Origin of the sequence: Duganella sp. CT11-25 (genome assembly GCF_047302815.1) — a bacterium.
Classification (GTDB): Bacteria; Pseudomonadota; Gammaproteobacteria; order Burkholderiales; family Burkholderiaceae_D; genus Rugamonas.
The window spans coordinates 6,563,261-6,789,323 of the sequence record NZ_JBKBFD010000001.1 but is presented as its reverse complement, the minus strand read 5'-3'; the positions used below and the strand labels follow the sequence as shown (position 1 = coordinate 6,789,323).

213 protein-coding genes and 2 tRNA genes (2 of these 215 cut by a window edge) are annotated in these 226,063 nt (G+C 64.9%); 90 read left to right on the top strand and 125 right to left on the bottom strand.

The window, feature by feature from the left end; translation table 11 throughout:
- Both ACEN9F_RS29555 and ACEN9F_RS29550 read left to right on the top strand, forming a co-directional pair.
- Nucleotides 1–840, top strand: the 3' portion of a protein-coding gene (locus ACEN9F_RS29555; RefSeq protein ID WP_413426031.1) for an MFS transporter. Its footprint begins 405 nt before the window's first position; only the last 840 of its 1,245 coding nucleotides appear in the window; its start codon lies off the left edge, out of view; it ends in the stop codon at nt 838–840.
- A gap of 178 nt (nt 841–1,018) precedes the next feature.
- Entirely contained in the window at nt 1,019–1,207 is a 189-nt protein-coding gene (locus tag ACEN9F_RS29550; protein WP_413426030.1) for a hypothetical protein, read from the top strand.
- A 53-nt stretch (nt 1,208–1,260) separates the two neighbouring features.
- Here ACEN9F_RS29550 and ACEN9F_RS29545 read toward each other — a convergent pair whose 3' ends face one another.
- A complete protein-coding gene (locus ACEN9F_RS29545; protein WP_413426029.1) occupies nt 1,261–1,509 on the bottom strand; it encodes a DUF3297 family protein in 249 nt (82 codons plus the stop codon).
- Nucleotides 1,510–1,521: 12 nt separating this feature from the next.
- Complete coding sequence (locus tag ACEN9F_RS29540) at nt 1,522–2,727, bottom strand: cation:proton antiporter (protein WP_413426028.1); 1,206 nt, start codon at nt 2,725–2,727, stop codon at nt 1,522–1,524.
- 203 nt (nt 2,728–2,930) lie between these two features.
- Here ACEN9F_RS29540 and ACEN9F_RS29535 point away from each other — a divergent pair, with 203 nt between their 5' ends.
- The 5 genes from ACEN9F_RS29535 to ACEN9F_RS29515 all read left to right on the top strand — a co-directional run bounded on the left by ACEN9F_RS29535 (nt 2,931) and on the right by ACEN9F_RS29515 (nt 8,466).
- A complete protein-coding gene (locus ACEN9F_RS29535; RefSeq protein WP_413426026.1) occupies nt 2,931–3,401 on the top strand; it encodes a MarR family winged helix-turn-helix transcriptional regulator in 471 nt (156 codons plus the stop codon).
- An 8-nt stretch (nt 3,402–3,409) separates the two neighbouring features.
- Nucleotides 3,410–4,744 (top strand): MFS transporter, encoded by a 1,335-nt coding sequence (locus ACEN9F_RS29530; protein WP_413426024.1) that lies wholly within the window; start codon nt 3,410–3,412, stop codon nt 4,742–4,744.
- Nucleotides 4,745–4,754: 10 nt separating this feature from the next.
- A complete protein-coding gene (locus tag ACEN9F_RS29525; protein WP_413426023.1) occupies nt 4,755–5,717 on the top strand; it encodes a LysR substrate-binding domain-containing protein in 963 nt (320 codons plus the stop codon).
- A gap of 129 nt (nt 5,718–5,846) precedes the next feature.
- Nucleotides 5,847–7,151: a Glu/Leu/Phe/Val family dehydrogenase gene (locus ACEN9F_RS29520; RefSeq protein ID WP_413426022.1), complete on the top strand. Its 1,305-nt coding sequence runs from the start codon at nt 5,847–5,849 to the stop codon at nt 7,149–7,151.
- Between the two features lie 82 nt (nt 7,152–7,233).
- A complete protein-coding gene (locus ACEN9F_RS29515; RefSeq protein ID WP_413426020.1) occupies nt 7,234–8,466 on the top strand; it encodes a malic enzyme-like NAD(P)-binding protein in 1,233 nt (410 codons plus the stop codon).
- A 99-nt stretch (nt 8,467–8,565) separates the two neighbouring features.
- Here ACEN9F_RS29515 and ACEN9F_RS29510 read toward each other — a convergent pair whose 3' ends face one another.
- The 8 genes from ACEN9F_RS29510 to senA all read right to left on the bottom strand — a co-directional run bounded on the left by ACEN9F_RS29510 (nt 8,566) and on the right by senA (nt 17,282).
- The gene (locus ACEN9F_RS29510; protein ID WP_413426018.1) at nt 8,566–9,786 is read right to left on the bottom strand and encodes a cyanophycinase; all 1,221 of its coding nucleotides are present in this window, start codon (nt 9,784–9,786) and stop codon (nt 8,566–8,568) included.
- Between the two features lie 92 nt (nt 9,787–9,878).
- Nucleotides 9,879–10,325, bottom strand: a complete 447-nt coding sequence (locus ACEN9F_RS29505) for a GNAT family N-acetyltransferase (RefSeq protein WP_413426017.1) — start codon at nt 10,323–10,325, stop codon at nt 9,879–9,881.
- On the bottom strand, nt 10,318–11,022 hold the full coding sequence (locus ACEN9F_RS29500) for a hypothetical protein (RefSeq protein WP_413426015.1): 705 nt from the start codon (nt 11,020–11,022) through the stop codon (nt 10,318–10,320). Before ACEN9F_RS29500 ends, ACEN9F_RS29505 begins: the two co-directional genes overlap by 8 nt.
- A gap of 12 nt (nt 11,023–11,034) precedes the next feature.
- The gene (locus ACEN9F_RS29495) at nt 11,035–11,328 is read right to left on the bottom strand and encodes a hypothetical protein (RefSeq protein ID WP_413426013.1); all 294 of its coding nucleotides are present in this window, start codon (nt 11,326–11,328) and stop codon (nt 11,035–11,037) included.
- 81 nt (nt 11,329–11,409) lie between these two features.
- Nucleotides 11,410–13,230, bottom strand: a complete 1,821-nt coding sequence (locus tag ACEN9F_RS29490; protein WP_413426011.1) for a DUF885 domain-containing protein — start codon at nt 13,228–13,230, stop codon at nt 11,410–11,412.
- Between the two features lie 81 nt (nt 13,231–13,311).
- Nucleotides 13,312–14,607, bottom strand: a complete 1,296-nt coding sequence (locus ACEN9F_RS29485; RefSeq protein ID WP_413426009.1) for a hypothetical protein — start codon at nt 14,605–14,607, stop codon at nt 13,312–13,314.
- A gap of 107 nt (nt 14,608–14,714) precedes the next feature.
- On the bottom strand, nt 14,715–16,004 hold the full coding sequence (locus tag ACEN9F_RS29480; RefSeq protein ID WP_413426007.1) for an amidohydrolase family protein: 1,290 nt from the start codon (nt 16,002–16,004) through the stop codon (nt 14,715–14,717).
- A gap of 75 nt (nt 16,005–16,079) precedes the next feature.
- Entirely contained in the window at nt 16,080–17,282 is a 1,203-nt protein-coding gene (senA, locus tag ACEN9F_RS29475; protein WP_413426006.1) for a selenoneine synthase SenA, read from the bottom strand.
- Nucleotides 17,283–17,316: 34 nt separating this feature from the next.
- Here senA and senB point away from each other — a divergent pair, with 34 nt between their 5' ends.
- A complete protein-coding gene (senB, locus tag ACEN9F_RS29470; protein ID WP_413426004.1) occupies nt 17,317–18,303 on the top strand; it encodes a selenoneine biosynthesis selenosugar synthase SenB in 987 nt (328 codons plus the stop codon).
- Between the two features lie 15 nt (nt 18,304–18,318).
- Nucleotides 18,319–19,365, top strand: coding sequence for a selenide, water dikinase SelD (gene selD, locus ACEN9F_RS29465; protein ID WP_413426003.1), 1,047 nt, complete (start codon nt 18,319–18,321; stop codon nt 19,363–19,365).
- Here the strand turns inward: selD and ACEN9F_RS29460 are convergent.
- On the bottom strand, nt 19,362–20,234 hold the full coding sequence (locus ACEN9F_RS29460) for an SDR family NAD(P)-dependent oxidoreductase (protein WP_413426001.1): 873 nt from the start codon (nt 20,232–20,234) through the stop codon (nt 19,362–19,364). The genes selD and ACEN9F_RS29460 overlap by 4 nt on opposite strands.
- A gap of 102 nt (nt 20,235–20,336) precedes the next feature.
- Between ACEN9F_RS29460 and ACEN9F_RS29455 the strand changes: the two genes are divergently transcribed.
- The 4 genes from ACEN9F_RS29455 (at nt 20,337) to ACEN9F_RS29440 (ending at nt 25,914) form a co-directional block, all read left to right on the top strand.
- Entirely contained in the window at nt 20,337–21,215 is an 879-nt protein-coding gene (locus ACEN9F_RS29455; protein ID WP_413425999.1) for a LysR family transcriptional regulator, read from the top strand.
- Between the two features lie 450 nt (nt 21,216–21,665).
- The gene (leuA, locus tag ACEN9F_RS29450) at nt 21,666–23,366 is read left to right on the top strand and encodes a 2-isopropylmalate synthase (protein ID WP_413425997.1); all 1,701 of its coding nucleotides are present in this window, start codon (nt 21,666–21,668) and stop codon (nt 23,364–23,366) included.
- Nucleotides 23,367–23,451: 85 nt separating this feature from the next.
- Nucleotides 23,452–24,264: an alpha/beta fold hydrolase gene (locus tag ACEN9F_RS29445; protein ID WP_413425996.1), complete on the top strand. Its 813-nt coding sequence runs from the start codon at nt 23,452–23,454 to the stop codon at nt 24,262–24,264.
- A gap of 102 nt (nt 24,265–24,366) precedes the next feature.
- Entirely contained in the window at nt 24,367–25,914 is a 1,548-nt protein-coding gene (locus tag ACEN9F_RS29440) for a methyl-accepting chemotaxis protein (protein WP_413425994.1), read from the top strand.
- Between the two features lie 91 nt (nt 25,915–26,005).
- Here ACEN9F_RS29440 and egtB read toward each other — a convergent pair whose 3' ends face one another.
- Nucleotides 26,006–27,253, bottom strand: a complete 1,248-nt coding sequence (gene egtB / locus ACEN9F_RS29435) for an ergothioneine biosynthesis protein EgtB (RefSeq protein ID WP_413425992.1) — start codon at nt 27,251–27,253, stop codon at nt 26,006–26,008.
- A gap of 29 nt (nt 27,254–27,282) precedes the next feature.
- Nucleotides 27,283–28,221, bottom strand: a complete 939-nt coding sequence (egtD, locus tag ACEN9F_RS29430; protein ID WP_413425990.1) for an L-histidine N(alpha)-methyltransferase — start codon at nt 28,219–28,221, stop codon at nt 27,283–27,285.
- A 170-nt stretch (nt 28,222–28,391) separates the two neighbouring features.
- On the opposite strand from egtD, the gene ACEN9F_RS29425 reads away from it, so the two are divergent.
- From ACEN9F_RS29425 to ACEN9F_RS29395, 7 genes are all read left to right on the top strand, one after another.
- A complete protein-coding gene (locus ACEN9F_RS29425) occupies nt 28,392–29,252 on the top strand; it encodes a putative selenate ABC transporter substrate-binding protein (protein WP_413425989.1) in 861 nt (286 codons plus the stop codon).
- Between the two features lie 19 nt (nt 29,253–29,271).
- Nucleotides 29,272–30,090 carry a phosphonate ABC transporter ATP-binding protein gene (locus tag ACEN9F_RS29420; RefSeq protein ID WP_413425987.1) on the top strand — a complete coding sequence of 273 codons (819 nt, stop codon included), beginning with the start codon at nt 29,272–29,274 and terminating at the stop codon, nt 30,088–30,090.
- Nucleotides 30,090–30,923 carry a PhnE/PtxC family ABC transporter permease gene (locus tag ACEN9F_RS29415; protein ID WP_413425985.1) on the top strand — a complete coding sequence of 278 codons (834 nt, stop codon included), beginning with the start codon at nt 30,090–30,092 and terminating at the stop codon, nt 30,921–30,923. Before ACEN9F_RS29420 ends, ACEN9F_RS29415 begins: the two co-directional genes overlap by 1 nt.
- Nucleotides 30,920–31,714 (top strand): phosphonate ABC transporter, permease protein PhnE, encoded by a 795-nt coding sequence (gene phnE, locus ACEN9F_RS29410; RefSeq protein WP_413425983.1) that lies wholly within the window; start codon nt 30,920–30,922, stop codon nt 31,712–31,714. Before ACEN9F_RS29415 ends, phnE begins: the two co-directional genes overlap by 4 nt.
- 28 nt (nt 31,715–31,742) lie before the next feature.
- The gene (locus tag ACEN9F_RS29405) at nt 31,743–32,426 is read left to right on the top strand and encodes an ABC transporter ATP-binding protein (protein ID WP_413425981.1); all 684 of its coding nucleotides are present in this window, start codon (nt 31,743–31,745) and stop codon (nt 32,424–32,426) included.
- 177 nt (nt 32,427–32,603) lie between these two features.
- Complete coding sequence (locus ACEN9F_RS29400) at nt 32,604–32,891, top strand: hypothetical protein (RefSeq protein WP_008447145.1); 288 nt, start codon at nt 32,604–32,606, stop codon at nt 32,889–32,891.
- A gap of 194 nt (nt 32,892–33,085) precedes the next feature.
- Nucleotides 33,086–34,057, top strand: a complete 972-nt coding sequence (locus tag ACEN9F_RS29395) for a diguanylate cyclase domain-containing protein (protein ID WP_413425978.1) — start codon at nt 33,086–33,088, stop codon at nt 34,055–34,057.
- A 4-nt stretch (nt 34,058–34,061) separates the two neighbouring features.
- On the opposite strand, the gene ACEN9F_RS29390 is transcribed toward ACEN9F_RS29395, so the two are convergent.
- Both ACEN9F_RS29390 and ACEN9F_RS29385 read right to left on the bottom strand, forming a co-directional pair.
- Entirely contained in the window at nt 34,062–34,661 is a 600-nt protein-coding gene (locus ACEN9F_RS29390) for a YdeI/OmpD-associated family protein (protein ID WP_413425976.1), read from the bottom strand.
- 13 nt (nt 34,662–34,674) lie between these two features.
- On the bottom strand, nt 34,675–35,943 hold the full coding sequence (locus ACEN9F_RS29385) for a tetratricopeptide repeat protein (protein WP_413425975.1): 1,269 nt from the start codon (nt 35,941–35,943) through the stop codon (nt 34,675–34,677).
- A 140-nt stretch (nt 35,944–36,083) separates the two neighbouring features.
- On the opposite strand from ACEN9F_RS29385, the gene ACEN9F_RS29380 reads away from it, so the two are divergent.
- The 4 genes from ACEN9F_RS29380 (at nt 36,084) to ACEN9F_RS29365 (ending at nt 41,348) form a co-directional block, all read left to right on the top strand.
- A complete protein-coding gene (locus ACEN9F_RS29380) occupies nt 36,084–37,613 on the top strand; it encodes a DUF1800 domain-containing protein (protein WP_413425973.1) in 1,530 nt (509 codons plus the stop codon).
- Between the two features lie 12 nt (nt 37,614–37,625).
- Complete coding sequence (locus tag ACEN9F_RS29375; RefSeq protein ID WP_413425972.1) at nt 37,626–38,813, top strand: DUF1501 domain-containing protein; 1,188 nt, start codon at nt 37,626–37,628, stop codon at nt 38,811–38,813.
- A 2-nt stretch (nt 38,814–38,815) separates the two neighbouring features.
- Nucleotides 38,816–39,286, top strand: a complete 471-nt coding sequence (locus ACEN9F_RS29370; RefSeq protein ID WP_413425970.1) for a GNAT family N-acetyltransferase — start codon at nt 38,816–38,818, stop codon at nt 39,284–39,286.
- 898 nt (nt 39,287–40,184) lie between these two features.
- Nucleotides 40,185–41,348, top strand: coding sequence for a hypothetical protein (locus ACEN9F_RS29365; RefSeq protein ID WP_413425968.1), 1,164 nt, complete (start codon nt 40,185–40,187; stop codon nt 41,346–41,348).
- A gap of 10 nt (nt 41,349–41,358) precedes the next feature.
- On the opposite strand, the gene ACEN9F_RS29360 is transcribed toward ACEN9F_RS29365, so the two are convergent.
- The 11 genes from ACEN9F_RS29360 to ACEN9F_RS29310 form a co-directional block, all read right to left on the bottom strand.
- A complete protein-coding gene (locus ACEN9F_RS29360) occupies nt 41,359–41,913 on the bottom strand; it encodes a TetR/AcrR family transcriptional regulator (RefSeq protein ID WP_413425966.1) in 555 nt (184 codons plus the stop codon).
- 12 nt (nt 41,914–41,925) lie between these two features.
- A complete protein-coding gene (locus ACEN9F_RS29355) occupies nt 41,926–42,393 on the bottom strand; it encodes a DUF1348 family protein (RefSeq protein ID WP_413425964.1) in 468 nt (155 codons plus the stop codon).
- 102 nt (nt 42,394–42,495) lie between these two features.
- Entirely contained in the window at nt 42,496–43,305 is an 810-nt protein-coding gene (gene fdhD, locus ACEN9F_RS29350; protein ID WP_413425963.1) for a formate dehydrogenase accessory sulfurtransferase FdhD, read from the bottom strand.
- Between the two features lie 55 nt (nt 43,306–43,360).
- On the bottom strand, nt 43,361–44,134 hold the full coding sequence (locus ACEN9F_RS29345) for a GNAT family N-acetyltransferase (protein WP_413425961.1): 774 nt from the start codon (nt 44,132–44,134) through the stop codon (nt 43,361–43,363).
- 97 nt (nt 44,135–44,231) lie between these two features.
- On the bottom strand, nt 44,232–44,828 hold the full coding sequence (locus ACEN9F_RS29340) for a hypothetical protein (protein WP_413425959.1): 597 nt from the start codon (nt 44,826–44,828) through the stop codon (nt 44,232–44,234).
- A 62-nt stretch (nt 44,829–44,890) separates the two neighbouring features.
- On the bottom strand, nt 44,891–45,271 hold the full coding sequence (locus ACEN9F_RS29335) for a response regulator (protein WP_413425956.1): 381 nt from the start codon (nt 45,269–45,271) through the stop codon (nt 44,891–44,893).
- Complete coding sequence (locus ACEN9F_RS29330; protein ID WP_413425954.1) at nt 45,268–48,045, bottom strand: ATP-binding protein; 2,778 nt, start codon at nt 48,043–48,045, stop codon at nt 45,268–45,270. The genes ACEN9F_RS29335 and ACEN9F_RS29330 overlap by 4 nt, the downstream gene beginning before the upstream one ends.
- On the bottom strand, nt 47,930–48,709 hold the full coding sequence (locus ACEN9F_RS29325; protein WP_413425952.1) for a substrate-binding periplasmic protein: 780 nt from the start codon (nt 48,707–48,709) through the stop codon (nt 47,930–47,932). The genes ACEN9F_RS29330 and ACEN9F_RS29325 overlap by 116 nt, the downstream gene beginning before the upstream one ends.
- 18 nt (nt 48,710–48,727) lie before the next feature.
- Nucleotides 48,728–50,182: a Ppx/GppA family phosphatase gene (locus tag ACEN9F_RS29320; RefSeq protein WP_413425950.1), complete on the bottom strand. Its 1,455-nt coding sequence runs from the start codon at nt 50,180–50,182 to the stop codon at nt 48,728–48,730.
- Nucleotides 50,183–50,280: 98 nt separating this feature from the next.
- Entirely contained in the window at nt 50,281–51,462 is a 1,182-nt protein-coding gene (locus ACEN9F_RS29315; RefSeq protein WP_413425948.1) for a diguanylate cyclase, read from the bottom strand.
- A gap of 13 nt (nt 51,463–51,475) precedes the next feature.
- Entirely contained in the window at nt 51,476–51,751 is a 276-nt protein-coding gene (locus ACEN9F_RS29310) for a hypothetical protein (RefSeq protein WP_413425946.1), read from the bottom strand.
- A gap of 224 nt (nt 51,752–51,975) precedes the next feature.
- Here ACEN9F_RS29310 and ACEN9F_RS29305 point away from each other — a divergent pair, with 224 nt between their 5' ends.
- On the top strand, nt 51,976–52,647 hold the full coding sequence (locus tag ACEN9F_RS29305; protein WP_413427221.1) for a transferase spermidine synthase: 672 nt from the start codon (nt 51,976–51,978) through the stop codon (nt 52,645–52,647).
- Nucleotides 52,648–52,755: 108 nt separating this feature from the next.
- Nucleotides 52,756–55,599, top strand: coding sequence for an EAL domain-containing protein (locus tag ACEN9F_RS29300; protein ID WP_413425944.1), 2,844 nt, complete (start codon nt 52,756–52,758; stop codon nt 55,597–55,599).
- 15 nt (nt 55,600–55,614) lie between these two features.
- On the opposite strand, the gene ACEN9F_RS29295 is transcribed toward ACEN9F_RS29300, so the two are convergent.
- Both ACEN9F_RS29295 and ACEN9F_RS29290 read right to left on the bottom strand, forming a co-directional pair.
- Nucleotides 55,615–57,231: an ABC-F family ATP-binding cassette domain-containing protein gene (locus ACEN9F_RS29295; protein WP_413425942.1), complete on the bottom strand. Its 1,617-nt coding sequence runs from the start codon at nt 57,229–57,231 to the stop codon at nt 55,615–55,617.
- A gap of 121 nt (nt 57,232–57,352) precedes the next feature.
- Nucleotides 57,353–57,925, bottom strand: coding sequence for an SET domain-containing protein (locus ACEN9F_RS29290; protein WP_413425940.1), 573 nt, complete (start codon nt 57,923–57,925; stop codon nt 57,353–57,355).
- A gap of 149 nt (nt 57,926–58,074) precedes the next feature.
- On the opposite strand from ACEN9F_RS29290, the gene ACEN9F_RS29285 reads away from it, so the two are divergent.
- The gene (locus tag ACEN9F_RS29285) at nt 58,075–59,511 is read left to right on the top strand and encodes a serine hydrolase (protein ID WP_413425938.1); all 1,437 of its coding nucleotides are present in this window, start codon (nt 58,075–58,077) and stop codon (nt 59,509–59,511) included.
- A 14-nt stretch (nt 59,512–59,525) separates the two neighbouring features.
- Here the strand turns inward: ACEN9F_RS29285 and ACEN9F_RS29280 are convergent, their stop codons facing one another.
- Both ACEN9F_RS29280 and ACEN9F_RS29275 read right to left on the bottom strand, forming a co-directional pair.
- Complete coding sequence (locus tag ACEN9F_RS29280) at nt 59,526–59,792, bottom strand: KTSC domain-containing protein (protein WP_413425936.1); 267 nt, start codon at nt 59,790–59,792, stop codon at nt 59,526–59,528.
- Between the two features lie 8 nt (nt 59,793–59,800).
- A complete protein-coding gene (locus tag ACEN9F_RS29275; protein WP_413425934.1) occupies nt 59,801–60,835 on the bottom strand; it encodes a LacI family DNA-binding transcriptional regulator in 1,035 nt (344 codons plus the stop codon).
- A 160-nt stretch (nt 60,836–60,995) separates the two neighbouring features.
- Here ACEN9F_RS29275 and gudD point away from each other — a divergent pair, with 160 nt between their 5' ends.
- Both gudD and ACEN9F_RS29265 read left to right on the top strand, forming a co-directional pair.
- On the top strand, nt 60,996–62,339 hold the full coding sequence (gene gudD, locus ACEN9F_RS29270; RefSeq protein WP_413425932.1) for a glucarate dehydratase: 1,344 nt from the start codon (nt 60,996–60,998) through the stop codon (nt 62,337–62,339).
- A 31-nt stretch (nt 62,340–62,370) separates the two neighbouring features.
- Nucleotides 62,371–63,675, top strand: coding sequence for an MFS transporter (locus ACEN9F_RS29265; RefSeq protein WP_413425930.1), 1,305 nt, complete (start codon nt 62,371–62,373; stop codon nt 63,673–63,675).
- 230 nt (nt 63,676–63,905) lie between these two features.
- Here ACEN9F_RS29265 and ACEN9F_RS29260 read toward each other — a convergent pair whose 3' ends face one another.
- Both ACEN9F_RS29260 and ACEN9F_RS29255 read right to left on the bottom strand, forming a co-directional pair.
- Nucleotides 63,906–64,976: an alpha/beta hydrolase gene (locus ACEN9F_RS29260; RefSeq protein ID WP_413425928.1), complete on the bottom strand. Its 1,071-nt coding sequence runs from the start codon at nt 64,974–64,976 to the stop codon at nt 63,906–63,908.
- Nucleotides 64,973–65,440: an acyl-CoA thioesterase gene (locus tag ACEN9F_RS29255; RefSeq protein WP_413427219.1), complete on the bottom strand. Its 468-nt coding sequence runs from the start codon at nt 65,438–65,440 to the stop codon at nt 64,973–64,975. Before ACEN9F_RS29255 ends, ACEN9F_RS29260 begins: the two co-directional genes overlap by 4 nt.
- A gap of 127 nt (nt 65,441–65,567) precedes the next feature.
- On the opposite strand from ACEN9F_RS29255, the gene ACEN9F_RS29250 reads away from it, so the two are divergent.
- Nucleotides 65,568–66,881: a M16 family metallopeptidase gene (locus ACEN9F_RS29250; protein ID WP_413425926.1), complete on the top strand. Its 1,314-nt coding sequence runs from the start codon at nt 65,568–65,570 to the stop codon at nt 66,879–66,881.
- 4 nt (nt 66,882–66,885) lie between these two features.
- A complete protein-coding gene (locus ACEN9F_RS29245) occupies nt 66,886–68,307 on the top strand; it encodes a M16 family metallopeptidase (protein ID WP_413425924.1) in 1,422 nt (473 codons plus the stop codon).
- Here ACEN9F_RS29245 and ACEN9F_RS29240 read toward each other — a convergent pair.
- The 5 genes from ACEN9F_RS29240 to ACEN9F_RS29220 form a co-directional block, all read right to left on the bottom strand.
- Nucleotides 68,297–71,743, bottom strand: a complete 3,447-nt coding sequence (locus ACEN9F_RS29240; protein WP_413425922.1) for a response regulator — start codon at nt 71,741–71,743, stop codon at nt 68,297–68,299. The genes ACEN9F_RS29245 and ACEN9F_RS29240 overlap by 11 nt on opposite strands.
- A gap of 98 nt (nt 71,744–71,841) precedes the next feature.
- Nucleotides 71,842–72,207 (bottom strand): hypothetical protein, encoded by a 366-nt coding sequence (locus ACEN9F_RS29235; protein WP_413427217.1) that lies wholly within the window; start codon nt 72,205–72,207, stop codon nt 71,842–71,844.
- Between the two features lie 105 nt (nt 72,208–72,312).
- Nucleotides 72,313–72,453 carry a hypothetical protein gene (locus ACEN9F_RS29230; protein ID WP_413425920.1) on the bottom strand — a complete coding sequence of 47 codons (141 nt, stop codon included), beginning with the start codon at nt 72,451–72,453 and terminating at the stop codon, nt 72,313–72,315.
- Between the two features lie 208 nt (nt 72,454–72,661).
- A complete protein-coding gene (locus ACEN9F_RS29225) occupies nt 72,662–72,814 on the bottom strand; it encodes a hypothetical protein (RefSeq protein WP_413425918.1) in 153 nt (50 codons plus the stop codon).
- Nucleotides 72,815–72,938: 124 nt separating this feature from the next.
- Nucleotides 72,939–73,667 (bottom strand): SIMPL domain-containing protein, encoded by a 729-nt coding sequence (locus ACEN9F_RS29220; protein ID WP_413425916.1) that lies wholly within the window; start codon nt 73,665–73,667, stop codon nt 72,939–72,941.
- Between the two features lie 116 nt (nt 73,668–73,783).
- Between ACEN9F_RS29220 and ACEN9F_RS29215 the strand changes: the two genes are divergently transcribed.
- Nucleotides 73,784–73,933 (top strand): hypothetical protein, encoded by a 150-nt coding sequence (locus ACEN9F_RS29215; protein ID WP_413425914.1) that lies wholly within the window; start codon nt 73,784–73,786, stop codon nt 73,931–73,933.
- 33 nt (nt 73,934–73,966) lie between these two features.
- Nucleotides 73,967–74,506 (top strand): UPF0149 family protein, encoded by a 540-nt coding sequence (locus ACEN9F_RS29210; protein WP_413425912.1) that lies wholly within the window; start codon nt 73,967–73,969, stop codon nt 74,504–74,506.
- A 28-nt stretch (nt 74,507–74,534) separates the two neighbouring features.
- Here the strand turns inward: ACEN9F_RS29210 and ACEN9F_RS29205 are convergent, their stop codons facing one another.
- From ACEN9F_RS29205 to ACEN9F_RS29180, 6 genes are all read right to left on the bottom strand, one after another.
- Nucleotides 74,535–75,038: a hypothetical protein gene (locus ACEN9F_RS29205; RefSeq protein WP_413425910.1), complete on the bottom strand. Its 504-nt coding sequence runs from the start codon at nt 75,036–75,038 to the stop codon at nt 74,535–74,537.
- A 239-nt stretch (nt 75,039–75,277) separates the two neighbouring features.
- Nucleotides 75,278–75,367, bottom strand: a tRNA-Ser gene (locus ACEN9F_RS29200).
- A 31-nt stretch (nt 75,368–75,398) separates the two neighbouring features.
- Nucleotides 75,399–75,488: transfer RNA gene (locus tag ACEN9F_RS29195), tRNA-Ser, on the bottom strand.
- Between the two features lie 66 nt (nt 75,489–75,554).
- Nucleotides 75,555–76,844 (bottom strand): serine--tRNA ligase, encoded by a 1,290-nt coding sequence (gene serS / locus ACEN9F_RS29190; protein WP_413425907.1) that lies wholly within the window; start codon nt 76,842–76,844, stop codon nt 75,555–75,557.
- Between the two features lie 90 nt (nt 76,845–76,934).
- Nucleotides 76,935–77,141 carry a hypothetical protein gene (locus ACEN9F_RS29185; RefSeq protein ID WP_413425905.1) on the bottom strand — a complete coding sequence of 69 codons (207 nt, stop codon included), beginning with the start codon at nt 77,139–77,141 and terminating at the stop codon, nt 76,935–76,937.
- A 129-nt stretch (nt 77,142–77,270) separates the two neighbouring features.
- A complete protein-coding gene (locus ACEN9F_RS29180) occupies nt 77,271–78,716 on the bottom strand; it encodes a PLP-dependent aminotransferase family protein (RefSeq protein WP_413425903.1) in 1,446 nt (481 codons plus the stop codon).
- 183 nt (nt 78,717–78,899) lie between these two features.
- On the opposite strand from ACEN9F_RS29180, the gene ACEN9F_RS29175 reads away from it, so the two are divergent.
- Nucleotides 78,900–79,250: a DUF2917 domain-containing protein gene (locus tag ACEN9F_RS29175; protein WP_413425901.1), complete on the top strand. Its 351-nt coding sequence runs from the start codon at nt 78,900–78,902 to the stop codon at nt 79,248–79,250.
- A gap of 68 nt (nt 79,251–79,318) precedes the next feature.
- Nucleotides 79,319–79,732 (top strand): hypothetical protein, encoded by a 414-nt coding sequence (locus ACEN9F_RS29170; RefSeq protein WP_413425899.1) that lies wholly within the window; start codon nt 79,319–79,321, stop codon nt 79,730–79,732.
- Between the two features lie 4 nt (nt 79,733–79,736).
- Here the strand turns inward: ACEN9F_RS29170 and ACEN9F_RS29165 are convergent, their stop codons facing one another.
- From ACEN9F_RS29165 to ACEN9F_RS29150, 4 genes are all read right to left on the bottom strand, one after another.
- A complete protein-coding gene (locus ACEN9F_RS29165) occupies nt 79,737–80,570 on the bottom strand; it encodes an alpha/beta fold hydrolase (RefSeq protein ID WP_413425897.1) in 834 nt (277 codons plus the stop codon).
- 90 nt (nt 80,571–80,660) lie between these two features.
- Nucleotides 80,661–81,962: a replication-associated recombination protein A gene (locus tag ACEN9F_RS29160; protein ID WP_413425895.1), complete on the bottom strand. Its 1,302-nt coding sequence runs from the start codon at nt 81,960–81,962 to the stop codon at nt 80,661–80,663.
- Nucleotides 81,963–82,025: 63 nt separating this feature from the next.
- A complete protein-coding gene (gene lolA / locus ACEN9F_RS29155; protein WP_413425893.1) occupies nt 82,026–82,658 on the bottom strand; it encodes an outer membrane lipoprotein chaperone LolA in 633 nt (210 codons plus the stop codon).
- 15 nt (nt 82,659–82,673) lie between these two features.
- Nucleotides 82,674–85,064, bottom strand: a complete 2,391-nt coding sequence (locus ACEN9F_RS29150; RefSeq protein ID WP_413425891.1) for a DNA translocase FtsK — start codon at nt 85,062–85,064, stop codon at nt 82,674–82,676.
- 232 nt (nt 85,065–85,296) lie between these two features.
- Here ACEN9F_RS29150 and trxB point away from each other — a divergent pair, with 232 nt between their 5' ends.
- Nucleotides 85,297–86,250: a thioredoxin-disulfide reductase gene (gene trxB / locus ACEN9F_RS29145; protein WP_413425889.1), complete on the top strand. Its 954-nt coding sequence runs from the start codon at nt 85,297–85,299 to the stop codon at nt 86,248–86,250.
- Nucleotides 86,251–86,254: 4 nt separating this feature from the next.
- Nucleotides 86,255–86,926, top strand: a complete 672-nt coding sequence (locus ACEN9F_RS29140) for a Smr/MutS family protein (protein WP_413425887.1) — start codon at nt 86,255–86,257, stop codon at nt 86,924–86,926.
- 25 nt (nt 86,927–86,951) lie between these two features.
- Here ACEN9F_RS29140 and ACEN9F_RS29135 read toward each other — a convergent pair whose 3' ends face one another.
- From ACEN9F_RS29135 to ACEN9F_RS29100, 8 genes are all read right to left on the bottom strand, one after another.
- A complete protein-coding gene (locus ACEN9F_RS29135; RefSeq protein ID WP_413425885.1) occupies nt 86,952–88,814 on the bottom strand; it encodes a choice-of-anchor Q domain-containing protein in 1,863 nt (620 codons plus the stop codon).
- 158 nt (nt 88,815–88,972) lie between these two features.
- Nucleotides 88,973–90,292, bottom strand: a complete 1,320-nt coding sequence (locus ACEN9F_RS29130; RefSeq protein WP_413425883.1) for an MFS transporter — start codon at nt 90,290–90,292, stop codon at nt 88,973–88,975.
- A 253-nt stretch (nt 90,293–90,545) separates the two neighbouring features.
- Nucleotides 90,546–91,613, bottom strand: a complete 1,068-nt coding sequence (locus tag ACEN9F_RS29125; RefSeq protein ID WP_413425881.1) for a LacI family DNA-binding transcriptional regulator — start codon at nt 91,611–91,613, stop codon at nt 90,546–90,548.
- A 92-nt stretch (nt 91,614–91,705) separates the two neighbouring features.
- Nucleotides 91,706–93,904: a glycoside hydrolase family 88 protein gene (locus ACEN9F_RS29120; RefSeq protein ID WP_413425879.1), complete on the bottom strand. Its 2,199-nt coding sequence runs from the start codon at nt 93,902–93,904 to the stop codon at nt 91,706–91,708.
- Nucleotides 93,905–93,939: 35 nt separating this feature from the next.
- Nucleotides 93,940–96,342: a polysaccharide lyase 8 family protein gene (locus ACEN9F_RS29115; protein ID WP_413425877.1), complete on the bottom strand. Its 2,403-nt coding sequence runs from the start codon at nt 96,340–96,342 to the stop codon at nt 93,940–93,942.
- A gap of 26 nt (nt 96,343–96,368) precedes the next feature.
- A complete protein-coding gene (locus ACEN9F_RS29110) occupies nt 96,369–98,144 on the bottom strand; it encodes an MFS transporter (protein WP_413425875.1) in 1,776 nt (591 codons plus the stop codon).
- Nucleotides 98,145–98,157: 13 nt separating this feature from the next.
- Complete coding sequence (locus tag ACEN9F_RS29105; RefSeq protein WP_413425873.1) at nt 98,158–99,411, bottom strand: DUF2264 domain-containing protein; 1,254 nt, start codon at nt 99,409–99,411, stop codon at nt 98,158–98,160.
- Nucleotides 99,412–99,422: 11 nt separating this feature from the next.
- A complete protein-coding gene (locus ACEN9F_RS29100) occupies nt 99,423–101,849 on the bottom strand; it encodes a TonB-dependent receptor (protein WP_413425871.1) in 2,427 nt (808 codons plus the stop codon).
- 352 nt (nt 101,850–102,201) lie between these two features.
- Here ACEN9F_RS29100 and ACEN9F_RS29095 point away from each other — a divergent pair, with 352 nt between their 5' ends.
- Nucleotides 102,202–102,834, top strand: a complete 633-nt coding sequence (locus ACEN9F_RS29095) for a trimeric intracellular cation channel family protein (protein WP_413427215.1) — start codon at nt 102,202–102,204, stop codon at nt 102,832–102,834.
- Between the two features lie 158 nt (nt 102,835–102,992).
- A complete protein-coding gene (locus ACEN9F_RS29090; RefSeq protein WP_413425869.1) occupies nt 102,993–104,735 on the top strand; it encodes a rhamnogalacturonan lyase B N-terminal domain-containing protein in 1,743 nt (580 codons plus the stop codon).
- A 140-nt stretch (nt 104,736–104,875) separates the two neighbouring features.
- Here ACEN9F_RS29090 and ACEN9F_RS29085 read toward each other — a convergent pair whose 3' ends face one another.
- The 7 genes from ACEN9F_RS29085 to ACEN9F_RS29055 all read right to left on the bottom strand — a co-directional run bounded on the left by ACEN9F_RS29085 (nt 104,876) and on the right by ACEN9F_RS29055 (nt 117,901).
- Complete coding sequence (locus tag ACEN9F_RS29085) at nt 104,876–107,920, bottom strand: TonB-dependent receptor (RefSeq protein WP_413425867.1); 3,045 nt, start codon at nt 107,918–107,920, stop codon at nt 104,876–104,878.
- 69 nt (nt 107,921–107,989) lie between these two features.
- The gene (locus ACEN9F_RS29080; protein ID WP_413425865.1) at nt 107,990–109,552 is read right to left on the bottom strand and encodes a tryptophan halogenase family protein; all 1,563 of its coding nucleotides are present in this window, start codon (nt 109,550–109,552) and stop codon (nt 107,990–107,992) included.
- 390 nt (nt 109,553–109,942) lie between these two features.
- Complete coding sequence (locus ACEN9F_RS29075; RefSeq protein WP_413425863.1) at nt 109,943–111,370, bottom strand: sulfatase; 1,428 nt, start codon at nt 111,368–111,370, stop codon at nt 109,943–109,945.
- Nucleotides 111,371–111,384: 14 nt separating this feature from the next.
- The gene (locus ACEN9F_RS29070) at nt 111,385–113,745 is read right to left on the bottom strand and encodes a TonB-dependent receptor (RefSeq protein WP_413425861.1); all 2,361 of its coding nucleotides are present in this window, start codon (nt 113,743–113,745) and stop codon (nt 111,385–111,387) included.
- 91 nt (nt 113,746–113,836) lie between these two features.
- On the bottom strand, nt 113,837–115,252 hold the full coding sequence (locus tag ACEN9F_RS29065) for an aryl-sulfate sulfotransferase (protein ID WP_413425859.1): 1,416 nt from the start codon (nt 115,250–115,252) through the stop codon (nt 113,837–113,839).
- A 139-nt stretch (nt 115,253–115,391) separates the two neighbouring features.
- Nucleotides 115,392–115,730 carry a P-II family nitrogen regulator gene (locus tag ACEN9F_RS29060; RefSeq protein ID WP_020705920.1) on the bottom strand — a complete coding sequence of 113 codons (339 nt, stop codon included), beginning with the start codon at nt 115,728–115,730 and terminating at the stop codon, nt 115,392–115,394.
- A 116-nt stretch (nt 115,731–115,846) separates the two neighbouring features.
- On the bottom strand, nt 115,847–117,901 hold the full coding sequence (locus ACEN9F_RS29055; protein ID WP_413425856.1) for an NAD(+) synthase: 2,055 nt from the start codon (nt 117,899–117,901) through the stop codon (nt 115,847–115,849).
- A gap of 124 nt (nt 117,902–118,025) precedes the next feature.
- Between ACEN9F_RS29055 and ACEN9F_RS29050 the strand changes: the two genes are divergently transcribed.
- Nucleotides 118,026–119,153: a GNAT family N-acetyltransferase gene (locus ACEN9F_RS29050; RefSeq protein WP_413425854.1), complete on the top strand. Its 1,128-nt coding sequence runs from the start codon at nt 118,026–118,028 to the stop codon at nt 119,151–119,153.
- Nucleotides 119,154–119,316: 163 nt separating this feature from the next.
- Nucleotides 119,317–119,955 carry a Crp/Fnr family transcriptional regulator gene (locus ACEN9F_RS29045; RefSeq protein ID WP_413425852.1) on the top strand — a complete coding sequence of 213 codons (639 nt, stop codon included), beginning with the start codon at nt 119,317–119,319 and terminating at the stop codon, nt 119,953–119,955.
- Nucleotides 119,956–119,996: 41 nt separating this feature from the next.
- Here ACEN9F_RS29045 and ppa read toward each other — a convergent pair whose 3' ends face one another.
- The 6 genes from ppa to hemC all read right to left on the bottom strand — a co-directional run bounded on the left by ppa (nt 119,997) and on the right by hemC (nt 127,175).
- Nucleotides 119,997–120,539 (bottom strand): inorganic diphosphatase, encoded by a 543-nt coding sequence (gene ppa / locus ACEN9F_RS29040; RefSeq protein ID WP_413425850.1) that lies wholly within the window; start codon nt 120,537–120,539, stop codon nt 119,997–119,999.
- A 153-nt stretch (nt 120,540–120,692) separates the two neighbouring features.
- The gene (locus ACEN9F_RS29035) at nt 120,693–122,888 is read right to left on the bottom strand and encodes an OsmC domain/YcaO domain-containing protein (RefSeq protein WP_413425848.1); all 2,196 of its coding nucleotides are present in this window, start codon (nt 122,886–122,888) and stop codon (nt 120,693–120,695) included.
- 100 nt (nt 122,889–122,988) lie between these two features.
- Nucleotides 122,989–124,185, bottom strand: coding sequence for a heme biosynthesis protein HemY (locus tag ACEN9F_RS29030; protein WP_413425846.1), 1,197 nt, complete (start codon nt 124,183–124,185; stop codon nt 122,989–122,991).
- A 2-nt stretch (nt 124,186–124,187) separates the two neighbouring features.
- On the bottom strand, nt 124,188–125,336 hold the full coding sequence (locus ACEN9F_RS29025) for a uroporphyrinogen-III C-methyltransferase (RefSeq protein WP_413425844.1): 1,149 nt from the start codon (nt 125,334–125,336) through the stop codon (nt 124,188–124,190).
- Nucleotides 125,333–126,136, bottom strand: coding sequence for a uroporphyrinogen-III synthase (locus tag ACEN9F_RS29020; RefSeq protein ID WP_413425842.1), 804 nt, complete (start codon nt 126,134–126,136; stop codon nt 125,333–125,335). Before ACEN9F_RS29020 ends, ACEN9F_RS29025 begins: the two co-directional genes overlap by 4 nt.
- Nucleotides 126,137–126,143: 7 nt before the next feature.
- Entirely contained in the window at nt 126,144–127,175 is a 1,032-nt protein-coding gene (hemC, locus tag ACEN9F_RS29015; protein WP_413425840.1) for a hydroxymethylbilane synthase, read from the bottom strand.
- 149 nt (nt 127,176–127,324) lie between these two features.
- Here hemC and ppc point away from each other — a divergent pair, with 149 nt between their 5' ends.
- The 3 genes from ppc to ACEN9F_RS29000 all read left to right on the top strand — a co-directional run bounded on the left by ppc (nt 127,325) and on the right by ACEN9F_RS29000 (nt 132,151).
- Nucleotides 127,325–130,141: a phosphoenolpyruvate carboxylase gene (gene ppc, locus ACEN9F_RS29010; RefSeq protein WP_413425838.1), complete on the top strand. Its 2,817-nt coding sequence runs from the start codon at nt 127,325–127,327 to the stop codon at nt 130,139–130,141.
- A 126-nt stretch (nt 130,142–130,267) separates the two neighbouring features.
- Nucleotides 130,268–131,395 carry a PAS domain-containing protein gene (locus tag ACEN9F_RS29005; protein WP_413425836.1) on the top strand — a complete coding sequence of 376 codons (1,128 nt, stop codon included), beginning with the start codon at nt 130,268–130,270 and terminating at the stop codon, nt 131,393–131,395.
- 66 nt (nt 131,396–131,461) lie between these two features.
- Nucleotides 131,462–132,151 (top strand): DUF899 family protein, encoded by a 690-nt coding sequence (locus ACEN9F_RS29000; RefSeq protein WP_413425834.1) that lies wholly within the window; start codon nt 131,462–131,464, stop codon nt 132,149–132,151.
- Here the strand turns inward: ACEN9F_RS29000 and ACEN9F_RS28995 are convergent.
- Nucleotides 132,145–133,431, bottom strand: a complete 1,287-nt coding sequence (locus ACEN9F_RS28995; protein WP_413425832.1) for an acetamidase/formamidase family protein — start codon at nt 133,429–133,431, stop codon at nt 132,145–132,147. The two genes, ACEN9F_RS29000 and ACEN9F_RS28995, sit on opposite strands and share 7 nt — an antisense overlap.
- 92 nt (nt 133,432–133,523) lie before the next feature.
- Nucleotides 133,524–136,016 carry an RNA polymerase sigma factor RpoD gene (gene rpoD / locus ACEN9F_RS28990; protein ID WP_413425830.1) on the bottom strand — a complete coding sequence of 831 codons (2,493 nt, stop codon included), beginning with the start codon at nt 136,014–136,016 and terminating at the stop codon, nt 133,524–133,526.
- A 406-nt stretch (nt 136,017–136,422) separates the two neighbouring features.
- Here rpoD and ACEN9F_RS28985 point away from each other — a divergent pair, with 406 nt between their 5' ends.
- From ACEN9F_RS28985 to ACEN9F_RS28970, 4 genes are all read left to right on the top strand, one after another.
- A complete protein-coding gene (locus ACEN9F_RS28985) occupies nt 136,423–136,893 on the top strand; it encodes a ProQ/FINO family protein (RefSeq protein WP_413425828.1) in 471 nt (156 codons plus the stop codon).
- 88 nt (nt 136,894–136,981) lie between these two features.
- The gene (locus tag ACEN9F_RS28980; protein ID WP_413427213.1) at nt 136,982–137,557 is read left to right on the top strand and encodes a 3'-5' exonuclease; all 576 of its coding nucleotides are present in this window, start codon (nt 136,982–136,984) and stop codon (nt 137,555–137,557) included.
- A gap of 69 nt (nt 137,558–137,626) precedes the next feature.
- Nucleotides 137,627–138,358, top strand: a complete 732-nt coding sequence (locus tag ACEN9F_RS28975) for a c-type cytochrome (protein WP_413425826.1) — start codon at nt 137,627–137,629, stop codon at nt 138,356–138,358.
- On the top strand, nt 138,355–139,629 hold the full coding sequence (locus tag ACEN9F_RS28970) for a c-type cytochrome (protein WP_413425824.1): 1,275 nt from the start codon (nt 138,355–138,357) through the stop codon (nt 139,627–139,629). Before ACEN9F_RS28975 ends, ACEN9F_RS28970 begins: the two co-directional genes overlap by 4 nt.
- A gap of 24 nt (nt 139,630–139,653) precedes the next feature.
- On the opposite strand, the gene ACEN9F_RS28965 is transcribed toward ACEN9F_RS28970, so the two are convergent.
- Both ACEN9F_RS28965 and ACEN9F_RS28960 read right to left on the bottom strand, forming a co-directional pair.
- On the bottom strand, nt 139,654–140,775 hold the full coding sequence (locus ACEN9F_RS28965) for a type IV pilus twitching motility protein PilT (protein ID WP_413425822.1): 1,122 nt from the start codon (nt 140,773–140,775) through the stop codon (nt 139,654–139,656).
- Between the two features lie 75 nt (nt 140,776–140,850).
- Nucleotides 140,851–141,495, bottom strand: a complete 645-nt coding sequence (locus ACEN9F_RS28960; protein ID WP_413425821.1) for an SAM-dependent methyltransferase — start codon at nt 141,493–141,495, stop codon at nt 140,851–140,853.
- A gap of 163 nt (nt 141,496–141,658) precedes the next feature.
- On the opposite strand from ACEN9F_RS28960, the gene ACEN9F_RS28955 reads away from it, so the two are divergent.
- Both ACEN9F_RS28955 and ACEN9F_RS28950 read left to right on the top strand, forming a co-directional pair.
- The gene (locus ACEN9F_RS28955; RefSeq protein WP_413425819.1) at nt 141,659–142,441 is read left to right on the top strand and encodes a head GIN domain-containing protein; all 783 of its coding nucleotides are present in this window, start codon (nt 141,659–141,661) and stop codon (nt 142,439–142,441) included.
- Nucleotides 142,442–142,559: 118 nt separating this feature from the next.
- Nucleotides 142,560–143,846 carry an amidohydrolase family protein gene (locus tag ACEN9F_RS28950; RefSeq protein ID WP_413425817.1) on the top strand — a complete coding sequence of 429 codons (1,287 nt, stop codon included), beginning with the start codon at nt 142,560–142,562 and terminating at the stop codon, nt 143,844–143,846.
- Here the strand turns inward: ACEN9F_RS28950 and ACEN9F_RS28945 are convergent, their stop codons facing one another.
- The 4 genes from ACEN9F_RS28945 to purU are packed head-to-tail and all read right to left on the bottom strand — an operon-like array spanning nt 143,847 to nt 146,220.
- Complete coding sequence (locus ACEN9F_RS28945) at nt 143,847–144,329, bottom strand: YcnI family protein (RefSeq protein ID WP_413425815.1); 483 nt, start codon at nt 144,327–144,329, stop codon at nt 143,847–143,849.
- A 13-nt stretch (nt 144,330–144,342) separates the two neighbouring features.
- The gene (locus ACEN9F_RS28940; protein ID WP_413425813.1) at nt 144,343–144,780 is read right to left on the bottom strand and encodes a copper chaperone PCu(A)C; all 438 of its coding nucleotides are present in this window, start codon (nt 144,778–144,780) and stop codon (nt 144,343–144,345) included.
- Between the two features lie 14 nt (nt 144,781–144,794).
- Nucleotides 144,795–145,337, bottom strand: coding sequence for a YaeQ family protein (locus tag ACEN9F_RS28935; RefSeq protein ID WP_413425811.1), 543 nt, complete (start codon nt 145,335–145,337; stop codon nt 144,795–144,797).
- 13 nt (nt 145,338–145,350) lie between these two features.
- Nucleotides 145,351–146,220, bottom strand: a complete 870-nt coding sequence (purU, locus tag ACEN9F_RS28930; protein WP_413425809.1) for a formyltetrahydrofolate deformylase — start codon at nt 146,218–146,220, stop codon at nt 145,351–145,353.
- Nucleotides 146,221–146,345: 125 nt separating this feature from the next.
- Here purU and ACEN9F_RS28925 point away from each other — a divergent pair, with 125 nt between their 5' ends.
- From ACEN9F_RS28925 to ACEN9F_RS28915, 3 genes are all read left to right on the top strand, one after another.
- The gene (locus ACEN9F_RS28925; protein ID WP_413425808.1) at nt 146,346–147,374 is read left to right on the top strand and encodes an NADP-dependent oxidoreductase; all 1,029 of its coding nucleotides are present in this window, start codon (nt 146,346–146,348) and stop codon (nt 147,372–147,374) included.
- A 133-nt stretch (nt 147,375–147,507) separates the two neighbouring features.
- Nucleotides 147,508–147,963: a TIGR01841 family phasin gene (gene phaP / locus ACEN9F_RS28920; RefSeq protein WP_413425806.1), complete on the top strand. Its 456-nt coding sequence runs from the start codon at nt 147,508–147,510 to the stop codon at nt 147,961–147,963.
- Between the two features lie 116 nt (nt 147,964–148,079).
- The gene (locus ACEN9F_RS28915) at nt 148,080–148,439 is read left to right on the top strand and encodes a KGG domain-containing protein (RefSeq protein WP_413425804.1); all 360 of its coding nucleotides are present in this window, start codon (nt 148,080–148,082) and stop codon (nt 148,437–148,439) included.
- 4 nt (nt 148,440–148,443) lie between these two features.
- On the opposite strand, the gene ACEN9F_RS28910 is transcribed toward ACEN9F_RS28915, so the two are convergent.
- Both ACEN9F_RS28910 and ACEN9F_RS28905 read right to left on the bottom strand, forming a co-directional pair.
- Nucleotides 148,444–148,653: an inositol monophosphatase family protein gene (locus tag ACEN9F_RS28910; RefSeq protein WP_413425802.1), complete on the bottom strand. Its 210-nt coding sequence runs from the start codon at nt 148,651–148,653 to the stop codon at nt 148,444–148,446.
- A 25-nt stretch (nt 148,654–148,678) separates the two neighbouring features.
- Nucleotides 148,679–149,587: an AraC family transcriptional regulator gene (locus ACEN9F_RS28905; protein ID WP_413427212.1), complete on the bottom strand. Its 909-nt coding sequence runs from the start codon at nt 149,585–149,587 to the stop codon at nt 148,679–148,681.
- Between the two features lie 191 nt (nt 149,588–149,778).
- Here ACEN9F_RS28905 and ACEN9F_RS28900 point away from each other — a divergent pair, with 191 nt between their 5' ends.
- The gene (locus ACEN9F_RS28900) at nt 149,779–150,612 is read left to right on the top strand and encodes an oxidoreductase (RefSeq protein ID WP_413425800.1); all 834 of its coding nucleotides are present in this window, start codon (nt 149,779–149,781) and stop codon (nt 150,610–150,612) included.
- Here ACEN9F_RS28900 and ACEN9F_RS28895 read toward each other — a convergent pair.
- From ACEN9F_RS28895 to modA, 4 genes are read right to left on the bottom strand one after another with little or no spacing between them, the layout of a single operon-like run.
- Nucleotides 150,609–151,400 carry a TOBE domain-containing protein gene (locus tag ACEN9F_RS28895; RefSeq protein WP_413427210.1) on the bottom strand — a complete coding sequence of 264 codons (792 nt, stop codon included), beginning with the start codon at nt 151,398–151,400 and terminating at the stop codon, nt 150,609–150,611. The two genes, ACEN9F_RS28900 and ACEN9F_RS28895, sit on opposite strands and share 4 nt — an antisense overlap.
- A gap of 2 nt (nt 151,401–151,402) precedes the next feature.
- Nucleotides 151,403–152,080 carry a sulfate/molybdate ABC transporter ATP-binding protein gene (locus tag ACEN9F_RS28890; RefSeq protein ID WP_413425798.1) on the bottom strand — a complete coding sequence of 226 codons (678 nt, stop codon included), beginning with the start codon at nt 152,078–152,080 and terminating at the stop codon, nt 151,403–151,405.
- A gap of 2 nt (nt 152,081–152,082) precedes the next feature.
- The gene (gene modB / locus ACEN9F_RS28885) at nt 152,083–152,769 is read right to left on the bottom strand and encodes a molybdate ABC transporter permease subunit (protein WP_413425796.1); all 687 of its coding nucleotides are present in this window, start codon (nt 152,767–152,769) and stop codon (nt 152,083–152,085) included.
- Nucleotides 152,770–153,519 carry a molybdate ABC transporter substrate-binding protein gene (gene modA / locus ACEN9F_RS28880; protein ID WP_413425794.1) on the bottom strand — a complete coding sequence of 250 codons (750 nt, stop codon included), beginning with the start codon at nt 153,517–153,519 and terminating at the stop codon, nt 152,770–152,772.
- Between the two features lie 126 nt (nt 153,520–153,645).
- Here modA and ACEN9F_RS28875 point away from each other — a divergent pair, with 126 nt between their 5' ends.
- The 8 genes from ACEN9F_RS28875 (at nt 153,646) to ACEN9F_RS28840 (ending at nt 159,089) form a co-directional block, all read left to right on the top strand.
- Nucleotides 153,646–154,263, top strand: a complete 618-nt coding sequence (locus ACEN9F_RS28875) for a GbsR/MarR family transcriptional regulator (RefSeq protein WP_413425792.1) — start codon at nt 153,646–153,648, stop codon at nt 154,261–154,263.
- Nucleotides 154,263–154,460: a cytochrome oxidase putative small subunit CydP gene (gene cydP, locus ACEN9F_RS28870; RefSeq protein WP_413425790.1), complete on the top strand. Its 198-nt coding sequence runs from the start codon at nt 154,263–154,265 to the stop codon at nt 154,458–154,460. Before ACEN9F_RS28875 ends, cydP begins: the two co-directional genes overlap by 1 nt.
- Nucleotides 154,457–156,010 carry a cytochrome ubiquinol oxidase subunit I gene (locus ACEN9F_RS28865; protein ID WP_413425788.1) on the top strand — a complete coding sequence of 518 codons (1,554 nt, stop codon included), beginning with the start codon at nt 154,457–154,459 and terminating at the stop codon, nt 156,008–156,010. Before cydP ends, ACEN9F_RS28865 begins: the two co-directional genes overlap by 4 nt.
- Nucleotides 156,010–157,152, top strand: coding sequence for a cytochrome d ubiquinol oxidase subunit II (gene cydB, locus ACEN9F_RS28860; RefSeq protein WP_413425786.1), 1,143 nt, complete (start codon nt 156,010–156,012; stop codon nt 157,150–157,152). The genes ACEN9F_RS28865 and cydB overlap by 1 nt, the downstream gene beginning before the upstream one ends.
- A gap of 10 nt (nt 157,153–157,162) precedes the next feature.
- Nucleotides 157,163–157,309: a cytochrome bd-I oxidase subunit CydX gene (gene cydX / locus ACEN9F_RS28855; protein ID WP_413425784.1), complete on the top strand. Its 147-nt coding sequence runs from the start codon at nt 157,163–157,165 to the stop codon at nt 157,307–157,309.
- Nucleotides 157,306–158,115 (top strand): AraC family transcriptional regulator, encoded by an 810-nt coding sequence (locus tag ACEN9F_RS28850; RefSeq protein WP_413425782.1) that lies wholly within the window; start codon nt 157,306–157,308, stop codon nt 158,113–158,115. The genes cydX and ACEN9F_RS28850 overlap by 4 nt, the downstream gene beginning before the upstream one ends.
- A 42-nt stretch (nt 158,116–158,157) precedes the next feature.
- Nucleotides 158,158–158,517 carry a cupin domain-containing protein gene (locus ACEN9F_RS28845; protein ID WP_413425780.1) on the top strand — a complete coding sequence of 120 codons (360 nt, stop codon included), beginning with the start codon at nt 158,158–158,160 and terminating at the stop codon, nt 158,515–158,517.
- 62 nt (nt 158,518–158,579) lie between these two features.
- Entirely contained in the window at nt 158,580–159,089 is a 510-nt protein-coding gene (locus ACEN9F_RS28840; protein WP_413425778.1) for a YgjP-like metallopeptidase domain-containing protein, read from the top strand.
- Nucleotides 159,090–159,159: 70 nt separating this feature from the next.
- On the opposite strand, the gene ACEN9F_RS28835 is transcribed toward ACEN9F_RS28840, so the two are convergent.
- Nucleotides 159,160–159,828 carry a PEP-CTERM sorting domain-containing protein gene (locus tag ACEN9F_RS28835; protein ID WP_413425776.1) on the bottom strand — a complete coding sequence of 223 codons (669 nt, stop codon included), beginning with the start codon at nt 159,826–159,828 and terminating at the stop codon, nt 159,160–159,162.
- A gap of 488 nt (nt 159,829–160,316) precedes the next feature.
- Between ACEN9F_RS28835 and ACEN9F_RS28830 the strand changes: the two genes are divergently transcribed.
- Nucleotides 160,317–161,834 carry a sigma 54-interacting transcriptional regulator gene (locus ACEN9F_RS28830; protein WP_413425774.1) on the top strand — a complete coding sequence of 506 codons (1,518 nt, stop codon included), beginning with the start codon at nt 160,317–160,319 and terminating at the stop codon, nt 161,832–161,834.
- Here ACEN9F_RS28830 and ACEN9F_RS28825 read toward each other — a convergent pair.
- From ACEN9F_RS28825 to ACEN9F_RS28755, 15 genes are all read right to left on the bottom strand, one after another.
- Nucleotides 161,809–163,089, bottom strand: a complete 1,281-nt coding sequence (locus ACEN9F_RS28825) for a hypothetical protein (RefSeq protein ID WP_413425772.1) — start codon at nt 163,087–163,089, stop codon at nt 161,809–161,811. The genes ACEN9F_RS28830 and ACEN9F_RS28825 overlap by 26 nt on opposite strands.
- A gap of 204 nt (nt 163,090–163,293) precedes the next feature.
- The gene (locus ACEN9F_RS28820) at nt 163,294–163,851 is read right to left on the bottom strand and encodes a hypothetical protein (protein ID WP_413425771.1); all 558 of its coding nucleotides are present in this window, start codon (nt 163,849–163,851) and stop codon (nt 163,294–163,296) included.
- A 16-nt stretch (nt 163,852–163,867) separates the two neighbouring features.
- Nucleotides 163,868–164,449: a hypothetical protein gene (locus tag ACEN9F_RS28815; protein ID WP_413425769.1), complete on the bottom strand. Its 582-nt coding sequence runs from the start codon at nt 164,447–164,449 to the stop codon at nt 163,868–163,870.
- Entirely contained in the window at nt 164,446–166,614 is a 2,169-nt protein-coding gene (locus ACEN9F_RS28810) for a protein kinase domain-containing protein (RefSeq protein WP_413425767.1), read from the bottom strand. Before ACEN9F_RS28810 ends, ACEN9F_RS28815 begins: the two co-directional genes overlap by 4 nt.
- Before the next feature lie 152 nt (nt 166,615–166,766).
- Nucleotides 166,767–167,306 (bottom strand): TIGR00730 family Rossman fold protein, encoded by a 540-nt coding sequence (locus tag ACEN9F_RS28805; RefSeq protein ID WP_413425765.1) that lies wholly within the window; start codon nt 167,304–167,306, stop codon nt 166,767–166,769.
- A complete protein-coding gene (locus ACEN9F_RS28800) occupies nt 167,303–168,088 on the bottom strand; it encodes a hypothetical protein (protein ID WP_413425763.1) in 786 nt (261 codons plus the stop codon). Before ACEN9F_RS28800 ends, ACEN9F_RS28805 begins: the two co-directional genes overlap by 4 nt.
- Before the next feature lie 16 nt (nt 168,089–168,104).
- A complete protein-coding gene (locus ACEN9F_RS28795; RefSeq protein WP_166100382.1) occupies nt 168,105–168,770 on the bottom strand; it encodes a TetR/AcrR family transcriptional regulator in 666 nt (221 codons plus the stop codon).
- A gap of 142 nt (nt 168,771–168,912) precedes the next feature.
- Nucleotides 168,913–169,245: a phasin family protein gene (locus ACEN9F_RS28790; protein ID WP_413425761.1), complete on the bottom strand. Its 333-nt coding sequence runs from the start codon at nt 169,243–169,245 to the stop codon at nt 168,913–168,915.
- An 81-nt stretch (nt 169,246–169,326) separates the two neighbouring features.
- Nucleotides 169,327–170,535 (bottom strand): hypothetical protein, encoded by a 1,209-nt coding sequence (locus ACEN9F_RS28785; protein WP_413425759.1) that lies wholly within the window; start codon nt 170,533–170,535, stop codon nt 169,327–169,329.
- Between the two features lie 2 nt (nt 170,536–170,537).
- Nucleotides 170,538–174,188, bottom strand: coding sequence for an EAL domain-containing protein (locus tag ACEN9F_RS28780; RefSeq protein ID WP_413425757.1), 3,651 nt, complete (start codon nt 174,186–174,188; stop codon nt 170,538–170,540).
- A 22-nt stretch (nt 174,189–174,210) separates the two neighbouring features.
- A complete protein-coding gene (locus tag ACEN9F_RS28775) occupies nt 174,211–175,692 on the bottom strand; it encodes a PAS domain-containing sensor histidine kinase (RefSeq protein WP_413425755.1) in 1,482 nt (493 codons plus the stop codon).
- A gap of 70 nt (nt 175,693–175,762) precedes the next feature.
- Nucleotides 175,763–176,671, bottom strand: a complete 909-nt coding sequence (locus ACEN9F_RS28770; protein WP_413425753.1) for an esterase/lipase family protein — start codon at nt 176,669–176,671, stop codon at nt 175,763–175,765.
- Between the two features lie 34 nt (nt 176,672–176,705).
- On the bottom strand, nt 176,706–178,331 hold the full coding sequence (locus ACEN9F_RS28765) for a GMC family oxidoreductase N-terminal domain-containing protein (protein ID WP_413425751.1): 1,626 nt from the start codon (nt 178,329–178,331) through the stop codon (nt 176,706–176,708).
- Entirely contained in the window at nt 178,328–178,852 is a 525-nt protein-coding gene (locus ACEN9F_RS28760) for a hypothetical protein (protein WP_413425749.1), read from the bottom strand. Before ACEN9F_RS28760 ends, ACEN9F_RS28765 begins: the two co-directional genes overlap by 4 nt.
- A 220-nt stretch (nt 178,853–179,072) precedes the next feature.
- Entirely contained in the window at nt 179,073–179,870 is a 798-nt protein-coding gene (locus ACEN9F_RS28755) for an RNA methyltransferase (RefSeq protein ID WP_413425747.1), read from the bottom strand.
- Between the two features lie 168 nt (nt 179,871–180,038).
- On the opposite strand from ACEN9F_RS28755, the gene ACEN9F_RS28750 reads away from it, so the two are divergent.
- The 6 genes from ACEN9F_RS28750 (at nt 180,039) to ACEN9F_RS28725 (ending at nt 185,057) form a co-directional block, all read left to right on the top strand.
- A complete protein-coding gene (locus ACEN9F_RS28750; protein ID WP_413427208.1) occupies nt 180,039–180,821 on the top strand; it encodes an inositol monophosphatase family protein in 783 nt (260 codons plus the stop codon).
- Between the two features lie 217 nt (nt 180,822–181,038).
- Complete coding sequence (locus tag ACEN9F_RS28745) at nt 181,039–182,442, top strand: DEAD/DEAH box helicase (protein ID WP_413425746.1); 1,404 nt, start codon at nt 181,039–181,041, stop codon at nt 182,440–182,442.
- A gap of 98 nt (nt 182,443–182,540) precedes the next feature.
- Nucleotides 182,541–183,320 carry a hydroxypyruvate isomerase gene (hyi, locus tag ACEN9F_RS28740; protein ID WP_413425744.1) on the top strand — a complete coding sequence of 260 codons (780 nt, stop codon included), beginning with the start codon at nt 182,541–182,543 and terminating at the stop codon, nt 183,318–183,320.
- A gap of 70 nt (nt 183,321–183,390) precedes the next feature.
- The gene (locus ACEN9F_RS28735; RefSeq protein ID WP_413425742.1) at nt 183,391–184,161 is read left to right on the top strand and encodes a hypothetical protein; all 771 of its coding nucleotides are present in this window, start codon (nt 183,391–183,393) and stop codon (nt 184,159–184,161) included.
- A gap of 12 nt (nt 184,162–184,173) precedes the next feature.
- Nucleotides 184,174–184,626, top strand: a complete 453-nt coding sequence (locus ACEN9F_RS28730) for a hypothetical protein (RefSeq protein WP_413425740.1) — start codon at nt 184,174–184,176, stop codon at nt 184,624–184,626.
- A 56-nt stretch (nt 184,627–184,682) separates the two neighbouring features.
- Nucleotides 184,683–185,057, top strand: coding sequence for a TraR/DksA family transcriptional regulator (locus tag ACEN9F_RS28725; protein ID WP_413425738.1), 375 nt, complete (start codon nt 184,683–184,685; stop codon nt 185,055–185,057).
- A 3-nt stretch (nt 185,058–185,060) separates the two neighbouring features.
- Here the strand turns inward: ACEN9F_RS28725 and ACEN9F_RS28720 are convergent, their stop codons facing one another.
- Entirely contained in the window at nt 185,061–185,423 is a 363-nt protein-coding gene (locus ACEN9F_RS28720) for a hypothetical protein (RefSeq protein ID WP_413425736.1), read from the bottom strand.
- 246 nt (nt 185,424–185,669) lie between these two features.
- On the opposite strand from ACEN9F_RS28720, the gene ACEN9F_RS28715 reads away from it, so the two are divergent.
- The 6 genes from ACEN9F_RS28715 to ACEN9F_RS28690 are packed head-to-tail and all read left to right on the top strand — an operon-like array spanning nt 185,670 to nt 191,781.
- On the top strand, nt 185,670–187,325 hold the full coding sequence (locus tag ACEN9F_RS28715) for an EAL domain-containing protein (RefSeq protein ID WP_413425734.1): 1,656 nt from the start codon (nt 185,670–185,672) through the stop codon (nt 187,323–187,325).
- Complete coding sequence (locus ACEN9F_RS28710; RefSeq protein ID WP_413425732.1) at nt 187,325–187,657, top strand: hypothetical protein; 333 nt, start codon at nt 187,325–187,327, stop codon at nt 187,655–187,657. Before ACEN9F_RS28715 ends, ACEN9F_RS28710 begins: the two co-directional genes overlap by 1 nt.
- The gene (locus tag ACEN9F_RS28705; protein WP_413425731.1) at nt 187,654–188,499 is read left to right on the top strand and encodes an HDOD domain-containing protein; all 846 of its coding nucleotides are present in this window, start codon (nt 187,654–187,656) and stop codon (nt 188,497–188,499) included. Before ACEN9F_RS28710 ends, ACEN9F_RS28705 begins: the two co-directional genes overlap by 4 nt.
- Entirely contained in the window at nt 188,496–189,959 is a 1,464-nt protein-coding gene (locus ACEN9F_RS28700; protein WP_413425729.1) for an ATP-binding protein, read from the top strand. The genes ACEN9F_RS28705 and ACEN9F_RS28700 overlap by 4 nt, the downstream gene beginning before the upstream one ends.
- Nucleotides 189,956–191,290 carry an HD domain-containing phosphohydrolase gene (locus ACEN9F_RS28695; protein ID WP_413425727.1) on the top strand — a complete coding sequence of 445 codons (1,335 nt, stop codon included), beginning with the start codon at nt 189,956–189,958 and terminating at the stop codon, nt 191,288–191,290. The genes ACEN9F_RS28700 and ACEN9F_RS28695 overlap by 4 nt, the downstream gene beginning before the upstream one ends.
- A complete protein-coding gene (locus ACEN9F_RS28690; protein WP_413425725.1) occupies nt 191,287–191,781 on the top strand; it encodes a response regulator in 495 nt (164 codons plus the stop codon). The genes ACEN9F_RS28695 and ACEN9F_RS28690 overlap by 4 nt, the downstream gene beginning before the upstream one ends.
- Here the strand turns inward: ACEN9F_RS28690 and ACEN9F_RS28685 are convergent.
- From ACEN9F_RS28685 to ACEN9F_RS28675, 3 genes are all read right to left on the bottom strand, one after another.
- A complete protein-coding gene (locus ACEN9F_RS28685) occupies nt 191,771–193,072 on the bottom strand; it encodes an ATP-binding protein (protein ID WP_413425723.1) in 1,302 nt (433 codons plus the stop codon). The genes ACEN9F_RS28690 and ACEN9F_RS28685 overlap by 11 nt on opposite strands.
- Before the next feature lie 121 nt (nt 193,073–193,193).
- Nucleotides 193,194–194,066: a zinc-dependent peptidase gene (locus ACEN9F_RS28680; RefSeq protein ID WP_413425721.1), complete on the bottom strand. Its 873-nt coding sequence runs from the start codon at nt 194,064–194,066 to the stop codon at nt 193,194–193,196.
- Nucleotides 194,067–194,220: 154 nt separating this feature from the next.
- Complete coding sequence (locus ACEN9F_RS28675; RefSeq protein WP_413427206.1) at nt 194,221–194,805, bottom strand: winged helix-turn-helix domain-containing protein; 585 nt, start codon at nt 194,803–194,805, stop codon at nt 194,221–194,223.
- A gap of 331 nt (nt 194,806–195,136) precedes the next feature.
- Between ACEN9F_RS28675 and ACEN9F_RS28670 the strand changes: the two genes are divergently transcribed.
- Together ACEN9F_RS28670 and ACEN9F_RS28665 are read left to right on the top strand one after the other, a co-directional pair.
- On the top strand, nt 195,137–196,177 hold the full coding sequence (locus ACEN9F_RS28670) for an OmpA family protein (protein ID WP_413425719.1): 1,041 nt from the start codon (nt 195,137–195,139) through the stop codon (nt 196,175–196,177).
- A gap of 41 nt (nt 196,178–196,218) precedes the next feature.
- Entirely contained in the window at nt 196,219–197,076 is an 858-nt protein-coding gene (locus ACEN9F_RS28665) for a YihY/virulence factor BrkB family protein (protein ID WP_413425717.1), read from the top strand.
- On the opposite strand, the gene ACEN9F_RS28660 is transcribed toward ACEN9F_RS28665, so the two are convergent.
- From ACEN9F_RS28660 to ACEN9F_RS28650, 3 genes are all read right to left on the bottom strand, one after another.
- Nucleotides 197,073–198,140: an alpha/beta fold hydrolase gene (locus ACEN9F_RS28660; protein ID WP_413425715.1), complete on the bottom strand. Its 1,068-nt coding sequence runs from the start codon at nt 198,138–198,140 to the stop codon at nt 197,073–197,075. The genes ACEN9F_RS28665 and ACEN9F_RS28660 overlap by 4 nt on opposite strands.
- Nucleotides 198,141–198,198: 58 nt before the next feature.
- Nucleotides 198,199–199,380 (bottom strand): AI-2E family transporter, encoded by a 1,182-nt coding sequence (locus ACEN9F_RS28655; RefSeq protein WP_413425713.1) that lies wholly within the window; start codon nt 199,378–199,380, stop codon nt 198,199–198,201.
- 70 nt (nt 199,381–199,450) lie between these two features.
- Nucleotides 199,451–199,762, bottom strand: coding sequence for a BON domain-containing protein (locus ACEN9F_RS28650; protein WP_413425711.1), 312 nt, complete (start codon nt 199,760–199,762; stop codon nt 199,451–199,453).
- Nucleotides 199,763–199,991: 229 nt separating this feature from the next.
- Between ACEN9F_RS28650 and ACEN9F_RS28645 the strand changes: the two genes are divergently transcribed.
- Genes ACEN9F_RS28645 through ACEN9F_RS28635 form a run of 3 tightly spaced genes read left to right on the top strand, consistent with a single transcriptional unit; the run spans nt 199,992 to nt 200,979 of the window.
- Nucleotides 199,992–200,438, top strand: a complete 447-nt coding sequence (locus ACEN9F_RS28645) for a glycine zipper 2TM domain-containing protein (protein ID WP_413425709.1) — start codon at nt 199,992–199,994, stop codon at nt 200,436–200,438.
- A gap of 49 nt (nt 200,439–200,487) precedes the next feature.
- Nucleotides 200,488–200,640 carry a DUF3309 domain-containing protein gene (locus ACEN9F_RS28640; RefSeq protein WP_413425707.1) on the top strand — a complete coding sequence of 51 codons (153 nt, stop codon included), beginning with the start codon at nt 200,488–200,490 and terminating at the stop codon, nt 200,638–200,640.
- Between the two features lie 15 nt (nt 200,641–200,655).
- Nucleotides 200,656–200,979 (top strand): hypothetical protein, encoded by a 324-nt coding sequence (locus tag ACEN9F_RS28635; protein WP_413425706.1) that lies wholly within the window; start codon nt 200,656–200,658, stop codon nt 200,977–200,979.
- 15 nt (nt 200,980–200,994) lie between these two features.
- Here the strand turns inward: ACEN9F_RS28635 and ACEN9F_RS28630 are convergent, their stop codons facing one another.
- From ACEN9F_RS28630 to ACEN9F_RS28600, 7 genes are all read right to left on the bottom strand, one after another.
- Nucleotides 200,995–202,161 carry a patatin-like phospholipase family protein gene (locus ACEN9F_RS28630; RefSeq protein WP_413425704.1) on the bottom strand — a complete coding sequence of 389 codons (1,167 nt, stop codon included), beginning with the start codon at nt 202,159–202,161 and terminating at the stop codon, nt 200,995–200,997.
- Nucleotides 202,158–202,529 carry a hypothetical protein gene (locus tag ACEN9F_RS28625; RefSeq protein WP_413425702.1) on the bottom strand — a complete coding sequence of 124 codons (372 nt, stop codon included), beginning with the start codon at nt 202,527–202,529 and terminating at the stop codon, nt 202,158–202,160. Before ACEN9F_RS28625 ends, ACEN9F_RS28630 begins: the two co-directional genes overlap by 4 nt.
- Nucleotides 202,530–202,537: 8 nt before the next feature.
- Nucleotides 202,538–202,924: a phage holin family protein gene (locus tag ACEN9F_RS28620; protein ID WP_413425700.1), complete on the bottom strand. Its 387-nt coding sequence runs from the start codon at nt 202,922–202,924 to the stop codon at nt 202,538–202,540.
- 6 nt (nt 202,925–202,930) lie between these two features.
- Nucleotides 202,931–203,233, bottom strand: coding sequence for a DUF883 family protein (locus tag ACEN9F_RS28615; RefSeq protein ID WP_413425698.1), 303 nt, complete (start codon nt 203,231–203,233; stop codon nt 202,931–202,933).
- A 66-nt stretch (nt 203,234–203,299) separates the two neighbouring features.
- Nucleotides 203,300–203,836 (bottom strand): ferritin-like domain-containing protein, encoded by a 537-nt coding sequence (locus tag ACEN9F_RS28610; protein ID WP_413425696.1) that lies wholly within the window; start codon nt 203,834–203,836, stop codon nt 203,300–203,302.
- Nucleotides 203,837–203,873: 37 nt separating this feature from the next.
- Complete coding sequence (locus tag ACEN9F_RS28605; protein ID WP_413425694.1) at nt 203,874–204,788, bottom strand: OmpA family protein; 915 nt, start codon at nt 204,786–204,788, stop codon at nt 203,874–203,876.
- A 15-nt stretch (nt 204,789–204,803) separates the two neighbouring features.
- Nucleotides 204,804–205,196: a DUF4398 domain-containing protein gene (locus ACEN9F_RS28600; protein WP_413425692.1), complete on the bottom strand. Its 393-nt coding sequence runs from the start codon at nt 205,194–205,196 to the stop codon at nt 204,804–204,806.
- Between the two features lie 191 nt (nt 205,197–205,387).
- Between ACEN9F_RS28600 and ACEN9F_RS28595 the strand changes: the two genes are divergently transcribed.
- Both ACEN9F_RS28595 and ACEN9F_RS28590 read left to right on the top strand, forming a co-directional pair.
- Nucleotides 205,388–207,433 (top strand): AsmA family protein, encoded by a 2,046-nt coding sequence (locus ACEN9F_RS28595; RefSeq protein WP_413427204.1) that lies wholly within the window; start codon nt 205,388–205,390, stop codon nt 207,431–207,433.
- 107 nt (nt 207,434–207,540) lie between these two features.
- Nucleotides 207,541–207,765, top strand: a complete 225-nt coding sequence (locus ACEN9F_RS28590; RefSeq protein WP_413425690.1) for a glycine zipper 2TM domain-containing protein — start codon at nt 207,541–207,543, stop codon at nt 207,763–207,765.
- A gap of 134 nt (nt 207,766–207,899) precedes the next feature.
- Here ACEN9F_RS28590 and ACEN9F_RS28585 read toward each other — a convergent pair whose 3' ends face one another.
- The gene (locus ACEN9F_RS28585) at nt 207,900–208,649 is read right to left on the bottom strand and encodes a Crp/Fnr family transcriptional regulator (RefSeq protein ID WP_413425688.1); all 750 of its coding nucleotides are present in this window, start codon (nt 208,647–208,649) and stop codon (nt 207,900–207,902) included.
- A 119-nt stretch (nt 208,650–208,768) separates the two neighbouring features.
- Between ACEN9F_RS28585 and ACEN9F_RS28580 the strand changes: the two genes are divergently transcribed.
- The 3 genes from ACEN9F_RS28580 to ACEN9F_RS28570 all read left to right on the top strand — a co-directional run bounded on the left by ACEN9F_RS28580 (nt 208,769) and on the right by ACEN9F_RS28570 (nt 210,302).
- Nucleotides 208,769–209,386 carry a glycine zipper 2TM domain-containing protein gene (locus ACEN9F_RS28580; protein ID WP_413425686.1) on the top strand — a complete coding sequence of 206 codons (618 nt, stop codon included), beginning with the start codon at nt 208,769–208,771 and terminating at the stop codon, nt 209,384–209,386.
- 138 nt (nt 209,387–209,524) lie between these two features.
- Nucleotides 209,525–209,671 (top strand): lmo0937 family membrane protein, encoded by a 147-nt coding sequence (locus ACEN9F_RS28575; protein WP_008446864.1) that lies wholly within the window; start codon nt 209,525–209,527, stop codon nt 209,669–209,671.
- Nucleotides 209,672–209,771: 100 nt separating this feature from the next.
- Entirely contained in the window at nt 209,772–210,302 is a 531-nt protein-coding gene (locus tag ACEN9F_RS28570) for a DUF3617 domain-containing protein (RefSeq protein ID WP_413425684.1), read from the top strand.
- On the opposite strand, the gene ACEN9F_RS28565 is transcribed toward ACEN9F_RS28570, so the two are convergent.
- Together ACEN9F_RS28565 and ACEN9F_RS28560 are read right to left on the bottom strand one after the other, a co-directional pair.
- Nucleotides 210,303–211,139 (bottom strand): branched-chain amino acid aminotransferase, encoded by an 837-nt coding sequence (locus tag ACEN9F_RS28565; protein ID WP_413425682.1) that lies wholly within the window; start codon nt 211,137–211,139, stop codon nt 210,303–210,305.
- Nucleotides 211,140–211,204: 65 nt separating this feature from the next.
- Nucleotides 211,205–212,284 carry a porin gene (locus tag ACEN9F_RS28560; protein ID WP_413425680.1) on the bottom strand — a complete coding sequence of 360 codons (1,080 nt, stop codon included), beginning with the start codon at nt 212,282–212,284 and terminating at the stop codon, nt 211,205–211,207.
- Between the two features lie 185 nt (nt 212,285–212,469).
- Between ACEN9F_RS28560 and ACEN9F_RS28555 the strand changes: the two genes are divergently transcribed.
- The 3 genes from ACEN9F_RS28555 (at nt 212,470) to ACEN9F_RS28545 (ending at nt 217,108) form a co-directional block, all read left to right on the top strand.
- Nucleotides 212,470–214,575 carry a site-specific recombinase gene (locus tag ACEN9F_RS28555; RefSeq protein ID WP_413425678.1) on the top strand — a complete coding sequence of 702 codons (2,106 nt, stop codon included), beginning with the start codon at nt 212,470–212,472 and terminating at the stop codon, nt 214,573–214,575.
- Nucleotides 214,576–214,586: 11 nt separating this feature from the next.
- Entirely contained in the window at nt 214,587–215,963 is a 1,377-nt protein-coding gene (gene cls / locus ACEN9F_RS28550; RefSeq protein ID WP_413425676.1) for a cardiolipin synthase, read from the top strand.
- 134 nt (nt 215,964–216,097) lie between these two features.
- Entirely contained in the window at nt 216,098–217,108 is a 1,011-nt protein-coding gene (locus ACEN9F_RS28545; RefSeq protein WP_413425674.1) for an IS110 family transposase, read from the top strand.
- Between the two features lie 8 nt (nt 217,109–217,116).
- Here the strand turns inward: ACEN9F_RS28545 and ACEN9F_RS28540 are convergent, their stop codons facing one another.
- The 3 genes from ACEN9F_RS28540 to ACEN9F_RS28530 are packed head-to-tail and all read right to left on the bottom strand — an operon-like array spanning nt 217,117 to nt 219,521.
- A complete protein-coding gene (locus ACEN9F_RS28540; RefSeq protein WP_413425672.1) occupies nt 217,117–217,935 on the bottom strand; it encodes a metallophosphoesterase family protein in 819 nt (272 codons plus the stop codon).
- A 9-nt stretch (nt 217,936–217,944) separates the two neighbouring features.
- Nucleotides 217,945–218,910 (bottom strand): diacylglycerol/lipid kinase family protein, encoded by a 966-nt coding sequence (locus ACEN9F_RS28535; protein ID WP_413425670.1) that lies wholly within the window; start codon nt 218,908–218,910, stop codon nt 217,945–217,947.
- Nucleotides 218,856–219,521, bottom strand: coding sequence for a phosphatase PAP2 family protein (locus tag ACEN9F_RS28530; protein WP_413425668.1), 666 nt, complete (start codon nt 219,519–219,521; stop codon nt 218,856–218,858). The genes ACEN9F_RS28535 and ACEN9F_RS28530 overlap by 55 nt, the downstream gene beginning before the upstream one ends.
- Nucleotides 219,522–219,707: 186 nt before the next feature.
- Here ACEN9F_RS28530 and ACEN9F_RS28525 point away from each other — a divergent pair, with 186 nt between their 5' ends.
- Nucleotides 219,708–219,932, top strand: a complete 225-nt coding sequence (locus ACEN9F_RS28525; RefSeq protein ID WP_413425666.1) for a hypothetical protein — start codon at nt 219,708–219,710, stop codon at nt 219,930–219,932.
- A 72-nt stretch (nt 219,933–220,004) separates the two neighbouring features.
- On the opposite strand, the gene ACEN9F_RS28520 is transcribed toward ACEN9F_RS28525, so the two are convergent.
- Both ACEN9F_RS28520 and ACEN9F_RS28515 read right to left on the bottom strand, forming a co-directional pair.
- On the bottom strand, nt 220,005–221,078 hold the full coding sequence (locus ACEN9F_RS28520; RefSeq protein WP_413425664.1) for an AI-2E family transporter: 1,074 nt from the start codon (nt 221,076–221,078) through the stop codon (nt 220,005–220,007).
- 85 nt (nt 221,079–221,163) lie between these two features.
- The gene (locus ACEN9F_RS28515; protein ID WP_413425662.1) at nt 221,164–222,063 is read right to left on the bottom strand and encodes a LysR family transcriptional regulator; all 900 of its coding nucleotides are present in this window, start codon (nt 222,061–222,063) and stop codon (nt 221,164–221,166) included.
- Between the two features lie 100 nt (nt 222,064–222,163).
- On the opposite strand from ACEN9F_RS28515, the gene ACEN9F_RS28510 reads away from it, so the two are divergent.
- Nucleotides 222,164–223,180, top strand: a complete 1,017-nt coding sequence (locus ACEN9F_RS28510; RefSeq protein ID WP_413425660.1) for a zinc-binding alcohol dehydrogenase family protein — start codon at nt 222,164–222,166, stop codon at nt 223,178–223,180.
- On the opposite strand, the gene ACEN9F_RS28505 is transcribed toward ACEN9F_RS28510, so the two are convergent.
- The 5 genes from ACEN9F_RS28505 to ACEN9F_RS28485 all read right to left on the bottom strand — a co-directional run.
- Complete coding sequence (locus ACEN9F_RS28505) at nt 223,177–223,737, bottom strand: hypothetical protein (protein WP_413425658.1); 561 nt, start codon at nt 223,735–223,737, stop codon at nt 223,177–223,179. The two genes, ACEN9F_RS28510 and ACEN9F_RS28505, sit on opposite strands and share 4 nt — an antisense overlap.
- 86 nt (nt 223,738–223,823) lie before the next feature.
- On the bottom strand, nt 223,824–225,023 hold the full coding sequence (gene alaC, locus ACEN9F_RS28500) for an alanine transaminase (RefSeq protein ID WP_413425656.1): 1,200 nt from the start codon (nt 225,021–225,023) through the stop codon (nt 223,824–223,826).
- Nucleotides 225,024–225,121: 98 nt separating this feature from the next.
- Nucleotides 225,122–225,433 carry a hypothetical protein gene (locus ACEN9F_RS28495; protein WP_413425654.1) on the bottom strand — a complete coding sequence of 104 codons (312 nt, stop codon included), beginning with the start codon at nt 225,431–225,433 and terminating at the stop codon, nt 225,122–225,124.
- 58 nt (nt 225,434–225,491) lie between these two features.
- Nucleotides 225,492–225,785, bottom strand: coding sequence for a hypothetical protein (locus tag ACEN9F_RS28490; protein WP_413425652.1), 294 nt, complete (start codon nt 225,783–225,785; stop codon nt 225,492–225,494).
- Nucleotides 225,786–225,837: 52 nt separating this feature from the next.
- Nucleotides 225,838–226,063, bottom strand: the final stretch of a protein-coding gene (locus ACEN9F_RS28485; protein WP_413425650.1) for an EamA family transporter. Its footprint extends 623 nt past the window's final position; 226 of the gene's 849 nt are visible here — the last part of the coding sequence; its start codon lies off the right edge, out of view; the stop codon is at nt 225,838–225,840.

Genomic DNA, 226,063 nt, shown 5'->3' with positions numbered 1-226,063 from the left:
ATGCGCGGCCGCGTGATGGGCCTGATCCAGACCGCGTTCGCCGCCAGCCAGGTGCTGGGCATCCCGGCCGGCATCTACCTGTCGAACCAGTGGGACTGGCACGTGCCCTTCCTGGCGATGGCCGCCTTCGGCCTGGTCGGCGGCCTGCTGGTCGCCTGGCAAATGCAGCCGGTCAACGCCCACCTGGACAAGCCGCAAGAGCACAGCCCGTTCATGCACCTGTTCCACACGGTGACGGAGAAGCGCTACCTGCTGGCGTTCTCGATCACCGCCCTGCTGACCACCGGCGGCTTCATGCTGATGCCGTTCAGCAGCGCCTACATCGTCAACAACATGGGCATCGACCTGCACCACCTGCCGACGGTCTACCTGATCACCGGCCTGTGCACGATCTTCATGGGGCCGATGATCGGCAAGGCGGCCGATACCTACGGCAAGTTCCGCGTATTCCTGTTCGGCACCGTGCTGTCGATCGTGATGGTGCTGGTGTACACCCACCTCGGCCACATCCCGCTGGCCGCGCTGGTGGTGGTCAATTCGCTGATGTTTGTCGGGATTTTCTCGCGCATGATTCCGTTCCAGGCGCTGTCGTCGACGGTGCCGGTGCAGACCCAGCGCGGCTCGTACAACGCCATCAGCGCCTCGATCCAGCAGCTGGCCGGCGGCGTGGCTTCGGTGGTGTCCGGCCATATCGTGTCGCAGGGCGCGGACGGCAGGCTGCAGCATTTCGATACCGTCGGCTACGTCGTGGTGGCGACCTCGCTGGTGGCGGTGGCCCTGGTGTGGCGGCTGCAGCGCGGCATGTCCACGCCCGTGCCGGCACCGCAAACCGCCCTCTGATTGACGCCGCTCCGGGCCCCGCGCCCGGAGCCGGCTCCCGCCTTCCTCCTCCCGCCTCGTATCAAATTGTTTCCACAAGTTAAGAAAAACCAATATAGTTTCCACATGGCACTATTTTCGACTTATAATCTTTACAGTAAATAACCATCGAACCTACGAGATATAAAGGGAGTAGTGCATGAATTCCAGGAATATGGATGCAGCATGTCTGCGGGCCTTGCGCCGCCGGGGTCACTCCGACGCCAGCATCGACGCGATGAGCCCCGAGGAAGCGTTTTGTGAATACTGTGCCTACCACGGCATCATGAACCTCTCCCCGGGCACCATCGAGATGCTCGACAAGCTGCGCGGCGATGCCGCCAAATAAAAAAAAGCCACCGAGTTGTTCCGGTGGCTTTTTTTTATTTGGCAGACTGCGGTTTAACGGTAGAACGCTTCGACTTTACCCTTCAGCTTGATCAGCATCGGGTTGCCTTTGCGGTCCAGACTCTTGGCCGACGAGACCTTGATCCAGCCTTCGCTGATGCAGTATTCATCTACATCCATGCGTTCTTTGTCGTTAAACTTGATGCCGACATCGTGTTCGAACACGGCTGCGACATGGTGCGGGCTGCGCGGATCGATCGACAGATGATCCGGCAGAGGTGGGCGTTGAGTAGTATCGTTCATGCCGCCATTATATCAGCTGGTTTTGAAGATCAGCTGCGCCACGCGCTGTAATTTCGGATACACCATCGGCACCGTCAGCATGGTGCTGCCGATGGCCATCAGCAGCAGCGCGGTGAAGGTTTCGCTGGTGATGATCTGCTTGTCCAGCAGGATGTTGACGAAAATGATCATGATCAGCGCCTTGGTCTGCAGCAACCAGCCGATGATCGACGCCTCGCCCGGCCCCCATTTCAGGATCTTGCCGGCGATATGGATGCCCGCCAGCTTGCCGCTGACCGATGCCGCCAGCAGCACCGCCGCCACGATGAACACGGCCGAGCCGCCCATCGCCCAGTTGGTGCGCAGGCCGGTGCTCAGGAAGAAGACCGGCATGATGGCCATCAGCACGTTGGCGCGCATGAAGTCCATCTTCTCCTGGTTGAACCAGTGGGCATCCATCACCGCGCCGGCCAGGAAGGCGCCGACCATGTAGTGCAGGCCCGCCCAGTCGGCGGCAAACGCGCAGATCGCCAGCCAGATGAAGGAGATATACCAGCGGTCGCGCTCTTCCAGGCGCACCATCATCATGCGGAACAGTTTGGTCGCGACGGCGAACACCAGCAGGAAGCCGGCCTGGCGGCCGACGCGGTCCCAATCCAGCAGGATCACGGCCAGCACGCCCCAGATGGCGATATCGTCGAGGCTGGCGTACCGCAGGATGCGCTGGCCGATGGGCTGGCGCAGGATTTCCAGCTTTTCCATCAACAGGATCAGGATAGGCAGCGCGGTCACCGCGCAGGCCATGCCGACCCCCAGCACGAATTGCCAGTCCTGCGCTTTCGGTCCCATCCAGCCGGCATAGCCGACCAGGCCCAGCGCGGCGACGCAGCCGAACAGCAGCGGCGTGCCCAGCGCCAGGCCGGCGGTGATGGAACTTTCGCGGCGGTGCTCCCAGGCTTTTTTCAAGTCCAGCTCGATGCCGGCGATCATCACGAAGATCATCACCGCCCACCACGCGATGCCGTTCAGCGACTGCACTACCTGTGGGTTGAACACGAAGCTGTAGTAGTCGGGAAAGGCGCGACCCATGATGCCCGGTCCCAGCAAAATGCCGGCGATGATCTGCACCACGACCAGCGGCGCGTAGTAGTCGGTGTTGCCGAATCGCCAAATCAGGTAAGGCACGCTGAAAATGATCAGCATCGCGATCAGGAAGATCTCGGTTGTCCCCATATGCATTGATGTCTCCGTTATTTTTGTAGTTGAAGTAAAAGATTATTGCGTTGGAAACGATATCATAATTACGTAACATTATGTAATACAACCATCCTCCAGGCTGCATGCGGCTGCCGCTATGTTGTAAGAACATAACAATAAAAAAATCTCCACACATACTTGATTACTCAACTATAATTCAAGCATTAATCAACAAGGAGTTCACCATGGACGAAAACACCACCCCCATTCCGGCAGCCATCAGCCCCAGCCTGGAATTCGCGCTGCGCCTGGCGCGCGCGCAGGCCACGCTGGTGCGCCGGCTGGACCAGGTGCTGGGCGGCTATCACGGCATCAGCTTCAGCGACTTCATGCTGCTGCACTACCTGAACCGCGCGCCGGGCGGCCGCCTGCGCCGCGTCGACCTGGCCGAGCGCCAGGGCCTGACCGCGTCCGGCGTCACCCGCACCCTGCTGCCGCTGGAAAAGATCGGCCTGGTCGAACGCCAGCAAGATCCGCGCGACGCCCGAGTGGCCTACGCCGCCATCACGCCCACCGGCCGCGAACTGCTGCTCAACGCCGTCACGGTCGCAGAGCAGATCAGCAAAGACCTGCTGCGCAGCTGCCCGCCGGACCAGTTCGACAACCTGAGCACCGCGCTCGGGCTGATCGCCGGCATGAACGCATCCAACTCCTGAGGGACACCATGTCCGATCCAAAACTGCAACGCGCGGCATTGAAGCGCGACCCGAACTTCAAATGGCTGCTGCGCGGCGGCGTGATCTCGATGCTGGGCGACCAGCTCACCATCATCGCCCTGCCCTGGCTGGTGCTCAAGCTGACCGGCGACACGCTGGCGCTCGGCCTGGTCATCGCGCTGATGAGCATCCCGCGCGCAGTTTTCATCCTGATCGGCGGCGCGCTGGTGGACCGCTACTCGCCCAAGCGCGTGCTCATGCTCAGCAAGTACGCCAATGCCGTGCTGCTCGCCTTACTCACGCTGCTGGTGCTGAACACGCACTCGACGCTGACGATGGCGCTGTCCGACTCGCTGTCGCTGACCATCAACATGACGCCGCACCTCACGCTGACGCTAATCTATGTGCTGGCCTTCTGCATCGGCCTCGCGCAGGCGTTCGGCATCCCGTCCGGCACCTCGATCATGCCGCAGGCGATCGCGCCCGAGCACCTGCAGGCGGCCAACGGCATCTTGATGGGACTGCGCCAGTTGTCGATGCTGATCGGCCCATTGATGGCGGCCGGCTTGCTGGCGTTCTCCGGCAACAGCGGCGGCGTGATTGCCGATGCGCGCGGCCTGGCGCTGGCCTTCGGCTTCGACTGCGCCAGCTTCCTGCTCTCCGCTTGGACGCTGTCCAAGGTGACTGGACTGAAAGCGCAGGCGGCCGCGCCGCAATCGGTGCTGCGCTCCGTCGGCGAAGGCCTGCGGATGGTATGGAACGACGTGCCGCTGCGCCTGTGCTTCATCTACTGGGGCACGGTGTCGCTGCTCATCGGCGGCGCCATGCAGGTGGCGATCCCGGTGCTGGCCAGCGACCTGCACGGCGCATCGACATTGGGCCTGCTGATGGGCGCCAACGGCGCCGGCATGCTGCTCGGGATGGCGGCCGCCGCGACGGCCGGCGCGCGCCTGCGCTTCGCCAGCTTCGGCACCATGATCCTGCTGGTGGACGCCCTCGCCGGCCTGCTGGTGATGCCGCTCGGCGCCGTGCACGCCGCATGGCAGGCGGCCCTGCTGATGCTGGTGCTCGGCCTGCTGTCCGGCTTCATGCAGATCAACGTCTTCACGTGGATACAGCGCCGCGTGCCGCCGCAAATGATGGGCCGCGCCATGAGCATCTTCATGTTCATCTTCATGGGACTGGCGCCGTTGTCGGCGGGAGTCACGGGCTGGGTGCTCACGGCGATCTCGCTATCGCAATTGTTCTTCGGCGGTGGCATCATACTGGTGGTGTTCGCGGCGCTGGCGTATCTGCTCACACCGATCCGCAACATCACCTCGACGTCGCCGCAACCGCAATAAGGATCTGTGCATGGAAACCAAATGGCTGGAAGACTTCATCTCGCTGGTCGAGACCAATAACTTCAGCCGTTCGGCGGCGCTGCGTCACGTCACGCAGCCCGCCTTTTCGCGCCGCATCCAGTCGCTGGAAAACTGGCTCGGCACCGACCTGGTCGACCGCACATCCTACCCCACCCGCTTGACGCCGGCCGGCATCGTGTTCTACGAACAGGCGCTGGAAATGCTGGCGCAGATCAACGGCGCGCGCGACATGCTGCGCTCCAAGCGCGCCGCCGCACAGACCAGCATCGACCTCGCGGTGCCGCACACGCTGTCGCTGACCTTCGTGCCGAAATGGCTGACCGCATTGGAGCAGGACTTCGCGCCGATCAGCAGCCGCCTGATGGCGCTCAACGTGCACGACGCCGTGCTGCAGCTGGTCGAAGGCGGTTGCGACCTGCTGCTGTGCTATCACCATCCGCGCCAGCCGGTGCAGCTCGATCCGGGCCGCTACGACATGCTGGTGCTGGGCCGCGAATCGCTGCGCGCCTATGCACGCTGCGACAAGAACAAGGTCCCCGAATTCACGCTGCCGGGCACCAAGAAGGAACCGCTGCCGTTTTTATCGTACACCAACAACGCCTACCTGGGCCGCATGGTGGAGCTGATCCTCACCGACGCCAAGACCCCGCTGCACCTGGATCCGCACTACGAAACCGACATGGCGGAAGGTCTGAAGATGATGGCGTTGGAAGGTCGCGGCATCGCCTTCCTGCCCGAATCGGCGGTCACGCGGGAGCTCAAGCAAAAGCAGCTGGCGCGCGCCGACGGCGACACCGCCGACTGGGAAATCGAAATGGAAATCCGCCTATACCGCGAGCGTCCGTCGGCGCACCGGCGCGGCAAGGCCATCGTCGAAAGGCTGTGGGAATTCCTCGAACAGCAGCAAAAAAACACCGGCCGCAAACGCCGCGTCGCGGTATCAGAGAGATAACTATGCGTTTTTTGCATAGCCAAATGCGCATACAGCATTGGCCGGTTTAAAGCCTCCAGCCCTATGATTCGTCCCACTTGAACGCCGTCAAAAGCTGCGTTCAGCCACGAACTCACAGGAGCTTTGAGCATGACCAACGCGCACGTACAAACATCCGCACACGCACTGCCTTCCTACCTCAATCCAGAGGACCTCGGCCCTTGGGGCGTCTACCTGCAGCAGATCGACCGCGTTACCCCGCACCTGGGCAACCTGTCGCGCTGGGTCGAAACCCTGAAGCGTCCAAAGCGCATCCTGACCGTCGACGTGCCCATCGAGCGCGATGACGGCTCGATCGCCCACTACGAGGGCTATCGCGTACAGCACAATATGTCGCGCGGCCCGGGCAAGGGCGGCGTGCGCTTCCACCAGGACGTCACCCTGTCCGAAGTGATGGCGTTGTCGGCATGGATGACCGTAAAGAACGCAGCGGTCAACGTGCCATACGGCGGCGCCAAGGGCGGTATCCGCGTTGATCCAAAGACCCTGTCCCGTGGCGAACTTCAGCGCCTGACTCGCCGGTACACCAGCGAGATCAGCCTGATTATCGGACCAAACAAAGACATCCCGGCACCGGACGTCAACACCAACGAGCAAGTGATGGCCTGGATGATGGACTCCTACGCCATGATCGAAGGTAACCTGTCGACCGGCGTCGTCACCGGCAAGCCGATCTCGCTGGGCGGCTCGCTGGGCCGCCGCGAAGCGACCGGCCGCGGCGTGTTCGTGGTGGGCCGCGAAGCCGCCGCCAAGCGCGGCGTGGCGATCGAAGGCGCACGAGTGGCGATCCAGGGCTTCGGCAACGTCGGCGGCGTGGCGGCGACCATGTTCGCGGATGCCGGCTCCAAGGTCATCGCCGTGCAGGATCACACCGGCACCGTCGTCAACCAGGGCGGCCTGGATGTCGCCCGTTTGCACCAGCACGTAGCGGAAGTGGGCAGCGTCACCGGCTTCCCCGGCGCCGAAGCCTTCCTCGACCGCGACGCGTTCTGGGGCATCGAATCGGACATCCTGATCCCGGCCGCGCTGGAACAGCAGATTACTGCCGCTAACGCGCCGCGAATTCGCACCAAAATCATCCTGGAAGGCGCCAACGGCCCGACCACGCCGGAAGCGGACGACATCCTGACCGACAAGGACGTGCTGATCGTACCGGACGTACTGGCCAACGCCGGCGGCGTAACCGTGTCATACTTTGAATGGGTGCAGGATTTCTCCAGCTTCTTCTGGAGCGAAGACGAAATCAATGCCCGACTGACCCGCATCATGCAGGACGCATTCAATGCAGTATGGACCGTAGCGCAGGAAAAGAAAGTCACGCTGCGTACCGCCACCTTCATCCTCGCTTGCACCCGAGTGCTGCAAGCGCGCGAAGTACGCGGCCTGTATCCATGACCCACTGAATCCCCAGCAGTTTGCGCCTGTACCAGCCGTTTGGCTCGTGCAGGCGTTTTTCGTTTTTAAGGATATGCACAACATGAGCACCATCGAACAAAAGGCACTGGCCTATCACCGTTCCGGCAGCGCCGGCAAGATCGCCATCGAAGTCACCAAGAGCGTCAGCACGCAGGAAGACCTGGCGCTGGCGTATTCGCCCGGCGTCGCCGCGCCATGCGTGGAGATCCAGCGCGAACCGGCCAAGGCCTATGAATACACGGCCAAGGGCAACCTGGTCGGCGTCATCACCAACGGCAGCGCGGTGCTCGGCCTCGGCAACATCGGCGCGCTGGCCGGCAAGCCGGTCATGGAAGGCAAAGTCGTCCTGTTCAAAAAATTCGCCGGCATCGACGCCTTCGACATCGAGATCGACGAGAGCGATCCGGACAAGCTGGTCGACATCATCGCCGCGCTGCATCCGACCTTCGGCGGCATCAACCTGGAAGACATCAAGGCGCCGGAATGCTTCTACATCGAGCGCAAGCTGCGCGAACGGCTGTCGATCCCGGTGTTCCATGACGACCAGCACGGCACCGCCATCGTGGTCGGCGCGGGCATGCTGAACGCGATCGAGATGACCGGCCGCGACATCGCCACCGTAAAAATCGTCTGCTCCGGCGCCGGCGCGGCGGCCATCGCCTGCCTGGATCTGCTGGTGGACCTGGGCGCGCAGCGCAACAACATCTACGTCTGCGACAGCAAGGGCGTACTGTCCACCGCGCGCGCGCTGGACGGCGAAAAAGCCGCATGGGCGCAGGACACCGACGCCAAAACGCTGTCCGACGTCATGGCCGACGCCGACGTCTTCCTCGGCGTCTCCGGTCCGGGCGTGCTGTCGCAAACGGACATCCAGCGCATGAAGGCGCAGCCCATCGTCTTCACGCTGGCCAATCCCGAGCCGGAACTGCGTCCGGAGCTGGTGCGCGAAGTCGCGCCGGATGCGATCATCGCCACCGGCCGTTCGGACTATCCGAACCAGATCAACAACGCGCTGTGCTTCCCCTACCTGTTCCGCGCAGCGCTGGACAGCGGCGCCTTCACCATCAACCAGGAAATGAAACGCGCCTGCGTGGTAGCGCTGGCCGACATGGCCCGCAGCGACGCCCGCTTCGGCAAGGACTACGTGGTACCCGGCCTGCTCGACCCACGCCTGCTGAGCGGCGTCACGCCGAAGATCGCCACCGCCGCCTGGCGCAGCGGCGTCGCCCGCAAAGAGCTGATCGAGCTCGAATACGCCGACGACCTCACCGACCTCGCCGAATCGCTGATCTAACCCCCGGTGTCAACCCCCGGTGTCAGTGCCGACATTCGGACACGGGCTGAGCCGCATTGCGGTCGAGCTTGTGTCCGAATGTCGGCACTGACACCGGTTTCACTTCCAGTCGCTGTACCAGGGGCGGACGATGTGCAGCGGCGCCACGTCGAGCCGCATGCCGAGGATGGTGTAGGCTTCCGATCTTTCGGAAGCATAGCCGATGGTGTCCGGGGCGCGGCTGAATTTGAACTGGAACCCGAGCTCCTGACGCGGCTCGCCCGGCGCTGCCGCTGCGATGCCGATCGCCTCGGCCTGCGCGTTGTCGATCAGATTTGTCATCATCACCAGCGCCGCGTTGTGGCCAAGGATGTCGGCTGAATACACCGGCTCCGCCATGTAAGGCTTGGCCGGATCCACCTTGCCCTCCGCCTTGTCGGCCGAAGGCGTGTACCGGCGCGTGACGAGATTGTAGCGGTCACCCTGATCCAGATAGCTGATGCGGGCGTTCGACAGGTTGAATTCCTTGTTGGCCGGATCGGAACTCGCCTGCGTCAAATCGACCAGCAACGCCCCCTGGTAGCCGATCACCTCGACCTCGCGCTGCGGGCCGATCACCATCGCCGTGTTCTCGTCGATGCCCAACCCCGTCTTGTATCCCTTCTTGAGCATCGCCGGCAGCATGCGCGCAAACCGGCCGCGCGCCAGCAGGTGCTGGTCGACGAAAACATCGCTGCCGATAAAGCCCAGTCCCGGCGTCAGTTCGATACCGTCGCGCACACCCTGGCTCAGCGTGCCGAACACGGTCTTGGCGTCGTAGTACATGGTGCTGCTCATGATGGCGGCGCCGGCGCTGCTGCCGGCGATCACGCCGCCGCGCCGATACATATCCCATATCGCCTCCAGCACAGCGGTGCGGCTGCCGTCCGGCCGCACCAGCGCTTGCGTGATCAGGGCCTGGTCGCCGCCGGTGAAATAGACGCCGCCGGACTGCCGTATCGAGCGCGCCAGCGCTTCATCCTCGGCGTCGCGCCGATAGTCGCGCCCCTTGAGCCGCACCGCCAACGGCACAACAAATGCGGAGGCGCCGTATTGATTGAGATACCTCACCAGCGTGGCGCCGGAACGTTCCGGATTGCCCGCCGCGCCGGGCAGCACCGCGATGCGGGCGCCCGCGCCGCCGGCCAGTTGCACCACACGCTGCCAGACCGCCGCGTTATCCGCCCGCAGCGCCCCGCCGATGATCACGAGGGAACCTTGCGGCGGCGATTCCGCCAGGGCCGCCAACGGCGTCAGAGCTAAAACCAACAGCAACCGTGCGATCGACATCGTGCGAAACATACCGTATTCCTAAAAAATGGGGACGAGCAGCGTCCATTCGGGTCGACTAGTATAGCTGGACTGGACGCGCGGGTACCGGCGGCGCGCGCAGGTCAGGCGATCGACGGCGCAGCCTTGAAAATCCGGAAGCCGGCATCGCGCTCGCTGATCGGTGTGCGCGTCCATCCCTGGGCGGCATAGAATCTATCGGCCCTGGTGCCTGCGGTCGTCGTCAGATGGACGCTCGCATTGCCCTGATCGAACAGCCAATCGACGGCCATTTGAAGCAGGCGCTTCGCGATTCCCCTGCCCTCGTATTCCTCGGGGATGAACAGGGCCCAGATTGACGCATCGTTTTTGTCCGCGTAGCAGAACCCCGCGATCGTGCCATCGATCTCCGCCACCCAGCCGCGCCCGGCAAGCTCCAAATAGTCCATGTACATCTGCTGAGTGATCCGGCTTGGATCGGAAAGAATATTCTCCCTCACCGCCAGACGAATCGCCGACATCGCGGGAATGTCGCCGCGCGTGGCCTGTCGAAAAATAATATACTCATTCATGCAAACGTTTCCCATCAACCCAACCTTCAACTTTCTTCCCCGTTCTGGGATTGGCATAAGTAGCGAAGACAAATTCCTCATACGTCAAACGCACATCGAGCCGGTTGCCCGGCACCACAAACAATCCTTTCAGCGGACATGCTTCGCTCGGCGCCGAAAAGAACGGCAACCGTCCCGGTCCCGCAACCTGCCGCCTGGCCTCGACCTCTTGGGCACCTGCCCGGGCGGCGGCGTCCAGCGACTTGCACGTCTCAGCCGAGGCGGACAGCGCACTGATCTCGCCGCGCCGCCACACATAGCTTTGGTTTTCGGTAAGGGATTTGAGATGAACGACAGGCGCATCGCCGATAAACTCGGCGCCGCCCAAGTGAGAGCACTCGCCAAACTCCTTGGAAATCTGCGCCGCGCCGTTCGCGGACAGCTCCACCAGATAGTAGGTGTGATGACAATTCAACCCAGGCTGCCAGGTCTCGACAATCGCATACTCGCGGTCGGTTTTCGGCGTAATGCGATACAGCGACGCGGAATCCACCGCCAGCGTCAGCAAGGCATTCCCACGAAAGGTCACCACCGTGCTATCCGAACCGCTTCGGACATCAAGCTGGCCGTAGCGCGTATCAAGATGGTCGCGATTATCCGCGGCCGCGTTGCCGGCAAATGGCAGCGCAAGGAAAATCAACAGTAACTTAAAATTCATCCAATATCAATTTCACTTAGGCCGTCGACGCCCGAACATGCGGCGTGGCGTAATGGGAAGGTCGGCAACCAGCACCGGATTGGCCAACGCCTGCTGGTCCGACGCGCGTATCTTCGCATCGGGTGCGAGTACCCGCGCGATGACTTGCTCGTGCACGCCGATACCCTGCAAAAACTCAACAGCGCTGGGAGTGCCGGCATCGCGCTGCACCTCCAGCGCCTGCCTCACGACAAACTCCAATGAGTGCCAACCCGCGGTATCCGACGTCTGGGCTTGCTTCTGACGCCTATCGTGCTCCGGACTCATGTCTTACTCCTTCGCCAACAGCGTATGGATAAAAGACCATTCTAGTCCAAGCATATCAGCATTCGCGCACCGCAGGACCGGCTATCCTTGCTTGCGTTTGGCAATCCAGTCGTTGATCACGCGCTCCAGCACCGACAAGGGCAAGGCGCCGTGCGATAGCACTTCATTGTGGAATTGCTTGAGGTCGAACCTGGCGCCGAGCTCTTGCCTGGCGTGCTCGCGCAGCGCCAGGATCTTCAGCATGCCGACCTTGTACGCCAGCGCCTGCCCCGGCGCGACGAAGTAGCGCTCGATCTCCGCCGTCACATCGCCCTCGCCCATGCCGGTGTTGTCCATCATGTAGGTGATGGCCTGCTCGCGCGTCCAGTGCTTGTAATGGATGCCGGAATCGACCACCAGCCGCGTGGCGCGCATCATCTCGTCGCGCAGGCGGCCCAGGTTATCCAGCGGATCCTTCTGGAATCCCAGCTCGTAGGCCAGGCGCTCCGCATACAGCGCCCAGCCTTCCTGATACGCGGTGAACGGCAGCACGCGGCGGAAGAACGGCACGCCTTCCAGCTCCTGCGCTATCGTCACCTGGAAGTGGTGCCCCGGTATGCCCTCGTGATAAGCCAGCGTGCGCATGGCGAACTTCGGCGTCTCGCCCGGATTGCGCATGTTCGCGTAAAACACGCCCGGACGGCTGCCGTCGAAGGAACCCTGCATGTAGTAGGCCCCCGGCGCGGTCGCTTCCGACGACTGCGGCACCTGCTCCACCTTCACGCCCAGCTTCGGACGGATATCGAATGCGCCGCCGAGACCCTTGTTCACCTCGTCGAGGATGGCCTGGTACTGCGCCAGCATGGCCTTCTTGCCTTCCGGCGTATTCGCATACTGCTGCTCAGGCTTGCGCGCCAGCTGCTGCACGCGCGCGCCTATCGTGCCCTCGTCCAGCCCCTGGTCCTTGAGGATCGCATCCATCTCGGCGCTGACGCGCGCCACCTCGGCCAGGCCCAGGTCATGCACCTGCTGCGGCGTCATGTCGGTGGTGGTGTGCATGCGCACGCACCAGGCGTAATAGGCGTCGCCGTTCGGCAGGCTCCACGCGCCGTTGTTCTCCAGCGCCTTCGCCTGCAGCTTGGTGAAGTAGGCGATCAGGCGGCCATACGCCGGATATACCTGATCCTTGACCGCGGCCGCTGCGTGGATCAGCAACACCGTGCGCGTGTCGGCATCCATGGCGGACGCGGGAATCTTGTCCAGCTTTTCCTTGAAGTTGACGTACAGCGTGTGCTGCTCCGGCGCGCCGGCGATCATGCCGCTCATCTGCTTGAGCACCTTCTCCACCGTGAAGCGCGGCGGGATGATGCCGCGCGCTTCGCGCAGCTTCAGGCTCTCCTCCAGTTGTGCGAATTTGACCGCGAACAGGGTCAGGCGGGCGATGTAGTTTTCCGCTTCCTTCTGGTTGGTTACCTGATGGACCTGCACCATGAAGTCCGGCAGCGCGCTTTGCACGCCCTGCATCTGGTTGACCGGGAAGTCATGCTGGCTGTACGCCTCGCCGTCGGCCTGGATCTGCAGGAAATAGGTCAGCGTGTCGTAGGACAGCCGGCCTTCGCGGTCCAGCTTTTCGCGGTCGTACTGCTTGATCGTCGCCAGGCCGTCATTGACCTGATCGATCATCTTCTGCTCATGCGCGGGCGATGCGTCGTCCAGCTTCGCGCTGTAGAAATCCAGCCAGCCCGGAAGGATGCGCATCGACGACAACATCTCCGGGCTTTCGATCGCGAACGTGGCGAACACCCTGGTGTAGAACCAGTCCAGCTTAAGCGGTTTGAAATAGATGGTGTGGGCGATCAGCGCCGCGACAACCAGCACCACCGCCGCCAACGCGATCGCTATCCACTTGATGACACGCTTCATCCAGCACTCCCATAATCATAATTATCTTTCAATTATGTTATAGGCAACGTGCTGCATGCAAGCGATATCCTGCACCGGCGTCTAGCGGCTGCGGCTGACGCGCAGCGCCTGGAGCTGGGCGTCGTCTCCCATCAGCAGGATGGCGTGATCGGTAAACACCATCTGGCGGAATACCGGCGTCGCGCCCAACGCCGCCGCCGGCTTGAAGCGCAGCACCGTGGAAGCCTGGGCGGACAGCGCACCCGCGCCGACGCCATAATCGGCCAGCACCAGCAGATCGGCCGGCGTATCGCCCTTGTTGAAGGCGCCAATCACGCTGCTCGCCAGCGCCAGCCCGCCGCTGAACGCATGGGCGTCGATATCGGTGGTGCGTACATTGCCCAGCCAGGCCGTCGACAGCGCTTCCTGTGTCAGGTCGACGCGGCCGTCCGGCAGCACCGGCGCACCGCTGCTGTCGACCGCCACGCCCATCACGCCGCCGGGCGCGGTCTGGGTGGATTTACCGTTCCACAGCACGCCCATCTTGCCGTCCGCGTTCAGCGCGACCGGATACGGCTGCGAGCCGCCGGTGCTGATCGAACGGATGATCGGCGCGCCCGCCCCTTTCGGCCACATGGCCAGCAGGGCGCCGCCGTTTTCCAGCCAGCCCGCCAGCACAGCGCCGCCGGTCGCAGCCACGCGCGGATGCAGCGCCGAGGTGGAGATCATGAACGGCGGCGTCAACTGCCTGCCGCTGAAGTCGAACTTGCACAGCTTGAGCTGGTACTGCGTTTTATCGGTGACCGGCAGCAGCGAGAACGTGGTGGCCAGCCAGAAGCCGTTGCCGTCGACCGCAGCGCCGTTTTCAGCCGCGGCCAGTTCGGTGGTGGACGTCGCGGCCACCGCCGGATATAAATCCGTGGCGCCGCCGACCAGCTTCGCCTGCGCGTCGAAGCGCAGCATGCGCGCGCCGGTACTGGCCTGCACCATCAGGAAGCCCTCCGGCGAAGGCAGCATCACCCACTCGCCGGTGTAGCCAGCGGCCAGCGTAAAGCCGTAGTCGGTGGAGGCGGTCAGCCTGCCCTGCGCATCCAGCACGCTCAAACGCGTGCGCGGAGACACCAGGTTGCCGTTGACGGAGATGGAGGAATCGGAGCGCGAGCGCACCACGATATGGTCGCCGACCACCAGTGCGTCGGCCATCGCGGCAACCGCGCCGCCGTCGGGCAGGCGCACCGCTTGCGGATCGGCGACCGTGATCGCGCCGCTGGCCGCCGGCGTCGCGCCGACAACCGTGCCGGCCGCCGTGGCGTCGCCGGAAGAAGAAGATGAGCCGCCGCCGCAGGAACTCAAGGCTGCGGCCAGCAGCAGTACCGCCAACGGGACATGGAGATTCATTCTGGCTCGCAGTGCGCAATATGGAAGCGAAAAGTATATAGAAAAACAACCTTCTCGCTACACGATCCGCATGGCCCCGCGAGCCAGCCTGATGACCCGTCAGACCATTACTTGCGAATGACCTCGCCGCCCTTCATGACGAAGGAAACCTTGGTCAGCTCGGTCGCGTCGCCGGCGGCGTCGCCCTTGACGGCGATGATGTCGGCGAACTTGCCGGCCGTGATGGAACCGACGCGGTCCTTCCAGCCCAGCAGGTCGGCCGCGTTGATGGTGGCCGCCTGGATCGCCTGCATCGACGTCATGCCGTACTTGATCATGTAGGCGAACTGCCTGGCGTTGTCGCCGTGCGGATACACGCCGGAGTCGGTGCCGAACGCCATCTTGGCGCCGCCCTGGAAGGCCTTGCGGAAGTTATCGCGCTGCAGCTGGCCGATGACCTTTTCCTTGGCGATCGATTCCGGCAGCATGCCGGCCTTCTCGCCTTCCTGCAGGATGAAGTCGTCGTTGTAGATATCCATCACCAGGTAGGTGCCCTTTTCCTTCGCCAGCTTGATGTTGACGTCGTCGATCAGGCTCGCGTGTTCGATCGAATCGACGCCGGCCAGGATCGCATCGTGGATCGCGCTGGTGCCGTGCGCGTGCGCGGCGACCTTGCGGCCCAGCTTGTGCGCCTCGTTGACGATGGCCTGCATCTCTTCCAGCGTGTACTGCTGCGCGCCCGGCTCGTCGCCCTTGGACAGCACGCCGCCCGAGGCGCAGATCTTGATCACGTCGGCGCCGTACTTGGCCATCTCGCGCACCTTGGCGCGGGCTTCCCACGGGCCGTCGGCCACGCCGCGGCCGGTGATGTTCATGTCCGGCGGCAGCAGGTTCTCGTCGCAGTGGCCGCCCTTGATGCCGATGGCGTAGCCGGCGGTGCGCATGCGCGGGCCGATGAAATCGCCGTCGTTGATGGCGTCGCGCAGCGCGACATCGCCGAAGCCGCCGGCGCCCACGTTGCGCACGGTGGTGAAGCCGGCTTCCAGCGTCTTGCGCGCGGCGCGCACGCCGTACAGCGCGGCGCGGGTATCGGAGACGCCCAGCGAGTTATAGCCGCCCAGGTAGGCATCGCTGGTCAGGTGGGTATGCATGTCGATCAGGCCTGGCAGCACGGTCTGCGACGACAGGTCGATCACCTGCGCGCCGCCCGGCACGTTGGCAGATGCGCTCGGACCGACCGAGGTAATGCGCTCGCCGGTGATGACGATGGTCTGGTCCTTAAGGACCGTGCCGGCCACCACGTCGACCAGCTTGCCGGCGCGGATCACCGTCACTTTGGCGTCGGCGGCCGCCGCCGTTGCTGCCACGCCCAGGGCGCTCAAGACGGTGGCGGAAATCAGGAGGTGCTTCAGTTTCATGGGTGCGCCCTTTTTGTTTTGATGAAAACAAAAAGCATAGCAGAGCATCCACCAAAAAGCGTTCTCTTTTTTGAACTATCCGGTCCAGGAACAGGTGCGGAAACCTGCATAAATATCGTCGCGTTCCGGCGGGTAGAAATTGCGGAACCTGGCCGAGCCAAAACGCGACGGCGTGGCGAACGAAGCGCCGCGCAAGACCTGGTGCGTATAGAACCACGGCTCCGAATACTCGCGATAGCGGTCCGCCTGGAACTCTGGATACGGCTCGAACGGCGACGCGGTCCACTCCCACAACTGCCCCCAGCGGAAAGCCGGATGGCCGGACAGCGCGGCATATTCCCACTCCTCCTCGGTCGGCAGGCGGCGGTTGCCCCAGGCGCAGTAGGCCTGGGCTTCATATAGATTCACATGCCGCACCGGCTCCGCACCCGCCAGCGTCGACAGCTCGCCATGGCGCACGGTGCGCCACTGGCTGCCGTCGCGCTGCCAGTAGCGCGGTGCCGAGCGTTCCTGGCGCATCAGCCATTCGGCGCCGGCCTGGCTCCAGAACTGGCGGTTGTCGTAGCCTCCATCGGCGACGAAATCGGCATACTGCGCGTTGCTCACAAGGGTGCTGTCGATGCGGAACGGCGCGACGTACAGGTTGTGCGCCTTGCGCTCGTTATCGAACACGAAACCGGCACCGGCATCGCTCCCGAGATGCAGCGTGCCGCCCGGGAAACCGATCTCCGACGGCGCGTACAGCAACTGGCCATCGCCGATGGCCTGCACCGGGCCGGGCAGGCCCAGCGTCTGCAAGGTGTACAGCAACGCCTCGCCGTGCATGTCTTCGTGCGCCAGCGCCAGCCGATAGGGATACAAGGCCTCATCGGTGTTGGGTTCGCGCGACAATTTATCGAGCACGCGGTCCAGCACCTCGTGACAGTAGGTTTTCAGCGCACCGGGACTGGGCAGGTCCAGCGACCAGCGGCTGCGGTGCGGCACCAGCGCGGAGTCGAACCAGTCGTCGCCTTTGCTCAGCAAGCAGTTGCCGACGCCGTCGGCCGGATGGCTGGAGGCCGCCTCGCGCAGGATGAACCACTCGGCAAACCAGGCGATATGGCCCAGCTCCCACAACGGCGGATTGACGATGCGCAGCTGCGGCACGCGCGCCGGCACGTCCATGCCGGCGGCGGCAAAGCAATCGAACAGCGACAGCGTATAATCCCGCGCATGCCGCAGGGCCTGCGCCATCTGCTGCGGCGTGGCATTTCTGAATGAGGATGGACTGGAATTCATGAGCCGATTGTAACGACTTTCAAGCAAAACACCAGTGACCGCACAACACATCTGGATCGTCAGCCCCGCCTCCGCCCGCGCCAACAACGGCAACTGGCAAAGCGCCAGCCGCTGGGCGCGGTTCCTGCGCACGCGCTACCGCGTCACGATCTCGCAACAATGGCCCGATCCGGAAGACCTCGGCGCACTTCCCGCTCCGCCCGACCTGCTGATCGCCTTGCATGCGCGCCGCTCGGCGCCGTCGCTGGACGCGTGGCGCCGCAGCTGGCCCGAGCGGCCGGCCATCCTGCTGCTGACCGGGACCGACCTGTATCGCGACATCCATGCCGACCCGGCCGCGCAGCGCGCACTGGTGCAGGCCAGCGCGCTGGTGCTGCTGCAGCCGTCCGGCTATGACGCGCTGCCCGCGCCGCTGCACGCCAAGGCCAGCGTCATCTTCCAGTCCGCCCCCACCCTGAAACCGGTGGCCGACAGCAAGCGCCGCTACGCCGACATCTGCATGATCGGCCACCTGCGCAGCGAGAAGGATCCGCTGACCTTCATGCAGGCCGCCTTCCATGTGCGCTCGCGAACGGCCCGCCTGATCCACATCGGCGGCGCGCTGGAGCCGGCGCTGGCCGAGGCGGCGCAATCGACCGCCGCGCTGCATCCGCGCTACCGGTGGCTGGGCGCCATGCCGCATGCGGCCACGCGCCAGCGCCTCAAGCGCAGCCGCGCGATGGCGCTGACGTCGCACATGGAAGGCGGCGCCAACGTCATCATCGAAGCCGTCTGCGCCGGCGTGCCGGTGCTGGCCAGCGACATCAGCGGCAACCGCGGCATGCTGGGCCAGGACTACCAAGGCTACTTCGCCGCCGGCGACGTGGTCGCGCTGGCGCGCCTGATCGACCGCGTGATCGACGACGACGCTTTCCACGCCACGCTGCGCGCGCAGTGCGACGCCCGCGCGCCGCTGTTCGCGCCGGCCGCCGAGCAGGCAGCTTTGCTGGAGTTAGTGGATAATCTGCTGCATAAGACTTAATCGAGGAATACAAACATGAGCAATGATGCAATCAAACTGACCTCCTTCTCCCACGGCGGCGGCTGCGGCTGCAAGATCGCGCCCGGCGTGCTGTCCGAGATCCTGAAGAACTCCAGCGGCTTCCCGGTGCCGAAGGAACTGATGGTCGGCATCGAGACCGCCGACGACGCCGCCGTCTACAAACTCAATGACGAGCAGGCGCTGATCGCCACCACCGACTTCTTCATGCCCATCGTCGACGATCCGTACGACTTCGGCCGCATCGCCGCCACCAACGCCATCTCCGACGTCTACGCCATGGGCGGCACGCCGATCATGGCGCTGGCCCTGGTCGGCATGCCGATCAACAAACTGCCGATCGAAACCATCGGCCTGATCATCAAGGGCGGCGAATCGATCTGCGCCGAAGCCGGCATCCCGATCGCCGGCGGCCACACCATCGACTCGGTCGAACCGATCTACGGCCTGGTGGTGCTGGGGCTGATCCATCCGTCCAAGGTCAAGCGCAACGCCGACGCCAAGGCCGGCGACGTGCTGGTGCTGGGCAAACCGCTGGGCGTGGGCGTGCTGTCGGCCGCGCTAAAGAAAGGCCAGCTCGACGCCGACGGCTACCAGGCCATGATCGCCAACACCACCAAGCTGAACAAGCCGGGCAAGGCGCTGTCGGAAATGGCCGGCGTGCACGCGCTGACCGACGTCACCGGCTTCGGCCTGCTGGGCCACCTGCTGGAACTGGCGCGCGGCGCCAAACTGGAAGCGCACCTGACCATGGCCGACATCCCGCTGCTGCCGGGCGTCGAGCAGTTGGCGCACGACGGCTACTTCACCGGCGCCTCCGGCCGCAACTGGGAAGCCTACGGCAAGGACGTGCAGCTGGCCGCGACGGTATCGCCGGCGCAGCACTCGCTGCTGACCGACCCGCAAACCTCGGGCGGCCTGCTGGTCTCCTGCGACGCCGGCAGCGTCGAAGAAGTGCTGGCCCTGTTCCGCCGCGAAGGTTTCGGCGAAGCGGCCATCATCGGCCGCATGACCGAAGGCGCGGCCCGCGTCGTCGTCGGCTAGGCCGCCTTGGCGGCCAAGGCCTCGGACGCCGCCATGAATCGGGCGATGTGCCCGGGGCTCAAGCCGGCCGACGGCAGAATGGCCTGCCCTTTGTTGTTGAACATCGCGCCGCTATGCCCCTCAATGTCCGGGCTGAAAAGCAGGGGGCTGATGCGCCGGGCATAGTCGTCGGCGGTCGGCGTGAGCAGGCCGATCACACTCTCCACCACGCGCGACTTCCACGACGCCTTGCCGAAGAAGTTGTCCCGGATGTTCGTCTTGATCAGGCCGGGATTCAGGCCGAAGAACGCGGCGTTGGGATAACGCCGCGCGGCGTCAAGCACCAGCATTTCATTGCCGGCGACCGTATTCATATGCGCCGGCATGGCTTTGTAGGATGTCTCGGCATTCAAATCCTCGGCGACGCCGATCTGGCCGGCGCCGGGATAGCCCATGACGAACACGCGCGGCTTGCCGCTGGATGGCGCTCGCTGCGTCCCGAGCCGCGCAGCGATCGCGTGAAGGATGACAAAGCGATTCAGGTAGCTGACCGCCAGATCCCGTTCGATGCCTTCCGCGGTTTCCTGCCGCCGGGGCGCCGCAAAGATGCCGGTGGTGAAAATGAGCAGGTCCAGGCTCCCGGCCTCCAGCAGCGCGGCGACGCGGCGCGCCTCGCGCATCAGGCTGAGGTCCGCCTTGATGAATTTGATGCCCGGCACATCGGCGTCCCGGAAGGTCTGGCCGACCACCTCGACATCGGCCCCCTGCGAGGCCAGATACCGGCTCAATCCCCGCCCGATACCGCCGGTTCCGCCGATGATGGCAACACGCTTGCCCGTCAGTTCCGGCAAAGGCTGCTCATGCCATTTCAACGCCATATTTCGCTTCATCGTGATACCCACTGTGATTTCAATGCGATATCATGCACTGCTTAGCAAATGAGATAAATATACTTATTTGCAAAACACTGATCCAAAAATGGAGCAATCAAGATGGAGCTATTGAATGACATGGCGCTGTTCGTCGAGGTCGTCAAAGCCAAGGGTTTTCGCGGGGCTGCCGAGGTGCTGCAAATGCCGAACTCGACGATATCCCGCAGGATCAGCGCGTTCGAGAAGGCCATCGGCCTGCGTCTCCTGCACCGCACCACGCGCAAGGTCGAGCTGACCGAGGCCGGGCAAATCTACTTCGAGCGCTGCAAGCGCATCGTCGATGAAGCCAGGATCGCCCATGAACAGCTGAACGACATGCTGGCGCAGCCAACCGGCGTATTGCGCGCCTCGCTGCCGGTCGATTTCGCCGTGATCTACCTGGCGCCGCTGATTGCCGAGTTTTCCGCCCGCTATCCCGGCATCACCTTCGATTTCGACCTGACGCCACGCCAGGTCAACCTGGTCAGCGAACCGTTCGACGTCGCGATTCGCATCGGCGAACCTGAGAACTCGCAGCTCATCGCGCGCCAATTGGCCTTGCTGCCCGCCTACCTGTATGCGTCGCCGGCCTACCTTGAGCGTTCGGGCGAGCCGGAAACGCCGTCCGACCTGGAGCGGCACCAGTGCCTGAGCATGTCCAGGAACGGCCAATGGTCGCTGCGCAACGATACGGAAACGGCGCAGCCTGCGGTCGGCAGCCGTTTCAAGATCAACAGCGCCGGACTGATACGGCGTTTCGCCACGCTGGACCTGGGGATTATCCAGATGCCCGAAGAGATGGTTGCCGATGACGTGGCCGCCGGCCGGCTGCGCCGCGTGCTGCCGCAATGGCATGGCAAGCCCACGCCGGTCTACGCCATCACCGAAACGCGCCTGCTGCCGGCTAAGACCCAGCGTTTTATCGAGTTTCTGCGGGAGCGCCTGGCCGCGCGGCGGTGAGGCGGATTCCCGGCGCAGCGCCCTTGGAAGTAACAAATCCTTGACAGGCAAGCCAGCTATCTCGTACATTTAGGGTCATGACCTCGCATCTGCACCTATCCGCTTTCCTGCTGCCGCTGCCTAGCGCCCTATCGCTGGCAGCGCGCCTACTAGCACGCGCTTAATCCGCGTCTCAGTTGTACCCCGTGCCGGCCACAAGCCGCACCAGTCTTCAAACCCCAGGAAAGTTTGCACCGATGTTCACTACGGCTACCCATGCTCCATCCCGCACCGGCGATACGATCGCGCTGCCGGCTGGCGCACGCGCGCTGTCGACGCTACTGCTAAAACTACCGATCGGTTGCCTGGCCTAGTATCCCGTGGCCGCCCGGCAGCCCCTCGCCACACACAGTAGCGCCAGCACCCGCCGGCATCCCAGCACTTCCAAATTTAAAGACCCAGGAGCACCCCATGATGTTGCAGAACCCAGCAGCGAAGTACCGCGCCTTCCCACCTGTCCAATTGTCCGACCGCCAGTGGCCGAATAACATCATCTCCAAGCCGCCGATCTGGATGAGCACCGATCTGCGCGACGGTAACCAGGCCCTGATCGAACCAATGAGCGCGGAGAAGAAACTGCGCTTCTTCGAACTGCTGGTCAAGATCGGCCTCAAGGAAATCGAAGTGGGCTTCCCTTCGGCCTCGCAGACCGACTTCGACTTCGTGCGCAAGCTGGTGGAAGAAGACCGCATCCCGGACGACGTGACCATCATCGTGCTGACCCAGTCGCGCGATGAGCTGATCCGCCGCACCGTGGAATCGGCGGCCGGTGCCAAGCGCGCCATCGTCCACCTGTACAACTCGGTGGCGCCGGTATTCCGCAAGGTGGTCTTCGGCATGTCGCGCGAAGAGATCACCAACATCGCCACCACCGGCACCAAGCTGGTCAAGGAATTGATCAAGCAGCACCCGCAGACCGACTGGGGCTTCGAATACACGCCCGAATCGTTCTCCACCACCGAACTCGATTTCTCCAAGCATATCTGCGACGCCGTCACCGCGATCTGGGAACCGACCCCGCAGAAGAAGATGATCATCAACCTGCCGTCGACGGTGGAATGCAGCACCCCGAACGTCTACGCCGACCAGATCGAATGGATGTCGCGCAAGCTGGCGCGCCGCGATTCGCTGATCATCAGCGTCCACCCGCACAACGACCGCGGCACCGCCGTCGCCTCCGCCGAGATGGCCGTGATGGCCGGCGCCGACCGCGTTGAAGGCTGCCTGTTCGGCAACGGCGAACGCACCGGCAACGTCGATCTCGTGACCCTCGCGCTGAACCTCTACACCCAGGGCGTGCATCCGGGCCTGGACTTCTCCGACATCGACGAAGTGCGCAAGTGCGTCGAAGAGTGCAACCAGTTGCCGGTGCATCCGCGCCACCCCTACGTGGGCGACCTGGTATTCACCGCCTTCTCCGGTTCGCACCAGGACGCGATCAAGAAGGGCTTCGCCAAGCAACAGGAAGGCGCGATCTGGGAGATCCCCTACCTGCCGATCGACCCGCAGGACCTGGGCCGCAGCTACGACGCCGTCATCCGCGTCAACAGCCAGTCCGGCAAGGGCGGCATGGCGTACCTGCTGGAGCAGGACTACGGCCTGGTGCTGCCGCGCCGCCTGCAGATTGAGTTCAGCCGCGCGGTGCAAGCCGTGGCCGACGCCACCGGCCTGGAAATCACCGCCGAAGGCATCTACGACATCTTCAGCAAGGAGTACTTCGAGCAACATGCGCCGTACGCCTACAACTCGCACAAGATGGTGGAAGACACCACCAGCGACGAGCCGGTGCAGATTGACATCGCCCTGACCCACCGCAATGCGCCGATGGCGCTGCAAGGCGGCGGCAACGGCCCGATCGACGCCTTCGTCGACGCGCTCGGCCTGGACATCAAGCTGATGGACTACCACGAGCACTCGATCGGCTCCGGCGCCAATGCCAAGGCGGCCTGCTACGTCGAACTGCGCCTGGCCAATGGCCCGACGCTGTTCGGCGCAGCGATCGACAGCAATATCCTCACGGCCTCGTTCAAGGCTGTGCTGAGCGCCGTCAACCGCCAGATCAAGCAACAGGAAGCCGCAACGGCGCCAGCGGGCGCCGAAGCCACCGCATAAACAAGCACCGGCCAGCCGCCGCCAGGCCGGATATTGAAGGGCGTCCCACGAGGGCGCCCTTTCACCATCCATCCGATCCATATCCATGACCAATTTCACGCTCTCCGTTACCCTCGCCGCTACCTTCCTGCTGACCGGCGCCAGCGCCCATGCGGCGCCGCCCACCGGCCAGGACGCCCTCGCCGGCGGCCAGATCAAGGTCGATGTCGGCGGCCGCAAGCTCAATCTGTACTGCACCGGCAAGGGCTCGCCCACGGTGCTGTTCGAAGCGGATGGCGGCCGCGCGGGATGGGATTGGTCGGCGGTGCTGCCGGAAGTGGCCAAGCGCACCCGCGCCTGCGTCTACGACCGCGCCGGCATGGGCTTCAGCGATCCGGCCATCCGCGCATCGACCGCCGGCAACGCCAGCAAGGACTTGAACTTCCTGCTCAAGAACGCGCGCATGATGGAGGGCCCTTACGTCATCGTGGGCGCGGGTTTCGGCGCCATGGTGGCGCAGCAGTTCGCGCTGCGTTCGCGCGGCGCCGTCACCGGCCTGGTACTGGTGGAGGCGATGCACGAAGACGCGCTGCCGCAGGACCGGGCGGCCAGCCTGGAAGCGGCGCTGGCCTGCCTGGCGGCTGCGGAACAGGGCAAGACCGGCGCCGGCTGCAGCTACCCCGCCACCGGCATCAACGGCGAAATCGGCGCCAGGCTGGCGGCGGCGCAGGCGGCGCAGGTGGCCAAGCCGTCCTACTGGCGCGCCCGCGCATCCGAGCTTGACAGCCTGGAGACCAGCGCCGGCCAGATGCGCTCGGCCCGCAAGCCTTTCGGCGACATGCCGGTGGCCGAAGTGCCGCGCGGCGAACCGGCGGCCATCGTCGCCGCCGTGATGGACGTGCTGGATAAGCAAAAATAAAGCAGAGCGTCCCGCCCGCGCAACACCCCCACAACAAGTTTTGCCGCAGTGCAGCATCCGGCGATATACTGGATTGACGATAGACTGTGGGGAGCCTGCGGCATGAATATCTCGAATCTCAAGATAGGCGCGCGGCTCGCGGTCGCCTTCGGCGCCGTGCTGGTGCTGATGGCCATCCTGATCGGCGTCGGCCTGCAAAGGCTCGACAGCATCGGCAATCTTAATCAAACCATCATCGACAAGGACTGGGTCAAGGCGGAAGCGGCGGCCATGGTCGGCAGCACCACGCGCGCCAACTCGGCGCTGACGCTGGAACTGTTCACCACCACCGATGCCGCGCGCATCGCCGGCATCTACCGCGAGATGGAGATCAACAAAAAGATCATCAGCGCCGCGCTGGAAACGCTGGACGGCTTGATCTACAAGGACGAAGGCAAGGCGCTGATGGCCGCCGTCAAGGAGCAGCGCAAGGCCTATGTGGCCTCCTTCACGCAGATCGGCAAGCTGCTGGCGGCGGACCAGCGCGACGAAGCGCTGGCCGCGCTGCGCGGCGACATGCTGCCCAAGCTGGCCAGGCTGCAGGACAGCATCCGTGAGCTGTCGGACTTGCAGAAGAGCGTGGTGACCAGCAACGGTGAGCTGGTCAAGCAGGATATTTCCACGGCCAGCAAGATGATGGGCTGGATCGGACTGGTCGCGCTAGCGCTGGGCCTGGCCTTCGCCTGGCGCGTCACGCGCTCGATCACCGATCCGATCGGCGACGCGCTGAAGATGGCGCGCGCCGTCGCCGCCGGCGACCTGACCCGCAACATCACCAGCGCGCAGCGCGACGAAATGGGCCAGTTGCTGCAGGCGCTGGGGCAGATGAACGACAACCTCGCCAACATCGTCGGCCGCGTGCGCAGTGGCACCGGCGCGATCAACACGGCGTCGGCGGAAATCGCCAGCGGCAATATGGACCTGTCGTCGCGCACCGAACAGCAGGCCAGCTCGCTGGAGGAGACGGCGGCCTCGATGGAGGAGTTGACCAGCACCGTCAAGCAGAACGCCGCCAACGCACACCAGGCCAACGAACTGGCGCAATCAGCCACCCAGGTGGCGCAGCGCGGCGGCGCGGTAGTCGCGCAAGTGGTCAGCACCATGAACTCGATCAACGACTCGTCGCGCAAGATCGTCGACATCATCGCGGTCATCGACGGCATCGCCTTCCAGACCAACATACTGGCGCTGAACGCCGCGGTGGAAGCGGCGCGCGCGGGCGAACAGGGACGCGGCTTCGCGGTGGTGGCGACGGAAGTCCGCAACCTGGCGCAGCGCTCGGCCAGCGCGGCCAAGGAAATCAAGGCGCTGATCAACGACTCGGTCGACAAGGTCGCCGCCGGCGCGCAGCTGGTCGACCTGGCCGGCAGCACGATGAGCGAAGTACAGGACAGCGTGCGCAAGGTCACGGAGATCGTCGGCGAGATCACGCTCGCCAACCGCGAGCAGACCGGCGGCATCGAGCAGATCAACATCGCCATCAGCCAGATGGACCAGGTCACGCAGCAGAACGCCGCGCTGGTCGAACAAGCCGCCGCAGCGGCCGCCGCGATGCAGGACCAGGCCGGCGAACTGAACCACGTCGTCAGCCAGTTCCGCCTGGCCGCCTAAACTCCGGGGTCAGGTCCAAAACCCGGACACGAGCTCAACCGCTAGCGGCAGAGTTCGTGTCCGTGATCTGGACCTGACCCCGGATTTATGTTCAACGCTGTGCGAGTCGAATGCCGGTGAACTGCCAGCGCGCGCCGGCCGGGAAGAAGTTGCGGTAGCTGGCGCGCGCGTGGCCGTCCGGCGTGGCGCACGACGAGCCGCGCAGCACGTATTGGTTCAGCATGAACTTGCCGTTGTACTCGCCCAGCGCGCCCGGCGCTACCTGGAAGCCGGGGTACGGCGCATAGCTGCTGCTGGTCCATTGCCAGCAGTGGCCAAACATCTGCTGCAGCCCTTCGCCGTGCGGCGCGCCCGCCGGATGCAGCGTGCCGGTCTCGATGGCGGCCTGCGCGGCGGCCAGCTCCCATTCCGCTTCGGTCGGCAAACGGGCACCGGCCCAATTGGCATAGGCATCCGCTTCAAACAGCGATACATGCGTGACCGGCCGCTGCAGGTCCAGCGCCTGCGCGCCATACAGCGTGAATTCCTGCCATTGCCCCTGGTCGTCCTGCTGCCAGTAGATCGGACCGTTCAAGTTCTGGCTGCGCACCCAGTCCCAGCCTTCGGCCAGCCACAGCGAGGCGTCGAAGTAGCCGCCGGCGGCGATGAACGCCAGGTATTCGCCATTGGTCACCAGCCGCGACGCCAGCACGAACGGCGCCACATATTGCTTGTGGCGCGGCAGTTCGTTGTCGAAGCAGAAGCCATCGCCGTCATGGCCGATATCGGTCAGTCCGCCGTCGAACGCCAGCCACGCCATCGGCGCGGCGGCGGCGGCTTGCGGCAGCGGCGCCGCTACGTACTCCGGCAGCAGCGCGCTTTGCGCCAGCAGGTGCTTGACGTCGGTGAGCATCAGTTCCTGATGCTGCTGTTCGTGCTGCAGGCCGAGCGCGATCAGCTCCGCCAGCTGCGCGCTCTGCTCCGCCGGCAGTTCGCCGGCCAGCAGGCGTGCGATGCGGGCGTCGACGTCGGCGCGATAGGCGCGCACCTGCGACATGGCGGGCCGCGTCAGCAGGCCGCGCTGCGCGCGTGGATGCTTTTCGCCGACGCCGTTGTAGTAGGAGTTGAACAGCACCCGGAACGCCGGATGGAACGGTGCGAATTCCGTCTCCATGCGCTCAAGGATAAAGGTCTCGAAGAACCACGTGGTATGCGCCAGATGCCACTTGATCGGACTGGCGTCCGGCATCGATTGTGCGCCGCAATCCTCGTCGGTGAGCGGCTCGGCCAGCGCCAGCGAACGCCGGCGGACCGCGTCGTAGCGGGTTTTGAGTTGTTGCTGCGGCAGGCGCATGTCCATAAGCGTGATCTTCTCCGTTCAGTCGCGGCTCAGTTGCGAATAACCCGGGCATGGATGACGGCGAACCAGTTGGCCGGGTCGGTCCACACATGCGAGGTGGCGAAGCCGGCTCGCTCCAGCAGACCGACGAAGGACTGCCGCGTGTACTTGTAGCTGTATTCGGTGTGTATGCGCTCGCCGAGCGCGAACCGCCGCTCGCCGCCCTGCCAGCGCACCGTCAGCGCGCTGCGCGCCTCCAGGTGCATCTCGATACGCTTTTCCTCCGCGTTGAAGAAGGCCCGGTGCCGCCACTGGCCGACATCGAAATCGGTGCCGGCCAGCCGGTTCAGGTGGCGCAGCATATTCAGGTTGAAGGCCGCCGTCACGCCCAGCGCGTCGTCGTAGGCCGCATCCAGCACGGCGCTGTCCTTGACCAGGTCCACGCCGATCAGCAGACCGCCATCCTCGCCGGCATTGGCGCGCAGCCCACGCAGGAAGACGATGGCCTGCTCCGGCGAGAAATTGCCGATCGACGAGCCGGGATAGAAAAACACGCGGCGCTGCTTGCGCACATTGTCCGGCAATTCAAAGCCGTTGGAAAAATCCAGCCCCAGCGCCGTCATCTCGATCTCGGGGAAGCGCTGCTGCAACTGCGTGACCGCGCCGGTCAGGAAGTCCGCCGAGATGTCGACCGGCACGTACTGCGCCGGCTGCAGCAGCGGGAACAGCGAGGCCGCCTTGGCGCAATTGCCCGCCCCCATGTCGATCAGCGTCGCGCCCGTGCCGACGCTGCGCGCCATGTCGGCGCCATGCTCGGCGAAGATGCCGGCTTCGGTGCGGGTCGGATAGTATTCAGGAAGTTCGCAGATCGCTTCGAACAGCTTCGATCCCAGCCCGTCATAAAAGTACTTGGGCGAGAGGTGGGCGTTCGGCGCCAGCAGGCCGGCGCTGATTTCGGCGATGGCCGCCGAGGAGCGGGACGTTTGCATAAAGTGCTTTGCCTTTAACTAGGTGGTCATCCGCAGATAACATTTTTGTTATGATAGCCGAATATCCATTTTGTCGCGCCGCCCAGAAAAAACTGTGCGGCTTTTCACATTGGGTGGCTGTAGCAGTACAAATCTTACAAAAAGGGTGAACCGCAATGAAAATCTCCGCCATGAACACACTCAAATCCGTACTGGCCGCCGGCCTGATGCTGGCCGCCTCCTGGTCCCAGGCGCAATCGGCCGACCGCGTCTTCCGCGTTTCCGCAATTCCAGACGAAGCGCCGACCGAACTGCAGCGTAAGTTCAAACCGCTGGGCGAGTACCTGGAGAAGAAGATCGGCATGAAGGTCGAGTTCACTCCCGTCACCGACTACGCCGCTTCGGTCGAGGCGCTGATCAACAAGAAAGTCGACATGGTCTGGTTCGGCGGCTTCACCTTCGTGCAGGCCAACGACCGCAGCAAGGGCCAGATCACGCCGCTGGTGCAGCGCGCCGAAGATGAAAAGTTCCGCTCCGTGTTCATCACCACCAACAAGGGCATCAACAGCCTGGCCGACCTGAAGGGCAAGACCCTGAGCTTCGGTTCGGAATCGTCGACCTCGGGCCACCTGATGCCGCGCTCCTTCCTGCTGGCCGCCAAGATCGATCCGGACGCCGACCTGAAACGCATCGCCTTCTCCGGCGCGCATGACGCCACCGTGGCCGCCGTCGCCGGCGGCAAGGTCGATGCCGGCGCACTGAACATCTCGGTCTGGGAAAAACTGGTCGCCGAGAAGAAGGTCGATCCAGCCGTGGTGCGCGTGTTCTACACCACGCCCGGCTACTACGATTACAACTGGTCCGTGCGCACCGACATGAACGCCGACCTGAAGAAGAAGCTGACCGACGCCTTCCTGGCGCTGGATGCCAACAAGCCGGAAGACAAGGCCATCATGGAATTGCAGCGCGCCTCCAAGTTCATCCCGACCAAGGCCGAGAACTACAAGAACATCGAAGCCGCCGCACAGAACGCGGGCCTGCTGAAGAAGTAATCGCATCGACACTTATCCTATGGCGACTTACCAACTGCGGAACCTGACGGTGCGGCACCTGTCCGCACCCCAAGCTCCCGCGCTGCAAGCGATTACGCTGACCATCGAACAGGGCGAGCAACTGGCCCTGATCGGCCCATCCGGCGCCGGCAAGACCACCTTGCTGGCGACGCTGGCCTGCTCCCACAAGCCGGCCGAAGGCAGCTTCCAGGCTTTCGGCGCGGACCCGTGGGCGCTGGGCGAGGCAGCGCGTCACCGCTTGCGCGCGCAGTTGTTCCTGGCGCCGCAAACGCCGCCGCTGCCGCCGCGCCAGCGCGTGGTGACGGCGGTGCTGGCCGCGCGCCTGCCGCAATGGAGTTTGTGGCGCGCACTGGTCTCGCTGTTCAAGCCTGCCGACCCGGAAGCGGCGTGGCAGGCGCTGTCGCGCTTCAACCTGGGCGACAAACTGTATTCCCGCGTCGACCGCCTGTCCGGCGGCGAACGCCAGCGCTGCGGCCTGGCGCGCCTGCTGCTGTCGCCGGCCAAGGCGCTGCTGGTGGACGAGCCGCTGTCCGCGCTCGACCCCGCGCTATCCGAACTCACACTGGCCACCCTGCGCGAGGAAGCCAAGGCGCGCAACGCCACCCTGGTCTGCAGCCTGCACCAGGTCGACCTGGCGCTGAGCCACTTCCCGCGCATCGTCGCCCTGCGCGACGGCCGCGTCGAATTCGACCTGCCGCGCGCTCAGGTCACGCCGCAGATGGTCGCCGCGCTGTACGCCGGCGAGCAGCCCGCCGCCAGCGCACCGCAGGAGCATGACGCCATGGCGGTCAAGCTCGGCATCGGCGCCTGCCTGTAATGACCGCACTGGAAACCAATCAGCATCCCGACCCGGCATGGCGCAGCCGCCTGATCGCCTGCGCGGTCGCCGTGATCGTACTGTGGCCCATGCTGGTGGTCAGCGAATTCAAGCCGTGGATACTGTTCGACTGGCAGAGCCTCACGGCCACCGGCCGCTTCCTGTCCGACTTCCTCGTGCCGGCCCACGGCGCCGAATTCCTCGCCATGCTGCTGCGCGAAACCTGGCAAACCGTAGCCATCGCCACCGCCGGCCTGGCGCTGGCCCTGCTGGGCGCCATTCCCGCCACGCTGATCGTCAACGAACAGTTGTCGATATCCTCGCTCGGCACCGGCCGCATGCGCCCTGTGGCACGGCTGGTGCGCCAGCTGGTGCGCTGGCTGCTGGTCCTGCTGCGCAGCGTGCCGGAGCTGGTGTGGGCGCTACTGTTCGTGCGCATCATCGGCCTCGGCCCGACGGCCGGCGTGCTGGCCATCGCCCTCACCTATTGCGGCATGCTGGGCAAGGTCTACGCCGAGATCCTCGAATCGTCCGACGCCCACGCCAGCGACACGCTGCTGGCCAACGGCAGCGGGCGACTGGCCGCGCTGCTGTACGGCGCGCTGCCGGAAGCGGCCTCGGAACTGATGTCCTACACCGTCTACCGCTGGGAATGCGCGATCCGCGGTTCGGTGGTGATGGGCTTTGTCGGCGCCGGCGGCCTTGGCCAGCGCATGGATGAATCGATGAAAATGCTGGCCGGCTCGGAAGTGGCATCGATGCTGCTGGTGTTCGTGGCCTTGGTGGCGCTGGCCGACCTGTTCTCCAAGGTCCTGCGCCGGAGGCTCGGATGAAACACCAGGATATGCCCCGTCCTCCCGCGCGCGACTGGACCGTGCTGACGCTGATGCTGGTGCTGGCCGTGCTGGTCGTCGCCAGCTTCGCCACGCTGCCGCTCAAGTGGCGCGAGTTCTTCACCGCCGAAGCGGTCAACAGCACGGTCGAGCTGCTGCAAGGCTTTGCGCCGCCGGACCTGTCCGGCCCCTTCGTCATCAAGACCGCCTGGGCCACCGTCGAAACCATGGCCATGTCGGCGCTCGGCACGCTGCTGGCGGTGATCGCCGGCCTGGCCTTCTCGCTGCCTGCGGCCGGACGTTTCGGCGGCGCCGCGCGCGGCGCCATGCGCTCCATGCTCAACGTGCTGCGCTCGATCCCGGAACTGGTGTGGGCCTCCATCCTGCTGATCGCGGCGGGCCTCGGGCCGTTCGGCGGCACGCTGGCGCTGGCCGCGCACACCGCCGGCGTGCTGGGACGCCTGTTCGCCGATTCGCTGGAAAACGCCGCGCCGCTGCCGGAGCAAACCCTGCGCACCAACGGCGCCTCGGCGATGAGCGCCTTCTTCTACGCCACGCTGCCGCAAACGCTGCCGCAGATGCTGTCGTACACGCTGTACCGGTGGGAGAACAACATCCGCGCCGCAGCCATCCTCGGCGTGGTCGGCGCCGGCGGCCTGGGGCAGATGCTCAAATACCACCTGTCGCTGTTCCAGATGCAGAAAGCCGCCACCGTCATCATCGCCATGCTGCTGCTGGTCGCGCTGGTCGACGGCATCAGCTTCGCCATGCGCCGCGCCCTCACCCGATAATCATAAAATAGTCATTAAAGGCCCGTCCATGCTGGAACTGCGCAACCTGTCCAAATCGTATGCCGGCGGCCGCCCGGTGCTGGACCGCCTGTCGTGGACCTTCAAGGCCGGCGAGTTCGTCGCCATCATGGGCGATTCCGGCGTCGGCAAATCGACGCTGCTCAACCTGATCGCCGGCCTCGATACGCCGGACGCGGCGCCGGGCGAATCGCCGATCGTCGTCGATGGCGTCCCGATGTCCGGCCTGGACGACGACGCCGCCACCAGGCTGCGGCGCGCGCGCATGGGTTTCATCTTTCAAGCCTTCCACGTGCTGCCGCATCTGACGCTGCTGCAAAACGTCGCCCTGCCGCTGCTGCTCAACGGCCTGCCCACCGCGCGCGCGGCGGAAATGCTGGATGCCGTCGGCCTGGGCGGACGCGGCCACGATTTCCCCCATCAACTTTCCGGCGGTGAAATGCAGCGCGTGGCGATCGCCCGCGCGCTGGTGCACCGCCCGGCCCTGGTGCTGGCCGACGAGCCTACCGGCAACCTCGACCCAGACACCGCGCATAGCATCCTGCAACTGTTGCGCCGTGAAATCAAAGCCACCGGCGCATGTGCCATCATGGTGACACATTCGCAATCTTCTGCCGAAATGACAGACAAAATCCTACATTTATCACAAACCGGGATACAAGAAACAACAATCGTCAACCCGTTTGCGCAATAAACAAGATAATTTAATTGGCAAACCCTGCACTTTTTTTCTCCGCGTAGTATTATTGAAATTAACTTGCATGGTTATTAAGAATGTTGAGTCGCGTACCACATTCGGACCAAAAAAATGTGGGCGCTAGCCTTGCCAGGAAACGTCTTTATTCACGTTTTGAGCAAAGGAGGAGCAAACATGAACGTACGGCAAAAGAAGCTGGAACTGATTGAAGCCATGAATCGTGCTCGGGCGCTGGAACCATCCAGTTTCGTCCCGAACAAGCTGCTTGATACTTTGATCGAAAAAATGAACTTGAAGAACGATGCAGAGTTGTGCCGGGTGCTGGAAGTACAGCCTCCGATCATCAGCAAGATCCGACACCGGAAATTGGCGGTTGGTGCGACGATTCTGCTGCGGATGCATGAGAAGTCAGATATCAGCATTCGTGAATTGAAAGATCTGTCGACCGCGTCTATGCACTGAGCAGCCCAGCTGATCTTGCCATGCCAGGCGCCGGCATGCGGTATCCGGCGCCCCTAATGCGCCCTTGCGTACAGCCCAAACCCCGCTGAACGCCGCATTATCCCTCCTGCCACACCTTACTTTACATTCGTCCCGACTCTTACGCGCAGGCGCGCCAGAGGTCTATAATGAACCCGTCTTAAGAGGGGCACGCGATGAAAGTACCCGACATTCCACTGGACGAAAACCTGCGCCTGTCGACACTGCGCTCGCTCGGCGTGCTCGATACGCCGGAAGAAGACCGCTTCGATCGCCTGACACGCATGGCCAAGCGCATGTTCCGGGTGCCGATCGCCCTCGTCAGCCTGGTCGACGAAAACCGCCAATGGTTCAAATCCTGCGATGGCCTGCCGGTGCGCGAAACGCCGCGCGATGTCTCCTTCTGCGGCCACGCCATTCTCGGTGAAGATATCTTTGTGATACCCGACGCGCTGGCCGATCTGCGCTTTGCCGACAATCCGATCGCGGTCGATGCGCCGCATGTGCGCTTCTATGCCGGCTGCCCGTTGCGCGCGCCGAACGGCGCCAAGATCGGCACGCTGTGCGTGATCGACCACGTGCCGCGCGAGTTCGACGAGAATGACGCCGCAGCCCTGCGCGACCTCGCCGCGATGGTGGAAGATGAACTGGCGGCCTTCCAGCTGGCCACCACCGACGAGCTGACCAAGATATCGAACCGGCGCGGCTTCCTGCATCTGGCCCGGTACAGCCTGAATTTCTGCGCCCGCCGCGGCGCCACCGCCTCGCTGGCGTTCATGGACCTGGACAAGTTCAAGCCGATCAACGATATCTACGGCCACGCCGAAGGCGACCACGCGCTGGCGGTGTTTGCGGAACTGATGACCACTTCGTTCCGCAGCTCGGACGTCTTTGCCCGCCTGGGCGGGGACGAGTTCGCCGTCCTGCTGACCAACTCCAACCAGCAGCAAGCGCAAGTAGCCATCGGCAGTTTCGCCAAGCGGCTGCAGGAGCGCAATGCGGAGGACCAGCGCGGCTACGAACTGGCTTTCTCATGCGGCATCGTGGAATTCGACCCTGCGGTCCAGAGCTCGATCGAAGCGCTGCTGGCGCAAGGCGATGCGCTCATGTACGGCATCAAGGCCGCCAAGAGAACCCCGCCTCACTAGCGCGCTAGCACTTCTCGTATTTCCAGTTGCGCGACTTGCCTTCGGCGATCCACTCAATCGCCTGCTCCAGCCGGCGCACGCGGGTCGCGTCGGTTTTCGCTTCGCTGATCCACTCGGCGTAATCGCGCTGCTTGCTCGGGCTGAAGGCCTCGAAGTGCTTGCGCGCGGCCGGCACCTTCTTCAGCGCGGCGGTCAACTCGTCGGGAATCAACAGCTCGCGCGGCGCGGCGGGCTTGGCGCGGGCCGGCGCGGCCACGCCTTCGTCGTTCAGCTTCATGGCCTGCTTGATGTAGGCGGTGAGCACCTTCTTCGACGGCAGGTCCCTGATCGATTCGATGCGGCCGAAATGACCCATCGCCTCGCGCCTGGCTTCATCGGCCATCAATAGCTCGGCCTTCCAGAAGCCGAACGCGCAATGCGCCTTGAACGACGCCATGCTGCACATCATGCCCTTGTACATAAAATGCGGGAAGCTCCACTTCATCGTCTCCTCCACGTCAGGACAGGCGGCATGCACCACCGCGCGCAGGTGCTCCAGGATGGGCTGCGCAAATTCGGCGGATTTGGCGATGTAGGCGTCTACGCGCGGATCGATGGTGGTCATCTCGGTGGGTCCGTTAAAAATATTCTGGATGCTGCGTCGTCATGCCGGACTCGAACTGGTTCACGGGCTGGAAGTTCGGCAGGCCGGGCGAGACGCGGCGGCCCGTGTCCCAGCTGCGCCAGGCACGCGGACTATCGTACTGCATCAGCAGCAGATCGCCCAGATCCTTGTACGCTCCGCCCAACACCGGGTCCGCTTCCAGCACCTCCTCGAAAAGCTGCTGGCTTTCCTTGTATTGCCGCAGGCGGAGCCGGTGATTGGCCTCGAACAGCTTGAGCACATAGGCTTTGCGCGGCGCCAGCTTGCGCAGTTCCACCAGCGTCTTCACGGCGTCGGCATACTGTTCCGGCTTGGCCGGATTGATGGATGCGAACATCAGCGTCAGCGAGGGCGAATCGCGCACGGCTTGCATCTGCGCGGCGGCCAGCTGCGCCATCGGCTTGCCGGTGGCGAGCGTGCATTCAATCCGGCCCAGCATGGTGTCCATCACATTGGCATCGCTGAAATCGACGGAGTTATCGCAGGGATGGGCGGCGCGCAGCGCATCCAACTGCTGCGGCGACATCGCCGCCACGCGGTCCAGCAACGCGTCCAGGCCCTGCCCGGATGCGCGCGGCGCATAGCCCTTCACGTCATAGGCCGGCGGCTGCGCGGGCTGCACCGCGGCCATCGCCAGGTTCAGAGTACGCACGCCGCCGGCGCTGCGCATGGTCAGCGTCAACCGGTCGGGGATCATGCCGCTTTTGGCCAGCTTCTCCAGCAACTGGGGATGCCCGCCTTGGGTATAGCGGACGAATTGCGCAAAGCGCGCCGCATCCGCCGCATCGACCTTGGCGCCGCTTTTGCTCCATGACGCCAGCTCCATGCCGCCGCTGGAGAAGCGCAGCATGTCGCCATCGGTCTTCTCGTCGATGACGCTGGCCTTGTCTTTGGCGACCGCCAGTTCGTTTTCTATGTCCACCGTGCGCCCAAGCGCGGCATCGAGCTTCACCGAGGCCAGGGCGCCATTGAGCACTTTGCGGTTTTCCATCTCCATGACGCGAAAGCCGAGCGTATCGAACAACGAGAAATCCACATAAGTCCCGGCCGCCAGATCGATTTCGATGCGCCGCCGCGCGCTAAAGTCGTAGATCGTGCGAACCTTGGGCGACTGGACAGCGATATAGGTGTCGGCCAGCGTCACGTCCACTTGGGTGGAGCCCGAGGTCACGTGCAGGGCCACCGCAGCGTAGGCCGGCGGGGCAACAAGCGCCAGCAGGGTGATAAACACGGCAATGCGCATGATGCTCCCGTTTCGAGGATGATGAACCGCCATGCTATGCAAGGGTTGCAAATTAATCAAACCCTTTTTACGTAACATTTTGTTGCACGATACACAAAGCACATACAGCGGCCCACAGAATTTGGCATACTCTGCAGACTATGAGAGCTCCCATCCTGCTGACGTTGTCGATGTCGCTGCTTGCCGGCTGCGCCACCACTGCCCTGACGCCGCCACCGCCGCCATCCGATCCGGTGGCCTTGAGCAGTGCGCTGAACCGCGTCAGCTGGGGCGTGAACCTGAGCACCTACCAGCAGGCCGAGAAGCTGGGCTACGACGCCTGGCTGGAACGCCAGTTGCATCCCGCGCCCGCCGTGCTGCCGGCCGCCGCCCAGGCGCAGATCGACGCCATGAGCATCACGCAGAAACCGCTGCCGCAACTGGTGCAGGAACTGGAGCAGCAGCGCAAGGACTACGACAAGACACTCGCCGACGACGAAGCCAAGAAAGCCGCTCAACGCGCCTACCAGCAGGAGATGACGCGGCTGGCGCGCGAGGCGGCCACGCGCTCGCTGCTGCGCGACCTGTACTCGCCGAACCAGCTGCAGGAGCAGATGACGTGGTTCTGGATGAACCACTTCAACGTCCACCAGTTCAAGAGCAATGTACGCGTGCTGGTCGGCGACTACGAGGAAAACGCGATCCGTCCGCATGCGCTGGGCAAGTTCCGTGACCTGCTGGCGGCCACGCTATACCATCCGGCCATGATCCGCTACCTGGACAACGAACAAAACGCCGCCAACCGCATCAACGAGAACTACGCGCGCGAGATCATGGAGCTGCACACGCTGGGCGTGGACGGCGGTTACAGCCAGGCCGACGTGCAGCAACTGGCGCGCATCCTCACCGGCGTCGGCGTCAACCTCGGCGACACCATGCCGAACGTGAAGAAGGAGAAGCAGGAGCAGTATGTGCGCAAAGGCCTGTTCGAGTTCAACCCGAACCGCCACGACTACGGCGACAAGGAATTCCTCGGCCAGACCGTCAAGGGACGCGGCCTGGCCGAAGTCAATGAAGCGCTGGACCGGTTGAGCCGCCATCCGGCCACCGCCCGCTACGTCAGCAAAAAGCTGGCGATCTACTTCGTCGCCGACGAACCGCCGCCGGCGCTGGTCGAACGCATGGCCGCCAGCTTCCAGTCCAGCGACGGCGACATCGCCGCCACCTTGCGCACCATGTTCACCTCGGCCGAATTCACGCAATCGCTGGGCAAAAAATTCAAGGATCCTGTGCACTACGTTGTATCCGCCGTGCGCCTGACCTATGACGACAAGGTCGTCCTCAACGCCGGCCCGATGCTGAACTGGCTGACGCGCATGGCCGAACCGCTGTACGGCCGCCAGACGCCGGACGGTTATCCGCTGACGCAATCCGGCTGGGCCAGTCCCGGCCAGATGACGACGCGCTTTGAAATCGCCAAGGCCATCGGCACTGGCAGCAATGGCCTGTTCAAGCCGGAAGGTCCGCAAACGCAGGAACGCCCGGCCTTCCCGCAACTGGCCAATGCGCTGTACTACCAGTCGCTGCAAAAATCGCTGGCGCCCGCCACGCGCCAGGCGCTGGAACAAGCCGGCTCGCCGCAGGAGTGGAACACGCTGCTGCTGTCGTCGCCGGAACTGATGCACCGTTAAGGAGGTCGCAAGATGGAACGCCGCACCCTGCTCAAGTCCCTTGCCGCACTGCCTGCCGCCGCCATGGCCGGCAATCTGTGGGCGGCCCCCGCCAGCAAGACGCGGCTGCTGTTCGTCTTCATGCGCGGCGGCTACGACGCCACCAACCTGCTGGTGCCCATCTCCAGCCAGTACTACTACCAGGTACGGCCCAACATCGCCATCCCCAAGCCCAGCGCCGAACTCAATTCCGCCCTGCCGATCGACGCCGACTGGGGCTTGCACCCTGCCCTGCGCGACAGCGTCTATCCGTTGTTCACCGCCGGCCAGGCCGCCTTCATACCGTTCGCCGGCACCGAGGACCTGTCGCGCAGCCACTTCGAAACGCAGGACAGTATTGAACTCGGCCAGCCGCTGGACCGCACGCGCGACTACCGCTCCGGTTTCCTGAACCGGCTGGCGTCCACGCTGAACGCGGACCGCGCCAGCGCGATCTCCTTCACCGACCAGCTGCCGCTGGTCATGCAGGGCAGCCTGCAGGTACCGAATACCGCCTTGCGCTCGATCGGCAAGCCGTCCGTCGATCCGCGCCAGGCCAAGATGATCGCCGCCATGTACGATGGCACCGCGCTGTCGCAGCAGGTGCGCGATGGCTTCGATGTGCGCGCGGAAGTGATGAAGGAAATGATCGGCGAGATGGACGCGGCCAACCGCAACGCCATCACCGCCAAGGGCTTCGAACTGGAAGCGCGCCGCATCGCCAAGCTGATGAAGGACAAATACAACATCGGCTTCGTCGACGTCGGCGGTTGGGACACCCATGTCGGCCAGGGCGGCGCCACCGGCTACCTGGCCGGCCGCCTCGACGAACTGGGGCGCGGCCTGGCCGGCTTCGCGCAGGAAATGGGGCCGGACTGGAAGGACACGGTGGTCATCGTCGTCAGTGAATTCGGCCGCACCTTCCGCGAGAACGGCAACCGTGGCACCGATCATGGCCACGGCACGGTGTACTGGGTGCTGGGCGGTGGCGTCCAGGGCGGCAAGGTGCGCGGCGAGCAGATACGGCTGGAGCAATCCACGCTGTTCCAGAACCGCGACTACCCGGTCCTCAACGAATACCGCGCCATGTTCGGCGGCCTGCTGGCGCGCATGTACGGCCTCAATACCGGACAAGTCGAAAAAATCTTCGGCACGCCGGGGCGTGATCTCGGACTGGTCTAGCCATGCCGCTGCAACTACGTGCCGCCCAGAGCGACGACAAGCCTTTTTTGGCCCGGCTCGAGGAAGATTGCATGCGCGACTATGCGACCGCGCTCTGGGGCATCTGGCGTCCACGGCCCGACGATACGCTACGCCTCGACACGCACCGGATCATCCTGAAGGAAAATGCGGCGGTTGGTTGCGTCAGCATCACGCGGCATGCGGATCACGCCTGGCTCGAAAAGTTATACATTACACCGGCCAGTCAACGCCAAGGCATTGGGGCTCTAGTGCTGCAACAACTCATCTCCGAGGCAAACGCTTCTTCCCTGCCGCTCAGGCTGAGCGTCCTGACCACGAATCCGGCACGCGCCTTCTATGAACGCGAAGGCCTGTGCGTGTACGAGCGCAACGATGAGCGTTTTTTTATGTCGACGATGAATGAGCCAGGCCACGGCGCACCAACGCCCCCAATCGCATTAAGCGCTACTTAGCCAGCGATGCTTCTGATGCTCCCGTTTTGCAAATTGAAGGGCATTGGTTGTCTACTCCTGGCATGGCACTACAGGCTCCGCCCGGGCCAGCGTAACAAGCGCCGCCTGGACCTGCATCCCTCGGGCCACCGGGTCCCGCATACGCTGGACCACCCGGCCCTGCATACAAGGGACCACCTGGCCCTGCGTAGAACGGACCGCCAGGACCTGCATACGCCGGGCCACCGGGACCCGCATAGCAAGCGCCACCCGGAGTCGTTGGACAGCCCGCCGCTGTCGTAGCTTCTGGATTCACCGGTCTATTCGCACATCCGGAAATGGCAACTACCAACATTAGGACTACTGATGACATTAGAATTTTCATTTAATGTGCCTGGAGAAGCCAAACGTAAAAAATTGATTTGAGCCGGAATTATTATTGCAAATAAATCACCATTCTATAGGTGACATATTTCGATGCGCGCTCAAAGCCGTGATTATTTTTCGATACCTGGCACGACCTTGCCCGCCTTTGCGTTTTATCTATTCGCAGCCTCCACTCTTCAAACAGAATGATAAGCTCGGGATCACGCTTGCGCACGGATAGGCAGGCAGGGAAGCAACGACATGAAATCCGTCTTATCTCTGTGCCGGCTCGCGGTGGCTGTGATGGCCCTGGCGCCCATGGCGTGCGGTCTCGCCAGCAGTAGCGGCGTCCAGGATACGTCCACGGCCAAGACGAGCGCATCGGCACCAAACGCCGCGAAACCCGAAATCGATCGGCGGTCATTTGGCAGCGGCGCCTGGTTCGGCCTGTTCCGCCACCATCATCACCGGGGCCGGGGAGCACATCATGTTCAACGCCGCCGGGGGCTTGCCGTGATCGCCGACTTTGCCGATACCCGTCTCGAATCAAGGAATGAATTACGACTATCTGATCGGCGGCACCAGCAGCAACGCCGGCGTCACGCTGTTTGTCGACACCCAGGACAGCTTGAGCGTGATCTCCGAGGCCACGGGCAACTTCAACCATGAAGTCAACCATGCCGTCGGCGACGTGCCCGATCTTTATGGCACCTACGACACGCTTCACTATCTCACCCTGCTTTCGGACAGCTGGACGCTTCCGCCGCAAGACCTCACCGCTTACGAGCGGATGCTGCTGGGCTGGCTGGAGCCGCGCCCACTCCATCGGGGCAGCCAGAATGTCCGCCTGGCGTCGCCCAGCCAGCGCATGGACGCGGTACGCATTGACACGTCACGTCCCTCCGAATATTTTTTGCTTGAATACAGGCACAGGCCGGACAGCGGTTTTGGCTCCAACGCGCCGCCCTACAACGGGCTGGCCGTCTACCACGTGCTGGAAGGCTCCGATCAATGGACAGACCCTCCCCTGCTGAAGCTGGAAGCGGCCGATGGGGCGATTGCGCCAAATGCGTTCCCTGAGCTGAGTGATTTCCTGTCTCCCGACAACCCCGCGATGAAACGGCCGCTGGTGCTGCGCTCGTATTTCGACGATAAGGAAGTGTTCAGGCTGGACAATCTTTACTGGACCGGCGGCGATGGCATCGGCTTTAACGCCCAGGTTGCCCCCTATGTTCAACCAAACAATCTCCTGGTCAATGGTTCTTTCGAGCAGGGCCAGAATGGCGCTGCCGACGCGTGGATTGCAAATGCCTGGGTGGGAGGCTCCGTATTTTCCTGGGACAACCGGGTAGAAAGAAAAGGCCGGCGCAGCGTGAGCATCGCTTCCACAAGCCCCAACGACGCCGCATGGGCGCAGACAGTGTCGAACCTTGTTCCCGGACAGGCCTACCAGCTATGCGGCTGGGTCCGGGGCGAAAACATCGCCACCACATCTGATGCGCAGGTCGGCGCCAATGTCTCGGTGCTGGGTGGATTCATTCAGTCCGAGAGCCTGTCGGGGACTTTCGATTGGACACAAGCCTGCGTCATTTTCCGTCCAGACAGCAGTAGCGCCACCCTTGCCTGTCGCATCGGGTTTTACGGCAGCACGATGACGGGCAAGCTGTGGTGCGACGACATGACATTGGAGCCGCTGAAAAGCGCGTTCAGCAACTGAACAAACCGATTCAACCAAGGCGTTTTCCCATCCGCTCCAGCGCCCGCATGAACAGCTCCGGCTCGTCGGCCGCACGGGCCAGCACCAGCGCGCCCTGGATACCGCCGACCACATCCTCGGACAGCGATTGCGCGGTGGCGGCGTCGCGGCCGCCGCGCACCAGCGCCACCGCCAGCGCCTCCACCCATTCGGCGAAGTAGGACTGCACCTTGACGGCGAAGCGGTCGCGCTCATGACCAAGCGCGAACACTCCCACCAGGCAAACCTTGCGGCCGGACAGGAAGTAGCGGCCGACGGCGGTGAACATATGCTCCACGCCCTGCCCCGCATCCTCGGCCGTCCGCAGCGGCTGGAACACCTGGTCGCGGAACCAGCCGTCGATCTCGGCCAGCACCACGTCCGCCATCTCCTCTTTCCCGCCGGGGAAAAAGTTATAGATGCTGCCCTTGCCCAGCCCGGTTCCCTCGGTAATCCGCGCCAAACTGGCGCCCTCGAAACCGTAGGTGCGGAACACTTCGGCCAGCAGCGGCACCACATCGCCGCGCTCTCCCATCACTCTTGCCATGTCTACCTTTTTCTAAAATCCAAAATCGCTCAACCCCGGATGGTCCGCCGGACGCGGGCCGTTGATATCCCAGTGGAACTTGCGGTCGGCCGCCGCGATCGGCGTTTCGTTGATGCTGGCCAGGCGGCGCTGCATCAAGCCGTCCGCCGCGAACTCCCAGTTCTCGTTGCCGTAGGCGCGATACCACTGGCCGGAATCGTCATGGTATTCGTAGGCGAAGCGAACTGCAATGCGGTTGCCCTCGAATGCCCACAACTCCTTGATCAGGCGGTATTCCAGCTCGCGCGTCCATTTGCGCTTGAGCAGGCCGATGATCTCTTCGCGCCCGGTGACGAATTCGCCGCGGTTGCGCCACGGGCAGTCTTCGGTATAGGCCAGCGCGACCTTTTCCGGGTTGCGGCCGTTCCAGCCGTCTTCGGCCATGCGGACTTTTTGGATGGCCGTTTCACGGGTGAACGGCGGCAGTGGAGGACGAGTCATGAAATCACCTTTGAGTTAAGTTGAAACTGAGTTGTACCAAACGGTACAACAAGAATATACCTCGGCCGGCCAAGATGCAAGCAGTTTTGTGCCGATGAAGGGTCAGGTATATTCGACGCAGCCGTCCTGGCGGCAGAAGCTCACCAGCTTGATGCCCGCTTCGGCGGCGATGTCGATCGCCAGCGTGCTGGGTGCGGAGATCGTCGCCAGCATCGGGATGTTCATGCGCGCAGCCTTGCGCACCAGTTCATAGCTGGCGCGGCTCGACATGAAGACGAAGCCGTGCCGCAGGTCCACACCCTCCAGCGCCAGATGGCCGATCAGCTTGTCGAGCGCGTTATGGCGCCCCACATCCTCGCACACGCGCAGCACGGCGCCGTTGGCGTCGCACCATGCCGCCGCATGCACGCCGCCGGTGGCGCGCATCAGTTCCTGGTGTTGACCCAGTTCGGCGGCGGCGCGCGCGATCGCCGGCTGCAGCGTCGCGGCATCGTGCAGCGGCGCCGCTTCGATGCGGGAAGGCTTCAGGTCCAGCAGCTCCAGGCTCTCGATGCCGCACACGCCGCAACCGCTGCGCCCCGCCATCGAGCGGCGCTGCTGCTTGAGCTGGACGAATTCCTGGCTGGCGATGGTGATCTCGACTTCGAAGCTGCGCGCATGCTCCCGCACCTCGATGTCGAATACGTCGGCGCGTTGGGCCACCAGGCCCTCGGTCAGCGCGAAGCCCAGCGCGAACGGCTGCAGGTCGCGCGGCGTGACCATCATGACGGCATGCGAGATGCCATTGAAAACCAGCGCCACCGGGAGTTCCTCGGCGACGCGGTCGGTGGTGCGGGAGGCCTCCGCGCCGCGACGGCGCAGTACGGGACGCTCCTGGAATCCGGTTCGATCGGTGTCAGTGTCCAACTTCATCGCAGCCCCGCAGAATAAGCATAACGGCTTATTCTACACGGGGCGGCGAAGGACGTCAGGCAGCCAGCTGTTCGCCGTTGACGCCGTAGTGGCGGGCGTAGCGTCCATCCAGGTTCGCCAGCGGCAGCAGCAGGAACAGGTCGGCGCTTTCGAAATCAGGATCCCAGGCCGGTTCGCCGCAGATCCAGGCGCCGGAGCGCAGATAGCCCTTCAGCAGCGGCGGCACCTGCGGCTTTTGCGCGGCTTCCAGCTTGGAGAACGGGAACGGCAGGTGCGGCGTGACGCGGTATTCGGACGGCGCCAGGTGGCGCGAGGCCAGCGACTGGTAGACGGCGACGGCGTTGTGGCCGCCATCGGCCAGGCTGATGCTGGCGCAGCCGACCAGGTAGTCGCAATTCTCGCGGCGCATGTAGTCGGCCAGGCCGGACCACAGCAGCATGATGACGCTGCCGCCGCGATAATCAGGATGGATGCAGGCGCGGCCCGCTTCGACCATGCGGCCGCGCAGGTTGTTCAGGCGGCCCAGGTCGAATTCGCCTTCGGAGTAGACACGGCCCAGCTTGCGGGCGCGCGAGGCGCTCAGCAGGCGGTAGGTGCCGACCACCTTGAGGGTGGCGGTGTCGCGCACGATCAGGTGATCGCAGTAGTCGTCGAACTCGTCGCAGTCCAGGCCGTCTTCGCGCACCAGCGAGCTCAGGCCCATGGTTTCGATGAACACCTTGTAGCGCAGGCGTTGAACTTCACGCAGTTCTTCCGGCGTGCTTGCCATACTGAGTACCAGCTTGCCGGACGTTGCTCGGGCGTCCGCTTGTATGATCGAGGTTTGCATGCTTCATCCTTTCTGTGGAAGACGAAGCAAGCGTAACGATCGAATACTTCAAGAAAATGACAGCGAAATGTCATTTTCGTGACATGTTGTTTTTTAATCAGCTCTTCTTCGGACGGCCGGTCTTCAACTGCGGCAGGCTGGCCAGCACGGTTTTCAGCGTCGCCAGGTCGATCTGGCTGATCAGCGCCACGCCGATACGCAGCAATTCGCTCTTTTTGATCTCGAAACCGGCTTTCAGGCAGGCTTTCTTGACCTGGCCCAGCACCGCGTATTCCTGCTCCGGCATGGTGAAGCTGTCGCGCACCAGTTTTTCCTTAGGGACTTTGATCTTGGCTTCCGGCGCGGCGGCCGGCTTGGCGGCGGCTTTTGGAGCAGCTTTAGGGGCGGCTTTCGGCGCGGCCTTGGCTGCAGTCTTCGGTGCCGGCTTGGCGGCGGTTTTCGGTGCCGGCTTGGCGGCTGGTTTTGCGGCCGGCTTGGCAACGGCGGCTTTAGGCGCAGCCTTCACGGCTGGCTTGGCTGCTGGCTTGGCAACGGCTTTAGCGGCCGGTTTAGCTGCCGGCTTGACGGCGGCTTTCGGTGCGGCTGGCTTGGCTGCGGCCTTGGCTGCCGGCTTGACGGCGATCTTCGCGGCGACCGGCTTGACGGCGGCTTTAGGGGTTTTGTCAGTTGCCAGACCATTAACAGGCTTGTTCATATTCACTCCATTTTATTCAACAATATAAACAATATATATCATTTAGCAGTTTTTTGCTTGACTCAACGCAAATGGGCCGCCACGCGGGCGAACAGCTGGTCCGGATTGACCGGCTTGCGCAGGAAGTCCACCGCCCCCACGCTGCGTCCCATCGCCTCGTCCTCAGGCTGGCTCTTGGCGGTCAAAAACACCACCGGGATGGCACTGCTGTGCGGGTCCGCCTTCAGGCGACGGCAGGCTTCAAAGCCATCCATCTCCGGCATCATGATATCGAGCAGGACCAGGTCGATCTTGGCTCCCGCCACGATCTGCAGCGCCGTGGCGCCGCTGGTGGCGACCTTGGTGTTGTACTTGTCCTTGAGCAGATTGGCGAGCAAGGTGATGTTGTCCGGCGTGTCATCGACGATCAACACGGTGGGCCGATTTTCATTCTTGATGTTCATGGCGTCTCCTGATTTTTTACCGCATTGGCCAGCAATCTCCCGGCCGCCTCAAATTCGTACAGCTCCATATGATGATCCAGCCGCGTCATGGTCGCCGGCGGCAGCAGGGTCGCCAGGCAGGCCCGCGCGCCTTCGAAATAATCCAGGCTGTCGCCGCTGAACTCCGCCAGCATGGAGCACAGCTCCACCAGCGCCTGCCGCGCATCAGCCGCACTGCCGCACGCCTCGCCGCCGGCGACCTCCTCGGGCAGCGGCGGCAGCGGTGGAATCACCTTCATCGACATGCCCAGCCAGCGCGACAGCACGCTATAGAGCCGCTGCGGATCGACCGGCTTGGTGATGTAGTCCTGCATGCCCTCCTCCAGGCAGCGCGCCTGCACACCGGCCAGCGCATGCGAGGTCACGGCGATCACCGGCAGCTCGTTGAAGCGGCTATCCTGGCGCAGCAGCAGCGTGGCCTCATGGCCGTCCATCTCCGGCATGCCCAGGTCCATCAGCACCAGGTCGTAGGCATGCGGACCGGCCGCCATCAAGCGGTCCAGGGCCTCGCGGCCGTTGGCCACCACGTCCACGCTCAAGCCCTGCAGCGCCAGCAGCTCGGTGGTCACATCCTGGTTGTCCTTGCTGTCCTCGGCCAGCAGCACGCGCGCGGTGCGGCGCGGGGATGCCTGCAGCGTCAGGTCGCCGGCCGGCACATGCTGCAGCGCCGCCAGCGCCGCCGCATCGGACAGCGCAAAGCGCAGGTCGAAGCGGAAGGTCGAGCCACGATCGACCTCGCTCTCGACTTCGATATTCCCGCCCATCAGCCGCACCAGCTGCTGCGAGATCGACAACCCCAGGCCGGTGCCGCCGTACTGGCGCGTGGTCGAACCGTTGGCCTGGCTGAAGGCGCGGAACAACTTGGACTTCTGCTGCGGCGTCATGCCGATGCCGCTGTCGCGCACCGAAAAGCGCAGCGTGGCCTTGCCGTCTTCGTCCATCTCGTCCAGCAGCATGCAGCGCAGTTCCAGCCCGCCCTCGGCCGTGAACTTGACCGCGTTGTTGACCAGGTTGATCAGCACCTGCCCCAGCCGCAGCGGATCGCCGACCAGGTGGCGCGGCACGTCGGACGGCACGTCGACCAGGTAGCCCAACCCCTTGTCGGCGGCGCGCTGCGCCGTCACGCTGTTCACGTTGGCCAGCACGTCCTCCAGCAGGAAGGGAATCGCCTCGACCTCCAGCCGCCCCGCCTCGATCTTGGAAAAGTCCAGGATGTCGTTGATGATCCCCAGCAGCGACAAGGCCGCGCGGTGGATCTTGCTGATGTAATCGTGCTGCCTCGGCGTCATCTCGGTGCGCAGCGCCAGGTAGGCCATGCCGATCACGGCGCTCATCGGGGTGCGGATCTCGTGGCTCATATTGGCCAGGAATTCCGACTTGGCGATGTTGGCCGCCTCCGCCATCACGTTGGCGTTGACCAGCTTCTGCTCGCGCTCGCGGCGGTCGCTGATGTCGCGGATGAAGGCGCAGAACTCGTAGCCGTCGCGCTCCTCGGTCTTGACCTGGGTGATCGCCAGCTCGATCGGGAATTCCTCGCCGTTGCGGCGCAGCGCGTATACCTCGATGCGCGTATCCAGCACCCCGCCGCCGCCGCCCGCCAGATGGCGCTGCATGCCGCGCCGGTGGTCGTAGCGGTAGCGCGGCGGAATGATGGTCTTGTCCAGTTCCAGCCCCAATGCCTCCTCGCGGCTCCAGCCGAAGGTCAGTTCGGCCTGCGCGTTCCAGCCGACGATGCGCCCGCTCAAATCCATGCGCACCACCGCGTCGAGCGCCGTATCGACGATGGTTTGCAGCTTGGCCTGGCTGTCGCGCGCCACCTGCGCGGCGGCGCTCAGCTCCGCCGTGCGGGCGCTGATGCGCTGTTCCAGGTCGCTGTTCAAGTCGCGCAGCGCATGCTCGGCGTCGCGCAGCCGCGTCAGCGTGTCGCGGAAGCGCAGCACCGCGTCCGACAGCCGCCCCACCTGATCTTGCCGCCCGATGCCGGACAGCTTGATATCGGTCTCGCCGCGCGTCAGTTTTTCAAGCCCGGTCTGGATATCGGCGAACGGCCGCGCCGCGCGCCGGCCGACGATAAAGATCGACAGCACGATGCCCAGCGCCAGCAGCAGGTTGGCCGCCACCGTATTGATGATCTGCCGCTGCAGATCGCGGTCCATCTGCTGGCGCGAGAACGCCAGGTCGATCGAGCCGACCGGATAACTGCGGCGCGCGTCGACGAAGGTGATCTCGCGGTGCACATTGATCGCCGCCACCGGCTCGCGCAGCGGCGAGACGTAGCTGGCCAGTTCCGCGCCGTTGGGCGCCAGCACGCGCAGTACCAGCACCTCCGGCGTCGCGCCCGAGGCGTCGACCACGCTGGAGACGGCGGCGCTGTTGATGTCGAACAGCGGCCGCGCCAACGCCTGCGACAGCACGGCCGTCAGCCGCTCGGCGCGTTCGCGCAGGTTTTGCTCGGCCTCGCTGCGCAAGGCCTGCATCACGTAGGTGGTGTAGATGGCGGTGGAAATGGCCACCGCCAGGAAGATGCCGAAACCCAGCCGCAGCAGGATATTGCGCCGCCACGCGCCGCGCAGGCGCGCCAGCGGGCCGCCGGCGTCCGTCAGGACCGCGTCCAGCGCGTCAATGACGGACTCCCTCGGCCAGTTCGATTTTCCTGTAGGCCGGGCTGTTGCGGGCCTCCTCGACGGCGCGCCAGATGCGCTCGGCCAGCTGCGGGCGCGACGCCGCCATCGCATGCGACAGGATCAGGAAGTACGGCTTCTCGATGATCGGCACCGGCAGCTGCTCCAGCTGCGGCGCCAGCGGGCCGCGCATCAGGCTATTGGCATCGCTGCCGCCCACCGCCGCCGCGGCCAGGCGGCCGGCGATCAGCTTGCGCGCCAGTTCATCGGCGCGCTGGCTGCCCTCGTCCACTTCCAGGTTCTGCGCGCGCAGCACGTCGCCCACCGAATAGCCCAGCTGGAAGCCGATCGCGCCGTCCAGGTTCTGGAACGACTTGCCATCCCAATCGACCTTGCTGCCCTTCCTGCGGATGACCACGTAGCGGTCGATGTGCATGCGCTTGCTGGCGTCCACCTGCTGGCCGCCGGGATACTCGCCCAGTTCGCGCCGGTCCGGTTTGTAGCTGACGGCGAAGGCGCCGTCGACGGAATTGGACTTCAATTGCGCCAGGCAGCGCTTCCATGGGATGCTCTGGAAGTCGAAATGGATGTCCAGCCGCTGCTCGACCATCTTGAGCAGCACGAAATTCAGGCCGCCGCCCTTTTCGGTACGCCACGGCAGCACGTCCTGCGCCTCGAAGCACAGGGTAACGGTCTCCCTGGGCTTGTCGGCGCCGAGGGCCGGCAACGACAGGGCAAGCAGCACGCAAGCGCAGCAGCTTTTGATCCTGTCGTTCATAAACGCCTCCGGTTAGGTTTAGCCGCTGGTGCGGATGCTGAAGTCTACACCGACTTCGTCCCACTGCTCCTGTTCCTTCTCCAGCCAATAGGACAGGGTCGGATGGTCGGCCACCCATTCGCGCCGGATTTCCAGCTCGATGCGGCTCTTCACGCGCAGCTTGAGCAGCGAAAAATCGATGTCCAGGCGCGAGTGCATGAACAACACCGCCAGCCGCAACGCCACCACCGCCTTGGCGAAATCCGGATCGGACAACACCTCCACCACCTTGCGCAGGTTGCCCTTGTGCGCCACCACCATGCGGCTCATGGTCTTCTGCTCGCGCGCGGTAAAACCCGGCAGGTCGGCGTTTTCGATCATGTAGGCGGCGTGCTTGTGATAGCCGGTGTGCGACACCACCATGCCCATCTCGTGCAGCAGCGCGCTCCAGTACAGATGGCGCGTGTACTGGTCCGAGGCCGGCTTGGTCTGCGCATACAGCGCCAGCGCATCGTCGGCCACGCGGTTGGCGCGGCGCGCGTCGCAGTGGAAGCGCTCCACGCAGGCCTGCACCGACTGCTCGCGTCGATCGCGCTTGGTGGAACGCAGGTGCAAATCCCACATCACGCCCATGCGCAGGCCGGCCTCGATCGGCTGCACCAGCGGGACGCCCAGCTCGCGCACCAGGCCGATCAGGATCGCCAGGCCGCCGATGATGGTGCTGGCGCGGTCCGGACGCAGGCCCGGCATGTCGATCTTGGCGACGTGGCCGAATTCGATGAAGCGCTGCTTGAGCGCATCCAGCGTGGCGGCGTTGACCTCGCGCCCGATGCCGTTCTTGATGATGATGTCGGCGATGGTGCGCGCGGTGCCGGACGAACCGTAGCACTGCTTCCAGAACTGCGGACGGTAAGGCGGCGCCGCGTCCTCGAAATGGCTGCGCGCCGACAGGATGGCCGCCTCGAACGACGGCCCGTCGACCCGGCCGCCGACGAAGAACGACAGGCTTTGCTTGACCGTGCCGACGCTGAACGACTCGACCCGCTCGATCTCCTGGCCGCGCCCCAGTATCAGCTCGGTCGAGCCGCCACCGATGTCGATCACCAGCCGGCGCTCGCCCGGCAGCGCCACCGCGTTGGCCACGCCCATGTAGATCAGGCGCCCCTCCTCCTCGCCCGAGATGATCTCGATCGGATAGCCGATGGCCAGCTCGGCCTCCGGCAGGAAGGCGGCGGAATTGCGCGCCACGCGCATGGCCGACGTGGCGACGACGCGCACCGCGTCGAGCTTGTAGGCGGCCAGCACGGCGCGGAAGTTCTTCAGGCAGGCCAGCGCGTTCTGCATGGCGGCGGGCGTCAGGTTGCCCCGTTCGTCCAGCCCCGCGGCCAGGCGTATCGGTTCGCGCACGCTTTTCAGGACGCGAATGGCCTCCCCGTCATGCTTGCCGACGTGGAGGCGAAAACTATTGGAACCCAGATCTACTGCTGCGTACATAATATGGAAGGCCCCAGGGAATCAAACTAAACGATTTAGATAATTATAGTGCACGATAAGCGCCGTATGTGACACCTTCATGACGCCTTGCTAACGTGCTAGGCTTCCAGCGCTCCGGCGGCGGCCTGGGATGCCTCCACCACGCGATTGCGGCCGGCCTGCTTGGCCTCCTGCAGCGCCTCGTCGGCGCGCTTGAACAGGCTGACGGTGCTGTCTTCGGCGCGGATGGTGGTCACGCCCAGGCTGGCCGTCATGTTGATGACGGCTTTTTCCGCCTTGACCGGCAGCGATGCCACCGCGTTGCGGATACGTTCGGCCACCATCAGCGCATCCTCCAGCGAGGTGCGCGGCAGCTGGATGGCGAATTCGGCGCCGCCCAGACGGCCCATCAGGTCCGAATCGCGCAGCTGCTTCTTGCAGACGTCGACCATCGCCTTGAGCACCAGGTCGCCCACCGGATGGCCGTAGTTGTCGTTGACGCGCTTGAAATGGTCCAGGTTCAGGATGATCAGCGAGGTCGGCATGCCGGGCCGGCGCGCCAGCGCGATCCACGGCGTCAGGGCCTGGTAGAAGCCGCGCCGGTTCGGCACGTCGGTCAGCGCATCGACCACCTCCAGCCGCGCCAGCTCGCCCTGGGCCTTCTCGCGCGCCAGCAGCAGGTAGCCGAAAGCGTTGCCCAGCATCATCAAATACAGCGCGGCGACGCCGGCGCCCTGGATCAGCTCGATGCTGACCCAGCCCCAGCCCGCCGACAGCAGCGCCGACAGCACGCCGCGCGCGGCGATCGCCAGCGCCAGCGCCAGCATCAGCACCACCAGGTAGCGCCGCAGCAGCGTGCCGGCCGACCAGCCGCGTCCCAGCGCGGCCGCGCCGGCCACAAAGAAGAAGGCGGCCGAGACCGAGGCGATGGCGATGCGCTCGGCCGCCTGCAGGCCCAGCAGCCAGGCGCCGGTGTAGATGCCGATCGCCACGCCCAGCGCCGGCAGCAGGTAGCGCCGCCACACGCGGCGGCCGGCCTGCTCCCACAGCGCGGAAGCGTCCAGCGCGAAGCCGGCGAACAGCACGGCGTTGGCAACGGGGATGGTCAGGAAGTCCGGCAGCGTGCCGCGCAGGTACAACAAGCCCCAGGCCACGGCCTGGCATTGCTTGGCCGCGGTCCAGGTGGCGTGGCCGGCGGCGGGGAGGCCGCCACGGCGCGCCTCCTGCTGATAAAAGAACAGCGCCGCGCACAGGCTCAGATTGCCCAGCGCCAGCGCCAGTACCAAGGTTTTTATATCCATGACCGGGGTCTGGTCAGACCTCGTGTTCGACGTTGGCGCTGCCGTCGCCGATCTTGCTGGCCCAGGCCTGGCTGAAGAAAGCCTTTTCGTCTTCGGTCGGGGTGTCGTGCCAGAACACGATCAGGGTACCCTTGTGGTCATGCATCTGGCTGAATTTCTCGATAAAGCTCGGCTTGCCGGCGACGTCGGCCAGCGCCACCACATAGCCGTACACGCGGGTCAGGCGCTCCAGGCGGTCCGGCTCGGTGAAGCTGTTGGTGGCGGTAAGCGTAGGGTGGTCTAAAAACATCGTTTCTCTCTCCAAGATGGCCGGCTGGCCTGTGCTAACGCCAATGTACCTACTATTTTTCCGTCTGTAAATGCAATGTGCTTCCCGGGCGGCATGCGCGTTATAATTTCAATGCGTAAATTGACCCCGCAAATCCACAATACCAAGAAATCTTGACCCAGCCCACCAACCGGCCGCAGGTGCGCACGCACGGCGACAAACGCTTGCTCGAATTCCAGCCCGGCATGGTGCAGAGCGAGATGCGGCTGTCGCGTCCGGACCACCTGGTGCTCAGCTACGCCCGCGCGATGATGTGCTTCGTGCTGTTCCATCCCAAGCCGGAGCACATCGTCATGGTCGGCCTGGGTGGCGGCTCGCTGGCCAAGTTCTGCTACCGCTACCTGCCGCACAGCCGCATCACCGTGCTGGAGCTGCGCGCCGACGTCATCGCGCTGCGCGAGCAGTTCGCCATCCCGCGCGACGACGCCCGCTTCCGCATCATCCAGGCCGACGCCGCCGACTACATGGCGCAGCTGGGCGGCAGCGCCGACGTGCTGCTGGTCGACGGCTTCGACCACGAAGGCCTGCCGCCGGCCCTGGGCAGCGCGGCCTTCTACGCCGACTGCCGGCGCGCGCTGCGCCCGGGCGGGGTGATGGTCGCCAATATCTTCAGCTACGACCGCCACTACGGCGCCATGCTCAAGCGGCTGCGCCAGACCTTCCAGGGCCGCATCTGCTGGTTCCACGGCATCGCCGGCAACAACCGCATCCTGTTCGCGGTCAAGGGCGGCGCCCCCTCCCCGGCGCTGGCGATGCAGCAGAAAGTGGCGCGCAGCCACGGCCTGGCGCTGCCGCTGCTGAACCGCATGCTGGCGCACTGGATCGTGCTCAAGCTGCGCTGGGGCCGACCGGGCTGACGCCGGCGGCTAGCATGTGGCAATTTAGCCATGCCCAGGGACAAAAACTGTTACCACGGCATTTTTTGTGACACACTAGTTACCATCCATTCCTCTGGAAAACGAGCCATGCCGCGCCTCCGCAAGTTATCCAGGATTTCGCTGGCGGCCATCCTGACGCTGGTGACGGGCTGCGCCGTCACAGGGATGCTGTTTGTCGCCGTCAGCGCGCTGGAGTACGGCAAGATGGAGCTGAGTTTCCAGCAGCGCGCCCACATGCGCGCCGCCGCCATCCATCGCGGCCTGGACGATACGCTGGAACTGGTCACCATCCTCAACGACCTGTTCAATTCGGTCGACAACGTCAGCCGCGAGCAGTTCGCCGATTTCACCCGGCCGCTGCTGGCGCGCTACCCGTTCGTGCAAGCCTTCAATTTCCACCGCATGATGGACGAGCCAGCGGCGCGCCGCTTCGAAGCCGCCATGCAGGCCCGCCATCCCGGCTACCGCCTGCATGACGCCGACCAGTTGCCGATGACCGGGCGGCCGCTGCACGTGGTGGTCGACTATCTCGAACCGATGCAAGGCAACGAAGCCGCCTTCGGGCTGGACGTGGCCTCGATACCGTCCATGCTCAAGACCATCAACGACGGCGTCGCCGCCGGCCAGACCCGCGCCACGCCGCTGCTCCGGCTGGTCCAGGAGCGGGCCCGGCAAAAAGGCTTCGTGCTGATGATGCCGGTCTACCGCCGGGGCGCCGACCTCTCGACGCCGGCGCTGCGCCGCGCCGCATGGATAGGCAATACCAGCGCGGTGATACGCTCGACCGACCTGGTGCACAAGATCCTGCTGGGCGCCGACCTGCTGGACGACCACCAGCTGGTGCTGCGCGTCTACATCGGCGACGACCTGCAACCCGACAACCTGGTCTACAGCCAGGGCCAGGCGTCCGGCCAGGCGGCCGCCGCCAGGCCGCTGCAGCGCTGGTTCGCCTTCGACTACCACGAGATCTACACCAGCACCTTCAGCGCGGCCGGCAAGACCTGGCATATGCAGGTGACGCCATTGCCGCGCCCCTTCCTGTCCGACCACCTGGGCTCGTTGTCGACGCTGCTCGGCGGCCTGCTGTTCTCGCTGCTGACGGCCGCCTTCGTCAACTCGCTGGCGCGCCGTTCGCTGCGGGTGCAGCGGCTGGTCGACGAGCGCACGCTCGACCTGCAGCGCAGCAACGAGCGGCTGAACCAGGACGTCGCCTCGCGCAAGCGCACCGAGGAAGCGCTGCAGGAAAGCGAGCACCGCTTCAAGCGCCTGCTGGCGCTGTCGTCGGACTGGTACTGGGAGCAGGACGCCGAATTCCGCTTCACCAACATCACCGGCGGCTTCTTCGACAAGGGCAAGCAAGACCCGGCCCGCTTCATCGGCAAGACCCGCTGGGAGATGGATCCGGCCATATGGGACAGCCGCTGGGGCCGCGAGCATATCGCCGTGCTGGAGGCCAACCTGCCCTTCGCCAACCTGGAATACGCGCTGCCCGGCACCGACGGCCAGATCCACTGGTTCAGCACCAGCGGCGAACCGGTGTTCGACAAGGAGGGCCGGTTCCGCGGCTATCGCGGCACCGGCAGCGAGATCACCGAGCGCAAGCTGTCCGAGCAGCGCATCCACCACATCGCCCACCACGACGTGCTGACCGGCCTGCCCAACCGCGTGCTGCTGCAGGACCGGCTGATGCAGGCGGCCGCCTACGCCAACCGCAGCGGCAATCCGCTGTGGGTGATGCTGATCGACCTCGACCGCTTCAAGTTCGTCAACGACAGCCTGGGCCACAAGGCCGGCGACCTGCTGCTCAAGACCGTGGCCCATCGCCTGCAGGACAGCGTGCGCGAAAGCGACACGGTGGCGCGGCTGTCGGGCGACGAGTTCGTCGCCATCCTGGCCGAGTATCCGGACGCGGCGCTGACGCGCGAAGTCACGCAGCGCATCATGCGCGCGGTGGCGCAGCCGGTCATGCTGGAGGGGAAGGAGTTCTTCGTCACCTGCTCGATCGGCGTCGCCGTCTACGATCCGGACGGCACGCCGGCCCAGCGCCTGATCGAACACGCCGACATCGCCATGTACCGCGCCAAGAAAATGGGCCGCAACAACACCCAGTTCTACCAGCCGGCCATGAACGAGGAAGCGCTGGAGCGGGTGCGCATCGAAAGCGCGCTGCGCAACGCGCTGGAGCGCGACGAGTTCGTGCTGCACTACCAGCCGCAGCTCGATCTGCAAAGCGGGCGCGTGGTCGGCATGGAGGCGCTGATACGCTGGCAGCATCCGGAGCTGGGCATGGTCGCGCCGGGCCGCTTCATCGCGCTGGCCGAGGAGACCGGGTTGATCGTGCCGATCGGCGCCTGGGTGCTGCAGACCGCCTGCGCCCAGGCCAAGGCCTGGCAGGACGCGGGCCACGGGCCGCTGCGCATCGCGGTCAACCTGTCGCCGCGCCAGTTCAGCGAACCGAACCTGGTGGCCTCGATTGTCGACGTCCTGCGCCATACCGGCCTGCCCTCGTCCTGCCTGGATATCGAGCTGACCGAAGGCTTGTTCATGCACGACGTGGCGCTGGCGGTGGAGCTGCTGCACAAGCTCAAGGCGCTGGGCCTGGCCTTGTCGATCGACGATTTCGGCACCGGCTATTCGAGTTTTTCCTACCTGCGCAAGTTCCCCATCGATGTGCTGAAGATAGACCGCTCCTTCGTCAGCGACATCGTCGAGGGCGACGAGGCGGCCATCGTGGTCTCCATCATCGCGCTGGCGCACAACCTCAAGCTGCGGGTGATTGCCGAGGGCGTGGAAACGGCGGGCCAGCTGGACTACCTGCGCCGCAACGGCTGCGACGAAATCCAGGGCTACTATTTCAGCCCGCCGGTGCCGGCCGCCGCCTTCGAGCAGATGCTCGTCGACGGCAAGAACCTGCAGCCGGCGCTGGCCTGATCCGCCCTGCTCCGGCTACCAGGGCGCCAGGCGCCAGCCATCCGGCCCGGCCAGCAGGCGGTCCGTCAAATCCAGCGCGTTCATGAACGCATCGTCGTGCGTCACCACCAGCAGCGCGCCCTGATACTGGCGCAGCGCGGATTCCAGCGCCTCGACCGACGCCAGGTCCAGGTGATTGCCCGGTTCGTCGAGCAGCAGCAACTGCGCCGGCGGATCGGCGTAGATGGCGCAGGCCAGCGCCGCCTTCAGCCGCTCGCCGCCGCTGAGCAGGCCGCAGGGCATCGATGCCCGCTGCGCATCCAATCCCATCAGCGCCAGCCGCGAGCGCAGTTCGCCCGCGCTCAACTGGCCGTTCGCGGCGGTCAGGTGCGCGATCGCCGAGCGCTGCGGCGCCAGGCCGGCCAGATGCTGGTCGAGATACGCCGTCGCGGCCCGCACCTCGCAGCGTCCGGCCAGCGGCTGCAACTGTCCGGCCAGCAGTTTCAACAAGGTCGACTTGCCGCAGCCGTTGGGCCCGATGACGCCGACCCGCTGCCGCCCCGTCAGCAGCAGGCTGATGTTGCGGGTGGCGGCCGGCGCGAACGGCATCACCACCGCCGCCAGCTCGGCCGCGCGCCTCTGCGGCGACGCCGCCGCCGCATCCAGCCCGACCATCGCGACGGCCTGCTCGCCTCCGGCCTGGTGCGCCGCCTCGGCGACGCGCTGCGACAACTGCTCGCGCAGGCCGGCCTGCTGCTGGAGCAGTTTGCCGGCCGTGTTCTGGCTGCGGTTCTTCTGCGTGCCCAGCAGGATTTTGGCCTGGTTCGCCTCCTGCGCGCCGCGGTTGCCGGCCGCCTGGCGCCGCGCCTGCCGTTCCTGCTGCTCGCGCATGGAGTGCTCCTCGCGCCGGCGCTCCAGCTTGCGCTGCTCCAGCGTCTGCGCCGCGTTCTCGCGCTCCCGGGCGCGGCACGCGGCATAGAATTCATAGCCGCCACCGTAGCTGCGCAAGCCCTGCGGCGACAGTTCGACGATGCGCTCCATCCGCGCCAGCAGCTGGCGGTCATGGCTAATCACCAGCAAGCCCTTGGGCCAGCGCCGCAGCTGCCCGATCAGCGCCTGGCGGCCGGCCCGGTCGAGGTGATTGCTGGGCTCATCGAGGATCAGGAAATCGGCATCCGCCAGCCAGGCGCCGGCCAGCGCCACGCGCATGGCCTCGCCGCCGCTGAGCGTGGCGGCGGCGGTGTCAGGCTGCAGCTGCGGCAGGCCGATGCGCTCCAGTTCGAGCTGCAGGCGCTGGCGGATGTCCCAGCCATCGCCGACCAGATCGAAATCGGCCGGATCGCTGCTGCCCGCCTCGATGCGGGCCAGCGCCGCTACGACCGGCCGCACGCCGGCCAGTTGCGCGACCGTCGCATCGCCATCGTTGGATATCTGCTGCGATAGATAATAGACCTTGCCGCTACGCACGCAGCGGCCGGCGGACGGCGCCAGCTCGCCGGCCAGCAGCCGCGCCAGCACGCTTTTGCCGACGCCGTTACGCCCGACCAGGCCGGTGCGGCGCTGGTCGAAGGTTGCGGTCAGTCCGGAGAATAATGTGCGGCCGTCGGCCAGCACCTGGGAGACGCCTTCCAGCGCCAGATAAGGAGTCGTCATACGGTTCCAATTGATGTGTCGACACGCCCCGCGCTTGCGTGGGGTTCGTAGGGACTAGCTGTCGGCGGACAGCGGCATCAATTGCGCATCGGACGAATACCTCTTGAGTGAAAATGGGATTTTACACCGACGGCTGGCTCGGCGTCTCCAGCGGACGGTTAGGCAAGTCAAATACCGGCTCACGCTTCCTGGCCGGCTTGCGCTTGCGCGGCTTCGGCGCCAGCATGGTGCCGGTGCAGTTCGGCGCGCCGCAGCGGCAGGCGAACTCGCGCTTGATCGCCGGCGTGTGGCGGCCTTCGTAGATCAGCGGATAGGAATAGCTCAACTCCTCGCCGGCCTTGATGTCGTGCAGGGCATAGATGAAGATCCTGCCCTCATCCTCGATCGCCTCGCAATTGGGACCGCAGGAATGGTTGATGAAACGCGCATCGTTGCCCTCGTCGCCGCCGTCGATCACATTGCCGTTTGCCAGGCTGAAGAAGAAAGTATGGTTGTGCGGCCCGTTCAGCGCCGCCGCGCGCGCCTGCGCCTCATCCCACGTGATTTCCCGGCCGGTGTATTCGATGATGCACTCGCTGACCTCGATATCGCGCAGAGCGAACACGCCGTTGCCATGCACCGTCGAACGCTCGACGCGGCACGCGGGTGGTTTGTCTGGGGCTTGCTGGTTTTCTGATGAGCTGGCGTTGGACATGGCAACCAATGTGATCGAAGATTTTTTGATTAGACCACAGCCACCCCAATGATTCAATCCACACGCGCGCGCATGCAAGCAGAAATTTATCTAGACTATTTTTTCTAGACAAACTAGACTTGCCCGACCACGACAACCAAGGTGACTCAATGAAGGCTTTACGCGCACTCGCATTCCTCTTCGTCACGGCAAGCTGCCTGACCGGCGGCACTTCCGCAACCGCCGCGCCTGACGGCGGCGTCGTGGAATTCATTCGAAGCGAAATGCAAGAGCGCCAGATACCGGGACTGCAAATCGTCGTCATCAAGAATGGCAAGACCGTGCTGTCCAAGGTATTTGGCGTCGCCAGCATTCAGTACGGCTTGCCGGTGGCCGGCAGCAGCGTCTTCTCCATCAACTCCGCCACCAAGTCATTTACCGGCGTCGCCATCATGCAATTGGCGGAACAGGGGAAAATCGACCTGCAGGCGCCAGCCTCGCGCTATCTCGATAACTTGCCGGCGGAGTGGCAAGCCATTACCGTGACTCAGCTGCTCACCCATACATCCGGCCTTCCCGACATCATCGATCCGGCGACCTCGAACCTGCTGCCGGGCGGCCCGGCCGCCGCCTGGAAAGCGGTCCAGGCCCTGCCGATGGAATTTGCTCCCGGCCAGCGCTTCAGCTACAACCAAACCAACTATGTCTTGCTGGAGAAAATAATAACGCTGCTGAGCGGCGAGCCTTTTCTGCAATTCATCCAGCACAAGCAGTTCGACGCGGTCGGCATGCCCAACAGCAGCTTCGGCGACAGCCTTGATGTCGTCAAAAACAAGGCGAATTCGTATCGCCTGGCCGACGACGGCAAGACGCTCAGGAATGTGATCGAGGATTTTCCGTTGTACACGCGGGCCGGCGCCGGTATCAATACCAACGTACAAGACCTGAGCAAATGGATCATGGCTTTGCAGCAGGGGCGCCTGCTCAAGACCGCCAGCCTGCGCCAGCTCTGGACGCCGACCGCATTTTCAGACGGCAGGCCTGCGCCGTGGGCGCTGGGCTGGCCCTCGATCCGGCGCACCGGGCATCGCGCCGTCGCCGGCATTGGCGGCGGCCGGTCCGCGTTTTATGTCTATCCCGAGGATGATCTGGCGATCGTCATCCTGACCAATCTTGCCGGCTCGCAGCCGGAGCAGATGATCGACACCGTGGCGGGCTTCTATCTACCCGAACTCAAGCAGGTCAATGGCGGCGCGTATGCGATCTATCGCCTGCGCCAGCTCATCGACAAATCGGGCTATGGCGAGATCGATCGGAAATTACAGCAAGTGATGAAGCAAGAAGGCGTTTCCAGGCCATCGCAGAATGACCTGAACAGCTGGGGCTATCGATTGCTTGCACGGCATCAGAACAAATCGGCCATTGTGGTCCTGGGCCTTGCAACAAGACTATATCCTGACAACGCCAATGCCCATGACAGCCTGGCCGAAGCCTATGAAACCGATACCGCCACCACGCTGGCGATCCAGCACTATCGTCGCTCGCTGGAGCTCAACCCACAGAATCGGAACGCGGCTGAACGCCTGAAAGTCCTGGAAAAGCTATAGCTGCGACCCCGATCTTAATCGGGTGGCTTGAACAGGTCTTCCAGGTCGGCGCGGGTGGTGGGCTTGCGCACTACGCCGCGGCGGCCGGTGAATTCATCTTCGATGTTGTCGCGGTAGTAGCTCCAGGCGGCTGCCGAGGTCGACAGCTTGCGCCAGACCTCGGTGCCGACGCCCGAATAATCGATGGCGCTGCCGTCATCGAATTCCACCCGTAGCAGGCGGTCGCGCGGGTCGTAGCCGATGGCGCGTAATTTTCCTGCGTTGACGCGCTTCATTTCCATGTTAGCTCCTAGGTGCTGCCACGTTGTATCAACTCGAATCCCGTGTCGGTCAGGCGCGAAACCGGCTTGCCGCCGCCTTCCACGCGGTCCACAATCGCCTGCGCCGCCAACCTTCCGATCTTAGCCCCATCTACCCGCACAGTCGAGAGTGGCGGCCAGGTATGTGCGGCGAAACTCAGATCGCCAAATCCTAACACGGCCAGTTGCTCCGGCACCCGCACGCCACGGCTGATCGCCTCGGTCAGCACGCCGTGCGCCAGCGTGTCCGAGCTGCAGACCACCACCTCCACGTCCGGGCAGCGCTCCAGCAGGCGCACCATGCCCTCGCGTCCCAGCTGGAAGGTCGACGGCAGCGGCATGATCTGCACCGCCGCCACCTCCACGCCCTGCTTGGCCAGCCCCGCCTGCAAGCCCTGGTTGCGGCGCGCGGCGCGCGGATCCTCCACCGCCAGGATGGCGATGCGCCGGTAGCCGCGCTCCAGCAGATGCAGCGCGATCGCGTGGCCGACCTCCTCGTGCGAGAAGCCGATCATCATGTCGATCGGCGACGGCGTCATGTCCCAGGTCTCCACCACCGGCACGCCCGACATCTGCAGGCGCCGCCGCGTACTGTCGGTGTGCAGGCTGCCGGTCAGGATCACGCCGTCCGGACGCCGGCTCAAAATGGTCTCGACCAGCACCTCCTCGCGCCAGGCTTCGTAGCTGGACAGGCCCAGCATCACCTGGTAGCCGCTGCGGGTCAGGCTCTCGCTGGCCGCTTCCACCATGTCGGCGAAGATCGGCGTGGAGATGGTCGGCAGCACCAGCGACACCAGCCGGCTGCGGCTGGACGCCAGCGCGCCGGCCATCATGTTCTTGACGTAGCCGGTCTGCTGCACCGCCGCCTGCACCTTGGCCACCGTATTCGGCCGCACCAGGTGCGGCTGGTTCAAGGCGCGCGACACCGTGATCGGCGACACGCCGGCCACCTTGGCCACGTCGACCAGTGTGGCGCCGCTGACACTGATTTCGCCGGCCGGCGTGCGTAGTTGCCGCTTATCCATAGCAATCCCGATAGAAAAAGATATTCAATTATAGCATTACACATCATTTTCAATCATTTTCAATCATTTTTGACATGTAAAAATCTCAGGTTTACGTTGAAATTTCAGCTTGACACCGCTACCATTGAAAATGACAGCGCAATCATTTTAAAGGATTATCATGCAACAAGCTTCCACCGACACCCCTCGCATCGTCGCCATGCGCGTGATTCCGGTCGCCGGCCGCGACAGCATGCTGCTCAACCTGAGCGGCGCCCACGGCCCCTACTTCACCCGCAACATCGTGATCCTGACCGACAGCGCCGGCCACACCGGCGTCGGCGAGGTGCCGGGCGGCGAGAAGATCCGCCAGACGCTGGAAGACGCGCGCAGCCTGCTGATCGGCCAGCCCATCGGTCACTACAACGCCATCCTGAACGCGGCGCGCACCGCCTTCGCCGACCGAGATGCCGGCGGCCGCGGCCTGCAGACCTTCGACCTGCGCATCGCCGTCCACGCCGTGACGGCGCTGGAGGCGGCGCTGCTCGACCTGGTCGGCCAGTTCCTCGGCGTGCCGGTGGCGGCCCTGCTGGGCGACGGCCAGCAGCGCGACGCGGTGGAAATGCTGGGCTACCTGTTCTACATCGGCGACCGCAACGCCACCGACCTGCCCTACGCCGCCGCCCCGGGCGACGCCGAGGACAACTGGTCGCACGTGCGCCACGAGGCGGCGCTGACGCCGGACGCCGTGGTGCGCCTGGCCGAGGCGGCCTACGAACGCTACGGCTTCAACGACTTCAAGCTCAAGGGCGGCGTGTTCCGGGGCGAGGAAGAAATCGAAGCGGTGACCGCGCTGCACGAACGCTTCCCCAAGGCGCGCGTGACGCTGGACCCGAACGGCGGCTGGCTGCTGAAGGACGCGATCCGCCTGTGCCGCGACAAGGGCGACGTGCTGGCCTACGCCGAAGACCCGTGCGGCGCCGAGAACGGCTACTCCGGCCGCGAAGTGATGGCCGAGTTCCGCCGCGCCACCGGCCTGCTGACCGCCACCAACATGATCGCCACCGACTGGCGCGAAATGCGCCACGCGATCTCGCTGCAATCGGTCGATATCCCGCTGGCCGACCCGCACTTCTGGACCATGCAGGGTTCGGTGCGCGTGGCGCAGATGTGCCACGAATGGGACCTGACCTGGGGCTCGCATTCCAACAACCACTTCGACATTTCGCTGGCCATGTTCACCCACGTCGCCGCCGCCGCGCCGGGCAAGATCACCGCCATCGACACGCACTGGATCTGGCAGGACGGCCAGCGCCTGACCAAGGCGCCGCTGAAGATCGAAGGCGGCATGGTGCAGGTGCCGAAGAAGCCCGGCCTCGGCGTCGAGCTGGACATGGAGGCGGTCGAAGCGGCCCACCAGCTCTACCTCGGCATGGGACTGGGGGCCAGGGACGACGCGGTCGCGATGCAGTTCCTGATCCCCGGCTGGAAGTTCAATAACAAGCTGCCTTGCATGGTTCGATAAAAACAACAACAGAACAATCAAGGAGACAAACATGCATACCGTACTGCCAATAGCCGGCGCCGCCGCCGCCGCCCCTACCGTGCTCGACACGGCCGTCAGCAAGGTCAAGTGGCGCATCCTGCCGCTGTTCGTGGTGATGTTCATCGCCAACTACATCGACCGCGTCAACATCGGCTTCGTGCGCAGCCACCTGGAAAAAGACCTCGGCATCGGTGCCGCCGCCTTCGGCTTCGGCGCCGGCATCTTCTTCCTCGCGTATGCGCTGTTCGAGGTGCCGTCCAACATGCTGCAGCAGCGCTTCGGCGCCAAGGCCTGGCTGACCCGCATCATGGCCACCTGGGGCGTGGTCGCCACCGGCATGGCCTTCGTGCAGGGCGAAACCTCGTTCTACGTGATGCGTTTCCTGCTCGGCGTGGCCGAAGCGGGCTTCTTCCCGGGCGTGGTCTACTACTTCACGCAATGGCTGCCGAACCGCGAGCGCGGCAAGGCGATGGCGATTTTCCTGAGCGGCTCGGCGCTGGCGTCGGTGCTGTCGGGACCATTGTCCGGCGCGCTGCTACAGATCGAGGGCGGCGGCTTCCATGGCTGGCAGTGGATGTTCATGATTGAAGGCGTGGCGTCGATCGCGCTGTGCTTCGTGGTCTGGTTCTGCCTGGACTCGCATCCGAAGGACGCCAAGTGGCTGACGGAAGCCGAGCGCAACGAGTTGGCCGCCGTCATCGCGGCCGAGCAGAAGGAACGCGACGCCAGCAAGCCCAAGCACGCCAGTTCGCTGTCGCTGCTGAAGGACAGCCGCATCGCGCTGTTCTGCTTCATCTACTTCGCGATCCAGCTGACCATCTACGGCGCCACTTTCTGGCTGCCGAGCATCATCAAGAAGATGGGCCACTTCAGCGAATTCCAGATCGGCATGTTCAACTCGATCCCGTGGATCATTTCGATCGCCGCCATGTATATGTTTGCGGCATTGGCGTTGCGCTTCAAGAACCAGCAGATGTGGGTGGCGATCGCGCTCTTGATCGCGGCCTGCGGCATGTTCGCCTCGACCGTGGCCGGTCCGGTGTTCGCGTTTGTCGCGATCTGCTTTGCCGGCATCGGCTTCAAGGCGGCGTCATCGCTGTTCTGGCCGATTCCGCAGGGTTACCTGGACAGCCGCATCGCGGCCGGCGTGATCGCCTTGATCAACTCGCTCGGCAATCTCGGCGGCTTCGTCGCGCCGGCCACCTTCGGCTACCTGGAGCAAAAGACCGGCTCCATCCAGGGCGGCCTGTATGCGCTGGCGATCACCTCGGTGATCGCGGCGGGACTGGTGTTCCTGACCCGTCGCAGGCGTTAGACGTCCGCTGGACGACTATCGCATCAAGCTGGCTGATCAGAATATTCAGCCAGCTTGGTGCAGATCGGCGCGAGAGTCCGCCCATCGCCGCCGTCCCGTCATTCCCGCGAAAGCGGGAATGACGGGTCTTGGCCGGTTGCCGTCGATGATAGGCCGGAACCACATGCGAAAATCACGCAGTTCGCTTCAGTCAGGTCATGAACGCATGTCGAGGCGAATCGCGCTTCTTGCTAATCCTTTGCCAGCGGGCGAACATACTCCAGCAGGCTGACCAGCGTCTTGCCCGGCTCCTCGAACTGCACCAGGTGCGAGGAGTTCTCGAACCAGACGGCGCGCTTGTACGGCGCCTTTACCTTGGCCAGCCACACGGCCGTCGGTTCGGACGGCGTGGTGTAGTCGTGCCGCCCCATGAACATCACCACCGGTACCGGAAATTTGGTGACCGGCTTGAGGTCCACCTCCAGCCATTCCTTCAACACCCGTTCCAGCGTCAGCAGGCTGCCCTTGTCGATCGCCTGCACCGCCTTGTCGTCGTATTCCGGCGACAGCAGCGGTGCATTGAAGTAGTAGCCGAAATCGCTGCGGTAGGCCGCCAGGCCGCCGTAGTGCTGCGCCCAGGTGCGCTCGATGATGATGCGCTCGCGCGTGATCGGCGTGTCGCCCGGATACGGCGCAATCGACTCCAGCTCCTTGATGGCTTTCTCGTTGCGCTCCTTGCGCGCCTGCGCCATGGCGAAATCGAAGCTGACCTTTTCGTTGTCCGGCATGCTGATGACCTGGCCGATGCCGACGTAGGCATGGAACAGTTCCGGCCGCGCCAGCACCGCGCGCATGCCGACTACCGTGCCCCAACTGTGGCCGACCAGGATCACCTTGCGCTTGCCGTAGCGCTTGGCGATGGCTTGCGCGATCTCCACCGCATCGTCGACAAACTGGCCGATGCGCAAGGTCGGGCGTACCGCATCCACGTCGTTGTCGAGGTAAGTCTTGCCGGCGCCGCGCTGGTCGTAGTTCACCACGGTGAAATATTCTTCCAGCGGACGCTGGTACATCCACATGGTCGGCGCGCTGGGCGAGGCCGGACCGCCGTGGACGAACAGCAGGATGGGATTGCCACGGTCCTGCCCGCGCGTGTAGATCCACTGGTCGATGCCGCCTATGCGCAGCTTGAAATTCTCCTGCACGCCGTTCGGCGCCACGATGCGGCCGACATCGGCCACGATCTCGCGCCCGGACGGCTGGGCGGCCAGCGCACCCGACATCGCCGCCGCGAACGCGGCCAGCAACGCCAGCCGCTTCATGGCTTGCGCGCGCCGTGCACCATCTGGCGCGCCTGCTTGCGCAGCAGCGCCTGCTCCCAGCGCTGCTTCTGCTCTTCGTTTTCCGGCACCAGCGCCGGCACTTCGACCGGCTTGCGGTCGGCGTCCACCGCCACCATCGTGAAGTAGCAGCTGTTGGCATGGCGTACCAGGCGCTGCTGGATATTCTCGGTCACCACGCGGATGCCCACTTCCATCGAGGTGCGGCCGGTGTAGTTGATCGAGGCCAGGAAGGTCACCAGCTCGCCCACGTGGATGGGCTGCAGGAACATCACCTGGTCGACCGACAGGGTCACCACATAGCTGCCCGAATAACGGCTGGCGCAGGCATAGGCCACGCTGTCCAGGTATTTCAGAATCGTGCCGCCGTGGACGTTGCCGGAGAAATTGGCCATGTCCGGCGTCATCAGCACGGTCATGCTCAGTTCGTGGGCCACCCAGCTCATCGGTTTTTCCATTGCATACTCCCTAGTTGTTTAACACCATGCTATCCGCTCAGCACGTCATTCGCAAATAGTTGTCAAAAAAGTCGTGGTTTATCGTATGCTTTGCGCTTATTCTTAAGGAGCGCTCATGAAATGGAAAGCCCTGGCCGCCGGCATCATGCTGGGCATGGCCGCCACCGCGCAAGCCCTCACCGCCGACCAAGTCCAGACCTTCACCCTGCCCAACGGCATGAAGTTCATCGTGCTGGAATCGGGCGCCATCCCCAACGCCAATATGTACACGTTCTGGAAAGTCGGTTCGCGCAACGAGGCGCCCGGCATCACCGGACTGTCGCACTTCTTCGAGCACATGATGTTCAACGGCTCGAAGAAATACGGCCCGAAGATGTTCGACCGCACCATGGAAGCCAAGGGCGGCTCCAACAACGCCTACACCAGCACCGACCTGACCGTGTACCAGGACTGGTTCCCGGCCTCGTCGCTGGAAACCATTTTCAGCCTGGAGAGCGACCGTATCGCCCACCTGACCATCGATCCAAAAATGGTCGCCAGCGAGCGCGGCGTGGTGCTGTCCGAACGCAGCACCGGCCTGGAAAACTCCAACATGCGCATGCTGCGCGAAGAGATCAACAGCGTCGCCTTCATGGCGCATCCGTATTCATGGTCGGTGATCGGCAACGAGTCCGATATCAAGGCATGGACCCAACAGGATCTCGAAACCTACTTCAAGACCTACTATGCGCCGAACAATGCGGTGTCGGTGATCGTCGGCGACGTCAAGACCGATGAGGTGAAGAAGCTGGCGACCAGGTACTTCGGCGCGATTCCCAAGCGCCCGCCGCCGCCGGCCGTGCGCACCATCGAGCCCGAACAAAAAGGCGAGCGCCGCGTATTCGTCGCCAAGGAATCGGCCACGTCGGCCAACCTGACCGTCGCCTACAAGATCCCGGCCGCCAACAATCCGGACTACTACGCGCTGGAAGTGCTGCAAAGCCTGCTGGCGGACGGCAAGACCTCGCGCCTGTACAAGGCGCTGGTGGAGCAGCAACTGGCCACGCAGGTCAGCGCCAACAGCCTGGACGGATTCGATCCGGGCCTGCTGTATGTATCGGCGGTGGCGGCCACCAAGGTCGAACCGGCCGCGTTGGAGAAAGCGCTGCTGGCCGTGCTCGATGACGTGGTCAAGAACGGCGTCACGGCCGAGGAGCTGCAGAAGGTCAAGAACCAGAAACTGGTCAACCTGTACCGCGAGCAGGAGACCATCAACGGCAAGGCCCAGCAGTTGGGCAACTACGAAGTCTTCTTCGGCGACTACAAGAAGATGTTCGACGCCCCGGCGCAATTCGAGAAGCTGACCCCGGCCGACATCCAGGCCGTGGCCGCCAAATACCTGAAGAAATCGCAGCGCACCGTCGGCGTGCTGGCCGCGAAGGAGGATTGATACCATGAAAAAAACCATCATCACCGCAGTTGCCGGAACTGCCCCCAGACGTCTCATCGCCGCCGCTGTGCTGGCCGCTTGCGCCGCACCCGCCTTCGCCGCCGAATTCCGCCTGCCTGCCTTTGAAACCGTGACGCTGCCCAACGGCCTGACCGTTTACCTGATGGAGCGCCATGAAGTGCCGCTGATCTCGGTGCGCGCCGTGGTCAAGGCCGGCGCCGTCAACGACGCCGCCCAGCCCGGCCTGTCCAACCTGACCGGCGACGCGCTGCTGCTGGGCAGCAAGGCGCACAACAAGACCGCCATCGACCAGGCCTTCGACTACCGGGGCGCGCGCCTGGCCGGCGGCGCCGGCACCGAGGCCAGCGTGGTGCAGGCCAACTTCGCCCGCGCCGATAGCGCCGCCCTGCTGCCGCTGTTTGCCGAGATCGTCCAGCAGCCCAGCTTTGACGAAGCCGAGCTGACCAAGCTGCGCGACCGCAAGGTCAACGGCCTCAAACAAGCCAAGGAAGCGCCGCGCAACGTCGTCAACAACTACTACCGCGCCATGCTGTTCGGCGACAGCCCGTATGCGATCCCGGCCAGCGGCACGGTCAGCAGCGTCTCCGCGCTCAAGCAGGCCGACGTGCAGCGCTACTACCAGCACTACTACCGCCCGGACAACGCCGCCGTCATCGTGGTCGGCGACTTCCAGGCGGCCGAGATGCGCAAGCAGATCGAGTCGCTGTTCGGCGCGTGGAAGGCCGGCGGCCCGTCCCTGCCGCAGCAGGACAACGGCAAGGTCAAGGCCGACAAGGCGCGCGTGTGGCTGGTCAACAAACCGGACGCGATCGAGACCACCTTCCTGATCGGCGGCGCCGGCATCGCCCGCAACGACCCGGACTACGTGCCGCTGCAAGTGCTCAACACCATCGTCGGCGGCCGCTTCACCTCGTGGCTGAACGACGAACTGCGCGTCAACTCCGGCCTGACCTACGGCGCGCGCAGCGAGTTCGCCACCTTGTCGCAGACCGGCACCTTCGCCATCTCCAGCTTCACCGCGCTGCCCAAGACCGAAGCGGCGCTGGCCCTGGCGCACAAGACCTACCAGCGTTTATGGGACAAGGGCATCGACAAGGCGACGCTGGAATCGGCCAAGGCCTACGTCAAGGGCCAGTTCCCGCCGCGCTACGAAACCGGCGAGCAGCTGGCCGGACTGCTGGGCGATATGTATGCATCGAAGGTGGGCCGCGAGCAGATCGACAATTTCATGAAGGACGTCGACAGCCTGACGCCGGAACGCGCCAAGGCGCTGGTGGACAAGCACTTCCCGCGCGACAAGCTGCAGACGGTGTTGGTCGGCAAGGCCGAAGCCATACGCGGCATCGCCAAGACTTACGGCGAGGTGACCGAGCTGGAAATTACCGCCGACGGTTTCAAGCCTTAACAGGATCGAGCTGGCGGACGAGTTGTTCGATATCGTCCGCCACGCCTGGACAAGCTGCCAGCACCAGCTCCAGCTGGTTCCAGGCGGCGCTGGAGGCATCGTCCTTCAGCGCCCGTTCCGCCAGCTGCGACAAGCCCGCCAGCCGGTCGGCACCCACGGTGCCGGCCAATCCCTTGAGCGTGTGCAGCGCCGGCAGCGCGGCTTGCTTGTCCTCGTCGACGCGGGCGGCTCGCAACTGGGCGGCCAGCTTGCCCGCTTCCACCACAAAACTGCGCAGCGCCATCAGATAGACCGAATGCAGGCCGCCCAGCCGCTTCAGCGCGGCTGCGCTGTTCAGGCCCGCCTCCGGCAGCGGCACGGCGCCCGCATCGTCGGCGGCAGCGGATGCTGTATTGGCCTGCGCCGCACCGCTGTCGATTGCATCCGGCAGCGGCCGGCCATCGCGCCGCGCATGCTTCAGGATCACCTCGATCAGCTGCGTCAGGTCGAAGGGTTTGCCGATGTGATCGGCCATGCCCGCCTCCAGCGCGGCGACGCGGTCGGCCGCCATCGCGTTGGCCGTCATCGCCACGATGGGCGGCGCCGCCGCGCCCAATTGTTTCTGGATCGCGTGGGTCGCCTCGTAGCCGTCCATTTCCGGCATCTGGATATCCATCAGGATCAGGTCCGGCAGCGGCCCCGGGCGCGAGATCGCGGCGATCGCCATCGGTCCGGAGTTGGCCACCTCGACCTGCGCGCCATCATTGCCCAGCAGTTCGCCGGCCACTTGCTGGTTGGCGGGATTGTCGTCCACCAGCAGCAACCGCAGGCCGGCCAGCCGCCGCATCGACGGCATGGCGATCGCCGCCAGCGGCGCGCGGTTTTCCATGCGCGCATCGGCCACCGCGTCAAACAGCATCGACGCCGTGACCGGCTTGACCACGAAGCCATCCAGCACCGGCGCCATCTCCAGGTGCCGCTGCGCCAGCAGTTCGCGGTCGTGCGCGGTGACCATGACGATCAGCGGCGTCTGCCCTTCCGGCGCCATCTCGCGGATGCGGCAGCTGGTTTCCCAGCCGTCCAGTTCCGGCATGCGCCAGTCGATCAGCACCACGTCGTAGGCCAGCTGCCGCTGCATCTGCGCCGCCACCGCGGCCAGCGCCTGGTGGCCGCCCTCGGCCACATCGACCCGCCAGCCGAACGAGGCCGCCATTTCGCTGAGCACCGTGCGGGCGATGTCGTTATCGTCCACCACCAGGCATTTCAAACCGCGCATCAGCGCATGGTCCGGCGCCAGCACCTGGTCCGCCAGCTGCGCCGGCTGCTGCCCGGCCACGCCGAAGTCGACGATGAAGTCGAACACGCTGCCCTGCCCCAGCTGGCTGCTGACCTGCAGCGTGCCGCCCATCAGGCGCACCAGCCGCTGGCTGATCGCCAGGCCCAGGCCGGTGCCGCCGTAGCGGCGCGCGGTCGAAGCCTCGGCCTGCGAGAAGCCGTCGAAGATGCGCATGCGCTGTTCCTCGGAAATGCCGATGCCGCTGTCGCGGATCGCGAACGCCACCGACAGCGTGCTGTCCGTCTGCGCCAGCACGTCGGCCGACAGCACCACTTCGCCACGCTCGGTAAATTTGATGGCGTTGCCCGCCAGGTTCAGCAGGATCTGCTGCAGGCGCAAGGCATCGCCCACCACCAGCGCCGGCAGCGCCGGATCGATGCGGAACAGCACTTCGATATTCTTGTCGCCGACATTGGCCGACAAGATCACGGCCAGGTCGCGCCACAGCTTGTCGAGCCGGAACGGATGCGGATCGAGCGCCAGCTTGCCGGCCTCCACCTTGGAAAAATCAAGGACGTCGTTGAGCAGGCCGAGCAAGGCGCTGGCGGCCGAATGCGCCTTGGCCGCGTAATCCTGCTGGCGCTCGCTCATCTCGGTTTGCTGCAGCAATTGCAGCATGCCCAGCACGGCGTTCATCGGCGAACGGATTTCATGGCTCATGTTGGCCACAAAATCCGACTTGGCGCGGCCGGCCTGGTCCGCCGCCTCCTTGGCCTGGATCAGCGCCTCGTGGGTGGCGCGCAATTCGGTGCTGTCGGTGCTGCTGCCGACCCAGCCGAGGATGGCCCCGCCGTCGTCCCTTTGCGGCAGCGCGTGGTTGTCGAAGATCCGCCACACGCCGTCGTGCCGGCGCAGCCTGCAATCGCAGCGGAACTGGTCGCCGTCGGCCCGCGCGCGCTGCCAGGCGGCGGTCAGCGGCGCCATGTCGTCCGGATGGATCACGCGCGACCAGTCGCCCTGCTGCATCAGCTGCTCGGCCGGCAGGCCGCTGAATTCTTCCCAGTGGTGGCTCATGAAGTCGATGCGCAGCTCCGGCGTGGCGGTCCACACCATCTGCGGCAAACCCTCGGTCAGCGAACGCCAGCGCGATTCCGACGCCGTCAGCCGCGCCAGCGAGCCTTGCAGCGCGCGGTCGGCGTCGACCAGCTGCTGCATGGCTTGATACTGCTTGCGCAGGCCGTAGCGCACGCCCTGCAGCAGTCCCAGCGCCAGCAGCACGAAGACGGCGAGGAAGATCGAGGCGTTGCGCACCTCCTTGTACCAGGGCGCGAGGAAATCGTCGCTGGCCAGGCCGACCACCACATACACCGGATAGCCGCCGATCTTTTCCACGCTCAGCGTGCGCTCGCGTTCGTCGCGCGGGCTGACGACGGTGTAGGTCGCGCTCTTGCGCTTGCCGTCCAATATCTCCTGGGTGGCGGCGTTGACCTTGATGGTGCTGCCGATCGGCATGCCCTCGACTTCGGGATAGCGGTGCAGCACGCGTTTCTTGTCGTCCACCAGGACGATGGAGCCATGGGCGCCGATGTTCAGCGCCGCGAACGATTCGGTGATGCGGGCGCTGTTCATCAGCACGTAGGCGCTGCCGCCGAACTGGCCGTTGGGCAGCGTCAGCGGATAGACCAGCGGCAGCACCCATTCGCCGGTGATGCGCGACTTGACCGGCACGCCGAAGATCAGCTCATGCTCGGCCTGCACGCGGGCGAAGAATTCGCGGATGGTCAAGTCTTGCGGCTTGCCCAGGTCGATGTCTTCGCCGTAGATGACGCGGCCGGCCGCGTCGGAACCGCGCACCGCCTGCGCATGCGGAATGCGCTCCTTGAGGGTGCGCAGGTAGGCGCTGAACTGCGCATCGCTGAAGCGGCGCTCCTCGTGCATGAGGCGGAACTCGCGGTCGGCGCGGCGCATCGCCAGGTCGACTTCCTCGAAATGCGAATGCAGGAAGTTTTCCAGCGTGATCGACAGGTTGTGCGAGGTTTCGGCGGCGGCGGCGTAGTAGCGCAGCCGGCTCTGGTTGAGCACATGGACGACGAACAGCGCGAGAATCAGCAACACCACGGCCACGGCTGCCACCAGCACGCCAAACAGTTTTCTGAATTTCTGCAGTGTGGCGAATCTCATGGCGGAGGGACGGGCTTTCGGCGCGAAACTTGATGGCTCTACAATAAAACAAAAAAACGCCACAGTGGGCGTTTTTTGTTGTCGCTGTGTAAAAAGAGCTAGATGCCTTGATTGGCGATGTCGGCCAGCGACTCGCGGCCCTTGTCGCTGATCTCGAAGCCGCCTTCGGCGCGCGCGACGATATGGGATTTCTTGCCCAGGAACAGGGCGACGTCGGCATCGATGGCGCTGGCCGGGTCGGCTTCGATGGCGCGCAGGCCCAGGATGCAGCGGCGCAGGAACAGCGTCTGCTCGCCCTTGTCGGTCAGCGAGATGCGGCCGTTCTTGGCGATGTTGAACAGCTTGAGGCCGGCCAGGCGCTTGGTGTTGCGGCCGACGCAGGCGCTGATGCGCTCGCCCTTGATGCCGCGTTTGACTTCATCGAGGGCGTTGTACTCGTCCTGCGTTAATTTCTCGTTCTTCATTGCCATTTTTTCCATAAGAGACTGCTGCGGCCCTCATGGTACGCGCCCGGCGGGGCCAGGGCAAGACAATGCGCCCGATCCCGCCGTGGAATGGCAATAATGTTATTACTGGAACGCTCGGATAGCCAGCCAGATCAGACCGATGCTGGCGAAGGCGGCTACACAAATCACAGCTTGCACACGCTTCGCACTGAGGGCGACGCTGCGACGGCCAAGGTAGATTTTGTTGTGTAATGAATTGCCCATGATGCTCTCCGTGATGGAAAAACCGATGACATGACTAAATTATAGAAACTCTTTCATGACCCCAGTGTGACGAAGAACACAAACCATCAAATATGTATCCATCGAGCAACAACAATCACACTTTCTCACGGCGATTCAGAGCATGGCCAAGCATACCGTTCGCCATGGGCGGCGAACGGTGCGTTGGCACACATAAGGAGACAATCAATCACAGAGTTTTGATAGGCGGCTTGGGTGGCGTCGGCTCCTCGATCGGCGCCTGCTCCGGCAGCGGCGTGTTGTCCGGCGGCGGATCCTTTTCCGGCTGCGGTGGCGGCGTTTCGGGATCGGGGGTGGTATGGGTGCGGATGGTGGCGAACATGGTAAAGCCCTCCTGGCTGTCCTGGTAATGGACAGATGGGGGTGACCAGGCATAATCAAGAGGGGCCTGCGACAGGCTGCGTGCGCCATCGAACGGTAGGCACCGTCCGCTGGCGCGGCGCCGCTTACTTGATGCGGAAAATCATATCCACCGTCTGCGACCATTTCAGCACGTCGATCGCCAGGAAATCCTTGTCGGCAGGCTGCGCATTGACGCCGGCGTGATTCTTGTAGAAATCGCCGGGCATCAGGCCGATGGCGCCGGTCAGGTTGCGCAACTGGCCGGACGAGATCGCCGTCACCGCCCCCAGCTTCTTGCCGAAACCGGCCGCCATCGCCTCGGCGCGCCGCTGCGCATCCTTGACGGCGGCGGCGGTCAGCAGCTTCTCCTCCTGGATGCGGTCGGCCTTGCCGAAGGTGGTGGACATGCGGTCGACATTCCGCATGGCCAGCAGCGCCTGCATGATCGGGCGCCATTTGCCCAGGTCGCGCACGACGATGTGGACCGCGCTGCGGATATCGTAGTCGGGCGCGGCGTTGGGCTCGGGATTGGCGGACTTGCGCATTTCCTTGCGCATGTCGTACACCTTGGCGCTGGCGCCGCCCTCGCCTTCCGGCGCGCCGGTCTGCTCCGCCAGCAAGGCGTGGATCTCGGCCGCGCGGGCCTGGACCACGGCCACGGCGGCGGCCGGATCGGCGTCGTAGGCGCTGATGTCGAAGTTGATCTCGCCCATGTCGGGCAGCACCATCACATAGCCCTCGCCGCCGGCGTGGACGAACGGATAGTCGGGCAGGTTGGAGGCATTTACGGCAAGCGGCGACAGCGCCAAGGCAAGGGCTAGCGTCTTGAACATGATGTTCTTCGGAGTTTAAGGAAGCTGCAGTATCGGCCAACTAGACCATTTTGTCTACTTGCAAAAACGGAAATCATGCCCATTTGCGCTTTCAACAACAATCATCGGAGAAACACATGCTCGCTCCCAAAGCGCCCCGTTCGGTCTACGACCATCGTCCGGTCGCCGTGCAAGTGGTCAAGCAGGAAAAAACCGGCGCGGTCGACAAGCACCTGTTGATCGTCGAGACCGCCAAACCCAAACCGGCGGCGCCCAAGGCCAAGTAGAATGTCGGCTTTGCCAGCAACCGGACTGCAGCCATGAGCGCCACGCCCCTGAACGACGACGAATACGACACGCTTGACGACCTGCTCGCAAACATGGGCCGGCAAGCCATGGATGTCGCCAGGCTGGAAGGCTACCTGACGGCACTCGTCGCCGGCCCGGCGGCACCGGCGCAGGACGACTGGCTGCCGAAGGTCTGGGGCGGCGCCGACGGCAATGCGGAAGCGGCCGCCCTGGTGCTGCGCCACCATGAGTACATGCGTACCTGGATGGCCAAGGACCCGGCCAGCTTCGAGCCGATCTATGAATGCGGCGGCACCTGGACCGTGGACGCCTGGTGCGACGGCTTCCTGGAAGGCATGCAGCTGGATGCCGCAGCGTGGGCGCCGCTGCGCGCCAGCCAGCCGGCCCTGCTGGCGCCGTTCCAGCGTCCGCTGAACGCGGCCAAGGTGGCGCCTGCCGTGGTGCAGATCAACGCCTTCTTCCACGCGCCGCAAGTCAAGACGGCCAAGCCAGGCCGCAACGATCCCTGCCCTTGCGGCAGCGGCAAAAAACTCAAGAAATGCTGCGGCTAAAGGCGATGCCGGTATCTGACCCCACTGTTTATTTGCCGTTGATGACCTGCTTCAGCAGCAGGAAGGTTTCATGGTTGATGGCCTGCTCGTTGGCCTTGAATTCCTTCTCGGCCTTGAGGTAGGCGGGCTTTTTCAGCGCGGCCTTTTCGGCGGCGGTAGGCGTTGCCACGGACGGGCCCAGCGATGCGCCGCTGTTGTAGGTCTGGTGCAGGACTTTCTGGCCATAGCTGGACTGGTAGAAGCTGGTCATCTCCGTCGCCGTCTCGGTGCTCAGCAAGCGGGCCACCGGCAGCGCCAGGCGGCTGTAGACCGTTTCCGGCTGCAACTTGATGACCTTGTCCATGACTTCCTTGCGCTGCGCCGGCGAGGCGTACTGGCTCATGCCGGCCGTCATGCGCATCATCTTCTCGGCCTGCATCGCGGCCAGCAAGTCATGAGCGGCCTTCACCTGCGCAGCGTCGGGGTTGGCGGTAGCGGCGTGGACGGCGCCGGTCAGCAGGCTGGCGAGAAGAACAGCGACAAACGATTTCATATTTGCTCCTTTAATAATGTCCGGGATTCTAGCCTGAAAAACAAAAAACCCGCAGTCTCTTCCGAGAACTGCGGGCTTCCTGACTATTCGTGGCGGAGAGGGTGGGATTCGCCTACATCCTGCAGGCCGCCCTCGCGCGAGTACGCGCGAGTCTTCGAATCCCACGCGCGAGCTGCGCTCGCTCCTCTCCTGTCCGGAAAATAAAAAAGCTCCCTTGCGGGAGCTTTTTCATTGCATATTGGCGGAGAGGGTGGGATTCGAACCCACGGTAGGGTCGCCCCTACGCTTGATTTCGAGTCAAGTACATTCGACCACTCTGCCACCTCTCCTGGTGGTACATTTTCTTTCAGCAGCGTTATGTGGCGGAGAGGGTGGGATTCGAACCCACGGTAGGGTCGCCCCTACGCTTGATTTCGAGTCAAGTACATTCGACCACTCTGCCACCTCTCCGTTTTCCCACCGGCTGCTGCGAGAAGGCAAGATTATAGCAGGCCGTTGAGAAAAGGGAAGGAGTATTTACGCCTTCAGATACGTTAATCCACCCATGTACGGACGCAGCACCGCCGGGATCTCCACCGAGCCGTCCGCCTGCTGGTAGTTTTCCAGCACGGCGACCAGGGTGCGCCCCACCGCCAGGCCCGAGCCGTTCAGCGTGTGCAGCAGTTCCGGCTTGCCCTGGGCGTTGCGGAAGCGCGCCTGCATGCGGCGCGCCTGGAAGGCTTCGCAGTTCGACAGCGACGAGATTTCACGGTAGGTGTTCTGCGCCGGCAGCCACACCTCCAGGTCGAAGGTCTTGGTGGCGCCGAAACCCATGTCGCCGGTGCACAGCGACATCACGCGGTACGGCAGCCCCAGGCGCTGCAAGATGGTTTCCGCATGGCCGACCATGTCGTCCAGCACCGCGTACGAGGTGTCCGGATGCACCACCTGCACCATCTCGACCTTGTCGAACTGGTGCTGGCGGATCATGCCGCGGGTGTCGCGGCCATAGCTGCCCGCTTCCGAGCGGAAGCATGGCGTGTGCGCGGTCATCTTCAGCGGCAGCGTGTCGGCCGCGACGATCTCGTCGCGCACCAGGTTGGTCAGCGTGACTTCCGAGGTCGGAATCAGGTAGAAGTGCTCGCCCTCGCCTTCGGCGCCGCCTTTTTTCACCGAGAACAGGTCGGCTTCGAATTTCGGCAGCTGGCCGGTGCCGCGCAGCGAATCGGCGTTGACCATGTACGGCGTGTAGCACTCGGTATAGCCGTGCTCGTCGGTATGGGTATTCAGCATGAACTGCGCCAGCGCGCGGTGCAGGCGGGCGATGCCGCCCTTCATGACCGAGAAGCGCGAGCCGGTCAGCTTGGTGGCGACGTCGAAGTCCAGGCCCAGCGCGGCGCCGACGTCGACATGGTCTTTCACTTCGAATTCAAAGGTGCGCGGCGTGCCGACTTTGCGCACTTCCACGTTGCCGGCTTCGTCGCCGCCGACCGGCACCGATTCGTGCGGCAGGTTCGGGATCGCCTGCATGAAATCGGCCAGCTTGGCCTGCACGGCGGCCAGCGCCGTTTCGTTGGACTTGAGCTCGTCGCCCAGACCGGCCACTTCCGCCATCAGGGCGGTGGTGTCTTCGCCCTTGCCCTTCATCATGCCGATCAGCTTGGACTGCGAGTTGCGCTTGCCCTGCAGCTCTTCGGTGCGCGTCTGTATCGCTTTACGTTCCGCTTCGAGGGCGTTGAACGCTTCCACGTCGAGCTGGAACTTGCGGGTCGCCAGGCGCGCGGCGACGTTGGCTATATCTTTACGGAGAAGTTGGATATCAATCATGGGAACAAGTGCCGTTGTATCGAAAACGTCAATTGTACCAAGAGGATGCCACTTCCCTGCGAGTTTTGAACAGCCCGCCGGCTGCCGGCATTACAGCGCTGCTTTTTCAGCGGCGGTCAGGCGCTTGGCGGTCACGGTGACCACCGGCATTTTGACGTCGGCCTGGGCCACGACGGCGGCCTTGGCGGCTGGCGCGACCGGAGCGGCCGGCGAGTCGGCGGCGGTGGCGAAGCTGGTGGCGGCGGCGATGACGCTGGCGGCAACGAAGATGATTTCCATGTTTTTAGCGATGTTCATGATGTGCTCCTCGGGGTGGGTTGGGTACAACTGCTGTTTGCATGGTTGTACTGTACCTAAAGGGCCTATGGGTCGCCATCGGGATCCGACGAAGCGTCGGAAACGGCGCCTGGAATGCAAAATCAAGGATCAGGCGGCGCTGCGCAGCACGCCGGGCTGGTCGGCCTGGCGGTGCACCAGCTCGCCCAGCCGGGCGACGGCCGCCTCCACCCGCGGACTCCAGGCGTTGCCGCAATTGAGGCGCAGGTAGTTGCTGTACTTGCCCGAGGCGGAGAACAGCTGGCCCGGCATGAAGGCGATGCCCTCGGCAATCGCCGACTGGTGCAGCGCCAGCGCGTCGACCTGCGCCGGCATGCCGACCCACACCACGAAGCCGCCCTGCGGCTCGGACACCGTGCATTGCTGCGGGAAGGCGGCGCAGATCGCGTCCGACATGCGGGCGATGCGCTGCGACAGCGCGCGGCGCATCTTGCGCACCTGGTTTTCATAGGCGCTGCCGGCCAGGAAGTCGGCCAGCACGGCCTGGAAGAAATGGCTGGTGGCGCCGCTGGAGACCATCTTCAGCACCGCGATGTCCTGCGCATAGCGCCCCGCCACCACGTAGCCGACCCGCGCGCCGGGGCTGACCGCCTTCGAGAACGACGAGCACAGCATCACGTTGCCGGTGATGTCGTAGGCCTTGACCGGCCAAGGCCGCTCCGGCGCGAAGCACAGGTCGCCGTAGACGTCGTCCTCGATCAGCGGGATGTCGTGCTGCGACAGCAGCGTCGCCAGGCGCTGCTTGTTCGCCTCCGGCATCACGCAACCCAGGGGATTGTTGGCGTTGGGGATCAGCATCACGGCCTGCACCAGCCCGGCGTTGAGCGCCACTTCCAGTGCGTCGATCGACGGCCCGGTCTTCGGATGGGTGGGGATCTCCAGCGCCTTCATGCCCAGCGACTCGATCAGCTGCAGCAGCACGAAATACGTCGCCGACTCGATGGCGATGGTGTCGCCCGGCCGCGCCACCGCGCGCAGGCACAGGCTGATCGCCTCGGTGCAGGAGCCGGTGACGACGATTTCGGCGGGGTCCACATGGCCCCAGTCCAGCGCGCGGCGGGTGATCTGGCGCGTGAACTCCGGGTAATTGGTCTCATAGCAGCTGACCGCGCTCAGCAAGGTGGAATCGCGCTTGGCGACCGCCGCCACGGTCTTTTGCATGCGCTTCATCGGCAGCAGCTCGTCCAGCGGCCAGGCCGAACCCATCTGCATGATGTTCGGGTCCTCATTGGCCTTGAGCACGCGCATCAGCAGGTTGTTGATGCCGACGTAGGCCGGCTCCTTCAAATGCTCGGCATCGGTCATCACCGCCGTCATGCGCGGACGATGGCGCACGTAATAGCCGGCCTGCGGCCGGGCTTCGACCAGGCCGCGGTCCTCCATCAGCCGCAGCGCTTGCATGACGGTGCTGACCGACAGGCGCTTTTGCTGCGCCAGGTGGCGGATCGACGGCAGGCGGTCGCCCGGCGCGAACACGCGGCTGGCGATCAGCCCGCCCAGTTCGCCGGCCAGTTGCTCGTACAGGGTGGTTTGCATGGACATCCTGATATTGTGGCCCAGTCCCGCCCTGCCGCGACAGGTACAGCGAGCGCAAATTTCGACCATGACAGTTTAGCCAAAACAGCGTTGTGATGGTAACAATATCGATTTGCTGCATCTGTTATGGTTTACCGCCGCTGCGTATTCTGGCTGCATGAATCCACAACGCAGGGGGCAGCCATGAAACCGGAATTGATCGCCGTCCAACAAGGACAAGCCGAATACCGCCTGACGGAAAACCATCCGCTGCGCATCGCCCACGCGGCGGGCCGCCGCATCGAATGCCTGGACGGCACGGCGTGGATCACGGCCTATGGCGAGAGCACCGATTTCATGCTGCGCCAGGGGCAAACCTTCGACGTGCCGAACGACGGCCTGATGCTGATCGACGCGGTCGGCAGCGGCGTGGTGCGGGTGCGCTTGCCCGCGGGAAGCGAGGACGGCGGCGCGCCGCCGCATCTGCTGGACCGCCTGATTGCGGCCGCCGCCACCCGCTTGCGGCCCACTGTAGGATTTCTCCTACGCAACTAATCGTGCGCCATGAAATCCTCGGACTATGTACGATGCGTCAACAGTACAGCCCATTCGAGGAGAATAATTTGAAAAAGCAATATCTGAAAATCGGCGCCATGGGCGCATTGATGGTCCTGGCCGCAGGCTGCTCGACGATGGGCGGTCCGCCGGCCAACGAGCCGCCGCCGGTGCTCAATCCGAACTTCGCCAGCGAGATGAACAAGTTCAACGCCCAGTTCCCGAACGACAAGGCCACCAAGTACGAGGAAATCTCGCTGAACTATAACAACGCGCAGAAGCTGGACGAGCGCGGCAATTGCCACGACCTGTCCAAGTATCCGGTGGTCATCGTGCTGACGCTGGACGCCCAGGGCAAAGTGACGCGCAGCACCACCGACGTCCAGGGCAAGAAAGCGGACTGCTTCCGCCAAGCCTACGCCTCGGCGCAGCTGCCGCCGCCGCCGTTCGCACCGTACCTGAAACCGATCCGCCTGCGTTGATAGATCAGGCCGCCGCGTTTTCCTCGGTGGCCTCGTCGTTGCCGGCCGGCTTCTCCAGCCAGCTCGTCACGATGTCGTTGAAGCGTTCCGGCTGGCGCAGCATCGGCCAGTGGTCGGTCTCCAGCGCCACCACCTTGCATCCCTCCTTGGCCGCCAGGTTTTCCGTCCACTGCGGTGAATGGAACATGAAGGGCTTGCGGATACCGTAGATATACAGCATCGGCACCTGGGGCACGAACGGCACCAGCGAGCTATAGGAACCGGCCGCCCCGGCGGTCAGGATGTAGTACGGGAAATTCATATGGGAGCCGATGAATTCCTTGGGCGACGGCGCGCGCAGCACGCCCGCCATGGTCCTGGTCATCACGTTGCCGACCGGACCGCCGATGGCCCAGGCCAGGCCCAGCGTGCTCTGGTAGCCGCCGACCATCAACTTCTGGCCGATCGAACGCGAGCGCTCGGTGGCCTTCGATTGCGCATCGCCGATATCGACGCCGATGATGCACGACACCAGCGCCTTGTTGCGCATGTAAAACTCATAGCCGAACACGCAGCCCCAATCGTGCAGCATCAGGATGACCTTCTGCTTCTGGCTGACGCTGTTCACGATGTGCAGCAGCACGCGCAGCATGGCGTCCAGCGAATAGGAGCGGCGCGGCTTGCCGATATCGAAGCCCGGCAGCGTGAAGCGCACGCAGCGGTAGCGCTGTTTCAGCTCGGCGACCTGCGCGTCCCAGACGCGGTAAGTGTCCGGCCAGCCGTGGATCATCACGATGGTCTCGGTGCCCTCGCCTTCAATATAAACGTCGATCCCGTCGACCACCAATGCCTGCTGCATGCCGCTCCTCTATCCCGCGAACTCATCAATGTTCCATCTTACAACATTTGTTTTGAGATGTGCCCCGCAAGGCCAAGCGGGGGTCGCGGGTTATTTGCCGGCGTCCTCGTCCAGCTTGCGCAGGAAGGCCAGCTTGTCGGCGATCTTGGTTTCCAGGCCGCGCGGGACCGGCTGGTACCAGCCCGGCTCGCGCATATCGTCGGGGAAGTAGGTTTCGCCAGCGGCGTAGGCGTGCGGTTCGTCGTGGGCGTAGCGGTATTCGTGACCGTAGCCCAGCTCCTTCATGAGCTTGGTCGGCGCGTTGCGCAGGTGGACCGGCACTTCGCGCGATTTATCCTTTTTCACAAACGCCATCGCCTGGTTGAAGGCGTTGTAGCCGGCGTTGCTCTTGGCGGCGATCGCCAGGTAGATGACGGCCTGCCCCAAGGCCAGCTCGCCTTCCGGCGAACCGAGCCGCTCGAAGGTGGTGGCGGCGTCGTTGGCGATCTGCATGGCGCGCGGGTCGGCCAGGCCGATGTCTTCCCACGCCATGCGCACGATGCGGCGCGACAGGTATTTGGCGTCGGCGCCGCCGTCCAGCATGCGGCAGAACCAGTACAGGGCGGCGTCCGGATTCGAGCCGCGCACCGATTTGTGCAGCGCCGAGATCTGGTCGTAGAAATTGTCGCCGCCCTTGTCGAAGCGGCGCGCGTTCAAGGTCAGCGCGTTCTGGATGAACTCGGGCGTGATCTTGTTGGTCTTGGCGGCGTTGGCCGCCATGCTGGTTTGCTCCAGCAGGTTCAGCAGGCGGCGGCCGTCGCCGTCGGCGTAACCGATCAGCGTGTCGACGGCGGCGTCGTCGAACTCCAGGTGCGTCAGCACCTTGGCGCGGGCCTTGTCGACCAGTTGCTTGAGCTCGGCCTCGTCGAACGACTTCAGCACATATACCTGCGAGCGCGACAGCAGCGCCGAATTGACTTCGAACGAAGGATTCTCGGTGGTCGCGCCGATCAGCGTGACCAGCCCCGATTCCGCGTACGGCAGCAAGGCGTCCTGTTGCGACTTGTTGAAGCGGTGGATCTCGTCGACGAACAGGATGGTGTGCTTGCCCAGGTCGAGGTTGTGCTGCGCCTGCTCCATCGCGGCGCGGATATCCTTGACGCCGGAGAACACCGCCGACAAGGCGATGAACTCGCACTCGTAGGCGTTGGCGGTCAGGCGCGCCAGGGTGGTCTTGCCCACGCCCGGCGGGCCCCACAGTATCATCGAATGCGGCTGGCCCGACTCAAACGCCAGGCGCAGCGGCTTGCCCGGCCCCAGCAGGTGATGCTGGCCGATGACGTCGTCGAGCGTCTTGGGCCGCAAGGCTTCGGCCAGCGGCTGGCGCGGTTCGGTGGAAAATAAATCAGCCATAGTCTCTAAATGGAAAAACGCCGCAGCGTCGCGGCTGCGGCGTCGGAACCCGGTGCGCGGGTTTTAATTATTGAATACGTCGGCGCCCTTCGGCATGACGAATTTAAAGCTTGTCGCAGTCAGCGCCGGATTTTTTTCGATGGCCTTGAACGACAGCACCGACGTCTGGCCGAAGGAATCCTTCAACTCCATCGCTTCCGGCAAGCCGTTGCGCAGGCCGATGGTGATTTGCTCGAAAGCGGTGTCCTTGGCTTTCGGCACGGCCTTCAGCCATTCCAGGCCCTCTTTCGTGCCGCCCTCGGACAGCGTGAAGTTCTTTTCCAGGTCGTTGCTGCCGAACAGGATCGCCGCCGGCGACGAGCCCAGCGCATCGCCCAGCTTCTTCACGGTGACCTGGTTCAAGTCCTTGTCGAAGATGTACAGCTTGTCGCCGTCCGCCTGCAGCACTTGCTCGTAGGGCTTCACGTAAGTCCAGATGAACTTGCCCGGACGGGCAAACATGAAGGTGCCGGTGGCCGGCGTCGAGACTTTCGGCGCTTCGCCGTTGGTGTTCTTGACCTGGCGCTGGGTGAACTCGCCCTTGGCGGCCTTGGTCGACGCCACAAACGACTTGAACTGCTCCAGCGCGCTGGCCTGGGCGAAGCCCGCGATCAGCAGGCCGGCGCTCAGCGCAACAATACGTTTAATACGAGTCATACGGTTTATCCTTTTTTATTCCGCACTGGCAGCCGGCACCAGGATGTCGCGGTTGCCGTTCGATTGCATGGCGGAGACGACGCCGCTATTTTCCATTTGTTCCAGCAAACGCGCCGCGCGGTTGTAGCCGATGCGCAGATGGCGCTGCACCAGCGAGATCGAGGCGCGGCGGTTCTTCAACACCACCTGGACCGCCTGGTCGTACATCGGATCGGCCTCGCCGCCGGCCTCGCCCGCTTCGCCGCCGGCAGCGCCGCCCTCGCCCTCCAGCGTGCCGCCTTCGAGGATGCCGTCGATGTAGTCCGGCTCGCCGGTGGTCTTCAAATGCTTGACCACACGGTGCACTTCTTCATCGGAGACAAACGCGCCGTGCACGCGCACCGGCAAGCCTGTGCCCGGCGGCATGTACAGCATGTCGCCCATGCCGAGCAGCGTTTCCGCGCCCATCTGGTCCAGAATGGTCCGCGAGTCGATCTTGGACGAGACCTGGAACGCGATGCGGGTCGGGATGTTGGCCTTGATCAGGCCGGTGATCACGTCTACAGATGGGCGCTGCGTCGCCAGAATCAAGTGCAGGCCGGCCGCGCGCGCCTTTTGCGCGATACGGGCGATCAATTCTTCCACCTTCTTGCCGACGACCATCATCAGGTCGGCCAGCTCGTCGATGATGATGACGATGGTCGGCAGCTTGTCCAGCGGCTCCGGCGAATCCGGCGTCAGGCTGAACGGATTCGGGATGTGTTCTTCCTTCTTCTTGGCTTCGGCGATCTTGGCGTTGTAGCCGGCCAGGTTACGCACGCCCAGCTTGGACATCAGCTTGTAGCGGCGCTCCATCTCGTTGACCGCCCAGTTCAGCGCGTGGCCGGCCTGGCGCATGTCGGTGACCACCGGCGCCAGCAGGTGCGGGATGCCTTCGTACACCGACATCTCCAGCATCTTCGGATCGATCAGGATCATGCGCACGTCGGCCGGGTCGGACTTGTACAGCAGCGACAGGATGGTGGCGTTGATACCCACCGACTTACCCGAACCGGTGGTGCCCGCGACCAGCAAGTGCGGCATCTTGGCCAGGTCGGCCACCACGGCCTTGCCGGCGATGTCCTTGCCCAGCGCCACCGTCAGCGGCGACGGATTGTCGTTGTAGACCTTGGAGCCGACGATCTCGCTCAGGCGCACGATCTGGCGCTTCGGATTCGGCAGCTCCAGCGCCATGTAGTTCTTGCCCGGAATGGTCTCGACCACGCGGATCGAGGTCAGCGACAGCGAACGCGCCAGGTCGCGCGCCAGGCCGACGATCTGGCTGCCCTTGACGCCGGTGGCCGGCTCGATTTCGTAGCGCGTCACGACCGGGCCCGGATAGGCCGCCACCACCTTGGCTTCGACGCCAAAGTCCGACAGCTTCTTCTCGATCAGGCGGCTGGTGAATTCCAGCGTCTCGATCGACACGGTTTCCTGCACCTCGGCCGCCTCGTCCAGCAGCGACAAGGCCGGCAGGCGGCTGTCGCCGCTCAGGTCCTGGAACAGATTGGCCTGGCGCTCCTTCTCGACGCGCTCGGACTTGACCACGGTAACCACCTGCGGCTCGATCTTGACCGGCGGCGCCGCCACCGGATGCTTCTCGACGTGCTTGGCCCGTTCGATGACCACCACTTCCTCGCGCTTGACGGCCGCCACTTCACCCTGGCGGCGGTCCTCGCGGTACTGGTAGCGCTGCACGAACCAGTCGATCGCCAGCTCGATGCCGCCGCCGATGCGCTCGGCCACGGCCAGCCACGACACGTGGAAGAACAGGCTGAAACCCAGCCCGAACAGCAGCAGCAACAGCAGGGTCGCGCCGGTGAAACCGAAGGCCACGTGGGCCGAATGGCCGATCATCTCGCCCAGCACACCGCCCGAGATGCGCGGCAGTTGCGCATGGCTGGTCAAGGTGCGCAGGCGCAGGAACTCCAGGCCGACGCTGCCGATAAACAACAGCACGAAGCCGATCGCGCGGATCAGCGGCTCCTGCGCGTGTTCCGGATCCGGTTCCCTGGACATGACGAACTTCTGCGTCAGGCTGCGGTAGCCCTGCCACACCAGCCGCAGCAGGCAAAACGCCCACCACCAGGCCGAAATACCGAAGATATACAACAACAGGTCCGACAGCCAGGCGCCCGCGCGGCCGCCCATATTGGCGACCTTGGGCACCAGCGTCTCATGCGACCAGCCCGGATCGGTCTTGCTGTAGGTGGCCAGGATCAGCACGAAATACACGCCCAGCACGGCCAGCGCCAGCCAGCGCGCCTCCGACAGCAGCCGCACCAGCCGGTTCGGCAGGGGCTGGCGCTCGGTCGGGGTGCGGGTATAGGCCGACGACGCGGCGGAACTCGCTTTTGGCACACGTTCCTGAACTTTTTTACTACTCATAGGAATTAAGGTGTTGCAATGTTATCGGTCAGGAAATATTCGGATATGGGTATTCTAAGGCATATGGGCAACAACCGGCCCGACGATTCGTCCCGATTCCCTGCTTGCACTATAATCTTGTATTGCCTTCGCGAATGCAATAGCCTGCCGCCATGACAAGCGGCCGCTGATCTTGCTCTCGCGATAAATGCCCCCAAATTCGGATTAATCCAACATTATTAAGAAGCCTTCCATGACCACTCCTAAACACGCTCGCGTTTTGATCCTTGGTTCCGGCCCAGCCGGCTACAGCGCAGCCATCTACGCGGCCCGCGCCAACCTGAAGCCGATGCTGGTGACCGGCGTCGAGCAAGGCGGCCAGCTGATGACCACCACCGACGTGGAAAACTGGCCGGCGGACCCGATGGGCGTGCAAGGCCCGGACCTGATGCAGCGTTTCCTGCAGCACGCGGAACGTTTCAATACCGACATCGTGTTCGACCACATCCACACCGTCAAGCTGGCTGAAAAACCGATCCGGCTGATCGGCGACAGCCATGAATACACCTGCGACACGCTGATCATCGCGACCGGCGCCTCGGCGCAGTACCTGGGCCTGCCGTCGGAAACGGCGTTCATGGGCAAGGGCGTGTCCGCTTGCGCCACCTGCGACGGCTTCTTCTACCGCGGCCAGCAGGTTGCCGTGGTCGGCGGCGGCAACACCGCCGTTGAAGAGGCGCTGTACCTGTCCAACATCGCCACCAAGGTCACCCTGATCCACCGCCGCGACAAGTTCCGCGCCGAAGCGATCCTGATCGACCGCCTGAACGCCAAGGTCGCCGAAGGCAAGATCGAGATCAAGTACAACCATACGCTGCACGAAGTGGTGGGCGATGACGGCGGCGTCACCGGCGTCAAGATCCAGTCGACCGAGACCGGCGCCATCACCGACGTCACCGTGCACGGCCTGTTCGTGGCGATCGGCCACAAGCCGAACACCGGCATCTTCGAAGGCCAGCTGGAAATGCACAACGGCTACATCAAGACCAAGACCGGCACCGAAGGCATGGCCACTGCGACCAGCGCCCCGGGCGTGTTCGCCGCCGGCGACGTGCAGGACCACATCTACCGCCAGGCGATCACCAGCGCCGGCACCGGCTGCATGGCCGCATTGGACGCGCAGCGCTATCTCGAAGGCCAGGAGTAATACCGTGGGACTGAAAGACTTCGCGGACCTGAAATCCCTGGCCAAGCAGCTCAAGGAGCAGGCCGACACGCGCGCCGCCGCCGCGGCGGAACGCGTCAAGCGGGAAAAGGTGCAGGCGGTGGAAGCGAATATCTTCCAGTCCAGCGTGGGCGGCGTCAAGCGCATGCCGGTCTCGGACCGCTATGTGCCGCAGATGCCGAAAACCGCCGCCCCGGCCGCCGCGCCAGCCCGCAAGCTGACGCAGGCCGAGGACGACGCGGCCGTGCTGCGCGAGTCGCTGTCCGACCTGTTCGAAGTCGATCATTACCTGGAAGAAGATCCGGCGCTGAACTACGCCGCCCCCGGCGTCGGCCCGGATGTCATCAAGAAGATGCGCAAGGGCCACTGGCCGGTGCAGGACGAGCTGGACCTGCACGGCCTGCGCCGTGACGCCGCGCGCGACGCCATCGGCGATTTCCTGCGCAAGTCGGCGATGCGCAACCACCGCTGCGTGTGCGTGATCCACGGCCGCGGCTTCGGCTCCAAGAGCCAGGAGCCGGTGCTCAAGTCCATGGTGCACAGCTGGCTGGTGCAGAAGGAGGAAGTGGTCGCCTTCTGCCAGGCCCGCCCTTCCGAAGGCGGCGAAGGCGCGCTGATCGTCTTGCTGCGCGCCGCGCTGCAACCGCAACGCGGCTAAAGCCGGTTCAAATGGCGGGCGGCGCCTACGGGTTGAGGTTGGTAACCGTCAGCGACGCGTTGGGAAGCGTGGCGCCAACCTGCAGATTCCAGTTATCCAAACTCGTCACGTTGTACGCCGTGCTGCGGAAAGCATAGTTCACACCCAGCGTCAGTTCGGAACCGCCGGCCGGCGTGACATAAACCGAATAAGTACGGGCAGGCAGATTGACGACGAAGCGGAAGTGATACGACACGCCGGGAGCGTACTGGATGGTCGCGGCTGCGGCATAGCCGGTGCCATCGTATGCATCGATCATGCCGTTGGGATTAAAGCGTGCGATGCACGACATATCAGGAAAGTCGGCGGCTGCGCCACTCGATAATCCGACCACCGCATTTTCCGGCCACAGCGAAGGCTTCGCATCGAAGCTTGCCGTGAAAGTCCCCGTCGCCGGCGGCCGGATGGCGAAGGCGTGGAAGCCATCGCCGGAAGATCCGCTCAAAACGGAAGTCGCCCCAAATTCGTAAGCGCCGACATCATACGGGGCGCCACGAAGGTAGTTGTTTGCGTCGACATTCGGCGCATCCGTGGTGGTGCCCGCGTTAATCGCGGCGCTGCCCGACTTCAGCCGCACATCGCCGGCGGCATAGTTCGCAAAATAAGTGGTGTAGCTTGTGCCGACCGTAATATTGTTGCTCTGCTGGAGATTGGTCGCCGCGCTGATGTTGAACTGGTGCGCGAGATTGTTTCTCAGGATGTTGTTGTCGGACGGGCTTCCGCCCTTCTCGTTGAAAATCCGGATTTCGCTGTCGGTGGCGAGCGGATTGGGGACGACGGTGTTGTTCACGATCTTGCTGTTGTCCATGCCATAAACCGCCAGGGCGAGACCGACCTCGACCATGACGACGTTGTTTTCAATGGTCCAATTGCTGTAGGGGCCATCGAAGGCGGAAATTCCCTGGATGGTGTAATGGCCGTTATATTGAAACGGCACTTTGGTGTACCGCGTTCCCTGCCGGGAAATGAAAACATTGCCGCGCAAGACGACATTGTTGATTGGGGTGAAACTGCCGTCTCCACGGTAGCTCTGGAACATATCGCGGTGCGGGGGATCGCTTTCCGTCCCTGGAGGCACGACCGCGTAGCTATTCACGGCGGAGTTGTATTCGAGGGTGCAGTTGTTGACCTTGCAGCGGTAGGCATCTTCCCAGAAATGCACGACGTTATTGCCAACCACCGATGAATTGGTGGCGCCCGCGCCGGCGGTCGAGGTCCGCTCAAGCATGACGCCATTTCGGCTATTCCGAATCATGTTGTTGATGACCTGGTTGTTTGCGCCGATGACGTAGATTGCCGTTCCACTGTTATTGACCCAATCGCCGTTCTCCCAGTTGGTTGCGACGCCATCCGGCGCGTAGCGCACATTCGAATTTTGAAAGGTATTGTTCGTGGCGCCAGTGTCGAATTGGACCAAGGGCGTATTGATCAAACTGCCGTTTGCCTCTTGAGGGGAAACCAGCACGCCGTCGACAACCCAGCGTGTTGCGCCGCTCTGAAATCGCAGCGTGCGCAACTTGGGCGTTTGGCCCGGCTGGGCCCGGATTGCGCGACTGCCGGAAGCGAGACCTCCGCTGACCACGGGATCGCCGTGGTTGCCATTGCGTAGATAAATGTTGTCGCCGCTAATGAAGGTTTTTCCAGCAGAAAAAACCTCGTCCAATCGGCGCCAAGGGCTTGCAGCGGTGCCGGAGTTTGCCGGAGAGCCGTTAACCGGGTCGCAGTAATAGTCTGTGGCATAGACGCCGCCGGAGGCAAATACGATGGCCAGCAGCGCCGCCCATTTCCTCCAACAATATCCTGTCAAAACAAAGAACTTCAGCTTTGTAGTATCTACCGTCTGGTTCATTTTATCTCCTGATTGTTTGCCAAAAGCGCAGTAGTTCGACCGTTGTTTGAATCACTGTAGTTTCGCCGCGCCCCTCCCCCCAACATTGAGGAGCGATTGGGTACGGCTTGACTAGGTTAACGTTACCATAGCTATCGGCAAAATCAATCTCTTTTTGTCTATTTGAAAACTGGTGTCTTCCGCTCGCGCTTTCTCTGCCAGAGCGGGACGGACCACACCAGCGCCCCGCCAGCCGCCAGCAGCGCGCCGCCCAGGAACATCAAATGAAACTCGTGTTCCGTATAGCTCAGCACCACTCCCATGGCCAAGGTCGCGATCACGGTGGTCAGCGCCGTGATCGACGCCGATAGCGCGGCAAGTTGGGAGAAGCGTTCGGCCGGCAGCAGCACCGGCAGCAGCGAGGCGGTGGCGGTCAGGAAGCAGCCGGCCAGCACGCCATGCACCACGTACCAGCACAGGAAGCTGGTGCGGCCATCCACCAGCAGCAAGGCGGCCAGCATCGATGCCGCGTACAGTGTCAGCAGGATGAAGCCCAGTTTCAAAGGATGGCAGCGGTCGGCCAGCCAGCCCAGTGGCCACGCCAGCATGATGGAAATCGCATAGGTATAGGCGATCGCTTCGCCAAACGCGGCCTGGCTGACGCCGAACTGCACACGGGCGTTGAAGCTGTTGATGTTGACCGGATAGGCGCTGGCCGTCCCCAGCCCGATCGCCACAAACAGCGACAGATAGAACCATGGCTTGCCAGGGCCGGCCAGATCGCGCAACCGGGCCAGGCGCAGGGATTCGGGCATGGCCGGTGGCGGCGGGTAGGATGGCTCGCGCACGCCCCAGCACAACACGAGAAAGCCGAGCAGATAGACCGCGCCGATCAATAGCAACAGCGGTTGCCATTGCTCCGGCGCCGCATTGCCATACACATAGTAGAAAAATAAAGCCCCCACCGCCAGGCTGATGATACGGAACAGGCCGAAGAAGCGGCCCAGGATGGGGCGCGGCACGGTGTCGTTAATCAGCGCCATGAAAATGGCGTTGCCGAAAATGGTGAAAATTTCGAACACCGTCCAGCAGGCGGCCATGGAGGTCAGCAGTACCGTGGGCTGCGCTTGTTGCGGCAGGTTGAGCAGGCGCGCAGCGGCCAGGCCGATGTCATTGCTGTGCGCGAGTGCCAGCATGGCAAGAAATACCAGCGGCGCATTGACCAGCAAAAAGGGGATGCGCCGGCCGTAGCGGCTGCGGGTGCGGTCGCTCCAGGCGCCGATGGTCGGACCGGCCGCCATCACCACCAGCGCCGGTATCACGCCAAACAAGGCGTTGAGCAGCAGCGTATTCTGGCTAAAGACAAACAACTGGACTTTGGCGAGCTCCTGTACCGTACGTTCCTTGAGCGACCAGGCCAGGTCGCCCAGCAGCAGGAAGCCGAATAAGGCCAGCACGGGCATTGCGCCTGCCGCCGCGACGCCGGATCGCCTGGTCATGCTTCTCCCCTCTGCAACGCCGCAAAGGGTTGCTCATCAAACAGTGCTGTGTCTCAATGGAACATCATAGCACCGCGCCGAGCGGCGGCGCGAGCGCCCCATCCGCGCCCGCGCCCGCAATGTCGCGCCGGTCCAACACGGCGCAGGCAACGGGATTGGGGGCAACGCCATCATCACACAAAGATAACGTTACCACATCCAGGAATAAAAAAGACCGGCATAAAAAGGAGGGAACGCCGGCCAGGCGGCGGCCTTAAACCGTTGTTTTACGGGTTCGTCCGCTTGCACGGCGAACCGGCGCGGCGGCGGGCGCCTGCGCGCTCGATTCGCGCACCACGAACTCGCTTGGGAATTCCACACGCTGGCGCCGGCCAGGCTGGTCCTGTATGCGGCGCAGCAACTCCTGCACCGCCGCCTTGGCCATGGCGGCGGTCGGATGCCGCAGCGTCGTCATGCGTGGCTGAACGATGCTGGCAACCGCCACATCGTCGAAGCCGACCAGCGAAATATCACCGGGCACACTCAGGCCGGCGCCCTGGATGGCGACCATGCTGCCAAAGCCCATCTCGTCGTTGGCGCAGAAAATGGCGCTGGGACGTTCGGGCAGGACCAGCAGGCGCTCGGTGGCCTCGGTACCCGAGCGTTCGGAAAAATCGCCCTGCTGCACCAGCGCCGGATCGAAGGCGATGCCGGCGTCGTCCAGCGCCGCGCGGTAACCGCGCTCGCGTTCAACGCTCTGGCCGGTGTAGGCGCTGCCGCGGATGAAAGCGATGCGCCGGTGGCCCAAATCGACCAGGTGGCGGGTGGCGTCGCGCGCGCCGTTGAAGTTGTCGCCGTTGACCACCGGCAGAGCGGTGCTGCGCTTGCAGTAGTTCATCAGCACGATCGGACGTTCGCTCTGCTCCAGCATGGCCAGGTATTCGTCGCTCATCCTTGGCATGACGTAGATCAGCCCATCCCACAGGCCGTGCAACAGTTGATCGAGGCGGCGGCCATTGGCCGGCGTCAGATCGTCCACCGCGTTGTAGATAAACAGGTCCATCTGGTAGCGCCGTACTTCGGCGCTCAGTTCCGCGATATAGGCGGTGATCACCACCGAGGCAAGGTCATTGACCACCACGCCGATAACGTTGGTGCGCCCCCCCTTCATCACGCGCGCCAGCATATTGGTTGCATAGCCCAACTCGCCGGCCGCGGCCAGCACCTTGGCCTTGGTCTCTTCCGATACGTAGCCTTCGCCGCTCAGCGCGCGCGAAGCCGTCATCACGGCGACTCCGGCTTTCTTGGCCACTTCCACCAGGGTGACTGCGGTTTTCTTCATTATTTCACCAGTTGTTCGATAAGATAACGATATCATTTATTCGATTGCAAGGCAACGCACTTTGCTTGCCCTGCCCACATATCACGCCGCGTTTACGGCGCGTCCACGCTGACTTTCAGCGGCGCGGCGAGCCGGGCCGCATAGTCGCGCACGTAGGCCTGCCACGCTTCCGCCGTGGCGAAATCGCCTTTGCTCCAGCCGGCACCCAGGTAGTAGACGAAATCCTGTCCGGGCCTGGCCTTTGCCAGCGCCAGCCGCTGGTCCGGCAGCGCGGCATGGCCATCGGCATCCGGCACCACAACGGCGCAGCCGATACTCCCATTGTCGCCCTGCGGCGCCTGCCAGTAGCTGAACCAGCCGGCCTTGACGTCGTCGGCATAGCGGCCGTCGTGGTTGCCGGCGGCAATGCTCACCGCCACCGGCAACAACGCAGCGGACGAGGTCTCGTAGCGGCTTTGCACGCGGGTGAAATTGGAACCGGCATCGATCGACAAGCGGCGCACTTCCGACAGCGGCCTTCCCGCCGCATCCCAGCGCGCGAAGCGCAGTTCAAACTCTGCACGCAGCGGGCCGTCGGCCAGCACGCGCCACTGGCTGAAGTTGGCAGGGCTGTACACCCGGCCATCGCTGTAGGCGCCGATGCCGCCGCAGCCCAGCGTGCGGCCGACGCTGTAGAAATCCAGTCCTTCGCCACGGTCCTGGTGATAGTTGCCACTGCGGTACCAGGCGTCGATCACCGGCCAGCGCACCGACTTGGCCCAGACATCGACGCCGCTGCTGACCAGCATTTCACCAGGCGTGGTCATCAGTGCCGGTCCGTACATGCGGTGCGCGATGCGATCGCTTTCCCAGGCAAAGTCGTCAAAGCGTTCCGGCACGAAGCGGGCGTGGGTTTTGACGTCGGCCGGCGGCACCGCCGGCAGCGCCGCCCGGTCCAGCACCAGGTAGCGGCGGCGGTCGCCCGCGCCCAGCACCGCCTGGAACAGCACCCCGCCCTCCCCTGGCTGGCTGTTCAGCACGCGCGAGGTCAGCGCATCCATCACCACCGGATTTTTCGCATGCACCTTGGCCGCCACGGTTTCGTCGCTGCGGAACAGCGCGCTGTCGTTGCTGACCGTGACCGCTTGCGGCTTGCCGCGTTCCAGCAAGCCCATGCGGTAGACCTCGCTGCCGGCCAGCAGCATGGCCCCCACGCCATAAATGTCGGTGAAGTCGTCGTCAAAGGCTTTCGGATCCTTGCCGATGGGCTGCACGTGGGTCAGCTTGCCGTCCGGCTTGACGCTGGCGGCCAAGGCCAGCCAGGCGCGGCGCACCGATGGCCCATACCGCTCGGCCGGCAGCAATTGCTGGTTGACGCCCCAGGCCAGCGCGTAAGCGTACAGCGCGGTGCCGCTGGTTTCCTGCAACGGGTAGCTGTCCGGATCGAGCAGGCTGGAGCGCCACAGGCCGTCGCCCTGCTGTAGCGTGACCAGCCGCGCCGACATTTCGCGGAACTGCTGTTCGAAACGCGCGCGCGACGGGTGCCCGGCCGGCAGGTATTGCAGCATGCGCACCAGCCCGCCCATCACCCAGCCATTGCCCCGGCTCCAGAACACCTTTTTGCCATTCGCTTCGCGGCGGTTGAAATAGGTGCTGTCGCGGAAGTACAGATGTTCGCCGGGGTCGTACAGGTAGTCGGACGTGCGCCACCAGTGATCGACCGCGCGTTGCAGGTAGCGCTCGTCGCCGGTGGCGGCGTACAGCCGTATCCAGGCCGGCGGCGCCATGAACAGCGCGTCGCACCACGACCAGCGCTGCAGGCTGCCCGGCAGGTCGAACTGCAGCGAACCGTCGCGCGGATCGGCCAGCATGCGGTCGAACTGGGCGCGCATCGGCGCGATCATTTTCGGATCGCGCAGTTGCAGATACAGTTCGGCGTAAGTCTGGCCTATGGTCTGGTCGTCGGCATGATACTCGTCCGGTCCCAGTTGCCAGTCGCGGCGTTTTCCCAGTGCGGCCATGGCGTCGCGGAAACGCGGCTGGCCAGAGACGCCGGCCAGCGCCATGAAACCGGTATAGCCGACCGCCTGCGTCCAGTCGTGGTCGGGCCAGGCGCTGGGATGGGCCAGTTGCCAGTCGCCGACACGTTCCATCAGCTTGAGCACGGCGGCGGGCGCGAGCTCGGGGGCGCCGGTGGTGATCGACTGGGCCGGCGTCGCCGCCAGCGCCGGGTCGGCGGGTAAGGCGCAGGCGGCCAGCAGCGCGGCGCACAGCAGCGCGGGTTTGAAGGGCAAGGTAGAGGTCAGGGTCATGGAGGCTTCCGAAGCAAGGGACAAAAAAATGGTGGTCAGCGCAGCGGCGCGAACGAGGCGCTCAGCGAGCGTCCGGCACTGCCGGCGACATGGACCTTGAGCCGCAGCACCGGCTGCAGGCTCAGCACCGTGATGCGCGGATCGGACCGCAGCAGTGCGGACGCCGGTTGCTGCAGTTCGATCAGGATGTCATCCCGCCGGTGTTGGGTAGGCTCGGCCACGCTCAGCGCCAGCTTGCCGGGCTGTTCATGCACCACCACCGAGGCCGGGCCGTCCGACGACAGGTAGGGCTGGCCGTCGATGCGGATAGCGGCCGGCTGCCAGAAGTTGACGGCGGTCAGGCCCAGTGACGCATCGCGCACGGCGCTGGCGGCCTCACTGTTTTCCAGCAGCGTGACGGCGGGACTGGCCGCGTAGGCGGCGGTGGCGGCCGCGTCGGCGCCGGGCAGCAGCACGTAGCTGTAGCGTGCGTCGCGCGGCTGCGCGCCGTGTGGAATGGCCAGGCTGAGGAAGGCGTTGCGCACGATGGCGGGGCTTTCCATCGCGTTGATGTCGCGCCAGCTGCCGCTGCGGGATTCGCGCAGCAGTTGCAGCGGGCTGCCGCCGGGGAAGACAAAGCCGATGCCGGCGCCGGGCATGCTGCCGGCCAGGTGCGCCCAGCCGGCATGGGCCACGCTGGCGCCGTCCCCCATGGTTTCCGCTTGCGGATGGCCGTCGACGATCAGCACCTCGCGCCCAGGCGCGGACAGCTTGCGGTTATCGACGATGGTTTCGGCCACGCCGCTGCCGCTGATGCCGGTGCCCGTGGCGACGATGCGTTGGCCCAGCAGGAACCATGATTTTTTGCCGCGCAGATCGGAGCCGGTGACATCGCGCAGATCGAATTTCAGCGCCACCGCGGCATAGCCGTCCAGCTGCGCGCCGCCGGCCCAGCCGTCGCGGTTGCCCAGCATGGCCCATGCCGGCGGCAGGCCGCTGCCGCTATGGTCGGTGGTGGTGCCGGGCAGGCGCCAGGCGTCGATGGTCGGCCAGTAGTGGCCGCCGTATTGCGTGCGGTCGGCGTTGTAGAGCGAGGTCATGCCGATGCCGTTCCACCAGCCGCGCGCATGCTCGCCGTTGCCGTATTCGAAGGCCGAGATGCGGTCCGAGTACATGCTGACCACGAAGCCGAAATCCTTGCCGTGCATGAGGGCCCGGTCCATGCTGGCGTCGATGCGCGCGCCGGGTGTTTCGTCGGCGGCCGGGATGGCTGGATCGGCGGCCAGCTGGCGCAACTGGCGCAGATCGTAGCTGCTGAAGGCGGGATCGGGACTCCCGCCGCTGAACCACGGGTCACGCTGCACGCTGCCTTTGACGAAGGCCTTCAGATCGTCGGCCTGGCCGCCGGGAGCCGCTTGCGCCAGCGCGGTCAGCGCCGCCAGGATGCGCCGGCCGGCATAGTGATCGTCCTGGATTTCGGACGAGATACGGCGGCCGCGTACGGCGTCGGCCATGGCGCCGTCGAACAACCAGGGCACGTAGGCCTGGCGCGCCCAGTGCAGGATGCCGTCCAGCGTGGCGGCCGGCAGCGGCCATTGCGAGCCGGCGTGCAGGTAGACCAGCTTGGCGTAGTCGTCCAGCGCCACCAGGCCGTAGCTGCCTGTGTAGGCGATGTGGCCGTGCTGGACGAAGGAGCCGTCGGCATAGAAGCCGTCGCCGCTGGTGACCGGTTCCAGCGTCTGGGCGACGGCGTCGCGGGCGGCGGTAATGTGGCGCTCCGAGCGGCCCAGTACGCCGCGCAGGCCGACCGCCAGCGCCTTGTCCAAGCGGTTGGCGCCGGTTTCGGTTTCCGGTCCGGGCGTGCCGTCGCGCAGGGTGCGGCGCGTGGGGTCGGGATCGAAATGGTCGATCGCGGCCAGGCAGCGCGCCAGCAGGCCGGCCGGCAGGTCGGGATGCATCAGCGTCAGCGTGTTGACCAGCCGCAGCGGTGTGCCGATCTGCCAGTCCCACCAGTTGCCGTAGGCCTGCATGCCGGCGTGGTAGTGATGGCGCTCCATCCAGTCCAGGCCGTGCAGGATGGCGTCGCGCAGGCGTGCGCTGGCATGCAGCGGGCTCCCCGGGTCGGCATATGCCAGCGCCATCGCTTCCAGGCGCTGGTAGTTGGCGGTGATGACGGCGGATGCCGCGATGCCGTTCGCTTGCCGCCAGTCGCCGGCGTCCGCCCACAGCGCGGCGGCGGCCGGATCGGTGAACATGCCGTCCAGATGGCGCTGTGCGGCGCGGGCGACGACCGCGCCTGCTTCGGCGCCGCCGTCGCCCGCCAGGCGCGATTGCCAGCGCAAACGCATCTGCTGATAGGGATCCTGCGCCGCTGTGGCGGTACTGGCGGTGGTGGCACCGATCGCCGCGCAGCAGGCCAGCAGCGCGCTGCGCAGCAGGGTGTTGATACGTATGCTCAAACGAAACTCCTCAGTGTGTGGCGTGTTCAGCGGGCGAACCTGGTTTCGATTTCCTCGAGTGTCTTCCCTTTGGTTTCGGGCAGCACGAAGGCGGCGATCAGGAAGTACAGCAGCGTGCAGCCGGCCCAGAAGTAAAACATGGGTGCGTAGCCGTGCTTGCCCACGGTCGGCAGGAAGATGGCGGCGATGACGGTGGAGACGAACTGGTTGATCAGCAAGGCGATGCTCATGCCGTTGGAACGGATACGCGTGGGCATCAGTTCCGATAGCGCCAGCCAGACGCAGACACCGGGGCCGACCGCGAAGAAGGCGACAAAGCCGAAGATGCAGGCGGCCACCAGCCAGCCGTGTTGCCGCGACGGCACCGCGCCGAGCACGGCCTTCTCGATGCGCAGCGGCGCGCCGGCGGCCAGCGCCGGGTCGGCAAAGGGATTCAGGTGCAGGCGGCGGAACAGGCGGCCGATGACGCTGTCCTCTTCCACGGTGGCGGCGCGGGTGATGCGCAGCGTGGGCGCGACGCCGTCGCTGTCGACGCGCAGCGTCTGGACGTTGGTAAAGTCGCCGTAGGAATAGGCCACCGTGAACTGCATGGCGCCCGCTGCGCGCGGCGGTGCGCCGATGGCGCGCAGGCTGGCCGGGGTGAGCTCCAGTGTCAGCGCGTCATGCGCCGCCCGGGCTTGCAGCGCGGCGCGCAGATCGGCGCCGCCGCTTTCGGCGGACTGGAACAACAGGCCCGCCAGCAGCAGCGAAACGACGATGCCGCCGCTGCCCAGCATCAGCAGGAACTTGCGCCCCTTGCGGTCGACCAGCAGCAGCGCGGCGACGGTCATCAAAGCGTTCAGCAGCTTGATGCAAACGTCCCCCAGGTTGGCCAGCGTACCCGGCAGGCCGGCCTGCCCTAGGATATTGACGGCGTAAGCCAGGATGGAATTGATGCCGGTGGCCTGGTTGCAGGCCAGGATCGCACAGGCCAGCAGGAAGGGATAGACATAGCGGCGGCTCAGCAGGCTGTCGCCGTGACGTGATGCTGAAGCGTCACGGGGCGCCGCGATGGTCTGTTCCATGTCGCGCAGTTCGGCTTCGGCTTCCGTCGTCGGCCGGCTGCGCAACAGCGCCGCGCGGGCCTGCTCCAGCCGGCCACGGCGCAGCAGCCAGCGCGGCGATTCGCTCAGCTTCAGGACGCCAATGGTAAACGCCAGGCCCGGCGCCAGGCAAAACCAGAAGATGTCGCGCCAAGCCTGATCCTTGATGGCGAACAGCGCGGCGGCGTCGCTGTGCCCGGCGGCGCCCTCGACCTGGCGCGCGTAGTACAGGCCGATCAGCGCGGCCATCACCAGCCCCACGGTCAGCAGCAGCTGAAACAGCGCGGCGCCGCGCCCGCGCAATTGCGGGGACAGGCATTCAGCCAGATACAGCGGCGCGACCACGCCGATCAAGCCGCCGCTGATGCCTTGCAAAAGGCGGCCCAGCAGCAGCGCCGTATAGCCGCCGGCCATGGCCATGACGGGGATGCTGGCGCAGAACAGCACGCCGGCCAGCAGCATGGTGGCGCGCCGGCCGATCAGATCGGCCAGGGCGCCGGCCAGCAGCGAGGACAACACACTCCCCAGCAATACCGCCGCGACGACGAAACCCAGTTGCTGCGCATTCAGATGCCATGACACCGAGGCGGTCGATTCGAGGTAGGGCAAGGCGCCCGCGATAATGCCGACATCGATGCCGTACAACAGGCCGCCCATGCCGGCAATCGATAGCAGGTAGCGGGTGTGCCAGCGATGGGCCGCCTGGGCAGGTGATGACATTGGGTGCATAGCGTTAATAGTCCACAGCATAGTCTTTGGGGAACGGCATATTGGCGTAGGCCTTCTTCTGGGTCCAATCCAGCGGCGGCGTCGTCCAGTAGCTGTCGCTGGCCGCCAGGCCGAGCGTGAGCAGGCCGGTGGAGGCGATGTACATGCTGCCGTTGTTGGAGTATGTATCGGCGATGCCCGGGTTGTGGCCGGCGAAACCCAGGGTCAGGAAACCGTCCTGGCTGAAGTTGGTCGGGTTGCGCCACACGGCCTGGTGCGCGGCGTGCAGCGCGGCCCTCACCTGCCCTTCCGGCAGCGAAGCGGGCAGTTGCTTGCGCAACGCCAGCAAGGCCAGCGGCTGGAAGGCCCCCGTCCGGTAGGTCATCGAGCGCCCGATGATCGGATAGCTCCCCTCCGGCGAAATCAGGCGCTCCAGGTGCTCGCAATAGCGCTGCGTGCGTTTCAGCGTTTGCGCGAACATCTGCGCCGGCGGGTCGCGGAAGACCGCGAGGCCCGTCTTCCCCATCTGCTCCAGGATTTCCAGCAGCATCGGCCACATCACATAGGAGTTGTAGTAGTCGAAGTGGAACGCTTCTCCATCCTTGATCCAGCCGTCGCCCACATACCATTCGTTCACTTTTCTCACGCCGGTGCTCAGGCGCACGATGTCGCCCTGCTCCCCCACCGAGAACAGCCAAGCTTCGTTCATCGCCGAGAACAGCAGCCAGTTGTTGTACGGCGGCTCAAACCGGCGCACGCCCTTGATCTCCGCCACCACGCGCTGCCTGGTCTGCGCGCTGAGCGGCCGCCACAGCGCCTCCGGCGCGCGCATCAGCGCGTTCGTCAGGTACGAGGAGTCGACCAGGGTCTGGTTGCCCGCGCCCCAGGCGACATAGTCGGCGCTGGCCGGATCGACCGCGTTGGCGATACTTTGCAATGCCAGTTCACGCACCTGACGGCGTAGTTTGCCCTCGGCGCTGTCGTCGTCCGGCAGCGCCAGCCACGGAGCGATGCCCGCCATCAGGCGCCCCAGGCATTCCAGGTAGCAGAAGCGGGGGTCGCCTCCATACCAGGTCGGACTCAGCTCGACGGGAAAGCGCCGCTGCAACTGTCCCTGCGCCATCGCCTGCAACACCGGCATCGCCATCTTGAGCAGCAGGTCCACCATGTAGCCGCGGGCGCCTGCGTCCGGCGCCGCCGCCGGCGCGGCCGCCCCGGAACCGCCCATGCACATGCCGGCCGCCGTGGCCATACCACCAATAAAGTCCCGACGTTTCATCGCATATCCCGTCAGAAAGCGGTATCGAGGCGTACGCTGAAGTAGCGGGTGTAGTCACGCGCCGGCGTCCAGGTCGTATAGTTCACCAGGTGCGGATCCGCGTTGGGCGCCTTCACACTGAAATTGCTGCCCAGCGAACTGCCCAGGCCACGCGCGTAACTCTTATCGAACAGGTTGTTCACGAAGAAGCTGAGTTTGAACGCATCCTTTTTATCCTTGACGCCGATGCCGAAATTGGCGATGCCATAGGCGCCCTGGATATTGGCGGGATCCTGATTCAAGCTGAACTCGGTAGCGCTCTGCCAGCGATACGCCGCGCTGGCAAAGGCGATGACACCGCGTTCCGGCAACGGCAGATCGTATTGGCCGCCAAGGTTGATTTTTATCTTGGGCGCGTTCGGCAGCGTTTTACCCTTCAGATTCGCCACGTTGGTGTTATTGAACTTCGGATTCGGCGCGCAATTCCCGCCCGGGACGACGCTCTTGCCATCGGCGCTCAGGACGCTGTAGCAAGGGCCGTTTTCAAAATCGGTGATGATGGCCCTGGTGAACGCGAAGCCGCCATTCAGCGTCAGCTCACGGCTGGCACGCCAGTTTGCATCGACCTCCAGGCCACTGGTGCGCAGGCCGCCGATGCTGTGCAAGGTGGTACGGTACTGGCCATCCGGATCGATGAAGCCGGCCGATTGCTGGAAGCCGCTGAAGTCGGTTCGGAACAGCGCGATATTCACCATCGCGCGGTTGTCCAGCAGCGACAGTTTGGCGCCCAGCTCGTAGTTCTTTGCCGTTTCCGCCGGCACCGGCTGGTTGGCGGCGATGGCCGCGGTCAGGCTGCTGGTCAAGTCATAGGCAACGCCCTTATGTCCCGTCGAAAACAGTCCATACACCATGGTGTCGGCGTCGACATGATGCTCGAGACCGATTTTTCCGGTGACGTCGTTGTTGCTGTCTTTTTTGGTCAGATAGTCGATCGGTGTGCGCGTGCCGGATGGCGGCGGCGTGAAACGCGTGAAATCGTAGCCGGTGTCTTCGCGGTTCAGGCGCAGGCCGGTAATCAGGCTGGTGTCCTTGATAAATTCCCAGGAGGACTGGCCGAACACGGCGTAGCTGGTATTGCGCGCGTGGGCGTTGTACCAGGAAACGATGGAGCCGATCGGCGATTTTTTCAATTCCCGCTCCAGGCGGTTATCGCCGTACCACAGGCCGGCCACGTAACGGAATGCGCCGGCGTCGGGTGAGGTCAAGCGCAACTCCTGGGTGCGCGACTGCACGCCGAACATGCCGGTCTGGTACTGGCCGCCGGTGAAGCCGCTCGGTTTTCCATCAATCAATGTGTACCTCAGCACGTCGGCGTCGAGGCCGTCGATATCCTGGAAATCCTCCATCCGGTAGGTTTGGTAGGACGTGATCGAACTCAGTACGTGCTTGGCCAGCGGCGAGTCATCGCCAAAGGTGTACGAGACCTTCAAGCCGCCGCCGGCGTCGCGCGATTGGCCGCCGGCGGGATAGTCGGTGCGTATGGCGATATTGCCTGGCCCAATCGGAATCCCGGACAGGACCTGGGACGCCGGAAGCTGGGCGATATTTTGGTACAGTCCGCCCGGGGTCATCGAGGTGTAGGCCGACAGGCAGCAGTTCACTTTGCTACGATTGGCGTGCGGCGAGAACACCACTTCAAGATTGTCGGCCGGTGTCCATTCCATCTTGCCGGCGACGGTCGTATTGTAGGAGCCGTTCATGTGGCCGCCATTCGTCAGATTGTCGAGCACGCCGGCGAATCCGGTGCGGCTGCCCGCCAGGCGCACGCGAACGGTGTCGCTCAGCGCGCCCGAGGTGGACGCCGTCGCCCGCCATTCATTGTCGTTCGTGACCAGGGTGCTGGTGCGGGTACGCCAGTTGCTCTCGATAGGCTTGGTTGTAATACTCACCGCGCCAGCGATCGAGCTCTTGCCCAGCAAGGTGCTTTGCGGACCTTTTAACACTTCGATGCGATTGACGTCGGCCAAGTCCTTGAAGGCGTTGGCCTGAATGCCGATGGGAATGTCATCGATGACGATGGAGACATCGGCCTCCACGCCGATGCCCAATGAGTAGGTGCCGATGCCGCGCATATTGATCGAGTTATTCCCCGGCTGATTGCCGTAGCTGATCGTCAGCGCAGGCGACAGCGCGGGCAAGTCATCCACATCCCGCACATTGTTACGCTGCAGGATCGCGTCGTTCAGCACGCTGATTGCCGCCGGCACGTCTTGCAGGTTCTGCGCTCTTTTATTGGCGGTGACGATCACCGATTCGAGCTTGGCGCCGCCATCCGAAGGGGCGGCGGTCGCGGCCTGCTCTGCCCAAGCGTCGCCTGCGGCGATGCCCGCTAACGCCAGCGACACGGCAACGACCAGTGGGCGGACCTGCATATTTTGCTTAGTACGATGGTTCTGCATCAACATCTCCAGTTATTAATTAGAATTCAACAACTCCGAGCTACGCCATGAGATAACGTTATCACACACGGCTAAAAAAAATCCCTGAAAAACAGCTTATTCGATGTGGGAACGATATCACCCCGTGCGAAAAATGCGCAAATTTTTATCGTCCTGCCCCGCCAGATGTCGTAATTCAGCACCTTGCAAAGAAATAGCTAGACACTTAGATAAGTTATCGTTAGCATCCGACAAGTTGCGGCGGACTCTGCGGCGGCATGCGCCTGGCAAACATTAATCGAATGCAACAGATCTACACGTGGACGGTTTGGCATGTTAACCTATGTGCATCACCAACTTGTCCAACGCCTACATGAAGATTGTCCCGGTCCATGCCTCCCTCGTCACCATCATTGAGGTCGTGGCGATTCTGGTCGGCGCCTTTTCAGGATTCGTGGAAGCGCGCCGCAAGCGCATGGACCTGGTCGGCGTGTTCACGGTGGCCTTCATCACCGCCTTCGGCGGCGGCACGCTGCGCGACATCCTGCTCGACAAGCGGCCGCTGTTCTGGGTCATGCACCAGGAATACGCGATCCTGATCTTCGTGCTGGCGCTGATCGCCGTGCCGCTGATGCGCACGCTGCGCCAGATCCTGTCCGAACGCCTGATCGTGATCGCCGACGCCATCGGCCTCGGCCTGTTCGCCGTGGCCGGCGTGTCGCAGGCCCAAGCCGCGCACATGCCGCTGTTCATCGCCTCGATGATGGGCGTGATCACCGGCATCTTCGGCGGCGTGCTGCGCGATATCGTCTGCAACGAAGTGCCGATGGTGTTCCGCGACGGCAAACCCTACGCCATCTGCGCCTTCTTCGGCTGCTGGATGTACATCGGACTGCAATACACCGACGTCTCCGACGATTTCGCGCTGTGGGCCAGCGCCGCCTTCATCACCGTGGTCCGGCTGGTGACCTGGAAATTCGACCTGCGCATCGGCAACCACCGCTGATCCGATATCCGCGGCGGCATCGTTCCGCCCGCATCGATATCCAAAAACTTAAATTTTAATCAACAGCATGATTAATTATTAATTGTTGCGTTCACCCCATATAAGGCCGCGCCGCTTGCAGTGATACTCCTCGGACAACAACACAACGAGGAGATCCCATGTACCAGCCCCTGCGGAGTGCCCTGCTCCCTGCTATCGCCGCAACCGCCGCCATGCTGGCCGGCTGCGGCGGCGACAGCACCGCCCCCGAACAAACATCCGCCAGCGCCATGCTGCTCAAGGCGGGCGGCGCGCAGCTGGCGGCGGCCGGCGGCTTCGGCCTGACCGAAGACGCCGACTTCTACACGGTCGACACCGGCGCCGGCCTGGTGTTCAAGATACGGCGGCTCGACAACGGCGTCAGCACGCAATCGGCCGGCGACATCGCTTCCATGATCTACAACGGCGTGCAGTACCAGGACCAGGCGCGCGGCACGCAGCTCAACTCCGGCTTCGACTACCTGTACAAGAATACCTCCGCCGTCGGCGTCGCCGCCACCACCGTCGGCACCGACTACGTCAAGGTCACCGTGCAGGCCGGCGCGCTGACCCACTACTACCTGGCCAAGAAAGGCGAGCCCAATATCTACATGGGCACTTACTTCACCAGCGAGCCGGACACGCTGAACCTGGCGCGCTTCATCGTCCGCGTGCCGATCGCCGCGCTGCCCGACGGCCCGGTCCCGTCCGACATCCGCAACAACACCGGCGCCATCGAGTCGGGCGACATCTTCGGCCTGGCCAACGGCGAAACCCGCTCCAAGCACTATTCCGGCATGCGCCTGAAAGATTGGCGTTACATCGGCGCCACCAGCGCCAGCGCCGGCCTGTGGATACTGCGCGATAACAACGAGGGCAATTCCGGCGGCCCGTTCTACCGCAGCCTGCTGAACCAGGGCACCGACACCACCCAGGAGCTGACCTACATCATCAACTATGGCGAGGGCCAGACCGAAGCCTTCCGCCCGGGCATCCTCAACAGCTACACGCTGGCCTTCACCAACGGCGCGGCGCCTGGCGCGGTCGATACCGCGTGGTTCGGCGCCATGGGATTGACCGGCTATGTGGCGCCGAATGCGCGCGGCGCCGTGGCCGGCGTCGGCATCGCCGGACGCGACGGCAGTCACACCTACACCGTCGGCTTTGCCAATGCGACCGCGCAGTACTGGGTGGACGCCGACGCCGCCGACGGCCATTTCTACAGCACCGGCATGCTGCCCGGCACCTACACGATGAAGATCTACAAGAACGAGCTGGCGGTCGATACGCGCACGGTGACCGTCACGGCCGGCACCGCCAGCGCGCTCAACACCATCAGCATCGCCGGCGACCCGAGCGCCGTCACGCCGCTGTGGCGCATCGGCGACTGGGATGGCTCGCCGGCCGAATTCCTCAACGGCGACAAGGTGAGCACCATGCATCCGTCCGACGTGCGCATGGCGACGTGGACGCCGGGCGACTACACGGTCGGCACATCCAGCGCGGCAACCGGCTTCCCGGCCTACCAGTGGAAGGATGTGAACGGCAACATCGTGGTGCGCTTCAACCTGGCGGCGAACCAGATCGCGCCGCTGACGCTGCGCATCGGCATCACCGTGGCGTTTGCGGGCGGCCGTCCCAAGCCGCAGCTCAATGGCTGGATTCCGGCCAATCCGGCGGCGTCGACCCAGCCCGGCACGCGCACGCTCACCGTCGGCAACTATCGCGGCAACAACACCCTGTACACCTACGACATCCCGGCCAGCGAACTGGTGGTGGGGCAAAACGTGCTGACGCTGACGGCCATCAGCGGCTCCAGCGGCGTGCGCTTCCTCAGCCCAGGCTATTCGTACGACGCGATCGACCTCATCCCTACTCCATGAAGAACAGGAAAACAATCTCGATGAATTTGGCCGCCGCAGCGGCAATGGCGACGGCGGAGCGTGTTGAAAAAAAACCGCCGCCGGGGCTTTGTGGGCCCGGGCGGCGGTGGGTGTCGATATAGCTTAAACCTGTCTGTTCATCAGAACGAGTACTGTGCCAGCAGGGTGTAGCGCGGGCCGCTCATGAAGACCTGGCGGGTGAAGTCGCCCGCGTGCTGCTCCATGATCTGGCGCGTGTACGAGTTCGTCAGGTTGGTCCCTTCCAGGCCGACACGGAACTTGTCCGTGAAGTCATAGAAGATCGACGCATCCACCTGGCCGTACGCCGCCTGGTACAGCGGCAGACCAAAGGCCTGATCGTTGTTGGTGGTCGGGATCAGGTACCTGCTCGCATCGGCGGCCGGATTCGTGTTCAGGCCGTTGTTGCCGCGGCTGCCCCACTGGTTCACGCCCAGCAGGTAGCGCGAGCGCCAGTTGTAGGCCAGGCGCATCGACAGGCCATGCTGCTCGTACATGAGCGCGAAGTTAACCGTGTTACGCGACAGGCCCTGCAGCGGAGTCTTGCCGAACGCACGCGCATCGGTATCGCAGCCGTTGATGCTCAGGTTGAAGTTGGATGAGGCATCGTTACCCGAGCACCATGCTTCATACACCGGGTCTTTCAGCGTGCGCTCGCTCTTCACGTAGGTCCAGCTTGCCTGGGTGCCGATGCCGCGCAGCCAGTCGGGCACGAAATCGTAGTACTGCTGGTGGGCGATCTCGAAACCGCGGGCATAGCCCTTGGCACCGTTGACCGGACCGGTGACCACGAACGTCTGCGGCTTGCCGGTGGTGTCCGTTGCCGTGTACCCGTAGTTCTTCGTGATGACGATGTCCTTGAGGTCCTTGTTGAACAAGGAGAACGTCAGCGAACCGGCCTTGGCGAAGTACCACTCGGCGGTCAGGTCGACGTTGGTCGACGTGGTCGGCTTCAGCAGCGGGTTGCCGTCGCTGGTGCCGGTCAGGCTGGTGCCGTCGAACCGCACCGCAGTCGCATTGCCGGAGGCGTCCTTGGTGACGGTCTGCAGGTGCGTGGCGCTCAGCGTGGTCTGTACCTGGAGCTGGTTGAAGTCCGGACGCGCCATGGCCTTGGCCGCCGCAAAGCGGAACTGCAGTTCGTTGCTGGCCTTCATGCGCAGGTTCAGGCTCGGCAGCCAATTGTCGTACGAATTGCTGAACGACTGCGCCTGCGCGAACTGCGCGATGTTGATCAGTTTGTCCTGGCCGGTCACGGGGGCGCCGGCGGGGATGGAGGGGATGGACGGCGGCGTGTACGCGACGTAACCGCTGCCGGCGCTCCTGGTCCTCACGTAGCGGATGCCGACGTTGCCGTCGATCGGGTACTTGAGCTCATCCCAGCCGAAGCGCAGTTGCGTGTAGGCGGCGCGGGTCTTCTCGGTCTGCGTGTTGGTGGCGGCAGGGTCGTTGAAGGTCGCCGGCTTCCACGGATCGCAGGTCGAGCCTTTTTCGGCGCACAGGACATCGTGGTAGGCGTGGATCTTGCTCCATTGGTCAGGGAAACCGCGCACCGTTGCCGCGTCCGCGAACAGCATCGGCGGCAGGTTGTATTTGCCGCCGAAGAAGTTGTCGATCGTCTGCAGCGAAGCGCCGCCGGCGAAGCGCGGATCGCTCAGGCGGGCAACGCCGTTGATCTGCCAGCCTTCCATCCACGGGAAGGTGATCGCCTGCCAGTTGTAGAACTTCTGGGCCTTGTGGTTTTCGCCTTCGCGGTCGGCCATGCGGACGCCGAAGCGGATGTCGCGCAGCACCGGGTCGTCGAACGAGAACTTGACGTCGGATTTCCACGCTTTCTGGGTGGCCTTGGCGCGGTCCAGCGCTTCCTGGGTATAGGCCCAGTAGTAGTTTTTCGGGTCGGCCATGTAGGCCGCCGAACCGAGGCCGATCTGCGGAACCGTGCCGGTCATATCCATGGTCTGGTTCGGCAGGATGAAGCCGGTCGATACGTCGGCGTCGAAGCCCTCGGTGGTCGAACGCACATGCTGGAAGTCGTTGGTCCAGCTCAGGGACGGCGAGATGCGCCATTGGACGTTCAGGGCGATGTCGCGGGTGCCGGATTCACGCGTGTTGATACGCTGCGAGCTGTTGAACGGCGAACCGCCATAGGTCGGGTTCGAGATCGTGCCGCTCTGGAACGCGCCATTGCTGTCGAAGACCGAGTTGGAGCTGGCAACCTGCTGGTACCACTTGTCTTCGGACGAGGCCACCACGTGCTCGTCCAGGTCTTCCTTGTAGCGGGTCTTGAAGTAGGTCAGCCCGGCCGTCAGGTCTTTGTTCGGCCGCCACTGCAGGGCCGCGTAGTCGCCGCGGCGGGTGCGGTCGAAGTCCTGCGAGCGATAGCCGACCCCCAGCGGAATCCATTGCGTCTTGTTGCGGTCGTACTTGGCCGGGTCGGTGGAGTTCACGTGCGGGAAGTACGGATCGACGCCCACGCCGTCCGACCGGCTGGGGCTCTTCGCATGGGCGAAATTGACCAGGGCGCCGAATTCGCCGAAGTCCGTGGCCCAGCGGTTCGACAGCAGGATGTTGCCCGTCGGGGAAGGTTTGCCCTCGCGCAGCGTGGAATAGGATTCCGACACGCCCATCATCCCCTTGAAGCCCTTGTAGTCGAACGGCATGGCGGTGCGCAGATTGACCAGGCCGGCGACAGCGCCTTCGACCTGTTCCGCGGACGGATTCTTGTAGACATCAACGCCGGCCATCAGTTCCGGCGCCACGTCGGCGAAACCGAGCGAGCGGCCGCCGCCGGCGGAGAACGCGTCGCGGCCGTTGATTTCCGAACGCACGTACGTCAGGCCGCGCACCGACACGCCGGAGCCCTCGACCGATTGGCGGTTCGGGTCGCCCGCCATGTTGCGGTCGATGGTGACGCCGGCGATACGCTGCAGCACCTCGGTGACCGAACGGTCCGGCAGCTTGCCGATGTCTTCGGCGACGATCGAATCGACGACTTCGTCGGCGTCCTGCTTGAGTTTTTGTGCGGATTGCAGCGCGGCGCGCTGGCCGCTCACCACCACGACAGTCCCGGGGTTGGTGGCCTCTGCCGTTTGGGCCCATGCCGGGCTGGTGTGCAACACGACAAGCTGTGCGACCGCAGCGGCGATCGCCGTTTTTTGTAACTTATTCAATTGTCTCTCTCCCTCTTATAGGTGTTTTTTGTATTCCATAATTCATAACGCAAGTGCTCGTTGGAAAGTTCATGCCTCCATAAGTTTGTGATTGGGTGAAACGCCCGCCGCCGCCTGGCCCGCGACATAGGCGCCGTGATCCGGCATCCGCGTCACTGCCTGTGCGATCATGCTGCGCAGTTCGGCGAAGTGGCCGTGCACCGCGCGGATGTCGACGCGGTCGGCCAGCGGGTCGTAGCGCTTCGGCACCACGCCGAGGCCCATCATCATCGCCACGAACGAGGGCTCGGCGAAGCCGCCGCGATCGACGATCGCCACGCGCCCGGTCTCGCGGAACAGCTCGATCTGGTGGCGCAGCGAATCCGGGATCGCCATGTTGGCGCAGTAGCGCCAGAATTCCGAATCGTCGCGCTTGGTCAGCTTGTAGTGCAGGATGATGAAGTCGCGCACCGATTCGTAACGGATGCCCATGACGCGGTTGAATTCGTCGGCCAGCTCAGGGCGGCAATCGCGGTCCGGGAACAGTTCGAGCAGCTTGCCCACCGCCGTTTCGATCAGGTTGATGCTGGTCGATTCCAGCGGCTCGACGAAGCCCGCCGACAGGCCGATCGCGACCACGTTCTTGACCCAGGACTTGCGCCGCCGCCCGGTGACGAAGCGTATCTGGCGCGGCTCGTCCAGCGCGGCGCCGTCGAGGCCGTCGAGCAGCACGCGGCGCGCCCGCTCGTCGCTGGTGAAGCCATTGCTGTACACGTGGCCATTGCCGGTGCGATGCTGCAGCGGGATACGCCAGAGCCAGCCGGCTTCCTTCGCGGTGGAGCGGGTGTAGGGCGTCAGCTGCGGCACCGAGGCGCAGGGCACGGCCAGCGCGCTGTTGCAGGGCAGATACTCGCTCCAGTCCTCGTAGCCCGCCTTCAGCGCGCCTTCGATCAGCAGGCCGCGGAAGCCCGAGCAGTCGATGAACAGGTCGCCTTCGACGCGGCGGCCGTCGCGCAGCTTCACGGCGGTGACGAAGCCGCTCTCCGGATGCTGCTCGACATCGACGACCATGCCCTCGATGCGCCGGACGCCGCGCGCCACGGCGTAGTCGCGCAGATACTTGGCGTACAGGCTGGCGTCGAAATGGAAACCGTAGGAATAAGCGTCGGTCATGCCGGGCGTTTCCTCATTCGGGGGGATGAACTTGCCGTGGCGCGCCATGACCGAGGGCATCGACCAGTTCTCCAGATCCGGCATGTTGTTGAAAGCCTGCGCCAGGCGCAGCCAGTGCTGGTGCGCGCCGAAGCCGGCCAGCGGCGGGCCGAAATCGCCGAAGGCGTGGAAGAAGCGATTGCCGACGTGGCCCCAGTCCTTGAATTCGATGCCCAGCTTGAAACTGGCCTGTGTCTTGCTGACAAAGTCGGCGCCATCCAGGCCCAGCGCTTCGTTGTAGATGCGGATCGTGGGCAGGGTCGCCTCGCCGACGCCGATGGTGCCGATCTCGGGCGATTCCACCAGGGTTACCTCGCAGGGCTGGGTGGGGTGGCGCGCCAGGCGCTGGGCCAGCGGCGCCGCCGTCATCCAGCCTGCGGTGCCGCCGCCCACGATGACGATCCTGCGGATCGCGTCGCCATGCGTGTCATTGCTGCTCATCTCGTCTCCTGTCATCGTTTTTTTTGCGCGCATGGACGCCCCAGCTGTAGCTGTAGCTGTTATGCCAGCCTGGGTATCAAGCGCTTAGGATTTGTTCAGGTTGGACCAACCATGACAACGTTTTCATCTTTCTTTGCAGAAAGGGATGTTTGTGCATATGCCCAGGACAGGACGAGTTGGGGCGCAGCCATGGCAATGGCCGTTTCTTGTAGCGTTCTCAATTGCATGTCTCCCGTTTTTATATATCCGGCCGCTTGTGCCAGTAATCGAAAGCTAACATTAATTCGAACGCCGAACAAATACCATTTTCGTAAATGTGGTTGTTTAACCGCACCCGCTAAACACAGGGACCTAAAACAAAACCTCGCCGTAGCGAGGTTCTATTAAACTTTAATCGGGGATTCTTCCCGCTGGCGAAACTCCATACCGGTCGGCCTGGACATTTCCGCTCACACCGTGGGTGCGCACATCGGGGCTAATTGGCAACATCTCCTTATCCCACGCCTCCCATTGCGCCTTGAGTTGCGTGAAGACTTCGGGATGACGCTTGGCCAGGTTGGCCCGTTCGCGCTGATCCTTGACCACGTCGAACAGGAATTCGTTGCCGCCGATTTTCAGGTATTTCCAGTTGCCGGAGCGAATGGCGCGCTGGGCGTTGGCCTTGTAGCGCCACAACAGCGTGCGCTCGTTGTTCTTGGCCTGCCCCAACAGCACCGGCAGCAGGTTCTGGCCATCGCTCGGGAAAGCGGCATCCGGCGCGCCGCCGGCGGCGGCCAGCAGGGTCGGCAGCCAGTCCATGGAAATGGCCACCTGATCGCTCACCTGCCCTGCCGTCACCTTGGCCGGCCAGCGCAAGATGGCCGGCACGCGGATGCCGCCTTCCAGCAGCTCGGTCTTTTGCCCGGTCAGCGGCCAGGTTTTCGAGAAGCGCTCGCCGCCGTTGTCGCTGGTGAAGATGACGATGGTGTTCTCGGCCAGGCCCTTCTCGTCCAGCGCCTTGAGCACGCGGCCGATCGACGCATCCAGCGATTCGACCATGCGGCCGTAGGTGGCCAGGTCGCCGCCGTCGTAATGGAAGATGTTGTCGATGTCGCGCGAGACCGCCTCGTCGCCCGGCCCCTCCCACGGCCAGTGCGGCGCAGTGTAGTGCAGCGACAGCAGGAAGGGCTTGCCGGCCTGCTGCTTCTGCACGAAGTCCACCGCGCGCGCGCCCAGCAAATCCGTGTAATAGCCGATCTGCCGCACCGGCACCTCGCCTTCGTACAGGTCTTCCTTGACGTTGGGGCCGACGCCCGGCTTGTGCGTGAAGTAGTCGATGGCGCCGCCGTAGTTGCCGAAGAAGCTGTCGTAGCCGCTTTTCAGCGGGCCGAAGGTCGGCAGGTAGCCCAGGTGCCACTTGCCGATCAGCGCCGTGCCGTAGCCGTTTTTCTTCAGCAGCGACGGCAGCGTCGGATGCGTGCGTGGCAGGCCGAGGGTGTCGGAGGCGCCGGCGATCGGCTCTTCCAGGCCGCCGCGCAGGCGGTACTGGTAGCGACCCGTGATCAGCGCGAAGCGCGTGGCCGAGCACACCGCCGAGTTGGCGTAGGCCTGCGTGAAGCGGATGCCCTGCGCGGCCAGCTTGTCCAGGTGCGGCGTCTTGAAATCGGTCTGGCCGTAGACGCCGAGGTCGGCGTGGCCCAGGTCGTCGGCCAGGATGAAGATGATGTTCGGCTGCTCCTTGCCGGCGGCCAGGGCGCCCGGCAAAGCGCCGGCCAGCGCCAGCGCCGGCAGGGTTTTGAGGATGCGGCGGCGGGCGTTGTTGGTCGTTGAGTCGCTCATGTCTTGGTCTCCAATCAGAAATCTGCGCGGGCGGTCAGGCCCACGGTGCGTGGCGTGCCGATCACGGCGTTGTAGGCGCCGAAGCTGGAATTCCAGGTGCTGGTGTAGTACAGCTTGTCGAACGCGTTCTTGGCCCATACCGAGACGTCCCACTTGGCGCCGCCCGCTTTCAGGCGCACGCCGGCCGACAGGTTGGTCAGGCTGTAGGCGGGTATGCGCGAGTATTCCGACGCATCCAGCGTGCCATAAACGCCGCTGCGATAGGAATAATTGGCGCCGAGGTAGCCTTCCACCTGGTCGGCGACCGCGTGCGCGTACTGCGCGTTCAGGCTGCCGGTCCAGCGCGGCGCGTTGACCAGCGCGTGGCGGCCGGACAGGTTGCACGAGGTCGCGGCAATCTCCGGCGGGCACGGCGCGTTGGTGTACTTGAGGTATTTGATATCGTTGAACGCGCCGTTGGCGCCCAGCGAGAAACCGCGCGCCAGCAGGAAGGTGGTTTCCAGTTCCGCGCCGCGGCTGCGGACGTCGCCGGCGTTGGTGATGTACGAAGTGCTGGTGGCCGCATCGTAGCCATTGTTCTGGTAGCCGCGCACGATGTTGGCGAACACGCTGGCGTTGATCTGCGCGCGCCGCTCGAACAGGTTGCTCTTGATGCCGAGCTCGATGTTATTGGCCTTCTCGTTGTTGACCTTGAGCGAATTCACGCCCGCCGCGCCGGGTACCGTCAGGTTGATGCCGCCCGATTTCTCGCCGTGCGACAGGCTGGTGAAGGCCAGCACGTCGGTATCGATCTTGTAGGCCAGCGTCAGCAGCGCCGATGGGCTGAGGTTGTTCAGGCGCACATCGCCGGAATCGAACACGCCGTAGCGGGCGTTGCGCGAGGCCAGCGCCGCGCCGGTGACCACCGCGCCGCCGGTCGGCGCGTAGCGGATCTCGTAGGCGCGCTTGTCTTCATAGGTGGCGCGCAGGCCGCCGGTCAGGTCCCATTTCGGGTCGATGTGCCAGATCGACTGGCCGAACAAGGCGTAGCTGTTGACGCGCAGGTGGCCATCCGCCAGGCTGGTGAGATTGCTCCAGGCACCGGCCGGGGTGCCGTTGAACTTGTCCGCCAGCGGGCCGTTGTAGGTGAAGTTGGTGTTGTCCAGGTTCTGGTAGTAGTAATACGCGCCGACCACGGATTCCACCGCGCGGCCCTGCGGCGTCGCCAGCCGCAGCTCCTGCGTGAACTGGCGGTGGCGGGTCAACGCGCCGACGTTCAAGGTCACGGGCACGTCGAGGCCGTCGTCGTTGCGCGGCGTGAAGTCCCAGAAGCGGTAGGCGCTGATGGCGGTAAACTTGTAGTCGTTGTCCAGCTTCCAGTTGGCTTCGGCCGACAGGCCGCCCTGATGCACGCTCACATGCGAGCCGTTGTCCAGGTTGACCTGGTGTTGCGCGGAATCGGCGATCGGGTGACCGCCGACCAGCGCGGCCTGGGTCAGGAATTTGCCGCTGGGGCCTGCGTTGTAGAACAGCAGCGTGCCGTTGTTGGAATCCTCGCTGTTGTAGTCGGCGATCACGCGCGCGCTGAAGCTGGCGTCCGGCTCGAACAGCAGCTGGGCGCGGAAGCCCTCGCGGTCGCCGCCCTGCACCGATTTGCCGTTGTAGATGTTGGTGATGTAGCCGCCTTCATGCGTCTTGTAGACCGACAGGCGGCCCGCCAGCGTGTCCGAAAAGGCGCCGGAGATGCTGGCCTTGCCCTGTGCATAGTGGTCCTGGCCGACCGACAGCGAGGCGCTGTTCTCGCTGCGGAAGGTCGGCTGCCTGGTGGTGATGTTGAGCACGCCGGCGGTGGTGTTCTTGCCGAACAGCGTGCCTTGCGGGCCGCGCAGCAGTTCCAGTTGCTGGACGTCGAGCGCGTCGAACGCGGCCATGCCGGGACGGGCCAGGTAGACGTTGTCCAGGTACAGGCCGACGCTGCCTTCGAGGCCGTCGCTGGCGGTGTTGTTGCCCAGGCCGCGCACGGCAAAGCTCAGCTGGCGGGCGTGCACGAAGTTGACCGTGGTGCTGGGCAACAGCTGCTGCAGGTCCTGCACGCGGTAGATGCGGTTGTCTTCCAGGCTCTTGGCGTCCAGCACGCTCATCGTGGTCGGCACGCTTTGCGAGGTTTCGTTGCGGCGGCGGGTGGCGACGGTGACGCGGGCGATGACTTCCAGCGAAGCATCGGCGGCGCCGGCGGTGTTTGCGCCGGCGCCGGACTGTTGCGCCTCGTCGGCGGCGACGCCGGACACCGCTGAGACGCCCAGCGCGGCGGCGTTTTGTGCGTGGGCTGCCGGCACGGCGGCCAGCAGGAGTCCGTAGGCCGCGGCGACGGCGGCGGCGAGTTTGTTCTGTTGCATATAGGTTCCGTGTAGAAAAACGGGCGTGAGCCGCCCCGCACGCCGGCGTGAAGGCCGGCGCGTTCTTGGTTTTATAGAGAGGTGCTTGCGCTTAGTTCGTGGCTACGCGGAATTTTCCCGGCTCCGGCGGCGTGACCGCTTTTTCGGAGCGCGGCGTGCCTTCGGGCACCCAGTTGTACGGCACCGGTTGGGCGCGGTACAACCAATTACTCAGCACCGGCTTGCCGGCGCCGGCGACCGGCGTCGGCGCGAAGTACGGGCTGACGTATTCCCAGGCGATGGCGCCCTGGTGCGTGACCTGGAAGATGCGGCCGTTCATGCCTTCATCGATCAGGGTGTTACCGTTGGGCAGGCGGCGCGCGCTGCTGATGAAGGAGCTGTAGAAACTCCACTCGGGGCCATTCGAATCGCCACCCGTGTATTCCCACACGATCTGCTTCTTGACCGGGTCGATCTCCAGCACGCGCGAACGCGGCTGCACGCCGACGCTGACGCGCGGATAGCCGGCCTCGCCCTGGTTGTCGAACACCAGGAGATTGCCGGCGCCAGGCAGGCCGGGCTCGATCAGGTGGGCGTCATGCTGGCCGATGATCTGGTCGACTGGCCGCGGCAACACACGCGGGCCGCGCACCTGCGCCGGATAATCCGGCCCCAGGTTCCACACTACCTTGCCGGTCTTCTTGTCGAGGATGACGATGAAGTTGGCCTCGCGCGAATCGATCAGGATGTTCTCGGGATGGAAGCGCTGGTCGCCGGCATCGAACCAGCGGTTCGGGCCCAGCACCGACATATTGTTGATGTGCAGGTAGTCGAACGGCGCGGCCTTGCCGCGCGGCGAGTAGCCATCCTTGACCAGCTTCAGCGACGCCGGCGAGAAGCCGAATTCGTCCAGGTGTTCGGACGCCACCCATTTCCAGACGACGTCGCCCTGCTTGCTCACTTCGTAGATCACATCGTCCAGCACTTGCGGCGCGGCGAAGCCTTTGACCGGATGCACCAGGTTGGCCAGCACCAGCGTATTGCCGTTCGGCAGACGGCGCCAGTCGTGGTGCTGCTTGGCGCTGCCGCCCGGCACTTGGGCCGGCGCCTTGCCCTCGACCGGCGCCGCGTACGCATCCTGCGCAGCGCCGGCCGCGCCCCATTGCCAGACCACGTTGCTATCCCAGTCCAACTCGCCGATCGCCTGGTTGCGCAGGCCGTTGCCCTCGTTCGAGGTGCCGGTCACGCTGGCCAGCTGCACCAGCACGTTGCCGCGCTTGCCGCCGGTCAGCGCCGGGTCCAGCAACACCGGCGGGAAACCTTCCGCGTCCCAGCGGTGCACCTCGTTGCCGTTCATGTCGATCAGATGGGTTTTCTTGTCCTGGCCACTGAAGATCACATAGCTGTTGTAGGCGGTGGCGGTGTCATAACGGGTGACGCCGGTGGGATAGACGCTGGGCGCGGCGCGCAGATTGGCGGCGATGGACAGCAGGGACAGGGCGACGATTTGATAGGCATGCTTGGTCATGACACGGGCTCTCAGTGGATGGACAGTCCGTCTATATTACTAATCCACCTAGAAAACTCGAACTAATATAACCAAGCAAGGATATGAAAAAAATGCCGGATCAACCGGCATTTTCAACTAAGGCGAAAAAGCAGCTAGCTTAGACCGCCTCTGCGCCGGTTTCGCCGGTACGGATGCGTATCACCTGCTCGACGTTCTGCACGAAGATCTTGCCGTCGCCGATCTTGCCGGTGCGGGCAGCCTTGATGATGGCGTCCACGACTTGTTCGGCCACGCCGTCGTCGACCACGACTTCGACTTTCACTTTCGGCAGGAAGTCGACCACGTACTCGGCACCGCGATACAGCTCGGTATGACCTTTCTGACGGCCGAAGCCTTTAACTTCAGTAACGGTCAAGCCGGTGACATTGACCTCAGCCAGCGCTTCGCGCACTTCGTCCAATTTGAACGGCTTGATCACAGCGGTAATCTGTTTCATGACTTCTCCTTATGTAAATCGAAAATCTGTAGCCGGGCGAACCGCTAGCCATCCATCATATTGTAATCGACGTGCAGGCGCTGTCCATCAACGTCTGCGTATCGACGCTAAATCCTTTAATCCTGCACCGGAATGGAGCGTAATTCTTCCAACCATACAACGCTTTGCGCATCGCTCGGCGCGCGCCAGTCGCCGCGCGGCGACAAGGAGCCGCCGCTGCCCACCTTCGGTGCGTTCGGCACGCAGCTGCGCTTGAACTGGCTGGTGCGGAAGAAGCGGTCCAGGAAGATGCCCAGGTTCTGCTTGATCGCCGCCAGGTCGTACTGGTTGCGGGTGACGTGGTCGCCGTCCGGCCAGCGGCCCTGCTCCTTGTCCTTCCAGGCCGTGTGCGACAGGAAGGCCACCTTGGACGGCGCGAAGCCGAAGCGCAGCACGTAGTACAGGTTGAAGTCCTGCAGCTCGTACGGGCCGATGGTGCTCTCGGTGCGCTGCTCCGGCTGGCCGTCCGCCGTGCCCGGCACCAGCTCGGGGCTGATCTCGGTGGCCAGGATGTTGAGCAGCACCTGCGCGTCGTTGCGGCCGATCACGCCGGACTCGGCGACCCAGCGCACCAGGTGCGAGATCAGCGTCTTCGGCACGCTGGCGTTGACGTTGTAGTGCGACATGTGATCGCCCACGCCGTAGGTGCACCAGCCCAGCGCCAGCTCGCTCAGGTCGCCGGTGCCGACCACCAGCGCGCCGTGGTGGTTCGCCAGGCGGAACAGGTGGTTGGTGCGTTCGCCGGCCTGGACGTTTTCAAACGTGATGTCGTATTGTTCCTTGCCCTCGGAATAAGGATGGTTCAGGTCCTTGAGCATCTGGATGCAGCTCGGGCGGATATCGATTTCCTGCGCCGCGCAGCCGACCAGCTTCATCAGCGCGTGCGCCTGGTCCAGCGTGCGCTCGCTGGTGGCGAAGCCGGGCATGGTGTAGGCCAGGATGTTGGTGCGCGGCAGCTTGAGCTTGTCCATCACGCGCGCGCAGACCAGCAGCGCGTGCGTCGAATCGAGGCCGCCGGAGACGCCGATCACGACCTTCTTCAAGCCGCTGCTGGTCAGGCGCTGCGCCAGTGCCTGCACCTGGATGTTGTAGACCTCGTTGCAGCGGTCGTCGCGGCGGCGCGCATCGGCCGGCACGTAAGGGAAGCGTTCGACGCAGCGCTTCAGCGCCAGCGTCTGCTCGCGCTCGATCTCCAGCTGGAAGAACACGGTGCGGAACTTGCCCACCTCGCCGGCATGGCGCTGCACCGATTGCGCGAAGGTGTTCATGCGCATGCGTTCGCGCGACAGGCGCTCGAGGTCGATGTCGGCAAAGGTCAGCGTCGGCTCGTCGACGAAGCGCCTGGCCTCGGCCAGCAGCTCGCCGTTTTCGCAGATCACGCCCTGCCCGTCCCACGCCAGGTCGGTGGTCGATTCGCCGCCGCCGGCCGAGGTGTACAGATAGGCCGCGATACAGCGCGCCGATTGCTGCGACACCAGCTGGTTGCGGTAGCCGGCCTTGCCGACCAGCGCGTTCGAGGCCGACAGGTTGACCAGCACGGTGGCGCCGGCCAGCGCCGCGAACGACGACGGCGGAATCGGCACCCACACGTCTTCGCAGATCTCGACGTGGAATTTGAACAGCGGCATGTCGGCCACCTCGAACAGCAGGCCGGAGCCGAACTGCACGCGCTCGCCCAGCAGGTCGATCTCGGTGGCGACCGCGTAGTCGCCGCTGCTGAACTGGCGCGCATCGTAGAACTCGCCGTAGTTGGGCAGGTAGCTCTTCGGCACCACGCCCTGGATCTGGCCGCCGGCGATCACCACCGCGCAGTTGTACAGCTGGTGCTCGACGCGCAGCGGCGCGCCGACCACGATCGCCATCTTCCAGTCCGCCGAGGCGGCGACGATGGCGTCCAGCGCATCGAGGCAGCCGTCCAGCAAGGCGCGCTGGTGGAACAGGTCGTCGCAGGTGTAGGCCGACAGCCCCAGTTCGGGAAACGCCACCAGCGCCGCGCCCTGCGCCGCGGCCTGTTCGGCCAGCGCGATGGTCTGTTCGGCGTTGTAGGCCGGATCGGCGATGCGGCACACCGGCGCGGCGATGGCGACGCGGGCGAAGTCGTGCGTGTACAGATTGAAGAAGTTCGAGGCCATGGGAAGTCTTTCGGACGCGCGAGGAACAAAATCGAATTATCGCACGGGGATCGCCATTCTTGCCGCCAACGAAACATCGCCAGATAAGCTAGACTTGCGGCTATATCAAAGGCTGGAGGCAGGCGTGGCAGAAGCGGAGTTTTCGATCATCGATTCACTGGACAGCGTGGCGCCGGAGCAATGGCAGGCGCTGGCCGGCGACAACCCGACGCTGGCCTACGCCTTCCTGCACGCGCTGCACGAGACCGGCTGCGCATCCGACCGCACCGGCTGGTCGCCGCGCTACCTGGTGCTGCATCGCGACGGCGTGCTGCACGCCGCCATGCCGCTGTACCTCAAGGAGCACAGCCGCGGCGAATACGTGTTCGACCACGCCTGGGCCGACGCCTTCCATCGGCACGGCGTGCCCTACTATCCCAAGCTGCTGTCGGCCGTGCCGTTCACGCCGGTGACCGGCGGCCGGCTGCTGGCGCGCACGCAGGAAGACCGCCGCTTGCTGGCGCGCGCCGCGCTGCAGGTGGCCAGGCAGCTGGGCACCTCGTCGCTGCACATCCTGTTCCCCGACGAGCAGGACAAGCAAGCCCTGGCCGACGCCGGCTTCATGCTGCGCGAAGGCGTGCAGTTCCATTGGGACAATCCCGGCTATGCGGATTTCGACGCCTTCCTCGCCAGCCTCAAGATGGACAAGCGCAAGAAGATCCGCCAGGACCGCCGCCGCGTGCTCGATGCCGGCGTGACGTTCGAACACCTGGCCGGCCGCGAGATCACGACCGAGGTGCTGCGCTTCTTCTACAGCTGCTACGTATCGACCTACGAGGCGCACTACTCCAAGCCCTACCTGTCGCGGAAGTTCTTCGAGCGCCTGCTGGCGCAGGTGCCGGACAGCCTGATGATCGTGCTGGCCAGGCGCGAAGGCCAGCCGGTCGCGGTGGCGCTGAATCTGGTCGGCGGCAACATCATGTACGGCCGCTACTGGGGCACGCGGGAATTCATCTCCGGCCTGCACTTCGAAACCTGCTACGTGCAATCGATCGACTACTGCATCCGGCATGGCATAGACCGCTTTGAAGGCGGCGCGCAGGGCGTCCACAAGATGTCGCGCGGCCTGGTGCCGACGCCGACCTGGTCCGCGCACTGGGTGGCGGACGAGCGTTTCGCCGACGCCATCGCCGATTTCCTGGCCCAGGAAACGGCGGCCATGGACGACTACATCGACGAACTGGCCGAGCACGTGCCGTTCAAGACCAGCTAAACGAAAGATTCCATAGAAAGCGCATCTTTCGATCCGGCGTTAGAATGGTATCGGTACCAACTATCTACCTTCGGATGAAACCAGTTTGCTTCACAGCAATTTCAATCGGGCCTATACTCTATGCCCCTTGGGATGGTTTTCTAGGAACGTGGCAAAACAAAGCATGAATGCAGATTTTATAAAACAACGTAACCGCTTCAAATCCGCCACGATGAAGCGTATCGACGTCAGCGAAGAGTCGTACAGCAATGTGACCGACCTGCTGGCGACCATCGCCAAGCCTTTTCACGTGCGCAAGGGCGAGTACCTGCAGCGGGCCGGCGTGCCGGCCACCCAGGTGCACTGGCTGGCCAGCGGCGTCGCGCGCAGCGGCTTCTTCAATCGCGACGGCGTCGAGATGACCTTGCGCTTTTACCGCGAGGGCGAATCGGCCACCACGCTGACCGACCTGATCAACGGTGAGACCGGCCAGCCGTCGGTGCAGTTCCTGGTCGCCGAGACGCCCATCCATGGCTTCACGCTGGAGTGGAAGGCGGCTTGCGAACTGCGCGCGCAGCATGAGGTGATGCAGCACTATCACCTGAATATCGCCATGCACGGCTTGCAGCGCCTGGCGCAGCGCGCCTACACCAACGGCGAGACCTCGGCGCACGAGCGGCTGGCGGCGTTCCGCGAAGAGTATCCGGGACTGGAGGCGCGCATCTCGCAGCGCGCCATCGCCTCCTACCTGGGCATCACGCCGCAATACATGTCGCGGCTGCGGCGCGAGGCCGAGGCCGCGTCCGGCGAACCGCGCGAATAAAAAAAAAGCCCCTTGCGGGGCTTTTTGCCTGGCGGCGCCGATTACGCTGCCGGGGCTTCTTTTTGGTAGGAGGCGACGCCGTTCAGGATTTCCTTCTTGGCTTCTTCCGGGCCATACCAGCCGTCGATCTTGACCCATTTGCCTTTTTCCAGGTCTTTGTAGTGCTCGAAGAAGTGCTGGATCTGGCGCAGGCGCAGTTCGTTCAAGTCTTCCGGCTTCTGCCAGTGGCTGTAGATCGACAGGACCTTGTCGACCGGCACGGCCAGGACTTTGGCGTCTTCACCGGATTCGTCGGTCATTTTCAGCACGCCGATAGGACGGCAGCGCACCACCACGCCCGGGATCAGCGGGAACGGGGTGATCACCAGCACGTCGACCGGGTCGCCGTCGTCGGACAGGGTGTTCGGCACGTAGCCGTAGTTGCATGGGTAGTGCATCGCGGTGCCCATGAAACGATCGACGAAGATCGCGCCCGATTCCTTGTCAACTTCATACTTGATCGGATCGGCGTTCATCGGGATTTCGATGATGACGTTGAAATCGTTAGGCAAATCTTTGCCAGCAGACACTTTATTCAAGCTCATGGGGTTTCCTCGTGGAGTGCTATCGAATGTTTAACCGCGTAATTATAGCGAAGTACAGGCCGCTTGTGCAGCGCAGCAGCGCAAATGCGCACGCCAAGCCCTCCGGCTCAGCGCACGCCCGCAGGCGGCCGGCCGCAACCGTTGCAAAATAAGCTAGGACGCCGCGTTGGCCCGCGCGATGTGCAATTTCTTGTAGCTGTCGACCAGGCGCTGGTGCCTGTCGAGCCCTTCCAGCTTCATGCTGGTCGGCGTCAAGCCGAAGAAGCGCACGCTGCCGTCCACCGAGCCCATCACCGCGTCCATCCGGGGATTGCCATACATGCGGCGGAAATTGACCACGTAGTCGTCCAGTTCCAGGTCGTCGTCCAGCGCCACCTCCAGCACCACATTCAAGGCCTGGTAGAACAATCTGCGCTCGACCGTGTTGTCGTTGTACTGCAGGAAGGCGCCCACCAGCTCATGCGCCTCCTCCAATTGCTGCAAGGCGAGATGAATCAGCAGCTTCAACTCCAGCACCGTCAGCTGGCCCCAGTCCGTATTCTCGTCAAATTCGATGCCGATCAATGTGGCGATATCGCCGTACTCATCCAGCTCGCTGTTCTCCAGGCGATCCAGCAGCGCTTCCAGGCTGGCGTCGTCCAGGCGATGCAGGTTCAAGATATCGGCGCGGAACAACAGCGCTTTGTTGGTGTTATCCCAGATCAAATCTTCTACCGGATACACTTCCGAATAACCCGGCACCAGGATCCGGCAGGCGGTCGCCCCCAGCTGGTCATACACCGCCATGTAGGCTTCCTTGCCCAGGTCTTCGAGGATGCCGAACAAGGTCGCCGCTTCCTCGGCATTGGAGTTCTCGCCATTGCCGGAGAAGTCCCACTCGACAAAATCGTAGTCGGCTTTGGCGCTGAAGAAGCGCCACGACACGATACCGCTGGAGTCGATGAAGTGTTCGACAAAGTTATTGGGCTCCGTCACGGCCTCACTGGCAAAGGTCGGCGGCGGCAAATCGTTCAAGCCTTCAAAGCTGCGCCCCTGCAGCAATTCCGTCAGACTACGTTCCAGCGCCACCTCGAAGCTCGGGTGCGCGCCGAACGAGGCGAACACGCCGCCCGTGCGCGGGTTCATCAAGGTCACGCACATCACCGGGTACACCCCGCCCAGCGACGCATCCTTCACCAGCACCGGAAAGCCCTGCTCTTCCAGTCCCTGGATGCCGGCCAGGATGCCGGGGTATTTCGCCAGCACTTCCTGCGGCACATCGGGCAAGGCGATTTCGCCTTCCAGGATTTCACGCTTGACCGCCCGCTCGAAAATCTCCGACAGACATTGCACCTGCGCCTCGACCAGCGTGTTGCCGGCACTCATGCCATTGCTGACGTAGAGGTTCTCGACCAGGTTGGACGGGAAGTACACCACCTCGCCGTCCGACTGCCGCACATACGGCAGCGAGCAGATGCCGCGCTGCACATTGCCGGAATTGGTATCGACCAGATGCGAGCCGCGCAGCTCGCCGTCGGCATTGTAGATGCGCAGGCAGTACGCATCCAGGATCTCAGCCGGCAGCGCATCCTTGCGGCCAGGCTTGAACCAGCGCTCGTTCGGGTAATGGACAAACGCCGCGTCGGCGATGTCCTCGCCCCAAAACGCACCGGCATAGAAATGGTTGTTGTTCAACCGCTCGATATACTCGCCCAACGCCGACGCCAGCGCGCTTTCCTTGGTCGCGCCCTTGCCATTGGTGAAACACATCGGCGAGTGGGCGTCGCGGATATGCAGCGACCACACATTGGGAACGATATTGCGCCACGAAGCGATTTCAATCTTGATGCCCAAGGCCGCCAGGACGCCCGACATATTGGCGATGGTTTGCTCCAGCGGCAGATCCTTGCCGGCGATATAGGTGCTGGCGTCGGCAGCCGGATTCACCATCAGCAGGGCCTGCGCGTCGGCGTCCAGATTCGCCACCTCTTCAATCACAAACTCGGGCCCGGCCTGCACCACTTTCTTCACCGTGCAACGGTCGATGGAGCGCAAGATGCCCTGGCGGTCCTTGGCGGAGATATCCTCCGGCAGCTCGACCTGGATCTTGAAAATCTGCTGGTAGCGGTTTTCCGGATCGACAATATTATTCTGCGACAGGCGGATATTCTCGGTGGGGATGTTGCGCGTTACGCAATACAACTTGACGAAGTAAGCCGCGCACAAGGCCGATGAAGCCAGGAAGTAATCGAAAGGACCGGGCGCCGAGCCATCGCCCTTATAGCGGATAGGCTGGTCGGCCACCACCGTGAAATCATCGAACTTGGCTTCAAGACGAAGCTTATCGAGAAAGTTGACCTTAATTTCCATGTGAGAATTCCAAAATAGCGCTCAAAATTGATGTAGCCGGTATTATCCGTTGTTTTAGCCGTGCCCATAAAAAAACCCGTCGCTGGGACGGGTTCCGGTTTTACAGGATAGTGGCCAGCGCGCACTGTCGGTAGTGATTCCCCGCCTCTTCCCCCTGCCCCAGCGCCTCGTGCATCTGCGCCAGCTTCAGGTGCGATTCGCGCACCATGCGCGGGTCGGAGGCATCCGACAGCGCCTGCTCCAGGAAGCGCTGGGCCTTGCCCCACAGCTTCTGCTTCAGGCACAGCGAACCCAGGGTCAGCGCCAGTTCGGCGTCGGTCGGACGCGCGTGCATCCACTTCTCGCAATGCTCGATCTGCACCAGCAAGGCGGCCGAGCCGGCCGGCGCCGCCGCTTCGCGGTAGGCGCGCACCACGCGGTCGTCCCAGTCGGCGGCCAGCGATTCTTCCGCCACCAGGCGCGCTTCGTCATGCAGGCCGCGCGCGTTGAGCGCGGTGGCGGCGCGGCACGCCACGTAAGGCTTGATGCGGTCGCCGTTCGGCACGGTCGACCACACGCGCAGCAGCGATTCGGCATCGTGGCCGCTGTCGGACAGCATGTCGTCATAAGCCAGCTCGCGCAGGCGCGACGACAGCGCGGGATGCAGCGCGCGGTGCTTGTCCAGCGAACGCACCAGGCGCAGCACTTCCGGCCAGTTCTTGGCTTGCTGCTGCGCTTTCAAGGACATCTGCAATGCGTGGATGTGGCGGGTGCCGCTGGCGTTCAGTTCGCGCACCGCTTCCAGCGCCGCTTCCGGCTGATGGTCGTCGACCAGCAATTCGGTCATCGTCATCAGGCGCGCGGTCTTCATGACGTTGTCGTCGCCGATGCGGGCCAGCCAGTTGTCGCGGCGCGGGCCCTGGCGCATGCGGTGCGCGGCGCGGGCGCCGATCAGCGCGGCGACGCCGGCGTTTTCCGGCAGCTCGGCGGCGCGCATCGCGGCTTTTTCGGCATGGCCGAAGCGGCCCTCGAACAACGCCTTCAGCGCTTCGCGCAAGCCCTTGTTGCCGTCGCGCTCGCGCTTGTGCTGGCGGTAGGCGGCAACCTTGCCCGGCATTTTGACGGTGGCGCGGAAGGCGCGTATCACCGCGTACAGGAAGACGAACAACGCCGCCATCAGCACCACGAAAAAGTTCAGCGACAGGTCGATCCGGTGCGGCGGGTAGAACAGCACCACATTGCCCGGATTGAAACGCGCCGTCACGGCGATGCCGATGGCCGCGGCCATCAATGCGACTATCCAAAGAAATAAACGCATGACTATGGCTTCGCTTTGTAGTTGCGCACAGCATTCAGGCTGTCGGACAGGGTCGGCATCTCGATCGCGAGATTGCTGCTCTGCACCTGACGCAGCAGCGCCTGCACGGTCTGGGTGGATTTGGCGCGGGTGTCGAAATACTTGACCAGCGCTTCCTGCGCCGCGATCAGGTCGGCGCGGAACGCCGTTTCATTGCGCGACAACAGGGCCATGCGGGCGTTCAGCAAACGCAGCTTGAGGTTCTCGCGCAGGAAGTAAGCCTGCGTCGGCGACAGCATCAGCGCGTCCGGCGTTGCCACGCTGCGCACGCGGATCAGCTGGCGGACGTCGGTCCACATCTCGCTGCTCCAGCCGTTCCAGGTGTCCTGCACGGCCAGCAGCCATGGGCTGGTCGGCTGCGGCGCCGGCACCGGCTTGCCGTCCTTGCCGGCGGCCTTGGCCCTGGTTTTCTTTTCAGGCGGCGCCGGCAGCGTCGGCTTTTCGTCCGACAGCATCGGCAGCAAGTCGATCTGGGCGATCACGCTATCCAGGCGCAAGGCCACGCCCACCGAATCCACGCTCGGCAGGGCCTTGAGTTTTTCCGTGTCGCGGCCGATGGCGCGGCGGATCGTGATGAATTGCGGCTTGTCCGAACGAGACAGGCTGCGGTCGGCGTTCTGCAGCGCGATCAGCGCGCCCGGCACGTTGCCGGCCAGTTGCAGCTGCTGGCTGGCGGTCGACAGCACTTGTTCGATCTCCGTCAGCGCCCACTCGTCGCGGTTCTTCGACAAGTCCTGGTACAGCTGTTCCAGCGCCAGTTGCTGGCTCTGGGCTTCCTGCTGCTTGTTTTCCAGCAGGCCGACCTTGGCTTGCAGCTCCTTGCTGGTCTCCTGCACCGAGCGCGCCAGCGTGCCGGTTTCGGCATTGATGGCGTCGCCCTTTTGCAGGCGCAGCGCGATCTCTTCGCGCAGCTTGCGGACCTGGTTGTGCGACGACCAGGTCTGGCCGGCCAGCAAGATCGTCAGGACGACGATACCGACCAGCAGCATTTGCGGCTGCTGGAGGGTGTCGAGCAAACTGGGCTCTGGCTGCGGCGGGGTTGGCGCAGGCGGGGTCTCGTTAGCTTTGGCGGTCGAGACGGTGGGATCGGGTAATGTAGGCAAATCGTTCATAGGCATGATTGTAACGCGGCCAGCAGGCGTTCGTCGCCTGATCCGGTGAGCGTCAGTCTTGAAAATCCTAAATTATTTGCCGTTTCGGCAATTCGGGCATGTGGAACGATCAAATGCTGTTGTTGCATCAATACAACGCTATTCTGCTGCACTGCATCAAAATATTCATCAGGGTACTGAATGTCCAGCTTGGCCAGCAAATCGCACAGGCCGCGCAAGGCTTCGGAACTGGTGATGATCCAGTCGTTTTGCTGCGACAGCAAACGCCGCAGCGTGGCGGCCAGGGCCGGCGTCAGCGGCGGCACCGAACGCCGGTAGGCCGGCACCACGTCGACCACGGCGCCGGCCGCGCGCAGGCCGTCGGCCATCAGTTCGCGTCCGCTTTCGCCACGGATGATCAGTACCGGCCGTCCCTTCAGGGCCGCCAGGTCCAGCGTTTGCAGCAGGTGCTCGGAATCGCTGTGGGCGCTGTCGGCCGGGCTGACGATGTCGACCGTGTCGGGCGTGACGCCGTGCTGGGCCAGCGCGCTGCGGCTGCCCTCGCCCAGCACCGCCAGCGTGACGCCGGCCGGCCATTGCTGAATATAAGCGAAGGCGGCGTCGATGGCGTTGGGCGAGACGAAGGCCACCAGGGCGTAATCCGCGAGCCTGGCCAGGGCGGCCCGCAGCGGCGCGCTATCGGCCAGCGGCGCGATGTCCAGCAGCGGCAACAGCTCGACCTCGCGGCCCAGCGCGGCAACACGGCTTGCCAGCGGCCGCGCTTGGGCCAGGGGACGGGTGATGACGACGGCGCCGGGCATCCTCTGGTCAGGCGTCCGCGGCGGGTTTGGCGGCGTCGGCGGCCAGCGTGGCCGAACGGACGTCGGCCTCGGCTTGCGCCGCTTCGCTCAGGCAGGCGGAGAGGATGTCGACCGCGTCCTGCGCGCGCAGCAGCTCGGCCACTTGCGCGCCCAGCGCTTCCGGATCGGCGGCCGCGCCGCGCACTTCGGCACTGGCCATGCGGGTGCCGTCCGGCGTGGCGACCATCGCCCGCAGGTGCATCTGGCCGCCGTCGACGGTGGCGAACGCGGCCAGCGGCACCTGGCAGCTGCCGCCGAAGACCTTGGAAACCTTGCGCTCGGCCGTGACGGCTTGCCAGGTGGCTTCATGGTTCAGCGGCGCCAGGATGGCCATCAGGTCGATGCCGTCGTCGCGCTCGGCGATCTCGACCGCCATCGCGCCCTGCCCCGCAGCCGGCAGGCTGCTGGCCGGGTCCAGGTGCGCGCGGATGCGCTGCGGCAGACCCAGGCGGATCAGGCCGGCGGCGGCCAGGATGATGGCCGCGTAGTCGCCACGGTCCAGCTTGCCCAAGCGGGTATCGAGGTTGCCGCGCAACGGTTTGATGACCAGGTGCGGATAGCGCGCCGCGATCAAGGCCTGGCGGCGCAGGCTACTGGTGCCGACCACGGCGCCGTCCGGCAAGTCGTCCAGCGAGGCATAGTCGTTGGAAACGAAGGCGTCGCGCGGGTCCTCGCGCTCCAGCACGGCGGCCAAAGCGAATCCTTCCGGCAACTCCATCGGCACATCCTTGAGCGAATGCACGGCCAGGTCGGCGCGGCCTTCGGCCATCGCCACCTCCAGTTCCTTGACAAACAAGCCCTTGCCGCCGACTTTGGACAGGGTGCGATCCAAAATTTGATCGCCTTTTGTCGACATTCCTACAATTCTGACATCGCACTGCGGATATAATAATGTCAAGCGGGCGCGTACATGCTCTGCCTGCCACATGGCAAGGCGGCTTTCACGCGAAGCGATCACCAAGGTGGACGGAGGATTTTGTAGTAATTCCGATATTTTCAAAACCAGTTCTTTCGCTGTAGCTGACGCTCACCGGCGCAGGCCAGTAACACGCGCGTGTTTTAAGATCACAAATTTTATCACGCTCACCTTCTTGCAGAACCGGGCCACAAGCCTTTGCACCGACATTTCACATCTTTGCGGCTTATCTCATGGCAAAACAATCTAGTGCAACGAACGATCAAACGGCTGAACAACCTGGCGTGGATAAAGACGCACCACTCAAAGAAGACATCCGCTTATTAGGTCGCCTGCTGGGCGACGTATTGCGCGACCAGGAAGGCGAGGAAGTCTACGCCGTGGTCGAGACCATCCGGCAAACCGCGGTGCGCTTCCGCCGCGAGGCGGACGCCGGCGCCGCCAAGGAACTGGACGGCATGCTGAAGATCCTGACCAAGGAGCAGACGATCTCCGTGGTGCGCGCGTTTTCGTACTTCTCGCACCTGGCCAACATCGCGGAAGACCAGCACCACATCCGCCGCCGCCGCGCCCACCTGCTGGCCGGCTCCAACCCGCAGCAAGGCAGCGTCAACTTCGCGCTGTGCAAGCTGAAGGAGGCCGGCGTGAGCCAGGACACCGTGTCCACCTTCTTCGAGCAGGCGCTGATCGCCCCGGTGCTGACCGCCCACCCGACCGAAGTGCAGCGCAAGTCCATCCTCGACGCCGAGCACGACATCGCCCGCCTGCTGGCCGAGCGCGACCTGCCGCTGACGCCGAAGGAGCAGGCCGCCAATATGCATTTGCTGCGCGCGCGCATCGCGACGCTGTGGCAGACCCGCATGCTGCGCTACTCCAAGCTGACCGTGGCCGACGAGATTGAAAACGCCCTGTCCTACTACCGCATCACCTTCCTGCGCGAACTGCCGGGCTTGTACGACGACATCGAGAGCGACATCGCCGCGCATTACGGCGCAAGCCAAGCCGTCAGCGCCCCCTACGTGCAGATGGGCAGCTGGATCGGCGGCGACCGCGACGGCAATCCCAACGTCAACGGCAACACCATGTCGCACGCGCTGACGCGCCAGGCCACCACCATCCTCGATTTCTACCTGGAAGAAGCGCACACACTGGGCGCCGAACTGTCGATCTCGACCCTGATGATCGCCTGCTCGCCGGCGCTGCAAGCGCTGTCGGACAAATCGACCGACATCTCCGACCACCGCGCCGACGAGCCGTACCGCCGCGCCCTGATCGGCATCTACGCGCGCCTCGCCAGCACCGCGCGCGCGCTGGGCGCGACCAACATCCTGCGCAAGGAAGTCGGCCACGCCGAGCCGTACGCCGATGCCGCCGAGTTCTCGGCCGACCTGCAGGTGCTGATCGATTCGCTCAACGCCAACCACGGCGCCGTGCTGGTGCAGCCGCGCCTGTCGACCCTGAAGCGCGCGTCCGACATCTTCGGCTTCCACCTGGCCTCGCTGGACATGCGCCAGTCGTCCGACATCCACGAGCGCGTGCTGGCCGAGCTGTTCGGCAAGGCCGGCGGCCAGGCCGACTACTCGTCGCTGGACGAGGATGCCAAGGTCCAGCTGCTGCTGAGCGAACTGGCGCAGCCGCGCCTGCTGTACTCGCCGTACATCGCCTACTCGGCCGAGACGGTCTCCGAGCTGGGCGTGCTCAGCGCGGCGCGCGAGATCCGCGCCCGCTACGGCGCCCGCGCGATCCGCAACTACATCATCTCGCACACCGAGGAAGTGTCCGACCTGCTGGAAGTGCTGCTGCTGCAAAAGGAAATGGGCCTGCTGCGCATCGCCGAGGCCGAGTTGGACCTGATGGTGATCCCGCTGTTCGAGACCATTCCCGACCTGCAGCGCGCGGCCGGCATCATGGAAGCCGTGATGGCGATCCCGCTGGTCAAGCAGCTGATCGCCAAGCAGGGCCAGATCCAGGAAGTCATGCTGGGCTACTCGGACTCCAACAAGGACGGCGGCTTCCTGACCTCCAACTGGGAACTGTACAAGGCCGAGACCCACCTGGTGACCGTGTTTGAAAAGGCCGGCGTCAAGCTGCGCCTGTTCCACGGCCGCGGCGGCACGGTCGGCCGCGGCGGCGGTCCGTCGTACGAGGCCATCCTGGCCCAGCCGCACGGCACCGTCAACGGCCAGATCCGCCTGACCGAACAGGGCGAGATCATCGCCTCCAAGTTCTCCAACAAGGACATCGGCCGCCGCAACCTGGAGCTGCTGGTCGCGGCGACGCTGGAAGCGAGCCTGATGCCGCAGTCGGAAGACGCCGCGCACCAGGCCCAACTGCGCCAGTTCGAAGCCATCATGGCCGAGATCTCGGACCGCGCCTACAAGGCCTACCGCAACCTGGTCTACGAGACCCCGGGCTTCACCGACTACTTCTTCGCCGCCACGCCGATCGCCGAGATCGCCGAGCTGAACCTCGGTTCGCGCCCGGCCTCGCGCAAGTCGACCAAGCGCATCGAAGACCTGCGGGCGATTCCATGGGGCTTCTCGTGGGGCCAGTGCCGCCTGCTGCTGCCGGGCTGGTATGGTTTCGGCAGCGCCATCGGTTCGTGGGTCGCCGACGGCAAGAAGGAAGAGCGCCTGGCGCAGCTGCAAGCGATGTTCACGCAATGGCCGTTCTTCGCCACCCTGCTGTCCAATATGGACATGGTGCTGGCCAAGACCGACCTGGCGATCGCCTCGCGCTACGCCGAGCTGGTTCAGGACAAGGAACTGCGCGAGCGCATCTTCAAGCGCATCACCGAAGAGCATGCGAACACGCTGACCATCCTGCAGAGCGTCACCGGCGCCACCGAGCGCCTGGCCGGCAATCCGCTGCTAGCGCGCTCGATCCAGAACCGCTTCGCCTACCTCGATCCGCTGAACCACCTGCAGGTCGAGTTGATCAAGCGCCACCGCGCGCTGTCGAGCGAGCCGGGCAAGGCCGATGAGCGCGTTCACCGCGGCATCCACCTGTCGATCAACGGTGTCGCCGCCGGCCTGCGTAATACCGGCTGACAGCAGTTGTTGCTGCACCGCACCAAACGCCCCGCCTTGCCGGGGCGTTTTTTATTTCAATAATGGAAAGACAAATAGACAAAATTGTCATAGTATCTCCCGAACGCCAACTACTTGCACGACAACATGAAGAGTTTGATCGATTCGTTGGCCAAATCCGAGATCCTGACGGTCGTGACCGAGCTGCAGGTGGAAATGGGCGTTTCATTGCCGCAGGCGCAGGGCGAGCTGCAGGACATCTTTGCCATGATGCCGTTGGCCTTGTTCATCAAGGATGCCGAATCGCGCATCGTGCTGATGAATCCCGCCTGCGAAGCGCTGTGGGGCGTCAGCTTTGCCGAGATGCGCGGCAACCGCGGCGAGCGCTTCCTGCCGGCCGAGCAGATCGAAGGCTTCGGCGCGCGCGACCGCGCCGCCTTCGCCAGCGGCAAGCGCATCGTCAACGAAGAACTGGTCTGGCATCACGCGCACAGCGAGAACCGCTGGATGGAAACCCACAAGCAGCCGCTGTTCGACCAACACGGCCAGCCGCGCCTGCTGATCGGCATGTGCGTCGACATCAGCGAGCGCAAGCGCGCGGAGCGGGCGCTGGAGTCATCGGTGCAGCAACTGCGCGCGCTGTCCGAGCACGAACACACCACCAAGGACCGCGAGCGCCGCCGGATCGCGCTCGGCATCCACGACGACCTGGCGCAAAACCTGCTCGCGCTCAGGCTCGACCTGTCCGTGCTGCACGCCCGCACCGGCCGCTGCCAGCCGCTGCTGCACCAGCGCACCACGCAGGCGCTGGCCACGCTGGACGCCAGCATCCACGCCGTGCGCGACCTGATCAACGAACTGCATCCACCGACGCTGGAACTGGGCTTGTCGGCCGCCATCGAATGGCTGCTGCGGCAACTGGAGCTGCGCAACGGCATGCGCTGCGTGCTGCAACTGCTGGATGACAGCGCGGTGTTGGACCAGCGCCAGACCTCCGCCATTTTCCACGTCGTCGAGGCGGCCCTGGGATATCTCGGCGGCCATAGCGGCGCGCGCGCACTGCAAGTGACGCTGAGCCTGAAGCCCGAGCGCCTGTCGATCATCCTCAGCGGCGACGGCCAGCCGGCGCCGGATGGCGGTTGCGGCGCGCTGAACCTGGGCGTCATGCGCGAACGGCTGGCGGACTTCGGCGGCGAACTGGCGGTCGCGCCGTTGCCCGGTACCGGCACCGTGCTGCATATGACCCTGCCCGGTGCCGGCCAGGCGCCTGTGTGAGCTAGCGCATAGACCGCGCCGCCGCAAGCGCCCGTAATACGCTGGTGACGATGACAAGGAGTTCCCATGACGACGCTGACACCGGCGGCGGAACTGGCCGCCAAAAGCAAGCCCTACCCCAACGACAGCCCCGCATACCGCACCGCGCGCACCGCCTTGCTGGCCGAGGAAATCGAATTGCGCCGCCACATCGAACGGGTGGCGGCCCAGCGCCGCGCGCTGCCGCCCGGCGGCGAGGCGCCCGGCTACAGCTTCCTCGATGAAAACGGCAAGACCGTGACGCTGGCCGACCTGTTCGGCCGGCACGATACGCTGGTCACCTACTTCTGGATGTATGGTCCACAGCGCGAGCGGCCCTGTCCGATGTGCACCGCCTTCCTCGGCGCGCTGGACGTACCGTCGCGCGACATCACGCAGCGGGTGGCGATGGCGGTGATCGGCCGCTCGCCGGTCGCGCGGCAGCTGGCGTTCGCCCGCGAACGCGGCTGGCGCAACCTGCGGTTTTATCAGTGTGTCGGCGACGATTTCGCGCGCGACTACCGCGGCCTGTCGCCCGACGGCGACGAATGGCCGGCGCTCGACGTCTGGGTCAAGCGCGACGGCAAGGTGCTGCACTTCTGGGCCAGCGAGCTGGGCGGCACCGAAGACCCCGGCCAGGACCCGCGCGGCGCCCCCGATCCGACGCCGCTCTGGAACATCCTCGACCTGACGCCGGCCGGGCGCGGCACGGACTGGTACCCCAGGCTATCCTATTGATACGATCCGGGGCGCTTCAACAGCGTCTTATCCAGCTTGGCCGCGACGCCGACGCTGCGGCCGGCCAGGTTGGGCACCGAATACTTGACCGCGCTGCCCAGCACCTGCGCGCACTCGGACAAGCTCAGGCCGTAATCCTGCTGCAGCCATTGCAGCATGCCGCTGGTGGCGGCGCGCAGCGCGTCATCCAGCGAGCCGGCCTGGCCCAGCGTCATGATCTGGGTGGGCGACTCCACGCGCGGCATGCCGATGGCCTTGCCCTTGATGACGTCCACGTCGAACTCGACGTCCATCGAGGTCTCCAGCGCGTATTGCGAGGTTTCGCCGTCGCCCTGCAGCGCGTGGGCGTCGCCCAGGTACAGCAAGGCGCCGGGCTGCTGCACCGGCAGGTAGACGGTATTGCCCTCCACCACCTCGTTGAAATCCATGTTGCCGCCGAAGCGGCCGGTGTCGCCGGTCGAGATGCCGGGGCCGTCGCCGGGCGCGACCGCCAGCCCGCCCAGCATCGGCCGCACCGGCACCGCGAACCGGGCCAGTCCCGCGCTGGCCTGCTCGGGACTGGCCAGGCCGCGCTCGCGGTCCAGCTTCCAGCGTACCGGCTTGCCCAGGCCGGCGGCCTTGGCCGCCATGCCAACCGTCAGCGCGCGGCCGACGATGGTATCGAGGCTGTCGGCGTAGTCGCGGTTCAAACGCAGGCGCCGCAGACGCACCACCAGCGTGTCGCCCTGCTCGGCGCCGGCGATGAAGAACGGCCCGGTCTGCGGATTGCCATACAGCGCCCGCGTGACGCCCTGCTCGTCCACGCCGCCGGAATCGATGGTCTTGGTGTGCACGGTGTCGCCCGGCCATATCGTCAGCACCGGCGCGCGGTGGGCGCTGAACTCGTTGGCGTAATCGGAGGGCGTGAACTCGTAGCGGCGCGGCGGCCCGGCCGGGCGCTCCGGGAGGCGGCGCGCGCTGAACGCATGTTGCGCCCGCGCGGCCGGATTGTTCGTGTCCGGGAAATCGGCGCTGCCGCGCATCGCCGCGCCATCGACCTGGGCGCGATACGCATAGCGGGCCTGGTTCGCATCGACGACGTCGAACTCGATGCTGCGGCCCTGCCGCTTGCCGGTCAACTGGTCGCCGCCGATGTCGCCCCGCAGCGCGTCGCCGTTCCGTTCCAGCGTCAGCGTCTGGTACGAATGGTTGCCCCAGCGGTCCAGCGTCACCAGCCACGTTTCAGTGGCAGCGGCCTGCGCCGCGCCGCACAACAGCAACAAGCTCAGAAATTTCAGCATCGTCGTTCCCATCAAATGATCAGAACGCTGAGCATACCAAAACCAAAAAAAGGGAGGCACATGGCCTCCCTTCCTGGTGCTTCGCCTGACGCTTAGTTCTGCGTCAGGAAAGTCTTCAGCTTGTCCGAACGCGACGGCTGGCGCAGCTTGCTCATGGCCTTCGCTTCGATCTGGCGGATACGCTCGCGGGTGACGTCGAACTGCTTGCCCACTTCTTCCAGCGTGTGGTCGTTCGACATTTCCACGCCGTAGCGCATGCGCAGCACTTTCGCTTCGCGCGGGGTCAGCGAGTCCAGCACTTCCTTGATGACGTTGCGCATCGATGCGTGCAGTGCCGCATCCAGCGGCGCCAGCGTGGTGTTGTCTTCGATGAAGTCGCCCAGCTGCGAATCGCCGTCCTCGCCCATCGGCGTTTCCATCGAGATCGGTTCCTTGGCGATCTTCATGATTTCGCGGACTTTGTTTTCCGGCATTTCCATCTTCAGCGCCAAGGTCGCGAGGTCCGGCTCGCTGCCGGTTTCCTGCATGATCTGGCGCGAGATGCGGTTCATCTTGTTGATCGTTTCGATCATGTGCACCGGCACGCGGATGGTGCGGGCCATGTCGGCGATCGAACGCGTGATCGCCTGGCGGATCCACCACGTCGCATAGGTCGAGAACTTGTAGCCGCGGCGGTATTCGAACTTGTCGACCGCCTTCAGCAGGCCGATGTTGCCTTCCTGGATCAGGTCGAGGAACTGCAGGCCGCGGTTGATGTACTTCTTGGCGATCGAAATCACCAGGCGCAAGTTGGCGACCGTCATTTCACGCTTGGCCTGGCGCGCGCGCTTTTCGCCGGCGGCCATCTGCTTGTTGATCTTGCGCAGGTCGGCCAGCGGCAAGGCCACGCGGGCTTGCAGGTCGATCATCTTCTTTTGCAACTCTTTGACCGCCGGCACGTTGCGGCCCAGGATGGCGCTGTACGGATACGCGCTGTCGACTTCGCCGTCGACCCAGTCCAGGTCGCATTCATTGCCCGGGAACACCTTGATGAAGTGGGCGCGCGGCATGCCGCATTTGTTCACGCACAGTTCCAGCACGGCGCGCTCGATGTGGCGCACCTCTTCCATCTGGCCGCGCAGCGTGTCGCACAGCTTCTCGACCACCTTGGCGGTGAAGCGGATGCCCAGCAGCTCGGCCGAAATGGTTTCCTGCGCCGCCACGTAGGCCTTGGAGCCGTAGCCGCCGGAAGCCTTGCGCATCTTGTCGTACTGGGTCGAGATGACGTCGAACTTCTCCAGCGCGGCTTTCTTCAGCTGCGCCAGTTGCTCGGTCGAGAAGCCGGCCGCGCCGCCATTGGCGTCGCCGTCTTCTTCCTCGATCTCTTCTTCCTCTTCCTCATCGTCGTCCGATGCGGCGGCAGGCGCCGCGGCCGCGGCCGGCGCGCTGCTGGTTTCGTTGAGGTCGACGAAGCCGTCCACCACTTCGTCCACCTTCAGTTCATCGGCTTCGATCTTCCTGGCCAGCGCGACGATTTCGGAAATCGTCGTCGGGCAGGCGGAGATGGCCTGGATCATGTCCTTCAGGCCGCCTTCGATACGCTTGGCGATCTCGATTTCGCCTTCGCGCGTCAGCAGCGCCACGGCGCCCATTTCACGCATGTACATGCGGACCGGGTCGGTGGTGCGGCCGAAGTCGGAATCGACGGTCGACAGCGCGGTCGCGGCGGCCGCCTCCACTTCGTCGTCCGAGGTGACGGTGGCGACGCTGTCGGTCAGCAGCAGCGAATCGGCTTCCGGGGCGCGCTCGTAGATGGCGATGCCCATGTCGTTGAAGGTGGCGATGATGCCTTCGATCGCTTCCGGATCGACGATGTTTTCCGGCAGTTGGTCGTTGATCTCCGCATAGGTCAGGAAGCCGCGTTCCTTGCCCATGTTGATCAGGTTCTTGATCTGGTTGCGGCGGCGCTCCAGGTCTTCCGCCGAGTTTTTCGAATCGACGCCCAGCAGGTCGGCGGCGCCGCCCTTGGCCTTGCGCTCGCGCGCCTTGGAAACCGCCTTCAGTTCGGCGCGCTCGACCGCGTTCAGCGCCGCGACTTCGTCGTTTTCCGGCGTGAATTCGGACGGCTTGCGGCCGCGGCGGCCCGGCACCTTGACGCTCGGCAGCAGGTAGCCGGAGGTGTCGATCGACGCCAGCGTGGCGGCGTCGGTGACCTGGCTGACGGCCGGGCCGGCGGTGACGATGACCACCGGGGCCGGCTCGGCCTTGGCCTTGACCAGCTTGGATTTCGGCGCGGCCTTGACCACCACGGCCGGCACCGACGCCTCGGCGTCGGCCGCCGAGGTCGCGGCGGCGGCGCTCTTGCGCGCCACTTTCACGGCCTTGACCGGCGCGTCCACGGTTTCCGCCGCCTGCGCGTCGACCAGGGCCGCTTCGGCCGCGGCGCTCAGGCGCGTTTTCTTCTTGACCACCGTTACTTTGCTCGCTGCCTCTTGCGCATTATCGATCACATAAGATAAAGTCGTCTTCGGCACCACCAGCGGAGCGGAACTAGCGCGGGTTGGCTTTTTGACGGACAACGTTAAAGTTTTCGGCGTTTTTGTCATTAAAAATCTCTCAATGCGTATTCGTCAGAAATTACAAAAAAGCTGACCCCGCGCCGACCGCGAACGGTGCGCTTGGGTGGAAATGTTGTAATTTAGCTGACGATTAACTGCGGAATAAAAAAAGCCCGCTTCCAGCCACGGGCTTGTTTCTCTTATTCAGGGAAGAATGAGGAGAGGGCAAAGTAGAAGGGCTAGTGCCCCTGTCAGACCGTCCGAATCGCATCCTGTACCAAACTGAACCGCACCGTCCTGCTCTGGTGCGTCGTGCATTATACACGTTTTGGGCCGGGAAGGCATCCACCCTGTCCGCCGCCGGTGTGATCAAAGCGTCACGATAGCCTAAAATGCACTGCATTCCCGTAGCCCCCATGATATGCTGACGCCTCTTGCTTAAACTACGAAGTCGATGAACACTAGCCTCACCCCCCAGCCTGCGGCAACCGAGCCAGCTACCACGGCCGCTGCCCCGGCGCCTGCCGCCCTGACCCCGCGCAGCCTGCTGAAACAACTGCAAACCCAATTCCCCGCTTTCCGCGATTTCCTGCCATTGACGATCGGTATCGACAAGCAGATCCTCGCCGTGATGCCTGAACTGGACCGTAAGACGATGCGCACCGCGCTCGGCATCCATACCGGCTCGCTGCGTTACCTGAAAGTCATGGAAAAAGCCAAGGTGCGCCACGATCTCGACGGCACCCCGGGCGCCGAAGTGACCGACACCCACCGCGCCCACGCGACCCAGGTGCTGCAGGAACGCTTCAAGAAAGAAGCAGAACGCAAGAAGGCCGAACGCGAGGCGGCGGCGGCGGAAGAAGCGGCCCGCGTGCGCGCCGACAAGCTGAACCAGCTGACCGCGAAGTTCTCGCGCAAGGGCTAAGTTGGATAGCCAGCACACGGCTAGCCACCAAGCCGCGGCGGAAGCGGAACTGCCGCCCTATGTCGGCATCCGCATCGCCGATGTGCACATGGTGGTCACGCCGGAACAAGCCGTCGCCGCGCGCGACGCGCTGCTGGCGGCCGACGCCATCGGCTTCGACACCGAATCGAAGCCGACCTTCACCAAGGGCGAGACCTCGACCGGCCCGCACCTGATTCAATTCTCCACCGACGACAAGGCGTATCTGTTCCAGATCGGCGCCCGCACCGACGCCCATACCTTGGCCGTGCTGCAAGCCATCCTGGAACCGGCGGCGCCGCTCAAGATCGGCTTCGGCCTGGCCGACGACGTCAAGCGCCTGCACGCCAAGCTGGCGATCCGCGCGGCCGGCGTGGTCGACATGTCGGTGGCGCTGCGCACGCCCGGCCAGCGCAACGACCTCGGCGCCAAGACCGCCGTGGCCAAGTTCTTCGGCCAGAAGCTGCAGAAGTCCAAGAAGATCTCCACCACCAACTGGGCACTGCCGCGCCTGAACGACAAGCAGATCCTGTACGCCGCCGACGACGCCCAGGTCGCGCTGCGCGTCTACCGCCACTGGCTCGCCGGCGGCGGCAAGCTGCCGCCGCTGAAGGCCGTCAAGCTGCCGCGCCCGCCCAAGCCTTAGTCAATCTGTCCTCTGTTCTTATTTGCAACACAGGTATATCCTTGCTGGACTGTCTGACAGAGGAACGGTATGCCTACTTTTTCCGCCGCACGCCTGGGCGCCGCGCTGGCCCTGGCCGGTATTTGCCTGAGCACCACCGCCGCCACGCCGGCCGCCCTGCCCGATACATTGGAGCAGCGCGTCGCCGCCTGCCTGGCCTGCCACTCGGTCAAGGAGCGCGGCGACGCCTTCTTCCCGCGCATCGCCGGCAAGCCGGCCGGCTACCTGTACAACCAGCTGCGCAACTTCCGCGACGGCCGCCGCCACTACCCGATGATGACCTACATGGTCGATCACCTGCCGGACGCCTACCTGCGCGAGATCGCCGACTACTTCGCCGCCCAGCATCCGCCCTACCCGCCGCCGCAAGCCGGTAGCGGCGCCAGCGCCACCACCGCCTCGCTGGCGCGCGGCCAGGCGCTGGTGCAGCAAGGCGACCCCGCCAGGAAAATCCCGGCCTGCGTCGCCTGTCACGGCGCCGCGCTGACCGGCGTGGAACCGGCCATCCCCGGCCTGGTCGGCCTGCCCAGCGACTACATCAACGCCCAGTTCGGCTCGTGGAAGAGCAAGGTGCGCCGCGCCGCCGCGCCCGACTGCATGGCCGACATCGCCGCCCGCCTGAGCGAGGCCGACGTCGCCGCCGTGTCCGGCTGGCTCAGCAAGCAGACGCCGGATGCCGCAGCCCGGCCCGCCGCCAGCATCGCCATGCCGCTGCCGATGGCCTGCGGCAGCGTACCGGCTCAGCAAGGAGCCGCGCAATGAAGAAAATCCTCTATATCGTGATCGCCGCCGTCGTGCTGGGCGTGCTGGCCAAGCTGTTCTGGGTCGGCGACGACATCGGCCCGCCGCCGACCGTCACCGCCACGCTGGCGCCGGCCGAGAAAATCGCCCGCGGCGCCTACCTGGCCAAGGCTGGCGACTGCATGGCCTGCCACACCACGCGCGGCGGCCAGCAATACGCCGGCGGACGCGCGCTGCAAACGCCGTTCGGCAGCGTCGTCTCGCCCAACATCACCTCCGACCGCGCCACCGGCATCGGCGGCTGGAGCAGCGACGACTTCTGGCAGGCGCTGCACAACGGCAAAGCCAAGGATGGCCGCCTGCTGTATCCGGCCTTCCCCTACACCAACTACACCCGCATCACGCGCGACGACGCCGACGCGCTGTATGCCTACTTCCAATCGGTGCCGGCGGTGCCGCAGGCCAACCAGCCGCACGACCTGCGCTTCCCGTACAACCAGCAATTCATGCTGGCCGCGTGGCGCGCGCTGTACTTCAAGCCGGCGGTCTTCCGCGAGGACAGCAAACAGTCGGTGGACTGGAACCGTGGCGCCTATCTGGTGCAGGGACTGGGGCATTGCAGCGCCTGCCACAGCGCGCGCAACACGCTGGGCGCGACCGAGGGCGAAGGCTTGTCGGGCGGCCTGATTCCGGTGCTGGGCTGGTACGCGCCGTCGTTGAACTCCAACGCCGAAGCAGGACTGGGGGAATGGCTGCAGCCGCACATCGCGCAGCTGCTGAAGACCGGCGCCTCGCCGCGCGCCACCGTGTTCGGGCCGATGGCCGAAGTGGTGCAGGAAAGCCTGCAGCATCTGAGCGACGGCGACATCAACGCGATGGCGGTGTATCTGAAGGCGCTGCCGGGCGACGGCCGCAAATCGGACTTCGAGCGCGACAAGGGACCGGAAGCGGTCGCCTTCCTGGCGGCCGGCGCCCAGCTGTACGGCAAGCACTGCGCCGATTGCCACGGGGCGACCGGGGTTGGACTGCCGCCCGGCTATCCGCCGCTGGCGGGCAACCGCGCGCTGACGATGGAACAGGCGGTCAACCCGATCCGCATCGTGCTCAACGGCGGCTTCGCGCCCGGCACGGCCGGCAATCCGCGCCCCTACAGCATGCCGCCGTTCAGCCATGTCCTCAACGACACGGAAGTGGCGCAAGTCGTCTCCTACCTGCGCAGCGCCTGGGGCAACAACGCACCGCCAGTCAACGGCAACGACGTCAACCGCTACCGGGCCATTCCGCTGGACTAAACCAGCAACAACCCGGGCGCCGGATTAACGTTGCTCGGCGAAGCCGATACGGTCGGTGGTGGCGTTGCGCGCGTCTTCGATGGCGATCTTGCCGTCGGCCAGCAGCGCGCGCAGCGAGGCGTTCATCGTGTGGCAGCCGTCGGCCGGCTTGTGCTCCATCCATTCGCGCAGCGACGATACCTGGCCGCTGGCGATCATATTGGTCACTTCGGGATTGGTGGTCAGGCACTCGGTGGCCAGATAGTAACGCTCGCCTTGCATCGACGGCAGCAAGGCCTGGCACAGCACGCCGCGCAGGGCGTGCGCCAGCGCCTGGGCCTGGGCCTCGCTGTTGCCCAGCAGGCGCAGCATCTTCTGCAGGCCCAGCTCGGTCGAGCGCGCGTGCAGCGAGGCCAGCACCAGCGGGCCGGATTCGGCCAGCGCCAGCGCTTCCTGCGCGGTCTGGGCATCGCGGATCTCGCCGATGACGATCACGTCCGGGCGCTCGCGCAGCGCATCCAGCGCCCCCAGGTAGAAACTCTCGACGTCGCCGTCGAAGCCCACTTCGCGCTGCGTGATGACGCACTGGCGCTGCGGGATCAGCGTCTCGACCGGATCTTCAATCGTGATGATGTGGCCGGAACGGTGCTTGTTGATCTCGTCGAGCATCGAGGCGATGGTGGTGGACTTGCCCTGGCAGGTGTCGCCGATGATCAGCACCAGGCCGCTGGTCAGCTTGGCGAAGTGCTGCTCGTGCTCGCGCAGGCCCAGCTTGGCCAGCGCCAGCGGCTCCTTCGGGAAGCGGCGGATCACGCAACCGAGCCGCTTCTTGCCCTGGAAGGTGAAGCAGTTGGCGCGGATGCGGGCGGTGTGCAGGTCGACCGCACGGTCGAAGGCGCGGTCCTGGATCCGCTCGGACCAGTTCGGCTCAACCACCTCAAAGAATTCCTGCAGCTCCTCGCGCGTGATCGGCGAATCGGTGACCGCCACCAGGCCTTTCGGCTGGCGCAGCATCAACGGGCTGTTCTGGTGGATCAGGATGTCGCTGAAGATCAGCTTGGAATTCAGCAGGTGCAGGATCTGCTCGACGAGCGTGCCGAAGACCGGGTGGTCTTCGTTCTCGATATAGCTCAGGGTGCGTATTTGCGACGACTGGTAATTTTCCATCTTGACTCTGATCTCCGTGGGTCGGTAAAACTCCTCGGACGATTATAAGAGAAAAATTGCAGCATCGAAACTTTTTCAGCTGCGTACCTTCGGATATTTGAAGCCGGTGCGCAAGTCCATGCTGAAGCGCTGCTTGCCTTCGGTGACCACCACGTGGTCGGGCGGCTCCTCGCCGGCCAGCGGGCGATAGAACAGCGGCAAGCCCTCGCCCTTGCGGATCAGGTCGTCGCAGCGCTCGTAGACGTTGGGGCAGCCGGTTTCGGCCAGCAGCGCCTGCACGATGGGGATCTTCCAGGCCTCGACGCCGGCCGACTGGAACTGGCAGATCAGATAACCCTGGACGCCGCCCCAGCTGTCGACCAGCAGGCCGGACAAGCCGTCCTCGTCGCCGCGCACCACCGGCACCAGGTCGTTGGGGCCGGCCGCGCGCACGCTGGCGGCGCGCTTGGCGATGGCGGCCTTGACGCGGCGCTTGATCATCGCGTGGTCGACCGGCTCGTCTTCCTTGTAGGTCCAGATGCGGGCGCTGATCTGCGACTTGGCATTGTAGGCGGCGCGGCCGATGAACTGGCGCGACGAGGTCTGCACGGTCGCGGTGGCGCCGGGCTTGTTCTTTTCCTGGGGCTTGCCGTCGACTTTGTCGATCGCGGAGGCGTAGATCAAGGGGTCGCCGGCCAGCAGGCTCTTTTCCTTGCCCTGTTTGATGGTGATGATAAGCATGTGATTCCAGTGTGACGTTGTAGGCCGAATGATACCTCATGCGCCGTTGGTTCCCGCCAGTACGCATTCTGCCCCGCCCAGGCTGCAATCCGTCGCAGCCGGGTTTCGCGCCGCGGCGCGAGTCCGTAGTATCCATGCTAAATACACCACCGAGGAGAGCACCATGACCACCCCAGCCGTCCGCAACATCCTGCGCACTCTGTTCCTGGCCACCGGCCTGCTGGCGATCGCCGCCCCGATGAACGCCGCCACGGCCGGCCCGCTGAGCTGGCTCGGCGGCGGCGAGCGCGTCCAGGGCAGCGGCAAGATCGTCAAGCAGAACCGCGAGCTGGGCCATTTCACCGCGCTGGCCACCAGCGTCAGCGGCAATGTGGAGATCCGCACGGGCGGCACCGAAAGCGTCAGCATCGAGTCCGACGACAACATCGTGCCGCTGATCGAGACGGTGATCGAGGACGGCACGCTGCGCATACGCCCGGTGAAACGGAATATGAACCTGGAGACGCGCAACATGAAGATCGTGGTGCAAGTCCGCGCGCTGGACCGGGTGGCGGTGGCGGGCTCCGGCTCGCTGGATGCCGACAGCCTGAAAGGCGAGAGCCTGACGTTCGACGTCGGCGGCTCGGGCTCGATCACTGTCCGCAACCTGCAAAGCGAATCGGTGACGATCGCCCTGGGCGGCAGCGGCAACCTGAAAGTGGGCGGCAACACCGAGCGCCTGCAAGTGTCGATCGGCGGCTCGGGGCGCGTGCAGGCCGGGCAACTGGTGGCGCGCACCGCCGCGGTCAGCATCGGCGGCTCGGGACAGGCGACGGTGTGGGCGGTGAAGTCGCTGAACCTGAGCGTGGCCGGTTCCGGCGACATCGCCTACTACGGCGACCCGTCGGTCAGCAAGAGCGTCATGGGCTCGGGCACCATCAAACGCATCGGCGGCGCGCCGCAATAAGTGACCGTTGCCGGTTTGATCAACAATATTGTGGCGTTCAACCTTATTGACGAGTACGCTTGTCGGCGAGCTTGGTTTGGCTCTCCTCAACAAGATGCTTACTTTTAGGGAGAAATACTTGAACGTCATCGCCTCGTCACTCCGCCGTGCTGTTGCGCTACCCGCGCTCCTGCTGGCTTGCGCAGCAACCCACGCCGCCCCCGATACCGTCGTCGCCGTCAAGGCCGCCCACATGCTCGATGTCCGCAGCGGCGCGCTGGTCGACAACGCCGTGGTCCTGATCAGCGGCGAACGCATCACCGCCGCCGGCAGCAAGCTGGCCATCCCGGCCGGCGCCCAGGTCATCGACCTCGGCAACAAGACCCTGCTACCCGGCCTGATCGACATGCACACCCACATCACCGGCCGTCCGGAAGACGCGGGCTACGGCATCATCGCCAAATCGATCCCGCGCATCACGCTGACCGGCGCCCGGAACGCGCTGGTCACGCTGCGCGCCGGCTTCACCACCATCCGCGACGTCGGCGCCGACGGCTACGCCGACATCGGCCTGCGCGACGCCATCAACGACGGCGACGTGCCAGGCCCGCGCATCGCCGCCTCCGGCCCGGCGCTGGGCATCACCGGCGGCCACTGCGACGACACCATGCACGCGCCCGAATACAAGGCCACCGCGCTCGGCGTGGCCGACGGCGTCGACGAGGCGCTCAAGGTCACCCGCCGCAACATCAAGTACGGCGCCGACGTCATCAAGATCTGCGCCACCGGCGGCGTGCTGTCCTTCGGCGACGACCCGCGCACCTCGCAGTACACGCTGGAGGAATTGAAAGCCATCATCGGCGACGCCCACCGCCTCGGCCGCAAGACCGCCGCCCACGCGCACGGCGGCGAAGGCATCAAGCTGTCGGTGCTGGCCGGCATCGATTCGATCGAGCACGGTTCCTACATCGACGACGAAGGCATCAAGCTGATGAAGGAGCACAAGACCTACCTGGTGCCGACGCTGTACCTGGGCGACTGGCTGATCGAGAACGCCGAAGCGATCAAGCTGCCCAAGCCGCTGCTGGAAAAAGCCAAGGTGGTGTTGCCGCAGGCGCGCATCAACATCGGCCGCGCCATCAAGGCCGGCGTGCCGATCGCCTTCGGCACCGATGCCGCGGTCTACCCGCACGGCCTGAACGCGCGCGAGTTCGCGGTGCTGGTCAAGCTGGGGATGACGCCGATCCAGGCGATCCGCACGGCCACGCTGAACGCCAGCGACCTGCTGGGCTGGACCGACCGGGTGGGCGCGATAGAAGCGGGCAAGTTCGCCGACCTGATCGCCGTCGACGGCGAGCCGCTGAAAGATGTCCGCGCCCTGGAGCAAGTCCAGTGGGTGATGAAAGGCGGCGCGGTGGTGCAGTAATCAGTGGACGTGGTTCGGCGTTTCCGCCGGTGCCGGCAAGACTTCCAGCACCGGTGCCGGCGCTTTCAGTTTGCCGCCGGCCTCGTTGGCGATCTCATCCCAGGCGACGCTGGTCTTGCCGCATTGCTGCTCGATGCGGAAATACAGCTTGCCCGGCTCGGCCGGCAACTTGAGCTGCACCACGAATTCGTCAAAGTACGCGTCCGGCAGCGCGCCGCCGTTCCAGCGGATTTCGTGCAGGGCTTCGCGGTCGATCACGTCGATCTTCCAGCCCGCCTTGGGCATGGGCTTGGCGGCGGTGGCGTTTTCCGGCAGCGTCACGGTCAGGCCGGTGGTGGCCTTGCCGTCGCAGCCGTGGCCGACGCGGAAGGCCAGCTTCTGGTAGGTGCCGGCGATGCCGGTCGCGGTGTCCAGCGTGACGTGCGCCTGCGCCGCCGAGGCCGACGATAGCGCCAGCGCCAGCAGGATGGAAGTGGTTTTCATCGCTACCCCTTGATTATTGTGGGTTGTACGTCAGCGCCTTCACCGTCACGTCGAGCGCGACGGTGTCGGTGCGGTTGCCCTTCTTGCGTATCACCAGCGTGACCGGCACGGTCTCGCCTTCCTTCAACTGCCGCTTCAGGTCCATCAGCATGACGTGATAGCCGCCCGCCGCCAGGTTGACCGTCTGCCCGGCCGGCAAGGCGATGGCGTCGACCGCGTGCATGCGCATCATCTGGCCGTCCATCCGCATCTGATGGATCTCGGCCACGCCCGCCACGCTGGAGCGCACCGCGACCAGCTGCGCGTCCTGCATGGACTTGATCTGCATGAACAAGCCGCTGGTCCTGGCCGACGGCACGGTGGCGCGTATCCACGCCTCCCGCACGTCGACCTGGGCCAGCGCGGCCGGCACCGAGGCCGCCATCCACATCGCGAGGAGGATCTTCTTCATCGGACCATTATAGATCAGCGCTCGGCCTTCAAGGTCTCGCGGCCGACTTCCACCGTGGTGGTGCCGTCGGTCAGCCAGATCTGGCCGTCCTGGATCGTGCATTGCAGCTGCATCGTGCGCTGTGCCATCTTGGCCAGCTGCTCGGTGGCGTCGGAATCCAGGTTGATCACAGTCAGGTTCTTGCAGCGCTCGACCTTGTTGGCCAGGCTCTTCCACCAGATATGGCTGGTGGCAGCATAGCTGTACACATAGACATGCGCCGAACGGCCGCAAGCCTTGAGGATCACCTTCTCGTCCGGCTGGCCGACTTCGATCGACAGCTCGATGGCGCCGGTCAGGTCCTTCTGCCACAGGTCCGGCTCCTCAACGTCGAACAGGCCCTTGGTGAAGCTCAGCGCCTCGTTGGCGTGGATCGCGAAGGCGATCAGGCGCACCATCATCCGTTCGTCGGTTTCGGACGGGTGGCGCGCCAGGGTCAGCGCCTGGGTTTCGTAGAAATTGCGGTCCATGTCCGCAATTTGTAAATCAGCTTTGTAGATTGTTGCTTTGAGGGCCATCTGAATTCCGGGGTTATTTAAAGACGACGGTCTTGTCGCCGTTCTGCAAAATGCGGTGTTCGACAAACCACTTGACCGCGCGCGCCAGCACCACGCACTCGACGTCGCGGCCGATGGCCGACAGCGTCTCGGCATCCATCGAATGGTCGACGCGCTCGACGTCCTGCTCGATGATCGGGCCTTCGTCCAGGTCGCCGGTGACGAAGTGGGCGGTCGCGCCGATCAGCTTGACGCCGCGGTGATGCGCCTGCGCATACGGCTTGGCGCCCTTGAAGCTCGGCAGGAAGGAATGGTGAATATTGATCGCCTTCCCTTTCAGCGCCGTGCACAGGCCCGGCGACAGGATTTGCATGTAGCGCGCCAGCACCACCAGGTCGATCTTGTGCGTGTTCATCAGCTCGATGATCTTGGTTTCCTGCGCTAGCTTGGCTTCCTGCGGCGCGCCGGTGGCCAGCGGCAAGTGATGGAATGGAATATTGTAGCTGGCGGCCAGCTGGTAGAAGTCCATGTGGTTCGACACGATGGCGGGAATCTCCACCGGCAGCAAGCCGCTCTTGTAGCGGAACAGCAGGTCGTTCAGGCAATGGCCGATCTTCGACACCATCAGCATCACGCGCGGCTTGTAGTGCGCGTCGCGCAGTTCCCAGTCCAGCTTCATGTCCGCCGCCAGCAGGCCGAAATCGGCGCGCAGCAGGTCGTCGTTGATGTTGCTGTCCTCGAGGGAGAAATGCACGCGCATGAAGAACAGCTTGGACTCGCCGTCGCCGAACTGCGCGGAGTCGATGATGTTGCAGCCGTGGTCGGCAAGGAAACCCGACACGCGATGAACGATTCCGCGCTGATCCAGGCAAGAGAGAGTCAAAATGTATTCGGGATTGCTCATGGCCACCATAGTGAGAGGTCAAACAAGGAGCGGTATTGTCGCACGGCTGGGCGGACACGACAAAAATAGCACGATCGTGCAATTTGAGATATAGTCATCCCCACCCTCTTTCCGGAGATATAAAAATGACGAATCACGAGACAAACCTGCAATTCCGCCTGGCCGCCCGGCCGGTCGGCATGGTCAAGGACAGCGACTGGCAACAGGTCAGCGAGCCGCTGCGCGCGCTGGCCGACGGCGAGATCCTGGTCAAGGTGCTGTACCTGTCGCTCGACCCGGCCATGCGCGGCTGGATGAACGACGCCAAATCCTATATCCGCCCGGTGGCCATCGGCGAGGTGATGCGCGCCGGCGGCGTCGGCGTGGTGCTGGAATCGAAGTCGCCCAAGTTCGCGGCCGGCGACCATGTCTCCGGCGGCACCGGCGTGCAGCGCTTCTGGATCGGCGCGGCCGACGACAAGAGCGCCAGCTTCCACAAGATCGATCCGAAGCTGGCGCCGCTGACCACCTATATGAACACGCTCGGCATGCCCGGCATGACGGCCTACTTCGGCCTGCTCGAATCGGGCCAGCCGAAAGCCGGCGAGACGGTGGTGGTGTCCGGCGCGGCCGGCGCGGTCGGCCAGACCGTGGGCCAGGTCGCCAGGCAACTGGGCTGCCGCGTGGTCGGCATCGCCGGCGGCAAGGACAAGTGCGACTTCGTGGTCAACCAGCTCGGCTTCGACGCCTGCATCGACTACAAGGGCGGCTCGGTCAAGGACGGCCTCAAGCAGCATTGCCCGCAGGGCGTGGACGTCTACTTCGACAACGTCGGCGGCGAAATCCTCGACACCGTGCTGACCCGCATCAACCTCAAGGCGCGCATCGTCATCTGCGGCGCCATCTCGCAGTACAACAACACCACGCCGGTCAAGGGGCCGGCCAACTACCTGTCGCTGCTGGTCAACCGCGCGCGCATGGAAGGCATCGTCGTCTTCGACTACGCCGACCGCTACCACCTGGGCGTGGCCGCGCTGGGCCAATGGCTCAAGGAAGGCAAGATCACCAGCAAGGAAGACATTGTGCAGGGCCTCGAGAATTTCCCGCAAGCCTTGAACATGCTGTTTGAAGGCAAGAACTTCGGCAAGCTGGTGCTGCAGGTCGCGCCGGCCTAACCCCGAATGTCGGCACTGACACCGTAAAAAGAGGCGGAACCTTCCGCCGTCCTCAGCGTCTATCCATGTGCTGCACGCACCGCCGGGCTGACAGCCCGGCGTTTTCTATCATGGATCACAACGAGGGCCAACCATGTTTCCGCAATTTATACCGCAAGTCGTACATCCCGCAATCAAGTCGCACATCGAGATCCTGGTCACCTTTTACACCGACCTGGCGCAACGCGCGCTGGAGGCCATACAAAGCCTGAGCGAGTTGAACATGCAGCTGGGACGCGACCTGATCGCCGAAGTCGGCGCCAACAGCCAGCGCCTGATGGCCAGCAAGGACGCCGCGCAACTCGGTTCGGCCATCGGCGCGCATCTCGCTCCGGGCAGCGATTCGCTGAGCAACTACCAGCGCCATCTGGCCGAGGTCTTGAGCCGCACCAACTCCAGCATGGCGCAAACGGCGGCCACCCACATGCCGGCCGTGAGCCGCTCGGTCACCACGCTGGCCGAGGAATTCCTGCACGAGGCGCGCGAGCAGACCGCGCGCGCCGCCGAGAAAATAGCCCAGTACCAACCACCCAGCCAGATGCGGCACTAACTGTCTTGGCGTTAGTGGAACTTCCTACAATCTTGCACCTCTAACCATGCAGAGCAGCCGGCCAGCCTGGCCGGTCTGCCGACCCGTCGGAATCCGCACTCTATCAGGAGGTATCTATGGCCAGCAACACAGGGAACGATCAGGGCAAGCCAAAAGGCACTGCCAAGCGCGGCTTCGCCGCAATGGATGAAGCGACCCAGCGCAGCATCGCCAGCAAGGGCGGACAGGCCGCCCACCAGAAAGGCACGGCGCATGAATTCGATTCGGAAGAAGCACGCCGCGCCGGCCAGAAAGGCGGCGAGGCTGTCAGCCGCGACCGCGAACACATGGCGCAAATCGGCCGCAAAGGGGGCGAGAGCCGCCAGTCCGCAGCCAGGGCCAACGCCGAAAAGAATGCCGCCAGCTCGCACAGCGTCGGCTCCGAACAATCATCCAAGGGAGGCAACCGCCAAAGCAGCAAGCCCGCCGATAGCTGATTCCCTACGCCACCATCACGTCTTGTAGACGCAGCAGCAAGGATGCATGCACCGCTGGCGGCGCAGCGGCGATACTCAACGACGCCAGGCCATATGGCGCGCCATCGGCCTGCGTCGCTACACCACCCGCCTCGCGTACCAGCAAGGCGCCACTCATACAGTCGACACTGTTTTCACCGAACGCCCAGAACGCATCCAGCCGGCCGCACGCCACGCTGGCTCAGCCAGTTCTCGAACGGCTAATGGGCCGCGACATACCACGGCGACGGCTGCGGGTCGGGCACGGCGAAGGTCTTGCGCATGCGTTCGACCTCCTCGACCGGACTGCGCCCGAACAGGCGCTTGAATTCGCGACTGAACTGGGAGGCGCTTTCGTAGCCGACCTGCGCGCAGGCTGCCGCGATGGAGATGTCATTGCGCATCATCAGCAACCTCGCCTGGTGCAGCCGCGTCGATTTCAGGTACTGCATCGGCGAGGTACCGGTGACCGCCTTGAAGTGGTGATGAAAGGTGGCCACGCTCATATTGGCCTCGCCCGCCAGCTGATCGACATCCAGCGCCTCGCTGAAGGACGCGTGGATCTTGCGCAGCGTCCGCGCGATCGCCGCAAAGCGGCCCTGCTGCATCAGGGCCGCCAACATCGCCGCGCCCTGCCCGCTGGTCAATACGCGGAAGTATATTTCGCGCATCAACGCCCGCCCCAGCATGGCCGTCTCCAGCGGATCGGCCATCGCTTCAAGGAAACGCAGTACTGAGACACCAAGGCGTTCGTCCATCGCGGTCGATAACATGCCCACCGGTTCCGCCTGCACTGCGTATCCCTGCCGCTCCAGCTCCAGCAGCAGGTCGGCGGTGAGTTGGAAATCCAGTCGCAAGTAGATTGCCAGCAGCGGTTCGTCCGCGCTGGCCTCGGTCTCCATCGAGAACGGCACCGGCACCGAAACCGCCAGGTAGTGCTGGGCGTCATAGACATACACCTGCTCGCCAAGAAAGCCGCGCTTGCGCCCCTGGCAGACGATGACGATGCCGGGCTCGTAGAGCACAGGCGTGCGGCCCAAGGGACGGTTCGAGCGTAGGAAGCGCACCTCCGGCAACGCGGTCAGGTTATAGCCCTCCACCGGCGCCAGCCGTTCCATCAATGCCACCATGCGCCGCTGCAGTTGTTTCACGAAAGCCCCTGAAATCCGATCAGGGCGATTGTAAGCCTGAAACGCGGCCATGCGCTCCGGCTCACCCCGTTACCCAGAGTATCAGGCAAACAAAGCAGAGCTTCCGACATAGCCCCACCGTGGCGCCGTGACTAATATGGCTGCTCATCATTGATTGCAAAGGACGCAGCATGAGCAAGACATTTTTTATCACCGGCGTCAGCAGCGGCTTCGGCCGCGCCCTGGCGCAAGCCGCACTGGCCGCCGGCCACAAGGTCATCGGCACCGTGCGCAGCGAACCGGCGCGCGTAGCGTTCGAAGCCGGCCTGCCCGGCCGCGCCTTCGGCTACGTGCTCGACGTCGCGCAGTTCGACGCCATCGATGGCGTGGTCGCACAAGCGCAGGCCGCCGCCGGGCCTGTGGACGTGCTGGTCAACAATGCCGGCTACGGCCACGAGGGCATCATGGAAGAATCGCCGCTGGACGAAATGCGCCGCCAGTTCGACGTCAACGTATTTGGCGCGGTGGCGACGATGAAGGCCTTCCTGCCCCACTTCCGCGCGCGCCGCAGCGGCCATATCGTCAACATCACGTCGATGGGCGGCTTCATCACCATGCCGGGCATCGCCTACTATGCGGGCAGCAAGTTTGCGCTGGAGGGCATTTCAGAAGTGGTCGGCAAAGAGGTGCGGCAATTCGGCGTGCATGTCACCGCCGTGGCGCCCGGCTCTTTCCGCACCGATTGGGCCGGACGCTCGATGGTGCGGTCGGAACGCAGCATCGCCGACTACGACCAGCTGTTCGATCCTATCCGCGACGCGCGCGCGCAGCGCAGCGGCAAGCAGCCGGGCGATCCGGCCAAGGCGGCGCAGGCCATCCTGGCATTGGTCGACAGCCCCGAGCCGCCGGCGCACTTGCTGCTCGGCAGCGACGCGCTGTCGCTGGTGCGAGACAAGCTCACCCAGTTGTCGGGCGAATTCGGCGCCTGGGAAACGCTGACCCGCTCGACCGACGCCGACGCTTAGGCCGGCGTGCCGACGATGACGCTGGAGGCCTTGAAGATCGCAGTGGCTTCGCCGCCCACTTCCAGGCCCAGCGCACCGCTGCTGGCGCGCGTGACGATGGCGGCGATCACGCCGCCGCCCGGCAGCTCGATGCTCACTTCGGTGTTGACGGCGCCGGTCTGCACGCGCGTGACCTTGCCCGTCAGCTGGTTGCGCGCCGACAAACGGGCCGCACCCAGTTCCGTCACCACGATCACCGACGACGCCTTGACCAGCGCAAACGCTTCGGCGCCGACGACCAGGCTCAGGCTGTCGCTGCTGTCGCGCGTGATGGTGGCGACGATGTGCTGGCCGCCGACGATCTCCAGCGTGACCTCGTCGTTGACCGCGCCCTCTTTCAAGGCCACCACCTTGCCGCTGAACTGGTTGCGCGCGCTGGTCTTCATCTTCATCCTCTGTATCAGCAAAAAATCGTCGGCCAGCGCATGCGACTGACTGCTCAAATGGGCGATGAACTGGCGGTGCGCCTCGTCGACCTTGCGGAAATTCTCCACCAGCTGCGCGCCGCGCCGTGTCAGCCGCGTACCGCCGCCGCCCTTGCCGCCCGCAGCGCGCTCGACCAGCGGCTCGCCGGCCAGATTGTTCATCGCCTCGATCGCGTCCCACGCGCCCTTGTAGCTCATGCCGACCGCCTTGGCCGCGCCGGTGATCGAGCCTTGCGCCTCGATGGCGGCCAGCAATTCGACGCGGTCGTGGCCGCCCAGCTTCTGGCCGTCGATGGTCAGCCAGACATTGCCCTGCAGTTCCATGGTCATGATGCCTCCGTCGGTGTGATGCGGCCGTTTTCCATGCGCAGCACATGCTCGCCGAAGACACGCACATCTTCCGGATCGTGGGTAATCAGCATCATGGGGATGGCCAGCCGGCGCTGCAAGGCGTCCAGCTCCGCGCGCATGCGCTCGCGCAGGCCGGGGTCCAGCGCGGCGAACGGCTCGTCCAGCAGCAGGGCCGACGGCTGCGGCGCCAGCGCGCGCGCCAGCGCCACCCGCTGCCGCTGTCCTCCGGACAACTGGTGTGGATACTGCTGCGCCACGTGATCCAGCTCGAACGCCTGCAGCCAGTAGCCGATGCGCTGTCCATCCACGCGCGACAGCGGATTGCGCCAGCCGCGCTGCAGGCCGAAGCCGATGTTCTGCCGCACGTTCAAGTGCGGAAACAGCGCGTAATCCTGGAACAGATAACCGACCCGCCGCTGCTGCGACGCGACGTCGATGCCGCCGTTGCTGTTGAACAGGCTGCGCCCCGCCAATTCGATGCGGCCCCTGTCCGGCGTCATCAAGCCGGCCACCGCCTTCAGCAGCTGGCTCTTGCCGGCGCCGGACGGGCCGTAGATCACCACGCGCGGACTGGCCGATTCAAAGCGCACGTCCAGCTGGAAGGTGCGCGTATCGGACCGCAGGGTCTTGCTGATGTCGACTTTGATCTGCATGTTCATGCCTGCGGGTTGCGGTTGGGCGTCAGCTTGTTGGCCGTGATCAGCACGGTGATGCAGACTACCGAGGTGATGATGACCAGCAGGTTGGCGCTGTCGTCCTGCCCGGCCTGCACGGCTTCGTAGACGGCGATCGACAGCGTCTGCGTCTTGCCGGGGATGCTGCCGGCCACCATCAGGGTCGCGCCGAACTCGCCCATCGAGCGCGCGAACGCCAGCAAGGCGCCGCCCAGCACGCCGCGCCAGGCCAGCGGCAGGGTCACGCGCAAAAACACGCCGAAGGCGGACACGCCCAATACCCGCGCGGCCTGCTCCAGCTGTGTATCGACGGTCTCAAAGGCCGCGCGCGCGCCCTTGAGTACCAGCGGAAACGCCACCACGGCCGCCGCGATCACCGCGGCCTGCCAGGTGAAAATCAGGTTGATGCCGAAGGTCTGCTGCAGCCAGTGCCCGATCACGCCGTTGCGGCCGATGATCACCAACAGGTAATAGCCCAGCACGGTCGGCGGCATCACCATCGGCAAGGTCAGCACGGCATCCAGCAATTCGCGGCCGGGAAAGCGCTTGCGTGCCAGCAGGTAACCGAGCGCCACGCCGAACACCAGGTCCAGCAAGGTGGCCCAGCAGGCCACCTTCAACGACAGGCGCAGCGCGATCCACGCCGGTTCGGCAAAGAACTGTTCCACTTACGGACGGCCGAAACCGTACCTGGCCAGAATCGCCTGGCCGGCCGGCGCCAGCACGAAGTCGACAAACCTGCGGCCGGCCGCGGCCTGCGGGCCGGCGGCGATCGCCGCGATCGGATAGCTGACCGGCGTTTCGGTCGGCACGGTGGCGACGACCTTGACCTTGTCCTTGATGAGGGCGGCGTCGGTGGCATAGACGAAACCGGCGTCCACTTCGCCGCGCGACACATAGTCCAGGCTCTGGCGCACCGAGGTGCCGTAGATCATCTTGGCTTCGAGCGCGGACCACAGCCTGGCCTGCTCCAATGCGGCCTTGGCGTAGCGGCCCACCGGCACGCTGGCCGGGTTGCCCGTCGTCACGCGGGTGACGGCGGCCTGCTGCAGATCGGCCGGCCCCTTGATCGCATGCGTGCCGGCGACCGGCACGATCAGCACCAGGCTGTTGGTGGCGAAGTTCTTGCGGGTGCCGGCGGCCAGCAGCTTGAGGCCGTCGGCCTTGTCCATCGCATCCTGGTCGGCCGAGGCGAACACGTCCACCGGCGCGCCCTTGGCGATCTGCTGCACCAGCGGATCGGAAGCGGCGAAGTTGAATTGCACCTTGTCGCCCGCGTTCTGCTGTTCGTAGGCCGCGCCGATTTCCTTGAAGGCGTTGGTCAGGCTGGCCGCCGCCGACACCGTGATATCCGCCGCCGACGCCGCCACGCCCAATGCCATCAGTACGACCGCCACACCCGCATTCAAAGCTCGCATCCATTTCTCCCTGATCAGTGAAACCGCAATAAAGTCGATTATATAGCGATACGTGCCTGTGCACACAAGCAAGAAACCTTCTATAATTTCAGTAATTACTGAAAATTCAAAAACAAGGAAAGATTCATGAGCCCAGTTACGCCCGTCAATGTCGCCCCCCTCACGCCGCTGGCCCAGCGCTTCATCATGCACTTCGGCGAAATGGGCAGCCGCTGGGGCATCAACCGCACCGTCGGCCAGATCTACGCCCTGCTCTACGTCAGCGCCAAGCCGCTGAACGCCGATGAAATCGCCGAATCGCTGTCGTTCTCGCGCTCCAACGTCTCGATGGGCCTGAAGGAGCTGCAATCGTGGCGCCTGGTCAAGCTGCTGCACCAGCCGAACGACCGCCGCGAATACTTCGAACCGCCGAAGGATATCTGGGACATCTTCAAGGCGCTGCTGGAGGAACGCCGCCGCCGCGAAGTCGAGCCGACGCTGTCGATGCTGCGCGACGCGCTGCTGGAAACCCCGGCCGGCGAGGCCGACCGCGTCGCCCAGGAGCGCATGCGCGAGATGTACAACCTGATCGAGCTGTCCAGCTCCTGGTTCGACGACGTCCAGCGCCTGTCGCCGGAAACCCTGGCCTCGCTGATGAAAATGGGCTCCACCGTCAAGAAGCTGCTCGATGTCGGCGAAACCGTGCGCGACACTTTTCGATTCGGGCGTAACGTCGAAGACACCGCCTCCGACAAGGATAAATAATGACAACGCGCCGGCTACATGGTTCCTCGCTTGCGCTGGCCATCACGCTGGCATTGCTGCTGAAAGTCCTGATCCTGTACGGGCTGTGGAGCGCCTTCTTCTCCCGCCCCCAGGTCAAGCACATGCGGATGCCGACCGCCCAGGTCGAACAGCATCTGCTCGCCCCCACGCCACCACCATCTGAAAGAAAACAATGAGTCCGCTCGACGACGTCGTCAGTCTGTCGCGGCTGCAGTTTGCCGCCACAGCGATGTACCACTTCCTGTTCGTTCCCCTCACCCTCGGCCTGTCGTGGATCCTGGTCATCATGGAATCGGTCTACGTCATGACCGGCAAGGAAATCTACAAGGACATGACCCGCTTCTGGGGCAAGCTGTTCGGCATTAACTTCGCCATGGGCGTGACCACCGGCATCACGCTGGAATTCCAGTTCGGCACCAACTGGGCCTATTACTCGCACTACGTCGGCGACATCTTCGGCACGCCGCTGGCGATCGAAGGCATGATGGCCTTCTTCCTCGAATCGACCTTTGTCGGCCTGTTCTTCTTCGGCTGGAGCAGGCTGTCGAAAGTGCAGCACCTGGGCGTGACCTTCCTGGTGGCGCTGGGTTCGAGCCTGTCGGCCTTGTGGATACTGATCGCCAACGGCTGGATGAACCACCCGGTCGGCGCCGAGTTCAACTTCGAGACCATGCGCATGGAGCTGGTCAGCATCGCCGACGTGATCTTCAATCCGGTGGCGCAGGTCAAGTTCGTGCACACGGTGGCGGCCGGCTATGTGACGGCGTCGGTCTTCGTGCTCGGCGTCTCGGCCTTCTACTTGCTCAAGGCGCGCGACGTGCCCTTCGCGCTGCGCTCGTTCGCGATCGCGGCCGGCTTCGGGCTGGCCTCGACCTTGTCGGTGATCGTGCTCGGCGACGAATCGGGCTACACCGTCGGCGAGGTCAACCAGGTCAAGCTGGCGGTCATCGAGGCCGAATGGGAAACCCAGCCCGCGCCGGCCGGCATCACCGTGTTCGGCATGCCGAACGAGGCCACCCAAAGCACCGACTACGAAGTCAAGATCCCCTACATGCTGGGCTTGATCGCGACACGTTCGACCGACAGGGAAGTCACCGGCATCAAGCAGCTCAAGCAAAGCAACGAGGCGCGCATCCGCAACGGCATGCACGCCTACGCCGCGCTGACGCGCCTGAAGTCGGGCGACAAATCGCCGGAGGCGCGCGCCGCCTTCAAGGCGCTGCAGGACGACCTCGGCTACGGCCTGCTGCTGAAGAAGTACGCGCCCAATGTGGTCGACGCCACCGAGGCGCAGATCAGGATGGCCGTCAACGACACGGTGCCGAAAGTGGCGCCGGTGTTCTGGGCGTTCCGCATCATGGTCGGGCTGGGCATGCTGTTCCTGCTGCTGTTCAGCTGCTCGTTCTACTTCCTGGTACGCAAGCGCTTGGCCCGGCAGCGCTGGCTGCTGAAGCTGGCGGTGATCGCCATTCCGCTGCCATGGGTCGCCGCCGAGCTGGGCTGGATCGTGGCCGAATACGGCCGCCAACCCTGGACCATCGCCGGCATCCTGCCCACGCACCTGTCGGCATCGACGCTGTCGGCGGGCAATCTGTACTTCAGCCTGGCCGGTTTCATCGGTTTCTACACGCTGCTGCTGGTGATCGAAATGACCTTGATGATCAAGTTCGCCCGCCAGGGGCCGAGCAGCCTCCACACCGGAAAATATCACTGGGAAAAAGCATAATGTTATTCGACTATGAAACCTACAAGCTGATCTGGTGGGCGCTGGTCGGCGTGCTGCTGATCGGCTTTGCGCTGACCGACGGCTTCGACTTCGGCATCGGCATGTCGCTGCCCTTCCTCGGCAAGAACGACACCGAGCGGCGCGTCATCATCAACACCATCGGCCCGACCTGGGAAGGCAACCAGACCTGGTTCATCGCCGCCGGCGGCTGTTTGTTCGCGGCCTGGCCGCTGGTGTATGCGGCGGCCTTCTCCGGCTTCTACATCGCGCTGATGCTGTGCCTGTTCGCGCTGTTCTTCCGCCCGGTCGGCTTCGATTACCGCAGCAAGATCGCCGACCCGCGCTGGCGCAACACCTGGGACTGGTGCCTGTTCGTCGGCGGATTCGTGCCGCCGCTGATCTTCGGCATCGCCTTCGGCAACCTGCTGCAGGGCGTGCCCTTCCGCTATGACGACAGCATGCGGCTGGAGTACACCGGCAACTTCCTCGACCTGCTCAATCCCTTCGGCCTGCTGGCGGGCGCGCTCAGCGTGACCATGCTGGCCATGCACGGCGCCACCTATCTGCAACAGAAGACGGACGGCGTCATCGCCGGCCGCGCGCGCCGCGTGGCGACGGGCGCGGCGGCGTTGACCATGCTGCTGTTCGCCGGCGCCGGCGTGTGGATCGCCACCGGCATCGACGGCTACCGCATCGGCGCCATGCCGGACGCCAACAGCGCCTTCATGCCGATCGCCAAGACGGTCGGGCGCGCCGCCGGCGCCTGGCTGGACAACTACCAGCGCTGGCCGTGGAGCGCAGCCCTCCCGGCCGCCGCCTTCGTCGGCGCCGCGCTGGTGATGCTGTTCAGCCTGCGCCGCATGACGCTGGCCGCCTTCCTGTCCAGCGGCCTGACGGTGGCGTCCATCATCCTGACGGCCGGCGCCGCCATGTTCCCGTTCGTCATGCCCTCCTCGCTCGCGCCCGGCAGCAGCCTGACCGCGTGGGACGCCGTGGCCAGCCACAAGAGCCTGGCCGTGATGTCCTGGGTGGTGGTCATCATGCTGCCCATCGTGGTCGGTTACACTGGCTGGGTCTACAGCGTGGTGCGCGGCAAGGTCACGGAAAAGCACATCCGTGAAAACGAACACACGGCATACTAAGGAGCACACTATGTGGTATTTCGCCTGGATACTCGGCGTCGGCTTTGCGCTGGCGGCCGCCATCATCAACGTCATGTGGCTGGAATCGAACTACGCCTTCGGCCAGCGCGACGAGGACGCCACCAGGGCCAGCTTCGAGAACGCCCGCAAGCGATGAGCGCGAAGGACTGGCTGCGGCGCGGCCATCAGGACGCCGGCATCGAGCGGGTGGAAGCCTTCTTCCAGGGCACGGCATACGCGCCGCACCGCCACGACACCTACGCCATCGGCCTGACGATGGCCGGCGTGCAATCGTTCCGCTACCGCTCGTCGATGCGCCATAGCCTGTCCGGCCACGCGCTGGTGCTGCATCCCGACGAATTGCACGACGGCCATGCCGGCAACGGCGACGGCTTCCACTACCGCATCGCCTACCTGGCGCCGGAGCTGCTGCAGCAAGTGCTGGGCGGCGCGCCGCTGCCGTTCATCGAAGGCGGCGTCTCATCCGATCCGCGGCTGACGCGCGCGGCCGGCGCGCTGCTGGCCGACTTCGACGCCCCGGCCCACTCCCTCCAGCAACAGGATGCCCTGCTCGACATCGCCACCGCGTTGCAGCGGGTCGGCGGCCAGCCCGTCCCGCGCGGCGGCGATTTCCGCGCCGCCTTCCTGGCCCGTGCATATATCCACGACGCGCTGCACACCAAATTGACGCTGGACGACCTGGCGCAGGCCGCAGGCCGCGACCGCTGGAGCCTGTCGCGCGACTTCCGCACCTTCTACGGCACCAGTCCGCACCGCTACGTCACCATGCGCCGCCTGGCGCTGGCCAAGACGCTGATGCTCAAGGGCCATCCGCTGGCCGACTGCGCCGCCCATGCCGGCTTTGCCGACCAAAGCCATCTGACACGGCATTTCGTGGCGGCCTACGGCATCGCGCCGGCACGCTGGCTGGGTTTGCACAAACGTTCAAGACTGCCGGTGTAAGCCACGCTAAGCTTGCCGCTCCCACTGACACAGGAGCCGTCCATGATCTCAACCCCCACCCAAGCCGCGGCCGCGCTGCAGGAGCATTGGTCGCCCCGCGTGATCGCCGAACTGGACGACAGCTACGTCAAGGTCGCCAAGGTGCTCGGATCGCTGGCCTGGCACAGTCACGAGCTGGAAGACGAGCTGTTCTTCATCCTCAAGGGGCGCTTGCGCATCGAGCTGGAGGCCGGGGCGGTGGAGCTGGCCGAAGGACAGATGTACGTGGTGCCGAAAGGCGTGCGCCACAATCCGGTGGCGGAGCAGGAATGCCTGATCATGCTGATCGAGAAAAAGGCCACGCTGCATACGGGCACGACGGTGACACCGAAAACCCGCTCCATCGAAGAGCAACTGGGGTAGACCCGGGCAGAGACGGCGGATGTGGTACATTCACGCCTCGCCTTGATTCCAGCCGTCCAGCCATGTCCTCCCTGAAGTACCTCAGCGCCTATTCCGAACAAACGCAGCAGCAAGTATCGCAGTTGATCGCCCAGAACAAGCTGGGCGAGGTGCTGCTCAAGCGCTACAGCAAGCCGCACGACCTGCGCACCGACCGCGCGCTGTACCAGTACGTGCAGGAATTGAAAAATGAATATTTGCGCAACGCCGAGCCGATCAACAAGGTCGAGTACGACAGCAAGATCCACGTGATCAACCACGCGCTGGGCTTGCACACCTCGATCTCGCGCGTGCAGGGCGGCAAGCTCAAGGCCAAGCACGAGATCCGCGTCGCCACCATGTTCAAGGAAGTGCCGCTGGAATTCCTGCGCATGATCGCCGTGCACGAGCTGGCCCACGTCAAGGAAAAGCAGCACGACAAGGCCTTCTACAAGCTGTGCACGTACATGGAACCGAATTACCACCAGTACGAATTCGACCTGCGCCTCTACCTGACGCAACTGGACACCGAAGGCCGCAAGCTCTGGGCGTAAAAAAACCGCGCTGCGGCGGTACGACGGCCTTGACCATCGCATGCGCACAGCGCGGCTTTTCCGGCAGCGGTCAGGCCGGCTTGCGGCGGCGCGCGACCAAGCCGATCAGGCCCAGCCCCGCCGCCAGCAGCGCATAGGTGTCCGGCTCGGGCACCGCGGCGACGTGGATGTTATCGACCAGGAAGTCGCGGTTGACCGCACCGTTTTCCGTCCAGGTGACCATCGACAGGTCGGTGAAGCTGGCGTTGAAGGCGAACGTGTTCCAGCTGCCGGTGAAGGAAAACGATTGCGATACGGTCCCCGACAGATCCGCCTTGGTGCCGACGAAGGTCACCGAGTAGTTTTGCCCGCCGGGTCCCAGCAGCTGGGCCAGGTCGATCGACTGCAGGTTGAAGGCGCTGCCGCCGGCATGGGTCAGCGTGGTCTTGGCGCCGACCGATGCGGCCATCGCATAGGAATCGGCGGCGGGCGTGTACAGCACGTTGACGGCATCCGGCGCGAACAGCGTGCTCGGCAATACGGGGGGCCCGATGGGGAATGGATTGGCAAGCGAACTTTGCATTTGGAAGCCATCTTCCAGATAGCTCACGCCAAAATACACGTCGACCGGTCCCGGCAAGTTGGTGTGGGTCAGCTGATTGATCGACGTGCTATCAAAGTCGATCACTGTTGCCTGCGCACTGGCGGCCGACAGCAAGGCCGCAGCGGCAGCTGCTTTAACGACGGTTACAGTTTTCAAGGTATTGACTCCAGAGTGATTTTTATTATTCAGGGCTGTTGCAGCCCGTCCCCTTTATCATCCGGCCCTTCGCACACGCCTTGAGACAGGCCTGATGGTTTTTCCAGTAAAACACAAAAGATGTCGAAACAACATAAACTGTTTTCATTTTATTATCGTTTGAAAACGGTACTGTTCAGTCCGAAAATGCTTGTGGGGCATGGCGCGCCCCCACAGCGATTTATGCTTTATGGCAACGTGGCGCAGCCGCTACAAAGTTAAAAGCAAGAATTCATCGGCCAGTGCAATGTTGACCGAAGCACCAACTTGCAAAATGGAATCTTGTGCGCCATTCCCCTTTACCGTCGGTGCCCAGCATTGGCAGGCGGTCCGTCCCGCCGGCAGCGGCGCCCGTGCCGGCGGCCACACCCGCGCGGGCGCGTGCTAAGCTTTTTACGGCGCAGCCTGCCGCCACCGCCCCACCACACCGCCATCAGGAGCACCCCGCCATGCAGGAAACCGATTGCACCATGACCTCGCCCCTGTCGGCGCTGCGCCAAGCTCCGCGTCCGCTGCTGACGCTGACCATCCTGTGGCATCCCGATCCGTCCCGCGCCGGCCAGCAATTCATCGGCCCCGACGGCACCGGCGAGATCGCGCTGGGGCGCTATGCGCCGCTATTCCAGGCGCCCGGCGGCACCGGCCAGGCACTCGACGAGCGCTGCGTCGCGCGCGACCCGCTGCGGCTGCGGCTGCGTGCCGACGGCGACGTCGACATCGCGGTGCCGGACAGCCGCATGGTGGTGGAGTTGAACGGCATGCCGCTGGCGGACGGCGCCCGCCTGGCGCGGGCCCAGGTCGACGCCGGCGCGGTGCTCAGCCTGGGCGGCCTGGTGCTGTTGTGCGTGCACTGGATGCACGGCCTGCCGCAGGCCAGCGCGATCACCAGCGTGCTGGGCGTGAGCAGCGCGGCCGTGCGCCTGCGCGCGCAGATCGCCCAGGTCGCGGCGACCGAGATGCCGGTGCTGCTGCTGGGCCAGACCGGCAGCGGCAAGGAAGTGGCGGCGCGCGCCATACACCAGGCCAGCCGCCGCGCCGGTGCGCCGCTGGTCTGCGTCAACATGGCCACCTTGAGCGAATCGCTGGCCGCCGCCGATTTGTTCGGCGCCGTGCGCGGCGCCTATACCGGCGCGCAAACGGCGCGCCCCGGCCTGTTTGCGGAAGCGGCCGGCGGCACCCTCTTCCTCGACGAGATCGGCGACACGCCGGCGCCCGTGCAACCCATGCTGCTGCGCGTGCTCGATAGCGGCGAATACCGGCCGCTGGGCGCGACGGCCAGCACGCGCAGCAGCGCGCGCCTGATCGCCGCCACCGACCGCGACCTGCAATCGGCCAGCTTCAACCAGCCTTTGCTGCGGCGGCTGGAAGCCTTTGTCATCGCCCTGCCCAGCCTGCGCCAGCGGCGCGAGGACATCGGCCTGCTGATCGCCCATTTCCTGGCGCAGGAAGACAGTCCGCCGCCGCCGGCGGCGCTGGTGGCCCAGCTGTGCCGCCATGACTGGCCCGGCAATATCCGCCAGCTGGCCCATGCCGTGCGGCGCATCGCCATCGGTCTGCGCGCGGGCGAGGTGCCCGCCTTCGACACCCTGGCCGGCGCCGCGCCGCCGATGCCGGCGGCGGCCGGCGCCGCCGCGCTCCCGCCGCGCGTCCGGCTTGCCGACCTGAGCGACCAGGACATCATCGATGCGCTGGACCAGCATGGCTGGGAAATTCAGGCCGCGGCGCAGGCGCTCGGCATGTCGCGGCCGTCGTTGTACAAACGCCTGGAGCAGCACCCGCGCATCCGCCGGGTGGAAACCATCCCCGCGGCGGAAATCGCCGAGGCGCTGCAGCTGGACCAGGGCGATCTGGCGCGCAGCGCGGCGCGCCTGCAAACCCCGCGCGAAGCGCTGCGCCGCCATTTGCGCGGGGTCGCCTTGGCGACCGGCCGGCCTGCCAGCCCTAGCGGCCCGAACCGATCAGGGTGAACGTCCCCAGGTTCAGGTTCAGCGGCTGCTGCGCGTACCGCGGCCCCACCTTGGCCACGGCGGCGGCGTCGGCATAGCTTGGATGGGCGGTGGCGACCACCCAGTCCATGCTCAGCTTGGCGGCGGCATTCACCGGCAGGCAGTTGCCGGCCGGATCTTGCAGCTTGATCTTCAGCGTACCTTCGTAGTTGGGCGGCAGCGTGACCAGGTGCGACAAGGTCTGGTTGGACGACACCACTTTCACGTCGCCGGTATCGAAGCCCAGCGCCGCATCGTCCGAGCGCAGGCGGATGGTCGAACCGAGCGGCACGTTCTGGCAGGCCAGGCTGAAGTTAAACACTTCGTGGCTGCCATCCTGGTTGAAGAAGGCCAGCTTGTCTTCCACGTGCAGTTGCGGATCCACGTTGTGCCAGGCGGCGCCGCCATTGTGCATGATCCAGTACATCGAATCGAAGTTGCCCTGCTGCCTGTCTTTCGGCGTGTTGGACGTGAAGTACTCGGTCGCCATCGCCGCGATCACGCAGACGTGGTCGGCGCTGACGGGGTTGAACTGGAAGCCCTCGGAGCAGCCGCGGTCGCCGACTTTCAACGGTCCGACCACGCCCTGCTGGTTGATCACCGTACCGACCTGCTTGGTCGGATCCTTGACGGTATTGCATTGTATCCAGGAGCTGGGCGGCTGGTTGAAGCCGCCGGAGCTGTAAAACATTTGCACGGTCGGCGTGAAGGCGCCCTTGAAATACGCGTTCTGCACGCGGGCGTAGATGTAGTTCTTGCCGATCTTGGGCTGCGCCCAGAAGGTGTCGTTCCAGTTGTTGATCAAGTTCTGCGGCAACAGTTCGCCGTCGCCGTTGCACACGATATCCAGGCTGGCGGTGAAATCGCCCACCACCGGCACGGCGCCGACGTCGTTGATGTTCTTGCGCAGCAGCGGACCGCGCCACTGCGCCACGGAGTTGGTGGCGTATTGCAGCGCCAGGCCGCGGTCCACGCCCAGGCCCTGCACCAGGTGCTGGGCCAGCACGGTGGGGTCGACCGAGGTGATGGTCCAGTAGGTGTCGATGTAGACCCCGCTGAACACGTCCGAGATATCCTGTATCGACAGGCGCGGGCTCATCGCCTGATAGATGTTGTACATGGCGACCGAATCGTCGGTGCCGGCCGCGTAGGCCGCGGCCGCCGCGTCCCACAGTTGCTGCAGGTTGTTGATATTATCCAGCGCGACGCCGGCGGTGATTTTCTGCTTGGTTTCCATGATCGATTCCTCTTGCTATGTGGCCTACTCAATTGCGCGGCAGGAGCTGCTGCGCTGGGCTTTTCGGCATCCGCCCGACTGTGCGTCTGCCCACATAAGATCAAGAAGCATGCCAGCGGCCGCCGGGGGCGCCGCCCCGCTGGAAGCGCGCGCCGCGGCGCCGCGCCGGCCCGTGTGACGTGTCAACCGGGCCGGCTTGACATGTCACACCAGCGCGCCGGGATCGATCAGCAGCTCGATATCGAACTGGAACACGCGCGCCGGCGCCGGCTCCAGGCTCTTGCGCGCGATGTCCACCGTCAGCACCACGGTCAGCACCCAGCGGCCGGGGATGCCGGCCGAGACCAGCTGGCCCTCCCATTTCTTGCGCACGGTCAGGATCTGGGACTGCAGCTGCTCGCTGGAGGTGAACTCCGGCTTCAGCTCGTGCAGCGCCACCGGCGTCCCGGCAAACGGCATCGGCACCGCGTACTGCGCATGGTCCGCCATCGCCGAGCAACGCAACAGCTTGGGCTGCGCGTACAGCGCGCACTGGCGCACGGTGAAGCCGGTGTAGGGGCTATGACCGATGCTGGGCGCCTGGGTACCGGTGCCGGTGATGATCAGGCCGATGTGGCCATGGCGCGCCAGCTGCAGCACGCCGGCGCCCGGGCCCACGGAGGCCATCGCCTCGGGCTTGGTTTTCCAGCTCAGCGAGGGACTGACCTGGTCGGCGTCGAATTCCAGCAGCAGGTCGAATTGATGGTGCGGTTCTTGGCTCATGATGTGCTCTCAGCGATCAACGTGGAAGGGAAGGAAGGTCCTGCGGCGGTCTGGCGCCGGTGCCGACCTCGCTTTCCGGATCGAATTGAAACACCCGCACATCGAACCCCTGATCCGCCCCGCGCATGATGCGGACGGTCAGATTGAAGGACAGCTCCCAGCGGCCGCTGCTGAAGCCGATGTCCAGCGTGCGCTTCCAGTGCTGCACGACCTTGCGGTAGTCGGGGCCGGCCAGCTCGTCCAGGTGCGCGCGGAAGTCCAGCGCCAGCGGGTAGCTGCCGCCCGGCGCCTGCAGGAAGGGCGACGGCGGCGCGTAGCGGGTCTTGCCGCCCTCCTCGCAATACACCACCTGTGGCCGCGTGATGAAGCAGCAATCGACGATCTGGAAGGAACTAAAGCCGCTGATCACAGTGCCGCCGCCGCTCACTTGCAGCTGCAGCGACTCGCCGGGATAAAACCGCAGGGCGCCGGCGTAGGCGCCATCGGGCCGCGTCAGGTCGCCCGGGTCGCCGTCGCCCAGGCGCCAGTACAGCTGGTCGCTGATCTGGTCGGCGTCAAAGCTCACCCGGAGCACGGATTGCTTCCTATCATTGGTCATGGTTGGTTTCCTTGGAGGGAGGGATGGGCGCGCGGATCGCGCCGGAGTGCCACCAGATCAGGTTCAGTCTCGATCAGGTTGGAAGGATAGCCAAGCGCCCTGGCGCGCGCCAGATGCGTCAGCGCCGCCTCGCGCCGGCCGAGGAGTTCCTCGGCCAGCGCGGCGCGGAAGTACACGTCGGCGCTGTCGGGCGCGGCGGCCAGCGCCAGCGCCGTGCAGCGCCGCGACTCGTCCGCCTGTCCCAGGCGCGCGCGGTACAAGCCCATGCGCGACTGCCGCACGGCGGCATCGGGCGTGCGCGCCAGTTGCGGGGCCAGCAGGGCCACCGCCTGCTCGGTGGCGCGGCGCGCGTCGGCGGCGCGGCCGGGCAACCAGCGCAGCGTGTCGGCCAGGTTGGCCCATCTCAGGTAATTGTTGGGATTGCCCTTGCCGGCCGAGATCGCGTGTTGATAGGCTTGCGCCGCGCCCACGTAGTCGCCGCGGCCGAACAGCGCCGTGCCCAGGTTGTCGTACAGGCGGCCGCTGGGGCGCACCTGCAAGCCTTGCTGCAGCACCTGCATGGCCTCGTCGGCGCGCCCCTGGCGCAGCAGCGCCGCGTTCAGGTTGGCGTAGCCGGCGGCCGAGTCGGGATCGAAAGCCAGGCTGCTGCGGAAGGCCCGTTCCGCCGCCAGATAATCGCCCTGCTGGTAACGCAGCGTGCCCAGCAGGTCGCTGAACAGCCGCTCGCTCGGGTAGGCCGCCTGGCCAGCGGCGATCGCCGCGGCCGCCTCGTCGAAGCGGCGCTGCTCCAGCAGCAGTTCGGCCTTGCCGTGCAGGGCGAACAGTTGGCGCGGGTCCAGCCGCAGGGCTTGCTGCTCCAGCGCCAGCGCCGCCTGCGGCTTGCCCTGCAAGCCCAGCACCCACGCTTGCGCCGCGTAGGCCAGCGCCAGCTGGTCGTCCAGCTGCAGCGCGTACTGGGCGCTGGCGGCGGCGCGCTGCAGCCAGACCTCGTCGTGGCTGTCGCCGCCATAGCGCAAGGCGTAGGCCAGCGCCAGCCCCGCCGCCGCCCCGGCATGCGCGGGCCGGCGTTCGAGCACGGCCTCGAACTGCCGCTGCGCCTGCGCCAGGCTGCCGTCGCGGTCGAAGGTGCGCAAATGTTCCAGTCCGTCGCGCAGCGCCGCGGCCTGGGAGAACGGCGCGCTGCCGAGACGGTCCCACGCCAGCATGCCGCCGGCCGCCAGCGCGGCGGCCAGCACGGCGGCGGCGGCCGGCCGCCACAGCCGCCGCTGCGGCCGCAGCCAGCGCAATCCCGGCGCCGGCAAGCGCGGCGGGACGGACACGGCAAGCGCGGACCTGCCGCCGCGCAGGATCGCCGCATGCACATCCATCATCGTCGCCAGGCGCTGGGCCGGATCGCGGGCGGTCATCGCGCACACCAGCGCCGCCAGCGCCGGGTCGGCGTCATCGGGCAAGCGCCAGCTGGCCGGGCCGGCCTGCATCTGCGCGGCGGCCTGCGCCAGGCCGTGCAGATGGCGGAACGGCAGCTGGCCGCCCAGCAGCTCGAACAACACCACGCCCAGCGCGAAGATGTCGCCGGCCGGCGCCGGCGGATGGCCCAGCAACCGTTCCGGAGCCAGGTAGGCGATGGTGCCCACCGGGTCCGCGCACGCTACGCTGCGCGTCGCCATGGGATCGTCCTGGCAGGCCAGGCCGAAGTCGAGTATGCGCAGCTTGCCGTCGGGCTCGCACATCAGGTTGGATGGTTTCAGATCGCCATGCACCAGGCCATGGGCATGCGCCTCGGCCATCGCCTCGGCGGCCTGGGCGGCCAGGTCCAGCGCCTGCGCGCGCCGCAGCGCGTTCTGCTCGATCAGTCCGCGCAGCGTCTGGCCCGGCACCAGTTCCATGACGATGGCCTGCTCGTCGCCCGCGCCGTCGATGCCGAAGATGCGGACGAACGCCGGATGGCGCAGCGAGGCCGCCAGCCGCCCCTCCTGCAGCAGCAATCCGGGCCCGGCGCCGCCGGGCGCCGGCTTGAGCCGCTTCAGCGCGACGCTGCGGCACAACAGCGGATCCCAGGCCTCGAACACCTGGCCATAGCCGCCCTCGCCCAGGTTGCGGCGGATCTGATAGCGTTCGCCCGCACGCCTGTGCACTACCGGGGTGTCGAGGGAAAGCTGGCTCATGGGGGCAAATCTCGCAGTCAGGGCGACGCACAAGCCGCGGCGCGGTTGCGCACGGGGACGTCGCAACCATTCTGACTGGAAAAATTGCCGAAAATATCACCAATAATCACACCGATGCGCGGTTGCAACTATTCTTGCCGGAGACCGCCGGCTCAGCCCCTGAGCTGCGCCAGCAGCTCCTGCGGATCGCTCGAGGAGCGCATCAGCGCGGCGTGCTGGGGGCGGATGAAGCCCTGCGCGCTGGCGTGGCCGATGAAGCCGATCAGGCCGTCGAAGAAGCCGTCGACATTGAGCAGGCCGATCGGCTTGGCGTGGATGCCCAGCTGCGACCAGGTCAGCATCTCGAACAGTTCCTCCAGCGTGCCCATGCCGCCCGGCATGGCGATGAAGCCGTCCGACAGTTCGGCCATCATGGCCTTGCGCTCGTGCATGTCCTTGACGATGAACTGGCGCGTCAGGCCGGTGTGGCCCACTTCGCGCTCGACCAGCGCGGTCGGGATCACGCCGGTGACCTCGCCGCCCACGCGCAAGACCTCGTCGGCGATGATGCCCATCAGGCCGACCTTGCCGCCGCCGTAGACCAGCGCCAGGTCCCGCGCCACCAGGGCCCGGCCCAGCGCGCGCGCCGCCTCGGCATAACGGGGCGAGACGCCGGCATTGGCGCCGCAATACACACAAATCGATAGACTCACGCTAGCTTTTCCTCCTGCAGTTCTTTTTGCGCCGCGGCCTGGTCCAGCCGCTCGGTGGCGTCGCGGACCTTGCAGCCGGCGGCCTGTTGGTACAAGGCCATCGCCTCCGCCATTTTCTTTTTGCCGTCCAACATCAGCAGTGCGCGCGCGTACTGGATGCGGGCGATCGCCGAATCGGGATTGAGCGCCAGGCCGGCCTGGAACTGGCGGTAGCCCTCCTCCTTCTTGACGCCGTAGGTCAGGCCGCCCAGCACGGCGCCGGCCTTGTCGAGGATCTCGGCGTGGTACACGCCCAGCGCGACGTGGGCGTCGGCGCGCGTCGGCGCCAGCCGGATCGCCGCGTCCAGGCTGTGCTTGACCTTGGCGCCCAGGCCCTGCGCCAGCGCCTTGACCACCGAGATGCCGCGCGAATACTGGCCCAGCGCATACGCGTGCCAGTAGTAGCCGGACGGATTGTCCGGCTGCTCCAGCTGCTGCCGCAGGCAACGCTCGGCCACGCATTCGAAGGTGGCGAGCCTGTTCTTGTCGCTGCTTTCCAGGTAGTTGGCGTACATGCAGATGGCCTTGTGCGCCACCGCGTAACCATGCACGCCGACGTCCAGCCCCAGCCGCGCGGCGCGCTCGAACTCGCCGGCGTGGAAGGCGATCCAGGCCTGCACCAGCGCCGGATTGGACGGGAAGGCTTCCTGGTCGCCGCCGTGCAGCGCCGGCCAGGCGGCGCGCAGGCTGTCCGGCGTGTAGCGGAACGCCGGATCGGGATAGGGAAAGGGGGTCCACGCCATCAAGGCCTCCGTCAGCTTACTTGAGCTTCTTCAGATATTCTTCGGACAGTTTCTGGAACAGCAAACTGGTTTCATTGCGCAGGTACGGGCCGATCTGCGACAGCACCTGGTAGCAGCCGCGCGCCAGCGCATCGGCCATCGATTGCTGCTCGCTGTATTTGCGCGGGTTGCGCACGTATTCGTAGGACAGCCAATAGGTCGCCACCACCACCATGTTGGTGGCCATGGCGTCGATCGCGTTGTCGGACGCTTCCAGCGATTTTTCGCTGCGCAGGTCTTCGCACAGCTGCTTGGCGACCTTGATCTTGTGCGCCAGGATTTGCTTGAAGTGCAGTTCGAGCTTGCGGTTGCGCGACAGCAGGTCGTTCAGGTCGCGGTAGAAGAAGCGGTAGCGCCAGATCAGCTCGAACATCAGGTGCAGGTACAGCCAGACATCCTCGATATTCGAGCGGCGGCCGTTGGGCACGGTCAGGATGCGTTCGATCTCGGCTTCGAACTGGACGAAGATCGAGTTGACGATATCGTCCTTGTTGCGGAAGTGGTAGTACAGATTCCCCGGCGAGATATTCATCTCTTCGGCGATCACCGTGGTGGTGATGTTCGGCTCGCCGAATTCGTTAAACAAGCGCAACGACAGTTCCAGTATGCGTTCGCGGGTGCGGCGGGGTGCTTTTTGTAGCATAGCAATGAGACCTCTGTTTATTCTCCTGCAAGCATAACACCGATGCCCCATGGAGGTGAACATCCAAGCGCGCTTTTACGCGCACATGCGGGGCTGATGGCGCCAGATAGGGGAAATGCCGCCGAATTGCCGCGATCGTCGGCTATTTCTTGGCGGCAGGCTTGCGCGCGGCGGGCTTGGCGGCCGGCGCGGTCTTGTTGACGGCGGGCTTGGCCGGCTTGGGCGTCAGCGCCGCCACCTGCTTGCTCAGCGCGTCGATGCGCCGGTTGAGCGCCTCGATCTCCGCGGAGGTCGGCACGCCGATCGAGCTCAGCGCGCGCAGCACGCGCTCCTCGAACAGCTGCATCGAGAAGAACTTGCCTTCCTCCTCCTGCGCCTTGGCAAAGGCGCTCAGGCCGGCCTGCCAGATTTCCTGCGACGACATGCGCACCACTTCCAGTGGCTGGTCGTCGTTCTTCTTCAGCTTCTTAGCCATTTCCATCCCGTGAGTTCGCTACATGCCCCATTGTAAGCCAGGCCAACTAGAGAGCGCTATCTAATGGCGACCGCAGGCCGCCTACAGCTCGGTCGGCGCCAGTCCGGCGATCAACTCCTTGCTGGGGAAGGTCTTGAGCCGGTAGCGGGCCGGATAGCCTTCCTCGCTGCGGCTCAGCTCCTTGATGTGGGCGCGCAGCTCGGCCCAGGCGACGAACGAGGTCGCGGTCTGGTCGCCCTCGGTCCGCGCCACCAGCGCCACCATGTCCACCTCCGGCAACAGCGTGTCGACGCTCTCGGTCCAGACGCCGTAGCTGATGGTGTTGCCGCCCTCCTGCTTGCGCAGCAGCTGGTAGCTGGCCACGAACACGTCGACGCCGTCCTTTTCGTACTGCTCGTCCAGCAGGCGCTTCTGGCTGGCGTAGTCTTCCGCCAGGTAGCTGCGCTTCAATTCCTCCAGCGAGGCCAGCACCCCGGCGTGCTCCGGCACATGCTCGACCGCCTTGCCGTGCGCGAAGCGGTACATCAGCGCCGAGACGATGCGCCCCTCTTCGGCCATCTCGTGCGCCAGGGTCAGCATGCGCAGCTGGGCGCCGTGGTCGTTGGCCGAGGCCACCAGCAGGCGATTGCGGGTCGGCATCATGACCAGCGGCTCGCCGCCCACTTCCAGCTGGTAGAAGATGTCCGGGAACAGGATGCGCGAGGTTTCGTAGGCATCGTCCCAGGCGCCCATGTAGACGCCGGGCGCGATCTGGCCGAAGTGCGAGACGGTGGCGTCGCGCAGGTTGTCGATGGCGACCGCCAGCGCCTCGTCGAACGACACGCCCCAGTCGCGCAGCGTGTCGCCGGTCAGCGTCTGGATCGACAGTTCGCTGTCGTAGGCCAGCATGATGACGCTGTCGGCGCTGAGCGGCGCGCTGGCGTCGGGGCTGGGCCGCTCCGGCGCGGCGGACGATTTCAGCCGCAGGAACTCCAGCGTGGCGCGGCCGCGCACCAGCGGCAGCAGCGCGCCGCGCGCTTCGGCGAAGCTCTCCGGCAGGCCCGACATCTGGAACGCGCGCACATAGGTGTCGAGCACCGCTTGCCGGCCGCGGCGCGGCGCGGCCTGGTATTCGCGGTAGACATTGTGCAGGTTGTGCACCTGCGACTTGCCGTCCGCGCTGAGCAGGCGGAAGTCGTCGGCGTCGTAGTGCAGCGGTTCGCCGTAGCCGGCGTCGGCGAAGGCCCGCAGCACCAGCCGGGCGAATTGGTCAGGGGATGGGGTGGCGCGGAAAAAATCGAAAATGCCCAAACTTACTCCTTGAGGGTGTCGGCCACGGCGGCCAGCGCGACCACCGGCCCGTGCACCTGGGCGTGCAGGCGGAAGCCTTCGCGGATGTTTTCGCGCAGCACCGCGCCCTTCCACGGCTTGGTGTAGAAGCGGTCGATGGCGCCGTGGTTGATCGCCGCCATGATCGGCGTCAGGTCGGCGTAGGCCGACAGCATGATGCGGAAGGTGTTCGGGCACAGGTTCTTGACCCGCTCCATGAACTCGGTGCCGCTCATCAGCGGCATGCACTGGTCGCACAGGATCACCTGCACCCGGTGCCGCGCCAGGATGTCGAAGCCCTCGGCGGCGGTTTGCGCGGTCAGGATGCGGTAGCCGTCCTGCGACAGGAAATCGGTCAGCACGTCGAGCATGAAGGCGTCGTCGTCGACGATGAGCAGGGTCTGCTGCTCGAGCACCGCCTCGTCGGCCGGCGCCTGCAGGTAGCGGCCCTCGCGCAGCATCGCCTCGAACTCGTCCTCCGGCAGCGGCCGGCTGAAGTAATAGCCCTGCATCTCGTCGCAGCCGTGGCGCCGCAGGTAGGACAGCTGCGCCTCCTTCTCGACGCCCTCGGCGATCACGTCCAGCTTCAGGCTGTGCGCCATGTTGATGATGGCCAGCACGATGGCGGCGTCGTCCGGGTTGCTGGTCACTTCGCGCACGAAGGCGATGTCGATCTTCAGCTTGTCGATCGGGAAGCGCTTCAGGTAGGCCAGCGACGAATAGCCGGTGCCGAAGTCGTCGATCGAGATCTGGATCCCCAGCGCCTTCAGGTTCTGCAGCACGGTGATGGTTTCCTCGGCGTTGGACATCAGCGAGCTTTCGGTCAGCTCCAGCTCCAGCAGCTCGGGCGCGATGCCGTGCTCGCGGATGGCCTTCAGCACCTCCTCCTCCAGCCCGCCGACGAAGAACTGGATGCCCGAGACGTTGACCGACAGGTGCACCGCGCCGGCGTTGGTCTTGCCCCAGTGGGCGATCTTGCGGCAAGCCTCGTGGATCACCCAGGTGCCGACCCGCACGATCAGCCCGGTCTCCTCCAGGATCGGGATGAACAGCGCCGGCGACACCATGCCGTGGCCCGGCCGCTTCCAGCGTATCAGCACCTCGGCGCCGCTGATGCGGCCACTGGCGATGTGCACCTTGGGCTGGAAGTGCAGCACGAACTCCTCGTTGTCGATGGCGCGCCGCAGCGCGTTCTCCAGGTCCAGCCGCGCCAGCGATTGCGCGTTCATCTCGGCGGTGAAGAAGCGGAAGGCGTCGCGCCCCGCTTCCTTGGCGCGGTACATGGCGGTGTCGGCGTACTGGATCAGCGTGTCGGGCTCGGCGCCGTCGTCCGGGTAGACCGCGATGCCGATGCTGGCCGTCACCGTCACCTCGTGGCCCTTGAGGTCGAACGGCCGGCGCAGCGCCTCGCGGATCTTGTCGACCACGGCGATGGCGTTCTGCGCGCCCTCGGGCAGCATCAGGATGGCGGCGAACTCGTCGCCGCCGAAGCGGCCGATGGTGTCGCGCACCCGCAGGCAATCCACCAAACGGCTGGAGAACTGCCGCAGCAGCTCGTCGCCGATGGTGTGGCCCAGCGTGTCGTTGACGTTCTTGAAGCGGTCGACGTCGAGGAACAGCACCGCCAGCGACCATTTGTGCTCGGCCGCCTGGCGCAGCGAATGGCCGAGCGAATCGTAGAACTGGCTGCGGTTGGGCAGGCCGGTCAGGGTGTCGAAGTGGGCCAGCTTGAGCAGGCGCTGCTCGGCCTCCTTGCGCTCGGTGATGTCGCGCGCCACCGCCACCAGGATCCAGCTGGCGCCGGAGCGCAGGGTGCGGCGCTGCACCTCGACCGCCAGCGGCGTGTCGTCCTTGCGCTGCAGCAGCAGCTCGGCCATGGCGCCGCTCTGGTCGCCCGACAGCAGCTTGTCGTACAGCTCCTCCAGCTTGCCCAGGTCGCCCTCCAGCGCGCGGTTCGGGCCGACCTGGAGGAAGTCCTCGCGCTCGAAGCCCAGCATGCGGCAGGCGGTGGCGTTGACGTCGACAAAGCACATGCCGGCGCGGTCGACCAGGAAGATGGCGTCGGCGGTGGCGTCCATCGCCAGCCGGAAGCGGCGCAGGTCCTCGTCGAGCCGGATGCGGGCGTTCATGTCCAAGGTCAGCTGCGCGTGGTGGCGCTTGATCTCGTCGTACAGCAGCAGGTTTTCGTAGGCCACCGAGATCTGCGCCGCCACCGTGGCGGCGACCCGCTCGTCGACTTCGGAAAAGCCCTCGGCGCCCAGCTTGTCGACCAGGTAGAGCCAGCCGTGGGTGCGCTCGCGCGAGGCGATCGGCACGCCGAGGAAGGAATGCACCGGCGGGTGGCTGGGCGGCAGGCCGATGTTGGCCGGGTCGCCGTTGAGGTCGTTGATCCGGCACGGCAGGCGCTGGTCCAGCAGGCCGCGCAGCACGCCGGCGCGCGGCGCCTGGGCGATCTGGCGGGTCGGCACGCCGGCGCCGCAGCTGGCGAAATACGCCAGCTCGGTGGCGCCCGGCGCCAGCACGCCGATGCACGCATACTTGGAGACGCAGATGTTCTGCGCCACGCGGCAGCCGATCTCCACCAGCGCGCCCGGGTCGCGCTCGGCGCCCAGTTCGATGCCCAGCTCGATCAGCGCGGTCAGGCGCAGGCTCACCGCCTGCAGGCTGGACAGCGAGTGCGACAGCCGCTGCGTCATCAGCGACAGGTTTTCCGACGCCGCCTCGTCGGTGTCGCCGGCCAGCTGCGAGAGCCGCAGGCTGCTCGACTCCAGCTCGCCGAGGTACTCGGCCACCTGGTGGTCGATATTGTCGAAGCGCCCTTCGCGCGGCGGCTCCGGCGCGAACGCCGGCAGCGCGTCCTCCTCGGCCACCTCGGCCAGGCCCAGCGCCTCGTGCACGGTGCGCAGGATCACGTCCGGGTCGGACGGCTTGGGCAGCACCCAGCGCACGCCGCACGACTGCGCCACCGCCATCGCCTCGCGCTCGCGGTAGGTGGCGGTGTAGAAGATCACCGGCAGGTTGGCCGTCTCCGGATTGCTGTGCAGCTGGGTGACGAATTCGTAGCCATCCATGTTCGGCATCAGGATGTCGGAAATGACCAGGTCGGGCCGCTCGGCCAGCACCACCTTCAAGCCTTCGGCGCCGTTGGCCGCCTCCAGCAGGCGATGGCCGCCGTAGCTCAGCAGCGTCATCAGGAATTCGCGGTTCAGCACATGGTCGTCCACGATCAGGATCGTGGCGATGTCGTTTTTAGCCGGGGTCGACATCGCCCCGACTAAAAAAGACTCGATTTGCGTGACGAAGGTGTCCGGCTCGATGGGCTTGCCGATATAGCCGTCGAAGCCGGCCTCCAGCAGCTTTTCGCGGTCGCCCACCATCGCCAGCGCCGTCACCGCCAGCGCCGGAATATGCTTGACGGCGTCGTCGCTCTTGAGCGCGGCCACCACGCCGTAGCCGTCCAGCTTGGGCAGGTGCACGTCGCAGATGATCAGGTCGGGCAACTCGCGCCTGGCCGCCGCCACGCCCGCCTCGCCATCGCTGGCCGACAGCGGCGTGTAGCCGAAAGCGCGCAATAAATACACCATCAATTCCATGTTGGTGGCGTTGTCTTCGATGATCAGGATACGTGCTGACACGTTGGGACTCCCATTCTCTTTATTATTCCATCGGCAAGGCCAGCGTGAACACGCTGCCGACGCCGTACTCGCTATCGAACAGTATCTCTCCCCGCAGCAGCGCGGCCAGCTTGCGGCTCAGGTGCAAGCCCAGGCCGGTGCCCTCGAACTGCCGGATCGCGCCGGCGTCCAGCTGCGAGAAGGCCTGGAACAGGCTCTCCCGCTGGCCGGCGTCGATGCCGATGCCGGTATCGCTGACGCTGATGGTCACGCAGCAGCGCGCGCCCACCAGCGCCGTCGCCAGCCGCACCAGCACCGTGCCGCTGTTGGTGAATTTGATCGCGTTGTGGACCAGGTTCATCAAAATCTGCTGCAGGGCCCGGCGATCGCTCGACACCGTCACCCCGCCCGGCGGCCCGACAAATTCCAGCGCCAGCCCCTTGCTGCGGGCCTGCGGCCGGAACGACGCCAGCACCTCGTCGATCAGCTGGCCGCACGGCAGCGGCGCCAGCTCCAGCGCCACCTTGCCCGACTCGATACGGGTCAGCTCCAGCAGGTCGTTGATCAGCGACAGCAGCTGGCGGGCGCTGCTCTGCACCATGCGCAACTGCTTGCCCTGCTCGTCATTGATGGGGCCGGGCAACTTCATCAACATAGTACCTGTAAAACCGATAATCGCGTTCAACGGCGTACGCAATTCGTGCGACATGCCGCCCAGGAAACGGTCCTTGGCGGCCACCGCCTTGGCCAATTCGACATTCTTTTCCTGCAGCGCCCGTTCGATCCGCTTGCGCGCGCCGATATCGCGGATCGCGCTCATGACCAGCACGCCCTCCTCGGTCTCGACCGGGCTCAGGCTGATCTCCACCGGGAACTCGACGCCGTCGCTGCGCAGGCCGTACAAGTCGCGGCCCGAGCCCATCGCCCGCATCAGCGGCTTGGCCGCGAAACCGCCGCGGTGCGCGATGTGGGCGTGGCGGAAGCGGGCCGGCATCAGCGCCTCCAGCGACATGCCGCGCAGCGCCCCGCGCGCATAGCCGAACAGGGTTTCGGCCTGGCCGTTGGCCAGCACGATGCGGCCGCTGGCGTTGGCCATGACGATCGCGTCCGGCATCGATTCGAGGATGCCGTCGTAGCGCGCCTCGACCAGCTTGGCGTCGCGCAGCACCTTGAGCGCGGTGACGTCCTTCTTGCTCCACAGGATATACCGGGGCCGGCCGCCCTCGTCGCGCACCAGCTTGCAGGAACTGTCGATGTAGACCAGCGCGCCGTCCTTGGCGCGGCGCATCGATTCGTAGCTGGACAGGCCGTGCTCCAGCGTGCGGCGCAGCACGGCGCGCTCCTCGTCGGCCAGCGCCGGCGGCACGATCAGCTCGACCAGGCGGCGCCCGGTGGCTTCCGCCGGGCTGTAGCCGAACACGGCCTGCGCGCCGTTGGTCCAGCAGACGACCTCGCCGTCCAGCGACGTCAGCACGACGGCATCGGGGGTTTCATTCAGGATAAGGTTGCCGAAATCGATCGCCATCGCCTCGCCTTGTTTCACGCTGCATAGGAATAACCATACAGCAACAAGGAACGCAGATACTCACACAAAGTCACAGTCGCGCGGCGGCCTCGATTTCCCTCAGCGCGCAGCGCATGATTTCCGGGTGGTGGCCCAGCGCCACGTGGCCTATGGCGCCGAACACCAGGTTGCGCGCGCCCGGCAGCGCGCTGGAATCCTGCGGCGCGATGATGTTGTCATGGACAGAATAAATGGAGCTGAACAACGTCCGTTGCAAATTTGCCTCAGATGCCGCGAGCGCGCCCAGCCACTCGCTGCCGCGCCGCATTTGCGCGGCGTTGCTGCCCGGGCCGAAATGCGCCAGCGCCGTGCCGTGATGCGGCGTGCCCAAGGTCACCACACGGGCGATGCGCGCGTGGCCGTGCCGACGCAGATAGGCGCGCGCCACCAGCCCGCCCATGCTGTGACCGAGGATGATGACTTGTTCGCTGCCGCTCTCCGCGCACAGGCGTTCGACCGCCGCCGCCACCTGCGGCACGAAGTCGTCGATGGAGGCGCCGGGCGGTTCGAGGTCGATGCCGTAGTGGCTGATGCGCGCCTGCCTGAGCAGCTTGCTCATCGGCAGCCAGTAGCCGCTGTTGCAGACATAGCCGTGGATCAGCAGCACCGGCAGGCCGCGCGCGTCCGGCTGCAGCCGCATGCCGATCGGCTGGAACATATACCAGGACGAGGTCAGCACCGACGAGTTGAACTCGTGCAGGAACAGGCTGGCCGCGCTGGCCGGGTTGAGCGCGTGGGCGGCCGGCGTGACGCTGCCGGAATGCCAGCTCAGCAGGAAGTTGTTGGCCGAGATCGCCAGCCGCACCAGCAGCAGCGCGGCCAGGCCCAGCGCCAGGCTGGCCGGCCAGCCCGGCTGCCACCAACGCTGCGCGGCGGCGGCCAGCGCCAGCACGCCGGCGGCCTGGACCAGCAGTAGAAGGATAAGCAGACGTTTGATCATGCCTGCATCATACCGCGCTGCGCGCCGCGCGTGCTCAGGCGGCGGGCGCCGGCCGCGCCGCCGGCCTGCCGGTCAGTTCCCGCGCCAGGCCGCTGGCCAGCCGCGCGACGATGCCGTAGATCGACAGTTGCGGATTGGCGCCGATCGAGGTCGGGAACAGCGAGCCGTCGTGCACCGAGACATTGGCCAGGCCGTGATAGCGGCCGTCGGCGCCGGTCACGCCCAGCCGCTCGTCGTCGGACATGCCGCAGCCGCCCATCACGTGCGCCGACACCACGCGCGTGGCGAGCAGCTTGAACGGCAGGCCGTTGATGCCGGCCCTGGCCTGTTCCCAGGTCGTATAGGCCTGCGCCAGCTCGTGCGCCGGCGTCACGCTCCTGGCGCCGGCGGCGAACTGGATTTCCGCCATGGTCAGCATCGAGCGCCGCACGCCGTCCCACATGAACTCGCTGATTGGATAATCGAGCACCGGCGCGCCGTCGGCGGCCAGCGCCACGCTGCCGCCGGGCGCCTCGGCATGGAAGCCGTCGCGCAGCAGCGCCAGCATCGCGTGCACATGCGGGAACTGGCGCATGGCCTCGGCATGCGGCGCGCCGAAGCCGGCCATGGTGGTCGACAGCAGCAGCGGATGCAGCGGCGGCACCTCCAGCTTGTAGCCCAGCGGCCCGTCGATCGCCCCGGTGTGCAGGAAGTGGTCGGAATACACCGATTGCGGCGCGCCCGCATACGCATCCACGCGCTGCTCGAAGAGGCCGGCCGAGATGATGGTCGGATGCAGGAAGGTGCGCTTGCCCAGCAGGCCGCGCGGGTCCGGCGCGGTCGAGCGCAGCAGCAGCGCCGGCGTGTTGATGGCGCCGCCGGCCACGACGAAATGCTTGGCGCGCAGCGTGACGCGGCGGCCGCTGGGCGCCAGGCCGTCGGCGTCCAGCGCCACGCAGTCGAGCTGGACCGCCTTGTCGCCCTTGATCACCAGGCGCTCGGCGCGCGCGCGCGTCAGCAAGCTCGCGCCGTGCTGCAAGGCCGACGGTATCGTGGTGACCAGCATCGACTGCTTGGCGTTGGTCGGACAGCCCATGCCGCAGTAGCCCAGGTTCCAGCACGCCTTGACGTTGCGCGGGATGATGGCGGTGTGTATCCCCAGCTTGGCCGCGCCGCGCCGCAGCAGGTCGTTGTTTTCGTTGGGCGGGGCGGCCCACTCGGCCATGCTGAGGCGCTGCTCCATCATGCCGAACCACGGCGCCATCGCCGCCGTCGAGTAGTCCTTGAGGCCGAAATGCCTGCCCCAGTAATCGAGCGTGATCGGCGGCGTGCGGAAACTGCTGGTCCAGTTGACCACCGTGGTGCCGCCGACGGTGCGGCCCTGCAGGATGTTGATGCCCTTGTCGCGCGTCTTGCGCGCGGCCGATTCCTGGTACAGCGCCGGATAGGCTTCCGACTCGCGCATCTTGAAATCTTTCGACGACTTCAGGGCGCCCTCCTCGACGATGATCACGCGCAGGCCGGACAGCGCCAGGATCTCGGCCGTGACGCCGCCGCCGGCGCCGCTGCCGACGATCACCACGTCGGCCTCCAGCGTGCTGTCGGCCTGCAGCTGCGCGCAGTCGGTGACGTGCCAGCCGGCCGCCAGGCCCGCCTGTATCGGATCAGGGATGACGCTCATGCCAGCAACTCCTTGATCGGGCCGGGATAGCCGATCGCTTCCCAGGTGGACGGATCGGCGTACCAGGCGCCGATGATCAGGTCGTGCATGGCCATGTAGGCCACCTGCAGCGTGGCCAGCCGGTGTGTGCGCCAGCCTTGCAGGAAGGCCGCGACCTGTTGCGGCTCGGCCTGTTCCCAGCCGCCCGCGACGCCGGCCAGCAGGCGCCGCGCCGGCCCCAGCGCCAGCAGGCCAAACAAGTCCTGCACTTCTTTTTGCGTGGCCAGCGGCAGGCCGAGGACGGCGTCCCGCACGCGCCCGGAGGCGGCTTGCACGGCGGCGGCGCGGGCGGCGGGCGCGGCCGGCAGCGCCGGTCCCAGCATGGCGGGGATGACGGCCGCCAGCACGCTCCAGGCGGCGCCTTCAAGCATGAAACGGTGGGCGGTGGCCGGCGCTTGCGACCAGCGATAGAGGGCGCCGCCGGCCGCGAGGGTGATCGCACCGGCCACGCCGATCTTGAGGAAAGATCTGCGGGTAATCATGTCTCCGTCCGTCTTGGTATATTTTTGCCTAGTGTACGGCAAAGCGCCGGGCCGCCTTAACGCAAAAATAGAGGGCGGCGTCTAGGCCGCCGCGACCACGGCCGGCAGGTAGGCGTCGCAGAATTCGGCCGGCATGCGGCGCGCGCGGCCGCGGCCGGTCTCGATGCAGAGCAGGTCCCGGCGGCCGCGCAGCACGGTGGCGAGCCGGCCAGGGCCGTGCTCAGTCTTTCCCCTGGCCCTGGCGGCCCGCCATGTGGCGGGCGATGCCGCGCAGGATGTTGACTTCCTCTTTTTCCAGCTGGGCGCGCGAAAACAGCCGCTTCAGGCGCGGCATCAGCTTGCGCGGATTGCCGGCGTCGAGAAAGCCGATCCGCACCAGCGCCTGCTCCAGGTGCTGGTACATGCCCTCGATCTGCTCGATGCTGGCGGCCTCGCCGTGAAAGCCGATCTCGTTGGCGTCGCCGGCCGGCTGGCGGGCCGAGCGGGTCACGCCCGCGCCCTCCAGCACCGCCATGCGGCATTCGTAGGCCAGCACCTGGGCCGCCTGCGACAGGTTCAGCGACGAGTAGTCGGGATTGGCCGGAATGTTGATCAATACATTACATTTCTCGACCAGCTCGTTCGGCAGGCCGAAGCGTTCGTTGCCGAAGATCAGCGCCGCACGCAGCTCCGGCTGCGCCACCAGCTGCCCGGCCAGCTCGCGCGGGGTATGCACCGGCGGCGAGAATTCGCGCAGCCGGGCCGACACGGCGGCCGCGTAGTTGATGCCCTCCAGCGCCTCGGCCATGTTGCCCACCACCCGCGCGGCGCCCAGGATATCCTGGGCGCCGCTGGCGAAGGCCACCGCCTCGGGATCCTGCAGCGCGTTCTCGAAGCGCGGCGTGACCAGCACCAGCTCGCTGTAGCCCATGGTTTTCATGGCCCGCGCGACGGCCCCGATATTGCCCGCTCGGCTGGTTTCGACCAGGATAAATCGCAGCTGTTTGAAAAGATTGGTGTTGATTTCGGGCAGGTTCATTTAAAATAGCGCTATTGCGCGGTATCGATACAAGAATTTCCCCGGATTTTACCCTGTCGCCGCCGCTCCGCTCTTTAATTCACTCTTGTACTCTATCGTGCTGCCGGACGGGTCCTGTCCTCCGGTGGGCGTTAGCGTTCTTTTAACGGAAAAGCTTACATGCACCCAATGCTCAACACGGCGATCAAAGCCGCCCGCCGCGCCGCCGCCGTCATCAACCGCGCCTCGTTCGATCTCGACCGCGTGATCGTCACCGAGAAAAACCACAAGGACTTCGTCACCGACGTCGACCAGGCCGCCGAACAGGCGATCATTGAAGTGTTGTCCAAAGCTTATCCCGACCACGCCTTCCTGGCCGAGGAATCGGGCGCTTCCGCCAAACTGAACGACGAGACTGAATACGCCTGGATCATCGACCCGCTCGACGGCACCACCAACTTCATGCACGGCTTCCCGCAATACTCGATCTCGATCGCGCTAGCGCAGCGCGGCGTGATCACGCAAGCGGTGATCTACGACCCGGTGCGCAACGACCTGTTCACCGCCACCAAGGGCGCCGGCGCCTACCTGAACGACAAGCGCATCCGCGTCACCAAGCTGGACCGCATCGCCAACGCGCTGCTGTCGACCGGCTACGTGGCCGGCAACGCCAAGGCGCTGGACGAATACCTGAAGATGTACGGCATCATGGCCGAACGCTGCCACGGCGTGCGCCGCCCGGGCAGCGCCGCGCTGGACCTGGCCTACGTCGCCGCCGGCCGCCTCGACGGCTTCTATGAAAAAGGCCTGAAGCCTTGGGACATCGCCGCCGGTTCGCTGATGGTGACCGAATCGGGCGGCATCGTCGGCGAGTTCAACGGCGAGTCCGACTACCTGTACAAGGGCGACATCATCGCCGCCAGCCCGAAGATCTTCGGCCAGATGGTCGGCCTGCTGACGCCGTTCGCCTAAGCGCGCGCCCCGCGCGGGGCAAAAGAAGAAACTTTGTTACAAAAAAAGGGAGCGAATGCTCCCTTTTTCATTTCCTAAATGAAACATAAGGCGAGCTTAGCTGCTATACTAAGACTTGCGGCCCCCTGACCAGTCCTTAGCCGCGATCAATACAACAACCGATTGCCTGCGACTGGCGCCTTGAACGGCGACAGGCCGATCTTTACATAAAGTTAATATGTCATTCTCCTCCCTCGGTTTGTCCGACGCTATCGTCCGCGCTGTTACCGAAGCCGGCTACACCTCGCCCACCCCCATCCAGGCCCAGGCGATCCCTGCGGTCCTGAACGGCGGCGACCTGCTGGCAGGCGCGCAAACCGGCACCGGCAAGACCGCCGGCTTCACGCTGCCCATCCTGCACCGCCTGTCGACCGACGCCAAAGGCGCGGCGATCACCAGCAACACCGCCGCCCGTCCGATCCGCGCGCTGATCCTGACCCCGACCCGCGAACTCGCGGCCCAGGTCGAGGAAAGCGTGCGCATCTACGGCAAGTACACCAAGCTGAACTCCACCGTGATCTTCGGCGGCGTCGGCATCAACCCGCAGATCAAGCAGCTCAAGCACGGCGTCGACGTGCTGGTCGCCACCCCGGGCCGCCTGCTGGACCACATGGAACAGCGCACCGTCGACCTGTCCAAGGTCGAGATCCTGATCCTCGACGAAGCCGACCGCATGCTCGACATGGGCTTCATCCGCGACATCAAGAAAGTGCTGGCCGCGCTGCCGCCGAAACGCCAGAACCTGCTGTTCTCGGCCACCTTCTCGGACGAGATCAAGGCGCTGGCCGACGGCCTGCTGAACAAGCCGGCCATGATCGAAGTGGCGCGCCGCAACTCGGCGGTCGAAGTGATCGCCCAGCTGATCCACCCGGTCGACCGTGACAAGAAGCACGCCATGCTGTCGCACCTGATCAAGGCCAACCAGTGGAACCAGGTGCTGGTGTTCACCCGCACCAAGCACGGCGCCAACAAGCTGGTCGAACAGCTGGGCGGCGACGGCATCGGCGCCATGGCGATCCACGGCAACAAGAGCCAGTCGGCGCGCACCAAGGCGCTGTCCGAGTTCAAGGACAACAAGCTGCAAGTGCTGGTCGCCACCGACATCGCCGCGCGCGGCATCGACATCGACCAGTTGCCGCACGTGGTCAACTACGACTTGCCGAACATCCCGGAAGACTATGTGCACCGCATCGGCCGCACCGGCCGCGCCGGCGCCACCGGCGAAGCCGTGTCGCTGGTCTGCGTGGACGAGCACGACATGTTGAAAGACATCGAAAAGCTGATCAAGCAAACCCTGCCGCGCGCAGTGATACCGGGCTTCGAGCCGGATCCCAACGCGCGTCCGCAACCGGTGCAACTGCGCAGCGGCGGCCCCGGCCACCGCAACGGCGGCGGCGGCGGCCGTAGCGGCGGCGGCCGCGCCAAACCTGCCACGGCCGGCGCCAAGCCGGCCGGCGGCGGTGGCGGCGGCAAGCCACGCGCGCCCGGTGCGCCGGGCGGCGGCAACGGCGGCGGCCCGCGCACCGGCGGCAACGCCCCGCGCTCGGCAGCCCAGCACCGCTCCGGCGGCCGCGGCCGCTAAGCAGTGGAAGCCACCTCGCGGTGGCTTTTTTTTGCCCGCCACAAAGTTGGCATTTGGATTAGGATAGCGGCTCCGCCACAGTTCGCCCCGGAGCCGCCATGCCCAAGTTCGCCGCCAACCTGTCCATGCTGTACCAAGACGCGCCCTTCCTGGAGCGCTTCGCCCTGGCCCGCGCCGCCGGCTTCGAGGCGGTCGAATTCCTCTTCCCCTACGCCCACGAGGCCGAACAGATCGCCGAGCGCCTGCGCCGCCACCGGCTCCAGCTGGTGCTGTTCAACCTGCCCTGCGGCGACTGGAACGGCGGCGACCGCGGCATGGCCTGCGATCCGCGCCGCATCGAGGAATTCCGCGCCGGCGTGCCCGTCGCGCTGGAGTACGCGGCCGAACTGGGCGTCAGCCGGCTGCACTGCATGGCCGGCAAGACGCCCGCCGGCCTCGATCCGGCGCGCGCCCGCGACACCTATCTCGACAACCTGCGCTACGCCGCCGGGCTGCTGCGGCCGGCCGGCGTCGACCTGCTGATCGAGCCGATCAACCACTACGACATGCCCGGCTACTTCCTCAACCACAGCCGGCAGGCGCTGGATATCATCGCCGAGGCCGGCTGCCCCAACCTGTTCCTGCAGTACGACATCTACCACATGCAGCGCATGGAGGGCGAGTTGAGCAACACGATCCGCGCCCACCTGCCGCTGATCAAGCACATGCAGATCGCCGACACCCCCGGCCGCCACGAACCGGGCACCGGCGAGATCAATTACCGCCACCTGTTCGCCTTCATCGACCAGATCGGCTACGACGGCTGGCTCGGTTGCGAATACCTGCCGGCCGGCGACACCGACGCCGGCCTGGGCTGGCGCGCCGCGCTCACCGCCTAGTCTGCTGCGCATTCGCAACACGGTAATATCCCCAGCGGCAACAATATCCCTCACAACCTGCGGAGTGCTTATGAAACTGTCTCGTCTGTTCCTGATCCTCGGACTGGCGGCCCTGCTGGGCGGCTGCGCCAGCAGCACGCCGCGCATGGCGGAGGTGCGCGCGTTCGCCGCCCAGTCGCCCAAGCTGAACGCGTATCACGAATTGACCGAGCGCTACCGGGGCACCTACCAGCGCGAGCAACCCTTCCTGTCGGCCGCCGCCGACCAGCGCGAGCGGGCGCTCGACCGCCAGCGCCAGGACGCCTGCGACGACTTCGTCAAGCTGCAGTACGGCGTGCAAGCCTATATGCAGGCGCTCGGCAAGCTGGCCGGCGACGACCAGTACGACCTCGAGGACCAGGTCAAGGGCTTGAGCGGCGGCATCAAGGCCTGGCCCGACACCGGCCTGGCCGACCGCCACGTCAACGCCTTCGCCGGCCTGACGCGGCTGCTCACCCGCGCCGTCACGCTGCCCATGCAGGAAAACGCCGTCAACCAGCTGATGCTCGACGGCCGGCAGCCGATGCAGGAATTGCTGGACGCCATGCGCACCCTGCTGCGGCTGTACGACAAGAGCAACGACAACGAACAGAAAACCGTGCTCGGCATGCTGGAGGTGGAGATCCCCTTTGTCGATCCGCAGCCCAACCGGCTGTTGCTGGCCCTGGCCAAGTCCCAGCAGCAAAGCAAGAGCGCCGAATACCGGCTGGTCGGCCTGCGCTACACGCTGGCGCAAAAAAACCTGGACGCCATCGAGCGCAGCCACCGCGCGCTGCTGAGCCAGATCCCGCAACCCAAATAAACCGGAGGCGCCATGCCAGACCCGCACAACCAGGATGAGATCGAAGCCTTGGCCGACAGCCTGTCGGCCTGCGCCGACGCCTTGCACACGCGCCTGATGCGCGCCATCCGCCGCCAGCCGCAGGACCCGACGCCCAGCCTGCCCAGCCTGCCCGGCATCTCGCAGGGCGTGGCGCAGGCGCTGTTTGAAAACGAGGTGGCGCTGCGCCAGCGCGCCAACCGCCTCTACCTGGACGCCGCCGTGCTGGCCGCCAGCGGCCTCGGCGGGCAGCAGCAGCGGCTGCTGGACCTGACCGCGCGCGCCCAGGAAAAGATCCGCAAGCTCGACCGCCTCAAGGACTTGATCGACCTGACCGCCGAGCTGCTGTCGCTGGGCGCGGCGCTGGCCAGCGGCCAGCCGGACCAGATCCTGTCGCCGCTGGAAAAACTCAAGCACCATCTCGACGTCCTGCATACCCCGGGCTGACGCGGCGCCGAACAAAATCGCTTGGCGCGGGTCCAATGCCGTAAGGAGCATGCGGCATGAACGGACTGGATGACCATCAATGGCAGGCCTTGCAGGCGCGGCTGGAGCGCGCCCGCGCCGCGCTGCTCAGCCAGCTGGCGGACGACCTCGACCGCCAGACCGACGTGCGCCTGCCCTTGCCGCACGAGGCCGAGGCCTCGCCGGCCGACAACGCCAGCCAGCGCACCCTCAACGCGCTGGTGCACGAGGCGGCCGAGCACACGGCGCGCCAGCTGGGCGTGGTGCGCCATGCGCTGGCCAAGTTCGCCGATCAAAGTTATGGCTTGTGCGAAAACTGCGGCGAGGACATCGGCTATTCGCGCCTCGATGCGCGGCCGGAGGCGCGCCTGTGCATCAGCTGCCAGAAGCGGCTGGAGCAGCGGCGCCGGTGACGCTCAATCGTTGTTGAGCCAGGGTTGGTTGCGGATCTTGGCCACCTGGCGCTGCGCCATCAGGCGCCACAGCTGCAGCGCATCGGCTTGCGCCAGCGCCGTCATCAGGCGCGGGCTGGCCAGCGCGATTTCGCAATCGCGGTCCGACCATTCGGCGAAGCGCACCGCGCCGCCGCCCGACACTTCCATCTCGTACATCAGGCCGTCGTCATAGCCGAAGCGCAGCACGGCGCTGCCGGGACCGCCGTCGGGGCTGGCGGCCTTGCCGCTGTAGACCTCGGCCAACACCGCCGCCATCTGGGCTTCGGACGGCGCCGCCACATCGCGTCCGTCCGGACCGGTGAGCACTACCCATGCCTGTGTCATTGCCGCATCCCCCTATCAAAACAGCGTTGGTCCGACGGGTGCCTCGGTTTTTTTATTGTAGCAACCTATCATACCGAAATTTGCCCGCCGCGCAGGCATAGTCTCGGATAAGCAACAGCGCCGGCTTTTCCGCGCGTGCGCGCAGGCCGCAAAAAAAGTTGACCGGTGTGACAAGAAAAGCAAGCGTGGCCGTATAATCGATTGAGATTCTTGCGATCAGCCACTACTATTTTGATAGGCGTGCCGATGAGTTCAGCCGTGGAACAGCCCGTACTCCCCTCCGCGATCGCGGCGACCGAGCCGCGCTTGGACGCCGCGCTGGAACAGGCGCTGGCGCAGGACCAGTTGCGCCTGCTCTACCAGCCGCTGGTGGACTTGCAGACCGGCGCCGTGGCCAGCCTGGAGGCGCTGGTGCGCTGGCAGCATCCCGAGCTGGGCCTGTTGTCGGCCCAGGACTTCCTGCCGCGCGCCGAGGCGGCCGGCATGACGGCCGCCATCGGCCACTGGGTGCTGCGGCGCGCGTGCGGCGACCTGCACCACTGGCGCCAGGGCGGCCAGGCCAACCTGAAGGTGGCCATCAACGTCGCCCCCAGCCAGTTCCGCGATCCCGGCTTCGGCGCCGCCGTGGCCGCCACGCTGGACGACTACGGCATCACACCGTCCGCGCTGGCGCTGGAAATCACCGAAGTCGCCCTGACCGAGGCCGGCGCCTACTGCGACGAGGTGCTGGCCGGCTTCAAGGCGCGCGGCCTGTGCCTGACGCTGGACGACTTCGGCACCGGCCACGCCTCGCTCAGCAGCCTGAAGCGTTATCCCTTCGACGCCATCAAGATCGACGCCGACTTCATCCGCGACGTGGTCACCGACAGCAACGACGCGGCCATGTCCAAGAGCATCATCGCCATGGCCCACCACCTGGGCATGAAGGTGGTGGCCGAGGGGGTGGAGACCGAAAGCCAGTGCGACTTCCTGCGCCGCAATATGTGCGACCAGATCCAGGGGTATTTCTTCGCGCCGCCGCTGCCGCCGGGCGAGCTGCACGCGCTGCTGGCCGCCGGGCGCGCGCTGCCGCCGCACCTGCTGCGCATGCACAAGCCGCCGCGCCGCCTGCTGCTGGTGGACGACGAGCCCAACATCGTGGCCGCGCTCAAGCGCCTGCTGCGCGGCGACAACTACCAGATCTACACCGCCGGCGACGGCCCGCAGGGCCTGGAGGTGCTGGCCCAGCATCCGGTCGACGTCATCGTCTCCGACCAGCGCATGCCGGGCATGCTGGGCGCCGACTTCCTGCGCAAGGCCAGGCAGCTGGCGCCGGACACGATCCGCATCATGCTGTCCGGCTATACCGAGCTGCAATCGGTGACCGACGCCGTCAACGAGGGCGCGATCTACAAATTCCTGACCAAGCCGTGGGACGACGACCAGCTGCGCGGCCATATCGCCGAAGCCTTCCGGGTCAAGGAAATCGCCGACGACAACGAGCGCCTGCACCTCGAAGTGCGCAGCGCCAACCAGGAGCTGGCCGCCGCCAACCGCCGCATGGAACAGCTGCTGCAGGAAAAGCAGCGCCAGATCAGCCGCGACGAGATCAGCCTGAACGTCGCGCGCGAATTGCTGCAGCAATTGCCGCTGGCGGTGATCGGCATGGACGACGCCGGCATGATCGCCTTCATCAACGGCGCCGCCGAAGGCTTGTTCCGCCACGGCGGCGGCCTGCTGGGCCACGAGGCCGGCGTGGTGCTGCCCGAGCTGTTCCCGGCCGACGACGCCGGCGCCGCCAGCCCCAGCCGCCACACCGCCAGCATCGGCGGCCAGCGCTACGAAGTCCTGATGTATCCGATGGGCGAGCGCTCGGCTTCGCGCGGCAGCCTGATCACCCTCAGCAAAATGGAGCAACCCTGATGAACGCCGACAGCAACACCAGTGAAATCGGCCTGGACCAGGCCGCCGCCGGCATGATACTGGCGAGCGCGCTGCTCGACGCCAACGGCAGCGTGCTGCTGCCGCAGGACGCGGCGCTGACCGACGGCATGCTGGCCTCGCTGCGCCGGCGCGGCATCGAGCGCTGCGTGGTGCGCACCGCGGCCGAACCGGTCGACCCCGCCGTGCTGGCGCGCGAGCGCGAACGCCGCCTGCAGCGCCTCGAGCACCTGTTCCGCCACCGCGCCGACGGCGCCGGCAGCCTGCTGTTGCTGGAGCGGCTGCGCGCCTACCGCGGGCGCCAAGCGCCATGACCGCCGACGACATCATCAAGGCGGTGCGCGACCTGCCCTCGCTGCCGGCGGTGGTCAGCGAGCTGCTGGCCACCATGGACCAGGAAGACATCGACACCCATGCGCTGGCGGCCCGCATCACGCTCGACCAGGCGCTGACGGCCAAGACGCTGCGCCTGGCCAACTCCTCGTTCTACGGCATGCCGGCCAAGGTCACCACCATCCAGCAAGCGATCTCGGTGCTGGGCTTCCACAGCATCCGCACCCTGGTCACCGCCTGCTCGGTGACCGGCAGCTTCAAGCCCGGCCCCGGCAACGACTTCAACTTCCCGGCCTTCTGGCGCCACGCGATCGCCAGCGCGGTCTGCGCCCGCGTGCTGGCGCCGCACTACCGCCTCAACCCGGACACCGCCTTCACCGCCGGCCTGCTGCACGACCTCGGCACGCTGGTGATGTGCACCCGCTTCCCGGACGAATACCGGCGCGTCGGCGCCTACCGCCGCGAGCACGACTGCATGAGCGCGCAGGCCCAGACGGCCGTGTTCGGCGTCGACCACGCCGCCGTCGGCAGCGCGCTGGCCGCGCACTGGAAGTTTCCGCCGCCGATACAGCTGGCGGTGGCGGAACACCACCAGGCCGGCGAGCGCGCGGTGCGCGGCGCGCCGGTCACGCTGTCGACGGTGATCTACCTGGCCAACATCCTGGCCCACGCGCTCGACCTGTCGGAGCAGGAGGACGACCAGGCGCCGCCGCTGTCGGCCGCCGTGTGGCAGACGCTGGCGCTGAGCGAAGCCGCCTGCGACAGCATTTTCAGCGAGACCGAAAAAATGTTCCACGATATGTGCCAGATGCTGACGCCATGAATACCTCGCCCACCTCCCCGCTGGCCGCCGGCGCCCTCCCCTACGCGGAAATCGCGCTGTCGGAGTTTTTCGAGGGCCATCCGGTCCCCACCTTCGCCATCGACAACCGGCACGTGATCACCCACTGGAACCGCGCCTGCGAACACCTGCTGGGCTGGAGCAAGCTCGACATGATCGGCACCAGCAACCACTGGCAAGCCTTCTATCCCAAGCCGCGCCCGGTGCTGGCCGACCTGATCGTGGCCGGCGGCCCGGACCAGCTGGAGCTGCACTACGCCGGCAAGTACCAGCCGTCGGCGCTGATCCCCGGCGCCTTCGAGGCCGAGGATTTCTTCCCCAACATCGGCGCCCGCGGCCACTGGCTGCACTTCACCGCCGCGCCGCTGCGCGACAGCGACGGCCGGGTGGTCGGCGCGATCGAGACGCTGCGCGACGTCACCGAGCGGCGCGTGGCCGAGAACGCGCTGCGCCGCGCGCACGACAACCTCGAGCACGTGGTGGAAAAGCGCACCGCCCAGCTGGCCGACATGAACGAGCAGCTACAGGAAGACATCCGCCAGCGCCACCTGGCCGAGGCCGAGCTGCGCCACAGCAACCTGGAACTGACCGAACTCAACAACAAACTGTCGCGCGCCCAGCAGCAACTGGTGCAGGCCGACAAGCTGGCCTCGATCGGCCAGCTGGCGGCCGGCGTGGCGCACGAGATCAACAACCCCATCGGCTACATCTTTTCCAACTTCACCACCTTGCAAACCTATCTCGACCAGCTGTTCGAGATGCTGGCCGCCTACGAGCAGGCCGAGGCCGGCATGGGCTCGTCCGCCGAGGCCGCCGCGCTGCGGAGCCGGCGCGAGCAGATCGACCTCGACTTCCTGCGCACCGACATCCCGGCCCTGATGGCCGAGTCGCGCGAGGGCATCGTCCGCGTGCGCCACATCGTGCAAGACCTGAAGGACTTTTCGCGGGTCGACGCCAACCAGGAATGGGTCTGGACCGACCTGCACCGCGGCATCGATTCGACGCTCAACATCGTCGGCAACGAGGTCAAGTACAAGGCCGACGTGGTCAAGGAATACGGCGACATTCCCGACATCGAATGCCTGCCGCTGCAGATCAACCAGGTGGTGATGAACCTGGTGGTCAACGCCGCCCACGCCATCGGCGAGCAGCGCGGCCGCATCACCGTGCGCACCGGTACCGACGGCGGCGACCAGGTCTGGATCGAGATCGGCGACAACGGCAGCGGCATCGCGCCGGAGGCGCTGTCGCGCATCTTCGATCCCTTCTTCACCACCAAGGCGGTCGGCAAGGGCACCGGACTGGGGCTGTCGCTGGCCTATGGCATCGTGCAAAAGCACGGCGGCCGCATCGAGGTCGAAACCGAGCTCGGCAAAGGCACCTGCTTCCGCGTGCGCCTGCCGGTACGCCACACCGACGCCGCCGCCGGGGAGCAGCCATGAATACCGCCCTGTCGCCGGCGCCGCAGGCCGCCGCGGCCGCAGTCCCCACGCTGCTGTGCGTGGACGACGAACCGAACATCCTGTCGTCGCTGCGGCGCCTGTTCCGCCCGGCCGGCTACCGCGTGCTGCTGGCCGAGAGCGGCGCCCAGGGCCTGGAAGTGCTGGAAAAGGAAGCGGTCGACCTGGTCATTTCCGACATGCGCATGCCGGAAATGAACGGCGCCCAGTTCCTGGCCCAGGTGCGGGCGCGCTGGCCCGACACCATGCGCCTGCTGCTGACCGGCTATTCGGACATCCAGTCGATCCAGGACGCCATCAATTGCGGTGAGATCTACCGCTACATCACCAAGCCGTGGGAAGACGGCGACATCCTGCTGGTGGTGCGCCACGCGCTGGAACGGCGCGGGCTGGAGCAGGAAAAGCTGCGGCTGGAAACGCTGACGCTGCGCCAGAACGAGGAATTGAAAACCCTCAACCAGAGCCTGGAGGCCAAGGTCGAGGCGCGCACCCGCCAGCTCAAGGCCGAGCACGACGCGACGATGGCCGCGAATGGCAAGCTCAAGACCAACTTCGTCACCACCATCAAGATTTTCTCCAGCATGATCGAGCTGCGCGCGCACAACCAGCCCGGCCACGCGCGCCTGGTGGCCGACCTGGCGCGCCAGATCGCGGTGCGCATGGAGCTCGACGGGCGCGACAGCCAGGACATCTTCATCGCCGCGCTGCTGCACGACATCGGCAAGATCGGCTTTGCCGACGATCTGCTGCAAACCCCGCTGACCATGCTGAAGGGCGAATCGCTGGCCCTGTTCCGCAAGCATCCGGTGCGCGCCGAGGAGCTGCTGATGCCGCTGGAAGACTTGCGCGGCAGCGCCGCCATCCTGCGCTGCCAGCTCGAGCGCTTCGACGGCAACGGCTTCCCCGACGGCCTGGCGGGGCTGGCGATCCCGCTGGGCGCGCGCATCCTGGCGCTGGCGGCCGACTATTACAACCTGCAGCAGGGCGCGATGGTGCAGCGCCACCTGCGGCCGGACGAGGCCAAGTCGCTGATCCTCGACGCCAGCGGCAAGCGCTACGACCCGCATGTGGTGGCGGCCTTCCGCCAGATCATCGACGGCGGCGATACCGCCGGCGCCGGGGTCGAGGTGCTGTCGGGCGAACTGGTGCCGGGCATGGTGCTGGCGCGCGACCTGGTCAGCCGCGACGGCCTGATGCTGCTGTCCGTCGACCACGTGCTCGACGCCCGCATGATCCAGCAGGTGCAGGATTTCGAAACCAAGAGCGGCAACCGGCTGGCGATCTGGGTGCGCAACGCCAAGGGGGCGACATGAGCAAGATCCTGCTGGTCGACGACGAACCGAATGTGCTCAACGCGCTGCAGCGCGCGCTGACGCAGGCGCTGCGCGACGCGCCGCCGCAGATCGAAAGCTTCACCAATCCGTTCGACGCGCTCAACCGCATCTGCGCCTGCGATTTCGACCTGGTGATCTGCGACTACATGATGCCGCAGATGAGCGGCGGCGAGCTGCTGCAGGCGCTCAAGGACGTGGCGCCGAACACCGTGCGCATCATGCTGAGCGCCTCGACCGAATTCGACACCATGCTGAGCGCCATCAACCAGGCGCAGGCGTTCCGCTTCATGAGCAAGCCGTGGGAGGTGGCCGAGCTGGAACAGAATGTGCGGCAGGCGCTGGCGCTGCGCGCCGAGCTGGTCGGTCAGCCCGGCGCCACGCCGCAGGAGCTCGAGGCGCAGCGGCTGGAAGCCGAGGAGCCCGGCCTGCTGCGGGTCAAGCGCGACGCCGACGGCTCCATCATCCTTTAGCCTGCGACGGCTGCACCGGCAGGTGCACCGTGAAGCGCGTGCCCTGGCCCACCGTCGAGGCGACCTCGATGCGGCCGCCGTGGCGGTTGACGATGCCGTAGGACAGCGACAGGCCCAGCCCGGTGCCGCTGCCGACCGGCTTGGTGGTGAAGAAGGGCTCGAAGATGCGGTTCAGGTTTTCCGGCGCGATGCCGACGCCGTTGTCGCCGACCTCGATCCAGACCCAGTCGTTGGCGGCGCCGGTGCGGATGGTGATCACGCCCTGCTCGCGCAGCGCGTGCGCGGCGTTGACCAGCAGGTTCATGAACACCTGGTTTAGCTGCGAGGCCAGGCAGGTCACCGGCGGCAGCACGCCGTACTGCTTCTCGACCCGCGCCTTGTACTTGATCTCGTTGCTGACGATGTTCAGCGTGCTGTCCAGGCCGTGGTGCAGGTCGGCCACCTGCCACTCGGTCTCGCCGACGTGGGAAAAATCCTTCAGCGCCTGGACGATGTCCTTGACCCGCTTGAGGCCGTCCATCGATTCGCGCACCAGGTCGGTCACGTCGTCCTTCAGGAACTCCAGGTCGGCCTGACTGCGCAGCGCCGCCAGCTGGGCCGCCAGCGCCGGATGCGGCGCCGCCGCCTGCTCGTACTGGTCGATCACGCCCAGCAGCGTGCCGACGTAATTCTTCAGCGAGCCCATGTTGGAATTGACGAAGCCGACCGGGTTGTTGATCTCGTGCGCGATGCCGGCCGCCAGCTGGCCGATCGACGCCATCTTCTCCGATTGCAGCAGTTGCTCGTGGGCGTCGCGCAGTTCGGCGATCAGCGCCTGCTGCTCGACGCCCTTGGACTGCAGCGCCTCTTCCATGCGCTTGCGCGCGGTGATGTCGGTCAGCGAGCCGATCACCTCCAGCGGCTTGCCGTGCTCGTCGCGGATCAGGCGCAGCGTATCGTGCATCCACAGATAGCTGCCGTCATGGATGCGGAAGCGGTACTCGTAGGCGCGCTGGCCCTCGGTGAACACCAGCGCCAGGCTGGAAAAGATGGCCGGCGCGTCGTCCGGATGGATATGGTCGAACCAGAAGTTCGGATCGGCCACCATCTCTTCGGGCCGGTAGCCCAGCACATTCAGGGCGTTGTTGCTGACAAAGGTCATCTTGAAGTCGCCGCTGGGCACGGTGCAATAAATGATGGCCGGGGTGTTGTCGACCAGGTATTGCAAGCGCACCAGGGGCGACGCCGCTTCGGCCGGCACGGTGCCGGCGGCGGTATCGGAAGAAAAGAGCTCGAACTCGTCAAATTGCATCTTGATAGCCTCGCGACGGCGTCAGACCTGCGCAGGGCGCGCAGGCGGACGGCAAGCAAGCGCGTGCGCGGCTGTCTCGATTATGCCCTACTTTAGGCTGGGCGCAGCGTTCAATCAGGTTTCAATGCGACCAGGTCGGACTCCACGCGTACGACGGCTCGACCGGCGGCGGCAGCGGCGGCGCCATCCACTGGCGCGGATCGACGCGGTAGTACTTGAGGAATTCCGCAAACAGCTCGGCGTGGTGCTCGGCCATCTGGTACGGCTTTTCAAAGAAGGTCTCGGTGGCCACGGCGAAGAACTCGGCCGGGTTGGTGGCGCCGTAATGGTCGATCACCGTGTGCTGGCGGTACATGGCGTGCATGCGCAGGTTCTGGTAATCGCGCGACAGCACTTCCGACCATTCGCGGTAGCTGGCCGGATTGCCCAGGTAGGGGGCGCCGTTGGCGCGGCCCGATTCGCTGTCCAGCTGGTGCGCGAACTCGTGCAGCACGATGTTGTGGCCGTCGGTCCAGTCGCCGGCGCCGTGCCGCACGTCGTCCCAGGACAGCACCACGCGGCCGTCGTCCCAGGATTCGCCCAGCATGCTCTGGTGGCCGGGCGTGACGACGCCGCCGGGGCCGACGTCGGCGCGCCGCGCCACGAAGGCGCTGGGGTAGACCAGGATGGTGTGCAGGGCCGGGTAGACCTTGCTGGGCCGGTTCAGCAGCAGCAGGCAGGCCTGGCCGGCGATGGTCACGGCCATCTCGTCGGTGACCTCCAGGCCCTCGCAGCCGACGAATTTCTTTTGATGCAGGAACTGCACCACCAGCCGCCGCAACTGCTGCCGCAGCTCCGGCGCCATGCGGCGGTAGACCGGGATATTGCGTTGTAAAACCGCCTCGGCGTGGGCCGGCAAAGGCCGGGCCAGCACCCGTTTCAGGCGCCAGTGCGGGTAGTAGAAAGGCAGCGCTATCGCCAGCGCCGTCAGGGCGATCCAGATCAAAGCTTCCATGTGCCGCAGGTCCGTGTCATGTCCAATGCTGGCTAGGTGGGGCGGTCCGGCCGCATTTCAATATGTCAACATCAAAACCACGAAAACAAACAGCCGGCGCAGTTCGCACTGCCCGGCCGTTCATGATACGCCCGCAGGGGCGCCGACTTGCTGCTTATTCCGCTTTTTGCTGCGACGGCGCCATGCCGAACAGGGCGGCGACCAGCGGATCGCGCATCACCGGACCGCGGTTGACGCGGATCGCATAGTGGGTGTCGTCGGCCAGGATGTGGAAGTGGCGGCCGCTGCCGGCCATGGCCTGCTCGCGGATGCCGGGACGTTCCTTGCGCGGCGGCGCGCCTTCGCGCTTGGGCTGGACGATCGCGGCCAGGAAGGCGGCCACGCGCTCGGGGTCGGGGGTCAGCTGGTAGACCGCCTTGCCCAGGTAGGTGGCGGTGCCTTCGACATAGCGCGCCAGCTCGATCACGCCGGCTTCGCGCAGGTCGCGGATGTATTTGCGGGCGCCGGACGGCGAAAACTTGAGGAACCAGGCGATTTCGTCGGCCAGCATCTCGTGCATGGAGAGTTCGCCGATCAGCTTCTGCATGTTTTCGATGCGGCGCAGCGTGGCCGAGGTCGAACGCACGCGCTCGATGGAGGCCATCGACAAGGCTGGCTTGCGGTCCAGTGGTGCAGGCGCCGGACGCTCGACCAGCATCAGCTTGGCCGTGGTGGCTTGCATTTCGGACGAGGCTTTCATCTCGTTCTGAACCAGCGTTTGAGGTTGTCTGACAGCATGCATTTGAACACTCCTTATAACAATTGCCGAGATTGGTGGCGTTGAATGAAGAATGCCGGTTTGGCGCCTCATGGTCTGTGCGGCAACGAACATTAGCGATGCATCTATGCGTTTAAAGGTGGGACAAGGGAAAAAGACATAAGTTTCAAGAAATGTGACGAATTTGATACACCACAAGCTTTTGTGCGCTAGCGAACGGACCGTCCGCACCAACTTGCCTAATCTTCGGTCCAACAGCCGTGTTAAGACATTGCTGGCAATGAAACATTTTTTAATAATCGGGAGCAAACCTGTGAATAAATCCAAGAAAATCGCCATCGCCGCCGCAGCCCTGTGCGCGTCGTTTTCCGCCCTGGCTCAGGATGCGGTCATCAATCCATCGTGGTACATCCAGCCCAGCGTCAACGCCATGAAGCCCGATTCGGACTTCGGCGTGGACAAGCGCGGCTACGGCGCCGGCCTCAAATTCGGTAAGGCCGTCAATGAGAACTGGGACGTGCAAATGGGTACGACCTATGCCCGCTCCCGTGAAAATGGCGAGCGCTACCAGCAGAACACCCTGGGTGTGGACGGCCTGTTCCTGTTCTCCCGCAAGTCCTTCCGTCCCTTCCTCCTGGTCGGCGCCGGCGTCGAACGCGACAAGGCCAACCTGAACCTGGTCGGCGAGCGCCGCAAGAACTCGCCTTACGTCAGCGCCGGCCTGGGCTTCCAGGCCGACCTCAGCGAACGCGTGGCCCTGCAGGCCGACATCCGCGACGTGCATGGCTTCATCCGCGGCGACACCTTCCCCAACAGCAAGAGCAACAACTACTACGCCACCGTCGGCCTGAACATCGCCTTCAACGCGCCACCGCGTCCGGCACCACCGGCCCCACCGCCGGCGCCTGCCGCCGTCGAACCGCCGCCACCGCCACCGGCACCGCTGCCACCGCCGCCGCCACCACCGGCACGCTTTGAAAAAGTGACGATGTCGGCAACCGAGCTGTTCTCGTTCGATAGCGCCAAGCTGAACCCGAACCAGCCCAAGCTGGACGACATCGCCAACGTGCTGAACGCGAACTCCAGCATCGACAACGTGGTCATCAGCGGCTACGCCGACCGCCTGGGCAGCGACAAGTACAATCAGAAGCTGTCGGAAAAACGCGCCAACTCGGTCAAGGAATACCTGGTCGGCAAAGGCGTGGCGGCCAACCGCCTGAACGCGGTCGGCAAAGGCGAATCCAATCCTGTCGTGACGTGCAACGACAAGAAACGCGCCGACCTGATCAAGTGCCTGGAACCTAACCGCCGCGTCGAAGTCGAGCAAATCACCATCGAACGCCGCGTGCAGTAAGCGGTCCGCCCCGCGACTGCGGTCGCGGGGCGTGCGATCCGATGAAGGCCAACATAGGCTCCGTGCTGAAATGCACGGTCTCCGAATGGTTTGAACACCGCGCCGGCAGCATGGGCGCGGCGTTGGCGTTTTACACGCTGTTTTCGCTCGCCCCCATCCTGGTGCTGGTGCTGGCCATCGCCGGCTGGTTCTACGGCCCGCAGGCGGCGCAGGGCGAGCTGTTCACGCAGCTGCGCGGCCTGGTCGGCAGCCAGGGCGCGGACGCGATCCAGCTGGTGCTGGCCGGCGCCCGCGACAAGGAACAAGGGCGGCTGGCCACCATGGCCGCCGGCGCCCTGCTGCTGTTCGGCGCCACCACCGTGTTTGCCGAACTCAAGGCCAGCCTGGACGCGATCTGGCAAGTCCCTCCCCTCACCCGCGGCACGGCCTGGGACGTCGTCCGCACCCGCCTGCTGTCGTTCGGCATGGTGCTGGTGCTGGCGTTTCTGTTGATGGTGTCGCTGGTGGTCAGCGCCGTGCTGGCGCTGCTGGAGAAATACTGGGGCGGCATCTGGCGCGATGCCGGCATCGTGCTGTCGGTGCTGAACACCACCATCAGTTTCGTGGTGATCGCCGCGCTGTTCGGCGTGATCTTCAAGATGCTGCCGCGCGTCCGACTGTCGTGGCACGACGTCACCATCGGCGCGCTCGGCACCGCCGCCCTGTTCACGCTCGGGAAATATGCGATCGGCGCGTATATCGGCAACAGCGGCGTGGCCGGCAGCTTTGGCGCCGCCGGCTCGCTGATCGCCCTGCTGCTGTGGGTCTACTACTCGGCGCAGATCTTCTTCCTCGGCGCCGAGTTTGCGCGGCAATACGCGCTACAGCTGGGCAGCCTGCGCGGGGGGCGCCTGCGCTAGCGCGCGCTTTGCGCCAGCAGCTGCTGCAGGTACTGCTTCCACAGCGCCGCCATGGTGTGGCTGCCGTGGCCGCGCGTGGCGTCGGTATAGGGCAGCACCACGGCGCTGCCGCGCTTGACGCGCTTGATCTCGGTTTCCAGTATCTTCAGCTCGGGCGGATTGATCAGGTCGTCGGCGCTATTGACGGCCAGCAGCGGCGCCACGATCTTTTCCAGCGCCGGCGCCGGATCGTAGTCTTCCGAAGCCCGCAGCTGATACATCAGGTCGGTGGCGTCGGCGGTCTGCATGCCGGCCGCGACGTAGCTGTCGAGCGCGGCGTCGGCCGCCGCCAGCGTCGGCAATTGCAGCTGACGCTGCACCGTATTGCTGCCCATCAGGTACAGCATCTCCTCGCCCACGCGCAGGCTTGGCGGCTGCGTCGTATACTCGCCGCCCTTCCATTCCGGATCGTTGCGGATGGCGTCGATGACCACGCGGCGCCAGACCCGGTTGCGGCCGGAAATCTGCGTCGGCACGCTGGCCAGCGGCATCAGCGCATCCATGAACAGCGGATAGCGCTCGCCCCACACCCACGATTGCATGCCGCCCATCGAGGTGCCCATCACCAGCCGCAGGTGGCGCACGCCCAGGCCCTCTTCCAGCAAGCGGTGCTGGGCGTCGACCATGTCGTTGTAGCCGTAGTGCGGGAAGCGCGCGCGCAGGCCGTCGCTGGGCTTGCTGGACTGGCCGTGGCCGATGCCGTCGGTCAGGATGATGTAGTAGCGCGCGGCGTCCAGCAGGCCGCCCGGCCCGAACAGCTCGCCGGCGAATTCGGGACGCAGGAACTGGGCACCGGTGCCGCCGGTGCCATGCGTGATCAGCACCGCGTTGTTCACCACGCCCTGGGCGTCGCGCCGGGGCGTGCCCAGAGTGCGGTAATGGATGCGCAGCTCGGCCAGCTTCTCGCCGGACGCGAACTGGAAATTCTTCAGATGGAAATCGCCTTCGACCGGGGCGGGATAGCTGGCGGCCTGGGCAGCGCCCAGGGCCAGCAGCAGGGTCAGACATGACAGTATTTTCAGCATGGGTGCGCTCTCGGAATGGAACGCGTCATCATACCTCAGCCCGCATACCTCGGCTCACCTACTCTCCCAGCAGTTCGGCCACCACCTCCATGCCCTCGACACGCTCGGCCACCACCTTGACGATGACGATCAACGGCACGCCCAGCAGCAAGCCCCAGACGCCCCACAGCCAGCCCCAGAACAGCAGGCTGACGAAGACGGCGGCCGGATTCATGCGCGCGAAGCGGCCCGTCATCCAGGTCGCGATGACGGTGCCGACCAGCGTCGCGATGCCGAGCGAGGCGCCCATCACCAACAAGCTCATCTTCAGCGATTCGAACTGCAGGAAGGCCACGATGCCGGTCGCCAGCATGATCAGCAGCGGACCGAAGTAAGGCATCAGGTGCAGCAGGCCGGCCACGATGGCCCAGGCGCCGGCGTTCTCCAGGCCGATCCAGCGCAGCGCCACCCACATCAGCAGCGCCAGCATGCCGTTGGTGACCAGCAGCATCAGCATGTATTTCTGGATCGAGGTATTGATGTCCTCCAGGATGTGCACGGTGATCTTCTTCTTGCTCAACGACGGCCCGGTCAGCTTGACCAGCTTGCGCTTGAAGGTGTCGCCCGACAGCAGCAGGAAAAACACCAGGAAGATCACCATCGTCGACTGGCTCAGGAACACCATCACGCCGCGCGAGCCGGCCCACACCCAGTCCATGACGGGGATGCTGTCCGGCGGCGCCGTGGCGGCCTTGCGCGCCGCGCGCCGCTCCTGGGCGCCGGCGGTGGCTTGCTGCAATTCGGTGGCGACGTCCTGGATGCGCTGCAAGGCGCTCGGCCCGCCGCCGTGCAGCCGGTCCGACAGCAGGCGCGACAGCTTGTGGCCGGCGCTCGGCAATTCCTCGACGATGGATTGGAACTCGCCCTGCACCTTGTCGATCACCAGCACCGAGCCGCCGAGGATGGCGGCGGTGACCAGCGTGGCGCCGATCAGGCGCGGCACGCGCATGCGCTCCAGCCAGCACACCAGTGGACTGAGCATGTAGGTGATCAGGATGCCGAGCAATAAGGGGACCAGGAAATTGCGCGACCATTGCAGCGCATAGATGAAGGCCACGGTGGCGATGACGCCGAGCGCCAGGCCGCGCGCGTGGACATGCAGGGGAATCCGGGCAAGGTCGCGCGGCAGCTCGATGGGAGCGTCGCCGTCGGCGCTGAGCGCCTGTGCATGAGTCTGGGGGAGATCGACAGGCTGGTTCATGATGGCTCACAAAAAAAATGCCGGCGCGGCATGCTCGCAAGAGCACGGCGCGCCGGCGGGTCACATCTGCTTACTTGACGTGCAGATCGTTCTTCACAGCCGTCACGCCCTTGACGCCGCGCGCCACTTCGGCGGCCTTGGCGATGTCGCCAGGCTGGGCCACGAAGCCGCTCAGCTGCACCGTGCCCTTGAAGGTTTCGACATTGATTTCAGTCGACTTCAGGCTAGGTTCGTTGAAAATGCTGGCTTTGACTTTGGTGGTGATGACGGAATCGTCGACATACTCGCCGGTGCCTTCTTTGGTGGAAGTCGATGCGCAGCCGGCGGTGGCCAGCAGCGAGACGGTGAACAGGGCAGTAGCGATTTTATGTGCGATTTTCATGGCGATTCTCCTTGGAGTTATTAAACAATGAGTTTGTCAGCCAGCGGGACGCTTGGACGTCTCTGCTACCGATGTAGACGTTTTACGCTGCTTGCAAATCGACCTCTGTACGGTACCGTACACACATCAAAATTCACCAAAAACGCCACAATGCGAATCGGTGCGCAAGCGCACAGACCCTGTCGCCCAGCGTGACTATTCTGGACTCACACTTTTCCAGGAGGACAATATGAAACACGCTACTACGCTTGCAGCAGCCGTCGTCGCCGGCTGCGCCATCCTCAGCGGTTGCGCCAGCAACAACCAGCAACCGCAGCAGGTCGGCTATACCAACCAGGAGTCCGCCACCTACGGCACCATCGATTCGATCCAGGTGGTGCAGGCCAAGGCCGGCACCAGCGGCGGCGGCGCCGTCGCCGGCGGCCTGGTCGGCGCATTGCTGGGTAACCAGGTCGGCTCGGGCAGCGGCCGCACCGCCGCCACCGTGGCCGGCGCGGTCGGCGGCGCCGTGGTCGGCAACAAGGTCGAGGAAGGCCGCAACCAGCCGCAACAGCAATACCAGATCAGCGTGCGCATGGATAACGGCGACTACCGCATCGTCAACCAGGACAGCGTCTACGACCTGCGCGTCGGCAACCGCGTGCGCCTGGTGGACGGCCGCCTGTATCGCTATTAATGATGCCAGCGCGGGACCAGTCACCATTTAAAACAAACGGGAGAAAAACATGGGCACCATCATTCTAATCATTCTGGTCCTGGCACTGATCGGTGCGCTGCCGACCTGGCCGCACAGCCGCGAATGGGGCTACGCCCCCAGCGGCATCACCGGCCTGATCGTAGTGATACTGTTGATTATGCTGCTGACCGGCAGGTTATAAACACGGGAGAACATCATGACTCATCGCCTCGTACTCGGCGTGATGATGGCTTGCGCGGCGCTGGCCGCGCAGGCGCAGGACACCACGCCGCAACCGAACGTCCAGCTCCAGCAGCAGGAAATCGCCAGGGGCGATCCGGCCCGCTGGTACCAGGAAGACACGACCGCGTCGGCGCAGACGCGCACGCTGCGCAAGGAAATCGGCGCGGCCTTGGCCGAGGCCAGGCTGGCCTGCAAGCAAGGCCCCGCCACCGAACGCCGCGCCTGCATGAAGGAAGCGCAGGAGACCTACCAGCGCGACATGGCCAGCGTGCCGCAGATCCTGGCGCAGAACCGCTAGGGGTGGGCGGCCGCCTCAGGCGGCCCGCTCGCGCGCCGGTCCGGCACGCAGCTCCTGCGGCGGCAATTCATGCACCACCAGCGGCGTGTCTTCCGTCACAAAGCTCAACCAGCCGGCGGCCTTGATGGCGCGCTGCGCATCCTGGTAGCCCTGGTCCCAGCGCCACTGGATGGATCCCTCGGAAAAATTGATGTCCTTGGCCGCCATGTTCCAGTCGCGCCCGGCATACGGCAGCCGCACCACATGCAGCGTGCTGCCGCAGCCCAGCGCATCCAGTTCGCGCGCGGCCTGCTCGGTCCTGGCCTGCGGCGGCAAGGCCAGGTACAGGTCGCGCAGCTTTTGCCGCATCTTGTGGGTGGTCACATAGTCGGCCAGGTGGCGCTGCGAGCGCGAGGCGAAGGTCACATCCTTCTGCCGCGTCTGCACCTGGTCCAGCGTGGTCGGTTCCTCGCCGTCGGCGCTCCACAGGTCCACCATGAAACACAGGGTGTCGACCTGCTGGCTGTCGTCCAGCACGGTCTCCAGCGGCGTATTCGAATACAGGCCGCCATCCCAGTACAGGTCGCCATCGATGCGCACCGCCGGAAAACCCGGCGGCAGCGCCCCGCTGGCGCGGATATGGTCGGCATGGATGGTCTGCTCGCGGTTGTCGAAGCTGCGCAGCGTGCCGCTGGTGACCTTCAGCGCGTTGACCGTCAGGCGGGTGCCGCCCGGCGCGTTGAGGTAGTTGAAATCGACCAGCTGCTTCAGCGTGTCGCGCAATTCCGTCGTATCGTAGAAACTGGCTTCCTCGGGCGCGACCTCGGCGCCGGCAGCAAACGGACTGAACAAGCGCGGCGAGAAAAATCCGGGCACGCCGCGCAGCAGCGTATCCCAGGTTTGCAGCAGGATGTTGGAGCGGCGCAGCTGGTCGGTCACGCGCCGCATGTCGAAGCTGTCGCGGTGGGCGATGCCGTGCCAGAACTGGCGCAGCCGCGATAAACGGGTTTCGTGGGGATTGCCGGCCAGGATGGCGGCGTTGATGGCGCCGATCGAGGTGCCGACGATCCAGTCCGGCGCCAGGCCGTGCTCGTGCAAGGCCTGGAACACGCCGGCCTGGTAAGCCCCCAGCGCGCCCCCGCCCTGCAGCACCAACACGATGCGCAGCCCTGCGGGATTGAGCGGGTTGGCGGGCGAACTCAAGGCGTCTCTTGTTCCGGCGTACTCTTGCGCCGCAGCAGCCAGGCCACGCCGACGCCGAGCGCCAGCGCCACGCCGATGGCTGGCTTGATCAGGCGCTTGCGCGCGATGAACGAGCCGACCGTCAGCGCGTACGGCATCAGGGACTTGATGTTGACGCCGCTCAGGCCACCCGGCTGCAGCAAGCCGCCCAGGCGCGCCCTGGCCATGCCCACCGCCTGATCGACCGCGCCGTGGAACAGCGCGTCCGGATGCAGCGCGTTGGCGAGCAGCGCCTTGGCATGCACGACCTTGATGCGATAGAGCTCGCCTTCGCGTATCAGCTTCTGTTTCTCGGCCGCCAGTTCGGCGGCCTCGGTTTCCTTGCTCATGGCTCTCCTTACAACAGCATGTCGCGGTCGGACTTGAGTTCCGCCATGGTCGCCGGCAGCGACAGCTTGCCGCTGCGGATCAAACCGCGCGCGTACAAGACCAGGCCGATAGCGACCAGCAGGAACACGCCGGTGATGATGGGCAGGATGACCCAGCCGATCACGCTCCAGGCCAGCCAGACCACCGTGACGGTGGCGTAGATCAGGGCCAGGCTGCCCACCGCCACCGCCAGCGCGAACACCAGCACCAGCTTCAGCAGGTGATTGCGGACCTCCGACAGCTCCAATGCGGCCAGCTCCAGCCGCGTCAGCAGCAAGCCGACCGCGTTGCGGGTCACATTGCCCAGCGATGCGATCAGGCCCGGCGGACGGTTTCCTTCGTCAGCATGCGCCACGATGGATTACTTGCGGCCGATGATCACGCCGATCAGCAGGCCGACGCCGGCCGCGGCGGCGATCGAGCGCCATGGGTTTTCCTTGACGTATTCGTCGGCATGCTTGGCCGCTTCCTTGCCGGCAGCCACCGCGCTCACCTGGGCTTCATGGGCCTTGGCCAGTGCCGTGTCCAGCGCGCGCATGCCGCGGCCGCGCAGTTCCTCGGCTTTTTCGCCGGTCAGCGCGGTGGCGGCGGTAAACAATGCCTGCGCATCTTTCACCAGCGTTTTCACGTCGTTATTCACGGTACTGATGTTTTGTTCCAGCATGATGAAGCTCCTGTTGTGGTTGTGGTGTGAAAACTTTACAGCAAATCGCGCAGATCCGGGTTCACCTTATGCAAGCAAATCACGCATATCGTCCGCGTGCTCTTCCTCGACCGCCATGATCTTGATCAACAGATGGCGCGTCGTCGGATCGCTATCGCCGATCTGTTCGATCATCTGCCGGTACGATTCGATGGCGACCCGCTCGGCGATCAAATTGGCCTTGACCATCGATTGTACGTCGTCAGAAGCATCATACTCGGCATGGCTACGTGCGAGCAATGTTGCCGGATTGAAATCAGGTTGTCCATTCAATTGAACAATCCGCTCGGCCAGCCAGTCGGCGTGCTCCTGCTCCTGGGTGGCGTGCTCCAGGAATTCGGCCTTGATCGGGCCGTTCTGCAGCCCGCTGACCGTGTAGTAATGCCGCTTGTAGCGCAAAATGCAGACCAGTTCGGTCGCCAGCGCGTCGTTCAGCATCTTGACGACGGCGGCGCGGTCGCCCTGGTAGCCGGCGGTGACCGGACCGTCCTGCAGGTTGCGGGCCGCCGCGCGGATGGCTTCGGTGTCGATACCTGCCGGTTTGGTGGGGTTAGATTCAGCCATGATAGTCCTTCCTTTGTGAGAAATACGGTGTCGGTCCTTAGCGTCGGTTGGCGATCGGCTGGCCGTTCTGCGACAGCACGATTTCCACGCGGCGGTTCAGCTGGCGGCTGCCGGCGTCGCTGTTGCTGGCGACCGGGAATGCTTCACCGTAGCCGCGGGTGGCGATCTTGTCGGCTTTCACGCCCAGGCCGATCAGCGCGTTACGCACGGATTCGGCGCGGCGCTGCGACAGCTCCAGGTTGTGCGACGAGGTGCCGGTGCTGTCGGTAAACCCTTCGATCAACACGGCGCTCTGTGGTTCCTGCAGCAGCACGTCGGCCATCTTTTGCGCGGTGCGCATGCCTTCGGCGCTCAGCTCGGCGCGGTCGACATTGAACAGCACGTCGTTCAGCGTGATCACCAGGCCGCGGTCGGTCTGCTTGGCTTGCAGGTCGGCCAGCTGCTGTTGCAGCGCGGCGTTCTTGGCCTGCTCGTCGCGCGCCGCGCTGGTGGCGGCTTCGGCCTGCAGGCGGGCGGCGTCGGCCTGGGCCTTGGCCTGCTCGGCGCTCATGCGGGCCTGGTCGGCGGCGCTGCGGGCCTGGTTGGCTTCGGCGGTGCGTTGTTCCAGGCGGATTTCATCGCGCTGGCGGCCGGCGTTGGCGACATCAGCCTCGGCCTGCTTTTGCTTGGCCACTTCCTGCGCGGTGGCGATCTTTTGCTTGGCGATGTAGGCCAGCTTGTCGATCTCGTTCAGGCTTTCCTTTTTCGCGGCGGCGGCGTTGGCGCGGTCCAGCGCATCGGCGGCGGCCTTGAATTCCAGCGGTGCGCTGGCGGCCACCGACGGGTTGCTCTGCGCCGCCATGAAGTCGCCGCGCGCCTGGTCGAGCGTGCTGGTGGTGGTTGGCGTGGTGCTGCAAGCCGCGAAGAACACGGACATCGCAAACACGGTTGGAATCAGGTGTAGTTTTTTCATGATCGGTCTCCTTGATTATTGTTGTTGGGTGGTGCTGTTGGCACGGTTCAGCTCTTCGCGCAGCAGGCGGATGTTCTGCTGCAGCTCGTCGGCGGCGCTGGAGGCCTTGGCCGAGTTGGCCTTGCTCTGCGCCAGTTGCGCATCGGCCGACGCCTGCGTCGCCAGGTCTTGCGCGGTCTTGTAATCCTTGGCCGCCAGCGCCTGGTTGGCGCGCATCAGTTTTTCGCGCGCCGACTGCATTTCGGCAGGCGCGAGGTCGGCGGCACCGGCGCTGGTGGCGTTGGCCACGGCGGCGCGGGATACCGCGACATCGGCGGTGGCCGGCGCCTTGTTGCTGGCGCAAGCGGCCAGGCCCAGCACCATCGCAGCGCCGCACAACATCATGTTTACTCGGTTCGTCGTCATCATTATTGTTCTCCTTAAAATTGTGATCGGGACGGATACGTTATATGCCGACGGCGCCGCACCTTCAGTACGGTGCCGCACACTGACGCGCCGCCTGCTACCGTTGGGTGCGGCAGCGCACCATCGCGATGTTGACGCCGCCTTAGAGTGTGTAAAATGCCGCAACTAACTATAAGAAAACAGGTCTCATGCTCATGCCCCCGTTCCTGCCGCTCAATCGCCACTCCCGCATCGTCCTCGCCGCCGCCGGCGTGCTGGTCGCCCTGCCCGTCGTCGTCGCCGTCGCGATGGCCAACTACGATTGGAACAAAGCCAAACCCTGGCTGAACGACAGGATCAGCGAATCGATCGATCGCCCGTTCGAGATCCGCGGCGAACTTTCATTGACCTGGCGGCAGCAGGGCCGCAGCGGCGACCGCACCTGGCACGATTACCTGCCGCTGCCGCACCTGGTGGCCAGGGACGTCCATATCGGCAATCCGGCAAGCATGCGGGCGCCGGCCGAGATGGCCAGCGTCAGCCAGTTCGCCTTTGCCGTCGAGCTGTTGCCGCTGCTCCAGCAAAGGATAGCGATCCCGGTGCTGCGTTTCGACAACCCGGTGGTGCTGCTGCAGCGCGACGCCGATGGCAAGCACAACTGGGACTTCAAACAGGCCGACAAGCCGTCGCCGTGGAAGCTGGACCTGCAGCGCGTGGTCTTCACCAAGGGCACGATGCGCTACATCGATGCCATGACGCACGTCGATGCCAGCGCCGACATCGACACCATCAACGCCGACCCGACCTACGGCATCGCCTGGCAATTGCGCGGCAAGTGGAACAAGCAGGACATCAAGGGCAGCGGCAAGGCCGGCGCCGTGCTGGCGCTGCAGCAGCAAACCGCGCCCTTCCCGCTGACGGCCAGTCTGAACGTCGGCGGCACCAGCATCGCGGTGACCGGCACGCTGACCAAGCCGACCGCGCTGACCGCGTTCGACATGCGGCTCAAGGTCTCCGGCCCCAGCATGGCGCGGCTGTACGGCCTGACCGGCGTGCTGCTGCCGGAAACCCCGCCCTTCGCCACCGAGGGCCACCTGACCGGCAGCCTGGGCGCCGACACCAGCCGCTGGGTCTACGACCAGTTCACCGGCAAGGTCGGCAGCAGCGACATCGCCGGCAAGCTCGACTACACGGCCGGGCCGTCGCGGCCGGTGCTGACCGGCGCGGTGCAATCGAAGCTGCTGCAGTTCACCGACCTCGGACCGCTGATCGGCGCCGACTCCAACGCCAGCAAGCAGGCGCGCGGGGCCGAGGCGGTCCAGCCGGGCAACAAGGTGCTGCCGGTGGAAGTCTTCCGCACCGAGCGCTGGACCGCGCTCGACGCCGACGTCGGCTTCAAGGCCCAGCGCATCACGCGCGACCACGACCTGCCCATCCACAACCTCGACACGATGATCCACATGAAGGACGGCGTGCTGTCGCTGACGCCGCTGAACTTCGACATCGCCGGCGGCCGCTTCACCTCCAACGTCATGCTCGACGGCAGCGGCAAGGTCAACGCCAGCGCCATCCGCGCCGAGCTCAAGGCCGGCGCCCGCCATCTGCAGCTGAAGCAGCTGTTCCCCAAGATCGACGGCATGCAGGCCACGGTGGGCGAAGTCAACGCCGACATCTCGCTGTCGGCCACCGGCAACTCGGTGGCCAGCCTGCTGGGCTCGTCCAACGGCGAACTCAAGGGCGTGATCAACGAAGGCAGCGTCAGCAAGCTATTGCTGGAGGAGATGGGGCTCAACATCGGCAGCGTGGTGCTGACCAAGGTGGTGGGCGACAAGCAGGTCAAGCTCAACTGCATGGTCACCGATTTCGCCGTCACCGACGGGTTGATGCGGTCGCGCCTGTTCGTGGTCGACACCTCGGAAGCCAGGATCGACATCGCCGGCACCGTCAACCTCGGCAACGAAAAGCTGGACCTGACGCTCAAGCCGGACGCCAAGAGCATGCGTGTGATCTCGCTGCGGGCGCCGATCTACGTGCGCGGCACCTTCAAGGATCCGGACATCAGCGTCGACAAGGGCGTGCTGGCGTTGCGCGCGGGCGGCGCGCTGGCGCTGGCCGTGGTGGCGCCGGTCGCCGCCATCCTGCCGCTGGTCAACACCGCCGCCGGCGAAAGCAGCGGCTGCACGGCGCTGCTGGCCCAGGCCGGCGGCAAGCCGGTCGCGCCGGCGCCGGGCAAGGCGCGGGCCGTCAAACCCAAAGGATAAGTCCTCAACGTGTGCTGGCGAACGGAATGCGGCCCGCGCCTGACGTACTCTGGCGCCATTGGGAGAGGCGCAATACCGCGTCTTGACCTGCCAGTGAGGAGAACAGCATGAAGAACATCAAGCACATCGCATCGACGGCCGCCATCGTGGCAGCCACGCTGGGCCTGAGCGCATGCGCGGGCATGTCGAATCAGGACAGGAACACCGCGGTAGGCGCCGGCGTCGGCGCGGTAGCCGGCTCGGTACTGACCGGCGGCAGCGCGGTCGGCACGGTAGGCGGCGCAGCGGTTGGCGGCGTGATCGGCAACCAGGTACAAAAGCCCCCACGTTAATCGCCCCGCAAAAAAACAAACGGACCTTCGGGTCCGTTTTTCATCCGGGGTCAGGTCCAAAACCTGGACATGGGCTCTACCGTAGCCTTCGCTACGGTAGAGCCCGTGTCCAGGTTTTGGACCTGCCCCCGGAGTTATAGCAGCACGTTGGCCATGCCGATCAGGCCGTCGTCCTTGACCAGCTCGTAGCAGTGGCAGGAGACCGCTTCCAGGCCGGCCGAGTCGAGGATCTCGATGTTGCCGCGGCTGTAGCTGATCAGCTTTTGATGCTGCAGCGCGCTGGCGGCTTTGGTGACGCCGACGCGGCGCACGCCCAGCGCGTGCGCGAGGAATTCATGGGTCAGGTGGAATTTTTCCGATTGCAAGCGGTCGCGCGTGATCAGCAGCGAACGCGCCAGCCGCGCCTCCAGCACGTGGAAGCGGCTGCACACGGCGATCTGGATCGCTTGCGCCAGCAAGGTGTCGGTGTAGCGGTGCAGCAGACGCTGCAGCGATTCCATGCGGCTGAACTCGGCGGCGAAGTCGGCCACATCGATGCGGTTGGCGCGGCCCGAGCGCTGCACCACCGCGCGCACCTGCGCCATCTCGTGGGCCAGCACCACCGAGGCGCCCAGCATGCCTTCGCGCCCGACCGAGCCGACTTCCAAGGTCATGCGGCCTTCGGCCACCGCCAGCAGCGAGATCAGGCAGTCGACCGGAAAGTAGACATGGCGTATCGCCTGCCCGGGCTCGTACAACACTTCCCCTACTTCGACCCGCACCGTCTCGCTCAGCGCGGCGAGGTGACTTTGATCGTCTTCGGGCAGGCTGCTCAGCAGGCGGTTGAGCGCCTGCCTTGGCTGCGCTCGGTCTTCGTCGGGCGGATGTGAGAGAGAGGTATGCATGAGACCAGCGTAATGGCAATGATTTTCCCTGTATGTACGGTGACGCACGGAAGCAAGGGATGTCTCGTAGGAAAATACGAGGCGTGATGCACTACCTCAACCATAAAAAAGGACACCCCATGAATACTCCCAACACCACCCGCTCCATTCATCCGGTCATGGTGATCGCCGCCGTCGCGGTGGTCCTGTTCTGCGGCGTCGGCAGCGCCGCCATCCTCGGCTGGCTGCCGACCTCGAACGCCAGCGGCACCCTGCCCGGCGCCGCGCCGATGCCCGGCCAGCTGTCGGCGGCGCCCGAGCAGCAGGTCGCCTACAACAACGCTGCGCCGGCCCCGGCGCGAGGCCAAGGCCAAAACCAGGACCAGGCGCCCGAACCTGTCGCGAAACAGGCGCCTGCCGCCTGCGCCAATTGCGGCGTGATCGAGTCGGTGCGCTCGGTTGAACATCGTCCGCAATCCAGCGGCGTGGGCGCCGTCGGCGGCGCGGTGCTGGGCGGCCTGCTGGGCAACCAGGTCGGTAGCGGCCACGGCCGTCAAGTGGCGACGGTGGCCGGTGCGGTCGGCGGCGCGGTGGCCGGCAACCATATCGAAGGCAATATGAAAACCACGCACACCTGGGACATCGTGGTGCGTATGGATAACGGCAGCAAACGCACCATCCACCAGTCGTCGCAGCCGTCGTGGCGCTCGGGCGACGCGGTGCGCGTGGTGAAAGGCCAACTGCGTTCGATCGACTAAAGACTTTACGTACGGCACCGTACAGATGGCGCCCCCGGCGTTGACGATAATGGAAGCAAGATACGAACAAGACGAAACGGTTCGAGATCCCCATCGATGCCCACAGTGGACGTCGCAATACAACCTGAGGAGAGAATCATGCTCTATACCATTGCTGTAGTTCTGCTTATCCTGTGGCTGCTGGGCTTGGTCACGTCGTACACCATCGGCGGCTTCATCCACATCCTGCTGGTGGTCGCCATCATCATGGTGCTGCTGCGCCTGATTAGCGGACGCGGCGTATAGCCCTCCCCGCTGCCTGAACAACGGCGCGCCACCCTACGGTGGCGCGCCGTTTTTTCATTTGTGCGCCGTTTGGTTTATGCTGTCTTTTTTGGGAGCCGATATGAAACGTCTAGTGATTTCGCTGGCCTTGCTGGCCGCCGTCCACGCGCATGCGCAAACCATCAAGCCCGGCCTGTGGGAAATGAATAACAAAGTCAAGACCGGCAACGCCCAGACTGACCAGGCGCTGTCTATGGCGATGCAGCAGTTGGCCAATATGCCGCCGGCGCAGCGCGCCCAGATGGAGGCGATGATGGCGCAGAACGGCGTCTCCATGCCCAAGCAGAGCGGCGACGGCGGCATGCTGCTGACCGCCTGCGTGACGCCGGAAATGGCGGCCAAGAAGGAAATCCCGATCGATCAGAAAGGCAAGTGCACCTCGCAGCAAGACCACGTGCCCAACGGCCTGAACATCTCGTTCACCTGCACCGATCCCGCCTCCAGCGGCCAGGGCCAGGTCCGCTTCAATGGCGACAGCGCCTACACGATGACGATGAACGTGACCAACAGCACCGGCTCCGGGCCGCAGAACGCCACCATCGAATCGACCGGGCGCTGGTTGTCCGCCACCTGCCCGGCCAAGCCCAAATAATTACTGGCTGTCGGAGAACGCCATGTAGCGGTCGCGCGCCAGCGTGGCGATCGGGCCGACCGGCAAGGTGCGCGCTTCGTAGCGCACGCACGGCGTGACCTTGCCGTAGTTGCCGGTGTTGAAGATCTCGACGGCGGTTTCCAATTCCCGCGGCAGCACCGAACGCTGCTCGACCGTGATGCCCTCCTTGGCCAGCAATTCGATCACGCGGGCGCGGGTGATGCCGGACAGGAAGGTGCCGTTCGGCACCGGCGTCACCACCTTGCCCTCGGGCGTGACGAGGAACAGATTGGCTGAGGCGAACTCGGCCACGTTGCCTTCGCTGTCGCACACCACCGCGTTGTCGTAGCCGCGGTTCTTGGCTTCGCGCAGCGCCTTGGTGGTGTTGGCGTACAGCGAGGAAGCCTTGGCGTCGGTCGGCGCCATCGACGGGTCGGGCCGGCGCTGCTCGGACAGGCAGGCCGAGAAGCCGGTGAAGGCCGGCATCGGCGCATCGAACAAGGTCAGCGCGAAGCCGCTTTTTTCCGCCACCGGGATCAGCAGGCCGTCGGTGCCGAACACCAGCGGACGCACATACAGCTCGGCATCGGCCGGGAACTTTGCCACGCCCTCGCGCACCAGCTTTTCCATCTCGTCGACGCTCAGCGGGCACACCAGGCCGACACGCTCCGACGACGTGATCACGCGCTGCAGGTGCAGGCGCAGATCGGGCATATGGCCGCGTATCGAGCGGGCGCCGTCAAACACGGACGATCCCAGCCAGACGCTGTGATCCATGGCGCCAAACAGTGGTGTGTTGCCTTCGGCCCAGCTGCCGTTGAAGTAAGTCAGATACATGCTCGTTCCCGGTGATCAGTAAAACGAGCAATGTAGCACGATTGGCAGGCGTGCCAGAAGGAGTGCTAGAAGGAATGTCTCAAGCCGACGTTGACGGCGCGGTCGCCGTGCCCGCCGCTGCTGGCGTTGCCGACCGTGTAGCCGGCGCCGTTGCGGTTCTGTATCTTGGCGAAGGAGGCGTACCAGTCGGTGCGCTTGGAGAAGGCATACGAGAAGCCGACCGCCAACTGGTTGGCGTCGCGGTCGGCCAGGCCGCGGTCGTCCTTGCGGATGTACGACGCCAGGAAGGTGGTCGCCCCCATCGGCACGGCGACGCCGACCAGCACATCGCGGCTGTTGTTGGAGGGCGTGCTTTGCGCCACCGCGCCATACGGATTGTCCATATCCCACGGCGAGCTGCCGTCGCCCCGGCTGCGGCCGTAGGCGGCGTAGCCGATAAAGCGGCCGAAGTCGACATTGGCCGCCACCAGCGTGTTGCGCGCCGATTGATCGACCGGCGGCGTGGTGCCGGTCGCATCGAGCAGGTTTTCCTTGCGCTGGTGCGTGAGGCTGAGATTGACCACGCCCTTGGCATAGCCGATGGTGGCGCCGTACGCCCGGTTGACCTTGCTGTTATAGGGCGATTCGCCGAAGCTGTAGATCAGAGAACCGATCAGGCCGCTGCGCGCGCGCGGCGATTGGTACTTGATCGTGTTGTCGTAGCGCTTGTTGGTATAACCGACCAGATTGGCCGCGCTGCCCGCCATGCCGCCATGGAAAGGATCGGCGACGTCGGTCAGCGTTTCATACACCAGGTTGTACTGCCGCCCTAGGGTCACCAGCCCCAGCGGGCCATCGAGCCCGACGTAGGCCTGGCGGCCAAACAGTTTTCCGTTCTGGTCGGACGCGCCGGTATCGTTGAGAATGCCCGCCTCCAGCGTATATACCGCCGAAGTCCCCCCGCCCAAATCCTCGCGCCCCCGCACACCCAACCGCGAACCGGAAGCGATGCCGCTGTCGACCTTGGTCCGCGCGCAATCGCCGCTACAACCCCGCTCAGCTACCACGCCCGCATCCAGCAAACCGTACACCTCGACCGCCGACGGCGCTTGCGCCGCCGCGCTCAGCGGAGCAAGCAGTGCCAAGGTGGCGAGGGTGGGTTTCATGATAAGCCGCGAGCATTGGGTAATCGTTAGCTCCAGTGTAGTGCGGGCCACGCCCCCTCTCTGTGCGGCCGATCACGTTCATGCAAGGTGCATTCGACTTTCGCTCAGGAAACCTATGTTCGCCATCGTACATACATGCGGGGCGCCGGCGGGTATACTGCATTTTTGTCCAACCTGGCCTCCGCATGCTCAATATTCTAGAACGCATGGACGCAGACAGCAGCGACATCGGCCTGCTGGTCGAGCTGTTCAATACCTTGCGTCCCAAACGTCCCGGCGACGGCGCCCGCGCCACCGCCAACGTGCGCACCCTTTGCCAACTGCTGAAGGGCAATCCTGCGCACGCGCTCGCCCTGCGCGGCTATGCCCGCAACCTGATCGCCGCGCGCCGCCACTCCAGCCTGTACACCGAGATCGGCGTGCTGTCGAACGACGGCTTCTTCACCGAACTGAAAACCCGCATCGCCTACCGCATCCTGCCGCCGGCGCTGGGCAACGACTACCTGAGCGAAGCGCTCGACCAGATCGTCTACAAGCGCACCGACTACCTGTGGATCGGCGCCGTGCCGGCCGCCGACTGGCTGGCGCTGATCGATGTGGTGAGCCACGCGGCCGAGACGCCCGACGGCGGCGGCAAGCTGATGCTGCCGGGCCTGCTCGACGCCATCCGCACGCTGTCCTACCGCGTCTGCGCGATCGGCCTGGAGCCGCGCCTGACCAACTTCCATACCGAGATGGAAACCTACGAATCGCCCTTCATGGTGCAGAACTTCGAGGTCAACGCCTACCTGGACAACTACCAGCGCATGCTGGCCGGCGAGGACGTGGCGCTGGACGACGCGCGCCACCTGCTGGTGATGCTGGACCAGTGCGACGCGGTGGTCGGCAAGATCCGCAAGAAGGCGCTGAGCCAGGGCACCAGCATCGCGCTGACCTACCTGCTGGTGACGCTGTCGCAAAGCCTGGACCGCATGCGCAAGCTGCTGTTCCTGGTCGACGTCAGCGGCGAGCTGGAACACCGCCCGGCCGCCGAGGTCAACCTGCTGGCCACGGCCGCGCCGCAGCCCGAGCAGCAGGAAGGCCCGCCGAGCCCGCGCCGCAGCGCCGCCGTCGACCTGGCGCTGGAACTGGTCGAAGCGCACAACAACAAATACATGGTGCGCGACCTGCTGCGCGATAACATCGACCTGCTGGCGCGCAACGTCACCGAGAACGCCAGCCACACCGGCGAACACTATGTGGCCGACCGCCGCAAGGAACTGGGCGGCATGTTCTTCTCGTCGGCCGGCGCCGGCCTGGTGATCGGCTTCATGGCGCTGTTCAAGATCCTGATGTCCTACCTGCGCGCCGCGCCGCTGGTCGAAGCCTTCCTGTTCAGCATGAACTACTCGATCGGCTTCATGTTCATCCACCTGCTGCACTTCACGGTCGCCACCAAGCAGCCGGCGATGACCGCCTCGCGCATCGCCGCCGGGCTGCACAGCAAGGACGGCCGCAACATCGACATCGACAGCATGGCCGAGCTGTGCAACAAGGTGCTGCGCACGCAGAACATGGCGGTGCTGGGCAACCTGGCCACCGCCATCCCCACCGCCTGGCTGATCGCGATGGCGTGGCCGCTGATGACCGGCCATCACCTGGTGACGCCGGACAAGGCCATGCACCTGCTGCAGGACATCGACCCGATCCACGGCCCGGCGCTGATCTACGCGGCGATCGCCGGCGTCTGCCTGTTCGTGGCCGGCCTGATTTCCGGCTACTACGACAACAAGGCGCTGTACACGCGCTGGGCGCAGCGCGTCGCCCAGCTGCGCGGCCTGCGCTGGCTGCTGGGCCGGGAGCGCCTGAGCCGCCTGGGCGTCTACCTGGAGAACAACCTGGGCGGACTGATGGGGAATTTCTTCTTCGGCATCTTGCTCGGCGTGATGCCGTTCATCGGCTTCATGACGGGCATTCCGCTTGATATCCGGCACGTGACCTTCTCGTCAGCCAACTTTGCGACAGCAATGGTCGGACTCGATCACAATGTCAGCTGGGAACTAGTTGTCACTTCGGTAGCAGGTTTCCTGGCCATCGGCACGGTCAACCTGCTGGTCAGTTTTGGACTGGCCCTGTGGGTCGCGCTGCGCTCGCGCCAGGTGCAATTCAAGCATGGCTGGCTACTGTTGAAGGCGCTGGGACGCAGGTTCCGGCAAGGGCCGGTAGCGTTTTTCTTCGGCTCGCGGGAAGAGGAAGCGGCGCCGCTGGCGCTGTCCGATGCATCGAAATCTGCTGAAAAGGCTAACAGATGAAATCTGTCCGCATGCGTTACTGTCTCCCCGCCTGCCTGATGTGCTGGGGTTTGCTAGGCGCATGCGCTTCGCTGCCGGATGTGAAGGCCATGGGCGACAAGCTGGAACCGTCGGCGGTGCCCAGCGTGAGCGGGGTCAACGGCGCGATGAGCGACGCCCGCGCCAAGGCGCTGCTGACCAAGCGCTGGCCGAAAGCCACGCTGGACCAGCAAGCCCAGGCGGCGCTGGAGGAAGCGGCGACCGGCGTGCCCCTGATCGCCGGCAACAAATGCACCTTGCTGTTCGACGGTCCGCAAACGATGGCGGAAATGCTCAAGGCCATCAACGCCGCCCGCAGCAGCATCAACCTGGAAACCTATATCTTCGACCAGGACGAGCTGGGCCTGAAGTTCGCCGACGCGCTGATCGCCAGGCAGCAGCAAGGCGTCACGGTCAACATCATGTACGACAGCGTCGGCACCCTCGGCGTGCCGGCGGAATTCTTCGAGCGCATGCGCAAGGCCGGCATCCACCTGATGGAATTCAATCCGGTCAACCCGGCCAAGCTCAAGGGCGAGAGCTGGAAAGTCAACAGCCGCGACCACCGCAAGGTGTTGATCGTCGACGGCAGGATCGCCTTCACCGGCGGCATCAACATCAGCGCGACCTATGCCAAGAGTTCGCTGTTCCGCTCCGCCTCCAAACCCACCGACAAGTCGCAGGTGGGCTGGCGCGACACCCACATCAAGGTCGAAGGGCCGGCGGTGCAAGCCTTCCAATGGCTGTTCGTGCGCAACTGGGCCTCGCAGGACCGCGACGACCTGCCGGACGCGGACTACTTCCCGACGCCGGTGATCGCCGGCGACAAGGTAGTGCGCGTGCTCGGTAGCGAGCCGGGCGGCAAGTTTGAAATCTACAAGGCCTACAACCTGGCGATCCAGGAAGCCAGGAAAAGCATCCACATCACCTCCGCCTACTTCGTGCCGGACCGGCAAACGGTGGATGCGCTGACGGCGGCGGCCAGGCGCGGCGTGGACGTCAAGATCGTGCTGCCGGGCGTCTCGGACAGCGGGCTGGTGTTCCACGCCGGCCATGCCTTCTATGACGAGCTGCTGGAATCGGGCGTCCAGATCTACCAGCTCAAGCTGGCGGTACTGCACGCCAAGACCGCCGTCATCGACGGCAACTGGTCGACGGTCGGCTCGACCAACATCGACACCCGCAGCTTCCTGCACAACAGCGAGCTCAACGTCGTAGTCATGGGCGACGCCTTCGGCACCGAAATGGAAAGGGCTTTCCAGGAAGACCTGCGCGACTCCGTCCTCATCACACTGGAAGACTGGCGCCACCGTCCGTGGGTCAACCGCATGAAAGAATGGGCCGCCCGCTTCATGAACTACTGGCTGTAAGGCGGGGTCAGTTCCGGCAACCGGAACTCGTATATTGAGCATACCGCATCGCCATCGGATAATCAGGAGGTGGCAGCGAACGGTATCTTGGGCCATCGCCTTGAGCGTAAGCCCGCATACGAGGGAGGTCGAAAATGGATAACTCAAAAGCAGTTGTGGGGATCGACGTCAGTAAGAAAAAGCTTGATGTAGCCCTGCTGGTGAACGGTAAGATGAAAGCCAAAGTAGTGGATAATTCCACGCTAGGCCATCAGTTACTTTTGGAATGGCTGAATAAAAGCAAGGCCCCCAAGGACGCTTTACAGGTTTGCATGGAGGCCACTGGTGTCTATTACGAAGCGATCGCAACCGCGCTCCATGATGCCGGCCTGGTGGTGAGCGTGGTCAACCCGGGGTGCATCAAGGGTTTTAGCCAGAGTGAAAATCTGCGCAATAAAACCGACAAGGCTGACGCAGCGCTGATCGCGCGTTACTGCATGGCGATGGCGCCGCCAGTATGGGCACCCACGCCATTAGAGCAGCGTCAATTGCGCGCATGGTCGCAGCGAATACTCGCCTTGAAGGACATACGCCAGCAAGAGCGCAATCGGCTGGAAAGTTATGAGGCCGGCGGCATGGTCGAGGTGGCCGAGCACGCACGTTCGCTCATTGCTTGGCTTGACGTGGAAATCAAGCAGCTTGAAGACGATGTGGATGACCATATCGATCGCCATCCCGGCCTTAAGCACGATGCCGAACTCATCACCAGCATCCCGGGCATTGGCAACACCACCGCCGCTCGGATCTTGGGGCAACTCGGTGACATCCGGCGCTTTAGCAGCGCGAAGGCATTGGCGGCATTTCTCGGTGTGACGCCCCGCCAGCGCAGCTCAGGCACCTCGATTAAGGGCCGCACCATCATGAGCCGAAATGGCAGCACCTCCATGCGCGCGGCGCTTTACATGCCCGGCATGGTGGCAAGCCGCCACAACCCCCTGCTACACCAGTTTGCATTACGCTTAGCGGCCAACGGCATGGCGAAAAAGGCCGTGATCGGCGCCGTGATGCACAAGCTGGTGCATCTCATCTATGGTGTCGTTCGTACCGGCAAGCCCTTTGATGCGAATTACCTTTCAAAAGGGCTTGCTATTCAAGACGGTATCTGACCCCGCTTTCAGGATTCGCCGGCCAGCGACCAGGTGTCGCCGCTGCGGCGGAAGCGTTCGGTGTGGACCAGCTCGAAACTGGCCGTGCCTTCGATCCAGCTGTGGCGCTCGACCTGCACCATGTCCGGCTCGATGCGCAGCACGTTGAACGAGTTCGATTCCCCCCTGCCCCGGGTGGACGTGGCGGTGCCGGCCTGGACCACCAGCGCCGCGTAGCCGCTGATCTTGTAGCGCTGCGCGCTGTTGCCCGCGTGGCTGGCGTGCAGATGCCCCGCCAGCAGCAGGTCGACGCCGCATTCGGCAAACGCCTGCATGGCCATCGGCGCGCGGTCGACCAGGTCGTCCTTGTCAAACGTCTCCGGCAGATCAAACGGGTGGTGCGTGACGATGATGCGCGTCAGGTGCGGATCGACCGCGCCCATGCGCTGGCGGATCTGCGCCACCTGGTCGTGGTTGATGCGCCCATCCTTGAAGGTCAGCGAGCGCGCCGTGTTGATGCCGAGGACGGCGATTTCCTCGTCCACATATTCCGGCGCCAGGTCCAGCGTGACGTAGCGCGTGTACTTGCGCAGCGGCGTCAGGAAGCGGCTGGCGACGTTGTACAGCGGGATGTCATGGTTGCCCGGCACCACGATCTGCGGCCCCGGCAAGGTGTCGAGCCAGGCGCGCGCGGCCTTGAATTCCTCGGACTTGGCGCGCTGCGTCAGGTCGCCCGACACCACCAGCACATCCGGCGCCAGCTTGACGGTCAGCTCTTGCAGCGGCTTCAGCAACTCCTGGTCGACGCGGCCGAAATGCAGATCGGATAAATGGACGATGGTGCGCATGCGCTTCTCCTATGCAGCCGGCACGATCACGCTCAGCGCCGACGCCCTTGAACGGTAGCACAAAGGCGGCGTCATCAGCGTGACCTCGCCGTCGGTGGCCACGCGCAGCCGCTGGTGACGGGTTTCGATCACCAACTCGGGGGCCGACAGCACGTCGAAGTCGCGTGCTTCCGACAGCTTGCCCAGCAGCGCGTGCACGGCGTAGCGCAGCAACCCCAGCCGGGTCGGCTTCTGCGCGACATACAGGCACAGCTTGCCGCTGTCCAGTCGCTCGCGCCCGCCCAGCGTCAAGCCTTGCAGGTATTCGTTGTTGCCGATGAAGACGAAGGGCGTGCGCCGCAGGTGCTCGTCGCCATTGATCTTGAGCCGCACGCTCATGAAGGGGAAGCGCCGCAGCGCGGCGAACATGGCGCGGCCGAAGGCGTGCCATTTGCTCCGGCCCAGGTGACGCTGCTGCTGTTCGCGGTCGCGCACGATGTCGGGGTAGATGCCGAGGCTGGAGTTGTTGAGGAAGATGCGGCCGTTGACTTCGCCCACATCGACCTGCAGCGCTTCGCCCTTGACGGCGTTGGCCACGGCCTCGTCCAGGTCCAGCGGGATCTTCAGGTCCTTGGCGAAGTGGTTCAGTGTGCCCAGCGGCAGCACGCCGAGCCGCGTCTGGCTGCCCGTCAGCGCCGACGCCACCGCGTTGATGGTGCCGTCGCCGCCGCCCGCCACCACGACCGCCGCGCCTTCCGCCCGCGCCTGCTCGGCGCGCGCGATCATCTCGGCGCCGCTCCTGGCCAGCGTGATATCGGCCTCGACGCCGTGGTTGCGGAATTTTTCCGCCAGCGCGGCGGTCCAGCCGCCGCAATATCCGAGGCCGGCGCTGGCGTTGACGATGACGACGATCTTGTCCAGCGCGTTCTCCTTGTATCCGTTTATGCCGTTTTGCCTTCGCGCCGCCGGCGCAGCGTGGAAATCGCCGTGATGCACACCGCCAGCCAGGCGATGCTCTCGGCCATCGCCGCCAGCACGTCGCTGACATAATGCGCGCCCAGGTAGACCCGGCTGAATGCCACCAACAATACCATCATCGTGCACGCCGCCACCGTTCCTAAGCGCACATTCCAGCCCGGCCTGGCGATCACCAGGTAGCTGGCCAGCAGGCCATAAAAGCAAGTCGCCGCCGTGGTGTGGCCGCTGGGGAAGCTGTAGGTGCTGAGGCTGACCAGCGGCGCATCGAATACCGGCCGGGTGCGCTGGAAGATGTATTTGAGCGTGACGTTCAGCACCATGCCGCCCGGTACCGAGAAGATCAGCGCCAGCAGCCAGTAGCGCGCCCGCACGCGCCAGAGGTAGGCGGCCAGCGCCAGCACCATGATGACCATGCCCGCCACCGAGTGCCAGGCCGACACGCCCAGCATCAGGCTGGTGTACGGCTCGACGGCGTGGGCGTTGAACCAGTGCGCCACCTGGATGTCCAGCACGGTGATGGCTTCCTGCCCCATGACCGCCTCGGCCAGTTCGTGAAATGCATAGCCGGCCACGATCAGCACCGCCATGCCGGCGGTGAGGTGCAGGCCGAATTCGCCGCCCGGCGACAATCTTGCCTCGATGAAACTGATGAATTTCCTGAAAATTTGGCGCTCCCGCACTGATGACCGATTAAGTTGGCGTAAAAATCACAAAACAACGAATTTACTGTTTATTTACACAGTACCTGTTTATTCATACAGTAGTTATGCTATTCTGAACTCCTCGTTAAACGCTTCTCCCCAAAAGGAAATGTCATGACAACACTGAATAACAGCTTTGGTTCCCGTTTCGGCATGGAATATATGCCGACGTCCTTCCTGGTACGCATGGGCAAACGCGAAATGCTGGTGTGCCGTGACTTCCGCAAGCGCTTCTACGCTGTGAACCCGATCATGGAATGCGACACCGGCGTGCAGGCTGGCCATCTGGAAATCCTGCTGATGCGCCGCTGGCTGCTGATCCTGTCGAAGGCGCACTAATGGTTGCCGGTGCCAGTTGCCCGATCCAGTCGCAAGACAGGCCGGCAGACGCCGCGACCTCGCTCGCGCTCCTCACCTGGGTTTGGCAACTGGCGAACCGTCATCAAACAGATTCGCCTCGTACCACAGCGTCACAAACAGAACCATCACGACCGGACCGATAAATAGTCCAACCAGGCCCAGGGTCTCCACCCCGCCGAGTATGCCGAACAGTACGGCCAGGAAGGGCAGCCGCGTGGCATTGCCTATCATGCCGGGCCGTACAAAGTGATCCGCGACGAACAGCACGATGGTGCCCCATACCGCCACCGCTATCGCGGCCGGGATCGCGCCGTTAAAGGCCAGCACGCCGGCCGCGCTCAGGAAGGCTAGCGGCGCGCCAAATGGAATGATGGCCAGGATGCCTGTCGCCGCCGCCCACAGCGCGGGGGACGGCAAGCCTGCCAGCGCGTAGCCTATGCCGATCAACACGCCTTCAGCCAGGCCGACCAGCACCAGCCCGTTGACGGTGGCGCGGATCGCGGTCGGGATTTTTTCCGCGTAGCGCGCCCAGCGCTGCTCGCCGAAGCAATGGCTGCCGATGGCGGTGATCTGACGGGTTAGCGCTTCGCCGTCCTTGTAGAAGAAGAACAAGCACAGGAAGGCCAGGCCGAAGTCGACCAGCCTGTGCATCAGGCCGACGCCGGCGACTTTCACCATGTCGCTGGCCGAGTGCAGGCCATTGATTTCACGGTCCGACAGCAGGTGCGCCAAGCCGTGCGGCTGGCTCAGCGTGGCTTGCCACCATTCGGCGATGGTGTCGCCGATGGCGGGAATGTGCCGCACGACATCCGGCACCGGTATGCCGTCGAGATTGGCGCTGACGATGTAGTTGGCCAACTCCGGCGCCTGCCTGGCCGCCTGCGTCACGCCCAGCAGCACCGGCACGATGAAGACGGCAGCGCACAGCAAGGTCAGCACGGCGGCGGCCAGCACGTCACGGCGGCCGAAGCGCGTCCGTATGCGCTGGTACAGCGGCCAGGTCGCCACGCATAAAATCCCGGCCCAGATCAGCGGCAGGAAGAAACGGTGCATCACGAACGCCGCCAGCGCAATCAGCGTCAAGGAAAAGCCTGCGCTGAGCAGGTCGCGCTGGGTTTCGGTCATGGTTCTCTCTCCCGATTATTATTAGCGCTATGGTAAGCGCATTTTGTCGTGACGCAAGCGATCGGCCCGCCCGTTTCAGGCGTCCTTAAGCTTTCTCGCACTGCGCGCGCAGGAAGTCGCGCAACGCCAGCACCGTCGGCGTGATCTGCGAACGGTGCATGCACAGCATGTTCAACGGCGTCGGTTCGCCCAGCAGGTCCGGCAGCAGGATGTGCAGGCGGCCGCTGCGGATGTCGTCGCTCAGGTCCAGCCGCGACTTGTAGGCGATGCCCAGCCCCGCGACCGCCCAGCGCCGCACCACGTCGGCATCGTCGGCGCTGCGGTTGCCGTTGGCATCGATCACCACAGGGTCGGCGCCGGCCGCGTGATAAAAACTCCAGCGGTCGTGGATCGCGTCTTCCAGCATGAAGCGCAGGCAGTTGTGGCGCGCCAGTTCGTCCAGCGAGGCCGGCTTGCCGTGCTGCTTGATGTAGTCGGGCGACGCGGCCAGCACGCGGCGGTTGTCCGGCGCCAGCGGCAGCGCGATCAGGTTGGAGTCTTCCTGTATGCCGTAGCGGATGGCGAGGTCCACCGGCTGCCGGTACATATCCGACACCCGGTCGCTGACGCTGAGCTGGAAGCTGACCTTGGGATACTGCGCCTGGAACTGGTCCAGCCAGCCGACCAGCATGTTGCGGCCCAGGTCGGACGGCATCGATATCTTCAGCGTTCCGCCCAGGGTTTCCTGTCCCTGGATCAAGGCATCGCGGCCATCCTTCAACAGCCTCAGCGCTTCGCGCGCGTGGCGCAGATAGAGTTCCCCCTCCTCCGTCAGCCGCAAGGAGCGCGTGGTGCGGGCGAACAAGCGCAGCCCCAACGCACCTTCCAGCCGCTTGACGGCGGCGCTGGCCAGGGCCGGCGAGATCTCCAGCTCGCGCGCGGCGGCGGACAGGCTGCCCCGGTCGGCGGTGCGGACAAACACGGTCAAATCATCAAGTCGCAGCAATTTTCGGCGTTCCTTTGAAAGTGTTTCGCTATGGAGCCTCTTTTTCATCCCCACGAAATAAATGATGATACTCCCATCATCAACTCCACCGGAGCATTCCATGAAAGCCGTCGCCTACCGCAAGTCCCTCCCCATCGACCACGATGACGCCCTGCTCGACATCGAACTGCCGGCACCGCAAGCCACCGGCCGCGACCTGCTGGTCGAAGTGCGCGCGATTTCCGTCAATCCGGTGGACGTCAAGATCCGCCGCAACGTCGCGCCGGCCGACGGCGACACCAAGGTGATCGGCTGGGATGCGGCCGGCGTGGTCAAGGCCGTCGGCCCCGACGTCACGCTGTTCAAGCCGGGCGATGAAGTCTGGTACGCCGGCGCCCTGACCCGCGCCGGCACCAACAGCGAGCTGCACCTGGTGGACGAGCGCATCGTCGGCCACAAGCCGAACAACTTGGATTTCGCCCAGGCCGCCGCGCTGCCGCTGACCGCCATCACCGCCTGGGAGTTGCTGTTCGAGCGTCTGGAAGTGAGCCGCGACGCCGGCGCCGTGCACGGCAAGTCCTTGCTGGTGATCGGCGCGGCGGGCGGCGTCGGCTCCATCCTGGTGCAACTGGCGCGCCAGCTGACCGGCCTGACCATCATCGGCACCGCCTCGCGTCCGGAAACCGGAGAGTGGATCAAGCAACTGGGCGCGCATCACGTGATCGACCACAGCAAGCCGCTGAACGAAGAGATCGCCCGCCTCGGCCTGCCGCCTGTAACCTATGTCGCCGCGTTGAACCAGACCGACCATCACTGGACGGCCATCGCCGAGCTGGTCGCGCCGCAAGGCAAGGTGGCGCTGATCGACGACCCGGAAGCCATCGACGTGCGCCTGCTGAAGCGCAAGAGCGTATCGCTGCATTGGGAATTCATGTTCACCCGCTCGATGTTTGAAACGGCCGACATCCAGAAGCAGCATCAGTTGCTGAACGATGTGGCCAGGCTGGTGGAAACCGGCGCGGTGAAAACCACGCTGGCCGAGCGCTTCGGCAAGATCAACGCCGCCAACCTGAAGCGCGCGCATGCGTTGATCGAAAGCAATCGCGCCAAGGGCAAGATCGTGCTGGAAGGCTTCTAAGCCTGGGCTGCCGAGCCGGCCACGACGGCTGCCGAAGCGGCAGCTTCGGCGCGCTCGCGCAACTGCTCGGCGCGCAGGAAGGCCAGCACCGCGTCATCATGCGTGGCCAGCGCTTCCTGCATGCCGCTGGCCGACGCGCATGAGGTTTCCAGTATCTGCAGGAAGGCGGCCTGGCGCCGCTTCAGCCCCGCCGACTGGTAGCCGAGCTGCTCGAACATGCGGCCGACATCGATGCAGTAGCTGCGCAACTCCCACATCGTACTCTTGGTGAACTCGATATCGTTGCGCATGCTGCGGTCGACATCCATCAGTTCCATCTGCGCCGCAGCCTCTTTCGACATCTCGCGGATGGCCCGCTGCCAACGCTCGAACTTGCCGGCGATGCGCCTGATGCGCACGATTTTCTTGTCCAGCACGCGGCAGTAGTGCCAGCTCAGCCAGCATACCGGCAGGCGTGCCACGAAGCGCGGGAGGCCCGCCGAGTTCAAGGATTCTTCGAGTTTGCGGACGGCGTCGACCAGGCGGCGCGCGCTGTGACCTTGGGGCAAGGGAGACATGATGAGAGCTCCTGTAAGAATTCCAGGAACTACAGTAGCTGCCGCATCAAACAAGGTGCTTGATGCGGCTTAAATACGGCGCGGATTTATTCTGACGTTTTGCGCAACATGGCCTTGATGCCGCGCAATCCCTGGCGGATGCGCGCCTCGTTCTCTATCAGCGCGAAGCGCACATACTCGTCGCCATAGTCGCCGAAGCCGATGCCCGGCGAGACGCAGACCTTGGCTTCCGCCAGCAGCAGCTTGGAGAATTCCAGCGAACCCAGGTGGCGATAGGCTTCCGGGATGCGGGCCCAGATGTACATCGAGGCCTTCGGCTTGTCGACCGGCCAGCCCGCTTCGCACAAGCCCTTGTGCAACACGTCGCGCCGGCTCTGGTATTGCGCGCAGATGTCGCTGACGGCGCTCTGGTCGCCTTCCAGCGCGGCAATCGCCGCCACCTGCACCGGCGTGAAGCTGCCGTAGTCGTGGTAGCTCTTGATGCGCGCCAGCGCCGCCACCAGTTCCTTGTTGCCGACCATGAAGCCGATGCGCCAGCCCGCCATGTTGTAGCTCTTGGACAGGGTGAAGAATTCCACCGCCACCTCGCGCGCGCCCGGCACCTGCATGATGGACGGCGCTTTCCAGCCGTCGAACACGATGTCGGCGTAGGCCAGGTCGTGCACCACCAGGATGTTGTGCTGCCTGGCCAGCGCCACCACGCGCTCGAAGAATTCCAGTTCCACGCATTGCGCGGTCGGGTTCGACGGGAAGCCGAGGATCATCATCTTCGGCTTGGGATAGCTCTCGCGCACCGCGCGTTCCAGCTCGTCGAAGAAGTCGACGCCCGGCGTCATGCGCACCGAGCGGATGTTGGCGCCGGCGATCACCGCGCCCCAGATGTGGATCGGGTAGCTGGGGTTCGGCACCAGCACGGTGTCGCCCTGGTCCAGCGTGGCCAGCATCAGGTGCGCCAGGCCTTCCTTGGAGCCGATGGTGACGATGGCTTCCGAATCGGGATCGAACTCGACGTCGTAGCGCGTCTTGTACCACTTGGTAATGGCGCGGCGCAGGCGCGGTATGCCCTTGGACGAGGAATAGCCGTGGGTGTCGGGCCGCTTGACGGTGTCGACCAGCTTGTCGACGATGTGCGCCGGCGTGGCGCCGTCGGGATTGCCCATCGACATATCGATGATGTCTTCGCCGCGACGGCGCGCCGCGAGCTTGAGCTCGGCGGTGACATTGAAAACGTAGGGAGGCAGGCGATCGATGCGCGAAAAGCTGCGCGGAGTTTGGGTGTCAGTCATGGATATCTCACGTAAGCGCCCGGAACCGTCCGAGCGACGTCGATGCAATGTTGCATCGCGATCCATACTATCCCATCATTTCGGATTCTGTCCAGCCCTTATGCGGGCGCCTGGTTTTCGCTGAACCATTCGAACAGGATCAGGCCGACGATGGAGGCGATCGGGAAGCCGAACACGGCGACGATCACCCACACCGCGGGTGATCGTCCGAGGCGCTTGGCGGCCATGCCGATGAAGATCAGGTGCAGGATCATGCTGACGGCGATGCCGATGCCGGCGACGATGATCAGCGACACCGATTCGGTCGTGCGGTAGACCAGCGGCGGCAGGAACGCGGCGATGCCGATGATCCAGCACACCAGGGTGACGGCGGCGGCGGCGATGGGTTGTTTGGCGTGGGCGACTTGCATGACATCTCCTTAGGAATCCGGCTATGCTGCCATGAAAGCAATAATCGCGGCAAGGAGTTTATTTGGGCAGGGGAAGTTGAATGACAATGGGCTGCGGCGCCGGCGGAGGCGCCGCGACCACCTTGGGCACCGCGTTATTCAGCACAAACGTCATGATGGTGATGGCCGCGGCACTCATGCCGAACGCCATGCCGACCATCCACTTGACCATTGTTGCAGAGAGCTCCGTCAAGTCGGCCTTCGTTGCCATCGTATCGGACATCTGATCAAGGCGCGTCTCTATCCGCGTCAGGCGCTCACGCGTCTCGATCGCGAAATCCTCAAGCTTGTCCAGGCGGCTCTCGATATCCATGCATCCATCTTAGGCCCGCGCCTGCGCGTCAGGCAAGCTCAGCAGATTTGAGTCAGCGCAAGGATGTGAGCGCCGAGGCCGTCACGATGCTGGCGATCGCCAGCCACTGCGTCAGCGTCAACTGCTCGCCCAGCACCGCCAGGCCCGCCAGCGCGCTGATGGCCGGCGCCGCGCTGCTGAACATGCTGAACGTGCGCGACGACAGGCTGCGCATCGACAGCATCTCCAGCGTGTACGGCAAGGCGCTGGACATCACCGCGATCGCCAGCCCGATCAGC

Bases quoted from the DNA above. Each gene is read 5' to 3' on its own strand.
- cydX (WP_413425784.1), top strand. From the start codon at position 157,163: ATGTGGTATTTCGCCTGGATACTCGGCGTCGGCTTTGCGCTGGCGGCC.
- ACEN9F_RS28700 (WP_413425729.1), top strand. From the start codon at position 188,496: ATGAATACCTCGCCCACCTCCCCGCTGGCCGCCGGCGCCCTCCCCTAC.
- lolA (WP_413425893.1), bottom strand. From the start codon at position 82,658: ATGACTCGTATTAAACGTATTGTTGCGCTGAGCGCCGGCCTGCTGATC.
- hyi (WP_413425744.1), top strand. From the start codon at position 182,541: ATGCCCAAGTTCGCCGCCAACCTGTCCATGCTGTACCAAGACGCGCCC.
- ACEN9F_RS28800 (WP_413425763.1), bottom strand. From the start codon at position 168,088: ATGGCGTGGACCCCCTTTCCCTATCCCGATCCGGCGTTCCGCTACACG.
- ACEN9F_RS29375 (WP_413425972.1), top strand. From the start codon at position 37,626: ATGGAACGCCGCACCCTGCTCAAGTCCCTTGCCGCACTGCCTGCCGCC.
- ACEN9F_RS28745 (WP_413425746.1), top strand. From the start codon at position 181,039: ATGTCATTCTCCTCCCTCGGTTTGTCCGACGCTATCGTCCGCGCTGTT.
- ACEN9F_RS28605 (WP_413425694.1), bottom strand. From the start codon at position 204,788: ATGAAAAAACTACACCTGATTCCAACCGTGTTTGCGATGTCCGTGTTC.
- ACEN9F_RS28820 (WP_413425771.1), bottom strand. From the start codon at position 163,851: ATGAGCCAAGAACCGCACCATCAATTCGACCTGCTGCTGGAATTCGAC.
- ACEN9F_RS29075 (WP_413425863.1), bottom strand. From the start codon at position 111,370: ATGAGCGACTCAACGACCAACAACGCCCGCCGCCGCATCCTCAAAACC.
- ACEN9F_RS29130 (WP_413425883.1), bottom strand. From the start codon at position 90,292: ATGACCAGGCGATCCGGCGTCGCGGCGGCAGGCGCAATGCCCGTGCTG.
- ACEN9F_RS29005 (WP_413425836.1), top strand. From the start codon at position 130,268: ATGAAGAGTTTGATCGATTCGTTGGCCAAATCCGAGATCCTGACGGTC.
- ACEN9F_RS29510 (WP_413426018.1), bottom strand. From the start codon at position 9,786: ATGTTTCGCACGATGTCGATCGCACGGTTGCTGTTGGTTTTAGCTCTG.
- ACEN9F_RS29330 (WP_413425954.1), bottom strand. From the start codon at position 48,045: ATGCGATGGCGGCGTCGCGCCCGCAGCTGGCCGAGCGCATCTGGCGCG.
- ACEN9F_RS28595 (WP_413427204.1), top strand. From the start codon at position 205,388: ATGCCCCCGTTCCTGCCGCTCAATCGCCACTCCCGCATCGTCCTCGCC.
- ACEN9F_RS29290 (WP_413425940.1), bottom strand. From the start codon at position 57,925: ATGTCCAACGCCAGCTCATCAGAAAACCAGCAAGCCCCAGACAAACCA.
- phaP (WP_413425806.1), top strand. From the start codon at position 147,508: ATGTTTCCGCAATTTATACCGCAAGTCGTACATCCCGCAATCAAGTCG.
- ACEN9F_RS28655 (WP_413425713.1), bottom strand. From the start codon at position 199,380: ATGAACCAGCCTGTCGATCTCCCCCAGACTCATGCACAGGCGCTCAGC.
- ACEN9F_RS29285 (WP_413425938.1), top strand. From the start codon at position 58,075: ATGAAGGCTTTACGCGCACTCGCATTCCTCTTCGTCACGGCAAGCTGC.
- ACEN9F_RS29250 (WP_413425926.1), top strand. From the start codon at position 65,568: ATGAAATGGAAAGCCCTGGCCGCCGGCATCATGCTGGGCATGGCCGCC.
- ACEN9F_RS28965 (WP_413425822.1), bottom strand. From the start codon at position 140,775: ATGGAAAATTACCAGTCGTCGCAAATACGCACCCTGAGCTATATCGAG.
- ACEN9F_RS28900 (WP_413425800.1), top strand. From the start codon at position 149,779: ATGAGCAAGACATTTTTTATCACCGGCGTCAGCAGCGGCTTCGGCCGC.
- ACEN9F_RS29325 (WP_413425952.1), bottom strand. From the start codon at position 48,709: ATGAACGACAGGATCAAAAGCTGCTGCGCTTGCGTGCTGCTTGCCCTG.
- ACEN9F_RS29460 (WP_413426001.1), bottom strand. From the start codon at position 20,234: ATGAAGCGAAATATGGCGTTGAAATGGCATGAGCAGCCTTTGCCGGAA.
- senA (WP_413426006.1), bottom strand. From the start codon at position 17,282: ATGAATTCCAGTCCATCCTCATTCAGAAATGCCACGCCGCAGCAGATG.
- ACEN9F_RS29185 (WP_413425905.1), bottom strand. From the start codon at position 77,141: ATGAACATCGCTAAAAACATGGAAATCATCTTCGTTGCCGCCAGCGTC.
- ACEN9F_RS28505 (WP_413425658.1), bottom strand. From the start codon at position 223,737: ATGTCTCCCTTGCCCCAAGGTCACAGCGCGCGCCGCCTGGTCGACGCC.
- ACEN9F_RS29505 (WP_413426017.1), bottom strand. From the start codon at position 10,325: ATGAATGAGTATATTATTTTTCGACAGGCCACGCGCGGCGACATTCCC.
- ACEN9F_RS29245 (WP_413425924.1), top strand. From the start codon at position 66,886: ATGAAAAAAACCATCATCACCGCAGTTGCCGGAACTGCCCCCAGACGT.
- ACEN9F_RS28915 (WP_413425804.1), top strand. From the start codon at position 148,080: ATGGCCAGCAACACAGGGAACGATCAGGGCAAGCCAAAAGGCACTGCC.
- ACEN9F_RS28715 (WP_413425734.1), top strand. From the start codon at position 185,670: ATGAGTTCAGCCGTGGAACAGCCCGTACTCCCCTCCGCGATCGCGGCG.
- ACEN9F_RS29280 (WP_413425936.1), bottom strand. From the start codon at position 59,792: ATGGAAATGAAGCGCGTCAACGCAGGAAAATTACGCGCCATCGGCTAC.
- ACEN9F_RS28640 (WP_413425707.1), top strand. From the start codon at position 200,488: ATGGGCACCATCATTCTAATCATTCTGGTCCTGGCACTGATCGGTGCG.
- ACEN9F_RS28490 (WP_413425652.1), bottom strand. From the start codon at position 225,785: ATGGATATCGAGAGCCGCCTGGACAAGCTTGAGGATTTCGCGATCGAG.
- ACEN9F_RS29500 (WP_413426015.1), bottom strand. From the start codon at position 11,022: ATGAATTTTAAGTTACTGTTGATTTTCCTTGCGCTGCCATTTGCCGGC.
- ACEN9F_RS29175 (WP_413425901.1), top strand. From the start codon at position 78,900: ATGAAACCGGAATTGATCGCCGTCCAACAAGGACAAGCCGAATACCGC.
- ACEN9F_RS28815 (WP_413425769.1), bottom strand. From the start codon at position 164,449: ATGACCAATGATAGGAAGCAATCCGTGCTCCGGGTGAGCTTTGACGCC.
- ACEN9F_RS28850 (WP_413425782.1), top strand. From the start codon at position 157,306: ATGAGCGCGAAGGACTGGCTGCGGCGCGGCCATCAGGACGCCGGCATC.
- gudD (WP_413425932.1), top strand. From the start codon at position 60,996: ATGCAACAAGCTTCCACCGACACCCCTCGCATCGTCGCCATGCGCGTG.
- ACEN9F_RS29515 (WP_413426020.1), top strand. From the start codon at position 7,234: ATGAGCACCATCGAACAAAAGGCACTGGCCTATCACCGTTCCGGCAGC.
- ACEN9F_RS29335 (WP_413425956.1), bottom strand. From the start codon at position 45,271: ATGAACATCAAGAATGAAAATCGGCCCACCGTGTTGATCGTCGATGAC.
- ACEN9F_RS29485 (WP_413426009.1), bottom strand. From the start codon at position 14,607: ATGAATCTCCATGTCCCGTTGGCGGTACTGCTGCTGGCCGCAGCCTTG.
- ACEN9F_RS29345 (WP_413425961.1), bottom strand. From the start codon at position 44,134: ATGCAAACCTCGATCATACAAGCGGACGCCCGAGCAACGTCCGGCAAG.
- ACEN9F_RS29095 (WP_413427215.1), top strand. From the start codon at position 102,202: ATGAAGATTGTCCCGGTCCATGCCTCCCTCGTCACCATCATTGAGGTC.
- ACEN9F_RS28925 (WP_413425808.1), top strand. From the start codon at position 146,346: ATGACGAATCACGAGACAAACCTGCAATTCCGCCTGGCCGCCCGGCCG.
- ACEN9F_RS29305 (WP_413427221.1), top strand. From the start codon at position 51,976: ATGGTGCAGAGCGAGATGCGGCTGTCGCGTCCGGACCACCTGGTGCTC.
- ACEN9F_RS28555 (WP_413425678.1), top strand. From the start codon at position 212,470: ATGCTCAATATTCTAGAACGCATGGACGCAGACAGCAGCGACATCGGC.
- ACEN9F_RS28610 (WP_413425696.1), bottom strand. From the start codon at position 203,836: ATGGCTGAATCTAACCCCACCAAACCGGCAGGTATCGACACCGAAGCC.
- ACEN9F_RS29265 (WP_413425930.1), top strand. From the start codon at position 62,371: ATGCATACCGTACTGCCAATAGCCGGCGCCGCCGCCGCCGCCCCTACC.
- ACEN9F_RS28495 (WP_413425654.1), bottom strand. From the start codon at position 225,433: ATGCAAGTCGCCCACGCCAAACAACCCATCGCCGCCGCCGCCGTCACC.
- ACEN9F_RS29445 (WP_413425996.1), top strand. From the start codon at position 23,452: ATGACCAATTTCACGCTCTCCGTTACCCTCGCCGCTACCTTCCTGCTG.
- ppa (WP_413425850.1), bottom strand. From the start codon at position 120,539: ATGAGCTTGAATAAAGTGTCTGCTGGCAAAGATTTGCCTAACGATTTC.
- alaC (WP_413425656.1), bottom strand. From the start codon at position 225,023: ATGACTGACACCCAAACTCCGCGCAGCTTTTCGCGCATCGATCGCCTG.
- ACEN9F_RS29415 (WP_413425985.1), top strand. From the start codon at position 30,090: ATGACCGCACTGGAAACCAATCAGCATCCCGACCCGGCATGGCGCAGC.
- ACEN9F_RS29490 (WP_413426011.1), bottom strand. From the start codon at position 13,230: ATGAAGCGTGTCATCAAGTGGATAGCGATCGCGTTGGCGGCGGTGGTG.
- ACEN9F_RS28960 (WP_413425821.1), bottom strand. From the start codon at position 141,495: ATGCTTATCATCACCATCAAACAGGGCAAGGAAAAGAGCCTGCTGGCC.
- ACEN9F_RS28735 (WP_413425742.1), top strand. From the start codon at position 183,391: ATGAAACTGTCTCGTCTGTTCCTGATCCTCGGACTGGCGGCCCTGCTG.
- ACEN9F_RS29495 (WP_413426013.1), bottom strand. From the start codon at position 11,328: ATGAGTCCGGAGCACGATAGGCGTCAGAAGCAAGCCCAGACGTCGGAT.
- ACEN9F_RS29420 (WP_413425987.1), top strand. From the start codon at position 29,272: ATGGCGACTTACCAACTGCGGAACCTGACGGTGCGGCACCTGTCCGCA.
- leuA (WP_413425997.1), top strand. From the start codon at position 21,666: ATGATGTTGCAGAACCCAGCAGCGAAGTACCGCGCCTTCCCACCTGTC.
- ACEN9F_RS29120 (WP_413425879.1), bottom strand. From the start codon at position 93,904: ATGACCCTGACCTCTACCTTGCCCTTCAAACCCGCGCTGCTGTGCGCC.
- ACEN9F_RS29405 (WP_413425981.1), top strand. From the start codon at position 31,743: ATGCTGGAACTGCGCAACCTGTCCAAATCGTATGCCGGCGGCCGCCCG.
- ACEN9F_RS28710 (WP_413425732.1), top strand. From the start codon at position 187,325: ATGAACGCCGACAGCAACACCAGTGAAATCGGCCTGGACCAGGCCGCC.
- ACEN9F_RS29525 (WP_413426023.1), top strand. From the start codon at position 4,755: ATGGAAACCAAATGGCTGGAAGACTTCATCTCGCTGGTCGAGACCAAT.
- ACEN9F_RS29295 (WP_413425942.1), bottom strand. From the start codon at position 57,231: ATGACGACTCCTTATCTGGCGCTGGAAGGCGTCTCCCAGGTGCTGGCC.
- ACEN9F_RS29275 (WP_413425934.1), bottom strand. From the start codon at position 60,835: ATGGATAAGCGGCAACTACGCACGCCGGCCGGCGAAATCAGTGTCAGC.
- ACEN9F_RS29385 (WP_413425975.1), bottom strand. From the start codon at position 35,943: ATGCGCATTGCCGTGTTTATCACCCTGCTGGCGCTTGTTGCCCCGCCG.
- ACEN9F_RS29055 (WP_413425856.1), bottom strand. From the start codon at position 117,901: ATGGCCTCGAACTTCTTCAATCTGTACACGCACGACTTCGCCCGCGTC.
- ACEN9F_RS29025 (WP_413425844.1), bottom strand. From the start codon at position 125,336: ATGAACGATTTGCCTACATTACCCGATCCCACCGTCTCGACCGCCAAA.
- ACEN9F_RS29135 (WP_413425885.1), bottom strand. From the start codon at position 88,814: ATGAACCAGACGGTAGATACTACAAAGCTGAAGTTCTTTGTTTTGACA.
- ACEN9F_RS29220 (WP_413425916.1), bottom strand. From the start codon at position 73,667: ATGTTCAAGACGCTAGCCCTTGCCTTGGCGCTGTCGCCGCTTGCCGTA.
- ACEN9F_RS28525 (WP_413425666.1), top strand. From the start codon at position 219,708: ATGACAACACTGAATAACAGCTTTGGTTCCCGTTTCGGCATGGAATAT.
- purU (WP_413425809.1), bottom strand. From the start codon at position 146,220: ATGAGCAATCCCGAATACATTTTGACTCTCTCTTGCCTGGATCAGCGC.
- ACEN9F_RS28840 (WP_413425778.1), top strand. From the start codon at position 158,580: ATGTCCTCCCTGAAGTACCTCAGCGCCTATTCCGAACAAACGCAGCAG.
- ACEN9F_RS28725 (WP_413425738.1), top strand. From the start codon at position 184,683: ATGAACGGACTGGATGACCATCAATGGCAGGCCTTGCAGGCGCGGCTG.
- ACEN9F_RS28865 (WP_413425788.1), top strand. From the start codon at position 154,457: ATGAGTCCGCTCGACGACGTCGTCAGTCTGTCGCGGCTGCAGTTTGCC.
- ACEN9F_RS28985 (WP_413425828.1), top strand. From the start codon at position 136,423: ATGAACACTAGCCTCACCCCCCAGCCTGCGGCAACCGAGCCAGCTACC.
- ACEN9F_RS28720 (WP_413425736.1), bottom strand. From the start codon at position 185,423: ATGACACAGGCATGGGTAGTGCTCACCGGTCCGGACGGACGCGATGTG.
- ACEN9F_RS28810 (WP_413425767.1), bottom strand. From the start codon at position 166,614: ATGAGCCAGCTTTCCCTCGACACCCCGGTAGTGCACAGGCGTGCGGGC.
- ACEN9F_RS28705 (WP_413425731.1), top strand. From the start codon at position 187,654: ATGACCGCCGACGACATCATCAAGGCGGTGCGCGACCTGCCCTCGCTG.
- ACEN9F_RS28970 (WP_413425824.1), top strand. From the start codon at position 138,355: ATGAAGAAAATCCTCTATATCGTGATCGCCGCCGTCGTGCTGGGCGTG.
- ACEN9F_RS28575 (WP_008446864.1), top strand. From the start codon at position 209,525: ATGCTCTATACCATTGCTGTAGTTCTGCTTATCCTGTGGCTGCTGGGC.
- egtD (WP_413425990.1), bottom strand. From the start codon at position 28,221: ATGCAAACGTCCCGCTCCTCGGCGGCCATCGCCGAAATCAGCGCCGGC.
- ACEN9F_RS28935 (WP_413425811.1), bottom strand. From the start codon at position 145,337: ATGGCCCTCAAAGCAACAATCTACAAAGCTGATTTACAAATTGCGGAC.
- ACEN9F_RS29205 (WP_413425910.1), bottom strand. From the start codon at position 75,038: ATGAAATCGTTTGTCGCTGTTCTTCTCGCCAGCCTGCTGACCGGCGCC.
- ACEN9F_RS29545 (WP_413426029.1), bottom strand. From the start codon at position 1,509: ATGAACGATACTACTCAACGCCCACCTCTGCCGGATCATCTGTCGATC.
- ACEN9F_RS29070 (WP_413425861.1), bottom strand. From the start codon at position 113,745: ATGCAACAGAACAAACTCGCCGCCGCCGTCGCCGCGGCCTACGGACTC.
- ACEN9F_RS29380 (WP_413425973.1), top strand. From the start codon at position 36,084: ATGAGAGCTCCCATCCTGCTGACGTTGTCGATGTCGCTGCTTGCCGGC.
- ACEN9F_RS29240 (WP_413425922.1), bottom strand. From the start codon at position 71,743: ATGAGATTCGCCACACTGCAGAAATTCAGAAAACTGTTTGGCGTGCTG.
- trxB (WP_413425889.1), top strand. From the start codon at position 85,297: ATGACCACTCCTAAACACGCTCGCGTTTTGATCCTTGGTTCCGGCCCA.
- ACEN9F_RS28690 (WP_413425725.1), top strand. From the start codon at position 191,287: ATGAGCAAGATCCTGCTGGTCGACGACGAACCGAATGTGCTCAACGCG.
- ACEN9F_RS28790 (WP_413425761.1), bottom strand. From the start codon at position 169,245: ATGGCTAAGAAGCTGAAGAAGAACGACGACCAGCCACTGGAAGTGGTG.
- selD (WP_413426003.1), top strand. From the start codon at position 18,319: ATGAGCAATGATGCAATCAAACTGACCTCCTTCTCCCACGGCGGCGGC.
- ACEN9F_RS29455 (WP_413425999.1), top strand. From the start codon at position 20,337: ATGGAGCTATTGAATGACATGGCGCTGTTCGTCGAGGTCGTCAAAGCC.
- ACEN9F_RS29365 (WP_413425968.1), top strand. From the start codon at position 40,185: ATGAATTACGACTATCTGATCGGCGGCACCAGCAGCAACGCCGGCGTC.
- ACEN9F_RS28510 (WP_413425660.1), top strand. From the start codon at position 222,164: ATGAAAGCCGTCGCCTACCGCAAGTCCCTCCCCATCGACCACGATGAC.
- ACEN9F_RS29480 (WP_413426007.1), bottom strand. From the start codon at position 16,004: ATGAAACTGAAGCACCTCCTGATTTCCGCCACCGTCTTGAGCGCCCTG.
- ACEN9F_RS29540 (WP_413426028.1), bottom strand. From the start codon at position 2,727: ATGCATATGGGGACAACCGAGATCTTCCTGATCGCGATGCTGATCATT.
- ACEN9F_RS28520 (WP_413425664.1), bottom strand. From the start codon at position 221,078: ATGACCGAAACCCAGCGCGACCTGCTCAGCGCAGGCTTTTCCTTGACG.
- ACEN9F_RS29080 (WP_413425865.1), bottom strand. From the start codon at position 109,552: ATGAGCAGCAATGACACGCATGGCGACGCGATCCGCAGGATCGTCATC.
- fdhD (WP_413425963.1), bottom strand. From the start codon at position 43,305: ATGAAGTTGGACACTGACACCGATCGAACCGGATTCCAGGAGCGTCCC.
- ACEN9F_RS28600 (WP_413425692.1), bottom strand. From the start codon at position 205,196: ATGATGACGACGAACCGAGTAAACATGATGTTGTGCGGCGCTGCGATG.
- ACEN9F_RS28580 (WP_413425686.1), top strand. From the start codon at position 208,769: ATGAATACTCCCAACACCACCCGCTCCATTCATCCGGTCATGGTGATC.
- ACEN9F_RS29390 (WP_413425976.1), bottom strand. From the start codon at position 34,661: ATGACCACCATCGATCCGCGCGTAGACGCCTACATCGCCAAATCCGCC.
- ACEN9F_RS29520 (WP_413426022.1), top strand. From the start codon at position 5,847: ATGACCAACGCGCACGTACAAACATCCGCACACGCACTGCCTTCCTAC.
- ACEN9F_RS28570 (WP_413425684.1), top strand. From the start codon at position 209,772: ATGAAACGTCTAGTGATTTCGCTGGCCTTGCTGGCCGCCGTCCACGCG.
- ACEN9F_RS29125 (WP_413425881.1), bottom strand. From the start codon at position 91,613: ATGAAGAAAACCGCAGTCACCCTGGTGGAAGTGGCCAAGAAAGCCGGA.
- cydB (WP_413425786.1), top strand. From the start codon at position 156,010: ATGTTATTCGACTATGAAACCTACAAGCTGATCTGGTGGGCGCTGGTC.
- ACEN9F_RS28795 (WP_166100382.1), bottom strand. From the start codon at position 168,770: ATGCTACAAAAAGCACCCCGCCGCACCCGCGAACGCATACTGGAACTG.
- ACEN9F_RS29110 (WP_413425875.1), bottom strand. From the start codon at position 98,144: ATGTCATCACCTGCCCAGGCGGCCCATCGCTGGCACACCCGCTACCTG.
- ACEN9F_RS29065 (WP_413425859.1), bottom strand. From the start codon at position 115,252: ATGACCAAGCATGCCTATCAAATCGTCGCCCTGTCCCTGCTGTCCATC.
- ACEN9F_RS29535 (WP_413426026.1), top strand. From the start codon at position 2,931: ATGGACGAAAACACCACCCCCATTCCGGCAGCCATCAGCCCCAGCCTG.
- ACEN9F_RS28540 (WP_413425672.1), bottom strand. From the start codon at position 217,935: ATGCGCACCATCGTCCATTTATCCGATCTGCATTTCGGCCGCGTCGAC.
- ACEN9F_RS28995 (WP_413425832.1), bottom strand. From the start codon at position 133,431: ATGCTGAAATTTCTGAGCTTGTTGCTGTTGTGCGGCGCGGCGCAGGCC.
- ACEN9F_RS29260 (WP_413425928.1), bottom strand. From the start codon at position 64,976: ATGAAGCGGCTGGCGTTGCTGGCCGCGTTCGCGGCGGCGATGTCGGGT.
- ACEN9F_RS28615 (WP_413425698.1), bottom strand. From the start codon at position 203,233: ATGCTGGAACAAAACATCAGTACCGTGAATAACGACGTGAAAACGCTG.
- ACEN9F_RS28895 (WP_413427210.1), bottom strand. From the start codon at position 151,400: ATGGAACTGCAGGGCAATGTCTGGCTGACCATCGACGGCCAGAAGCTG.
- ACEN9F_RS28755 (WP_413425747.1), bottom strand. From the start codon at position 179,870: ATGAACCTGCCCGAAATCAACACCAATCTTTTCAAACAGCTGCGATTT.
- ACEN9F_RS28545 (WP_413425674.1), top strand. From the start codon at position 216,098: ATGGATAACTCAAAAGCAGTTGTGGGGATCGACGTCAGTAAGAAAAAG.
- ACEN9F_RS28975 (WP_413425826.1), top strand. From the start codon at position 137,627: ATGCCTACTTTTTCCGCCGCACGCCTGGGCGCCGCGCTGGCCCTGGCC.
- ACEN9F_RS28890 (WP_413425798.1), bottom strand. From the start codon at position 152,080: ATGCAGATCAAAGTCGACATCAGCAAGACCCTGCGGTCCGATACGCGC.
- ACEN9F_RS28760 (WP_413425749.1), bottom strand. From the start codon at position 178,852: ATGATTACCCGCAGATCTTTCCTCAAGATCGGCGTGGCCGGTGCGATC.
- ACEN9F_RS29320 (WP_413425950.1), bottom strand. From the start codon at position 50,182: ATGTACGCAGCAGTAGATCTGGGTTCCAATAGTTTTCGCCTCCACGTC.
- ACEN9F_RS28770 (WP_413425753.1), bottom strand. From the start codon at position 176,671: ATGATCAAACGTCTGCTTATCCTTCTACTGCTGGTCCAGGCCGCCGGC.
- ACEN9F_RS29090 (WP_413425869.1), top strand. From the start codon at position 102,993: ATGTACCAGCCCCTGCGGAGTGCCCTGCTCCCTGCTATCGCCGCAACC.
- ACEN9F_RS28980 (WP_413427213.1), top strand. From the start codon at position 136,982: ATGGTGGTCACGCCGGAACAAGCCGTCGCCGCGCGCGACGCGCTGCTG.
- ACEN9F_RS28675 (WP_413427206.1), bottom strand. From the start codon at position 194,805: ATGAAAGCCTCGTCCGAAATGCAAGCCACCACGGCCAAGCTGATGCTG.
- cydP (WP_413425790.1), top strand. From the start codon at position 154,263: ATGACAACGCGCCGGCTACATGGTTCCTCGCTTGCGCTGGCCATCACG.
- ACEN9F_RS29000 (WP_413425834.1), top strand. From the start codon at position 131,462: ATGACGACGCTGACACCGGCGGCGGAACTGGCCGCCAAAAGCAAGCCC.
- ACEN9F_RS29060 (WP_020705920.1), bottom strand. From the start codon at position 115,730: ATGAAACAGATTACCGCTGTGATCAAGCCGTTCAAATTGGACGAAGTG.
- ACEN9F_RS29370 (WP_413425970.1), top strand. From the start codon at position 38,816: ATGCCGCTGCAACTACGTGCCGCCCAGAGCGACGACAAGCCTTTTTTG.
- ACEN9F_RS29550 (WP_413426030.1), top strand. From the start codon at position 1,019: ATGAATTCCAGGAATATGGATGCAGCATGTCTGCGGGCCTTGCGCCGC.
- ACEN9F_RS29315 (WP_413425948.1), bottom strand. From the start codon at position 51,462: ATGGATATAAAAACCTTGGTACTGGCGCTGGCGCTGGGCAATCTGAGC.
- ACEN9F_RS28565 (WP_413425682.1), bottom strand. From the start codon at position 211,139: ATGTATCTGACTTACTTCAACGGCAGCTGGGCCGAAGGCAACACACCA.
- ACEN9F_RS28560 (WP_413425680.1), bottom strand. From the start codon at position 212,284: ATGAAACCCACCCTCGCCACCTTGGCACTGCTTGCTCCGCTGAGCGCG.
- ACEN9F_RS29530 (WP_413426024.1), top strand. From the start codon at position 3,410: ATGTCCGATCCAAAACTGCAACGCGCGGCATTGAAGCGCGACCCGAAC.
- ACEN9F_RS28875 (WP_413425792.1), top strand. From the start codon at position 153,646: ATGAGCCCAGTTACGCCCGTCAATGTCGCCCCCCTCACGCCGCTGGCC.
- ACEN9F_RS29360 (WP_413425966.1), bottom strand. From the start codon at position 41,913: ATGGCAAGAGTGATGGGAGAGCGCGGCGATGTGGTGCCGCTGCTGGCC.
- ACEN9F_RS29180 (WP_413425903.1), bottom strand. From the start codon at position 78,716: ATGCAAACCACCCTGTACGAGCAACTGGCCGGCGAACTGGGCGGGCTG.
- ACEN9F_RS29165 (WP_413425897.1), bottom strand. From the start codon at position 80,570: ATGCAGCAGGCATTGGTGGTCGACGGGATCGACGTTTATATTGAAGGC.
- ACEN9F_RS28660 (WP_413425715.1), bottom strand. From the start codon at position 198,140: ATGCTGAAAATACTGTCATGTCTGACCCTGCTGCTGGCCCTGGGCGCT.
- ACEN9F_RS29235 (WP_413427217.1), bottom strand. From the start codon at position 72,207: ATGAAGAACGAGAAATTAACGCAGGACGAGTACAACGCCCTCGATGAA.
- ACEN9F_RS29045 (WP_413425852.1), top strand. From the start codon at position 119,317: ATGAATGCAGATTTTATAAAACAACGTAACCGCTTCAAATCCGCCACG.
- ACEN9F_RS29355 (WP_413425964.1), bottom strand. From the start codon at position 42,393: ATGACTCGTCCTCCACTGCCGCCGTTCACCCGTGAAACGGCCATCCAA.
- ACEN9F_RS29300 (WP_413425944.1), top strand. From the start codon at position 52,756: ATGCCGCGCCTCCGCAAGTTATCCAGGATTTCGCTGGCGGCCATCCTG.
- ACEN9F_RS29100 (WP_413425871.1), bottom strand. From the start codon at position 101,849: ATGCAGAACCATCGTACTAAGCAAAATATGCAGGTCCGCCCACTGGTC.
- ACEN9F_RS28765 (WP_413425751.1), bottom strand. From the start codon at position 178,331: ATGAGCGTCATCCCTGATCCGATACAGGCGGGCCTGGCGGCCGGCTGG.
- ACEN9F_RS28830 (WP_413425774.1), top strand. From the start codon at position 160,317: ATGCAGGAAACCGATTGCACCATGACCTCGCCCCTGTCGGCGCTGCGC.
- ACEN9F_RS28955 (WP_413425819.1), top strand. From the start codon at position 141,659: ATGACCACCCCAGCCGTCCGCAACATCCTGCGCACTCTGTTCCTGGCC.
- ACEN9F_RS29230 (WP_413425920.1), bottom strand. From the start codon at position 72,453: ATGGGCAATTCATTACACAACAAAATCTACCTTGGCCGTCGCAGCGTC.
- ACEN9F_RS29395 (WP_413425978.1), top strand. From the start codon at position 33,086: ATGAAAGTACCCGACATTCCACTGGACGAAAACCTGCGCCTGTCGACA.
- ACEN9F_RS29150 (WP_413425891.1), bottom strand. From the start codon at position 85,064: ATGAGTAGTAAAAAAGTTCAGGAACGTGTGCCAAAAGCGAGTTCCGCC.
- ACEN9F_RS28695 (WP_413425727.1), top strand. From the start codon at position 189,956: ATGAATACCGCCCTGTCGCCGGCGCCGCAGGCCGCCGCGGCCGCAGTC.
- ACEN9F_RS29225 (WP_413425918.1), bottom strand. From the start codon at position 72,814: ATGTTCGCCACCATCCGCACCCATACCACCCCCGATCCCGAAACGCCG.
- ACEN9F_RS28635 (WP_413425706.1), top strand. From the start codon at position 200,656: ATGACTCATCGCCTCGTACTCGGCGTGATGATGGCTTGCGCGGCGCTG.
- ACEN9F_RS29425 (WP_413425989.1), top strand. From the start codon at position 28,392: ATGAACACACTCAAATCCGTACTGGCCGCCGGCCTGATGCTGGCCGCC.
- ACEN9F_RS29210 (WP_413425912.1), top strand. From the start codon at position 73,967: ATGAGCGCCACGCCCCTGAACGACGACGAATACGACACGCTTGACGAC.
- ACEN9F_RS28685 (WP_413425723.1), bottom strand. From the start codon at position 193,072: ATGCAATTTGACGAGTTCGAGCTCTTTTCTTCCGATACCGCCGCCGGC.
- ACEN9F_RS29340 (WP_413425959.1), bottom strand. From the start codon at position 44,828: ATGAACAAGCCTGTTAATGGTCTGGCAACTGACAAAACCCCTAAAGCC.
- ACEN9F_RS28625 (WP_413425702.1), bottom strand. From the start codon at position 202,529: ATGAGCAAGGAAACCGAGGCCGCCGAACTGGCGGCCGAGAAACAGAAG.
- egtB (WP_413425992.1), bottom strand. From the start codon at position 27,253: ATGGACATGCGCCTGCCGCAGCAACAACTCAAAACCCGCTACGACGCG.
- ACEN9F_RS29035 (WP_413425848.1), bottom strand. From the start codon at position 122,888: ATGGAAATTAAGGTCAACTTTCTCGATAAGCTTCGTCTTGAAGCCAAG.
- ACEN9F_RS28585 (WP_413425688.1), bottom strand. From the start codon at position 208,649: ATGCATACCTCTCTCTCACATCCGCCCGACGAAGACCGAGCGCAGCCA.
- ACEN9F_RS29255 (WP_413427219.1), bottom strand. From the start codon at position 65,440: ATGAGCTGGGTGGCCCACGAACTGAGCATGACCGTGCTGATGACGCCG.
- ACEN9F_RS28945 (WP_413425815.1), bottom strand. From the start codon at position 144,329: ATGAAAACCACTTCCATCCTGCTGGCGCTGGCGCTATCGTCGGCCTCG.
- rpoD (WP_413425830.1), bottom strand. From the start codon at position 136,016: ATGACAAAAACGCCGAAAACTTTAACGTTGTCCGTCAAAAAGCCAACC.
- ACEN9F_RS28590 (WP_413425690.1), top strand. From the start codon at position 207,541: ATGAAGAACATCAAGCACATCGCATCGACGGCCGCCATCGTGGCAGCC.
- ACEN9F_RS29030 (WP_413425846.1), bottom strand. From the start codon at position 124,185: ATGCGTTTATTTCTTTGGATAGTCGCATTGATGGCCGCGGCCATCGGC.
- ACEN9F_RS29215 (WP_413425914.1), top strand. From the start codon at position 73,784: ATGCTCGCTCCCAAAGCGCCCCGTTCGGTCTACGACCATCGTCCGGTC.
- ACEN9F_RS29160 (WP_413425895.1), bottom strand. From the start codon at position 81,962: ATGGCTGATTTATTTTCCACCGAACCGCGCCAGCCGCTGGCCGAAGCC.
- ACEN9F_RS28940 (WP_413425813.1), bottom strand. From the start codon at position 144,780: ATGAAGAAGATCCTCCTCGCGATGTGGATGGCGGCCTCGGTGCCGGCC.
- phnE (WP_413425983.1), top strand. From the start codon at position 30,920: ATGAAACACCAGGATATGCCCCGTCCTCCCGCGCGCGACTGGACCGTG.
- ACEN9F_RS29310 (WP_413425946.1), bottom strand. From the start codon at position 51,751: ATGTTTTTAGACCACCCTACGCTTACCGCCACCAACAGCTTCACCGAG.
- modA (WP_413425794.1), bottom strand. From the start codon at position 153,519: ATGCGAGCTTTGAATGCGGGTGTGGCGGTCGTACTGATGGCATTGGGC.
- ACEN9F_RS28845 (WP_413425780.1), top strand. From the start codon at position 158,158: ATGATCTCAACCCCCACCCAAGCCGCGGCCGCGCTGCAGGAGCATTGG.
- ACEN9F_RS28665 (WP_413425717.1), top strand. From the start codon at position 196,219: ATGAAGGCCAACATAGGCTCCGTGCTGAAATGCACGGTCTCCGAATGG.
- ACEN9F_RS28730 (WP_413425740.1), top strand. From the start codon at position 184,174: ATGCCAGACCCGCACAACCAGGATGAGATCGAAGCCTTGGCCGACAGC.
- ACEN9F_RS28680 (WP_413425721.1), bottom strand. From the start codon at position 194,066: ATGGAAGCTTTGATCTGGATCGCCCTGACGGCGCTGGCGATAGCGCTG.
- ACEN9F_RS29400 (WP_008447145.1), top strand. From the start codon at position 32,604: ATGAACGTACGGCAAAAGAAGCTGGAACTGATTGAAGCCATGAATCGT.
- ACEN9F_RS28645 (WP_413425709.1), top strand. From the start codon at position 199,992: ATGAAACACGCTACTACGCTTGCAGCAGCCGTCGTCGCCGGCTGCGCC.
- serS (WP_413425907.1), bottom strand. From the start codon at position 76,844: ATGATTGATATCCAACTTCTCCGTAAAGATATAGCCAACGTCGCCGCG.
- ACEN9F_RS29440 (WP_413425994.1), top strand. From the start codon at position 24,367: ATGAATATCTCGAATCTCAAGATAGGCGCGCGGCTCGCGGTCGCCTTC.
- ACEN9F_RS28775 (WP_413425755.1), bottom strand. From the start codon at position 175,692: ATGGCGATCGATTTCGGCAACCTTATCCTGAATGAAACCCCCGATGCC.
- cls (WP_413425676.1), top strand. From the start codon at position 214,587: ATGCGTTACTGTCTCCCCGCCTGCCTGATGTGCTGGGGTTTGCTAGGC.
- ACEN9F_RS28650 (WP_413425711.1), bottom strand. From the start codon at position 199,762: ATGAAAATCGCACATAAAATCGCTACTGCCCTGTTCACCGTCTCGCTG.
- ACEN9F_RS28750 (WP_413427208.1), top strand. From the start codon at position 180,039: ATGCTCAACACGGCGATCAAAGCCGCCCGCCGCGCCGCCGCCGTCATC.
- ACEN9F_RS29020 (WP_413425842.1), bottom strand. From the start codon at position 126,136: ATGCCCGGCGCCGTCGTCATCACCCGTCCCCTGGCCCAAGCGCGGCCG.
- ppc (WP_413425838.1), top strand. From the start codon at position 127,325: ATGGCAAAACAATCTAGTGCAACGAACGATCAAACGGCTGAACAACCT.
- ACEN9F_RS29105 (WP_413425873.1), bottom strand. From the start codon at position 99,411: ATGAAACGTCGGGACTTTATTGGTGGTATGGCCACGGCGGCCGGCATG.
- ACEN9F_RS28825 (WP_413425772.1), bottom strand. From the start codon at position 163,089: ATGGAAACCAAGCAGAAAATCACCGCCGGCGTCGCGCTGGATAATATC.
- ACEN9F_RS28905 (WP_413427212.1), bottom strand. From the start codon at position 149,587: ATGGTGGCATTGATGGAACGGCTGGCGCCGGTGGAGGGCTATAACCTG.